Genomic DNA, 230,686 nt, shown 5'->3' with positions numbered 1-230,686 from the left:
CAGGCGCTGGGGTTGCCCCTCGAGTCGCCGGTTATCCGCATCGTTCGCTTGCGTTTGCTGGAGCTCAAGCCCGTTCTCGCCGAAGAAATCTGGTTGCCGCGCAGCCGTTTCCAAGCGCTGATGGACATTGACCTGAGCCGCAAAGGGCCGCTGCTTTATCCCATCTACGAAGAAATCTGCGGTCAGGTCGTGGCCAACGCCGAAGAGACACTCACCGCTGAATCGGTGAATGACGTGCATGCTCGATTGCTGCAGGTACCGGTCAACAGTCCGGTGGTTGTGATCGAACGATTGGCTCGCGATTACGCGGGCACACCACTGGAGTGGCGTCGTTCTCGTGGGCATGCGGAGCACTTCCGCTACAGCGTGGATATTCGCTGACGCATGCCTGTGTAACCAATCGTTGAGCGGCGAGCCGATCGCCGCTGGTTTCCTGTTTATTTGCCAAAACTGGCCCTGTAGCGGTGCGGTTCGCTCTCGGCTGCCTTACGTTCCACTTATAAGGATAAAAAATCATGTTCAGTTGGTATCGCCAAGTCACTCCTCGGGAGCGCAAAACGTTCTGGGCCTGCTTCGGCGGATGGTCGCTCGATGCGCTGGAAGTACAAATGTTCGGCCTGGCGATTCCGGCGTTGATCGCCGCGTTCGCCCTGACCAAGGGCGATGCAGGGCTGATCAGCGGCGTGACGTTGGTCACTTCAGCCATCGGCGGTTGGGTAGGGGGGACATTGTCCGACCGCTACGGCCGGGTGCGCACACTGCAATGGATGATTTTGTGGTTCTCGTTCTTCACTTTCCTGTCCGCCTTCGTCACCGGTTTTCACCAGTTGTTGATCGTGAAAGCAATGCAAGGCTTCGGTATCGGGGGTGAATGGGCCGCGGGCGCGGTGCTGATGGCCGAGACGATCAACCCTAAGTTTCGTGGCAAGGTGATGGGCACCGTCCAAAGCGCCTGGGCCGTGGGCTGGGGACTGGCTGTTGGGGTGTTCACCCTGATTTATACGTTCGTGCCGCAGGACATGGCCTGGCGTGTGATGTTTATCGTCGGTCTGCTGCCATCGTTCCTGATCATCTGGGTACGCCGCAACGTCGAGGAGCCTGACAGCTTCCAGCGCCTGCAAAAAGAAAACGCCATCCCGCAAAGCTTCTTCAAGTCCCTGGCCGGCATCTTCCGACCTGAACTGATCCGCGTAACGCTGTTTGGTGGTCTGTTGGGCCTCGGCGCGCACGGTGGTTACCACGCGGTCATGACCTGGCTGCCGACGTTCCTCAAGACCGAGCGCAACCTTTCGGTGCTGAACTCTGGCGGTTACCTCGCCGTGATCATCTTCGCCTTCTGGTGTGGGTGTGTGGTCAGTGGATTGTTGATCGACCGCATAGGCCGTCGTAAAAACATCGTGTTGTTTGCGTTGTGCTGTGTCGTCACCGTGCAGTGCTATGTGTTCCTGCCACTGACCAATACCCAGATGCTGTTTCTGGGCTTTCCGCTCGGCTTCTTCGCCGCAGGTATTCCGGCCAGCCTCGGGGCGCTGTTCAACGAGCTGTACCCAGCGGACGTGCGCGGCGCCGGGGTCGGTTTCTGCTACAACTTTGGCCGAGTGCTTTCTGCGGTCTTCCCATTCCTGGTCGGTCACATGAGCGACTCCATGTCCCTGGGCTCTGCGATTGGTATCGACGCCGGTATTGCCTACGGCGTGGCCGTGATCGCGGCACTTTGCCTGCCGGAAACCCGTGGCCGTGCCCTGGAAGCCTCGAACATTTCGGCGCAAGCGGCAGTCGACGGCAGTGAAAGCGCGCGAGCCTGATGACTCTTACCTTCAAATGATGAAAGCCATGCCTGATACCTGTTCAACGCCGATCACCGGCATCGATTCCCATGCTCACGTGTTCAGCCGCGAACTGAACCTGACCGCCGCTCGACGTTATACCCCTGGCTACGACGCCACGCTCGGGGAGTATCTGGAGCAACTGCAAACCCATGGCCTGAGTCATGGCGTGCTGGTGCAGCCCAGTTTTCTCGGCACCGACAACAGCTACCTGTTGGCGGCGTTACGCCAGGCGCCGGAACGGTTGCGCGGGGTCGTGGTGCTGGTGCGCAGCGTCAGTCGCGAGACGCTCAACGATATGGCTCGGCTCGGTGTGGTCGGCGTTCGCCTGAACCTGATGGGCAAAGCCTTGCCGGACTTTCGTGACTCGGCGTGGCAAGACTTCTTCGGCCACATCGCCGAGTTGGACTGGCATGTCGAATTGCACCGCCAGGTGGAAGATTTGCCGGGACTGCTTCGTCAACTCATGCCATTGGGCATCAAACTGGTGATCGATCACTTCGGCCGTCCGGATGCACGCCTGGGTGTTGATCAGCCAGGTTTTCGCGAGATGCTGGAACTGGGCTCGCGCGGGCAGGTGTGGATGAAGGTTTCCGGGATCTATCGATTGGCTGGGACGGATCCCCAGAACCGAAAGTTCGCCCGAAACGCGTTGTCATTGCTGCAGCAGAGTTTCGGGTCCAGTCGTTTGGTGTGGGGCAGCGACTGGCCGCACACTCAACATGAAGACAGTGTTGGTTTTGGGGCGGTTGTGGAACAGCTTCAAGCGTTGGAGTGTTCGCCTGAGTTGATGCGGTCGCTGCTGGTGGAGGCGCCTGGGGAGTTGTTTGGATTTTAATCTTGCTCCTGTCGCGAATGACCGGAGTGTGACCCAAGGGTTAAAAGTGGATTTCAGCGGTCTTGAGGCCCAAGTCTCGTAGCTCGGCGATCAAGTCATCCAAATGCCCGAAAGACTCGACCTCCTCGTTGTCGTCCACCAGGAAATAACTTCTTCCAGCGTCCTTCTTGAAAAACACAATCCACTCCTTGGGGTTGGTTGGATTTGCGATCAAATGGGTGTCGAAGGTCACGCCTTCGGCATGTTTGGTTTTCACAGCTTGACGATTCATGTCTGTCACCACGCTACGCGCGTTATCAAAATTTCTCTATTGGCAGCACGCCCGCCCAGCTCCCTCTGAGCTTCCAGCATGGACATCTCCAGCCGCACAAGGCATTGGAATCAGGAGATTTCAATTATCACTGCATGTTAATATTATGCACATGGACGCACTGAGGAGCTAGCCATGATTGCGATAGGTGAGGCATGGAAGGCGGGGTTGTTGGGACGAGGACACTGGCTTCGCAACGTGGTGTCTGGCGTGATCGTCGGAGTCGTGGCACTCCCGCTGGCCATGGCGTTTGCCATTGCGTCTGGCGTCAAACCTGAGCAAGGCATCTACACCGCCATCATCGGTGGTCTGCTGGTTTCAGTCTTTGGCGGAAGCCGCTTGCAGATCGCCGGGCCGACAGGTGCGTTCATCGTGATTCTGGCGGACGTCACAGCCAAGCATGGCGTTGACGGCCTGCAAATCGCCACGATGATGGCAGGGGCCATGTTGTTACTGCTGGGGATGGCCCGGCTCGGTGCAATCATCAAGTTTATCCCTGACCCGGTGATCGTCGGATTCACTGCGGGCATCGGGGTGATCATCTGGGTCGGGCAGTGGAAAGACTTTTTCGGATTACCGACGGTCGGGGGAGAGCGCTTCCATGAAAAGCTCTGGCATCTCGTCCAGACCCTGCCGGATCTTCATATGGCCACGACGCTGCTGGCGACACTCAGCCTTTTCCTGGTCATCACCGCGCCCAGAATTCCCGGTCTCAAACGAGTGCCTGGCCCATTGATCGCCATGGCGGTCGCGACAGCGATACAGTCCACCTTTCATTTCGAGGGGGTCGCAACGATTGGCAGTGCATTTGGTGGCATACCTCAAGGTTTCCAAGGGGGGAGCCTGCCTGAAATCACGCTGTCGCGTGTCATCGATTTGATTGGTCCGGCGTTCACGATCGCCATGCTTGGGGCAATCGAATCGCTGTTGTCCGCGATGGTGGCCGATGGCATGGCAGGTACCAAGCACGACTCCAATCAGGAGTTGATCGGTCAGGGGGTGGCCAACTTGGTCACGCCATTGTTCGGCGGCTTCGCCGCTACCGGGGCCATTGCGCGCACGGCCACCAATATCCGTAACGGCGGCACAAGCCCGCTGGCCGGCATTACGCACGCCGTCACCCTGGTACTTATCATTCTGTTTCTGGCGCCTTTGGCCTCAAACATCCCGCTGTGTGCATTGGCCGCGATACTTTTTGTGGTCGCGTACAACATGAGCGAGTTAAAGCACTTCAAGCGAATGGTCAGGAGAGCTCCGCGGACAGACGTATCGATCCTGCTAATCACCTTCGGTCTCACCGTATTCAGTGATTTGGTGATCGCGGTGAATATCGGCGTCATTCTGGCGATGCTGCACTTTATGCGTCGCATGGCCTCATCGGTGGAGGTGCGGCAGGTCGTCGAGCACGAGTTGGAAGTAGAGCTCAGGGCCAACGGGAATGCTCGCCTGCCGCCCGGGATATTGATTTATACGATTGAAGGGCCGTTGTTCTTTGGCGCAGCCGAGACCTTCGAGCGTGTCCTGGCTCAGACCCATACCGATCCACGCCTGCTGATTATCCGTTTGAAACGCGTACCGTTCATGGATATCACGGGCTTACAGGTGTTGGAGGAGGTCATTCAGCAACTGCACAAACGACATGTCATTGTGAAACTCTGCGAGGCGAATGCGAAGGTGCTTAACAAGCTGAATAAGGTGGGCATCTTGCAAGAAATCGGCGCGGAGCATTACCACACCGACTTCAACAACGCGCTGGCCAAAGCTGTCAGTCTCGCAGAGGACAACTAGAGCCTAAAACTGCCCGTGTTCGGTTATGACTTGGCGCTGGTGGCGTGCTTGCTTCTCGTTGAATAGCTGGCACCGTGGGTGTCCAGGTAATCACGAATAAGCTGACGTACCACCTGAGAAGACGTCAAATCCTGTGCTGCACAGAGCTCCTCGAACGCTTTTTTCTTGATGGGATCAATGAGCACAGTGAGGCGCGCAGTCTTGCTTTCCATGGGGTATTCAATCACTCAATCGCTGGATGTTAATCAAATTGTAATTGCCTTGTCCGGTGCTGTCACTGCTACGACGTGGGTCGTTCGGCAGGTTAATTGTGATCAGTAATGTGCGACCGGAAACGACTTCAGAGCTATCCTGACTCTATAACTTGAGCACAGTGGTGAACTTGTGTGCAGGACAGGCAGAGCAGCGTTGTTTGACATCAACATCCCGTACTGGATGTTGCGCTCACCCTCTGGTGAAGAGGGCTCTTTTGGTGCTCCACAAGGCCTTTAGGGAAAAAGCCCGGTGGCATATGGAAAGTAGCAGCAATGAATGCAAAAGTCGGATTGACGAGTGATGCAGAGGCGGAAGACTTTTTCATACAAACACTGGAGCAGGCGATCGATGCTGTTGTGATCATTGATGATCACAACAGGGTGGCGTTTTTCAATGCCGCTGCCGAGGCCTTTTGGGGTTGCTCCAGGCATGAGGTGCTCGGTCGAAATGTCCATGCTTTGGTGCCAAACATCCTGCGCGCCCATCATGATGGCTATATCCAAGCTAACCGCGAGACCGGGATCAATAAAATTGTGGGCGTCTGCCGGGATGTCCGAATTGTGCGTGATGATGGGCAGGAGCGCTGGGGCTCGATGTCGATCTCGAAAATTACCCTTCATGATCGAATCCTCTACGCGGCCTTTCTCAAGGATATAACGCAATTACGCTTGAACGACATCGAACGCCGGTTGTTATCGATGTCGGTGAATGTCACCAGTTCGGCCACCTGCATCGTCGACGCGCACTCATGCCTTATCTATGTCAACGATGGGCTGATTCGACTGCTGGGCTATTCCCGCGAGGAGATGATCGGGCAGTCACCGCTTATGTTCTTTGTTTCAGTCGCTCCTGCGCAAACGCCGGCGGAGCCGGGGCTGGAACCCATTCTCTGTGGTCAACCTCATGATGTCAGTGCCTTGATCAGCAAGCGCAACGGCCAACGACTTTGGGTGCACGTCTCATCAACGCCCGTGTTCGACGCGCAAGGGTTGCTCGAAAATGTCGTGATCGTGCTCACCGACATTACCCAGTCAAAACTGCATGAAGTCCTACAGGAAAGGGTCATTGGGGCACTGCTGAAAGAGGAGCCTCTAGAGAGCGTGCTAACCATGATGTGCCACGAGATTGAGCGCATCGTCCCGGAAGTCATTGTCTCGATCCTGAGCGTGGACGAGGAGGGGAGCTTGCACCCTCTGGCCAGTCCAAGCTTGCCCACCGATTACTCCAGGGCCATTGAGGGATTATCCATCGGTCCGGTGGCAGGTTCCTGCGGTACGGCCGCCTATCGGGGCGAACCGGTTCTGGTAACGGATATCAATAATGACCCGTTGTGGGCTGAGTACAAATGGCTGGCGAAACAGTCAGGCTTACGGGCTTGTTGGTCTATTCCTGTACGCAACGGCTCAGGACGAGTTGCGGCGACCTTTGCGCTCTACTTTAGGGAAAACCGCGGCCCCGACCCCTTGCACGCTCACTTGGTGACGGCGGGAACGCACTTGTGCATGTTGGCACTCGAACGAGAGGAGGCACGTCAATCCATTCGAAGAATGGCCTTCTATGATGCGTTAACCGGCTTGCCCAATCGCAACTTCCTACTTTCCCAGGCACAGCAGTGCATACTCGAAGTGACTCGAGAGGCTGCAGAGCTTGCCGTCCTGTTTGTCGACCTGGACCGATTCAAGCAAGTCAACGACGCCTTGGGGCATGCGTCGGGAGACGAGTTGCTGCGAGTCATGGCGCAACGGCTACGCAGCGTGCTTCGAGAGTGTGATTTCGTTGGGCGTTTATCCGGTGATGAGTTCGTGTTGGTACTGGCGCGGATGAATGCGACGCAGGTCACGATCTTTCTTGAACGACTGATGATGGTCCTGAGGGCTCCGACGACGATTGCAGGCACTTCCATCGTTGTTTCCGCCAGCATCGGCATCAGTCTGTTTCCAGGAGATGGTCAAGACATGGAAAGTCTATTGCATTGCGCTGACATTGCCATGTACCAAGCCAAACGGGCGGAGCGGGGTACCTTCAGGTTCTTTCTTGAAGAGATGAACACACTCGCTCAAGGGCGATTGATGCTGGAAACGGAACTGCGCAAAGCGCTCACTGACAGCGGTCTGCAACTGCATTATCAACCACAAATCGACCTGAACAGCGGACGCCTGGTCGGTGTTGAGGCATTAGCGCGTTGGGCACACCCAACGCTCGGAGCTATCTCGCCCATGCAATTCATTCCTCTTGCCGAGGAATGCGGGTTGATCAACGACCTGAGTCAATGGGTATTGCGGGAGGCCTGTCAGCAGCTAGCCGAATGGCAGCGGCATGGCTTACAGGTTCCATCCATGTCGATCAACCTCTCACCCATCAATTTTCACAACCAGAACCTTGCGAGGCTGATTGCTCAACAACTGCAACGCCACGGCTTGCAACCCGCCAACCTGTGCGTGGAAGTCACCGAGGGTGTATTGCTTAGCGAAAGCCCCGGGGCCGAGCAAGCCATCCGGGATTTGCACGCACTAGGAGTGCGACTGGCCATTGATGATTTTGGCACAGGCTATTCCAGCCTCGGGTATTTACGGCGCCTACCCATCAGCGAGCTGAAACTGGATAAGAGTTTTGTCGACGATCTGGAGCACGATACGTCCTGCCGCGCTTTAAGCGAATCCGTCATAGCGATAGGCAGAGGGCTTTCCTTGCACGTAGTGGCTGAGGGTATAGAGCACGCAACTCAGTGTGAGATTCTTAAAGCCCAAGGCTACAAAGTGGGGCAAGGTCACTATTTTTCAGCACCGATGTCTTGCCGGGATTTTGAACAATGGTTCACGGCCTACAAATTTGTTTGAGGGGGGCTGGCAAGGGCACGTAATATGTCGTTTAACATAATATACATTACACGCAATACGATATTGCGAAATCCCCCCGGTTACCCACGCCTTTTCACACCTGCAATGAGATGGGCTGTGGGGATTCACGATTCACCGGACGTTAATTCACGATTCTACGGAATCTTATAAAAATCATGATGTTGCGCGGCAATCCTCAGCCTTTGTCTAGAAATTGCAAATGACCCCCTACGCATAAAATATGGGCTGGCTCATCGATGGCTCGTGGCTAGGAATGGCGTCCTAGAGCGGTCTAGATAAGCGTCTTCGTGGAAAAATTCACGATTCACCGGAAAAAACGCAAAATCGCTTGTGATTTTCCGGTGAATCGTGAATTTTCATGAAAAAATCCATGAATATCAGATATTTACTTTTTTCCGGCGAATCGTGAATTCCCACATGGGCATGGCGCACCACCCAATCCACCTTGCGATGGCGCGCGCCCACTTCTTCAGCTGGCTTTCAATTCAGCAATGCGCTCGACCACATACTCGGCGTCACGTGCGACCCCCGAGAAACGCCCGGAACCCCACGTGTAGAGCCAGGGTAATCCGAGAAAATACAGACCTGACTGCGCCGTGACCCCGCGTTGGTGCCCAGGATGGCCACGCCCGTTGAATACTGGAGCCTCCACCCAGCTAAAATCGGGACTAAAGCCTATGCACCATATGATGCAAGAGATGGCTTCGGCTTCAAGGTCCAGCTCACTTCGCTCTTGTTCAGGTGCCCACTTTGGAACGTAACGCTCGCCAGGGGGAGCATCGATCTCGTTCTGCTCAATGTAGTTGTCGATCGAAGTATTTATACGGTTGTACACCGCGTCAGCACTGTCCAGGCTTTCGCCCAAGTTATGGGAAAATTGCAAGCGAGTGCCCTGTAATCCTTCGAGTCGCCCGAATAGCTCCATGCCCTCGCTAGCAAAGCTACGCAGGTCAATATCGCGCCCGCCATCGCGCCCCGTGACGTAGTGGTTGGTGTTATCACGCACACCCTCACGCAAGGGATGAGTGTCGACGCCAATGTCGTAGTAACCCATTTCCGCCAGCCAGTCGACCACGTCTTTGCCGCGGTAAAAGCGCGCACAACGTGGGGCATCACCTACTGCCAGGTAGACCTTACGTCCCGCCAGATGCAGGTCCTCCGCGATTTGGGCTCCCGACTGCCCTGAACCAACCACCAACACATTGCCTGCGGGAAGTGACTGCGGGTTGCGGTACTGTTCAGAATGGAGTTGATGAACACTCGCGGGCAGACGCTCGGCCAATCGCGGAATAATCGGCGTGTGGTAACCGCCTGAGGCCACGACTACCTGATCCGCTGTGAACTCACCTTGCGAGCTATGGATCTCGAATCCACCCGACGCTTTTGGAACTACACGCTGCACAGTAGTGCTCTCGCGCACGGGCGCATTTACTGACTTAACAAAACCGGCGAGGTACTCGTTGATTTCGTCCTTTCTCATGAAGCCATGTGGATCCGCGCCGTTGAAGTCATCGAGGTATGTATAGCCCGGTAAGGCGCATTGCCAGTTGGGTGTAACCAGACTGAAGGCATCCCAGCGCTGGTTACGCCACGTGTGAGTCACACTGTGTTTTTCAAGCACCAGATGGTCAATATCCTGTTGTTGCAGGTAATAGCTTGCAGACAACCCAGCCTGCCCGCCGCCGACGACGATGACGCTGTAGTGTGGAGGTTTGATGGTGGTGAGGTGGCTGGTCATGGGCACTCCGTAACTCGGTGAATATAAGATTAAAGAAACAAACGATGAATCAGAACGAGCCCCAGCCTTCGCGAACAACTCGGCCAGCGCCCTCGGTGCACATACTGAGAATGTCGACCTGCGCAGCTGACGAATCCGTCTGCTCGAGATAGCTGGCCTGCCCCTTGAGCGAACTCAAAGTGTCCATCGCTGAACTGCAATAGAATCCCTTGACCTGTTTGACGCGCTCCGAGGCATTGTTCAGTGCAATTTCGATGCGTTGGAGGAACTCTGGCAGCGGGTAACTTGCGCCCTCCTCCAGGTATTGATAGATCACAGTCGACGGCGAATAGCCGGTCGCTTCCTTACCATTTGGCCAGCGGATCTTGAAATTGACGGCAGGCATGTCAGTGCTCCTGTTGCATGCGGTTTAAGGGGGATAGATCGAGATGGGGGTAGCTGAACCCGGTGAAGGCTTGCTCACGCAGGTCCCAAAACTCATCGCACTGCTCACCGAACTGGACGCTTAACGCTCCAGTGGCGTTAACCTCACCGATGCGCTCACAACACACTCCTTCGAAGGCAAATGCAGTCTGCACCTGCGCCCAATTGCGCTCGTCCAACGTCATCAAAAAGCCGTAACTGGGAAAGACCTGGAGCCAACGAGCCAAATCGGCATCCACCGGAGATGGGAGCGCCGACAGGTCGATAGTCGCGCCGCAACCGGTGGTTTCCAGAAGCATCAGCAGGCTACCCAGGACCCCAGCGTTACTGATGTCCTTGGCCGCGTGCAGCAACTGCGCATCGGCCAGGCGTGGAAGTACATCGAGCTTGCTGCGAAGGCGTTCGGCGGGTACTCCTTCGAATGCTTTCCAGTAAGCACTGTCGGCATGCCAGTGTCCTTCAAGGTCCACTGCCATGGCGATGACCTGACCCGGTGCCACGTGCAGGGTCGACAGCAAGGTTTGCGCAGTTCCCGTAATCGCCACCGCGAGCGCCGTTGGATTGCCCGTAACGAGGCTGGTATGTCCACCTGCTAGCAGCAAGCCGTAGGCCTCGCATGCCGCACGGATACCCGACAGGATCTGCTGCGCAGCAGCGTTGTCATGATGCCAGTAGGCATTGACCACTGCTGTCGCGCGCCCACCCATGGCGGTAATATCGCTGACATTGGCCATGACCGCGGACCAGCCGGCAAACCAGGGGGCTGCTTCAACAAAGGCCGGTAACATTCCTTCGATGGCGAGCAATTGGAAGTCAGTGCCACAGGCAATAGCCGCAGTGTCGTCCCCGGGCAATGCGTACAGCTGTTCGCGGGTCAAAGCCCGTTCCTTGTGACCAATCGCCGCTGCGGGTTGTTGGATGGTCTGTTTTGAGAGCATCGCCGGAGTGTTGCGCAAGGCGCGCAATAACGCCGTCAGATCGGAAGCCTCAGTCATGGCGAATGACCTTCTGCGCACGCAATGACACTTGGCGTGGCATCAGGGGGTAGCTGGATAGCTGCGCTTGCATCAAACAATGCGGTTGGCCGAGCAGCTCGAGCGTGTCGAGGGTCTGCCAGTGCAGACTGTGAAAGTAGGCTTCGTTTTGCGCCTGCACCGTGGCCCGGAATACTTCGCAGCCCAGTTCTTTAGCCCGGGACACCGCTTCGTTCACCAGCGCTTTACCGACCATGCTGTGCCGGCGATAGGCCGACGCAACGCACAGGCGCCCGCCAAACCACAACCCAGGTTCAGACTGATAGATTCGCACCGCCCCCACCACTTGATCAGCCATGCCGCAGTTGCCCGCCAAGGCGACGATGGCGATGGCCTGGAAGTCGTGACTGTCCTTGTCCTGTGCCAGCAGTTGTTGTTCGTCCGAAAAAACAGCGCGGCGCAAGGCGAAGTAAGCCTGTTTTTCCCAGTTTTCGCCGGCGGGTTTGACCAGCAGTTCACCGGCACGAAAAGGCTCGAAAGTACTGTCGACTAATGCAAATGCAAGGTTGGCCATGTCGCTTCCTCCTATTCGTGACTCTTCAGGGCTGAACACGCACCGCATTTGGCGCAGCCAGCCTTGATCTGTTCGGAATGCAAACCATGGCGACGCAAGCTGGCGCCAATCTGCGGGTAGAGTCGAGCCATCATCGCGCTGTCGGGTTTCGGGTGATGGGCAAGCGGCGTCCCGTCGATGGGTACAAACGGCACTACGAATGGGTACACACCAATCGATGCCAAACGCTCGCTCATTTGGCTGATGGCCGACTCGCTGTCACCTAGGCCCGCGAGAATGTAGGTACTGACCTGCCCCCGGCCAAACACGTCGACCGCTGCGCGGAAGGCCTCGAAATAACGGCTCAGCGGCACTTCGGCCTTGCCTGGCATAATCCGCTGACGAACTTCGTCGGTGACCGCTTCCAAGTGCATGCCAAGGGACACCACACCGCTGTCGGCGAGGCGCTGGAACCAGCGATCATCATCGGGCGGTTCGCACTGTGCCTGGATCGGCAAGTTCACCGCTGCGGTCACGGCCGCCGCCGACTCGCAAAGAATTGCCGCGCCACGGTCCGGGGTTTGGGGGGTGCCCGTGGTCATCACCATGTGCTTGACGCCGTCAAGCTCCACCGCGGCTTTGGCCACTTCCGCCAGTTGCTGCGGACGTTTTCGGGCAATGGTCTTACCTGCCGCTAAAGACTGGCCGATCGCGCAGAACTGGCAAGAAGTGGCCCTATCATTAAAGCGGATGCAATGCTGCAACACCGTTGTCGCCAGTACGTCGCGGCTATGCAGCGTGGCGATCTTCCAATACGGAGTACCGTCAGCGGTGGTCAATCCGTAAAAATTCGGCACGCCAGGCATCTGCACCTGACCGACCTGAATACCTTCGCGAAAGATAAGCGCCTGGCTGCCGTCACTGCTTGGCTGGGCCTGGTACGGTGAACTTTGCGAAGCTTGATTGAGGATTGGCACCATCAGGGTGCGACTACCGAGGCTCAGCGCCTTGTGATCCGAAGGGCCTGCGCCCCCTTGGCGCGACAAGCCATTCTGCGCGGCCGGCCAACGCAGGCCTTGAATTTGCAGATCAGCGAGCAATTCATTGGTCTGCATGGACGACCTCCTGCATACCGACACTGCTCGGAACGAAACCGGCGCGCTCATGAACATGCGCAGTTGGCGATCGATCGATTAAGAGGCTGAGCAATTCGGGCCGACTGTAATGCCCAACTGAGTCCATCATGCGTTTACGTTTATCGATCAATGCCAGATCGAGATCAGCAATCACTACACCTTCGCCTGAGCGCAGCGGCTCGCCGAGTAATTTCCCCTCCGGCGAGACGATAGCGGTGAAGCAACCGCCGGAGATCGGACCTGGGCCGCAACCGGTGTCCTGCATAATCTGGCCTTGCTGATCAGCATCCAGCCAAGCAGTGGCATTGACCACAAAGCAGCCGGATTCCAGCGCGTGATGGCGGATGGTGACTTCGATCTGCTCGGCGAAAATGTCCCCCACCAAGGAGCCGGGGAACATCGCTGCGTGGATCTGCTCGCGGTCAGCCATCAAGGCATAACGGGCCAGCGGATTGTAGTGCTCCCAACAGGCCAGCGAGCCGATGCGTCCGACGGCGCTATCAACAGCGCGCAGGCCGGAACCGTCGCCCTGCCCCCAGACCATGCGCTCATGGTAGGTCGGGGTGATTTTGCGGCGATGTTGAATCAGCATGCCATCCGCGTCGAACAGCAATTGGGCATTGTAGATTGTGCCGCCATCGCGCTCATTGACTCCGATGGAGACGACCATTCCTGCTTGCTTGCACGCTTCGCCAATCGCCAGGGTCGCGGCCGATGGCACGGTTACAGATTGATCGAGTAATTTGAGGTGTTGCGCACCCATGGCAAACGCCGGCTGCACGAACGAAAAATAGGGGTAGTACGGCACCACCGTCTCCGGGAACACTGCGAACTGAACGCCTTGCTTGCCGAGGGCAATGATCTCCCGGCAGACCTTTTCCACGGTGCCTTCGCGGCTGTAAAGCACCGGGCTGATCTGTACGGCTGCTGCGCGAATGATGGCCATGATGGGTCCTGGTGTTGAGATGATGTTGTACGATCGTTTCGCGGGCTGGCCCTGCTCCTACAAGATGCGGGTGCAGTACTCACATCCTGCAGGAGCAGTAAAGTCAGGCAGTCCAGGTGTCGATGATCATCGCGCCCTCACGGCGCATCAGCAGACGGAGGTCCATCACATCCAGGGGATTGATCGGACGAATGCCTTCGATCAAGGCTTTCTCGGTCTGACCATAGAGGGCTTGCAGGGCAAAACGGCAGGCGTACACCTCACCGCCCTCCTCCATGAATTGCATCAATTGCTTGTTCACTGCCAGATGGCCCGGGAACGCCTCGGCGCCCAGGGTTGGGAAACCGCGTTGCACGCCCAGTTGCACCCCCGGTCCGTACAACAGAACTTTGGTTTCAAAGCCTTTGCGCAACAGACGCTTGGCCTGAAGCATATTGACCAAGCCGATGGAGCCCTCGAAGGCGATGGTGTGGAAGGTGATCAGAACTTTTTCGCCGGGCTCGGCTTTGACGTCCTCGAAGACTTTCTCTTCGTAATTGACCAGGAAGTCGCCGTCTTTGTAATGGGGGATGTCCACGGTTGGCATAGTGTCGCTCTCCAGTTTCTTCTTGCTTGAACGTCAGCCATGTCGGCTGCCGGGGTTACAGGAGATAGAGCGAACGCCGTGCCAAAAAATAAAATGATTTTTAGTAGCCTCCTAGGCTATTGATTTATATGGAAATACGAATCTGATCCGCCTTTTAAATACGTATCTGATGCTATCGGATGATCACGGATTCCCGTAGAAATACGAATATTCGTAGGGTTAAAGTACGAGAATTCGTAGTCATGACCGAAACTGACTCTCTTAACGGCTGGGCTGATCTGGCGTATTCAGCACGAAATATGGTGTTCGAGCATTGCGCCGAAGCCATTGCGCTGCTCAATCCCTTTTCCGACCGGTTGGGCGATCTCAACATCGCTGCTTGCAAGCTGCTTGGCTATCCGCGTCAGGAGTTGTTGGAGCTGCCGGTAAGCAAACTGTTCGGTCATCAACTGGCGGACTTGATCGTATTCACTCAAGCGGTGATGGACAAAGGCCGTGGCTGGACCGAGGAGCTGAGCTGCAACTGCAAAAGTGGCGAGCGCATTGAACTGGAGATTTCCGCAACAACCCTGCAGATCAAAGGTGAGCAGCACCTGATTCTTGTGCTCCGCGAAATGAGTCATGAGAAATATCAACGTGATCAGGCTCATACCGAACGTACGATGCGTGGCGGCCTGATTGAGTGGCGCAATATCCTTAACCTGTTCCAGGAATCCGAACGCGACAACCAACTTTTGCTCAGCTCAGTGGGTGATGGCATCTACAGCATCAACAGCGAAGGACTGGCCACTTTCGTCAACCCGGCCGGCGCGCGAATGCTGGGCTGGGAGCCGCAGGACATGATCGGCAAAAACATACACCGCATCCACCATCACACACATGCAGACGGTAGTCATTATCCGGTCGAAGAGTGTCCGATCTACAAAGCCGTGCGCGACGGGGTGGTCCACGAGGGGCGCCAAGAAGTCTTCTGGCGTCGAGACGGTAGTTCTCTTCCAGTTGAATTCACCAGCACCCCGGTGATATCCGACGGCCGAATCGTAGGTGCCGTTGTAGTGTTCCGCGACATCACCGAGCGCCGCAGCACTGAAACCCAACTGCAAAGCGCCCTGGAAGAACTCAAGGTGCTCAAGGTTCGCCTCGAAGAGCAAAACGCCTACTTGCAGGAAGAGATTCACATCGAGCATAACTTTCGCGAAATCGTCGGCCAGAGTGAACCGATCAAGAAGATCATTCGCCAGATCGACGTAGTCGCTCCGACCGATGCCAGCGTTTTGATCAATGGTGAATCGGGGACGGGTAAAGAGCTGATCGCCCGTGCCATTCACCAGGCGAGTCGCCGTAACGGGCACCCACTGATTCGGGTCAACTGTGCGGCGATTCCCGCGGAGCTGTTCGAGAGTGAATTCTTCGGCCACATTCGCGGCGCCTTTACCGGTGCTGTACGTGACCGGGTAGGACGCTTCGAGCTGGCGGATGGCGGGACCCTGTTTCTCGATGAAATCGGCGAAATCCCCTTGGAACTGCAAAGCAAACTGTTGCGGGTCTTGCAGGAAGGTCAGTTCGAGCGCGTCGGTGAAGAACGGACACGTAAAGTTGATGTGCGGATCATCGCAGCGACCAACCGCGACTTGCGCCAAGAAGTCGCGGCCAAACACTTTCGCGAAGACCTCTATTTTCGTCTCAACGTTTTCCCGATCCAGTCGCCGGCGCTACGTGACCGTCCCTTGGATATTGCTCCCCTGGCTGCGCACTTTCTCAAACAAACCAGCAAGCGCTTGAACATGCCTGGACGACGCCTCCGTCATTCCGATATCGAGGTACTGCAACGCTACTCTTGGCCGGGCAACATACGTGAATTGCAGAACGTCATTGAGCGAGCCTTGATAACCTCCAATGGTCCAGACCTGAACCTGGATTTTCCAGATGAAATGAAAGCGCCTGCCCAAAGCACTCAGCCTCCATCAGCGTCAAATGCGATTTTGACCGACGCTCAAATGAGGGAATTGGAGCGCAATAATGTTCAGTCGGCCCTCAAGGCCACAGCCGGGAAACTGTTCGGGAAAGGTGGTGCAGCGGAGCTATTAGGGCTCAAACCTACGACATTGGCATCGAGGCTGAAGCGTCTGGACATTAAGCTCGATGGATGAGCCCAAAGCGATATGCGGTGGGAACAGGGTGCGGCGCCAAGGCTGACCGCCATCATTCAATTTAACCCGCACGCCCAGTTTGAAGTTGGCAACGCTGCAAGCCGTCTATGCTCCTTTGAACTCAATCCACTGGCGTACACGCATGCATCTGACGCAACTGGGCCGATTGCTTTTGCTGGGTGTGCTGGGCCTGACCGGCTGCGTGCGCCTGGGGCCGGATTTTCAGTCGCCGAAACAACCGTGGATTGAACACTGGAACACTCCTGCCCTTGATCAATCCAGTGAGCACGGCCTTCATCCGGATTTGCAGCGCTGGTGGCAGGTGTTCGGTGACCCGGTGCTGGATCGTTTGATTGCCGACGCCGACGCCAACAATTCCGACCTCAGGATAGCCGGCCTGCGGGTGATGGAAGCCCGGGCGCAGTTGGGTATTGCGCTGAGTGGACGCTATCCACAAGTGCAGCAAGCCAGCGCAGACAGTCTTTACGTCAATCGTCGACAATTCGGGGGCGATAATCCGCAGGACAACCATTTCTGGCAATACAGTGCCGGTTTCGATGTGGGCTGGGAACTGGATTTCTGGGGGAGGTTCAGTCGGGCCATTGAGTCGGCCGACGCCAGTTACTTCGCCGCACAGGCCAACTATGACGACGTGCTGGTGCTGCTGCGGGCTCAGGTGGCGGACACCTATTTCTCCCTGCGAACCACTGAGGCGCGTTTGCGCGTCGCGCAGGCCAACGCCAAGCAACAAAAGCGCAATTTCGAGATCACCGAAAAACTGTTCAACAGTGGTCAGCAAGCCGAGCTCGATCTGCAGCAAGCCAGGACTCAGTACCTGGGCACCTTGAGCACCATCCCGAGCTTCGAGGATCAGGTGCTGCGCCTGCGCAACGCCCTGGCCGCGTTGATCGGTCAGCCACCGGGGGCGTTGCCGCAGTTGCTTGAAAATCAGGGGCTGATTCCTTTGGTGGATCGCGCCGTGTTGCAGGATGTGCCGGCCAACCTGCTGCTTCGCCGTCCTGATGTGCGCGCCGCCGAGTTGAATGTGGCGGCGCAGTCGGCCTTGATCGGTGTGGCCGAAACCGACTTTTACCCATCGCTGACGTTGCTGGGCAGCATCGTCTGGTCCGCCGATACGCTGAATGGCACGTCGAGGAACCTGGATTTTATCGGCGGGCCAAGCCTGCGCTGGAATCTGTTCGACCATGGCCAGATCAGCAACAACGTGCGAGTCCAGGACGCGCGCTTGCAACAGCTTATCGAGGCCTATCGCGACAAAGTGCGCCAGGCCGCCCGCGAAGCCGATGATGCAGCCAGCGGTTTGATCAAATCCCTGGAACGCGAACGCATCCTGCGCGAAGCCGAAGTGGCCGCCAAACGCTCGCTGGTGTTGGCGGACGCGCAATACCTGGAAGGCTACTCGGATTTTCAGCGGGTGCTGGATGCCCAGCGCGCATTGCTCGAGCAACAGGACAATTATCTGGTCAGCCGCAGCAATGCCGTGAGCAACGTGATTGCCCTGTACAAGGCCCTGGGCGGTGGCTGGTACAGCCCGCAGCCGAAACTCGATGCGGCGACCCGCCAGCAAATGGAGCAACGCACGGACTGGGGGGATTTGCTGGAAGACCCCAGGCCTGCCCAAGTGAAAAAGGTAGAGTCCCATGAGTGAAGCGCCCCCCTCCTCCAAACCTGCCAAGGCACCGGCCGACCCTGCGAAAAAAGGTATCCGCTGGGTGTTGCTGCTGATCCTGCTGAGCCTGGCGTGGTACCTGGCGGCGGACCGCGTTACGCCTTACACGCAGCAGGCGCGGGTCGGTGCCTTTGTGATTCCGGTGGCGGCTGAAGTCGCTGGCCGGGTGGTGCGCGTCAACGTCCGCAACAACCAGGACGTCAAGGCCGGCGACCTGCTGTTCGAAGTGGACCCGCAGCCCTACCAGATTGCCGTCGACCGTGCCCGCGCCGACCTGGAGTCGACGCGACGGCAGATCGGCGCCAGCACGGCCGGCATCGCTTCAGCGCAAGCCAACTTGCGCGCGGCCCAGGCCAATGAGCTCAAGGCGCGCCAGGACAACCAGCGCCTGGAAGCCCTGCATCGAGACGACCCCGGAACCATTTCCGTACGCCTGCTGGAGGTGTCCCGCGCCAACCGCGAACAGGCGGTCAGCCAGGTGGCCGCTGCCCGCGCCGAAGTGCAACGTGCCCAGGAGCAGGAAGGTGGCAGTGCCGAGGACAACGCACTATTGCGCAGTGCCGCCACAGCACTGTCGAAAGCCGAACTGGACCTGGCCAACACACAGATCCGTGCGCGCTCGGCAGGATTGATCACTGACCTGCGCACCGACGCCGGGCAATTCGCGGCGGTGGGCAGCCCCGTCATGACGCTGATCGCCATCCATGACATGTGGATCAGCGCCGACATGACCGAGAACAACCTGGGGAGGGTCAAACTCGATACGCCGGTATCGATCGTACTCGATGCGTTGCCCGGTGAAGTGTTCGACGGGCGCGTGCGCAGCATCGGCTACGGCGTCAGCGTGGGCCAACCGACCCAGCCTGGTAGCTTGCCCACGGTGCAGAACAGCCGCGACTGGCTGCGCCCGGCCCAACGTTTTCCGGTGATCATCGAGTTCTCGGAGGACGCGGAGGCGCGTTTGCGTGACAGTCGGGCGATCCGTGCGGGCGGCCAGGCGGAAGTCATGGCGTTTCCGTCCGAAGGCCATCTGTTGAACCCGTTGGGTCGCCTGTTCTTCCGCCTGATGAGCTGGCTGTCGTATGCCTACTGAACGATCGCCTCGGGCCCAGCGCGCACTGCGCCTGGCCACCGGCACGGCGTTGTGCCTGGTGGCGAGCTTTGGCCTGGCGTTGCCGATTCCGTTTCTGGCGCCGGTGCTGGCGTTGGTGCTGCTGGCCAGCGTCAATCGCCCCTTGCCGCTCAAGGCCGGCCTGGCTTTGACGCTCGCCGCGCTGTTGACCACCGGTGTTGGCCTGCTGTTGATCCCAGTCCTGCGTTATTACCCGGTCAGCGGCGTATTGCTGGTGGGCGTCAGTCTGTTCCTGGTGTTTCGTTATGGTTTGCGTGGCGGCAACAACCTGATCGTGACGTTCCTGGTGATCGGCCTGACCATGATACCTGCTGCGGGGGTCGCCGATTTCGACCTGGCGGCAACGGTCATCGGCGCACTGGTCAAGGGCTTGCTATTGGTAGTGCTGATCGTCGCCGTGAGCCACTGGCTGTTTCCCGACCCGACCAATGCCCCCTCCCCACCCGCTGCCCCGTCGCTGCCGGCCGACGAAACTGACCGGGTGGCGCTGCGTGCGACGTTGATCGTGATGCCGACCTTTTTGCTGGTCCTGGTGGATCCGGCGAGCTATCTGCCAATCATCCTCAAGGCCGTGAGCCTGGGACAGCAAAGCTCCACCACCGCCCGCAATGCTGGGCGTGAGCTCGTCGCATCGACGTTATTGGGTGGTTTGCTCGCGGTGTTGTTCTGGTGTGCGCTCAGCGTGTTCGTGCATCTCTGGATGTTTTTTCTGTGGATGTTGCTGTTCGGCCTGATCCTGGCGCGCAAGTTGTACGGCTTAAGCCCGGGCCGATTCAGTCCGGGCTTCTGGCTCAATACCTTCATCACCCTGATCATCCTGCTCGGCCAATCGGTTCAGGACAGCGCGGCAGGCAAGGACGTCTATACCGCGTTCGCGATCCGCATGGGGTTGTTCTTGCTGGTGACATTGTATGCGTGCCTGATGGTTCGCCTGTTGGACCGGCGAGCCACACGACACGCTCACGGATTGACCTGATAGCCCTTGCCTTGCAGACAACTGCTGTAGGCCGTCGCGTTGGCGGTCTCATTGCTGTTGCGCTGAGCTCGCCGGTCCTGGCGCTGGCGCGAACCACCGACCACCATGCCCGCCGCAGCCGTTTGTTTGGCGCGGTCCTGGCGATAGTCCTGCTTGCGGTCGTCATCGACACGATCATAAACCTCATCGTGCTGGTTGCCGCGTATCTGCGCCGCCGTCGCCCCGGCGGCAGCACCGGCCGCAGCGCCCTTGATCCGGCCGCCAGAGGGCGTCGATGAAGGGGTTTGGCCGGCCGCGATGTTCTGGCATTCAGCCATGTCGGTCTGGGTCTGTTGCGAGCTCTGGCCTTTCATGGGGACGACCGACTGGGCAAGTGCCTGGCTGACACCGAGCGAGAGCGCGGCACAAAGGCCTAGGGAAGACAACCTGTTCATGATGACCTCCGGGCAATGGGGAGTCATCAAGAGTCTAGATCAGCGTGACGAAGCACTCCGGGCAGGCGACTGACGGCCGCATGTACGCTTCAGAGTTTCACTCGGAAGCTCCCGAAACAACGCGTGATAACTGCTGGAAAACCGCCCCAGATGCCAGAACGACCACTGCATCGCCACCTCGGCCACCGTGGTTTCCAGCGGTGAGCTGCTGAGCAGTTGGCGACGGGCGCTGTTGAGGCGGCGCAGCCGTAGCCAGTGGGTGGGTGTCATGCCGGTGTAGGCCTTGAATGCATGTTGCAACTGACGCAGTGAAACACCGGCAATCTGCGACAGCTCCAGCAGGTTGAGCGTTTCCTCAGGGGAATCGGCTGCCCATTCGCCGATGCGTTTTATCACTGAGCGCTCTTCAGTGCGACGCTGCAAGCCGCCACGATCCAGGCAGATACAGGCGTTATCGAGGATGTAGAGGCAGTCTTCGAGCAACTGCTGCGTCAGCGCGTCCCTGCTCGGCGGATCAATGATTTGCGCCAGACGGGTCAGGGTTGCGCTGAGCCAGCGACTGAACAGCGCGTTCTGTCCCGAGTTCAGCGGCGCCATGAACAAGCCTTCCAGCCGGGACACATTCAGGCCGTGGCGCTGGACAAATTCCGGGCCGAAGACCACGGCGATTTCCTGGTAGTTCTCCGGGGTGATCCAGATGTTGCGGCTCTCTTCATTGAGCACGTACAGCGCGTTGTCGCTGCGATCGAAACAGAACGCCAGGGCCCCTTCGGGAGCGCCGAAATTCTGCTCGACCCGGGTGTTCATGTGTTCTTCGTAGATTTCCACACCCTGCAGGTCGAGATAACGCACCCGACCAGCAAAATGCCCTGGCGACATCTGCTGGTAATGCTGCACCCAGCCCGGTGTGGCGCGGATTTGCTCAGCTACGTCGGTGGTATCGAACGCCTGGACCTGTAACGAATTGCACGCTGTCATGGGTGACCTTTCGCACTCTTTTGGTGCGTCTCGGTGCTGCTGAAAGTGGATAGATGGAACCTCGTGGCTCGCCCAAGATAGTCGTCAACGCGTCTCAGGGGAAGTGTGCGGCGGATGAAACCGGCCTCCTCGGCGTTAATAAAACCAATAACGAGGTCTTTATGAATGTCCCTTTCGATCAGTTGCTGACGTGGCTGAAAGATCACAAGATTACCGAAGTCGAGTGCGTGGTCAGCGACCTGACCGGCATTGCACGCGGCAAGATTGCACCGACCAACAAGTTCCTGCATGAGCGAGGCATGCGCCTGCCGGAAAGTGTGCTTTTGCAAACGGTAACCGGGGACTTCGTCGACGACGACATCTACTACGACCTGCTCGACCCGGCGGACATCGACATGGTCTGCAAGCCGGTGTCCGACGCCGTGTACGTGATTCCATGGGCGATCGAACCGACGGCCATCGTGATCCACGACACCTTCGACAAGTTTGGCAACCCCATCGAGCTGTCGCCACGCAACGTGCTGAAGAAAGTCTTGCAGCTCTACACCGACAAGGGCTGGAAGCCGATTGTCGCCCCGGAAATGGAGTTCTACCTCACCCAGCGCTGCGAAGACCCGGACTTGCCGCTCAAGGCGCCGCTGGGCCGTTCCGGTCGCGCGGAGAGTGGTCGGCAGTCGTTTTCCATCGACGCCGCCAACGAGTTCGACCCGTTGTTCGAAGACGTCTACGACTGGTGTGAACTGCAAGGCCTGGACCTCGACACACTGATCCACGAAGACGGCCCGGCGCAGATGGAGATCAACTTCCGCCACGGCGACGCCCTGGACCTGGCCGACCAGATCACCGTGTTCAAGCGAACGATGCGCGAGGCAGCGCTCAAGCACAACGTGGCGGCAACCTTCATGGCCAAGCCTATTGGCGACGAGCCTGGCAGCGCCATGCACATTCACCAGAGCGTGGTGGACATCATCAGCGGCAAGCCGATCTTCGCCACTGAGGATGGGCAGATGAGCGAGCTGTTCCTGCACTACATCGGCGGTTTGCAGAAATACATCCCCAAAGTGCTGCCGATGTTCGCGCCCAACGTCAATTCGTTCCGCCGCTTCCTGCCGGACACCTCGGCGCCGGTGAACGTCGAATGGGGGGAAGAAAACCGCACTGTCGGCCTGCGCGTGCCGACCTCCAGCCCTGAAGCGATGCGCGTGGAAAACCGCCTGCCGGGCGCCGACGCCAACCCTTATCTGGCGATTGCCGCCAGCCTGCTGTGCGGCTACATCGGCATGGTCGAGAGCATCGCGCCGAGCGCCGCCGTAGAGGGCCGGGCCTACGAACGCCGCAACCTGCGGTTGCCGATCACCATCGAGGAAGCGTTGACCCAGATGGAGGAATGCACGGCCATCGAGCGCTATCTGGGCAGCAAGTTCATTCGTGGTTATGTCGCCGTCAAGCGCGCCGAACACGAGAACTTCAAGCGGGTGATCAGCTCGTGGGAGCGGGAGTTTTTACTGCTTAGTGTCTGACACACCGCCCCTTCTTCAGTGGGAGCGAGCAAGTCGGATCGCCGCACCGCCGCTCCCACAAGGGGCAAGCGAACACCAAACAATCTCAACAACTCCAACAAGAGGTGTCGAAATGCGTCTACTCAAATCCTTCCTCCCCACCGCCCTGGTGGTAGCGTTCAGTACCCTGGCCCACGCCGAGCCCACCGTCAGCGTCTACAACTGGACCGATTACATTGGCGAAACCACCCTCACCGACTTCCAGGCGAAAACCGGGATCAAGGTGATCTATGACGTTTTCGATTCCAACGAAACCCTGGAAGGCAAGCTGCTCGCCGGCCGCACCGGCTATGACGTAGTCGTGCCGTCCAACCACTTTCTCGGTCGCCAGGTGAAGGCCGGCGCGTTCCTAAAACTGGATCGTGAACAACTGCCGAACTTCAAGAATCTCGACCCGAAACTGTTGAAGTTGCTGGAGCAGAACGATCCGGGCAACCAGCACTCCGTTCCGTATCTGTGGGGCACCAACGGTATCGGCTACAACGTGGACAAGGTCAAACAGGTGCTGGGCATCGACCACATCGACTCCTGGGCCGTGCTGTTCGAGCCGGAAAACATCAAGAAGCTCAGCCAGTGCGGCGTATCGATGATGGACTCGCCGGATGAAGTGTTCCCGGCCGTCCTCAATTACATGGGCATGGACCCACGCAGTGAAAAGGCCGACGACTATAAAAAGGCCGAAGCCAAGCTGCTGAGCATTCGTCCTTATGTCACCTACTTCCACTCCTCCAAATACGTGTCCGACCTGGCAAACGGTGATATCTGCGTGGCCTTCGGTTATTCCGGCGATGTATTCCAGGCCGCGAACCGCGCCAAGGAAGCCGGTAATGGTGTGAACATCGCCTACGCCATTCCCAAGGAAGGCAGTAACCTGTGGTTCGACCTGCTGGCGATTCCCGCCGATGCCAGTAACCCCAAAGAAGCACACGCCTTCATCAATTACCTGCTAGACCCGCAAGTAATCGCCAAGGTCAGTGCCTCGGTCGGCTACGCCAACCCGAACCCGGCGGCCAAGCAGTACATGGACGCCGAGCTTGTGAACAACCCCGAGGTTTACCCGCCTCAGGACGTTCTCGACAAGCTGTACATCTCCACCACCCCGCCCCAGTCGATCATGCGATTGATGACCCGTTCCTGGAGCAAAGTGAAGTCGAACAAATGAATCAGTACACCCAAGAACATGCCCGCTCCTACTATGCCGCCTCGGCCAACGGACTGGCACCCTTCCCTGCCCTGTCTGGCGACCTGACGGCGGACGTCTGTGTGATTGGCGGCGGGTTTACCGGGGTCAACACCGCCATCGAACTGGCGCAGCGCGGGCTCTCGGTGATCCTGCTGGAAGCCCGGCGCATTGGTTGGGGCGCCAGCGGGCGTAATGGAGGGCAGTTGATTCGCGGCATTGGTCATGATGTCAGTGGCTTTGCCAAACATGTCGGCGTTGAAGGCGTGCGTTACATGGAGCGCGCCGGGGTCGAATCGGTGCAGTTGGTGGGTCAACGCATCCGCGAGCACGACATCGAATGCGACCTGCGCTGGGGTTTCTGCGAACTGGCCAACACCCCGGCCCAGTTCGCTGCGTTTAAGACCGAGCAGCAACACCTGATCGAAAGCGGTTACGCCCCTGAAACTCGACTGGTCGGCCCCGAGCAGATCCGCGAACAAGTGGTCAACTCCGGGGTGTACGCAGGAGGCCTGGTTGACATGGGCTCCGGGCATTTGCACCCCTTGAACCTGGTGCTCGGCGAAGCGCGCGTGGCGCAAAACCTCGGGGTGAAGATTTTCGAGCAGAGCCCGGTGCTGGAACTGATCCATGGCAGCACCGTGCAGATACGCTGCGCCTCCGGCACCGTACGCGCCGGTAGCCTCGTACTGGCATGCAACGCACATCTGGACGAACTGGAGCCCAAACTCAGCGGCAAAGTATTGCCCGCCGGCAGCTACATTATCGCCACAGAGCCCCTGGCGCCGAACGTCGCGGCCAATCTGATCCCGCAGAACCTGGCGTTGTGCGACCAGAAAGTCGGCCTGGATTATTACCGGCTCTCGTCCGACCGGCGTTTACTGTTCGGCGGCGCCTGCCATTATTCCAGGCGCGATCCGGCGGACATCGCCGCCTACATGCGTCCGCAGATGCTCAAGGTGTTCCCGCAACTGGCCGACGTGCGTATCGACTATCAATGGGGCGGCAAGATCGGCATCACCGCTAATCGCTTCCCGCAGGTGGGTCGCTTGCGCCAGCATCCGAACGTGTTCTACGCCCAGGGTTACTCGGGTCATGGCCTGAACGTCACGCACTGGTGCGCGAAGCTGCTGGGTGAAGTGATCCATACAGGTCACAGCCAGGGGTTCGACGTCTTCAGCGCCGTGCCGCACATGACCTTCCCCGGCGGCCCGATGCTGCGCTCCCCCCTGCTGGCCCTCGGCATGCTCTGGTACCGCCTGCGCGAAGTCCTGGGCTGACCCACCCCTGTAGGAGCGAGCTTGTCGAGGCGTCGAACCGTCGCGATGGTGGCCCAGACACCGCGGGCACCCAGGCAACCCACTGCGCGGGATGTCAGATTTAACGCGGGATCGGGCACAGCACCAGGAATCGTCCGACATCTTTTTAAGGTTGCCGGTCAGAAACCCGAAGTTTAGCGTGGTGACCTCCTTCAGCGACGGCATCTCATCATGAACGACCTGTGTGAAATACCCACCCGACAGTCAGTGCAACCACGACAAAAAACTCCATCGCGAATAGACTGGCCGGCATCCGATATGGAGGTCTCCATGTGCCCCGAACGACCTACGTTTGATCCTTCGCTCGATAACGAGGAACAGGTGGCCGGCCATGACCGCTGGTTTCGTGCAAAAGTGCAGTCTTCGATAGACGATCCGCGTCCCAATACTCCGCACGATCAGGTAATGGCCGAAGTCCAAGCATTGATTGAGTCCAAGCGTAACAGGAGCGATGCGGATTGAATGGCGGCCCGGAGCTCGGGCTGAATTATTGGAAATACTCGACTACATCAGCGATCACGATATTCAAGCAGCCAACGAGCTGAGCAGAGCCATCGACGCTGCTGTCGCAGCACTTTCGCGACCCCCCTTCCTGTATCGAACCGGCCGCGTTTCCGGTACTCGGGAAATCGTGGTACATCCCAATTTTGTCGTGGTCTACCGCGTAACGGACCAGATAGAAGTCCTGAGCATCCTGCACGCAAGACAGGAATACCCCTGAGTCGGCACCTCGCATTGCGCCTTTCGATTTGCTCAATCGCAAGGCACTTCTATATTGAGGTGGTGCTCTGACTTTCCTGTCTCCCGGCGAGAGCGGCCTATGGCTTCGACCGATCAACTGATCATCTGCGAGCACTGCGACTGCGTGTACCAGAAAGTCACGCTCGCCAAACATCAGAAAACCCTCTGCGTGCGCTGCGGTGGCGTGCTTCAGCGTTATAACGGGCTGACGGTGCAGCAGCGCCTGGCGCTGACCCTCACCGCACTGATGCTGTGGATCTTCGCCAATTTCTACCCGGTCATGAGCATCAGCCTGCAAGGCCTGAAGAACAGTGCGACGCTGTGGGATTCGGTGCTGGCCCTGAGCCTGGGGCCGATCACCTTCATTGCCCTGGTGGCGGCGATCTCCATGATCATCGCGCCGATATTCCAGTTGGTCCTGCTGATCTGGGTGCTGAGCCATGCCCTGGCGGGCCATCGTTCGCCGGGGTTCAAGTTCTGCATGCGATGGCTGGAAACGTTGCGGCCCTGGAGCATGCTGGAAGTCTGTCTGCTGGGGGCCATGGTGGCCGTGATCAAACTGGCCGGGTTTCTCGACGTGCTGCCCGGTATCGGCCTGATCGCCCTGGCCATTCTGAGCCTGATGATGATCCGCATCGCCGGGCGCGATGTGCGCGATCTGTGGGAGCTGCCATGAGCACACCACCCACCGCCGACGAATTCAACCTGTGCCTGTGCCACACCTGCGGCCTGGCCTGTGACATGACCCATGAGCCCCACGAATGCGAGCGCTGCGGCGCGCCGTTGCATCGGCGAAAGACCCATGCGCTGACGCGGACCTGGGCCTATCTGATCACCTCCCTGGTGTTCTACGTCCCGGCCAATCTGCTGCCGGTGATGAACACCAAGATGGTCGGCAACGGTGCCGACAGCACCATCATGAGTGGTGTCATCGACTTTTGGTCGCACGGTGCCTGGGACATCGCCCTGATAATTTTCATTGCCAGCATTGCGGTGCCAGGCATCAAGTTCATTGCCCTGGGCATGCTGTTGATTACCGTGCAGCGCAACAGTAACTGGGCGCGCAAGGAGCGCTCGCAGTTGTACCGCTTCGTCGAGGTCATCGGCTATTGGTCGATGCTCGATGTGATCGTGGTCGCGCTGGTTGCCTCACTGGTGAAATTCCAGGCCCTGGCCGACATCGAGCCACGCACCGGCATTCTGTTTTTCGGCCTCGTGGTGGTGTTCACCATGCTGGCGGCGATGAGTTTCGACCCCAGGATGATCTGGGACAGTCCAACCAACGAGGAGGTCATGGATGAAGTCGCAAGCCACTGACGGGCCGCAGGCCCCGGGACCGGCGCCTGTCAAGACCAGGCGTTTCAGCGTTTCGCTGGTGTGGATCGTGCCCATCGTTGCCGTCCTGGTGGGCATTTCCCTGGTGGTGCACAGCATCATGCAGGAAGGCCCCACCATTACCGTGACCTTCAAGACCGGCAGTGGTCTGGTCGCCAACAAGACCGAGGTGAAATACCGCAACGTGGTCATCGGCCATGTATCCGACGTCGAGCTGAGTGACGACCAGAAAAGCGTTAACGCCACCATCCAGTTGGCCAAGCAGGCCGAAAGCTTCACTCGCAAGGATTCGCAATTCTGGGTGGTGCGCCCGCGCATCGGTGCCGGCGGCGTATCCGGCATCGACACGCTGCTTTCCGGTGATTACATCGGCGCCGATATCGGCCAGGACAATGCACGAGCCAAACGCTTCATCGGCCTGGAAAACCCGCCGCCCATCACCTATGGCGAACCGGGGAAACGCTTCACATTGCACACCGACGACCTGGGTTCATTGGATATCGGCTCGCCGGTCTACTACCGCAAGATCCCGGTCGGCCAGGTGGTTGCCTACGCGCTGGATACCGACGGCAAGGGCGTTAACATCGAGGTGTTCATTCATTCACCCAATGACGCCTACGTCACTGAAAACACCCGCTTCTGGAATGCCAGCGGCATTGACGTCAATGTTGGCGCCAACGGTTTTGCGGTGAAAACCGAATCCCTTTCTTCGCTGCTGGTCGGTGGCATCGCCTTCCGTGCCCCCGAGTACAGCCCCAATGACGTGGCGGCAGCCGAGGAAAAGTCCTTCGAACTGTTCGAAGACCAGCAGACCGCCCTTGCCCCACCCGCCGGCAAGGCGCAATACCTGGTGCTGCGCTTCGAACAGGCACTGCGCGGACTCAAAGTCGGTGCGCCGGTGGAGTTCCTGGGTGTCGAGTTCGGTCGCGTGGTATCGGTCAATCTGGATTTCGATGCCGAAAAACGCAGCTTCCCGGTCAATGTCGGCATCCTCATCTACCCGCAGCGGCTCGGTCAGGCCCATGTAAAAATGCTCAAGGTGTTGAATCACAACCCTGAGGACGAAGCCGCCGGCATCCGCCTGATCGGCACTTTCATCGACAATGGCCTGCGCGCCCAGGCTCGCAGCGGTAATCTGCTGACCGGGCAGCTGTATATCGCGCTCGACTTCTACCCCAAGGCCGAGAAAGTCGTGTTCGATCCGACCGCCCGCCCCCCTTCCATTCCAACCATCCCCGGCAGCCTCGAGCAGTTGCAGGAAAAACTCGAAGGCATGGTCAACAAGATCAATCAGCTGCCAATCGAGCGGATCGCCGGCAACCTCGACAGCAACCTCGTGGAACTGCGCAAGAGCCTGGTGCAGTTCAATGCCAAGACGCTGCCTGGCGTGTCGACTACTCTGGCCGATGTCAGCAAGACCTTGCAATCGGCAACGTCGACCCTGGCCGAGGACTCGCCGCAACGCGAGCAGTTGGGCCAGACCCTCAACGAACTCGAACGCATGTCGCGCTCGCTGCGAGAGCTATCGGACTACCTGGGCCGACATCCGGAATCGCTGATTCGCGGCCGTCCCGACAACGCCGCGCCATTGGACCTCAAGGCGCCACCGCGCAACTGACCACAGGAGCAACAATCATGGCGTGTTCGCTAAAGGTTACGTTGGTCACTGCGTGTGTGCTGCTGGCGGCTTGCCGCAGCGATCCCATTCAATTCCACACGCTCACGCCTGCACCGCTGGGCGCCACGGCTCGGGGCAATGGCAGCGAAATTCAGATTGAAAGCCTCAACGTGCCGCCACAGGTGGATCGCCCGCAGATTGTCATCCGCCAGGGCAACAGCGGGCTGGCGATCCTCGAAACTGACTGGTGGGCGGCAACCCTGGTGGATGAGTTGCGCAGCGCACTGATCGATCAACTGGCCAACAGCGCTCCCCAACGCAAAGTGTCGGTGCGGCTGGAGGTCCAGCGCTTCGATTCGATTCCCGGCCAATATGCGTTGATGGACGTTCGTTGGCGCCTGCGCAGCCCTGGCGACGGTGAGCGCGCGACGCTCAACTGCCGCAGCACCTTGCAGACGCCTTCCGGGCCTTCGATCGACGATCTGGTGCTGGCCCAGCAACAAAACGTCAAGCGCCTTGCGGAAGCGATCAGCAAGGCAACTGGCGGTACAAACCTTACCTGCCCTGCTTCCTGAACACGGTCTGCATGGCGGTGACGACTGGAGCCGCTGTGCAGACATGTGTCTAATCCGCGCCGGGTAATACACGTCAAAGACAAACATTATCAGTCGCTCAATAACGCACTCCCACCGACTTGCGCTGCGCTTTTTTCACATTGGTTTCACCGCTCGACTACCGCGCTGAACTTAGTTTTCCCTAACCACGTTCAGATCGTAGATCTTCATGAAATCCCGACTCCAAACGATACTGTCTTACAGCGCAGCGCTTTGCGTCGCTGTTGCGGTCACTGGTTTTGTCTGGTGGCCGCGCTCCCCCGCCGATCTCGGGCAGGCAGGCTCCAGGAACGCTGGCGAACTGATTCGGCGCTGGCAGGCCGGCGATATTGTCGCGTTGGTTCGTCACACTGAGCGTTGCGACCGTTCAAGCAATCCCTGTTCCGGCCCGGCAGATGGCATAACTGACCTTGGTACCCAAGCGGCAAAGGCGCTGGGGCAAGACTTTGAACAACTTGGCATGGCCCAGGTGGATGTCCTCACCAGCCCGATCACCCGCACCGCGCAAACTTCACATTTCATGTTTGGCAAAGAGGCCATCACCCAGGACTGGCTCGCCTCCTGCGGCAAGGCCTTGCCCAACGAAGTCGTCGCGCACAAACGTACCCACCACAACCTGTTGCTCGTCACCCATAGCGGTTGCATCAGTGACTTCGAAGCACAGACCGGTTTCCCGCATGCGAAAACCAGTGAATACGGCAGTGTGTTATTCGTGCGAGTCGACAGCAACGGGCAACTTCAAGTGCTGGGTCTCGTCAATACCGACGGTTGGCCGGTCGTTTTGAAGAAAACACACGCCTTCAAATAACCCCGCAAAACCAATCTTCAGCGGTGGCGACCTTTCAAGCTGCCAATCCATAGCTACGCTAACCCTCGATATCTGGATCGACGCCGCTGACGGTGCTCGATCCTGATCGCGCGAGCATTTGTTTCTCGTGCTGCTAATCTGAATGGAAATCACATTTGTTAACGGTTTTTTTAACGTATTTTTCTCATTGTGCTCACTACATTCCCTGCGACTTAAATATGCAAATCGTTCGCATTAAAGTTTTTTGCGAAAGGCCTTGCATCACTGGAAAAATAGATCAGGAGTTGCCCGCCCAATGAATTGCAAAGTTCCGTCTTTCCTGAAAAAAGCCCTGCTGGCCACCGCCTTGCTCGGCGCCGGCCATGTCTATGCTGCCGACGCTGATGGCATTGTGGTTTACAACGCCCAGCATGAAAGCCTCACCAAGGCCTGGATCGAGGGTTTTACCAAGGAGACCGGGATCAAGGTCACGGTGCGCAATGGCGATGACACCGAGATGGGCAACCAGATCGTCCAGGAAGGTGCAGCTTCGCCGGCGGATGTGTTCCTCACCGAAAACTCGCCGGCGATGGTGCTGGTCGATAATGCCGGGCTGTTCGCACCGGTGGCGCCGGCCACCCTCGAACAGGTGGATGCCGCCTACCGCCCGGCTCACGGCAAGTGGGTGGGCATCGCCGCGCGCTCCACAGTGTTTGTCTATAACCCGAGCAAATTCACCGAAGCCGACCTGCCGAAATCGCTGATGGACCTGGCCGATCCGAAATGGAAAGGTCGTTGGGCGGCCTCGCCCGCCGGTGCGGACTTCCAGGCCATTGTCGCGGCGGTGCTGGAACTCAAGGGCGAAGCGGCCACGCTGGAATGGCTCAAGGGCATGAAAGCCAACTTTACCGCGTATCGGGGTAACAGTTCGGTGCTCAAGGCAGTGAATGCAGGGCAGATCGACAGCGGCGTGATCTACCACTACTACCGTTTTGGCGATCAGGCCAAGACGGGCGAAAACAGCAAGAATACCGCCCTGCACTACTTCAAGCACAAGGATCCGGGCGCGTTCGTGAGTGTCTCCGGTGGCGGCGTCCTGGCGTCGAGTCAACACAAGGAACAGGCTCAGGCGTTCCTCAAGTGGGTGACCGGCAAGGACGGCCAGGCGATCCTCAAGACCGGGAATTCGTACGAATACGCTGTTGGCAAGAACGCTGAATCCAACCCAAAACTGGTGCCTTTGCAACAGCTCGACGCGCCGAAGGTCGACGCGTCCAGGCTCGACAGTAAAAAAGCCGTGGAGCTGATGACTCAGGCCGGACTGCTCTGAATTGATGCCTGAAACCCTACCGGCGAGGGTCGCTACACCGATCCCCGCCCCCATGCGCCGCCATTCCCGGGGTTTGTTTGCCGGCCGTGGCGGTGCGTGGGTGATCGGCTTGTCCGTGTTGGTGTCCTTGCTGTCTCTGCTGCCCATTGCGTTTGTGCTGGGTGTTTCCTGGCAGACCGGATGGGTCAGACTGGTGGAATTGGTATTTCGCCCCCGGGTGGGCGAACTGCTGATCAATACCGTATTGCTGGTGGCGATCACCATTCCTCTGTGCGTCGCGCTGGGCGTTACGTTGGCGTGGTTGACCGAGCGCAGCAATTTGTCCGGGCGTCGGGTCTGGTCGTTGCTGGCCATTGCGCCGCTCGCCGTACCGGCGTTCGTGCACAGCTACGCGTGGGTCAGCCTGGTACCGCCGATCCATGGGCTGTTTGCCGGCGTGCTGGTGTCGGTTATCGCCTACTTCCCCTTTCTTTACTTGCCGGTGGCCGCAACCCTGCGCCGTCTCGACCCGGCTATCGAGGACGTCGCGCAATCGATGGGGCTCAAGCCCTGGACGGTGTTTTTCCGAGTGGTGGTGCCACAGCTGCGGCTGGCCATCTGCGGTGGCTCGCTGCTGGTAGGCCTGCATCTGCTGGCCGAATACGGCCTGTACGCGATGATCCGCTTCGACACCTTCACCACGGCGATTTTCGACCAGTTCAAATCGACCTTCAACGGTCCTGCCGCCAACATGCTCGCCGGCGTGCTGGCCCTGTGTTGTCTGGCGATGTTGACGGTCGAGTCGGCGGCTCGTGGACATGCACGTTATGCGCGGGTCGGCTCGGGCAGTGCCCGCGAACAGCGACTGGTCCGGCTCAAGCCTGGCCAAACGGTGATGGCCCTGACGCTGTGGGTGCTGACCTGCGCCCTCACGCTCGGCGTCCCGCTGGTGACCTTGGGCAAGTGGCTGCTCGCGGGCGGTGTGCAGGTCTGGCAGATGGCCGAGTTGTTGCCGGCGTTGCAGCAGACACTATTGTTGGGAGCAGCAGGCGCCGCGCTCACGACCCTGGCGGCGATTCCGATCGCCTGGCTTTCGATCCGCTCACCCGGGCGTTTACAGAGGATGCTTGAAAGCTGCAATTACATCACCAGTTCCCTGCCGGGCATTGTCGTTGCGCTGGCACTGGTGACGGTGACGGTGCATTTCGCCCGGCCGATCTACCAGACGACCCTGACCGTGCTGCTGGCCTACCTGTTGATGTTTCTGCCCCGGGCATTGGTCAGCCTGCGTGCCGGTATCGCACAGGCCCCCATAGAGCTTGAAAACATGGCTCGCAGCCTGGGACGTTCGCCCGCCCGGGCGCTGTGGCTGATCACTTTGCGCCTGGCTGCCCCCGGCGCTGCGGCAGGTGCTGCACTGGTGTTCCTGGCGATCACCAACGAACTGACCGCCACCTTGCTGTTGGCACCCAATGGCGCCCGCACGCTGGCCACCGGTTTCTGGGCCCTGACCAGCGAAATCGACTATGCGGCAGCCGCGCCCTACGCGCTGCTGATGATCGTATTGTCATTGCCGTTGACCGGCCTCCTCTACCACCAATCCAAACGCACGGCGGGCCGATGAACGCGCTTGAACTGCATTCGCTCAGTAAATCCTATGGCTCACAGCGCGCCCTGGACGGCGTCAGCCTCTCGGTGCCAACCGGGAGCCGCACTGTTATCGTCGGGCCTTCGGGGTCAGGCAAAACGACGCTGCTGCGCATGATCGCCGGCTTCGAGTTCCCCGATACCGGGCGCCTGCTCCTTAACGGCCAGACGCTGGTGGACGCCACCCACGAAGTCCCGGCTCACCAACGCCAGATCGGTTACGTTCCGCAGGACGGTGCGCTGTTTCCGCACCTGAGCGTGGGCGCGAACATCGGGTTTGGCCTGGCGACCAAAGGCGAGGAAAAACGCAAGCGTATCGCGCAGTTGCTCGACAGCGTGGCGCTGCCCCAGAGCATGGCGGAGCGTTGGCCCCATGAACTGTCCGGCGGACAGCAGCAACGGGTCGCGTTGGCCCGGGCCCTGGCGCAACAACCCCGGCTGATGTTACTGGATGAGCCTTTCTCCGCGCTTGACACCGGCTTGCGCGCGGCCATGCGCAAAATGGTCGCGCGCTTGCTCGACGATGCGGGCGTAACCACCATTCTGGTCACCCATGACCAGAGCGAAGCCTTGTCGTTTGCCGATCAACTGGCCGTCATGCGCGATGGCCGGCTGGTGCAGTCGGGTCATCCGCTGGACCTGTATCGCTACCCCGACGATGAACAGACCGCGCATTTTCTGGGGGATGCGGTGGTCATGCCCGCCCGGATCGAAGCCGGCTGGGCCCATTGCGACCTGGGGCGGATCCCGGTCAACAACCATCGTAACAACCACAGTGCCCAGATCATGCTGCGCCCTGAGCAATTGCAAGTGATTGGCGTGGTCTCGAACAACCTGGATGTCGCCGGTTGCCCCGCCGTGGTCACTGATCGCGACTTCAGCGGCAACACCTGCACCCTGACCGTCGAACTCGCCCCCCAGCCCGGCCGGTCACTGATGGTGCGCAGCTCCGGGCTGTACGCCCCGCCGACCGGCACCGCGGTACACCTCACCACCATTGGTCATGCGCATGTGTTGAGCGGGGCGAGTCCTCCGTGACTCCATTCCTGTAGGAGCGGGCTTGTCCGCGATGAGCCGGAGAGCGCCGCGGAGTGTCAGGTGCCCCGCGTTATCGTTGACCTCCATCGTGAGCATGCTCACTCCTACAGATGACCACATCCCCCGTGGGAGCGGGCTTGCCCGCGATGAGCCGGAGAGCGCCGCGGAGTGTCAGGTGCCCCGCGTTATCGTTGACCTCCATCGCGAGCGTGCTCGCTCCTACAGATGACCACATCCCCTGTAGGAGCGGGCTTGCCCGCGATGAGCCGGAGAGCGCCGCGGAGTGTCAGATGCCCCGCGTTATCGTTGACCTCCATCGCGAGCAAGCTCGCTCCTACAGATGACCACATCCCCTGTAGGAGCGGGCTTGCCCGCGATGAACCGGAGAGCGCCGCGGAGTGCCAGGTGCCCCCGCGTCATCGTTGACCTCCATCGCGAGCGTGCTCGCTCCTACAGTCGAGGTCGGCGCAGGTCATCAATCCAACCGAACTCACCGTTAAAGAGCCGGGTCCACCCTATGACTCTTCAACCTTGATAACGGAGATTTTCCGATGACCGACTATCCAAAACCACCCTTCAAGAAACAGGCCCAACCCGTCCCCGGCTCGCAGAAACAGATGGATCCGTACCCCGATTGCGGCGAGCAGAGCTACAAAGGCTCCGGCCGACTGGAGGGCAAGATCGCCCTGATCACCGGCGCCGACAGCGGCATCGGCCGAGCGGTCGCCATTGCTTTCGCCCGTGAAGGCGCGGACGTTGCGATTGCCTACCTTAATGAGCACGAAGATGCGCAGGAAACCGCGCGTTGGGTCGAACAGGCCGGACGACAGAGCCTGCTGCTGCCGGGCGATATCGCGCAAAAAGCCCAGTGCCAGGCGCTGGTGGACAAGACCGTCGAACGGTTCGGCCGCATCGACATCCTGGTTAACAACGCCGCGTTCCAAATGACCCATGAGCGCTTCGAAGACATACCCGACGAGGAATGGGTGATGACCTTCGATGTCAACATCACGGCCATTTTCCGCATTTGCCAAGCCGCGCTGAAACATATGCAGCCGGGCAGTTCGATCATCAACACCAGCTCGGTCAACTCGGACATGCCCAAACCGACGCTGCTGCCTTACGCCACCACCAAGGGCGCAATTGCCAACTTCACCGCCGGGCTGGCGCAGATGCTCGGCGAGAAAAACATCCGGGTCAATTGCGTGGCGCCGGGCCCGATCTGGACGCCTTTGATCGTCTCGACCATGCCGGATGAGGAAGTCGAGAACTTCGGCGGGCAAACCCCACTGGGACGACCGGGCCAACCCGTGGAAGTGGCGCCGATCTATGTGCTGCTGGCGTCGGATGAAGCCAGCTACATCACCGGTCAGCGCTACGGCATTACGGGCGGCAAGCCGATGCTCTAGGTCCGCTGATCCCCTGCAGGAGCGAGCGTGCTCGCGATAAGCGCTTTCAACAGGCTTGCTCCCGCAGGGGCCATCGGTTCACGAGAAAAACGGAACTCCTGCCAAACCCCGCCCCTCAACTGCTTGAGAGCCCATTTGCCGGGCCGTCCGCGCTCAGGAGGTCGTCATGTCCGCACCCCTCGTCAAACTGTTTACCCAGCCAAACTACGCCTGGACCGAAATCCGCCAGGAAGAGGAAGCTCATCCGCGTCATTATCTGGCGCATTTGTTACTGCTCGCCCTGATCCCCGCGGTGTGCCTGTTCATCGGCACCACCTACGTCGGGTGGAGCCTGGCGGAGAATGAAACGGTCAGGCTCAGTAGCAGTAGTGCCCTGCAATTGTGTGCGTTGCTTTACGTCACCATCGTTGCCGGTGTGGCCCTGATGGGCGCGTTTATTCGCTGGATGTCGCGCGCATTCGAGGCGCGCCCGACGTTGAACCAGTGCATTGGATTCGCTGCGTACACCGTGACGCCGTTCTTTATCGCGGGCATCGCCGGTTTGTACCCGAGCCGTTGGCTGGCGATCATCGTGCTCGGCGCCGCGTCGGTGTACTCGACGTTCCTGTTGTTCGTCGGCATGCCCACCTTCATGCATGAACGCAAGGAACAAGGACTGCTCAATGCCGCCTGCGTATGGGGTGTCGGCCTGCTGGTCCTGGTCACCATCCTGGTGGAAATGATCCTGGTATGGTTCAACGTCCTGCAACCGGAGTATCTACGCGCGACGGTGGGTTGATCGTTGAGCCCGGTAGCATGAACTTCATTTCATGGGTGGCGGTGCTCGGTGCGGTGCTGCTGACATTGGCGCTGACGTCCTCGTATTTGCGCTGGATGCCGGTGACCACCTCGGCAGTGTGCCTGGTACTGGGCATCGCCATCGGTCCGTCCGCTCTGGGCCTGTTGCAGTTGGACATGAACGACGCCGCCACCTGGATGGAGCATCTGACAGAAGTCGCAGTGCTGTTTTCGTTGTTTGTCTGCGGCCTCAAACTGCGCAAGCCGTTCAGCCACATAAACTGGCGCGTTGCCGTCGGCCTCGCTGGCCCCGTGATGGTATTGACGATCGCTTGCGCGTGCCTGGCGCTGCACTATGCGTTGCAACTGCCATGGGGTGTTTCGGTGTTGATCAGCTCGATCCTGGCGCCGACAGATCCGGTGCTCGCTGCGCTGGTACAGGTCAACGATGCACGAGATGACGACAGCGTTCGTTTCGGCCTGTCCGGAGAGGCCGGCCTCAACGATGGCATCGCCTTCCCCTTCGTGATTCTCGGTCTGTTGTTGGTGCGCAATGACGCCGCGCCCGGCTTTTTCGGTGACTGGGTTCTGGGGAGCGTGGTGTGGGCGGTTCCCGCCGGTTTGCTGATCGGTTACGCGATGGGGCGCGGCATTGGTCGTGTGACGCTGAGCTTGCGCATCAAAAACGACGACAGCACCCTTTCACCCAATGACTATCTGGCCCTGGCCCTGATTGCCCTCGCCTACGTGGCGGCCGAGGCAATCCATGGCTATGGCTTTTTGTCGGTGTTCGCTGCCGGCCTGGGCTTGCGCCATGTGGAGGTCAACTCCGCGGGCAACGATGATCTCCCGGCCGAGCATTTGGTCCAGCCAGTGGTCGGCCATCAGAACGTGGAGCCGCAACAGGCGGTGCATGGTGATACCCAGCGCCTGGAGGACGCCCAGGTCGCCGCTGGCATCATGATGGGCGACATGCTCGCGTTCGGCAGTCTGGTAGAGCGCGCCATGGAAGTGTTCCTGGTGACCCTGCTGGGTGTGGTGCTGATCGCACATTGGGACTGGCGCGCTTTGCTGATCGGCGCGGCGCTGTTTTGCCTGATTCGGCCATTGAGTGTCGTCGCCCTGCCCTGGCGCGGTTCGCTCAACGGACATCAACGCCTGTTGATCGGATGGTTTGGCATTCGGGGCATCGGTAGCCTGTATTACCTGTTCTATGCGTTGAACCACGGGCTCGACCCGTCGGTAGCCAAGGTATGCACTGACCTCACCTTGTCGGTTGTTGCCTTGAGCATCCTCATCCATGGTTTCAGTACCCAGCCGGTATTGACCTGGTATGAACGGCGCAAGGACCGGGTTGGTTGATTTGATTTCTGCCCATTTCCGTAGGGACTCATCAAGTTTTCAGATTCATAAACTTGCAATCCTTTTTGTCCGTGCCTGGTCAAAACCTTATATCCCCCTTAAAGCAAGGTGCCGGTCATGATCCAGTATTCAACCCGCGATGATTCAACCCGCGATGAAATCAAGGCTTGCCGGGCGTTTGCCCTGGAACGTAATCAACAGATGTTCGAAGAGGCGCAGGCGTTGAGTCGCGAAGCCTTTGCAATGTTGGAGGGAAGCGATCTGGATGGCGAACTGTTTGACCAATACCTGACACTTCGCAGGAAAGCCGACCTCAAGTTCGCCGAAGCCATCGAACACCTGCGGGTACTGAATGAAAACTTCCCGCCGATTCCAGCAACCCGAAAACGCGAGGTCATCCATCAGCCAGTGACTGCCTGATCATTGGCGCCCCTGGCGACCCCGCACGCTGATGTCGGATAGCGTCGAGGCGATGATTTCCACCAGATTGAGCTGCGTGAACGGCTTGGCGAGCCGCGGCAGCTCCACCGCAGCCCCTTCCAACCGTTCGGCGTAACCGGTGGCGAGGATGACCGGTACATCAGGTCGTATTGACCGAATCGACTGCGCCAACTGCGCACCATTCATCTGCGGCATGGCCATGTCTGTGATCACCAGATCAATCGCTGTTTCGCTTCCGAATACTTTTAACGCCTGCGCCCCGGATGCCGCGCTGATCACCCGATGCCCCAAGTCCTCGAGCAGCAGGCAGGTGCTGGTCAACACCAGGCTGTCATCGTCCACCACCAGCACGCACAACCGGGAGACGTCCGGTGTCGCTTGATCCTGAATGGCCTTGGCCACTGCCCCCCCAGCGGCCACCGGGATCCACAGCTCAGCCGTAGTGCCCTTGTCCTTGCGGCTTTTGAGAATAAAGCGGCCACCCAATTGTTCGATGTAACCGTGCACCATCGACAATCCCAGGCCTGTGCCTTTACCGACACCCTTGGTGGTGAAAAACGGGTCCATCGCCAACGCCAGGGTCGCGTCATCCATGCCCTCCCCGGTATCACTGATGCTCAGGCAGACAAACTCACCCGAAAGAGGGGCAAGCCCCGGATGGTCCGCTGCATTGGCCGAAGCCATGCTGATCACGATCTTTCCGCCATGGGGCATGGCGTCACGGGCATTGGTCACCAGGTTGAGGATGGCCAGCTCAAGTTGGTTGACGTCGGCCACGACCGGCTCGGCGTGCGCCGCAAAGCGAGTTTCAAGCAACACTGAAGGGCCGAGGGAACTGCGCAGCAGGCTGGTGATGCCCTCCACCAGCGCGGGGATCTCCACTGATTCGGTCTTGAGTTCCTGACGTCTGGCGAACGCCAGCATGCGTTGGGTCAACGACACGCCGCGCATGGTCCCCTGGGTGGCGTTATCCAGCAAACGCGTGAGCTTGGAGTCACCGTCGACGCGCTTGCGTACGATCTCCAGGTTGCCAAGGATCACGGTCAACAGGTTGTTGAAGTCATGGGCGATACCGCCGCTGAGTTGTCCGATGGCCTGCATCTTCTGCGCCTGGAAAAGCGCTTCCCGAGTTTGTTCGAGCGTTTGCTGGGCGAGTGTTGCTTCGGTGATGTCCCGGGTGATCTTGGCAAAACCGAGCAATGTGCCGGTGTCGCCCCAGATCGGGTCGACCACCACGTGTGCCATGAACCGCGTGCCGTCCTTGCGCACCCGCCACCCCTTGTTCTCGAACCGTCCTGCGTTGACGGCCATGCTCAGGGTGTTTTGCGGCTCGCCTGCATCGCGATCTTCCGGTGTGTAGAACAGCGAGAAGTGTTCGCCGATCACTTCCTGGGGTAAATACCCCTTGATGCGCTGGGCACCCGCGTTCCAGTTGGTCACACGGCCCTGGGGATCGAGCATGTAGATGGCATAGTCGGTGACACTTTGAACCAGCAACCGGAACTGTTGCTCGCTTTGCTTGAGAATTTCTTCGGCCAGCTTGCGCTCGGTCAGGTCGCGGGTGATCTTGGCGAACCCCAGAAGCCGGCCGGAGGGGTCATGGATCGGGTCAATCACTACGTGACACCAGAAACGCGAGCCATCCTTGCGCACCCGCCAGCCCTCACCTTCGAAGCGCCCTTCATGGGTCGCCGTGTCCAGCGCCCGTTGCGGCAACCCCTTCAAACGGTCTTCTTCGGTGTAAAAACGCGAGAAGTGCTCCCCAAGTATCTCGGGCTCGTCATAGCCTTTGAAGCGCCGGGCACCGGCGTTCCAACTGGTGATGATGCCGTCGGGATCAAGCATGTAGATCGCATAGTCGATTACCGCATCGATCAACAGGCGAAAACGCCCGTCCTCAATGACGCTGGCCTTGGATCTATCTTCGTTCATCAAACGCTCACGACAGAATGGTTTGGTTGAAGTATGGAATAAACAGAAAAATTGAAAAGCAGGAAAACGTGTGCTTGAACAGGCAGTGGCAGAGTCAACCCTGTACCACCTTCCCGGAGTCAGCACCCACTGCCCACCAGCGCGGCAGCAACTGTTTGACCTTGCTCTCGCCAAAACGGTCATCGATCAACATCACTACCCCCTGATCTTGTTGAGTACGGATCACCCGCCCCGCCGCCTGAACCACTTTTTGCACACCGGGAAACAGGTAGGTGTAATCGTAGCCGGCACCAAAAATAGCCGCCATACGGTGCTTGAGCTGTTCGTTGACCGGGTTGAGCTGGGCCAGCCCGAGAGTGGCGATAAAAGCACCGATCAATCGCGCGCCGGGCAAATCGATGCCCTCGCCAAATGCTCCGCCCAGCACCGCGAAACCGACGCCCTGACTGTCAGCGGTAAACTGATCGAGGAAGGCTTGGCGCTGCCCTTCGTCCATGCCTCGCGATTGCGACCATACCTTGATGTGGGGATGCGTTTCGGTTAGCAGCTGGGCCACCTGTTGTTGGTAATCGAAGCTGCTGAAAAACGCCAGGTAGTTTCCTGGTCGTTCCACGAACTGCCGGGCGATCAAGTCCACGATCGGCGCCAGGGACGATTGTCGATGCACGTAGCGCGTGGAAATCTGGTTGACGATATGGACTTGCAGCTGGTCGGCATGAAATGGCGACTCGACGTCGATCCACACCGTATTGGCCGGCATGCCCAACAGATCCGCGTAGTAATGCCTGGGGCTCAAGGTCGCGGAAAACAACACGGTGCTGCGTGCCGCCGTCAGCCGTGGTCGGATGAAGCCGGCAGGCACCACGTTGCGCAGGCACAGTTGTGACAGCGGCCGTTTGCGGTCAAGGTCGCGCTTGCTGATGTCGAACAGGTACTGCTCGTCGAACAGCTCAGCCACGCGGCAGAACTGCAGCAGGTCGAAATAGAAGTTCTGCAAGGCGCTGTCCAGGCCCTGCGGGTGGTCATTGAGATAGTCGCCGATGCTCGCGCCGCAGGAAAACAAGGCCTGGAGCAGTTTTTCCGGTGGTTTATCGTAAGCCTGATACGCCGCCAGTTGAGGGCTATGCAGGGCGTTCCACTCACGATTGACCCGTTGCAGGGACTTCTTCAACGGTTCGGGTGCAGTCTTGCGCACGCCGTTGAGCGTCGACTGGTCAAGGCTGGCGCTGTACATCTGCCGCCCACGCTCCACCAGATTGTGCGCTTCGTCCACCAACGCGGCGACTCTCCACTGATTGGCCTGGGCCAGCCCGAACAGCAGCGCAGTGAAATCGAAGTAATAGTTGTAGTCGGCAATCACCACGTCGGCCCAGCGCGCCATTTCCTGGCTCAGGTAGTAAGGACAGACGTTGTGGTCCAACGCCACCTCGCGCAAGGCTCGCTGGTCCAGCAGGCGCAATTCGCTGGCCGCCTGGCGCGCGGCCGGCAAACGGTCGTAAAAGCCCTGCGCCAAGGGGCAGGATTCGCCGTGGCAAGCCTTGTCCGGGTGCTCGCAAGCCTTGTCTCGAGCGATCATCTCCAGAACACGCAGCGATGGCCGGGTGCAACCGTCCAGAATGACCTGCGCCGCATCGAGCGCCAGTTTGCGCCCCGGGGTTTTCGCCGTCAGGAAGAACACCTTGTCCAACTGCTGTGGCGCCAACGCCTTGAGCATGGGGAACAGGGTGCCGACGGTCTTGCCGATACCGGTCGGCGCCTGGGCCATCAGGCACTGGCCGGTGCTGACAGCCTTGAATACCGATTCCGCCAAATGCCGTTGCCCCGGACGAAACCCGGCGTGCGGAAATGCCATTTGCTGCGCGGCAGCATTGCGCGCCTGACGATGGGCCATTTCCTGCTCGGCCCAATGCAGGAATAAACGGCAGTGATGCTCGAAGAACTGCTTGAGCTCCTCGGCGCTGAATGCCTCGACCAGGCAGGTTTCCTTCTCGCTGACGATGTCGAAGTACACCAGCGCCACATTGATCTGCGCCAACGCCAGCTTCTGGCACATCAGCCAGCCGTACACCTTGGCCTGGGCCCAATGCAGTTGCCGATGGTTGGCGGGTTGCTTGCTCAGGTCGCCGCGATAGGTTTTGACTTCCTCCAGGCAGTGCTGCGCCGGGTCGTAACCGTCCGCCCTGCCCCTGACCTTCAACGTCTGGTACTGGCCTTCCAGTGCAACTTCGTTCTGGTACCCATCACTGCGCCGGGAGGCCACCGTACGATGGCCGATGATACCTTCCAGGGCGGTCGGCGAAGGCGTGAAACGCAGGTCGAGGTCACCGACCTTGGCGGTGAACTCACATAGCGCCCGCACGGCGATGCTGTAGCTCAAGCGCTCTGCTCCGCCCATTGCACATAGCAGACGGCAATGGGCATCTGGTGTTCATGGCAGAATTCCAGCCAGCGCAACTGGTTGTCCTGAAGGCGATCGCCGGGACCTTTGACTTCGATCATGCGGTAGGTCTTGTCCTGGGGCCAGAACTGGATCAGGTCCGGCATGCCGGCGCGGTTGGCCTTGATATCGACCAATAACCGGTTGAACCAGTGCCGCAGGTGCTCGGCCGGCAGGCATTCGAGCGCCTGATCGAGCAGGTCGTCGCTGAGCGCGCCCCAGAACACAAAGGGTGACTGCACGTTCCACTTGGTCGCGTAACGTTCGCGGATCGTCTGTCGATAGCGCCCGTCGTCAAGTTCAGCCAGGCAGGAATGGAACAGGTCCGCCCGCCGCGCATGGAAATCTTCATGGTGCAGATCCACGGGCCCACGCTGGAACGGATGGAAAAACGCCCCCGGCAGTGGCGCGAAAATCGCGGGCCAGCACAGTAAGCCGAACAGCGAGTTGATCAGGCTGTTTTCCACGTAGTGCACCGGCGCCGAATCCTGGGCCAGATGCGCCTGAACGTAAAACTCCACCGACAGCTCGGGATCGGTCCTGGGTAATTGCAGGTCCAGGCGCAGCATTTGCCTGGGTGACGGGCGTTTGTTCGGTGGCCCGCCCAGCTTGCGGCGCAACCTGGGCAAAACGCGCAGCAATTGCTGTTGTTCGGCGGCGCTTTGCGGAGACTGTTGGGCAAGCATCGCCAGGTCCATTGCCAACGCGTACTCGCCGCAACGCTCCAGCACCCGGATCATCCGCCCCCGCGCGCCGGGCCACGCACATTCGCGGTAGATGGCCAACGCGTTGGCGAAGTCCGCCATGCGCTCGCAATGCTGGGCAATCTGGAATAACAGCTTGGCGCGACGCTTGTCCAGCCAGGGGTTGTGCAAGACAAGGCCATTGATCTGCTCGACGACGGTCGTCACCGGCTCGCCGGCCTCGAAATCCTGCTGGCACTGGTGCAGGAACAGGCAGGCATCCACGTCTTCACGACTGCGCAGGCCACGGGATTCAGCGCAAAACTCGACCTTTTCATAGGTGAAGATGCCGAGGTCGGCCAACACGAATTCGGACCAATCCTGATAAAGATTGCCGAAAAACATCAGGCGCAGTCGGTCGCACAGGTCCATGATGGTCAGGCTGAACAAACGGTCATTCAATGGCGCACACCACTGGTCGAACGCCAGGGGTTCAGGAAACTGTTCGCTCAAGATCGCCAACCAATCGCTCTTCCTGCCTTTGGGCGGTTCGAGGGCATTGGCGAAACACTGGACGATTTCCGCCTTCAGCAACACATCGAACAGGGTGGCGAGCGTCACCGGTGCTCGACCGTCGATCCAGCCCAGGGCCAGCAATGGCTCGGCAGCGGCGGCAATGTCGCCAATCTCGAGGTAATGCAGTTTGCTTTCCCGGAAATGTGCCCCCTTGCGCATCACCATCCGTACCAGCAACGCCTGGGAAAGCCGGGGCAGTCGGTTGAAATCACCAATGAACGCCCGCTCCTCGACACTCAGCACGTCGGCATAACGCTGATCAAGCCAATCAAGCACTTGCAGGAAGTTGTTCAGGTAATAGAACGGGTCATCGAGGGGGTGGGTGGTCACGGGAAAACAGGGCCATGGCTGCAAGTACTGGTTATGCGTACAGATACCAGCAACCGCGTGCTCGTTGCAATTGGAAAAGGATCAATGGCGCAGGCTTTATGGATTTTTTAGTGATTTGGCGAACTTTCCGGCTCTGTGCAGTACCAACCGCGATAGAGGTGCAAGTTGCCGTCATTTATTGAAGAGGTGGTTATGAACATCAAGAGTCTGGGTTTGCCCCTGGCGGTCGCAACGTTCCTGGCATTGGCCGGTTGCTCGACGCCGACGGTGGTGACGCTGCAAAACGGTACTCAGTATCTGACGGAGGACATGCCCGACACCGACACCGCGGACGGTTTCTACGAGTTCGAAGACATTTCAGGAACCAAAGTGCGCGTCAGGGCCGATGAGGTAGCGACCGTTCGTAAAGAGGACTGAGCCCGCCCGACAACGTTCAATAGGAGCACGCCATGCGCCTTGAAGGTTCCTGCCACTGCGGCGCGGTTTCATTCAGCCTGAGCTGCGTCCATCCCTATCCGTATCAGCGCTGCTATTGCTCGATCTGTCGCAAGACCCAGGGTGGTGGCGGCTATGCGATCAACCTGGGAGGCGACGCCACCAGCCTCAAAGTGCGCGGGCGCAAGCATATTGCGATCTACCATGCCCGGCTCAAGGATGAGGGCGCCCAGCGCGCCCATAGCAGTTCGGCCGAGCGGCACTTCTGCAGCGTGTGCGGCAGTGGCCTATGGCTGTTCAGCCCCGAATGGCCGGAGCTGATTCACCCCTTCGCCTCGGCCATCGACACGGCGCTGCCTGTTCCGCCAGAACACACGCACTTGATGCTCGGCTCGAAAGCATCCTGGGTCGAAGTCGAGGTTAAACCCAAGGACCAACAATTCGAGGCCTACCCGCAAGAATCCATAGCCCAGTGGCATGAACGCCTGAATTTGAGCCGTTGAAAGGATGGCTCATGCCCCATCGCGAACAGGATGCTCGCAATGGGGCTCGACAACTACAACCGTATAATTGCAATAACACCCCCGCAAAACATTGACACCATTCCCCCTTATATAAACTTGCAACGAACAACTGAGCTCATTATTGTCCGCACTGCAATGGCATTTAGTTGTGAAACTTAATAACTTACAAGCACCAAGGAATGGTCATGAAAAAAGAATACTTATTTATACTCTTCGCCATATTGGTACTGGCAACGCCCCTTCACGCCAAAGACCTCGGCGAAGGCTTGGCCAATGAGTCGGGCGCCGTACTGCTGAAGAACAACGATAACCGCTACACACACTGGAACGGCGTGGGCAAAGTGTTCCTGAATGAAGCGCCCGCCTGCACCGCGAGCTTGCTGGACACCCGTGACGAAGCCAACCTCGCGACGGGACCGGCGTACTTGCTGACCGCTGCGCATTGCATACCGGGCGTCAGTGGCCCGCCACCTTCAGGTAACTATAAAGAGTCGGTAAAATTCAACTACTTCAACGACACTTACAACACCTCTGAAAGTTACGCGATCAAGGCTGCCGTATGGCAGGACTATGGCAATAGCGATATCGCTCTTTATGAACTTGAAGTTCCACTGTCTACTCTGATTGCCGACGGAATAACCCCATTACGCCTTGCTTCACAATGGTCTCGAGCGTCCACGGATGTACTGATCGTGAACGCACCGGAACACCTGCCCGATTCAGGACTGCGTCTGGCGGCCTGCGCCCAGCAGTACACGTCGGCGGACTTGGTGGAAGGCTACCGTGCCTATGTCGGCGCATTGAAAAACCGCTGCAAACAGGTGCTGCCGGGGTCGTCCGGAAGCCCCATCTTCGACCGCCAAAGTGGCCAGATACTTGCCGTCGTATCGACGAGTACCGGTGGCGCGCCCATTGAGAATCAATGCGCCAGTGATGCTCCGTGTGAGGCTCGCGATGGCAAAATCGAGTGGTTCGCCGATACCCACTACGGCCACCCGGCCGAGTATCTGGCCGGCTGCTTCAAAAAGGGTGTGTTCACCGACGTCGACAACGCCTGTACCGCTGCCCCAAGGTTCCCGATGGCGAACCTTGAGTATCTCCCCACCCGACACATCACACTGCCCCGGCGGGCCAACAGTCCCGCCCCGGTGATCAACACGGAGTTCTCAGTGAGCACGCCGTACTATCGCTACAAGACCACCCGAAATGCGGCAGACTGCCGATCGCCTCGCCGTTACAGCGACGTGATCAGTGCAGACAACGTGGTCCTCGACGCACCTATCACGAGGGAACCGGGCATGCACTACTTGTGCGTGATCGGTGTGGAGTCTGCCGATCAACAACCGGATGGCAATTTGATGAAAAGTGTCTGGATCAGCCCGACGCAAGCGTTGGAAAGAAAACCCACCGCAAAGCCCTGACCTGGCCCGGTTTCGTGCCGGTCAGTTAATGGCCGGCACACCGCTGTGGAAACGGAATTCCACATCCGGTGACTCGATGAGCGCCTGTTCGGCAGCCCGCACACGCTCGATCACCTGAGCAATGTCCTTCGCGTCCCCGTATTGGTAGGCCAGTTTCAGGTAACCCTGGAAATGCCGGGCTTCACTTTTCAGCAGGCCAAAGTAGAACTTGCCCAGTTCTTCGTCCAGATGCGGCACCAGCGCCTCGAAACGCTCGCAACTGCGGGCCTCGATGAACGCCCCCACCACCAGGGTATCCACCAGTTTGACCGGCTCATGGCTGCGCACCACTTTGCGCAGCCCGGAGGCGTAACGCCCCGCAGATAGCTGGCGCAATCCGATTTTGCGCTTTTTCATCAGGCGCATGACCTGTTCGTGGTGCACCAACTCTTCCCTGGCCAGCCGCGACATCATGTTGATAAGGTCAACGTGGGAATGGTACTTGGCGATCAGGCTCAATGCCGTGCTGGCAGCCTTGAATTCGCAGTTCTTGTGGTCAATCAGCAGCGTTTCCTGATCGGCCAGCGCGGCCTGGACCCAGCCATCGGGGGTGCGGCAGCCTAGGAACTCGTGAATTTCGGGAAGGATCATGGGGCTCACGGACATAAAGGGTTCAATCGAAGGGCGCCGATTATACCGGCCCATCGCCAGACCACCAGCCGCGACCGTTGATATGCATCAAGTCCCCGATGCGCGACCAACAACTATAGTTGTGCAACGTTGTGCTTTTTACTTTCTGGAGAGGCCGATCATGCAAGCCATTCGCAGCATTCTGGTGATCATCGAACCCGAACACGCGGAAAGCCTGGCGCTTAAACGCGCCAAGTTGATTGCCGGCGTGACCCAGGCTCACCTGCACTTGCTGGTCTGCGACCGCAAGCACGATCATAGCGCCATGCTGAGTGTGCTCAAGACCGCGTTGCTGGCGGACGGCTACAGCGTCACCACCGAACAGGCGTGGAACGAAAGCTTGCAGGACACCATTATTGATGTGCAGCAAGCCGAAGGCTGTGGGCTGGTGATCAAGCAACACTTCCCCGACAGCCCGTTGAAAAAGGCACTGCTGACCCCTGCAGACTGGAAATTGCTGCGCGCTTGCCCGACCCCGGTGCTGTTGGTGAAAACCTCGAAACCCTGGACCGGCGGTGTCATCCTGGCAGCGATCGACGTGGGCAATCTCGATGGTGAGCACCGCACGCTGCACGCCACTATCGTCGATCACGGTTTTGACATCGCCAGCCTCGCCAAGGCCCACCTGCATGTCATCAGCGCCCACCCCTCGCCCATGCTGTCGGCCGCAGACCCGTCGATGCAGCTCAGCCAGACTATTGAGGCGCGCTATCGCGAACAGTGCAAGGCATTCCAGGCCGAGTTCGATATCGATGATGAACATCTGCACATCGAGGAAGGTCCGGCGGATGTGCTGATTCCGTTCATGGCACACAAACTTCAGGCATCGGTAACAGTGATAGGCACGGTGGCGAGGTCGGGGTTATCCGGTGCACTGATCGGCAACACCGCTGAAGTAGTGCTCGATGCGGTGGAAAGTGATGTGCTGGTGCTCAAGCCGGATACGGTGATGGACCATCTGGAGGAAATGGTCGCGCAGCATTGAAATCATACATGTCGCCCTGCCCCTGTAGGAGCGAGCTTGTCGAGGCGTCGAACCGTCGCGATGGCGCCGTGTCAGCCAGCTGAGATGCCAACTGTGCCGGCCTCATCGCGAGCAAGCTCGCTCCTACAGGGATGTGACCTCCATTGTGGGAGCGAGCTTTTCAGCCGCCAAACGCATCCTTCAAGAACCCGGGCGCAATGTAACGCTGGTAATGCGCCTCGGAGAGCAGGAAAAACTCCCGATCAATGGCATCACGCAACTCCGGCAGATTCCAGTCGCGGAATTCCGGCAGCAGCACCATCCCGTAGGCCTCAAGGTTGGTGATCACCCGCGCGCCACGTGCAATCAATTGGTACGCCCAGCAATATTCCGACTGATGTGGCACGAAGCGAATCTTTCGTTGTTCCAGCTGCTGGCGCAGGCGTTCCTTGTCAAAAACCTCGAGCTTGGCGGCCATCACCAGGGACAGCAGTTGCTCCAGTCGTAACCAGACCGCACGTTTTTCCTCCTCGTTGTAACCATTCCAATTGATCACTTCGTGGTGGAAGCGCTTGCAGCCACGGCACACCAGATCTCCGTAAACAGTGGAGCAAAGGCCGACGCAGGGGGTCTTGATGGTTTGATTGGGCATAGGTCAACAAGCATGGGGCAGCAGGACAGGCGGGCATGTTAGCCCTTTGTCTAACATTCATCACCCCTCAAAGTTCAGGGTCGAACTTACCTTTAATTTTTTTTTGCCGTAGAATCAGCCTGCCTTTTTAGGCGCCAATGTCCGTAAGAAGCTGTTTTCAAAGCGTCACGAGCACAGTCGTTCCTTCAGAGCGGTGTTGGCGAAGGGTTTTTCCAGCGGGGAAAAGCCCAACGCCAACCCTCATCAGCTCCCGTTCTGCAGGCGTAAAACTTTGAAAGCAGCTTCTGTAAGGAATTGCCGGTAATTCTGGCCAAGTGGCTCACAACGCCATGCAGCGCATGAGTACGGCAATTTCGGGATGAGCGTCCCGGACACCCATTTGGGACCACTGATGAGGGTAATAACTGTGCTTGAAGCCTACCGCAAACATATCGAAGAGCGTGCAGCACTGGGTATCGTTCCCCAGCCGCTTAACGCCGAACAAACTGCAGGCCTGGTCGAGCTGCTGAAAAATCCCCCGGCTGGCGAAGAAGCTTTCCTCGTTGACCTGATCACCAATCGCGTTCCGCCAGGAGTGGACGAAGCAGCCTATGTAAAGGCCGGCTTCCTGTCTGCCGTTGCCAAGGGCGAAGCGAAATCCCCTCTGATCGACAAAAAGCGCGCTGTTGAACTGCTCGGCACCATGCAAGGCGGCTACAACATCGTGACCCTCGTCGCCCTGCTGGACGACGCTGAGCTGGCACCCGTGGCCGCCCAGGAACTCAAGCACACCCTGCTGATGTTCGATGCCTTCCACGACGTGGCTGAAAAAGCCAAGAACGGCAACGTTCACGCCAAGGCCGTACTGCAATCCTGGGCTGATGGCGAGTGGTTCATCAAGCGCCCGACCCTGGCCGACAAGATCAGCCTGCGTGTGTTCAAGGTTACCGGCGAGACCAACACCGACGACCTGTCCCCTGCTCCTGATGCCTGGTCCCGCCCGGACATCCCGCTGCACGCCCTGGCGATGCTGAAAATGGCTCGCGACGGTATCGTGCCTGACGTCCAGGGCGTCACCGGCCCGATGAAGCAGATCGAAGAAATGCGCAACGGTGAATTCCCTGTTGCCTATGTAGGTGACGTGGTCGGTACCGGTTCCTCGCGTAAATCGGCGACCAACTCGGTCCTGTGGTTCTTCGGCGACGACATCCCGTACGTACCGAACAAGCGTGGCGGCGGTTTCTGCTTCGGCAGCAAGATCGCTCCGATCTTCTACAACACCATGGAAGATGCCGGCGCCCTGCCTATTGAATTCGACGTTTCCAACATGAACATGGGCGACGTGATCGACCTGTATCCGCATGCTGGCAAAGTCTGCAAACACGGCACCGACGAAGTCCTGGCCACCTTCGAAATGAAGACCCCGGTCCTGCTGGACGAAGTTCGTGCTGGCGGTCGTATTCCTCTGATCATCGGCCGCGGCCTGACCGAGAAGGCACGTGCCGAACTGGGTCTGCCACCGTTCGATCTGTTCAAGAAGCCTGAAGCACCCGCTGAAAGCACCAAGGGTTTCACCCTGGCGCAGAAAATGGTCGGCAAGGCTTGCGGCGTAGCCGGTGTGCGTCCTGGCACCTACTGCGAACCGAAGATGACCACCGTGGGCTCCCAGGACACCACCGGTCCAATGACCCGTGATGAACTGAAAGACCTGGCGTGCCTGGGCTTCTCCGCTGACCTGGTGATGCAGTCCTTCTGCCACACCGCGGCTTATCCAAAGCCGATCGACGTGACCACCCACCACACCCTGCCTGACTTCATCATGACCCGCGGCGGCGTTTCCCTGCGTCCGGGCGACGGCATCATCCACTCGTGGTTGAACCGCATGCTGCTGCCAGACACTGTTGGTACCGGTGGCGACTCGCACACCCGTTTCCCAATGGGCATCTCGTTCCCGGCCGGTTCCGGTCTGGTCGCGTTCGCCGCAGCCACTGGCGTCATGCCGCTGGACATGCCGGAATCGATCCTGGTGCGTTTCAAAGGCAAGATGCAACCGGGCGTCACCCTGCGCGACCTCGTGCACGCCATTCCTTACTTCGCCATCCAGTCGGGCCTCCTGACCGTTGAGAAGAAAGGCAAGAAGAACGCCTTCTCCGGCCGCATCCTGGAAATCGAAGGCCTGGACAACCTGAGCATCGAGCAAGCTTTCGAGCTGTCCGACGCCTCGGCCGAACGTTCGGCTGCCGGTTGCACCATCAAGCTGTCCAAAGAGTCGATCACCGAGTACCTGCAATCGAACATCACCCTGCTGCGCTGGATGATCGGCGAAGGCTACGGTGACGTGCGCACCCTGGAACGTCGCGCTCAAGCGATGGAAGCCTGGATTGCCAACCCTGAGTTGATGGTTGCCGATGCTGACGCCGAATACGCCGAAGTCATCGAAATCGACCTGGCCGACATCAAGGAGCCTGTGCTCTGCGCGCCGAACGACCCGGACGACGCTCGTCTGCTCTCCAGCGTTGCTGGCGAGAAGATCGACGAAGTGTTCATCGGTTCGTGCATGACCAACATTGGTCACTTCCGCGCTGCCGGTAAACTGCTGGATCAGGTCAAGGGTCAGCTGCCAACCCGTCTGTGGCTGTCGCCGCCGACCAAGATGGACGCTCACCAACTGACCGAAGAAGGCTACTACGGCATCTACGGCAAGGCTGGCGCGCGCATGGAAATGCCGGGCTGCTCGCTGTGCATGGGTAACCAGGCACGTGTCGAGCCGAACTCGACCGTTGTGTCGACTTCGACCCGTAACTTCCCGAACCGTCTGGGTGACGGCGCGAACGTCTACCTGGCTTCGGCTGAACTGGCGTCCGTGGCTTCCATCCTGGGTCGCCTGCCGACCGTCGAGGAGTACATGGAATACGCTGGCAAGATCGACAGCATGGCGGCCGATGTCTACCGCTACCTGTCCTTCGACCAGATTGCCGAGTTCCGTGAAGCTGCTGCGAACGCCAACATCCCGGTCGTTCAAGCCTAACGCTGCAACGCAATGAAAAGCGCCGCCCATCGTGAGATGAGCGGCGTTTTTTTATGCCTTGCGAAACATCAATGCATGAAACCTTCCATGAAACCGGCGACGCTACTGGCGAGCCTGCGCCGCCAGGGCGCGGTAGCCGGATTGGCGAGGACCTGGTCTTCGTGGACAAAGCTGCGGATGATTGCGTTGTAACCGAGCCAGCGGCAGGGTTCCGGCTCCCAGGCTTTGAGAGACCCCAGCCCGCCTTGAGGGATGACCCAGGGCTGGTGCACCAGCTCGCTGTCGCGCTGCAGGATCAGATCGGCCAGGGTGCGCCCGCCCAGGTTGCTGGCCCCCACACCTTCACCGCCGTAACCACCCGACAAGGCAATGCCGCTGGCGTGATCACACAACATGTGCGGCTGGAATCGCCGGGACATGCCCAGGTTGCCGCCCCAGCCGTGGGTGATGCGCACGTTTTTGAGTTGCGGGAACAACTCGCCGAACAGGTAGCGACGCAGCTCGACTTCATGACGGGTCAAATCGAAGTTCTCCCGCAGCCTGCCGGCAAACTGATAGCCGCCGCGCGCACCGAACACCAGGCGGTTGTCCGCCGTGCGCTGGCCGTAAGTGACCTGACGACTGCTTTCGCCGAACGCCTGTCCGCGGCTCAGACCTATTTCGTCCCACGTCGCGGCAGGCAAGGGTTCGGTGGCGACGATCAGGCTCTGCACCGGCAACTGATAACGCCCCAGGCCCGGCAAGGTCGCGGCATACCCCTCCACTGCCGGCACGACCCACCGAGTACGCACAGAGGATTTCGCCGTGCGCAGGCTGCCCGATTGCCAATGGGTGACCGGGCTGTTCTCGTAAATCCTGACGCCCATCCGCTCAACGGTACGCGCCAGGCCACGCACCAGTTTCGCCGGGTGAATGGTGGCGACGTGCGGTGCAAAGATGCCGCCATAGGGCTTGGCGATCCGGATCTGTTGTGTAAGTTGCTCTGGGGTAAGCCAGCGATACTCACGTTCGCTCAAGCCTTGCAGGTAAAGCTTGTCCAGATAATCGCGCAGGCTGGCTTCCTGTTCGGGATAGCGTGCGGCGCAGTACAGCGCCCCGCCCTTGCGGTAATCACAGTCAATGCGTTCACGTTCGAGCACGATTTCCACTTCATCGGCGATGCCGTGCAGCAACTCGTAGGAAGCACGGCGCTGCTCCGCAGGCAGATTGGCCAGCAAGCGGTCCTCACCAAGAATATTGCCCATCAGCCAGCCGCCGTTGCGCCCGGACGCGCCAAAACCGGCGGTCTGCGCTTCGACAATGGCGATATTCAGGCCCGGCGCCTGCCGCTTGAGGTAATAGGCCGTCCACAGGCCGGTGTAGCCAGCACCAATGATGGCAACGTCGACATCCAGGTCTCGTTCCAGTGCCGGGCGCGCCAGCAGCGGCTCGTCGAGCTGATCCATCCACAAACTGATAGTGCGCCACGCCGGCATGCCAACCTCACCACTCGAACGTTAGATGGCGTTGATCCTAGTGCGTAGGCTCAGGGACTGTCTTGCGCGCGTGCACGCAAGGAAATTTGTTTGACGTACGCCTTGGGCGACAGGCCGGTGTGCTGGCGAAAACAACTGTAGAACGCCGATAACGAGTTGAATCCGGCGGCGAACGCAAGATCGTCGATGCGTAGCGGTGGCGTGGCGATGTCCAGTGCAGCCAGCAGATGGTGCAGGCGTGCCTGATTGACGTATCGGTAGAAGCTCAGGCCCAGCACCTGGTTCATCAGATAGGAGATCTGATTGCGGCTGTACCCACACTCCTTCGCCACCCGTTGCAGATCGAGTTCAGGGTCGAGATAGGGTTGCTGGCGCTCGAAATAGTGTTGCAGGTCTTCGGCCATGAAGCTCAACTGGCGCGCCGACAAACCCAGTCGACTGGCAGCCGGTCTTGGTGTGGCGTTCGATTGCCCGCAAGCTTGCTCGCGAACCAGCGACGCGTACTCGTTGACCCGCCAGATGAGCCCGTCGCGCACGGTAATTGCCTCGCTGGCCCGAAATGACACCAGCCCATCGCCGCCACGCAGGGTAATTCGATACTGGATAAACGCCGTGTCGCCGTCCAGACGGATCCGGTCCGTATGCTCCAGCGCCTCGTCCGGGTCGCGCGGCATGCTGCTGCGAACGTATTCGCGCAACTCATCAAGACCCATCACGCGGTTCTGGAAGAAGTCGTTGTAGAGCACATCCGGGTGATAAAGCGCCATGACCCCGTCCAGATCCCTGTGTTTCCAGCGCAGGTGATACCGCATGACCGTCTCGCTCGTGGCCTGGGTTTGCAGCGGACCATCATCTTCGGCGGGCATTGCGGGTCTCTACGGGAAAACAGCGAGCTTGCCGAAATTAGCCGGCGGCTTCAACGGGGATTCAGTAATGGCGTTTCGCCCAAGCACCCACACTGCTGTGACCTGGGTCAAAAAAAACTGAACCAATCGCCAAACGGCCTGAAAATTCCATATTCCTTTCACATCCAGATGCTACTTTTAACGAGTCACCGGTTGAGCCAATGAAGGCTCTTCCCTCCTGCACATGAGCTAAAGGAAGCGCTCGAACATGAAGGTGGGCAACATATGAATAAAGGGTTCAGCAAGGTCACTTTTCCAAACGCCTGCCAGTTGATGCGCTGGCATTTTCATCCCATGGGTTTCGAGGCGAGCATGGACGCCCCAGGCAGTATGGTCGCCCGTCTGTTTGACCGTGCCAGTGGCGAGACCATGATTGCCATCGCCGGTATTCCGTGCGCAACGGTCATGAATGCCGCAGATGTGGAACGAATAATCGAAGCGGTGGAGGATGAGCTTGAGTCGTTCATCCCACCGGTCGCGCTCAGGAGCTATGCCTGAGACTTCCTCTGTAGGAGCGAGCTCGTCGAGGCGTCGAACCGTCGCGATGGTAGTCCAGACAACGCTGTCATCCTGACGCCCCTCGTCATCGTGGACGCCCATCGCGACGGTTCGACGCCTCGACAAGCTCGCTCCTACAGGGGGGCTTCAACCGGCGCGGCCTTTGCGCTGGTCCGCAAAAAACGGCTTGCCCTTTCCGATCCGGTCCGAAGCCTTGGGCATATTCGCCACCTGTGCATCCTGCCCATCGACATACCAGTAGCAATGACTCACCGCCCGCGTGATTCCCACATATGCCAAACGCAGGATTTCGTCTTTCTGGGCGTTATCGTAGGCCTCATTGTCGTTTGGCTTGCCCAGACCGGCCATGCGGTAAACCTGATTTTTGTAAGGGGAGCTGGTCAGGTGCTGACAGTCACCCAACAGGAAAACAGCGTCAGCCTGCAGCCCTTTGGCACTGTGGTAGGTCAGTTGCTTCAACCTTCGAGATTCGTACGGCAAGCTAGAATCTGCATTAAGTACCGGTTGAATATACTGCTCTATCAATGACTTATCGCTGCTTTTTCGATAAAGCATCAAGATTGAATCGCCCTGTTTGTAATGCTCCATCAATCTCAAGGCCATGGCTTGGTCATCGCGATCCAACACATTGACGGGCCACAGGGATTTAGCTTCCCGGGCTGCCCTGGCCTTCTTGCCCGCGATAGCCGGTGCCGCGCGGACGATGTACTCGGCGGCGTCGATGATGTGTTGGTGGCTGCGGTAGTTGTCGCTGAGCATGACCCTGGTGGTGCTCGGCGACGCAAATTCCTTGTTGAACTCCATAAAGTAACTGGGTGAGCTGCCCCGCCACCCATAAATGGACTGCCAGTCATCGCCCACGCAGAGCAGCGAGGAGCGCTGGGCACCACGGCCCACGTGCATCGCCGGCCCACGGCTGCGGATTTCGGCAAGGCTGGCGCGAATCCAGGAAACGATCTGCGGCGACACGTCCTGGAACTCGTCGATCATCAGGTGCGACAACGGTCGCAGCAGCTCATCACTGAGCAGCTTCTGGTTTTCCGGAGAATGCTCGCTGAAGAGCGCAAACATGCGGTTATAGGTCATCACTGGCGGTTTCTGATCCAGCAGATGATCTTCCAGTGCCCGCCAGTACAGGCTCAGGGCCTCAAAGAAAAAACGGTCCGGATCATCCTTGGCGAAACTCATCTGGGCGACGGCACTCGGCACGTCCAGGCCCAGGTTTTCGATAAACCCGGCTGCGGTGACAAAACAGTCGAGCAGTGGTGCCGAACCCAGCTCGCCCTTGATCTTGTAATCGAACCCCGGCCCGGCGCTGGCATCGCCAGCCAGGGACGCCAAGACTCGCTTGGACGACTCATAACTATCCAGCCATATCAATGGCTTACGACAGAAAGCTTGAAATAGGGTGCGCTTCACTGCCCACTCTGCACGGACGCTGAGCTTGGCATTCGGGCGGCTGACCTGGGGGTTCTCCCGAGGGTCGAAGCCCAGCACCACCCAGGCATCCAGGCTGGGAATGTAGCCGTGACAGTGAAACGTTGAGCCATTGATATCGAATGTCTGCCGGTTAGGTTCGATGCCCTTGATGGGCCAGGCACCCGCGGCAAACCACAGGTCTTCGACAAAATCGCACAGCTCTTCATCACGCTTGGCCGCGAGTTCGGTCACCGCGACGCGCTTCTGCACGTCCGGGTGATCGCGCTCAAGCTCCTTGAGCTGCAGGGCGTGGCGGGACAACGGCTTGATCAGTTCGCGAAAGCGTTCGTCACGGCCATGCAACTGGTGATAACAGGCGTTGAGCAACTGGCGCTGGGCGTCGTTGATGCGCAGATCGAACGGATTGCTGTCGGCCTCCTCATCCCCACTGTGCGGGCGATGACTGATGTTTTCGAATGCTTGCAGGCGCTCGAAACCCGGCAGGCTACGCACCATTGGCAGAATCCGCGAGTGGAAGGTTCGCACCAGGTCCCGCGCCTCTTTCAGGCTCAGCCTCTGCCCCCAGAGGGCAAACAGCTCGATCAGTTTGTTGATGAAGTCCTTGCGGGACTCCCGGGTAAAGGTCACTACCGTCATCGAATCCAGCTCGAAGCCCAGATAGTGGGTCAGCAACACGATGCGCAGCGCCAGGGTCGTCGACTTGCCGGCGCCGGCACCGGCGATGACCGATGTAGAGGGCGTTTCGCTGAAGATCATCTTCCACTGCGCGGCGCTGGGTTGGGCATAAGCAGGCAGCAACCGCGCCACGTCGGCCTTCATGCGCTTTTTCAACTCGGCATTCAGAGGCAGGCGCCAATCGTCGAACAGGTTGTCATCGACGTTGGGGGCACGGTGTTCGGTCGAGCGAGAATCGCGAATCAGCAAGACCTGGCGACCTTCCTCCAGGCCTTCGAGCTTGCCTTCCTTAAAGCCGTAGTCGACACCCGCACTGTGCCCGCTGCGAAACCCGTCGGCCTGGCCATGCAACCAGGAGGCCCGGTGCTGCGCACGCAAGCGCGTCAGGCCATGCCCAAAGAAACGGGCGGCCAATCGCTTGAGCAAAGGCATTTCAGCAAGGGGGCGAAGTTCAGGCGGAAGATCGGAGGTGTGTTGCGGCACGCGCTGGCTCCAGAGTGTAAGGCTGTTGAGGTCTATGGTGTCTGCATTTGCCTTTCAGTTCTAGTGAAATGCTTACAGGTCATTGGCTTATGCGATGAACTGAAGGTTGGATGAGAATGTTTCGAGGTCCAATCGCATCAGTCGATTCGATGGTAATGCTGCACTTTTTACGCTTTTTCTCGATGAGTGCGTGTTGGATGATGCTCGCCATCAATATCCAATTCAGGAGACGATCATGCTCGAACTCAGACCCTTCAAGTCCCTGGGCGGCGCCCACCACGGCTGGTTGGACGCGCACCACCACTTTTCGTTCGCCGAGTACTATGACCCCAATCGCATGAACTGGGGCAACCTGCGCGTCTGGAATGATGACGTGATTGCGGCCGGTACCGGGTTCCCGACCCATCCGCACCGGGACATGGAAATCATCACGTATGTTCGTGAAGGCGCGATTTCCCACCAGGACAACCTGGGCAACAAGGGCCGCACTGAAGCAGGTGACGTTCAGGTCATGAGCGCCGGGACCGGGATCGCCCACAGCGAGTACAACCTGGAAAGCACCGACACCAAGATCTTCCAGATCTGGATCATTCCCAATGAATCGGGACTGGCACCTTCATGGGGCGCGAAACCCTTCCCCAAAGGAGACCGCGAAGGCTTCGTCACCCTGGCCAGCGGCAAATCCGGCGATGACCAGAGCTTGCGGATTCGTGCAGATGCGCGGTTGGTGGCGGCAAACCTGAAGGCCGGTGAGTCTGCCGAATACCAATTGGACAGCGGCCGACGTGCTTACCTGGTTCCTGCCACAGGTGTCATTGAAGTCAACGGCTTACGCGCTGAAGCTCGAGACGGCGTCGCAGTGGCCGATGAGCAGGTGTTGCGGGTGACGGCGATCGAAGACAGTGAGATCGTGTTGGTTGATTTGGCCTGAACCTGCGGTTGCTACGGAGACTGTAGGAGCGAGCATGCTCGCGATGGTCGTTAACGGTAACGCTGGGTGTCTGAATGCCCGCGGTGCCTGGGCTACCATCGCGAGCGTGCTCGCTCCTACAGGTATGTGGGGATTGGGTTATTTCGTGGAAATCGCCCCATCCACCAGCGTCTGCGCTTCAGCCACCAACTGCTTGAGGTGCTCGTCGCTGACAAAGCTCTCGGCATAGATCTTGTAGATGTCCTCAGTGCCCGACGGACGCGCCGCAAACCAGCCGTTCTCGGTCATCACCTTCAGGCCGCCAATGGCTTGGTCGTTGCCCGGGGCATGGCTGAGGATACTCTGGATCGGTTCGCCCGCCAGTTCGGTCGAGGTGACCTGCTCCGGCGACAGTTTGCTCAACAGCGCTTTCTGCTGCGGGTTGGCCTTGGCATCGACGCGCACGGAGAACGGCTCACCCAGCTCGTCGGTCAATGCACGATAGGCCTGGCTCGGGTCGCGACCGGTACGAGCAGTCATTTCCGCCGCCAACAATGCCGGAATCAGACCGTCCTTGTCGGTACTCCACACGCCGCCGTCCTTGCGCAGGAACGAGGCCCCGGCGCTTTCCTCACCGCCAAAGCCCAGCGAGCCGTCAAACAGCCCGTCGGCAAACCACTTGAAGCCCACCGGCACTTCATACAGGCGACGACCGAGGCGCTTGGCCACCCGATCGATCAAACCGCTGCTGACCACTGTCTTGCCCACGGCTGCATCGGCGCGCCATTGCGGGCGATTCTGGAACAGATAGTCGATGGACACAGCCAGGTAGTTGTTTGGTGCAAGCAGACCGCCTGAGGGCGTCACGATGCCATGGCGGTCGTGGTCCGGATCACAGGCGAACGCCACGTCGAAGCGCTCCTTGAGACCGATCAGGCCCTGCATGGCGTGGCTGGACGAGGGGTCCATGCGGATCTGGCCGTCCCAATCCACGGTCATGAAGCGGAAGGTCGAATCGACTTCCTTGTTCACCACTTCAAGGTCCAGCTTGTAGTGCTCGGCAATCGCCGACCAGTAGCGAACCCCTGCTCCGCCCAGCGGATCGACGCCCAGACGCAGCTTCGCATCGCGAATGGCATCGAAGTCGATCACGTTGATCAAGTCGGCGACGTAGGTATTGAGGTAATCGTGACGATGGGTGGTGCTGGCCTTCAGCGCCTGCTCGTAGCTGATCCGCTTGACGCCGGCGAGCTTGTTTCCCAGCAGTTCGTTGGCCTTGGCTTCGATCCACTTGGTGACATGGGTATCGGCCGGACCACCATTGGTTGGGTTGTATTTGTAGCCACCGCTTTGCGGCGGGTTGTGCGACGGCGTGATGACGATGCCATCCGCCAGCCCTGAAGTGCGGCCACGGTTGTAGCAAAGAATCGCGTGGGACACCGCCGGGGTCGGGGTGTATTCGTCACCCTCGGCGATCATCACCGTGACGCCGTTGGCGGCCAGCACCTCAAGCGCCGTGGCGCCGGCAGGCGTCGACAGCGCATGGGTATCGATACCGACGAACAGCGGACCATCGATGCCCTGGGCTTCGCGATACAGGCAGATCGCCTGGCTGATCGCCAGAACGTGCCATTCGTTGAAACTCAGATCGAACGAGCTGCCCCGGTGTCCGGACGTGCCAAACGCCACGCGCTGGGTCGAGATGCTGGCATCGGGCTGGCCGGTGTAATAGGCCGTGACCAGTCGCGGGATGTCGACCAACAGTTGCGCCGGTGCCGGTTTGCCCGCAAAAGGACTGAGTGTCATGCAAAACCTCTGGAATAGAGTGGTTCAGGGATGGATCGCAGTTTACTGGCAGTTTGACCGCAACGCGATGGGATCGATCCACGGGCCCGCAACGATGTTTTGCATCCTGCTCAGTCGACGGACTCCAGCCGCAGTGCATCCCCCAACAAACTCAGCGCGGCCACCACATCGTGATCACCGTCGTAGGCATGGCTCAGGCGCAAATGCTGCGAATGCAGGCCCTGGAGGCTGAACAACTCTCCGGGCGCAATCACCACGTGATGCTTGAGCAGGCGCTGGAATACCCCGCGCATATCGACCTGGCGCAGGGAACGCGCCCAGATGGTCGCCCCGCCCTGAGGCTCGACCACCTGCAGGGCGTCGCCCAGACGCTCCTGCAACAGCTGCGTCATTTGCACTTTTCGCTCCCTGAGCAACCTTCGCAGCACCTGAAGGTGCTGGTCGATCCGGCCATTGCCGTACAAGCGGGCTATCGCCTTCTGCCGGATCGGCGACAAACGAAAAGCGCGCAACAGGAAATGCCGCTGTAATTGCTCACTCAGGTGCCGCGACAATAGATAACCGTAAGGGGCCTCGGGGCCGATGATTTTTTCGAACGTGGAGAACACGATCAGCCGTTCAGGGTCGAGCAGATCGCGAAACCGGGTGCTGCCCGGCTCGAATTCGAGCTCGCCGCAACAGTCGTTCTCCAAGACCCAGCAACTCTTTTGCGCCAGCAAATGCGCGACAGCCTGTCGGTTATCGTCAGGCGCCAGGCTGCCGCGTGGCACGTTCAAACCTGAGGACAGCATCACCAGTTGCACTCGACGGGTTTCCAGCAACCCTTCGAGCTGCGCCGTATCCAGATTGCCGTTGGCCTGGACCGGCCACTCGATCACCTGGACACCCGCTTCCTGCAGCAGGCGAAGAATGGTCCAGTCGCAGGGCGCTTCAACCACCACGGCGGCATCCTTGAGGTTCAGTACCGCAATCAGGATTTCCAGGACACCGCGCAGGTCCGCGCCGATGTACACGTCATCGGCATGCCAGCAGCGCACGGGCGATGTGGTGTAGCGCGCAGCCAGCGCGGTACGCAGTTCAAGTTCACCGCAAGGCTGCGCCGGTGGTTGCGGCAGGCGCGGGTACTGGCGGAGCAACTCGCGCTCAAGCAACAACAATGGGCTGTCGAGCGGTTGCAGCAGCGCCGGCTCATCGGCGCTGAAGACCATCATGCCCGGACGTCGGGCGCTGACGTACACGGTTTCGAGCAGATCGCCGTCGGCACCCGGCATACTCAGCGATGACACCGGCATCGCGTAATACCCCGACTTGGCCACCGAATAGACCCGCCCTTCCTTCTCCAGCAGCGAATACGCGTACTGGATGGTGGAGATCGAGACACTCAAACGATTGGCCAGTTGGCGCAACGAAGGTAAACGCACGTTGGTATCGTTGCCCGGATCGTTGATCAGGTGGGTCAGGTATCGGTACACCGCCTGATAGGCAAAATCGGTCTCGCGGGGTCCTTTCAACGTCCCGCTGACCATTCACCCGCCACCGCTGCCTCATGATGGGCGGCAAATCCGTCGAAGTCATCGAAAATGCTGTCTCTGAGCCCGCTCTCGACAGCAGGCACCGGCCCCATGCGATACAGCCTGCTGATCAGGTTGACCGGTAGACCGCTGACATCGACCATCCATTGCGCGATCTGCTCCGATACGGGACTGCCCTGCATCGCCCGGTGCAAGTCAGGCATGGCCACCAGCATGCCCGGGTGGCACTGGCGCAGGAACCGCTCAAGCCCGGCGCCGCTGTCGACGAAAGGAGCGAAGAGCAGGCACACCAACTGCGCCTCGCTCAACCCGAGACTCTTCTGCGCCTCCTCGCCAGCCAGGGCGCGCTGATCCGACACCCTCGCGGGATTGCCGAACACTTCAACCGCCTGCTCGCACAGGCGTTCAGGCAGACGCTTGCGGCGCATCATCACCAAGGCGCGCTGCAGGTAACCGGCGACACCCGACTCGTAACTGCCGCCATGCACGAAAGAGGCTTGCAGCCCGCGAATATGGGCGGAAATCATCGGACTGACGTAATCGTTCTCGCGCAGCTGCGCCGTGAGTTCGTCAGGCTGGAATCCGAGGAATTCAGTGAGCAGCGGCCAACGCTCCTCTCGATTGCTGACCAGCATGTCGTGAATATCGATAAAGGTGGAGCGACGACAGGCTTCGAACTGTTCAGCCGGACGCCATGGTGCCTGGTCCTGTGCGCCATGCAGCGCCCGGTAGAGATCGCTACCCAGCTCATCGAGAACCGTATAAAGCTCCTCGAACCCCGTCCCCGCAAGACGCGGCGCTTTGAGCCCGGCCTTGCCCGCCGCTCGCTTCAGACCGTCGAGGAACCGTTTCTGCTGGCGCGGCGTCTCGCTGCAAACGAACGCATCAACCCCCCGATTCCAACGCGCCACCTGCCCATAGAACTCGCCCGTGGCCAGGTAGCCGTCATCCCAGAGGTCCAGCGGACCTCCCAGGGTCCGGCGATGGCCGACCATCAGCAGATTAAGACGATTGGCTTCACGGCCGGCGTCAGAAACGGGAGCCGGCTGGGTAAAGGGCAAGATCTGGCGGTGGTCGGCCGTCACCACCTCCACCCGCGGGTCATCGTAGAAAAACAAGGCGCTATTGCACCGGTGGAGGTTGTCCTGCGCCAACGCACTCACGCCGCTCCTGCGCAATGAAGCCACGCGCAACTGGAATGTCGCGGGAGCCCGGCCGGCAATGCTCAACTGCGCTGCCCGCAGCAATGCCAAGGTGTAGCAACTGTCCCGGGACCCGGACTGAACGGCCAGCACCTTGTAATCACCAATGTGTTCCATGCCACCGGCGGTGACGACCAAACGCTGGATCAACAGCTGCAGTGCCGTGCGTTCCGCTCGGGAAAAGAAACTCAGCAAACGTTGCAGCATTTGCTGATAGACATAGTTCATTGCCTGATCATGAATAAGGGTCATCTTTATTTACCTGATGCTCGTAAGTTCAGTAATGCACAAACAACGAAAAGCAGTGCGCAAACAGATTGTCTGCCACCGATGAAGTGCTGGATGTCACTCAAATGCTAACACCTTAGCCCTGAGTCATTATTTTGAGGAACGGGACCGAACCCCATTGTCGGCAACGTCTGACAGACCGCAAACGCTTGTGATAGAGCGGTCATCAGAATACTTGAAAGATCCTAGGAAATGTCTTACAGCGACCCACAGACATTTAGCACAGGAAATAAAGAAAGAAGTCGCACTTGCTGATTTGGCAGTTGCGCAATGTTCGACGTTTTGTCGGAAATGTATTAACGAAGTGCGATGAAAAGTATCAACCCGATACCCAGACATGACTCTTTCCTTGAGATGAAAGTAATCATTCAATTATCGGGGCTTAAAAGACGATTAGAAGATACAGATCAAGGGCAAAAACCAGTTCAGTTGCTGAGCCGGCCGTACCTGCAAATGGCAAGAGGTCAGGTGCAGGCAAAAAAAATCCCGTGCGAGCACGGGATTTTTCAGGGTGGTCAGGCCGTTTCGACCTGAAGGGCGACCCGTTCGCGACATGGGCATTCGTCCATGTAGCGGTGCGCCTCGACAAACTCGGTAAACGGGAAGACCCGGGTCTTGAGCGGCAGCAGCACACGATCGGCAGTCAGTTGGTTGATATCGCGCAACGCCCGTTGCAGAGCGGCCTGGTCCTGGACGATGCCCAGTTCCGGCTTGCCGGTGAAGTTGCCGATGCAGTGCACGAAAAACTGAATGTTCTTCTGGAACGCTGCACATGCCGGAAACGGTGTCTGATTACCGCCCTGCAAACCATACAAAACCAGGCTGCCACGCGGTGCCAGCACATCGCCGAGCATCGACATCTGCGGACCACCAAGACCATCGAAAACCACGTCCACGCCGCGATTATCGGTAATCTTGTTGATCTGCATCAGCAGGTCCTGTTCTTCGGTGACGATGACTTTCTCGGCACCCAGGGACAGCAGGTATTCACGCTCTTGCGCCTGTTTGGTGGCTGCAATCACCCGTATGCCGAGCGCCTTGCCCAGTTGTACGAATGACGGACCTGCGCAGTGACTGGCATCTGTCACCAGAGCGAACTGCCCGGGCTTGACCCGTGCCAGGTCGCTATACGCAAAGTAGGCGACCAGCAACGGCGTGTAATGCACCGCCGCCTCGATCGGGCTGAGCACGTCCGGATAACGGGTCAGTGCGGTGCGCGGCAGCACAATCTGCTCGCCATACACGGGGTAGTCGTTAGGGCTTTCGGCCGGGAAGCTGGCGACCTTGTCACCCACCGCCAGGTCATCGACACCCTCGCCGACTGCCGTCACGACACCCGACATTTCGTGGCCGAGGCCCGAAGGCAGACGTGCATGGGAGGACGCCAGGTTCTGACGCCAGAGTATGTCGTACCAGCTGATGCCGATCGCTTCGACGCGCACCTGCACTTCGCCCGGCGCAGGGAGAGCCGCCGCATGCTCTTCGCATTTGAGCACCTCGGCTGGACCAAACTTGTGAAAACGGATCGTGCGGGACATCGCAAACCTCGCCAAATGAACCTCTAATGCCATGAACTCTATCCGGGCTTTGGCCCCAAGACCATCAGTGGCTATTAATAGTCGACATGCCTGTCATTAATTCCGCAACGGCGGCGACTTCGTCAATTGTCGTAAGAAATGGACACGTTATTCGCAGGAAAACTCAATTACTCGGTGCAGAGTAGCAGCCTTTCCCCTTAATATTCATGCCGGCCATTGTTCTCATATGGCTGCTCTCGTCAAGCTTGATGACTCTGCCAGGACTCCAGATGAATCGTAATGACCTGCGTCGTGTCGACCTGAACCTGTTAATCGTATTCGAAACACTGATGCACGAACGCAGCGTGACCCGCGCTGCTGAGAAGCTGTTTTTGGGCCAACCAGCCATCAGTGCGGCACTTTCCCGCCTGCGCGGACTGTTCGATGACCCGCTGTTCGTGCGCACCGGCCGTAGCATGGAGCCGTCGGCCCGGGCGGTGGAAATCTTCGCCCTGCTCTCCCCAGCCTTGGACTCGATTTCCACGGCAGTCAGCCGGGCGTCGGAGTTCGACCCGGCCACCAGCACCACGGTGTTCCGTATCGGCCTGTCGGACGATGTCGAATTCGCCTTGCTGCCGATGCTGCTCAAACGTCTGCGCGCCGAATCCCCTGGCATCGTGCTGGTGATTCGCCGTGTGAACTACATTCTGATGCCAAGCCTGCTCGCCTCCGGTGAAATCTCCATCGGCGTCAGCTACACCACCGACCTGCCGGCCAACGCCAAGCGCAAAGTGCTGCGGCGCAGCATGCCCAAACTGCTGCGCGCCGACAGCGTGCCGGGCCCCTTGAGCCTCGACGACTTCTGCGCCCGCCCCCACGCACTGGTGTCGTTCGCCGGGGACCTCAGCGGCTTCATCGATGAAGAACTGGAAAAACTCGATCGCAAACGCCATGTGGTGCTGGCCGTGCCGCAGTTCAACGGATTGGGAACGTTGCTCACCGGCACGGACATCGTCGCGACAGTCCCCGACTACACGGCAGAAGCGTTGACCGCCGCCGGCGGATTGCGGGCTGAAGACCCGCCGCTGCCAACCCGCAGCTTTGAGCTGCACATGGCGTGGCGCGGTTCGCAGGATAATGATCCGGGGGAGAGATGGTTGCGGTCGCGGATTCAGATGTTCTTCGGGGATCCGGATAGTCTCTAAGAGGCGTCGAGCAGGCTATTCATTTGATCCTTTTGGCCTTTCCACAAACAAAAAGCGCGCGCATGAAGTTCGGGCTAGTTGGCAGCTCGGCGAAGAACGGCTCCGTAGGACACAGTTCGTCAGATTCAAATCCCAAGCCATGTGCTCGTAGGCGAAATGGCATAATATGCGCAACGGTATCAAGCGCTGATCCTCGCTGCACTGCAAGCGAGCAGCCATCAGGTCGCCCGCATTTTTTGAACTCCCTCGCCGCTGCAAGGCTCGTTAGAAAGTAAACCCGTCAGCAAACCGGACCGGCCATGACGACCCAAGCCTTGCACGAGCCCGCCAGCGCGTCGGCACAGAGCCGGCTCTACAGCACCGACATCCCCGCCCGCCTCGATCGCCTGCCATGGACGCGTTTTCACACCTTGCTGGTCTTCGCGCTCGGCATCACCTGGCTGCTCGATGGTCTGGAAGTGACCCTGGCGGGTTCGGTGTCCGGAGCGCTCAAGGCCAGCCCGGCGTTGGCCATGAGCAATACCGACATTGGCCTGGCAGGCGCCACGTACATTGCGGGCGCGGTGTTCGGCGCCCTGTTCTTCGGCTGGCTGACCGACCGACTGGGTCGGCGCAAGCTGTTCTTTATCACGCTGTTCCTGTACATCGGCGCAACGGCGGCCACGGCGTTTTCCTGGAGCTTCGCCAGTTTCCTGCTGTTTCGCTTCCTCACCGGCGCCGGCGTCGGTGGTGAATACACGGCGATCAACTCGACGATCCAGGAATTCACCCCGGCGCGTTATCGTGGCTGGGTCGACCTGACGATCAATGGTACGTTCTGGCTCGGAGCGGCGCTGGGCGCGATGGGTGCGGTGGTCCTGCTCGACCCGCAGGTCGCAGGGGGCGAACTGGGCTGGCGCCTGTGCTTTGGCATTGGCGCGGTGCTCGGCCTGGTCATCCTGCTGATGCGGTGGTGGATACCGGAAAGCCCGCGCTGGCTGATGATCCACAATCGGCCGGACGAAGCCGAGCGCATCGTAGCCGACATAGAACGCCACTATCACCAGCGCGGCATTGAAATACCGCCCTCGCAAACCCCGCCCCTGCGCTTGCGGGCGCGCAATCACACGCCGCTGCGAGAGGTATTTCACAGCCTGTTCGCGGAGCACCGGCAGCGCGCGCTGGTGGGGCTGACGTTGTTGACTGCCCAGGCGTTCTTCTACAACGCGATCTTCTTTACGTACGCGCTGGTACTGACTGATTTTTACGGTGTGCCCTCAGCCACCGTCGGCTGGTACGTACTGCCGTTTGCCCTTGGCAACTTCTGCGGGCCGCTGTTGTTGGGTCGACTGTTCGACATCGTCGGGCGGCGCATCATGATCAGCTCGACGTACTTGATTTCCGGGGTGTTGCTAAGCATCAGCGGTTATCTGTTCCAACAAGAGCTGATCGATGTCACCCAGCAGACGATCGCATGGATGGCCATTTTCTTCTTTGCGTCGGCGGCGGCCAGCTCGGCCTATCTGACCGTCGCCGAAACATTTCCACTGGAAATCCGCGCCTTGGCCATTGCTGTGTTTTACGCGTTCGGCACAGGGCTTGGCGGCTTGATCGGTCCCACATTATTTGGCGTGCTGATCGAAACCGGCGAACGGCTCAATGTGTTTTATGGGTATTTGCTGGGAGCGTTGTTGATGGTGATTGCCGGGGTGGTCCAGGCCATTTGGGGCGTGGCCGCGGAACGGCAGCCGCTCGAGCAGGTGGCCCGGCCGTTGTCACAGGTAGAGGATCAACCCTCGAACCTGTAGGAGCGAGCTTGCTCGCGATAGGTTCAAGACCATCGCGAGTCAACTCGCTCCTACAGTAGCTGTTCAACCGCCAGCCGTGCCAGCTCGGCATCCTGCTCGGCCTTCACGCCCGACACGCCAACCGCACCGATACAATGACCGTCGTGCCAGATCGCAATCCCGCCCTCCAGCATGCCCTGCAGATTCGGTGCACTGAGGAACGCCGCACGTCCGCCATCGATCATGTCTTCATAGACCTTGCTGTCGCGCCGACCCAGCGCGGCGGTGCGGGCCTTTTCGGTGGCGATGTAGCCGGAGATGGGGGCGGCGCCGTCCAGGCGTAGCAGGCCCAGCGGATGTCCGCCATCGTCGACGACGGCAATCGCCACCGCCCAGTTGCGCTCGCTGGCCAGCTGCTTTGCGGTGGTCAACAGGAGTGAAATCTCTGATTCACTGAGTATGGCCTTGGTTTGCATATTGCCTCCTCCTTAATTAAAAACGACACGACTGAGCAATCAGGCGTGTCGCTGGAACTATGGGGTTATTCGCCGTAGATGTCGAAATCGAAGTACTTCTGACGAATCCTGTCGTAGGTGCCATCGGCACGAATTGCCGCCAGGGCCTGGTTGAAGCGACCCGCCAGCGGATCGTTCTTGCGCACGGCAATGCCAATGCCGGTGCCGAAGAACTGCTCATCAGTGTAGTTCGGGCCGACGAACTCAAAGTCCTGCCCTTCCGGGCGTTTCAGCAGACTTTCATCGATCACCACCGAGCTCGCCATGGTTGCGTCGAGTCGACCGCCCAGCAGGTCGAGGAAGATTTCGTTCTGTGAACCGTAACGCACCACTTCGGCACCGGCCGGGGCGAATTTTTCAGTCACGTACCGATCGAAGTTGGTCGCACGTTGAACGCCAATGCGTTTGCCTTTGAGTTGGGCCGGGATGTCGGTGATGCCGCTGCCTTTCTTGAACACCAAGCGCGCCGGGATGCGGTAGTAACGATTGCTGAAATCCACCGATTTCAGGCGCTCCGGGGTCATGGACATCGACGAAATCACCGCGTCGACCTTTTTCACCTTGAGCGCGGGGATCAGGCCGTCGAACTCCTGCTCCTTCCATTCGCACTGGACTTTCATTTCAGCGCACAAGGCCTGGCCGATGTCATAGTCGAAACCGATGATCTGGTTATCCGGGGTCTTCGAGGCAAACGGCGGATAGGCCGCCTCGATGCCCAGGCGCAGCGGTTGCTCCGCCGCGTGCAGGTTGGCGCTCAAGGCCAGCAAAGAGATCAGGCCAGCCTTCAATACAGCGTTTTTTACGTTCATACATGGCTCCAGATGCGATGTTGTTTCTGTCGGGCGCTCCGCATGGGAAGGCGTCCGTTATGGCAGCGGCAATGTGAACAGGCAGAGATGGTGGCTCTATCGGCCACCTGCTCTCGCGTTGTGCCAGGGTCACCGGCACAACGGCAACACTCAAACAGCGGCGGTAACGATCAACTCCAACAGGATCTGCGGGTCATCGAACGACACCTGCGCAGTGGCCCGGGCCGGCGTTTGCGCGGCGTCGACCCAGGCGCTCCAGGTTTCATTCATGCCGGCGAAGTCGGCGGTCATGTCTTTCATCCAGATCTGCACGCTAAGCAGGCGGCTCTTGTCGCTGCCGGACAGTTCCAGCAATTCGTCGACCCGTTGCAGCACCTGACGGGTCTGGCCACGGATGTCCTGGCTGCAATCGGCGGCGACAATGCCGCTCAACCAGGCCACGCCGTTGTGCACGACACTGCGGCTCAGGCGTGGGTTGCTTTCGATGCGTCGGATAAGGCTCATACAGGCTCCTGGGTCAAAGGTTCTTCGTTGGCGAGTTGGGAAAGGGTGATGGGTTTGAGGGGTGATCTAATGCGGTAGTAGCCGACTTCTGCTGCGGGCACCCGGCGTTGTTCGGCAATGATTTGCGTCACGCTCAAGCCACACTGGCGACCCTGGCAAGGTCCCATGCCACAGCGGCCGAACGCCTTGGTCTGATTCGGTCCCAGGCATCCAAGCTCGACAAACTGACGAATCGAACCGGCGGTGACTTCCTCGCACCGACAGACGATGACCTCATCGGCGGGCACACGGTTTTGCAGCAACGGGCGGTACAAGGCTTCGATCAGTGGCCTTGCCGCACGCTGGCGAGCCAGGGCCTTGCGGTACGGCGCGGCGAGGTCTCGTGCCTGATGCGCGTTGATTGCTCCCACACGGGCGGCCACCGCCAGCGCGGTGAGGCGGCCTTCGAGTCGTGCCACTTGAGCGCCGCCAATCGCCCCACCGTCGCCGGCAATGAAGACCCCCGCCAGGCTGGTTTCACCCTCCTTGTCGCGACGGGCGATCCAGCACAGTTGCTGCTCGCTCCAATCGTGCTCCAGGCGCAGCGACCAACTGATCTGGGTGTTGGGGACCACCCCCTGGTGCAGCAAAACCAAGGACGCCGGCAGGGTCCAACTGCGACTACCACATTCAAAGCTCAATGCCTGGGCGTGTTCCTGGCCCTCGACGCGCAAATTCCGTGCATTGCGAAAATGCCTGACACCGGCACGCTTTAATGTGGCGAGCAGTTGCAGCCCCTTCAGCAAATCCCGCCAGCCAGGCAAGGCTGAGGGAACCTCGCGCCAGACGCGTACCAGGTCGCCGGTGCCGCTGGTGTCGACCAGCGCCTCAATCGCCACGCCGGCACGCAGGTATTGCACCGCCAGCAGGTACAACAACGGTCCGCAACCGGCCAGCACCACAGGGCCTTGGGGCACCAGCGCGGCATTTTTCAGCAGGATCTGCCCGGCGCCGGCGGTCATCACCCCGGGCAAAGTCCAACCGGGAATCGGCATCGGACGCTCGAATGCACCGGTCGCGATCAGCACGTGCCGCCCCTGAAGGATTTGCGCACGGCCTTCGATCAGGAAATGCACCTGCCGCTCGGGGGTCACTTGCCAGATTGCGGCGCCGCTCAGGAAGCGCGCACCGCATTGCAGAAACTCTGCAACCAGTTGCGCACCCGCCTCATAGTCGCTACCCAGCACTCGACGCTGGTGAGCATCCGCCTGCTGGACATTGCGATAGATCTGCCCGCCCGCACTGCCCTGCTCGTCCAGCACCACCACCGAAAGCCCACGCACCGTGGCTTCAACAGCCGCGCTCATGCCTGCCGGGCCGGCGCCGATCACGATGAGGTCAACCGTTTGCTCATTCATCCGCCATCTCCTGGTCACCCGCCAGCAAGTCACGAGCTCCGCGCTGACGGTGCACACGCATACCGGCGCGCACCGGCAGCAGACACGCCTGGCAATTGGCCTGCCCGTCAACCTCGACCAGGCACTCGAAACACACGCCCATCATGCAAAACGGCGCACCGGAGCGGCCATTGACCGCGCTTTCACGGGTACGAGTCACGCCGCTGGCGAGCAACGCCGCGGCGAGGGACACGCCGGCAGGCACCGCCAATGACGCACCTTCAAACTCGATTCGTACGGTGTTTTCCGCGGGGCTTAACGCGCGGAACAAAGGTTCAACCGGCATGGCGCACCTCGGGACTGAAACGCTCAAGGCTGAAAGCCGAAACCGCCGGATCGTCCCGTTCACCGTCAATCCACGGTGCCAGCCGCAAGGCATGCATTGCCGCCAGGGTCACACCGCTGTGGCAACTGACAACGACCGCCCCCGGGCACGTCCGGGAGGCTTCATAAATGGGATAACCGTCCTGGCTCATCACTCGCAGCGCGCCCCAGGCCCGCACCAATCGCACTTGCCCCAATCGGGGGAAGCAGCGCACCGCGCGCGCGGCGATGGTCGCCATCACCTGGCTGCCCGTGCCGTCATCCAGACCGGCCGACTCATGGGAGTCACCCAACTGCACGGTACCTTCGTCGGTCTGGCGCACATAGGTGGTGGGGTAATGCAGGAAGGGTTTAAGGCGTTCGGTGACCAGGATTTGCCCGCGATTGGGACTCACCGGAATGTCCATGCCCAGTTGCGCGCCAAGTTCACGATTGCCAAGGCCCGCAGCCAGCACCACGCGCCCGGCGTACCAACGCTGCCCGGCGGCCGCCAGTTCAAAACCGCCAGCACACTGGGCGATGCCGCTGACCCGATGGCCATTGATGATGTTCACCCCGCGCACCCGGCAGGCGGTATACAGCGACCGCAGCAGCTTCAACGGATTGATGTGGCCGTCCATGGGCGAATAACACGCACCGACCACGGTCGGCCCTACGCCCGGTAAACGGACGCGCAGTTGCTCGGCGTCCAACAGCTCAAACGGATAATCGCCGTGCATGGCGTCGCGCAACCACAGTAGACGACGGCTCTCCTCGGCCATTTCTTCATCACTCAGGCACAACTGAAAGCCGCCTGGCTGGCGCAGATGAAGGTCGATGCCCGTGTCGGCCTGCAACGCCGTGGCGAAGCGCGGCCACAGCGCCACCGCTTCACGCGTCCACTGCGCATAGGCGCTCATTCCGTAGCCTTTGCCCTGAACCCACAGCAAGCCGAAGTTGCCACGGGCGGCACGCAGGGCGTCGTCGCCTTCGTCGAGGACGCTGACCTGGCGGCCGAGCAAGGCCATTCCATACGCAATGGACAGTCCCACCAAACCACCGCCAACGATCATGACATCAGTTTTTTGCATGAGCTCCACTGCCGCCCTTTCAACGCCAAAAACTCAGTTCAGGCGCAGGCATTACGCCTGAATGATCTTGATAGGTACGATGCTAAAGAGCTGACGAAAGCTTGAAAAATGCTTTATTTTGGCAAGTCCATGTCTTTTTGTTATGGATTTCATTGAAGGATACACAGCATGAACCTTCGTCAACTGGAGGCCTTTCGCGCGGTCATCCTCGGCCAAACCGTCACCCGCGCCGCCGAGATGCTGCACATTTCGCAACCGGCGGCGACACGCCTGATTGCCAGCCTTGAAGAGGACATCGGCTTCGACCTGTTCATTCGGGTCAAGGGCCGGCTGCAACCTACTGCCGAAGCCATGACGCTGTATCAGGAAGTACAGCGCTCACTGCTGGGTGTCGAACGCATTGCAAGAACAGCCCAGGATATTCGCAGCCTCAAGCGCGGCTCATTGCAGATCGCGTGCGCGCCAGCCATGGGCCTGTCGTTCCTGCCCAGGGCCATTGCGGCGTTCGTGGCTGAACACGATCAGGTGCAGATTTCGCTGATGGTGTTGTCATCCCGCGAAGTGGTCGACCTGGTGGTAGGCCAGCGCTGTGACCTGGGCATCATCGTCCTGCCCAACACCTACCCCAGCCCCCGCGCAGAGAAACTGCTGGCCACGCGCATGCTGTGCGCCCTGCCCGCCAGCCATCGCCTGCGGGACAAAGCCACTATCCAACCGGAAGACCTCAAGGGCGAAGCCTTCATTTCCTACCCGCAATCGATCGGCTCGCGCCAGCTCATCGACTCGATTTTTGCCGCCTACGGGGTCGAGCGAGAGCTGCGCCTGGAAGCCCAGCTCTCGCTGCCGATGTGCGCCTTTGTCGAACAAGGCCTGGGGGTGGCACTGGTGGATGCCATCAGCGCGGTCGAGTACCGCGGCAATGGCGTGGTGTTCAGGGCTTTCGAACCAGCGATTGAAATGGATTTCAGCATGCTCTTGCCAGTCCACGGGCCGGCGTCGAAGTTGCAGGTGGCCTTTTTGGAGCATATGCAGGACTTTATTGGCCGCGAGGTGCCGTCGGAGTATCGGTTCCAGACATGAGTTTCACGTGAGCGCCCGCGCGAGGTGGTGTCTACAAGCCTTTCGCCGAGTGATCTAGACTGAGTTGCATGCAGATCAGTCCCAAGGATATTCATCGATGCTCGGACGCGGTAAACCAGGGCCCAACGCGGCTACTGCCACCGCCCGCACGCGTGGCAAGCGGATGAGGCCCGGGGCCACTTTCCGCCTGATCGTGAGTTTCATGCTGGCGGTCATCCTCGCGTTCCTGACTGTTGAGGGCTGGCGGACGTGGCGTGACTATCGTGCGGCCTTTGCCTCCGCTCGCGACTCGGTGACCAACCTCGCCCGTGCCACCGCGCAGCACGCAGAGGACGCGATTCGCCAAGTGGATGTGCTGACCGCCGCGCTGGCTGAACGAGTCGAGGGCGATGGCTTGCAGGGCATCGACGTGTCGCGCATCCACAATCTGCTGGTTCAACAGGCGCGTATCATGCCGCAGCTGCATGGCCTGTTTATCTATGGGCCGGATGGCCAGTGGATCGTGACCGATAAAGAGGTCACGCCGGAAATGGCGAACAACGCCGACCGCGATTACTTCAGGTTTCACCGCACCCACGAAGATCGCGACGTGCGTATTGGCGATGTGGTGCGAAGTCGTTCCACCAACGATCTGATCATCCCGATTTCGCGGCGATTGAATAACCCTGACGGGTCCTTCGCCGGTGTCCTGCTGGGGACCATCAAGGTCAGCTATTTCGTCGATTACTACGGTGACTTCAAGATCGATGACAAAGGTGCGCTGGTGCTGGCGACGCGCAGCGGAACCATCCTGGTCCGCCGCCCCTTCATTGAATCCGTCGTGGGCAAAAGCCTGGCGAACAGCGAGATCTACAAAACCTACCTGCCCAAATCCAATCAAGGCATCGCACAGGTCAGGGCGATCGTCGACGACACCGAACGGCTGTATGGTTACCGGGCCTTGTCTACGTATCCGCTAGTGGTGGAAGCCGGGCTGTCACGCGAGTCCATCATCGGACCGTGGCGCCGCGACCTCATCAAGACCAGCCTGGTGCTGTTCTGCCTGTTGGCCGTGTTTACCGCGTTTGGCTTGATCGTCTTGAGTCAGCTGCGTCAGAAGATGGTGATCTCCAGGGAACTGCGCCGCGCCCATCAGGCCATGGAGGAAATGGCGCTGACCGACAGTCTCACCGGGCTGGGTAATCGCCGACGCCTGGACAAGGCACTGCAAGACGAGATTCGCCTGGCCCAGCGCCAGGGCTCTTTGGTGTCACTGATCATGATCGATGTCGATTACTTCAAGCGCTACAACGATCGCTACGGGCATGCCGGCGGCGATGACTGCCTGAGCGCGGTCGGCGCGGCCATCCTGCACGCCATCAAACGACCGGGTGACCTGGCGGTGCGCTACGGCGGCGAAGAATTTACCGTGCTGCTGCCCAACACGGACAGCGCTGGTGCTGCCCAGGTCGCCGAGGACATTTTGCGGGGGATCCGCGCCCTGGACATCGAGCATGCCGATCACCCGCTGGGCAAGGTCACTGCAAGCGCTGGCATTGCGACCCGCCAGCCGGGCATCGAGGATGTGACGCCGGCCAGCCTGCTCAAATCGGCCGACGCCTGCTTGTACTCCGCCAAACAGAGTGGGCGAAATCGATGGTATGCCGTTGATGGCTCGCACTTCTCCCCCTAGAGATACCTCACGCAAGTTAGGCCTGGCTGCACTTCTATTTCAACTTCCGCCCCCATGATCAGCGGATAGTGATCGGGAATATGCCCGGCAGGAAATGCAAATATCTGCGGAATTCTATATTTTGATAAAACTTTACTGATCACCCGATAAGCCGTTTCATCAAAGTTCGATTTCACGCCGCCGATATCTCGCATGGAGCCGATGATGACGCCTTTTATCCTGGCCAACGCTCCGGCCGTCTCCAGTGTTTGCATCTGGCGGTCGATTCGGTAATAAGCGTTCTCCCCGATATCTTCCAGAAACAATATTGCCCCTTCGTAATTCAAATCATAACGGGTGCCGGAAACAGCACCGACAATGGTTTGATTACCGCCGACCAGTCGACCTTTTGCTTTACCCGTTTTGTTCAGCGCATGGGGTGTGAGCGAATACGACGGCGCCCGGCCTTGCAGAATATCGAACACCTTGCTGTAGCTGGAGGCCGGCGGTTCAACCCCCATGCTCAGGGTCCTTACCACGTTGGGCCCGTGGATCGTCGCAATGTCGTATCGATTGAAGAAGCTGTGCAGGTACGTGATGTCGGAATAGCCGATCAGCCATTTGGGCCTTGCACAAATAGCACTCATATTGAGTCCGCTCAATAACTGGACACTTCCATATCCACCACGTGTCACCCATATCGCCTCTATCTGCGGGTCATCGCACGCCCACTGCAGATCTTCCAGGCGTTGTTGGGGCGTGCCGGCATAGGCGTAGTTGTTGTCATATTTTTCAAAACAGTTTTTCGACAATACCGGTTCATACCCCTGCTTTTTGATCATTGGCGTGACGTGATCCAGAAATGCAGGATTAGTCAAATGACCCGCTGGCGATACGATTGCAATTTTACTTCCGCTTTTTAGTGGCTCCGGCAATTTAAAACACGTCATGTCTTACTTCCCTGACTGGCTGAAAACCAACCATACCAGAGACATTCAACATGACACTCTTGCATTGTTGACAGATCATTACCGCCAACTTTCAGAGTTGCCCGGTCAATATTGTCCCACCACGCGGGCGACTGCCCCACCACGCCCTCTGGCGCTCATCATTGCAGACGCCGCAACAGACAATTGCTGCGAACCGGGTTGAATTCATCCTGGCGCAAGGCGCAGGCTAGAGAGCTGCCTGGGTTCTTATATCATTCCGAATGATAGTTACCTTCGCTTCGTTCGATTCGTGCGACAGCACTGCCGCCAAGCATCATCCGCCCATTCTCAATACATTGGCGGATGCTTCCATGGAACAATCACTCAAACATTTGCGCTTCCCCCTGGCCGTGTTGGCCGTTGTGGTGATGAGCGCCTGCGGCAAGGCGCCTCAGACAGCGGCGACCATGCCGGCCGCTTCGGTTAGTGTCGCCAAGGTGCTGGAACAACCGGTCAACGAGTGGGACGAGTTTACCGGGCGCCTCGAAGCGCCGGAGACCGTAGAAATCCGCCCTCGCGTCTCAGGCCAGATCGATGAAGTGGCCTTCACCGAAGGCGCGCTGGTCAAGAAAGGCGACCTGTTGTTCCAGATCGACCCGCGTCCGTTCCAGGCGGAGGTCCGCCGCCTCGAAGCGCTGGTTGCCCAGGCCCGTGCCAACGCCACCCGCAGCGAAAACGAAGCCCAGCGCGGCGAACGCCTGCGCACCAGCAACGCGATTTCCGCCGAACTGGCTGACTCGCGCACCAGCGCCGCTCAGGAAGCCCGCGCCGCCGTCGGCGCCCTTCAGGCGCAACTGGACTTGGCCAAGCTGAACCTGAGCTTCACCCGCGTGACCGCACCGATCAGCGGTCGCGTCAGCCGTGCGGAAATCACCGCCGGTAACCTGGTCACTGCCGATACCACCGCACTGACCAGCGTCGTGTCCACCGACAAGGTCTACGCCTACTTCGACGCGGACGAACGTGTCTTCCTCAAGTACACCCAGCTCGCTCGCCAGGGTAAACGTGGCGCCACCACCCCGGTGTACCTCGGCCTGTCCAACGAAGACGGCAACCCGCACTTGGGCCAGATGAACTTCGTCGACAACCAGGTCAACCCGAAAACCGGCACCATCCGTGGTCGCGCGGTGTTCGACAACACCGATGGCAACTACACCCCAGGCCTCTATGCACGTCTGAAACTGGTGGGCAGCGGCACCTATAACGCCATGCTGATCAACGACGAAGCCGTCGGCACAGACCTGGGCAAGAAATTCGTACTGGTGATGGACGGCGAGAACAAGACCGCCTACCGCGCCGTTGAACTGGGTCCGAAAATCGAAGGCTTGCGCATCGTGCGCAGCGGCCTGAACAAGGACGACACCATCATCGTCAAGGGCTTGCAACGCGTACGTCCTGGCTCGCCGGTCACCCCTGAAGTGGTGCCGATGGCCAGCGAACAGACCCTGGCGGCCCTCGCCCAACAACGACAAGCGCTGGAAGCCAGCAACCTGCCCCGAGTCGCGCCTGCCAAGGGCGCGCCGGGTGCGGCTGTGAAGCTGGCTGCTACGTCCCCACGCGGTTAAGGGATAACGACTCCGATGAATTTTTCCAAGTTCTTCATTACCCGGCCGATCTTCGCAGCGGTGCTGTCGCTGCTGATCCTGATCGCCGGTGCCATCTCGCTGTTCCAGTTGCCGATCAGCGAATACCCGGAAGTGGTGCCACCCACCGTGGTGGTGCGTGCCAACTTCCCGGGCGCCAACCCGAAAGTCATCGGTGAAACCGTGGCCGCTCCTCTGGAGCAGGCCATCACCGGCGTCGAGAACATGCTGTACATGTCCTCGCAGTCGACCGCCGACGGCAAGATCACCCTGACCATCACCTTCGCCCTGGGCACTGACCTGGACAACGCGCAGGTGCAGGTGCAGAACCGCGTGACCCGGACCGAGCCCAAGCTGCCTGAAGAAGTGACGCGCATCGGTATCACCGTGGACAAGGCTTCGCCCGACCTGACCATGGTCGTGCACTTGACCTCGCCGGACAAACGCTACGACATGCTCTACCTGTCCAACTACGCCATCCTCAACATCAAGGATGAGCTGGCGCGCCTGGGCGGTGTCGGTGACGTGCAACTGTTCGGCATGGGTGACTACTCGCTGCGGGTGTGGCTCGATCCGAACAAGACCGCGTCGCGCAACCTGACCGCTACCGATGTGGTCACCGCCATCCGCGAGCAGAACCGCCAGGTGGCCGCCGGCCAACTGGGTGCACCGCCTTCGCCGAGCGCCCAGAGCTTCCAGTTGTCGATCAACACCCAGGGCCGTCTGGTGTCCGAGGAAGAGTTCGAGAACATCATCATCCGCGCTGGCGACAACGGCGAGATCACTCGCCTCAAAGACATCGCTCGCGTCGAACTCGGCTCCAGCCAATACGCCCTGCGCTCGTTGCTCAACAACCAGCCGGCCGTGGCCATCCCGATCTTCCAGCGTCCTGGTTCCAACGCCATCGAAATCTCCAACGAGGTTCGGGCGAAGATGGAGGAGTTGAAGAAAGGCTTCCCGCAAGGCATGGACTACAGCATTGTCTATGACCCTACGATCTTCGTGCGCGGCTCCATCGAAGCGGTGGTTCACACCCTGTTCGAAGCACTGATCCTGGTCGTGCTGGTGGTGATCCTGTTCCTGCAAACCTGGCGCGCCTCGATCATCCCGTTGGTGGCGGTGCCGGTATCGTTGATCGGTACGTTTGCGGTGATGCACCTGTTTGGCTTCTCGCTCAACGCCCTGTCGCTGTTCGGCCTGGTGCTGGCCATTGGTATCGTGGTGGACGACGCCATCGTGGTGGTGGAGAACGTCGAACGTAACATCGAGTTGGGGCTCGAACCGTTCGAAGCAACCAAAAAGGCCATGAGCGAAGTGACCGGCCCGATCATTGCCACGGCGTTGGTGCTGTGTGCGGTGTTCATCCCTGCAGCGTTCATTTCTGGCCTGACCGGTCAGTTCTATAAGCAGTTCGCCCTGACCATCGCGATTTCCACGGTGATCTCGGCCTTCAACTCGCTGACCCTGTCGCCGGCACTGGCTGCCGTGTTGCTCAAGGGCCACGACGCGCCGAAAGACCGCTTCTCGAAAATCCTCGACAAGATCTTCGGTGGCTGGCTGTTCCGTCCGTTCAACCGCTTCTTTGAAAAAGCCAGCCATGGTTATGTCGGCACCGTACGCCGGGTCATCCGCAGCAGCGGTATCGCCCTGCTGTTGTACGCAGGCCTGATGGTGTTGACCTTCTTCGGTTTCTCCAGCACGCCAACCGGTTTCGTGCCTGGCCAGGACAAGCAATACCTGGTGGCCTTCGCGCAACTGCCGGACGCCGCGAGCCTGGACCGTACCGAAGACGTGATCAAGCGCATGTCTGACCTGGCGCTGAAACAGCCTGGCGTAGAAAGCGCGGTTGCCTTCCCGGGCCTGTCGATCAACGGGTTCACCAACAGCCCGAACGCTGGCATCGTGTTCGTCACCTTGAAGCCGTTCGACGAGCGTAAAGACCCGAGCATGTCTGCGGGCGCCATCGCCGGTGCCTTGAACGGTCAGTTTGCCGGGATCCAGGAAGCCTACATGGCGATCTTCCCACCGCCGCCGGTACAAGGCCTGGGCACCATTGGCGGTTTCCGCCTGCAGATCGAAGATCGGGGCAACCTGGGTTACGAAGAGCTGTACAAACAGACCATGAACGTCATCGCCAAGAGCCATAACGTTCCGGAACTGGCTGGGCTGTTCACCAGCTATACCGTCAACGTTCCGCAGGTCGATGCCGCCATCGACCGGGAAAAAGCCAAGACCCACGGCGTGGCCGTCAGTGACATCTTCGACACCCTGCAGATTTACCTGGGTTCGCTGTATGCCAACGACTTCAACCGCTTCGGTCGCACCTATCAGGTCAACGTTCAGGCCGAGCAACAGTTCCGCCTCGAATCCGACCAGATCGGCCAGCTCAAGGTCCGCAACAACCGTGGCGAGATGATCCCGCTGGCGACCTTCATCAAGGTCAGCGACACCTCGGGTCCGGACCGCGTGATGCACTACAACGGCTTCATCACGGCTGAAATCAACGGCGCGGCAGCCCCTGGCTACAGCTCCGGCCAAGCCGAAGCGGCCATCGAGAAGCTGCTCAAGGAAGAACTGCCCAACGGCATGACCTACGAGTGGACCGACCTGACCTACCAGCAGATCCTGTCCGGCAACACCGCGCTGTTCGTGTTCCCGCTCTGCGTATTGCTGGCGTTCCTGGTGCTTGCCGCCCAATACGAAAGCTGGAGCCTGCCACTGGCGGTGATCCTGATCGTACCGATGACCCTGCTGTCGGCCATCACCGGTGTCATTGCTTCGGGTGGCGACAACAACATCTTCACCCAGATCGGCTTGATCGTACTGGTGGGGCTTGCCTGTAAGAACGCGATTCTGATCGTCGAGTTTGCCAAGGACAAACAAATGGAAGGCCTCAACCCGCTCGCTGCGGTACTGGAAGCTTGCCGCCTGCGTCTGCGTCCGATCCTGATGACCTCCTTCGCGTTCATCATGGGTGTGGTGCCACTGGTGTTCTCCAGCGGAGCGGGTGCTGAAATGCGTCACGCCATGGGTGTGGCGGTGTTCTCCGGGATGCTCGGGGTAACCTTCTTCGGCCTGCTGCTGACGCCGGTGTTCTACGTGTTGATCCGTAATTTCGTGGAGCGCGGCGAAGCCCGCAAAGCGGCCAAGGCGCCAAAACTGAACAACCTGGAGGCGCACTAATGAGCCTGAAAGTCTTCCTGCCAAGCCTGCTGGTACTGGCCCTGAGTGCCTGTGCCGTAGGCCCGGACTATCAGACCCCGGCGACCGAACACGCCAACATCACCACCGCCACCGACGGCGCTGCCGGCCAGAAGAACTTCGACCGTTCGCGTTTCGAAGGCATCTGGTGGCAGCAGTTCGACGACCCGACCCTCAACCAGTTGGTGACCCAATCACTGCAAGGCAACCGTGACCTGCGCGTCGCCTTCGCCCGCTGGAAAGCGGCCCGGGCTATTCGCGATGACGTCAGCAATGACGCCATGCCGACCATCACCAGCCGTGCCAGCAGCGACCTGGGCAAAGGTCAGATCCCTGGCGAGACCACCAACCGGGTCAACAGCGAACGTTATGACCTGGGGCTGGACATGGCCTGGGAACTGGACCTGTTCGGACGCATCCAGCGCAACCTGGAATCCAGCGAAGCCGAGCAACAAGCGGCCGAAGCGGATCTGTACCAACTGCAAGTCACCATGATTGCCGAACTGGTGGACGCCTACGGTCAACTGCGCGGCGCGCAACTGCGCGAGAAGATCGCCCTGGCCAACCTGAACAACCAGCAGGAGTCACGCAAGATCACCATCGCTCTGCGTGACGCCGGTGTAGGTGATCAGCTTGATGTCGAACGCGCCGATGCGCGCCTGGCTTCGGTCGAAGCCAGCGTGCCGCAATTGCAGGCGGAACAGGTGCGGCAGAAAAACCGTATCGCCACCCTGCTCGGCCAACGTCCGGACAAACTGACCGTCGACCTGAGCCCCAAGGACCTGCCGGCGATTGCCAAGGCCTTGCCAATCGGGGATCCGGGTGAACTGCTGCAACGTCGCCCTGACATTCTCAGCGCCGAACGCAAACTGGCTTCGGCCACAGCGCGCATCGGCGTGGCCAAGGCCGACCTGTTCCCTCGGGTGAGCCTCAGCGGTTTCCTCGGCTGGACCGCCGGGCGCGGTTCGCAGATCGGATCCTCGGCGGCCAACGCCTGGGCACTGGGCCCGAGCATCACCTGGGCGGCATTCGACCTGGGCAGTGTGCGCGCCCGTTTGCGCGGCGCCGATGCCGACGCCGAAGGCGCCCTGGCGACCTACGAGCAGCAAGTGCTGCTGGCACTGGAAGAATCGGAAAACGCCTTCAGCGACTACGGCAAACGCCAGCAACGCCTGATATCGCTGATTCGTCAGAGCGAATCCAGCCGCGCAGCCGCCGACCTGGCGCAGATTCGCTACCGCGAAGGCACGGCCGACTTCCTCGTCCTGCTCGATGCACAGCGCGAGCGCCTGGCGGCAGAAGACAGCCAGGCCCAGGCGGAAATCGATCTGTATCGCGGCATCGTCGCGATCTACAAAGCCCTGGGCGGCGGCTGGCAACCGGAGACGGTCGCGAGCAAGTAACCCTTCAACGAGCTCTTTTGGTTGGCAACACCAACCAAATTTTTTGCCCCGCGCCTCATTCGGTCGCGGGGCTTTTTTTTGCCTGATACGCCACCACTCCCACGCTCGACTCGATATCAATATGCCACTAACCCCTGCTAAAATCCGCCCCGCTCGCCAATGGATGCCGAGCGTTCGATGGAGTTGTTGCGCGTGAAGTCATTTCCCCGTTTGGCAGGTTTTTTATGTGTGGTGACCCTGGCGGGCTGCGCCGGTTCTGGTGGCCTGAGCAACAGTTATCGAGACGGCATCGTCGCCCGCCTCAAGGCCGAACGCAGTGCCATGGCGACGCGAGTCCTGGCCCAGCCGTTGCCTTTGAACACGGTGATTAAAACGGGCCCACACGGCGCCATGGCCCAGTTTGACGTGCCCGCCCAGGGCGCCGAACCTGCTACCCAGGCGCGGCTTTTCGCCCGCTGCGACACGCAGGCCTTGAGCATGGATTATCGCGACGCCCGGGCCTGGACCATTGTCTCTGCCCTGCCCGAGCAGACGCCCGCCACTCGTAGCGTCACCGCGCAACTGTGCCAGGCTGCCAAGGGTGGCGAATGGCGAGCGCTCGCGGCAAACGAAGCTGACTGGCTGCTGCTGGACCCGCAGAGCCAGGCGGTCATCGACGGTCAGTTGTGGGTGTGGACCGGCGTCGACTACGAGCGTGCGCGCCAGAGCGAAGACGACACCTATACCTATGATCGCCAGTACGAACGCGTCGAGATCGATTGCGCAGCGCGGCAGGTCAACAGCCGACTGTCCATGCGATCGGTCGCCGCGACGCTGCTGACACCGCCGACCCAGCCGATTGCCAGCAGCCTGAGTGCCAATCAACGCAGCCAACTGGTGGGCGCACTGTGCCCGGTAACGGCTGACCTGGCGAACCTGCCGGCGGCCATCATGCGCAAGAAGCTGCCGCCAAACCTGGCGACACCGCAAGTACCGGAAACCCTGCTGTCCCAAACCCGCGCATTGCCACGTGGTGAAGCGGCCAGCAGCCTCAGTCACCTGCAAATGGTCTACAGCGCCAGTTCGCCACTGATCCCCGGCGCACAAATCAACGAAAACCCGCTGGACCTGTACCTGCACACCGGCCCGGCACCGGGCCTGTGGCGCGTGCAATCAGTCGGCGCCCTGTCCAGCGAAGGCGTGAGCATCCGCTGGCGCGGCCTGATCGACCTCGCCACCATCAACCGAATCGGCAACAGCGGCAAGATGGAGCAACGCCCAAGCCCCGAGAGCATTCACTTGGCGGGTGATTGGAAGAACGTGCCAGCCGGTGCCACCCTCAGCTACAGCAAGGTGAGTAAAAGCAGCGAGGGCAAGGCCTTCACGCAAAATGTCGAGTGCCAGGTCGGTCCCTCGTTCCCGGCTTCCCAGCAAGTGGCCTCCCTCAAGGGTGAAGCGCGCCTGGTCACCTGCGCCCAGCTCGAAGGCCTGAAATCGAAGAGCACCCATGTGTACCTCAAGGACTACGACCTGTTCGTGCAGACCCTCGACAGCTCGATGCTGATCGTGCAGAACAATACGTTGAAGGCGGCGGAGTAACGCCCCTCGCCTGTCCTGTAGGAGCGAGCATGCTCGCGATGATCGTCAACGATAACGCTGGCTGTCTGATTGCCCACGTTGTCTGGTCTACCATCGCGAGCATGCTCGCTCCTACAGGTCTGCGCTACACCCTGACTCCAAGAACACCCCTGGCCCCTGTGGGAGCGGCGGTGCGACGATTCGACTTGCCCGCGATGAGGTCATCACATCCAACATCTTTGGTGCCTGACACACCGCCATCGCGAACATGGCGAATCGTCGCACCGTCGCTCCTACAGTGGGATCAGCGCCTTTGCTTGACCGTCACCGTCGCCGTGGTGCCCGCCCGCAGCTGGCCCTTGCCGGCGTAATCGGCGTCGATACCGATTCGCACCGGGACCCGCTGGGCAAGCTTGACCCAGGTGTAGCTGGGGTTGATGTTGGCCAGCAGGCGCCCACCGGGCAGGTTTTCACGGTCGGCGATGGCGAAGGCAATGCTTTGCACGGTGCCGCCAAAACGCTCGCCGCTCATCAATTCGATCTCTACCCGGTCACCCTCGGCGATTCGCGGCAGCTTGGTTTCCTCGAAATAACCGCTGATGTAGAAGCTGTCGCTGTCCACCAACGCCACCAACGGCCCGCCGGCCGTGGCGTAGTCGCCCTGGCGGGTCAGCAGGTTGGTGACGTAACCGCTGACCGGCGACTCGACCCGGGTGCGTTCCAGATCATGTTCAGCCTCGGCCAGCGCGGCGATGGCCAGTTGCACATTGGCCTGGGCGAAACTCAGGTTGGCCTGGTTGCGCAGCAGATCAGCCTGGGCCACCGACACATCAGTGCTGGACTTTTCCCACTCTTCGCCGGAAATGGCCGCGCGTTCTTTGAGTGTCCTTCTTCGGCGCTCTTCGCTCTGGCGCTGCCTGAGCAACGCCTGGCTCGCCACGATGGTCGCTTCGGACTGGCCCAGCGACGCCTTCGCCACTTCCACCGAACGTTTGGCATGCTCCACCGCCAACGCGTAGCGCGAGGGATCGATTTCCAGCAGCAACTGCCCTTTCTGCACATGCTGGTTGTCCTGTACCGCGAGGTTGACGATGCGTCCCGCGACATCGGCGGACAAGGTCACCACATCGGCGCGTACCCGTGCGTCGCGGGTCCAGGGCGCCCGGGTGTAGTGCTCCCAGGCGAACCAGCCGAGCACAAAAGCCAGCACCACTATTGCCACTGTCGTGAGTCGGGCAAGGATCTTGTTCAACGCATCACGCTCCCATCAGCAGAATCAGAGTGGCACACACGCAGGCGTACAAGGCACCTTCAAACAAGGCTTCATGCCAGACGAACTGCAATACCCCAAGGCGGCGCAGAACCCAGTCCAGAAGCAGGAAAATCGCAAGCCCGAGCAGCAACGCCTGGGCGATCGGCGGCAGATAGACGCCGCCTATCTCAAGATCAATGGGCAAGTGCGGGTACTCCTTGTGGCATTGGCGCCTCGAAATGGGCCCGGTGACGTTGCAGGAACGACACCACGATCAGCAGCGCCACGCGCATGCGGAACACCGACCACAGTTGTTCATGCACGTTGCAATGCAGGGCATCCAGTTCGTCCCCCAGGGTTTGCAGGCTGTCGAGCACCGTGTCCAGTACAACGTCAGGACGACCGGCGATCAGCCGCCCTGTTTCGCGCACCGTGGCGAACAAGCGGCCCTGTATCTCCAGACTGAGCAAGGCATTGTGCTGCCCTTGCTGGCGAAGCTGGGTCAACGCGATGCCTACAGCCATGCAACCGAGGCTGACGTCGAACAGGGCGCGCGCCGACGTGTCCTGGATCGCCGGCAGCAGTCCGAGCATGGCAGTCAATCGGTCGACCATGCGGCTCTCGAAGGCGAACTGGTTTTCATCCGTGGCGGGTATCGTCATCAGGGCCTGTACCTGCTCGCGATTCTCCTTGTGCAAGCGGCGTATGCGCAGCGCCGGTCGGAAGGGAAAGATCAGGGCATAGACGCTTAACGCCAATGCGGTGGCGCATACGTACGCGCCAGCAAACTCGAACCACTGGATTGCGCTGTTTTGTCCAAGGCCGGTGTTCTGAGGTCCCAACATCAGCAGTGTGATCAGTCCGAGGGCGATCCCGGTGCCGGTCGTTGGCGGGCTCGACAACCCCACGGCGACTGCATACAGCACCGGCGCCAACAGGAGCGCCAGCATTTCGAAATTGCTAACCATCGGCACGAGGGCAAACTGCAAAATCGCCGACACCACCAGCGCCAACCCCAGCCCCCGGGCGAAACCTTGCGCCGCCAGCAAAGGCCTTGGGAACGTCGCCATCAGCGAACAGAGAATCCCGGTGACGATCATACCGCCGCGGGCACCGTCCCAACCGGTCTCGATCCAGATCAACCCCGCCACCATCAGCGCGCAAAAGGCACGGATCGCGTTCATCGCCGCCAAGGTGTAGTCCATGTGCAGCGTGTTTTTCTGTCCGCGATAGAGGCTGCTGGCACCGCGTCCACTCTGGATCGCGTCGCTTAATTCGAGGACCGTTTCGAATTGCTGGACCAGCCGCGCCTGCTCCCAACGCAGCGACCACGACAACGAGCGCAGGGTGGCCGGCAATGGTTCGACCAGTTGTTCGGAGCGATAGGCCAGGTCATCGAAACGCTTTTGCAGCGCCGCAAATTGACGCCGTTGCTCATGTGGCATCGTACGCCCCAGCCGGGCCAGCTCATCGAGGAGCGCGACTTCTTCGTCAAGCAGGCCCTGGATTTCAACCGGCAACTCGCCTTCCCAACGCTCAAGCAGCAGTTGCCGTTGGTGACGCAATGCCGTGAGCCGAGCCGTCAGCAGCATCAGCTGATTGCCGAGCAATTGCACGAGGTCGTCAGCGCTGCGCAGGCGCGGCGCGTCGTAATACAAATGTCGACGAACGCCCTCCAGCGCCCCGATCTGCCCGAGCAATTGCATCTGCCGTTGCTGAAATTGCGCCTCGCTCTCGTGCGTGCGAATCACCGCGATGGCGTGGGTGGCCAGCAACCGGGTGATTTGGTCGATCCTGTTGAAATAATCCCGGGCAACGTTCTCCGGGCGCGCCGTCAACAGGCTCACCACACACACGCAGGCCACCGCCAGCAAGGTTTCGGTAACACGGGTCACCGCGAGCAAAAAAGTACCGTCCTGATCCGGCACCGCAAGCAAGCCGACCACGACGGCCGTGTAGCCGCTGAGCACAAACGCTCCGGAACTGGTGTAACGCAGCAAGGTGCCGCCGGCCGTGCAGACGGCCAGCCACAGGGCCAAGGTGACGAGGAATGGCAGCGGCGCCTGGGGAAACAGCGCCATGAACGCCACGGCCACAGTGGCACCAACGGTGGTGCCGATGACCTGGCCAAAACTGCGCGCCAGGGTCATGCCGGCCGAGGGTTGACTGACAATGACCACGGCCATGATCGACCACTTGGGCTGATCAAGGTCGAACAAGAACGCCAGGTACAGGGTCAGCAACCCGGCGGCGATGGTGCGCAGGCCGAACAGCAGCACGCCGGGGCCGGGATGCAGGATTGCCTTGAAGTACTCCAGCAGCGCTTGCATGGAAACGGCTCGTAGGGTTCGATCAAGCAAGCGTAGTCAGTGTTGTCGGGTGGCACATTCAAAGATGATGTCGGGGCGACTGGCCCCATCGCGAGCAAGCCCGCTCCCGCAAGTCACCACCGTACCTGTGGGAGCGGGCTTGCCCGCGATGAGGCCCGCACAGACAACCACTGCTTTGCTGTTATTCCACCAATCCCCAATCCCCCGAAGTACTCCCCGCCCCCGGATTCGACTCGGCATGCAACTTGAACCGCAACCGCAAATTATTCACCGAATCGGCATACTTCAGCGCCTCTTCTTCACTGATCGCGCCCTCCACCACCAGATTGAACAGCGCGCCGTCGTAGGTCTGCATGCCCGCTTCCGCCGATTTTTCCATGATGCCCTTGAGCTCACCCACTTCATTGCGCCGGATCAGGTCGCCGATGGTCGGCGTGCCGATCATCACTTCCACTGCCGCCCTTCGCTCGCCGTCACGGGTGCGCACCAGTCGTTGGGAAACGCATGCCTTGAGGTTGTTACCCAGGTCATGCAGCAGTTGTGTGCGCCGCTCTTCGGGAAAGAAGTTGACGATTCGATCCAACGCCTGATGGGCATTGTGGGCGTGCAACGTCGAGATCACCAGGTGCCCGGTGTCGGCGAAGGCCAGTGCGTGTTCCATGGTTTCGCGGTCGCGGATCTCGCCGATCAGCACCACGTCCGGCGCCTGGCGCAGAGTGTTTTTCAGCGCTGCATGGAAACTGCGGGTATCGACGCCGACTTCACGTTGATTGATGATCGATTTTCGGTGTCGATGGATGAACTCCACCGGATCTTCAATGGTAATGATGTGGCCACTGCTGTGACGGTTTCGGTAATCGATCAGCGCGGCGAGTGAGGTAGACTTGCCTGAGCCCGTGGCTCCGACGACCAGTATCAGCCCCTGCTTGAGCATGATCATGTCCAGCAAAACCGGGGGCAGCTTGAGGTCTTCGAACTGCGGGATGTCGAGTTTGATGTTGCGCGCGACGATCGACACGTCGTTGCGTTGCTTGAAAATATTGACCCGGAAGCGGCCGACACCCGCCAACGAAATTGCCAGGTTCATCTCCAGATCCCGATCGAACTCAAGCCGTTGCTCGGCGTCCATGATGGACAGGGCAAGCGTTGCGATTTCCCCCGGTTTGAATGGCTGATGGGTCAAGGGCTTGAGCACGCCATCGAACCGTGCGCACGGCGGCGCGCCAGTGGAGAGGTACAGATCGGATCCATCCTGACTGGCCAGGATTTTCAACAGTGCATCGATTTCCATGGCAAAAACACCCGCGAAGCCCTTCAATGAACGACCCTGAAGCGGGTCATCCGGCGTGTACCGCTCTAGGATAGTAGACCGCGACACTTGGCAGACGTGCAGGACACTTTGATGAATCCAACTTCCATCGGTAGCGATGCCCAGACCCTGATTGCCAGGCTGGACTGGACGAACACCCCACTGGGCGCCGCCAGTACCTGGCCGCAGAGCCTGCGTACCGCGGTGGACATCGTCATTCACTCGCCCATGCCGATGTTGTTGCTGTGGGGACCTCAACTCACGCAAATCTACAACGATGGCTTCGCCCTGTTTGCCGGCAACCAGCATCCCAAGGCTTTCGGACAACCGACGCACCAAATGTGGCCGGAACTTCGGGACTTTACCGGCCCGATTTACAGCGCAGTCCTACAGGGCCAAGTGCGGACTTATAGTGAGCAACGCTTCACCCTGCACCGCGACGGCAAGGATACCGACGTTTGGCTGGACTTGACCTACAGCCCCATCCGCGATGAAAGCGCCGAGGTGGCTGGGATCCTGGTCACCGCCATCGAAACCAACGAACGCCGACGCATCGCCCTCGAACTGGAGCAACGCTCAGTCGCCAGCCTGAAGGCCCAGCGCGAGACCGAGGAGCGCCTGCAACTGGCGCTCGCCGCTACCGACGCGCTCGGCACCTGGGACTGGGACATTAACGAAGACCGATTCATCGTCGACAGTCACTTCGCCCAGTTGCACGGCGTGGACCCGCAGCGCGCCAGCCAATTGCCAATCACAGCCTACCTGGAAGGCGTGCACCCCGAAGACCGGGCGATGATCACCCGAAGCATCAAGCACTGCATTACCCACGGCAGCGAATACGCCGTGGAATACCGCCTGTTGCAAGCCAACGGCCAGTTGCGCTGGGTGTTTGCCCGCGGACGTTGCTACAAGGATCACCATGGCCGGCCAATCCGTTTCCTCGGCGCAGCCCTCGACCTGACCGATCGAAAGCAGACCGAGCAAGCGTTGCGTCAGAGCCAGACCGAGTTGCAACTGATCATCAACGCCATGCCGGTCCTGATCAGTTATGTCGACAGCGAGGAACGGTTTCGCCTGAACAATTCCGCGTACCTGAACTGGTACGGCCTGACGCCGCAGGAGCTTTACGGCCGGACCATTCTTGAAGTGCTGGGCGAAGACGCCTATGCCTTGCGCGCCCCCTATATCGCCGAAGCGCTGTCGGGAAAACCCTGCTGCTTCAGTATCAGTACACCCCACGGCGACGGCAGCACCCGCCAGGCCTTGATGAACTACCTGCCCCGCCACGGTTCGGATGGCGCGGTCAACGGTTTCTACATTTTCGTGATCGACGAAACCGAGCGCAAACAGACTGAAGAAGCCTTGCGCAACCTCAATGAAACCCTGGAAGAGCGTGTGGCCTCGCGCACCCGGCAACTGGCCGAAGCCAACGAACGTCTGCAAAACGAGATGTTCGAGCGCGAACGCGCTGAAGACGCCTTGCGCCACGCACAAAAAATGGAAGCGGTCGGCCAGCTCACTGGCGGCATTGCCCATGACTTCAACAACATGCTCACCGGCATCATCGGCAGTCTCGACCTGATGCAGCGCTACATTGCCGAAGGACGCACTGACGAAATCGCTCGTTTCACCGAGGCGGCGGTGTCCTCGGCCAACCGCGCGGCCTCCCTCACCCATCGCCTGCTGGCGTTCTCCCGCCGCCAATCGCTGGATCGCAAACCGCTGATCGCCAACAACCTGATTCATTCACTGGAGGACCTGTTCAGCCGTACCAAAGGTGACCACATCGAGCTGAAACTCGACCTGGCCGACGACATCTGGTCGGTCAGCACCGATGTCAGCCAGCTCGAAAACGCGCTGCTCAATCTGGTGATCAACGCCCGCGACGCCATGCCCGAAGGCGGCCAATTGCTGATCCAGACCGCCAACGTGCACTTGGACAGCCACGATATCGTGCCCCTGGAGTCGGTCGCTGCCGGCGATTACGTGATGATTGCCGTCAGCGACAACGGCTCCGGCATGACCCCGTCGGTGCGGGCCAAGGCATTTGATCCGTTTTTCACCACCAAACCCATCGGCCAGGGCACGGGCCTGGGGCTGTCGATGATTTACGGTTTCGCCCAGCAATCGGGCGGCCACGTCAGCCTCGACAGCCTGCCGGGCCAGGGCACTTGCGTGCGCCTGTATCTGCCGCGACTGCTTGACCCGGAGCCGGAAAAAACCCTGCTGCCGTTCAGCGGTGCGGCGCCGGCCGCGATTGCCGGCGAAACCGTGGTACTGGTGGAGGACGATCCCGCGGTGCGCATGCTGGTGCTCGATCTGTTGAAGGAATTGGGTTATCAAGCCCACGAAGCCGAAGATGCCAGCACGGCCCTGCCGTTGCTGGAATCGGATGGGCGCATTGACCTGTTGGTGACCGATGTCGGGCTGCCGGGCATGAACGGTCGGCAACTGGCGGAAATCGCCCGCCAGCACCGTCCGGACTTGAAGGTGCTGTTCATGACCGGCTACGCGCAGAACGCCGCAGAACGCCAGGTTTTCCTCGAAGAAGGCATGGACATGGTGTCCAAGCCGTTTTCCATTGACCTGTTGGCCAACAAGATTCGCCAGATGATCGGCCAACCCGAGTGAGTTCAGGCATAATCGCGCGCCGCGCCGTCACGTCACGCTACAAGGTAACTGCCCCATGAAAGCTCAAGCCCGCCACATCCTGGTGAAAACCTCGGAAGAAGCCGAGCAGCTCAAGCAACGCATCGCCAAGGGCGAAGCGTTCGATGTGCTGGCCAAGAAGTATTCCACCTGCCCCTCCGGCAAACGCGGCGGTGACCTGGGCGAAGTGCGCCCGGGGCAGATGGTCGGGGCGATCGATGCGGTGATTTTCAAGAAACCGCTGCGGGTGGTGCATGGGCCGATCAAGAGCAAATTCGGGTATCACCTGGTGCAGGTGTTTTTCAGGGATTGAAGCCCTCATCGCGAGCAAGCTCGCTCCTACAGATGATCACATCCCCTGTGGGAGCGGGCTTGCTCGCGATCCGATGGCGCAGCCAGCGGCCATTCACCTCGGAATCAACGCCCCGCGCACCTGAATCACCTGCGCCGCCAAACCATGCCCCGCCTCCGCCGCCTCAACCGGGCTGCCTCCCATCAGCCGCCTGGCCAGATACGCCGCGCTGAATGAGTCCCCTGCCGCCGTCGTATCCACCACCTTCTCGACCTTCCGCGCCGGCACCTCCAATGACTCGCCATTGCAGCGAATCAAGCACGCCTCGGCACCGCGCCTGAGCACCACCTCCGGCGTGCCGATCTGCTCGTAGGCGGCGAACACCGCCTCGCAGTCGGCAAAATGAAACAGCGCCTGTTCGTCATCGACGGTGAGCAAAGCGAGGTCGATGTACGGCAGCACGCTGCGATACGCCGCGCGCGCTTCCTCGACGGATGCCCACAGGCGTGGCCGGTAGTTGTTGTCGAAGACGACCTTGGCATCGCGCAAACGGGCATCGATCAAGGCTTCGACCAGCTTGGCCCGGCCCTGCGCACCGAGCACCGCCAGGGTAATGCCGCTGAAGTACAGCACGTCGTAATCCGGCAGGGCCTTGAGAATCGGCGTGGCGGCCGGGGTGGTGAAGCACTCGCGGACCGCCGCCTCGTTGCGCCAGTACAGAAAGCGTCGCTCACCATTGGCATCGGTCTGGATGCAATACAAACCAGGCAAGCGACCCGGCAAACGCTGCACCATGCCCAGGCCGATGTTCTCCTCGGCCCAACTGCGGCACATGGCATCGCTGAAACTGTCGTCGCCCAGGGCGGTGACATAGTCGACTTTGCCACGCAAGCCCAGCTCGCGAGCCAGGTAGACGGCTGTGTTGAGCGTATCGCCGCCAAAGCTCTGTTGCAGACTGCCGTCGGCGTGGTGTTGCAGTTCGATCATGCATTCGCCGATGAGGGCGATGCGGGGGGTGTTGAGGGTGTTCATGGGGGTTGGGTCCCTGGTTTTTGTGTTGTCTTGTAGGGCCTCATCGCGGGCAAGCCCGCTCCTACAGGTGCGGTGATTCCCTGTAGGAGCGGGCTTGCCCGCGATGGCCGCAACTCGGTCTAAAGCCTTAGAAACAAGTCTCCACGGTCTCGACCACCGCCAACTGCTCATCCACCAAAAGCCCAACCCGCCACTTGTCGAATGTCAGGCACGGGTGCGAAGTGCCGAAGGAAATGATATCCCCCACCCGCAACTCAACCCCCGGCGCCACGGTCATGAATGCATGCTGGTCCATCACCGCCGTCACCTTGCAGGCGCCGACATCGTCACCCACCGCAGGCACCACGCCGGCCTGGTAGCGCAGCAACGGCACGGGCAGCCCGGCGTCGTACGCCACGTCGCGCTTGCCCAGGGCAATCACCGCAAAACCCGGTTCCGGCAACGATTGCACGTGTGCCCAGACCTCCAGTGCCGGGCGCAGACCTTCATGCAGGTCGCTGCGACGGTCGAGCACGCAGCATTGCGCCTCCTTGTAGATGCCGTGATCGTGTGCCACGTAACTGCCGGGACGCAGCACGCTGAGGAAGCGGCCGCCGGCGTTCTGTGCCTCGAAAGACTCGGCGATCAGGTCATACCAGGCCGAGCCCGACGCGGTGATGATCGGCTTGGCAATGTCGAAGGCGCTGCTGTCCTGCAGTTGCACCGCCAGGCGCACCAGCGAATCAGCGAACTGACGAATGCCGGCGATGGCATGGTCGCCATGGATGACCCCTTCGTAACCTTCGATACCGGTGAGCGCCAGGGCCGGTTGCGCGTCGATGGCCTTGGCCAGGTCGAGCACTTCCTGCTCGCTGCGACAACCGCAACGGCCACCGACCACGCCGTACTCGATCATGACGTTCAGGCGTACTCCGCGCGAGGCGAAATAGGCGCCCAGGTCCGCGACGTTGTCCGGGTGATCGACCATGCAGTAAAAATCGAACGTCGGGTCGGCCAGCAGGTCGGCAATCAGCGCCATGTTCGGCGTACCGACCAATTGGTTGGCCATCAACACCCGCCGCACGCCATGGGCATAGGCTGCGCGGGTTTGCGTGGCGCTGGCCAGGGTGATGCCCCAGGCGCCGGCGTCCAGTTGGCGGCGGAACAGCGCCGGGGTCATGCTGGTCTTGCCGTGGGGCGCCAACTCGGCGCCGCTGTCGCTGACGAACGCCTGCATCCAGCGAATGTTGTGTTCCAGCGCCTGGCGGTGCAGCACCAGCGCCGGCAGGCTGACGTCGCGCACCAGATGGGCGCCAATGCTGGCATCGCCTTTGGCCACGGCGTCGGTATTTTGGGCAGTAGACATGGTCGAACTCCTCACAGTCGCGGCCGCAGGCAGCCGCAGTTATTCGTTGATTCGCCGGGCAAGGCTGTTGGCGCTGTCGATCAGCACCCGGCGGTAGTCGTTATAGTTTTTCTTGGCGTCGGCCCGTGGCGCGACGATGCACAGGGTCGCAATGGCAACACCGTGGTTGTCCTTGACCGGAGCCGCAAAGCAGTGGGTGAAGGTGTCCGCGACGCTGTCGAACGAGAAAAAGCCGTCGATGGCGGCCTGACGGATTTCACCGAGAAATTGCTCCAGTGACAGACGTTCACCGTCCGGCAGGATGAAATCGTCCGGGTCAATCAGGTCAACGATCGCCTGGTCGCTCAGGTGGGCCAACAACAGGCGACCCGAGGCCGTCCATGGAATCGGGGCGTTTTCGCCGATGTCCGAGGAAATACGGAAATGTCGTTCGCCCTCCTTCATCAGCGCCACCGTGTATTTGCGCCCGTTGAGCAAGCACATCTGTGCAGTCTCGCGGGTCTGGCTGACGATTTCCTGCAAGGCATGGTCGGCCTCGCGGGTCAGGTCGAAATGGCGCAGGTGCGCCTGGCCAAGGAAATACAGCTGACGGCCCAGGTAGACGTGACCTTCCTTGCCCACCGGTTCGAGGATGCGTCGTTCCAGCAGCGAAGCCACCAGTTCATAGACCGTGGACTTGGGACTGCCGATGCCACTGGCGATGTCATTGGGACGCAGGGGCTGGCCGATCTCCTTGAGGAAATCGAGAATATCGAACGCCCGGTCCAGGCCACGCGCCCGGCGTTTGATGGTGTCTTCGGTCATGTCTGTGATTCCCCTTGATAATGCCGGGAGTTTACCTAGAGTGCGGCGGTGATCGTAAGGCCGCCATCCTCAGCCCTTCTTCTTGTAGGCAATACAGTCGATCTCAACCTTGCAATCGACCATCATGCTTGCCTGCACACAGGCCCGCGCTGGGGCGTGTTCGGGTTTGAAGTACTCGGAGAAGACCTTGTTGAAACTGGAGAAATCCCGCGGGTCGTCCAGCCACACGCCCGCGCGCACCACGTCTTCGAGGCCATAACCGGCCTCTTCGAGAATGGCGATCAGGTTTTTCATGGTCTGGTGCGTCTGTTCAACGATGCCGCCATTGATGATTTCGCCATCCAGCGCCGGCACCTGCCCGGAAACATGCAGCCAGCCATCGGCTTCAACGGCGCGGGCAAAAGGGCGAGGCGTGCCGCCGGCAGCGCTGCTGCCGGTGCCGTAACGCGTAATGCTCATGAGTGCTTCTCCTGCTTGGAAATAAAAGGGATCAAAACCGCGTGTTCTTGAGAAACTCAGCCAGACGCGGCGATTGTGGGCGTTCGAACAGCTCCTTGGGTGGCCCCTGCTCTTCGATGCGCCCTTGGTTCATGAATACGATCTTGTCCGAGACCTCGAAGGCGAAACGCATTTCGTGGGTCACCAGCAGCATGGTCATGCCTTCGTCCGCCAGGCCCTTGATCACGTTCAACACCTCGCCAACCAGCTCCGGATCGAGGGCCGAGGTGACTTCGTCGAACAGCATCAGGCTGGGGTTCATGGCGATGGCGCGGGCAATCGCCACGCGCTGTTGCTGACCACCGGACAACTGGCCGGGAAAGTGATTGCGTCGCTCCAGAAGGCCGACCCGATCCAGCCACTTCTCCGCCAGCGCCACGGCCTCATCCTTGTGCAGCTTCTTGACCTTGAGCAACCCCAAGGTCACGTTCTGCAACGCGGTGAGGTGCGGAAACAGGTTGAACTGCTGGAACGCCATGCCGGTCATGGCACGATGCCGGGCGATGACTTTTTCCGCGTGGCGCACGCGCTTGCCATCGACTTCGTCATAGCCGATGGACTCGCCGTCCAGCATGATCTGCCCACCCTGGAATTCTTCGAGCATGTTCACGCAGCGCAGCAAGGTGGTCTTGCCCGAACCGCTGGAGCCGATCAGCGTGACGACGTTGCCGCGTTGCATGGTCAGGTCGACGCCCTTGAGCACTTCAAGCTTGCCGTACTGTTTGTGCAAGCCGCGAATGTCGAGCAGCGGTTGGCCGTTTTGTGCATTGGTTTGAGTCTGAATCATGGCAAGGCCACCCGCTTTTCAATGTGCCGGCCGAGTAATTCGATGGCGTAGTTGATGACGAAAAACAGAAATCCGGCAAACAGGTAAAATTCCAGGGTCATGAAGGTCCGGGCGATGATCTGCTGGGTACTGAGCAGCAACTCGGCTACACCGATGACCGACAACAGCGTCGAGGCCTTGACGATTTCGGTCGAGGAGTTGACCCAGGTCGGCAGGATCTGCCGCAACGCCTGGGGCAACAACACGTAGCCCAAGGCCTGGTAGAACGTCAGACCGATGGCCTTGCTCGCTTCCATCTGCCCACTGGGCAAGGCTTGCAACGCACCGCGCACAATCTCGGCGACGTGGGAGCCGCAGAACAGCGTCAGCCCCAGGGCGCCCGCCTGGAACGCACTGATCTTCCAGCCCAAAGCCGGCGCCATGTAGAAGCAGGCCAGCACCAGCACGAACACCGGTGTACCGCGAATCAGGTCGACGTAGAAACGAAACGGCGCACGCATCCAGAACTTGCCGTAGGTCAGCACCAGGCCGGCGACGATGCCGACCATCGTGCCCAAAAGGATCGCCAGCGCCGACACCTGCACACTGGTGAGAAAACCCCGCCACAGCACCTCGCGGGCAACCCACAACTCATGCAACCAACTGGGTGATTCGTACATGGGGCCTCCTATCGGCGGATCGCCAGACGCTGCTCGAGGTAACGCAGCAGCATGGCAATGAGGTAACAGGCCGCAACATAGAGCGCTGTGGTCACCAGCCAGGTTTCGATCACCCGGTAGCTCTCGACATTGATCTTGCGCGCGTAATAGGTCAGCTCCGGCACGGCAATCGCCGCCGCCAGCGAGGTGTCCTTGAACAGCGAAATGAAGTTGTTCGACAGCGCAGGCAGCACGTTGCGCAGCATCACCGGCACGGTGACGTAAGCCTTGACCTGCCACTCACCCAGGCCGATGGCCAGGCCGGCTTCGCGCTGCCCTTTGGGGATGCTCAGCAAACCGCCTCGGAACACCTCGGTCAGGTAGGCCCCGGCATACAACGACAGGGTGATGATGAACGAGGGAATCTTGTCCAGGCGGATGCCCAGGCTCGGCAAGGCGAAGTAGATCAACAGGATCAGCACCAGGATGGGCGTGTTACGCACCACCGTCACATACACCGACGCCAGTACCCGCAACGCCCGGTGTTTGGACAGCAACGCAAACGCCATCATCAGGCCGATCACGCAGCCGATGGCGATCGACACCAGCGCCAATTGCAGGCCCAGGCCGAGCCCCGCCAGCAAGGTGTCGAAATCGCGCCACACGGCGGCAAAGTTCAACTGATAGTTCATGGTCAGCAATACCTTGAGCGGGGCGATTGTCCGCCCCGCTCCCACGGGGTCATTTGTATTCGACGGGGAAACCGATGGCTGGGGTTGGCAGGTCTACACCGAACCATTTTTTGAACGACTCGGCGTACATCGGAAACTCAACGCCCGTCATGGCCTCATGCAGGGCGGTGTTGACGAAGTTCAGCCAGTCCTGGTCGCCGCGCTTCACCGCGCAGGCATAGGTTTGCGGGCTCCAGGCGTAGGCCGGGCTGCGGTAGCGACCCGCGTTCTGCACCATCAGGTATTTGACCGAGGACTGATCGGTGGCTGCCGCGTCGGCGCGTCCGGAGTTCACGGCCTGATACATCAGGTCAACGCTGTCGTATTGATCGACCTTGGCCTTGGGCAGTGCCTGGTGCACCAGTTCCTCGGCATAGACGTTTTGCAGCACGGCCACGGTGACACTGTCGCCGGCGGCTTTCAGGTCTTCGATTTCCTTGTACTTGCTGTTGGCCGGCAGCAGCAGGCCGACGCCCTCGCGGTAGTACGGCAAAGTGAACGCCACCTGCTGGGCTCGGCTGGCGGTGACGGTGATGAACTGGCAACTGATGTCGACTTTGTCGGTCAGCAGGTTTGGAATCCTGGCATCGGAAGACTGCACCACGTACTCGACCTTGTCCGGATCGTTGAACAAGCCCTTGGCGATGATGTGTCCGATGTCGATATCAAAACCCTGCAACTTGCCATCCGCTCCCTGGAAGTGCCAAGGCGCATTGGTGCTGCCAGTGCCCACGATCAATTTGCCACGGGCCAGCACGCTATCGAGCTTGCTGTCCGCCGCCTGGGCCACGCCCATGGCAGCAGCCGAAGCTGCAAAAAGAAAAACACACGCTTTGAACAAGGAAGGTCGGCGATGCATGGCAAGCACTCCTGGATGTTAGTTATTCCGCTATACCGGAACGTGGTATGCAACAGCGGAATAGACAGCAGAAAGTGTGCCACAGGTTGTAACGAGGTGGGAGCGAGATTTGAAAAGTGTTTTGAATCAGGGGGATGGGTTGTTCTAAGAAATTGCTGTTACCCGAGGAAGCAATGGCGCAGCGCTACCGTTAGCTACAGCGGGCGGGTATTTGCACCACATTGGACCGGCAAGCCCGCTTCCACAGAGGATCTGTGTCGTTCACAAATCCCCTGTAGGAGCGAGCATGCTCGCGATGGTCGTCAACGATAACGCTGGAGGCCTGACACCCCGCGGTGCCTGGTCCTCCATCGCGAGCGTGCTCGCTCCTACAGTGGGTCAGGCGTCCATACGTGCCAGGAACACCCGCGTCACCCGTCGTTCTTCCACCGACACCACGGTCATCCGCCAACCTTTCCAATCATGGCTGTCGCCAATCATCGGCAAGCGGTCCAGCAGGCTGACCACCAGCCCGGCGAGGGTCTGGTAGTCGTCGGTCGGTTCGGCGGCAAAGCCGGTGCGTTGGCGCACCCGCGCCAGGTTCAGCGCGCCGCTGACCACAAAACCGCCCTTCTCCTCGACCACGTCCGGGCCTTCGATCTCGCTGGCGTCCGGCAACTCGCCGGCAATGGACTCGAGGATATCGGTCATGGTCAGCACGCCGACGAAGTCACCGAACTCATTGACCACGAAGGCAATGTGGGTCGAAGCCTTTCGCATCTGCTCCAGGGCGTTGAGGATCGAATAGCTGTCCAGCAGGTTGATGGCCTGGCGCGCCAGGTGTGCCAGATCGGGCTCGTTGCCACTCAGGTACTCCTTGAGCAGCTCCTTCTTGTGCACGAAGCCCAGCGGTTCATCCACCGCACCGTCACGGATCAGCGGCAAGCGCGAATAGGACGAGTGCATCAAGCGTGTGCGAATGGTCTCGGTGTCATCGGCCAGGTCGATGTAGTCGACATCGGCGCGCACGGTCATCAGCGTGCGGATCGGTCGTTCGGCCAGTTGCAGCACACCGCTGATCATCACCCGTTCACGACGGTCGAACAGCTCTTCAGTCGGGGTCTCGCCGTTGTCCAGCATGTCGGCAATTTCTTCACCCACCTCTTCCGCCGCCAGTTTACGACCACCCAGCAAGCGCATCACCGCATGCGCAGTGCGTTCACGCATCGGCCGCAAGCCCTGCATCGAGCGTTTGCGTTTGGCCCGGGCGATCTGGTTGAACACCTCGATCAGGATCGAGAAACCGATGGCGGCATACAGGTAGCCTTTCGGGATGTGGAAGCCCAGGCCTTCGGCGGTCAGCGCAAAGCCGATCATCATCAAAAAGCCCAGGCACAGCATGATCACTGTCGGGTGGGCGTTGACGAAGCGGGTCAGCGGCTTGCTGGCGACGATCATCAGGCCGATGGAAATGATCACGGCGATCATCATCACCGCCAATTCATCCACCATGCCCACGGCGGTGATCACCGCGTCCAGCGAGAACACTGCGTCGAGCACGACGATCTGCGCAACGATGGGCCAGAACATCGCGTAAGCGGTGTTGGCCGTGCGCTCGCCAACATGGCCTTCGAGGCGTTCGTGCAGCTCCATGGTGGCCTTGAACAACAGGAACACACCGCCGAACAGCATGATCAGGTCTCGTCCGGAAAAGCTCTTGTCGAACACCTCGAACAGTGGCTGGGTCAAGGTCACCAACCAGGAAATACTCGCGAGCAGGCCCAGGCGCATGATCAAGGCCAGGGACAAGCCGATGAGGCGTGCACGGTCGCGCTGCTCGGGAGGCAACTTGTCGGCGAGGATGGCGATAAACACCAGGTTGTCGATGCCGAGCACCAGCTCCAGCACGATCAATGTCAACAGGCCCAGCCAGGCGGTGGGGTCAGCTAACCATTCCATATAAAAGTCTCGATCTCTTCGTTAATTCAGAATGCCGGGCACGGCAAAGCGCGGCGCATAGGCCGTGGGGTTGCAATGACAAAGGAATTCAGGCGCCGAAAGACCGGGTGTTTTACGTACGAGCAACGCGCGCGATGGCGCGAGGAGGAAGGGTAACTGGGAGGTTCCGAGAGGGTGTTCATGCAAATCCTGAAAGACAAATGGCCTTGGAGCGTACAGCGGGAAGCGATATTTCCCACAGTGGGAAATCATTACAAAATCTGTAGGAGCGAGCTTGCTCGCGATGACGGCGGCACATCCAACATCTTCGGCACAGACACGTCGCCATCGCGAGCAATCGAGCGTCGACCGGCTGCTCCTACAGGGGGATTCAACCAATTCGAACCCGCTCGATATACCGCATCACCGCCGCCGACTTCTCGAACCGCCGATGAATCAACGACAGCCACGAATTCGCCTCGTTGCCCTTGATCGACCGATACACCACACCGGGCAATCCCACATGCCCGACCACCGACTCGGGCACCACCGCCACGCCCTGCCCTAATGACACCAGCGCCAGCACCGCCACCAGCCCGCCCGGCTGCGCGCCCAGCTTCGGCGCAAACCCGCCTTGGGCGGCGACTTGCAGGGTGCCGCTGATCTGTTCCGGCAGGATGAACGTCTCGCCTTGCAGATGCTCAGGGCCAATCTCGCCCAAACGGCACAACCAGGACTCGCCGGGCAGCGCCAGCACAAAGCCCTCGGCATCCAGGCGAATCGCTTCCAGCCCCTCGGGCAAGGTCATGGGCGATCGAACATAGCCAATATCGAATCGCCCCTCCAAAACCATTGCCGGCAAGGACGCCATCGGATACTCGCGCACGTTGAGGCTCACATCCTGGCACTCGCGACTGAACGCCTGCACCTGCTTCTGCAACAGGCCGGAATACACGGCCGAGGCCACATAGCCCAATTCAATATGACCAATCTCCCCACGCCCCGCGCGCTGGGCATTTTGCTGGGCGTATTCGAACTGACGCACGGTCGCTTCGGCTTCGATCATCAGGGCGGCGCCGGCTTCGGTGAGGCTGACTTCGCGGGTCTGGCGTACGAACAGGCGGGTCCCGAGTTCGTTCTCCATGTCCTGGATCTGCCGGGTCAGGGTCGGTGGTGCAATCCCGAGCTGTTCAGCGGCGCGGGTGAAGTTGCCCTGCCGTGCAACGGCCAGGAAGTAACGGAAATGGCGGATGTCCATGGGGCATTAGCTCAAAGGTAATGAAATGCCGATCGCAGGCTAACAAAGCCACTGGCTCGTCGCGATAAGCTCATCTGGCAATTACAGTAGAGAGCCCTTGCCATGCGCGTCAAACACCAAAACCTCCGCCATGCCAGCGACCTTGCTCAAAAGGCAATCACAGCATGAGCCCGGTCAATCCACGCCTCACGCTGTTGACGGCTTCCGGCGTCTGCTCGCTCATCGTCCTGGACACCAACATCGTAGCCGTCACCTTGCCGACGATCGCCCGCGACCTGGGGGCCAACTTCGCCGACATCGAATGGGTAGTCAGCGCCTACATGCTGGCGTTTGCCGCCCTGCTGTTACCCGCCGGCAGCATCGCCGACCGATTTGGCCGGCAGAAAACCCTGCTCTGCGGCCTGGGCCTGTTCATCCTGGCGTCCATCGGCTGCGGCGCGGCGCCCAATGCTTTGTTTCTCGACATCGCCCGGGCCATCAAGGGCGTCGGCGCGGCGTTGCTGCTGACCTCGGCCCTGGCGTCGATTGGCCACACCTTTCACGATGAAGTGGAACGCGCCAAGGCCTGGGCATTCTGGGGAGCGTGCATGGGCGTGGCGATGACGGCCGCACCAACCATCGGCGGGCTGATCACCGAGTACATCGGCTGGCGCTGGATTTTCTACCTAAACCTGCCGGTGGGCCTGTTGCTGATGGTCATGGTCTGGCGCGCCGTGCCGGAATCCCGCGATCCCCAATCCGCTCGACTTGATCCGTGGGGCAGCCTGGCGTTCAGCGGCAGTCTGTTGTGCCTGATCTGGGGCTTGATCGAGGCCAACCGGATCGGCTGGAGCAACCCGACCACCTACGCCCGCCTGCTCGGCGGTGCTTTGTTGCTAGGCCTCTTCGTGGTGATTGAAAAACTGCAACGGCGGCCGATGATCGACCTGCAACTGTTCAGGCACCCTCGTTTCATTGGTGCATTGCTGGGCATGTTCGCCTATGCCGGTTGCGCCCAGGTGATGATGACCCTGCTGCCGTTCTACCTGCAAAACGGCCTGGGTTTTTCGGCCATCGCTTCGGGCCTGGGCATGCTGCCCTTTGCCCTGACGATGCTGATCTGCCCGCGCATTGGCGTGCGCCTGTCCACTCGGTTCGCCCCGGCGACGATGATGGCCAGCGGATTGACGCTGGTCGGCTGCGGCAATCTGTTGAGCGCCTGGGCCGTCAGCAGCGGTGGTTACCTGCCCTTCGCCCTGGCGATTGCCGTCACCGGCGCCGGCGCGGGATTGCTCAATGGCGACACCCAGAAAAACATCATGGCCTGCGTGCCCCGCGAGCGCACCGGCATGGCATCGGGCATGAGCACCACCATGCGTTTCAGCGCCATTGTGCTGGCCATCGGCGTGTACGGTGCTTTGTTGTCCAGCCAAACCGGGCAATTACTGCACGCCAGCCTATCGGCACAGGGCGCGCAATGGCTGGGCCAGACCCAGGGCATCGCGTCACGGGTGGTGGCTGGCGACATGGCAGCGGCGATGAGCCTGCTGCCCGATACCGCCCACGCATTGATCGAGCCCCTGGCGCGCCAGGCCTTCGTCGGTGGCTTCAGCATGCTTTTGTGGGTCGCCGGGCTACTGGCTTTGCTCGGTGCGCTGGTGGTGGGCACCTTGATGCGCAATCCGATACCCGCTCAGCCCGCGTCACAAGCCCTGGTGCTTGAGTGACGCCAGCACCCGCTCGGCATTGGCTTCACAGCCCATGCCTTCGGGGCGAGTATCGGAGTGCGATGGGTGGGGTGACAGCGAGTCCGCGTCAGCGTTGACACCCCCCCCTGTAGGAGCGAGCTTGCTCGCGATGCAAGCCCAGACACCGCTGGGTGTCAGGCAGCCCGCGTCATCGTTGACGACCCCTGTAGGAGCGAGCTTGCTCGCGATGGTGGCACAGACACCGCCGGGTGCCAGACGACCCGCGTCGGTGTTCACAGGGGCTCGTCGATGTGCCGGTACTCAGCCTGCAACTGCTGCGACAATACCTTGCTGCGGCCCAGACGGATCGGGCCGCGCTCGATGTCGATCAGCAAGGCCGGGCAGTCCAGCGGCGCCAGGGTCGGGCAGTCCTTCAAACGTCCATCGGTGACCACCAGCACGCGCTGTTGCTCTGCCGGGAAGCGTTTTTTGCGGGCGCTCATCCAACGCTCGGCTTCTTGCAACGCTGCCAGCAAGGGCGTCCCGCCGCCGGCGCCCAGGCCATCGAGCCAGTGACGCAAGCCGTTGGAAGCTTTCAAGCCCTGCACCTGCCATTTCGGCGCGGCACCGCTGGCCGTTAACAACGCCAGGCGTGCGCGTTGGCGGTAAGCGTCGTCGAACAGTTGCGCCAGCAAGCCCTTGGCATCGCTCAGGGCCTGATGGCGTCGAGTCGAAGCCGAGGCATCGACGATCACCAGCCACAACTCATGGGGTGAGCGGGTGCGCCATTGGAACAGCAACTGTGAACGCTGGCGCGGCCGGCCATTGAGCAAGGTGCCCGGCCAGTTCACCGAGCCGTCGCGCGCAGCACGCCGCTTGCCCTGATTGCCATGCTCCAGGCGTCCGGCGCGGGGTCTGGCATTCGCCCCCGCTTGCGATCGAGGGCGAATGCCTAGGGCTTTTTTGGCCAGCTCGGCACTTCGCGACGGTCGCCGACCGGCAGGGCCTGGGCCGGCATTTCACCCCATTGCCCCTGGCCGGTGCCGGGGTGACCGTCTTGTTTAGAAGGTGCCTGCGCGGGTTGTTGCGGTGCCGGCGGCGAGGGTTCGCGTCGACGATGGCGCAAGGCGAAATCGGCCACCGCGTCGATATCTTCCCTGCCAATCGCGCTCGCCCCCCGCCACGCCGCATGGGCACGGGCAGCGCGCAGCCAGACCAGATCGGCACGCAGACCATCGACGCCCGCTGCAAAACAGCGTTCGGTAATCTGCGCCAGGGCTTCGTCATCCAGCGGGATGTTGGCCAGATGGCGACGTGCCTGCTCGCAGCGCTCGCGCAGCGCCTGTTGCTGCGCTTCCCAGTGCGCACAAAAACCCTGCGGGTCGCTGTCGAAATCCAGGCGCCGACGGATGATCTGGCCACGCGCCTGTGGGGCGATGTGACCGCCCAGGGCGACGTTCAAACCAAAGCGGTCGAGCAGCTGCGGACGCAACTCGCCCTCTTCCGGGTTCATCGTGCCAATCAGAACAAACCGGGCCGAGTGTCGGTGGGAAATGCCATCGCGCTCGATCAGGTTGGTGCCACTGGCGGCGACGTCGAGCAGCAGGTCGACCAGATGGTCCGGCAACAGGTTGACCTCATCCACGTACAGCACACCGCCGTCGGCCTTGGCCAATACGCCCGGGGAAAACTGCGCACGCCCTTCGCTCAGGGCTGCGTCGAGGTCGAGGGTGCCGACCAGTCGCTCCTCCGTGGCGCCCAGCGGCAGGGTCACGAACTGGCCGCTGGCCAACAAGTCCGCCAGGCCCCGGGCCAGGGTCGACTTGGCCATGCCTCGAGGCCCCTCGATCAGCACACCCCCAATTTTCGGGTCGATGGCAGTCAGGTACAGCGCGAGTTTCAAGTCGTCGGCGCCGACCACGGCGGAAAGCGGGAAATGTGGGGTTTGGGTCATTAAGTCTGTCTCGATCGTGGTCGTCGTTTTATCAGCAACATATTTCCCCTGTGGGAGCGGGCTTGCCCGGGATAGTGGTGCGTCAGTAGATACATGAATCGCTGACCCAACGCTATCGCGGGCAAGCCCGCTCCCACAGGAGGCACAGCGTGTGTGGGGGGAAGCTAGCCATCTTCTTCTATATCCAGCAACAGGTTTTCCAGTGCCTCACGGTACTCGCCCGGCTCCTTCCACAGGCCACGCTGCTGAGCTTCGAGCATGCGCTCGGTCATATCACGCAAGGCATGCGGGTTGTGTTCGCGCACAAAATCCCGGGTCCCTGGGTCCAGCAGATAGGCATCGGCCAGCAACGCGTACTGGTGATCGTCGATCAACTGCGTCGTCGCGTCGAACGCGAACAGGTTGTCCACCGTCGCCGCCATCTCGAACGCACCTTTATAGCCGTGACGCTTGACGCCCTCCAGCCACTTCGGGTTGGCGGCTCGCGAGCGAATGACCCGGTTCAGTTCTTCCTTCAACGTGCGGATCTTTGGCAGATCCGGTTGGCTGTGGTCGCCGTGGTAACTGGCCGCCGCAGCGCCACTGAGGCTTTCCACGGCGGCGAGCATGCCGCCCTGGAACTGGTAATAGTCGTTGGAATCGAGCAAGTCGTGCTCGCGGTTGTCCTGGTTTTGCAACACCGCCTGGACCTGGCTCAAGCGCCGGGCGAACTGCTCGCGCGCAGCGGTGCCTTCGTCGGACCCGCCGTAGGCATAGCCGCCCCAATTCAGGTACACCTCGGCCAGGTCCTCGCGGCTTTGCCACAGGCGACCGTCGATGGCGCCCTGCACACCGGCACCGTAGGCCCCTGGCTTGGCGCCGAAAATGCGCCAACCGGCCTGGCGTCGCGCCGCGTCTTCATCGAACCCGGCCTGCAGAAGGTTCTCACGCTCGGCCCGCACTTTGGCGGCCAACGGATTCAGATCATCCGGTTCGTCGAGCGAAGCGACGGCTTGCACCGCGGCGTCGAACAGACGAATCAGGTTGGCGAACGCATCGCGGAAGAACCCGGAAACGCGCAAGGTCACGTCCACCCGCGGGCGGTCGAGCAGGCTCAACGGCAGGATCTCGAAATCGTCGACACGCTGACTGCCCGTGGCCCAGACCGGTCGCACGCCCATCAACGCCATGGCCTGCGCGATGTCGTCGCCACCGGTGCGCATGGTCGCGGTGCCCCACACCGACAAACCAAGCTGGCGTAGATGATCGCCATGGTCTTGCAGATGTCGTTCAAGAATCAGGTTGGCGGACTGGAAGCCGATGCGCCACGCGGTGGTGGTGGGCAGGTTGCGCACGTCCACCGAATAGAAGTTGCGCCCGGTGGGCAGCACGTCCAGGCGACCGCGACTCGGCGCACCGCTGGGACCGGCGGGGACGAAGCGACCACTGAGGGCGTCGAGCAGGCCGTGCATTTCTGCAGGGCCGCAGGCGTCGAGGCGTGGGGCGACGGTGTTGTTCAGATGGTCAAGGATCGTGTTCACTTCAGACCAGTCACCTCCATCCTGTAGGAGCGAGCTTGCTCGCGATGGTGTGTCAGTCACCACCAAAGTGTCTGATACTCCATCGCGAGCAAGCCCGCCCCCACAGGGTGCGGTATTCAGTGTCTGGACGATCAGGTCTGCGGCAAACAACTCCAGCCGCTCACGGGTATCCCCCGCCGTGCGCCACAGTTCATCACTGACGGCCAGCAACGCCTCCGGTCTCGGCCCGTCCCACGGATCGGCCAGCGCGCAATCGAGCGGATCAAACCCTAATCCGAATGCCTTGGCCAACGCCCGCATCAGGCTCGACTGCGCCCCGCGCCCATCACCACGTGGGATGCGCAGCAATGCCAGCAGCGTATCGATGCGCAAACGTCCGGTCGGAGATTCGCCGAAAATGTGCAGGCCATCGCGGATTTGCGATTCCTTCAAGTCGCACAAATACGTATCCAGGCGCGGCAACCAGATCGCCGCGTCGGCGTCACTGTCCAGGCTTTCGTCCAGCTGCAACTCGCGGTCGATGTGGGTCTCGCGCACCAGTTGCAGGATGTCACGCTGCAACTCCCGCGCCCGCCGTGGGTCGAGCAGTTGCGCTTCGTAATACTCGTCGGCCAACAATTCCAGGTTGCGCAGCGGCCCGTAGGTTTCTGCGCGGGTGAGCGGTGGCATCAGGTGATCGATGATCACCGCTTGCGTGCGCCGTTTGGCCTGTGCGCCCTCGCCCGGATCGTTGACGATGAACGGGTAGATATTCGGTAGCGGCCCGAGCAACGCGTCCGGCCAGCAGTTTTCCGACAGGCCAACGCCCTTGCCCGGCAACCATTCGAGGTTGCCGTGCTTGCCCACGTGAATCACACCGTGCGCACCGTAGGCGTGGCGCAACCAGAAGTAGAACGCCAGGTAGCCATGCGGCGGCACCAGGTCCGGGTCGTGATAGACCGCGCTCGGGTCCACCTGATAGCCACGGGCCGGCTGGATGCCGACAAACGTCAGGCCCAAGCGCAGCCCGGCGATCATCATTCGCCCGCCCCGGCACATCGGGTCTTGCTCCGGCTCGCCCCAGCGGTCCAGCACCGCCCGCCGATTGGCTTCGGGCAAGGCATCGAACAGACGCGTGTAGTCATCCAGCGCGAGGCTCTGATGGCACGGACGCTGGTCGAGATTGTCGAGGTCATTGCTCACGCCACCGAGCAATTGCTGGATCAACGCGGTGCCGCTGTCCGGCAATTCGGCCGGCAGCGGGTAACCTTGCACGTGCAACGCCCGAAGGATGTTCAAGGCGGCGGCCGGCGTATCGAGGCCGACGCCGTTGCCAATGCGCCCATCCCGGGTCGGATAATTGGCGAGGATCAAGGCAATGCGTTTCTCACCATTGGGCACCCGCGCAAGTTCCACCCAGCGCCACGCCAGCTCAGCGACAAAATCCATGCGCTCGGGCGATGCCCGGTAGCACACCACATCGGACTGGCTGCGTTCGCTGCGCCAGGCCAGGTCCTTGAAACTGATCGGGCGGCTGATGATGCGTCCATCCAGCTCCGGCAGCGCAATGTGCATCGCCAGGTCACGCGGGCCCAGCCCTTGCTCGCTGTCACGCCAGCCGGGCTCGTTGTCCTGGGCACAGATGGCCTGGATCACCGGGATATTGCGACGAAACGGACGCAGGTGGGGCGCTTCCGGGCTGGATTGAGCAAAGCCGGTGGTGTTGAGGATCACCGCCGCGTCAACCTGGTCCAGCCAGTCCTCGACCACCGTCAGGCAACCGGGCTCTTTCAGGCTGGCCACCGCAACCGGCAAGGGATTGAGCCCCGCCGCTTGCAAGCGCTGGCAGAACACATCGATGAAGCCCGTGTTCGCCGCCTGCAAGTGCGAGCGGTAAAACAGCACTGCCGCCACTGGCTTCCCGGCCTCCCAGTCGGCTTGCCAGTCGCTGAGCACAGCCGGGCTTTTGCTCGGGTGATAGATCGCGGTGCGCGGCAGGGCTTGGGGTTCACTCCAGGTGTAATCGCGACCGAGCCAGCGACTCGCCAAACAGCGGAACAGGTCCAGGGCGTTGGCCATGCCGCCCTGGCGCAGGTAGTGCCAGAGCCGGTCACGCTCTTCGACCGCTACCGTGCTCAGGTCGCTGAGTTCGGGGTCCGGGCGGTCGTCGCCGGGCACCAGAATCAATTGCACGCCGCGCCGGGACAGCTCGATCAGTTGCTCGACGCCATAGCGCCAATAGGCGATGCCGCCGTGCAGTGAAATCAGGATCACCTTGGCATGGCGCAACACTTCATCGACGTACAAATCCACCGAGGCGTGATTCTGCACCTGCATCGGATTGGCCAGGCGCACGCTCGGGTAATCGTCGGGTAACTGTTGCGCAGCCTCGGCGAGCAAGGCGAGGCTGGAGTCGCCACTGCACAGGATCACCAGCTCGGCGGGGGTTTGTCCAAGGTCGGCAATGTTGTCATCCGACACGAAACCGCCGGGCTGGGTCCTGAGCAGGTGCATGGGTTACACGCTGAGCGCGGCGCGCAGTTGCGCTTCGAGTTGCACGGCGTCCAGCGCCTGGCCGATCAGCACCAGGCGTGTGGTGCGCGCTTCATCGGCGCCCCACTGGCGGTCGAAGTGCTTGTCGAAACGTGTGCCCACACCTTGGATCAGCAGGCGCATGGGCTTGTTGGGGATGGCCGCAAAGCCCTTGACGCGCAGGATGTCGTGCTTGATCACCAACTGGGTCAGCGCATCCAGCAACAGGCTCTCGTCGGCCTGGGGCAATTCGATGGAGATGGAGTCGAACGCGTCGTGATCGTGATCGTCCTCGCCTTCGTGGTGGTGATCGTGGTGACTGTGACGGCTGTCGATGTGTTCTTCGGAACCGGCACCCAGGCCGATCAGCACATCGAGCGGCAAGCGACCGCTGCTGGCTTCGATGATCTTGACCGCCGGCGGCAATTCTTCGGCGACTTCCAGGCGCACGCGGGCCAGGTCTTCAGGGTTGATCAGATCGGCCTTGTTGAGAATCACCAGGTCGGCGCTGGCCATTTGGTCGGCGAACAGCTCGTGCAGGGGCGACTCGTGGTCCAGGTTCGGGTCGAGTTTACGCTGGGCGTCGACCTGATCCGGGAACGCGGCGAAAGTGCCGGCAGCGACGGCCGGGCTGTCGACCACGGTGATCACCGCGTCGACTGTGCAGGCGCTGCGGATTTCCGGCCACTGAAAGGCTTGCACCAATGGCTTGGGCAGTGCCAGGCCAGAGGTTTCGATGAGGATGTGGTCGAGATCGCCCCGGCGCGCCACCAGTTCGCGCATCACCGGGAAGAACTCCTCCTGCACGGTGCAGCACAGGCAGCCGTTGGCCAGTTCGAAGACACGACCGACGGCTTCTTCCTCGGTGCAGCCGATGGAGCACTGCTTGAGGATTTCGCCATCGATGCCCAGCTCGCCGAACTCGTTGACGATTACGGCGATACGACGGCCCTGGGCGTTGTCGAGCATGTGGCGCAGCAAGGTGGTCTTGCCCGAGCCGAGAAAGCCGGTGACGATGGTGACGGGGAGTTTGGCCAGTGTTTTCATCGGATGCCCTTTGGCAAGGTGGCGGGCATACGGGACGACAAGCGCTGCAACAGCGGTGCGCGCAAGAGTTTCGCCACCGGATCACCCCGCCCGGTTGTAGTGAGAATCTGGATCGAGGCAGGTCTCCTGGCTGACAGTGTGCCGGGCGGTTGGCCCGGCATTCGCTGCGCCTTCCCGCGAACCCATTGTGCAGGGCTTGCAGTGGCGTGGCAGCGAACATCACCGTTCACAGTTGCGGGGGCAGCCGCGGCATTGACCGCGTTCCCTTCTTAGCTTCGACAATGGCGAAGAACCTCGAAGCGACAAGGCTACGCATGGTCTGTGGGCGGGTCAAATTCTTGTGGCGGCAATCGGGACGCCATCGCGGGCAAGCCCGCTCCCACAATGGGCCGGTGTCCGCAGTCCCCTGTGGGAGCGGGCTTGCTCGCGATGGGCGCGACCCGGTCTCGATTGACGGCAAAGCCGCCCCATGCTCTCCTACACGCCTTGTTACGGGTGCCCTTCACAGGGTGAAACGGGAAACCGGTGAATCATGTGCTTTACTCAAGCCCATGTCAGTCCGGTGCTGCCCCCGCAACGGTAAGCGAGCGAAGAATCAGATCCACTGTGCCGATCATCGGCATGGGAAGGCGATTCTTGCAGGTTTCGGCAGATGCCCAAGCCCCTCGCGAGCCCGGAGACCGGCCCGCAACACACAGTGACGATACGATCACGAAAACAACAAACCCGCGGTGGGCGGGCGCTGTTTGAACCTCTGCGTGCACGCTACGCAGGGTGTCTGCATGCGCTCTCGTCACCCTGACAGAACAGAGGGAAGCGCCATGTCGATCATCAGCAGCACCAGCCACGCACCGGCCAGCAGCCACACAACCACCCTGACCCAACGCCTGACCGTCGCCGTCTGCGCATCAATCCTGGGCGCGTGCCTGGTCTACGTCGCCGGTTTCTCGCACATCGAAGCGGTCCACAACGCCGCCCACGATACCCGCCACAGCGCCGCGTTCCCTTGCCATTGAGACCTGACGACATGATCAAGCGTATCGCGCAAACCGCAGGTTTTTCCGGACTGCTGGCCGCCCTTCTGCTCACGCTGCTGCAAAGTTTCTGGGTTTCGCCGCTGATTTTGCAGGCCGAAACCTACGAGAAATCCGAGCCTGCCGCCGTTGAAGTGCATGAACATGCTGCCGGCACGGCCGCGCACAGCCACGACACCGAAGCCTGGGAGCCGGAAGACGGCTGGCAGCGCGTGCTGTCGACCACCGGTGGCAACCTTGTCGTCGCCGTCGGTTTTGCACTGATGCTCGCCGGCCTCTACACCCTGCGCGCACCGACCAAAACTGCACAGGGCCTGCTCTGGGGCCTGGCGGGCTACGCCACTTTCGTGCTGGCGCCAACCCTCGGCCTGCCCCCTGAACTGCCGGGCACCGCCGCGGCGGATCTCGCGCAACGGCAAATGTGGTGGATCGGCACCGCCGCTTCGACCGCTGTCGGCATTGCCCTGATCGTGTTCAGCCACCATTGGCTGATGAAATTGCTGGGCGTGGCGATCATCGCCGTTCCGCATGTGATCGGCGCACCGCAGCCGGAGGTGCATTCGATGCTCGCGCCAGAAGCGTTGGAATCGCAATTCAAGATGGCTTCGCAACTGACTAACGTCGCGTTTTGGTTGGCCCTTGGCCTGCTCAGCGCCTGGCTGTTCCGTCGTCAGAACCACGCATGATCATTGAAAGCACAGCGCCGACCCTGGTGGTCGGCCTGGGCTGTCAGCGCGGCTGCCCGGTCGAAACGCTGCGCGCTTTGCTCGACCAGGTCCTCCAGGCTCATCAAATCGAACTGCGTCAAATACAGGCCCTGGCCAGCATCGACCTGAAACGTGACGAGCCCGGCCTGATCGAACTGGCTGCACAACTCAACCTGCCGCTGACGTATTTCAGCAGTGAACAACTGGCGCCCTACGAGCCGTGCTTAAGCCACCGTTCGCAGATCGCCTTCGAACGCACCGGCTGCTACGGCGTGGCCGAGAGCACCGCCCTCGCCCTCGCCGAACAACTCACTCAGGCACCGGCGACCTTGCTGATTTCACGACAAAAATACGCCCAGGCGACACTGGCATTGGCCGGCGCAGCGTAAAATCCCGATAATCCCCGCCCCTGAACATGAGCAATCTTCATCTGAAGCCTTGCCCAACCCTTTTTTGACAGGAAACGACGATGACCGTCTACTTCATTGGCGCAGGTCCTGGCGACCCGGAACTGATCACGGTCAAAGGCCAGCGCCTGATCCGCAGCTGTCCGGTGATCATCTATGCCGGCTCCCTTGTGCCAGCCGCCGTGCTGGATGGCCATAGCGCCGAACAGGTGGTCAACAGCGCCGAACTGCACCTGGAGCAGATCATCGAACTGATCAAGGCCGCCCATGCCAATGGCCAGGACGTGGCGCGGGTGCATTCCGGCGACCCGTCCCTGTATGGCGCGATTGGCGAGCAGATCCGCTATTTGCGCGAGCTGGGCATACCATTCGAGGTCGTCCCCGGCGTCACTGCGACGGCGGCCTGCGCCGCGTTGCTGGGCGCAGAACTGACCCTGCCGGACGTAGCACAGAGTGTGATCCTGACCCGTTACGCCGATAAGACCGCGATGCCGGTCGGTGAAGAGCTGGGCAGTCTGGCGCAGCACGGGGCGACCATGGCGATTCATCTGGGCGTCAACCATTTGCGCAAAATCCTGGCTGAATTGCTGCCGCATTACGGCGCCGATTGCCCGATTGCTGTGATACACCGGGCAACCTGGCCGGATCAGGACTGGGTAGTGGGGACGATCGACGATATTGCCGCAAAGGTTGAGGCCAAGGGGTTTCGGCGCACGGCGTTGATTCTGGTTGGGCGGGTGCTGGGCAGTGATCAGTTCAGTGAGTCGTCGTTGTATCGGGCTGGGCATGCGCATCTGTATCGCCCTTGAGGCCCTCGAATTTGACGCATAAAAAAACGGCGCTCACGGGGCGCCGTTTTTCATGTCGCAGCGAACACCTTAGTAGTAGGCGTTTTCTTTCTGCGTGTGGTCGGTCACGTCGCGAACGCCCTTGAGCTCGGGGATGCGCTCGAGCAAGGTCCGCTCGATGCCCTCCTTCAAGGTTACGTCGGCCTGGCCGCAGCCCTGGCAACCGCCGCCGAACTGCAGAACGGCGATGCCGTCCTCCACCACGTCGATCAGGCTGACCTGACCGCCGTGGCTGGCCAGCCCCGGATTGATCTCGGTTTGCAGGTAGTAATTGATACGCTCGTTGATCGGGCTGTCGGCGTTGACCATCGGTACTTTGGCGTTTGGCGCCTTGATGGTCAGTTGGCCACCCATACGGTCGGTGGCGTAGTCGACGACCGCGTCATCCAGGAAAGCTTCACTGAACGAGTCGATGTAGGCAGTGAAGCTTTTCAGCCCCAATGCGGTGTCTTCGGGTTTTTCCTCGCCCGGCTTGCAATAGGCAATGCAGGTTTCGGCGTATTGGGTGCCGGGCTGGGTGATGAAGACGCGGATGCCGATGCCTGGAGTGTTCTGCTTGGAGAGCAGATCGGCCAGGTAATCGTGGGCGGCGTCGGTGATAGTAATAGCAGTCATGGAAACTCCTCACAGGCTTGGGCGCAGTTTACGCCAATCATCGCGCCGCACAAAGTCCTAGTATTTTTGTCGGGAAATAACCGACTGACTTTGGCGGGCGGATTCACCGTCAATCCGCTGTTTTAGCCACCGATAGCTGCACTTTTCCACCCATTGATAACTTGCCCAAGCCCCTGCGCCGATGGCAACGACGCATACGATGAACATCAAGTACGGGTCTACCCCGTAGCGCTGCGCGATAAAGCCGCCTGCCGACAATACCAACACGTGCATCAAATACACCGAGTAGGAGCAATCCCCTAGCCATTTCAGCAGCCGGCGATTCTCGAAAAAGCGCTCCAACACCATGCAGGCCATCACCAGCACCGCACTGGGCAAGCCCCAGGCGAGAAAGCGTGGTTGCGGCGGCAGGTGGTAAATGATCAGCAGCGCACCACCGATCCCCATGAGGGGCAGATACAAGCCGGGCTTGATCCACCCACGGCGGTAGATCATGCCGATGGCGATGCCCAACAGGAACTCATACACGATGCTCGACCGGTAAAACTCGCTGATCCAGCCATAGCCGGTCCAGGCCTCACAAACCGCAAACAGCAGCGCCGCGACGATCAGCAGCCGCCATTGCAGGCGGAACAACAGCGCCCAGGCAAACAGCACGTAAAACAGCATTTCGTAATTGAGCGTCCAGCCGACATTGAGCGTCGGATAAATCCCATAGCCGCCGGGGTTTTGGGTGGGAATGAACAGCAACGACAAGAGGAAATGCGACCAGTCGACCGTCTGATCCGGCAATAAGGGCCGGGCGAACACAACGAGCAACGCCATCAGCACCGTGTACAGCCAATAGGCCGGCACGATTCGAAACAGCCTGTAGAGCAGAAAACGCCCGGGCGGCAGCGATTTGCCTTCGGTGGAAAGGAAAATCACCAGGCCACTGATGACGAAGAAGATATCGACCCCCACCGCGCCCTTGTCGATGAACAACTGTCCAATCGGCCCACGGGCCTGGAAGTCGAAGAAAATCTGCATGAAATGGTGACAGACCACGGTCCAGGCCGCGAGGGCGCGCAGTGCCTGTACGGAAATCAACATCGACGCTCTCCGGGAATTGTTTCCCCTGCTTGCATTGCCTCTGTGGGAGCGGGCTTGCTCGCGATGGCGCTGTGTCAGTCAATGTATGTGGCGACTGACACGCTGCCTTCGCGGGCAAGCCCGCTCCCACAGAAGAAGCATTGCATCAACAGGAATCGGCGGTGTGTATGGAATCCGACACCGCCACCCCGGCAAAGGTCGATCAAAGATTCTCGTAGCGATTCATGTCCAGCACGCCCTCTTCCACCGGATCGGTTTCGTGGATGTACTGGCTCAGGTCATGGAAATAGAACCAGAACTGCGGATGACTGCGGCGGATCCCCCAACGTTCGACGATTTTCTCGAAACGATTGGCGTCCTTGGCATTTTCCATGGCCTCTACGAACGCTGGCACCTGGGCCGCAGGAATGTTGAAGATGAAATTCGGGTAGCTGCTGAGCACGCCCGGGAAGATGGTCAGCGTATCCAGCCCCGGCTGGTAGCGCAGCGACTCGCCGAGCAGGAACGCCACGTTGCTGTGGGCGCGGTTGCGCAGAAGGCTGTAGACCTCGCGCTTGCCGCTGGACGTCTGGATACGCAGCATCGTCGCTTCCGGCAACTGGTCAATCACTTTCAATCCGGCGGCAGGACGCGAAGTCAGGCGGCTCAGGACCTGTTCGGCACTTTGCAATTCAGGGTCAATGTTGGGACGTGAGCAATACGCGCCGTCGCAACGGTTGATCGGGTCTGGTTTGGCGTTCAGCTCGCCATAGCGCACGAGCAATTGCTGGGCGAAATCGTACTTGGGGTCTTTGGGGTCGAGTTTCAGCGCGGTGGGCTTGTCGTCGTCGATATCTTCATAGTCCATCCACATCTTGATCTTGCCGCTGTTCTGGTACCAGTCATCGAGGTAACCCTCGCGAGAATTGGCCGGCATCAGACGCAGGAAGTTCTGTTCGGCGCCGTTGCGGATCAGGTCGAAATACAACCGCGTCTGCGCCTGATGGGACACGTTACCGAACACGTCGAAGTTCACCGCCAACTGGTAGTACGTGCGCTCCAGCAAGGGGTAGTCGAATAGCCACATCGTCTGCGGCACTTCGCCGATCAGGCCCTTGGTCACGGCGGCGCTGTCAAAATGACGGAAGATGCTCAGCAGCGCATTGTCGTTACCGGCCCAAAGGGTCGACCAACTTGGCGCCGGCAGGTCAGCGTAGCTGTCGCGCCGCAAGGCTTCGTACTCGTTGCGCTTGTTACGGTAGTCGTGCCACAGGCCGATGACGCTGCCAACGTCGTCGTTCTGTCCCGGCATCGCCAGCAACGGCGTAGCCTGTCCCCGGTAATTGGGGTCGGTGATGTAGAGGTCGTGCTCCGGCGCCTGGAACAACGCCCAGAAGTTGTCGCGAATCACATCCGTGGCGATCTGGCCCCTGCACACCGGCCCGCGAATGAAGGTGCGCACGAAGTATTCGGCGTTATCGAGCATGAACTGGTAGCGCGCCTGGGCCGGAATGGCCTCGAACGTCGAAAACGGGTTGGCTCGGCGCTCCGGCCCGTAGCCCGGCAATGCGTTGACCTGCCAGTTGCCGCTGTAGAACAAGCTTTTGACCCGCGCCATCTTTGCTGCGCTCAGCGGGTAGGTGATGTGGGTCTTGTGCACGATCACACCCTGCACCGGCCACAGGCGATAGTAGAACTCGGTTCCGGGATCGTCGTTCGGGCGGCGGGTGTTGATCACGTTGATCGGTTGACCCGTTGGCGTCCGCGAGCGCACCCACTGGAAAAAATGCCCCGGCTCGCCGTCCTTGAAATAGAGGTGCGCAAGGAACCAGTGCTCGTATAACCAGCGCCCTACCAGGCTTTGCCGGGCGCCCGGCGCATTGAGCAGGTTTTCCCATTGCATCACCTGCATCGCTTCGTTTGCGCTTGGCGCCAGGCCCTTCTCGTCAATCGGCGCCCCCGAAGCGAGCCAGCGCTGCAAAGTCTGATATTGCTGATCGGTCAGGCCGGTGACGGCCAGGGGCATGCCCTGTCCAGGATGGGTGCTGGTATAGGTATCGAACTCCGCCGGCATGGCGCAGGTGTTTTCGCGGTTCAGACCCAGGACGATGTCCTGCGGTAATTTGGCATTGGGCTGCAACGGCGTGTTGTGGCCGAACTCCAGCATCCGCGCCATCAGCGCGGCCTGGCTGCCCTGGGCGTCGAGTACCGAGTAGAAGCCTTTCTGTTGCCAGGCACGCTTGCCGGTCGCGTCATAAAACAACCGGGTTGGCGTCGCCGCCTGGGTACGCTCCCCGTCGTAGACAGGCGATTTGCTGGCGCCACGCGCCGCGCCTTCGCCACTGCCCAGGTTGAGCTGGCAGGCGGAGTCATAGCAGGCGTGGCAAGCCACGCACTTTTCGGTAAAGATCGGTTGGATATCGCGGGTGTAGGAAAGCCCCGGTGCAGCCGGCAGACCTTGCGCCACGGCGCCCCAACTTAAAAGCAGCAACACGCTGCCAATGACGACGCGATACGACATGGTCTGTTCCGATCCTTGAAAAACGCCGCGATTGTACAGACCCGGCCGCCCCACCAACATGAGTGATATTCATGCAAAATCTGCACATGCTCTAGAAGCCCGCAGGTTTGTTATGATTCCGCCCCTTCGTAATGGTCTTTCCGAGTAGTTCTAATGTCCGATCGCAGCCTTCGCCTTCAAGCACTCAAGCACGCCCTCAAAGAGCGCATTCTGATTCTCGATGGCGGCATGGGCACGATGATCCAGAGCTACAAGCTCGAAGAACAGGATTACCGTGGCAAGCGTTTCGCCGACTGGCCGAGCGACGTCAAGGGCAACAACGACCTGCTGGTGCTGACGCGCCCTGACGTGATCGGTGGCATCGAGAAAGCCTACCTGGATGCCGGCGCTGACATTCTTGAAACAAACACCTTCAACGCCACGCGGATTTCCATGGCCGATTACGGCATGGAAGGCTTGAGCTACGAGTTGAACGTAGAAGGCGCACGGCTGGCGCGCAAGATCGCCGACGCAAAAACCCTCGAAACGCCCGACAAACCACGCTTCGTCGCCGGCGTGCTGGGCCCGACCAGCCGCACCTGCTCGCTGTCCCCGGACGTGAATAACCCCGGCTACCGCAACGTCACCTTTGACGAACTGGTGGAGAACTACACCGAATCGACCAAAGGCCTGATCGAAGGCGGCGCTGACCTGATCCTGATCGAGACGATCTTTGACACCCTCAACGCCAAGGCGGCGATTTTCGCCGTTCAAGGCGTGTTCGAGGAATTGGGCATCGAGTTGCCGATCATGATCAGCGGCACCATCACCGATGCCTCCGGCCGCACCCTCTCCGGCCAGACTACCGAAGCGTTCTGGAACTCGGTGGCCCACGCCAAGCCGATCTCGGTCGGCCTGAACTGCGCCCTGGGCGCCAGTGAACTGCGTCCTTACCTGGAAGAGCTGTCGAACAAGGCCGGCACCCACGTTTCCGCGCACCCCAACGCCGGCCTGCCCAACGAATTCGGCGAGTACGACGAATTGCCGTCGCAAACCGCCAAGGTCATCGAAGAATTCGCCCAGAGCGGCTTCCTCAACATCGTCGGCGGCTGCTGTGGCACCACGCCAGGTCACATCGAAGCCATCGCCAAGGCCGTGGCCGGTTATGCGCCGCGCCAGATTCCGGACATCCCCAAAGCCTGCCGCCTGTCCGGCCTGGAACCGTTCACGATTGATCGCCAGTCGTTGTTCGTCAACGTCGGCGAGCGGACCAACATCACCGGTTCCGCCAAATTCGCCCGCCTGATCCGTGAAGACAATTACACCGAAGCCCTGGAAGTCGCCCTGCAACAGGTCGAAGCCGGCGCCCAGGTGATCGACATCAACATGGACGAAGGCATGCTCGATTCGAAGAAGGCCATGGTGACCTTCCTCAATCTGATCGCCGGTGAACCGGACATCTCCCGCGTGCCGATCATGATCGACTCCTCGAAATGGGACGTGATCGAAGCCGGCCTCAAGTGCATCCAGGGCAAGGGCATCGTCAACTCGATCAGCATGAAAGAAGGCGTCGAGCAGTTCATTCACCACGCCAAACTGTGCAAGCGCTACGGCGCGGCCGTGGTGGTGATGGCCTTTGACGAAGCCGGCCAGGCCGACACCGAAGCGCGCAAGAAAGAGATCTGCAAACGCTCCTACGACATTCTGGTCAACGAAGTGGGCTTCCCGCCGGAAGACATCATCTTCGACCCGAACATCTTCGCCGTGGCCACCGGCATCGAAGAACACAACAACTATGCCGTGGACTTCATCAACGCCTGTGCCTACATCCGTGACGAGCTGCCCTATGCGCTGACCTCCGGTGGCGTGTCCAACGTATCGTTCTCGTTCCGTGGCAACAACCCGGTGCGTGAGGCGATCCACTCGGTGTTCCTGCTGTACGCGATCCGCAACGGCCTGACCATGGGTATCGTCAACGCCGGCCAGTTGGAAATCTACGACCAGATCCCGACCGAACTGCGCGACGCCGTGGAAGACGTAATCCTCAACCGCACCCCGGAAGGCACCGACGCCCTCCTCGCCATCGCTGACAAATACAAGGGTGACGGCAGCGTCAAGGAAGCCGAGACCGAAGAGTGGCGCAACTGGGACGTCAACAAGCGTCTGGAGCATGCACTGGTCAAGGGCATCACCACCCATATCGTCGAAGACACCGAAGAGTCGCGCCAGTCGTTCGCCCGCCCCATCGAAGTGATCGAGGGCCCGCTGATGTCCGGCATGAACATCGTTGGCGACCTGTTCGGCGCCGGCAAGATGTTCCTGCCGCAGGTGGTGAAATCTGCCCGCGTGATGAAGCAGGCCGTGGCGCACCTGATCCCGTTCATCGAACTGGAAAAAGGTGACAAGCCGGAGGCCAAGGGCAAGATTCTCATGGCCACGGTCAAGGGCGACGTGCACGACATCGGCAAGAACATCGTCGGCGTGGTGCTGGGTTGCAACGGTTATGACATCGTCGACCTGGGCGTGATGGTGCCGGCGGAGAAGATCCTGCAGGTGGCCAAGGAACAAAAGTGCGACATCATCGGTTTGTCGGGCCTGATCACTCCATCGCTGGATGAAATGGTCCACGTGGCGCGCGAGATGCAGCGCCAGGACTTCCACTTGCCGCTGATGATCGGTGGCGCCACCACTTCCAAGGCGCACACCGCGGTGAAAATCGAGCCTAAATACAGCAATGATGCGGTGGTGTACGTCACCGACGCCTCCCGCGCCGTGGGTGTGGCGACGCAGTTGCTGTCCAAGGAGCTCAAGGCCGGTTTCGTCGAGACAACCCGCAGTGAATACATCGAGGTCCGCGAACGTACGGCCAACCGCAGTGCCCGCACCGAGCGCCTGAGTTACGCCGCCTCCATCGCCAAGAAACCGCAGTTCGACTGGGGTTCCTACCAGCCGGTCAAGCCGACCTTCACCGGCACCAAGGTGCTGGATAACATCGACTTGAAGGTGCTCGCCGAGTACATCGACTGGACACCGTTCTTTATTTCCTGGGACCTGGCGGGCAAGTTCCCTCGCATTCTGCAGGACGAAGTGGTGGGCGAAGCGGCCACCGCGCTGTATGCAGACGCCCAGGAAATGCTCGCCAAACTGATTGACGAGAAACTGATCAGCGCCCGTGCGGTGTTCGGTTTCTGGCCGGCCAATCAGGTGCATGACGACGACATCGAACTCTACGGCGATGACGGCAAACCATTGGCCAGGCTGCATCACCTGCGCCAGCAGATTATCAAGACCGACGGCAAGCCGAACTTCTCCCTGGCAGACTTCGTTGCGCCCAAGGACAGCGAACTGACCGACTACGTGGGCGGTTTCATCACCACCGCTGGCATCGGCGCCGAAGAAGTGGCGAAGGCTTATCAGGACGCCGGCGACGACTACAACTCGATCATGGTCAAGGCCCTCGCGGACCGTTTGGCCGAGGCCTGTGCCGAGTGGCTGCACCAGCAGGTCCGTAAGGACTACTGGGGTTACGCCACGGACGAGGCGCTGGACAACGAGGCATTGATCAAAGAGCAATACAGCGGCATCCGCCCGGCGCCAGGCTACCCGGCCTGCCCGGATCACACCGAGAAAGCCACGCTCTTCGCCCTGCTGGACCCCGAGGCCGCCGAAATGCGCGCCGGACGTAGCGGCGTGTTCCTCACCGAACACTACGCCATGTTCCCGGCGGCAGCCGTCAGCGGCTGGTACTTCGCGCACCCTCAGGCGCAGTACTTCGCCGTGGGCAAGGTCGACAAGGACCAGGTGCAGAGCTACACCTCGCGCAAGGGCCAGGAACTGAGCGTGACCGAACGCTGGCTGGCGCCGAACCTGGGTTATGACGATTGATGCCCCCCTGTAGGAGCGAGCATGCTCGCGATGGAAGGTCAGGCACCGCGGGGCATCAGGCCGCCCGTGTCATCGTTAACCACCATCGCTAGCAAGCTAGCTCCTACAGGGGATTTGCGAACACCATACGGTCGACGCTCGATTGCTCGCGATGGAAGATCAGGAAGATCAGGCACCGCGGGGCATCAGGCCGCTCGTGTCATCGTTAACCACCATCGCTAGCAAGCTTGGTTATCTGCGGCGTCTCCCGGACATTTCTTCGGCGCTGTCGGTGGAAGACGCGTCCATCGCCGCCCAATCGGGATTGGCGAGCCATCGTTCGATGTTATCCCGCGAGATGCCCAGCACCTTGTTCCCACCTACCCGGTCGAGGTGAGCCAGGAGCCGTTCGAGGGTGTCCGTCGTTAAATAGCGCAGGATGCCAAACAGGTGCGTGCCCCTCAGTAATCGATCATGGTTGCCATCGAACGCCTCTTGAGGGATATCCTGAATCGGGTTTCCCGCCAGGCTCAACTCTTCCAGGTTTGGCGCCTGCAAGACACCTTCAGGCCACTCCCGCAGGTCATTGCCATTGAGATGCAGGCTTTGCAGCGACTCGGGAATGGGGCCTACGAAACGGTTCATCTGGTTGTAGTTCATTTCCAGCTTGCGTAGCCCGCGCAACGCTTGCAAGCCTGCACCGTCGAAGGTCTTGATCCGGTTGTAGCTCAACCGCAACGATTCAAGCTGTGCCATCGCCCCCAGATCCTGCCCCAAGGCCAGCAGATCGCTGAGACGGTTGCTGGATAATCCCAATGTTTGCAGACGTGTCATGGCAGCGACCGCCGACGGCACACGCTCCAGGCTGTTAAGGCTCAGATCCAGCGAGCGCAACCCGCTGAACACCGGGAGAAAGCCATGGACGTCGGCTTCATTCAATCCCACGCCGCGCAGGTTCAACGATTGCACATGTCCGAAACCTGTCGGCATTTCAGGCAGCTCCCCCAGGCCAGCGATGCTCGACAGATCCAGCGTGGGCACGCGCTCCCGGGACATGGCGTTCAGACCTTCTTTCCAGCACGCCATGATCCGCCCTGCCGCTTTGCTGCGGCGCTCGGAAGCTGTCCAACGCCCACCGTACGCGGCGCTGCCTGTGCGCCGATGAAAAATCCAACCGTTCAATTGCCGGGTGATCGCTTCGAACCGGTGCCCCCACTCCTCGACATGCGCGTCGACCCAGGTATCGTCCGCGCCAACGCGCCAACCCTCGATGACTTCCAGGGCCTCGCCCTCGGTCAATGAAGGGTCAACCCTGCGCAAGCGACCGACAAATGACGGCACACTTTCGGCGGCAGGCAGCGCCGGTGGCAGTGGCAGCAATCGGCTGGCAAGTAGCGAGCCGTTTTCAAAAGGCTGTAAGGCGTGATCCGGGACAGGCTCCAGGGCGAACGTGTGCAACGCACCATCGGGCAGGCCTAAGGCTGATTCGCATCGACGCCTGGCCAATTGCAGTTGTTGCCGGGCGGAATTCGATAACGGCGCTCCTGTCAGGTTGGTGTTGATCAACAATTCATCCCGCGCCAACGCTTCGGGCGGCAGCTCGCGAATCAGCGTGCCACGCAGGTCGAGCCAGCTCAGGCGCGGCAACCTGTCTGCGCCCCGAGGCCATTGTTGCAGCGGCGTGCCCTCCATGATCAGCGTCTCCAGATCCGTCATGGCACTCACATCGAATTGATACAACGGGTTGTCCGAAAGATCGAGCTTGCGCAGCCGACCCGCGTTCTGCGGGGCAATCGGGTCGACTATCAGGCGGTTACCCCGCAGATCAAGGTATTGCAGGCCTGAAAAGTTATGGAGCAACTCGCGAATCTGCTGGTCGGTGGAATTGGGCACACGCAGGCGCAACGTCCACACGTGAGAAAAATTGGCTGTCAGCGCCGGCAGGGGTTCATCGCACACCAGGTCGAGTTGCCGGTAGGCCGCGTTTTCAGCGGCGAATGGCCTGCCCCGCCAGGTATTGCGCAAACTCAGGGCGACACCTGCCTTGTGTTCAAGGTCACCCCCGTGGGTCACCCAATCCTCCAGGGTTTGTTCAAGTGTCAGCCATTGCTCGCGCAGTCCTTCGAGCATCTGCAGGATCTGTACATCGTTTTGTCCGGCGCGCAGCAGCGCGAGCACCATTGCATTGGCTTCGGCCATTTCCAGGTCGGGATACAGATGCTGCAGGCGTAACACCAACCCTACATTTAACCCGGAAGAACCGACCAGCCCTTCGCCGCTTGCCGGGTAGCCCACCAGGTTCTGCCGGATCCGCTGTGGGGGCCGGAATGCACGGCCATGCCGACTCTGCGGCTCCAGGATCGCCGCACTGTGCTCGACATGCTCCGTCGCATATCGGCAGATGGCTCGCTGCAACGCGGGACTGTCGGTGACCAGAGGCATACCGAGTGCTTGCCGGCTTGGCGCGGGCAAGGCATGCAGGAGCGCGGCATGGAAATGGTCGATGGAAGCCGAGGGTTGGTTCAGCGCTTCGCCGTCGTCGTTGAACGCCTGGTAGAACGGGCCTTTCTTCACCACGTGGCAACGCTGCGCTGCCGTCCGGCGGCCAATGGCATCGAGCAGCCGCCCCGTAATGCTCCCTTCGCGGATCTCCAGGCGTACCTCATCGGACCAGCCCGGCAATCGCTCAAGCGTGTGTACAGCCAGGTGCCGTGCATCGGCTGACAGCATGTTGCGCATGTGCAGCTTTGCCAGCGCGCGGGTCAAGCGACCACGCCTGGCGTACCAGCGTGCCTCCCGGAGCATTGACCGTGGCACCTTGGTGGTGTTCCTCACAATGGCCATGTCCACGGCGCTGGCATGGGCCAGCACTTCGTTCGCCGCGGCATCACTGAGGCCGGGGTACACCCGTTGCAACGGGTCGGCCAGCGCAGTGGCCTGAGCATTGCGGCGATAAAAGCTTTCAAACAGTGATGACCGTCTGGTTCGGGCGTGAGCGGCGATCTGCTCCCTCAATGCCTGGGCGCGCCAGCCACGGTTTTGCGCGGCCTCTGCACCCAACAACGCGACGGTCTCGGCTTCGTTCAGGGCTTCCAGTACCCGCATCGGCAACTGCGCGGTGAGTACATCGTATCGACTCATGCGAATCGGCGGTTTCACCGGCGCACCAGCCTCCAGCGGGGCCTGGCCGTACTCGGCCCGAAGGCCAGACAGGCCTGGCTTTTCAAATACCTGCAGGATTCGCCCCGCCGGCCAACGCGGTAACTCCGTGATCATCGGCACTGCGTGCAAATAACGCTCGTCGATGAGCTCGCCGCTCACCACCTGTTCAATCACCTGTGTGACGTCGCGGTCGGCACCCCATAGCCGCAGCGCATCGGCAAGCTCCGGTGGTGGCAAGCGGTTGTCCATGTGCATCCGGCGCAACGCGTTATCACTGACCCCGGCGATGTCAGCGATCGTGAGCAGTTGTTCATCGCTGCACGCATCGGTGATATGGCCCATTCGCCGCAGCAGTCTCAAGCGGCTCCAGCTCAACGGGTTTTCCAGGACGTGGCGCCAGGCGCCGGCTGCATTGTGCGCCAGTACCGGTTGATAGGCCTGCGCATCGGTTGGATGCCTGATGCGCCAGCGTTTGAGATCACGGTCAAAAACCTGCTCGTAGACCTTGCCTTCGAGGCGGATAAACGACCTGTCGTCCAACGTGTAACGGCCCATGGCATCCGGCCCGGTATCGGGGTCGAAGGCGCCTGGCACTTCATAACCGGCCATGTCCGACCTGCACAGTCGTGCGCTGCCATCAGGCAAGGTGACCGGGTGCAGGTCCTCAATCACCGGCGTTGGCTCGACTGCCGACAACTTCGACAGCCCCTTGCCAGCACTCGCAGTGAGCCCCAACAACAGCAGGTTCTGCGCAACATCCAACAAATGTGCCTTGGCAGCCTGGCGATCGCCCTCGCTCCATTCGACCACGCCCTCGATCGACTCCGCCAGCAACTGGCACGCCATCAACGTCATCATGACTTCACCCAGAACCGGCACGAACATCGAGACCGAGCCCAGGATCAGCATGCCAATGTTCAGCAATTTATCGAACAGGGCGTCGCGTTCCCGAGCATCGACAGTTGCCGACGGCACGGCGTAACTGAGGGCATCGGCGATCTGCTGCTGGCGATGTCGCTCGAACAGCCAATCCCAGAGATCAATGTTGTGATCACCGTCCCTTTCGAGCAGGACGAACAACGGTGCGAGAAACGGCTCGGGGTTGGCCACCTGGCGAATGGCCGGCGCCGGGGCCAACTGTTCGACCTGGGTGCTGGGCAATCGACTGAGCCCATTGATCACGTCGCTGATCAGGGAATAGTGCGCCCGCAGCTCGCTGATGAACGGGGTGTCGGGAGCGTCCACGGTGAACTGGCTGAAGAAGTACGGTCGATCGGCATAAGCGACAAACCGGCTGAAAAATTGCTGGTAGGCGGTGGGACTGCCCGCGTCTGTGCCCCGGGCAGTAAAGTGCTGCTTGAGCGTCGCCTCCACTTGCCCAGGCTTATAGCGCTTCAAGGGATGATGCGGATCGTCGGGGATGAAAAGCAGCAGGTCTTCGGGCGTCTCGAGGGTTTTGCCAATCGCGAAGCCGATGCAGCCGGTCAACGGTCGATTCATCAGGGTCATTTCGCACAGCCCGATACGCTTTTCGCCCTGTCGGGGATTTCGTTCGCCCTGGATGATCGCCAGAATCGAGGTGTAATCCTCAGGTTCGATATCTTTTTGCAGCAAGGCCCGCTCAGCCGCCGTGCGCAGGGCGGTTTTCTGCACCGTATTGAACTGCTCGCGCATCGCGTGCTGCGTGGCCGATGCGTCGGGGTATACGAAGGCCTTGAGGTACTGCTGATACTGCCCGCCAATGTCCAGCACTCGGCAGGCATGGATGAACCGGCTCACCGTCATGGAGGTGCCGAGCGCCTCGAAACGCCCCGACTGCGCGGACTTGACGACAAACCCGGACGCCCGGTGATAGGCATCGAGCTCGCACTCGGCTTCTTCAAAGTTGTGCAGTGCCGCTTGCAACAATGTCCTTTGCGACACTTCGAAGGAGCCCACTTCGATGGAGATCACGCGGCCTACTTCAATGGGTTTCAGCAAATGTAAAAAGGTGTGGTTAACGTCGAGATCGACATCGAACTCGGCTTTCAGGTGTTCGCGCAGCAGCGGCTCGCCGAAAGCCTGAATGTCTTGCAAGCCCGTCATCGCCCTGGACCACTGGTTCTGCGCAATGAAGTGGGCGACCAGGCTTTCGTCGAACGCCTTGCGTTGTTGTCTTGAGCATTCTCGATACCAGGCCGGCAGTGGCGCATTGGCGCTTTTCAGCGCGTGCAGGTGCTGAGGCGTTGCCTGGTTCACCCAATATGGGATCGACTGCTCAAGCAATGGCGCGTGAATGCTGCGGGTGACGTGCGGGTGAGACATGCTTTTGCTCCTGAGAGTGGGAGCGTCCAGCACATCATGGGTGACCCCGTGGTGGGCGGTAGATAGTTCTTGACCCTGCTGGGTGCCGGATTTTGTCTATGCTCAACAGGCAGACTTCAAGACGAGGGGTTTATGGACGATCCAATCGACAACAAACCGCCGACCTTCTGGCAAATGCTGCACAGCGTCATGGCCGCAGCGTTCGGGGTTCAGAGCGGGAAGAACCGGGCCCGGGATTTTACCCATGGCAAACCCAGTCACTTCGTGATCCTGGGTGTGCTCTTTACGGCGGTATTCGCCCTGTCGCTGTACGGCATCGTGCAACTGGTCCTGTTGCTGGCCGGGGTCTAGCGCATCAGGGTTTGCAGGTTGAACGGATAGCGATACCCGCCAGGCCGCCCTTGGGCGGACATTTTGCGGAAGTCCACGTTGTAATCCGGCTCATCGCCCATGGCCAGCAATCGCTTGGCGGTAGCCGTGTCGATGAGTTGCAGCAGAGGGACCTGTCGATCCCGACCGCCGTATTGGCTGATGTCCACGCCACGGTCGATGTCATGTAACTGCACCAGTGCCCAGCCCCCGAGGGTAAAGTGCCCCCCTGTCAGCACGCTCAAGCGTCCCTCCACCTTTGCCAACAGCGCCTCCTTCGAGGTATTCACCGCACTGAACAGCACGTCCTTGCCGGGCACCTGGCCGGCCTCTGTGTAGGCCTGCATTGCGCCAAAGGCCATTTGATCATTGGCCGACCAGACCAGCGAAACATTCGGGTAGCGATGGCGCAGCAACCTCGCCTGCTCGTACGCCCGCTTATGCGTCCAGCCGCCATAGACCAGTTGCCGCAAACGTACTTCGGGGTGCTCGCCAAGGGCACGCATCATGCCTTTTTCGCGCAGTTGTGCAGATGGCGTGATCTTCAGGCCAGAAAACGCGAGCATTTCGATGGTCTGGCCGGGCGCCACGGGCCGATGCTGGCGAATCAGCTCCTTGGCCATCAGGTAACCACCCTCCTCGTCGTTGGGTACCAGGCTGCCCAGGCGATCCGGGCGCTCGCCCAACAGGCTCATCTGACTGGGCGTCAGCGATGCATTGACCATGTACAGCTTGACGCCGCTACCCTGCGCAAGACGCATGACTTGCGGGGCGATGTATTCCTCGTTGACGAACATCAGGTAGTCGGGACGATTGGGTCCGTGCAGCGCCTCGCGCGCCTGCGCCACCGTCAGTTCAGGCATGCGCCTGGAGTAGACGATACGCAGGTCAATGCCCAGATCGGTGGCGGCGGCCTGCATGAATTGCGAATAGCTGACCCAGAACGCCTCGTCGACCTCACCGGGATTGAGAAACAACACCGACTCGGCACGCGCGCCTTGGCCATAACCTGCGCCCAGCACCAGCAAGAAGGTGTAGAAAAACTTCAGCATTGATCGTCCGAGCCCCCGAATTCGCGGCGCATTATAGCCAGCGAATCGTTTTAAAAGGCGCTAATTACGCAGATTGTCCGACAATCTGCGCAACCGGGCCCGGACGGGTCATTTATTGATGGCTCACCCAGAACACCGCAGTGCCCACGACCAGGATGATCAGAAACAGAATGGCCCAAGCGTCGACCGTACTGTCAGGCTTTGAAGCTTTGGTAGGGTTGCTCATTGCATCGCCTCTTGTCGGTTTTGTCGGTGATTGCACGAAGACACGAGCAGAGTAAAGACGACGATTGCCCGTACGACAAATGCGGGTATAGCAATAACAATTCTCGTTAGTCGTTTTGGTTCTTTACATATACTCAAACATCACTTTTGCGCATAACTGCAAACTGGTATCTTGCCCCGGCTCCGTTGGGAGTGCGCGGCCGTGCGCGCAGAATTGCCGAGGCGGTTCGGAGACTTCAGTCAGCGACAAACGCCACTGGATCCGACCAGCCCAGCCTGAGAACAGGACTTATATGTACGTATACGACGAGTACGATCAGCGGATCATCGAGGACCGCGTCAAGCAGTTCCGAGATCAGACCCGACGCTATCTGGCAGGCGAGCTGAGCGAAGAAGAATTCCGCCCCCTGCGCTTGCAGAACGGGCTCTACATTCAGCGTTTCGCACCCATGTTGCGAGTGGCGGTGCCTTACGGCCAGTTGACCTCGCGTCAAGTGCGCATGATCGCCAAGATTGCCCGCGACTACGACAAGGGCTATGCCCACATCAGTACCCGGCAGAACATTCAGTTCAACTGGCCGGCGCTGGAAGACATCCCGGACATTCTCGCCGAACTGGCCACCGTGCAGATGCACGCCATCCAGACAAGCGGCAACTGCCTGCGCAACGTCACCACTGACCAGTTCGCCGGTGTCGCTGCCGACGAACTGATCGACCCGCGCCCATGGTGCGAGATCGTTCGTCAGTGGACCACGTTCCACCCTGAGTTCGCCTACCTGCCGCGCAAGTTCAAGATCGCCATCAATGGCTCGACCTCGGACCGCGCCGCCATCGAAGTCCACGACATTGGCCTGGAGCCAGTGCGTAACGCGGCTGGCGAAGTCGGCTTCCGCGTGCTGGTGGGCGGCGGCCTGGGCCGTACCCCGGTGGTCGGTGCGTTCATCAATGAATTCCTGCCGTGGCAAGACCTGTTGAGCTACCTCGACGCCATTCTGCGTGTGTACAACCGCTATGGCCGTCGCGACAACAAGTACAAGGCGCGGATCAAGATTCTGGTCAAGGCGCTCACGCCTGAAGTGTTCGCGCAGAAAGTCGAAGCGGAAATGGAACACCTGCGCGGTGGCCAGACCACGCTGACCGAAGCGGAACTGCATCGCGTCGCCAAGCATTTCGTCGACCCGGATTACAAGGCACTCGACAATATCGGCGCCGAACTGGCCGAGCTCGACCAGCAGCACCCGGGCTTCGCCCGCTGGCGCACCCGCAACACCCTGGCGCACAAGAAGCCGGGTTATGTGGCCGTTACCCTGTCACTGAAACCGACCGGCGTTGCGCCGGGCGACATCACCGACAAGCAGCTCGACGCCGTTGCCGACCTCGCCGAACGCTACAGCTTCGGCCAACTGCGCACGTCCCACGAGCAGAACATCATCCTGGCCGACGTCGAACAAAGCCAGTTGTTCACTCTTTGGGGTGAATTGCGCGAGCAAGGTTTTGCCACGCCGAACATCGGCCTGCTGACCGACATCATCTGCTGCCCTGGCGGTGATTTCTGCTCCCTGGCCAACGCCAAGTCGATCCCGATCGCGGAATCGATCCAGCGCCGTTTCGACGACCTGGATTACCTGTTCGACATCGGCGAGCTGGACCTGAACATCTCCGGTTGCATGAACGCCTGTGGTCACCACCACGTCGGCCACATCGGCATCCTCGGCGTGGACAAGAAAGGCGAAGAGTTCTATCAGGTGTCCCTGGGTGGCAGCGGCAGCCGCGATGCCAGCCTGGGCAAGATCCTCGGCCCGTCCTTTGCCCAGGACGACATGCCGGATGTGATCTCCAAACTGATCGACGTGTACGTCGAACAACGTACCGATGAAGAGCGTTTCATCGACACCTATCAGCGCATCGGTATCGACCTCTTCAAGGAGCGCGTCTATGCAGCGAATCATTAAGAACAACGAAGTCGTCGACGAAACCTGGCACCTGCTGCCCAAGGATTTCAACATCGACGAAATCAGCAACTGCGACGACTACATCGTGCCGCTGCAGTTGTGGCGTGAGCACGGCCGCATGCTCCTGGCCCGCGATGGCGGGCTGGGTGTGTGGTTGGACGCTGACGAAGAAGCCGAGGAAATCGGTGAAGACGCCAATAAGTTCCAGGTCATCGCCCTGAACTTCCCGGCCTTCACCGACGGTCGCAACTACTCCAACGCCCGACTGCTGCGTGACCGTTATGGTTTCAAGGGCGAGCTGCGGGCGATTGGCGATGTACTGCGCGATCAACTGTTCTACCTGCATCGTTGCGGGTTCGACGCCTTCGCCTTGCGCGCCGACAAAGACCCGTACGAAGCCCTTGAAAGCCTCAAGGACTTCTCGGTGACCTATCAGGCCGCCACTGACGAACCGCTGCCGCTGTTCCGTCGCCGCTAGCGAGCCTGCTCGCGATGGTGGTCAACGATGACGCGGGATGCCTGACACCCCGCGTTGCCCCGGCTTCCATCGCGAGCAAGCTCGCTCCTACAGTTGTTGCTGGGTCAGGGTTCGCCTGGTTCGACTGGGAACGGTCGTCCCAAAGCCACCCAATCGCGGTGCACCCGGGCTCGGTCTTCCAGTGCGGAAAACACGGAGTACGGATTGTCAAAGATCCCTGTCGGCACGGGTATCCCTTGCGTCAATCGCCGCCATAATTCCTGCGAAGCATCGGCTTCAGACAGCAGTTCCCAGACACGCGTCTGTATCTCCAGATAACTGATCTGGAAATCGGCCGTGAGGGTCAATGCGTTGATTGCCGCCAGAAATCGGTTGCCACGCGGCTTGAGCAGCAACCGTTGCCAGAGCTGCAACCTGGCCTCCCGCTGCCCGCGTTCGATCCCGTCCAACCAGCCTGCCGCCTCTCAGTAATGCAGCGAAGGTGAACTCAACCACAGGTTGAGTCCCGTTTGTCGGCGGTGCAAAACCAGCCGATGCAGCGTGTCTTGATCGGTGATGGGGTTGTTCCACAGCAGCACGCGGTCCCTGGCAATGGCCTGATTGAGAATCGCCTGTGGTACTCGACGGATCCGGTTATTGCGCAGATCCAGCAACGTCATGTGCGGCTGATCCCGAATGCCGATAGGACACCTGTCAATACCGGTATTGTTGAGTCTGAGCACTTGTAACTGGTCCATGCCGATGACCACCGGAGGCACCGCCAGCGGATTGTCACTCAGGTCCAGCGATTGTAGATTCACCAAGCTACTGAACAGCCCGGCATTGTCCTCGCTGAAGGTCAAGTGAGTCAGGCGCAGATTCAGTGAAGTCAGGTGCTGCAACTGAGCAATGGTTGACGGCACTGCCCCCCGAAACACTCCGGTAGCGTCAGCTATTCGCAGATCGGTCTTCTCCAGCGTCAAGGTACGCAGGTTTGGGAAGGCCTCGAGAAAGCCGTCCAGGCTCTCCCGGTCAATCATTTGCAGGTTTTGCATCTTCAACCCGATGACATCGTTGAAACGAATATTCAGCGACGGCAAACAGTGAAAATCCTCGTTGTTCATGTCCATCGTGAAACCGTCCGTGGCATTTCCCGAATAATGGCTGCCGGCTTCGGGCGCGCGCTTCTGCAGGATGGCAATCAACTCATCACCCAGTTCGCCCCGGCTGTCGCGCTCATAATCGATCGTGTCTTGCACCCGCTGGGCGTTCCATTGCGCGAGTTCTGCGTCGGTCATACCCGCCGTACCGGGATCGCCCATGTGCAAGAAGTGAACATCCATGTCGTCGATGTCCACGGCCACCCTCTCCAGCCAAACCTCCAGATCCTCATACAGTTGCAGGAACTGCTGCTTGGTCCTGTCGATGTAAGCCTGGGCTGTCCCGCCCAGTTGCAGCAGAAGCGCATCGATTTCCTCGCGGGTCATCGTCGGGTACAGGTCCTTGATCTGCGATTGCATCATGGCATGGGTCAAGGCCCTGCCCTGAGGCGTGTCGGGATAGCCGCCCCCGCGCAGTCCCTGTGCCTCAAAAGGCAAACCCGAGTCCATTCGACCCAGGCCCAGGGCCAGCGCCGGCCGGGGTAACGGCTGCCGACCGACCCTCAGGCGCAACTCGTTGCCAGCACCCTCGGGCGGCAGACTCAACACCGTTCGTTCTTCCGGGGACAGAACGCCTGCAACGGCGTCGTACAGGTTTGCAGCCCCTGCGCCCGAGGGTGACAGGCTGAAGGGTTGATAGCCCTGCGCGACCTTGATCAGTCGACGGCAATCGAGCGTATCGAGCGGGCCGATGCGATCCAATACCCGACCGGTGCTGAAACCGTCGTGAATTTCGATGCGCACGCCTTTGGGCCACCCGGGCAAACTTTCCAGCGAATGAAGCGCCAGGATGTCCGTCTCGGGGCACACGATCGAACGCAGATAAAGGCCTTCATAAACCCGATTGAGGCGCACATGTTGCTGGTACTGGCGAGCCTTGCCGTCCAGTTGCTTGAACAGGCGCTTGGCCTGCGCGCCGTCCACCGCAGCAGTGAAGTCAAAACCGCAACGGTCGAACATTTGCTCCACCACCGCGCTGGGCAGATCGGGATATTGCCGCTGAAACAGGCGCACCCCTTCATGTTCACTCGTTTGCATTGCCTGGTAGCGGCGATTGAACAACTGGCTACGCGCAGCGGCTGACTCGGTGAGCCCGGCGACTTCCTGATCGAGACGAAAACGCGCCAGGGTGTCTGCCAGCATCGGCGTTGGTGGGCGCCCGGCCTGGATCACTCGCAGCATGTCGTTGCCTACGTCACTCACCTTGGCGATCTGCGAAAGCACCTCCTCGCTGAAGGTCCCCAGCGGTGCGACGATACCGCTCAACAGATCGGTGCGCGTTTGCGCAGTGTTCAGGATCGGGTCAGATACCACCTCTGCGGTGCCTGGCTCACGGAGGCTCTCGCCCGCCGTTGTGCCCTCACGTCCCAGCGAAGCCACCTCCACCGCCAATGGCAGTGCATTGAGCAAACCGAACACCGTGCGAACCACGCCCTGGGAACGCTCGCTGGCGGTTTGACCTTCGAGCGCCTGGTCCAGGCCCACTCCTGCGTCGATCAGCCCCATGAGCGCCAGGACCCCCTCGCCCCCTGGAACAAACAACGCCAGCGGGCCGAACCGGTTGGCCCATTGCACGATCGGCTCGACTACGGCGCTCAGATTGTCGCGATTGACCTGGGCGTCACTGCGAATGGTTTTGACGCTGGCCTGGGCTGCCTGTTTCATGCTCAGCACCAGTTGCGCAAAGGGATCCGTGCCCTTGGGCGGCAACTCAAAACCAATGTAATCGGCCGGATCCCAGTAACCATCGTTGTTGAAGAAGCCGGCCTCCTTGCCCAATCGATGCTGCTGCGGATAAATCGCCAGCCCCTCGAGCGCGGTGACGACTCCGGCGTGAAAAGTGCCATCGCGGCGATCCTCCTCGGCGAAGTGCGCCGCCAGTGCCTGGCGGGCTGCGTCAGCCTTGCCCTGCACCACAATCCATCGACGCAGGTGCCTGGCATCGATGAACTCATGCAGCGGAGACGAGTTGCCCGGGATGTACATCAGCAGCCGGCCACTGCTGCGTTCGCAGTAGCACCAGATATCCGTGGCGATGTAGCGGTAGATCTTGAGTCGGCTGACCTGGATATCGGCGGTCAGGCGTGTCGACGCTTGCAATTGCGCCATGGTCAGTTGGCCCCAGGTTTGCCCCGGCGCCAGCCCTGCCGCACTCATTGCCAGTGCCATGCCCTTGTCGGACAGGCAGTGCTCACGATGCTGTAACCACGCACTCATGACAAAAGCTGCCTTGGTCGAGGTGCGCAGGTCATAGGCCGTGCTCCCCAGTATCGTCTCGTCCGAGGGCCAGGTTATGTCGACGTACGCTTGATACCGCTCATCGAAGAACAGCTGCCACACCCATTGCTTGAAATCGGCAGGCCTCAGGTCGAGCTGCGTTTGCGGTTCATAGACCTGGGGATCAGCACGCCGGTAGATGCCTTCATACGTGCGGTGGTCATCAGTCGACGGCGGTGCCTGCATCAGACGCATCACCGGCCCCACATCGGGCGGCGTATAAAACCCGAAAGCACTTTCGCCAAAACGACCGTCGCCTACGGTCTGGTAGTTGGACAACAGCACCTGCACCAGCGACTGGGATAGGGCGACGTGTCCCATATGACTGCCGCCCGGCTCGGCGCGTAGCCAGTAATCGTAATGCAGGGTGACCAGTTGCGCCGTTTGCGGATCGAGGGCGGCCCCCCACTTCTCCCGGATCAACTGTTCGGCAAGCTGGGCGGGATTTTTGGGTAACGCGCTGTCGATCAGCCTGCGCAATTCATCGCGCAGGCCAAGAGGCAGTTGGGTATTCGTGTTCACATCCATGTTGAACGACCTAGAAACTGATAAGAGCCCTCAGCTTAAGGTCGAATTTTTGATGGAAAAAGCGCAAATGGCCGATGGTTGAGCGCTAGAAAACAACAGGATTGAGAGACGTTAAAACAGATATGTACCGCACCGGGTCCTGTGCGGGCATGCGCCGACAGGACCTTCGTGACAGTTACCAGAAACGTTGCTGGGTCAGACGGCTCCACCAGCTCGACAGCACGCGATCGACCGAACCGCTGGCTGCCATGCCGATACGTTCCTGCAAGCTTTTGCGCTCGGCGAAATGCAGGTGGTATACCTCGGATTTCCTTGCACGCTCGGCCAAGTACTCGTCGCTGGTTTTCAGCTCATCGACCAGTTGTTTGTCCAATGCGGCCACACCCAGCCAGATTTCGCCGGTGGCGACTTCGTCGATGGCCAGTTGAGGGCGATAGCGCGCCACGAAGTTCTTGAACAATTGATGAGTGATGTCCAGGTCTTCCTGGAACTTTTCGCGGCCCTTCTCGGTGTTTTCGCCAAACACGGTGAGGGTGCGCTTGTACTCGCCGGCCGTCAGCACTTCAAAGTCGATGTCGTGCTTTTTCAACAGGCGGTTGACGTTGGGCAACTGCGCGACCACACCTATTGAACCCAGGATCGCGAACGGCGCGCTGATGATCTTCTCGCCGATGCACGCCATCATGTAGCCGCCGCTGGCCGCTACCTTGTCGATGCACACGGTCAGCGGCACACCGGCGTCGCGGATGCGCGCCAACTGCGAGGATGCCAGCCCGTAGCTGTGGACCATGCCGCCACCGCTTTCAAGGCGCAACACCACTTCATCCTTGGGCGTCGCCAGGGTCAGCAACGCGGTGATTTCGTGGCGAAGGCTTTCCGTCGCCGAAGCCTTGATGTCACCGTCGAAATCCAGGACGAACACCCGTGGCTTGCTTTCCGGTTTCTTCTTTTGCTTCTTGTCGGTCTTGGCCTCGGCCTTGCGCAGGGCCTTGAGCTGATCCTTGTCCAGCAAGGTTTGTTCCAGGCGCTCACGCAGCCCTTTGTAGAAATCGTTGAGCTTGCTCACTTGCAACTGGCCGGTCGATTTTCGTCGACCCTTGGTGCGCAATGCCGCAAAACTGGCCAGAACCACCAGGATGGCGATTACCAGTGTCACGGTCTTGGCCAGGAAAACCGCGTATTCGGTCAAAAACTCCACAGGGACTCCTTCAATACGATGCGCAGCACAACGCGCGCGGGATGGCACCAGCATACCCATGCGCCGGCCATGGGGCCAGCCGGGAAACCTTTGGCAACAGGCCTGTAACGAGCATTTCAAACAAGCGTATGTTTTTTCATTGACAGCTCACCCTCATCCTCATAACCTCGCCGAACCTTCAACGTACCGGGACGACGCGGACGTGGGCAGTATTTATCTGATTCGACATGGCCAGGCCTCCTTTGGTGCAGACGATTACGACGTCCTGTCGCCGACCGGTATCCGCCAGGCAGAAGTCCTCGGCCAACACCTGGCTGAACTGGGCCTGAGCCTTGATCGCTGCGTTTCGGGCGACCTGCGCCGCCAGCAACATACCGCCAGCAGCGCACTGGAACAGTTCGCCGCCGTGGGCCTGCCAGTGCCGATCGTCGAAACTGATGCGGCCTTCAATGAATTCGATGCCGACGCCGTTATCCGAGCCCTGCTGCCGGCCATGCTCGACGAAGAACCCCAAGCGCTGGACATCCTGCGTAACGCCGCCCAGAACCGTGCCGAATTCCAGCGCATTTTCGCCCTGATCATCGAGCGCTGGCTGGCCGGCACCTATGACACCCCGGGCCTGGAAAGCTGGCTGGGTTTTGTCGAACGGGTCCACGCCGGCCTGCACCGGATCCTGGACAACGCCGACAACACCCAGAAGATCGCTGTATTTACTTCCGGCGGCACCATCACCGCCCTGCTCCACCTGATTACCCAAATGCCTGCCCGCCAGGCATTTGAACTCAATTGGCAAATCGTCAACACCTCGCTCAACCATCTGAAGTTCCGTGGTCGCGAGGTGGCACTGGCTTCTTTCAACAGTCATGCGCACCTGCAACTGTTGAAAGCCCCGGAACTCATCACTTTCCGCTGAGTCCGGACTACTGTGACCCTGGCTGTAATCAACCCAAAAAGGATCGAACCATGACCTCCGTAGCTGATGCCGTACAAGCAATGAAAGCCAAGTTCAACCCAGCCGCTGCTGCCGGTCTGGACCTGGTCTTCGGTTTTCGCATCGACGAGACCAAGAACTTCTCGCTGATCGTCAAGGACAGCACCTGCGAACTGAAAGAAGGCGAGAACCCTGACGCCCAGGTGACCCTGGTGATGGACGGCGAAACTCTGGAAGGCATCGTCAGCGGCGAAACCGACGGCATGCAAGCCTTCATGGGCGGCAAGCTGCGCGCCGAAGGTGACATGATGCTGGCCATGAAACTGTCCGAGTTGTTCCCGGCGTAAGATTGCCGCGAAAGCCTACGAAACCCGCCCCTGTGGCGGGTTTCGTCGTTTTGCAGTGCCCCATGTCTCGCCATCGCGAGCAAGCTCGCTCCTACGGAGGGATGGTCTTACAATGCCAGCACTTTACCGACTGGCCGCCCCATGGATATCGATCTCGCTCGCACCTTTCTGGAAATCGTTCGTCACGGCAGCCTTGCTGCTGCTGCCGAAAAGCTCCACGTCACCCAGACCGCGATCACCGCGCGGGTTCAGAAGCTCGAAAGTCAACTGGGCAGCACCCTGTTCGTGCGCAATCGCGCCGGCGCCCGTCTTACGCCCAACGGCGAAGCCTTTGTGGTGTATGCCAACCAATTGGTAGAAACCTGGGAAGCGGCGCGGCGCGATTTGCCGCTGCCCGAGGGTTATCACGACGTGCTGCACATCGGTGGCGAGGTCAGCCTGTGCAACCCGTTGATGCTCAGTTGGGCCGGTGAACTGCGCGAAAAAATCCCCAGCCATGCCCTGCGCATGGAGATCCGCGACGGCGAAAACCTGCTGCGGCAACTGGAACTGGGCGTGCTGGACGCGGCATTGGTCTATCAGCCGGAGTATTGGCCGCGCCTGCAAGTGGAGCAGGTGCTGGAAGAAAAACTCATCCTGGTGCGCCAGCCCGGTCGCGAGTCGCCTTACGTCTACATCGACTGGGGCCAGGACTTCCGGCGTCAGCACGATGCTGCGCTGCCCGAGAAAGCCAAGGCAGCCCTGAGTTTCAACCTCGGCCCACTGGCCTTGCAGTACATTCTGGAGAACGGTGGCAGCGGCTACTTCCGGACCCGCGTGGTGCAGAGCTACCTGCAAAGTGGCGTCCTGGAACAGGTGCCCAAGTCTCCCGAATTCAGCTACCCGACTTACCTCGTCTATTCCCGCGACCGTGACTCGGTGACCCTGCAACGGGCGTTCGATCTGCTTCGTGAAGTGATCCGTTCCGACGATGACTGGTCGCAACGCTGGAATCCACTGACCTGATACACCGGAACATGGCGTTTGTGTCCCCACAAGTTCGGCCCTGCGAGTGCGCAGAGATCGGCTAATCTGCTGGGATAACAAAAAACGCAGGTGAATGCAGTGAGGCAGACCACCGAAGCATTTCGCAGCCGCTACCGGGCGGCCATCCATCCCCGTTACAACCCTTGGCTGCATGGCACCTTTGTGTTGCTGTTCGGGGTATCGGCCATCACTGCATTCTGGAGCAACGTGCATCAGGTGCAGGTTCTGCAATGGCTGGCGGTGCCCGCGACCTTGTTGCTGTTCAATCTGGGCGTCTACTGCGTACATCGTCACCTGGGGCATCACAAGAAAAGCTTCGCTCGCCTGTTCTATGCGCGCCATGCCGGTGACCACCATAGTTTTTTTGCCCCCGGCAGCATGGCGTACGACAGCGCCCGGGACTGGCGCGTGATCCTCTTTCCAGCCTGGCTGGTCGTGGTGCACACGCTGCTCATCAGCCTGCCGATCTGGTGGCTGCTGCAACTGTTCGATGCCAACGTCGCCGGTCTCGTCGCTGGCTTTCTGGTACTCGGTTACCTGGCCTATGAGGTGTTCCACGCCTGTGAACACCTGCCACACTCCAACCCGCTGACGCGCTGGCCCTGGATTCGCCAGATGCGCCGCCTGCATGAACTGCATCACCGTCGCGAACTGATGCAGGAGCGCAACTTCAACATCGTTTTCCCCCTGATGGACTATCTGTTCGGCACCCTCTACTGGGAGCCCGAACCCACCTGCCCGGACACGACGAGAATGCCCATGACCCGCATGCAGCATCACATCAGCATCGCCGGCAACCCGATTGCCGTACTCGCCTACGCCAGCACCGTGACCCTTTGGCCGCAGTGGCATCCCTCATCCCTGAAGATTGAAGGCCCCGACGGTGCCCTGCACGCCGGTGCCCGGTTCGAGGAAGACATACGCGCCGGCAGTCGCGATGGGCATCTGAGCTGGGTGGTCACCGAGTATCTGCCCGGCCGCCGTTGGTGTGCGCGTGCCCAGGGCGATAACGATTTGTCGCTGCTGCTGACTTACGAATGCGCGGCCGCAGGCGACGGCACGGAGTTTGTCCGCACCCTGGAGTATCAGTTCAGTGGCCTGGCGCTGCGGGTCGCCAATCATCTGCTGCTCAAAGGGCGCATCGATCGGGAGTCCGCTGCGTCTCTGATTGCCTTGCGCAACGCGGTCGAGAAACACCTGGACCCGGCAGGAGTCACCGCGTGAGGCGAACCATCAGGATTCATCATCTGGTGCTGTCGGTGTTCGTTGCCATTGTCGCGTTTTTGCTGCTGATGCCTACCAAGGTGCAACCGCTCGCCTGGGCGCCGGCTCCGGCGCCATCGCTCACCAGCGGCCCCTATGCCGACAACCAAAGGCTCAAGGGCCTTGAGCGCGTGGGTGCCGACGGTATCGACGGGCCGGAGGCACTGCTGCTGGAGAACGACGCGCTGATCACCGGCCTGCATGACGGCCGGCTGATCCGCACCACCCTAGACGGCAAGACCACCAAGCTGCTGGCCGACACGGGCGGTCGGCCCCTGGGTCTGGCACGTCACCCCAACGGCTTGCTGGTGATCGCCGACGCGGTCAAGGGCCTGCTGTCGTTGGACGCACAAGGAAGGCTGGTGGCCTTGACCACCACGGCCAATGGCGTGCCCTTCGGCTTTACCGACGATGTGGCTATCGACAAGCCTGGGCATTACGCCTATTTCAGCGACGCCTCCAGCCGCTTCGGTTACGGCCACGACGGTGAAGCCATCATCGAACACGGCGGCGACGGGCGCCTGCTGCGTTATGACTTCCAGACGGGCAAAACCGCAGTGCTGCTGGACAAGCTGGAATTCGCCAACGGCGTGACCCTGGGCCCGGACGATGCGTTTGTGCTGGTCAATGAAACCGGCGCCTACCGCATCACCCGCTACTGGCTAAGCGGGCCGAAGGCCGGTACTCACGACCTGTTCATCGACAATCTGCCGGGGTTGCCGGACAACCTGGCGTTCAATGGCCGAGACCGCTTCTGGGTAGCGCTGTATGCACCTCGCAACGCTCTGCTGGATGCCACGGCGCCGCATCCGTTCTTGCGCAAGGTGATCACGCGCGCGCTGCTGGTGCTGCCCAAGCCGGTGGAGAAACGCGGGTTTGCGCTGGGGCTGGATGTGGAAGGCAAGGTGATCGCCAACCTGCAGGACGGCAGCAGCGACAGTTACTCGCCGATTACCACTGTGCGTGAGTATGGGGAATGGTTGTATTTCGGTTCGTTGAAGGAGCAGCACATGGCACGGTTGCCGTTGAGCACAGCATTGAAGGATTAACGCAGATCCTATGGTGGGAGGGGGCTTGCCCGCGAAAGCGGTTTTCAGTCTCGACAGGTGCAAGCTGACACACCGCCTTCGCGGGCAAACCCGCTCCCACAGGGGGTTTAGCGGCGATCGCCGTGCCCATCACGATCAACATCAGTCCCGTCATCCTCCCTCAAGGGAATTGCCCCTTCATCGTTGGGCAACTCATCGATGCCCGGTTCGTCTTCGGGATGGGTCGTCGTGTGCGACGGGCTCAAAGGCTGGGGATCGGTGGGAATGGGGTCGTAGCCGCCCTGCTCTTCGCTGGGAAATTTAGGGTCGTTCATGGGGCACCTCGCATGGAGCCGAGAAATCGGACTCTGATCATTCGAGGTGCCGGAATTTACTGCCGTTCCAATTTTTCAGTCACCGCCTGTCGGTGGCTGAAGCCCTGCCTCAGGGTGTTTTCAGAAGCTGGTCGACAATCTTGTCTTTGACCAGCAGACGCTTTTCCTTGAGCTTTTTCAGTTCGTCATCACTGGGGGCATCCGACTTGGCGCTTTCAGCCTCTACCACTTCGGCGTCCGCCTGCGAATACTTGGTGAGCAGTGAATCCAGTAATGGATCCTGGGTGCGTCTTTGCTGGATATCTTCCTTGGTACGATTCAAGTCCGCATAAAGATTGTGTGGCACCGGCATGGAACACCTCCGTTTGTTGATCGAAAGCAAACGCGATCGATTGCGTTCGCCCAACCATCAGAATGGCCTTGGTCTACGGGTTCTGTCGACCTTCAATCAGACAAGCGGTGTCCGTTCGTCGCCGTTTGGCAAAACCGATCAAACCTTTGCCCGCTCGTCGGCCTCCACATTTTTACGATCAACAGATCGCCAAAAAACCAGTGTGGAGAATGACCAATGGACGGATTTACCCTGCGCAATATCGCTCTGGCAGTCGCCCTGAGCACCAGCATGGGCGCGGCGTTTGCTGCCACTTCCAATGACTTCGTCGACAACGCGGCTGCTGGCGGCATCGCGGAAATCGAAACCAGTCGTCTTGCTCTGGAGAAAAGCCAATCGGCGGACATCAAGGCGTTCGCCAACATGATGATCACCGACCATTCCAAGGCGAACGATGAACTGGCCGCCATCGCCAAGAAAAATGACATCGAGGTGCCAGACACCACGACGCTGGTGAAACAGGCCAAGGAAAAAATCCTCGACATGCGCGACGAATCGTTCGACGCCGCCTACGCCAACAATCAGGTGAAGGCCCACGAGGAAACCATCGAGCTGTTCAAGAAAGAAGCCAATACGGTGACCGACGACAAGGCCAAAGGCTCCGCGGAGCTCAAAGGCTTCGCGCAGAAGATGCTGCCAGGGCTGGAGAAGCATCTCGAGATGGCGAAAAAACTGCAGGCGGCTCACCCGAGCAAATAACCCGCCGCCCCTTCAGGGCTGTTCAAGGGCATTAACAAGGGGCCGTGTTCAAGATGAAGGCGGCCCCTTTTTTACATCCGCCACTATCCCCCATCCGTATCGATATCCGCATCGGTGTCTTCGCTGGGCGCAGGCCGATCGGGATCAGGCTTGAAGCCCGGACTGAATTCGTTGTCGTTATCGCTGTGATGTTGCTTCTGGTCTACCGAGTCATCGGCGCTTTCCGGCCCCGGGGTGTGTCCGTTGTCTTGGTCTTTCATATCTACCTCGTTCGTCACTGTCAGGCTACGGCAGCAATCGGCCCTGTAGGTTGGAAACCCCCGACGGGTCAGGGTTCCATCTGATGGCAGATTGAGGTCAAATGGGCGCAGTTTTGCGCGGTGCCCGCTACAGTACTTGTGCGTCGACGGAAATAATCCTGCCGGGACGAACAACTATTTCTACACGCAAATGTCATTGATCAGCGCCGGTCGTTTTTTGGGGAATCGGCGTACATATCCCAGGAGTCAACGCACATGGCAGCACTGCAGACCAGTACACTCGAAGCACTGAAAAAAGACCAGGCGCAATTACTTGCCAACTGGTACAGCAGTCTTGAAGCGAGTGGCGCCACGCGCAACCTCAAGGAACAAGAGGTCAAGCAGCAGACCTCTGATTTTTTGCAACTGATCATCGCCGGCCTCGACGCAGGTAATGGCAGCAACGTCGCCGCCTCCGGCTGGGACGAGATTCGCCAGTTCCTGGAAAAGCTCTCGCGCAGTCGCGCCCTGCTCGGACAAAACTCGCAGCAAACCGCCAACTTCATCTTCGCCTTCAAGGGCCCGCTCTTCGCCGCGTTGCAAAATCACTATCAGGACAATCCCAGCTTGTTGGCCGAACAACTGCTGGAACTGTCCGAGTTGCTCGACAGCCTCGGGATGCACACCATCCGCACCTTCCAGGAGTCGCGCGAGGCGGTGATCAAGCGCCAACAGGAAGAACTGCTGGAGTTGTCCACGCCCGTCGTCAAACTGTGGGACGGTGTATTGGCGTTGCCAATGATCGGCACCCTGGACTCGCAGCGCACCCAGGTGGTGATGGAATCGCTGTTGCAACGCATCGTCGACACGGGTTCGGAAATCGCCATCATCGACATCACCGGCGTGCCCACCGTGGACACCCTGGTCGCCCAACACCTGCTCAAGACCGTCACCGCCATTCGCCTGATGGGCGCTGACTGCATCATCAGCGGCGTGCGTCCGCAGATCGCCCAGACCATCGTGCACCTGGGCCTGGACCTGCAAGGCGTTGTGACGAAAGCCAACCTGGCGGATGCCTTGAAACTCGCCTTGTCGCGCCTGGGGCTGACCCTCACCAAGGCGGGCTGAAGCCATGGAACGCATTCCGATTTTGCAAATGGGCGACTTCCTGCTGGTGACCATTCAGGTCGACATGCATGACCAGTTGGCGTTGACTCTGCAAGAGGACCTTTCCGAGCGCATCAGCAGAACCTCTGCGCGCGGCGTGCTGATCGATATTTCAGCGCTGGACATGGTGGACTCGTTCATCGGCCGCATGATCGGCACCATCTCCGGATTGTCCCGGATCATGGATGCGCAGACGGTACTGGTGGGCATGCAACCGGCGGTCGCCATCACCCTGGTAGAACTGGGCATGACCCTGCCAGGGGTGAGCACCGCATTGAATGTCGAGCGTGGGATGAAGCTGCTTCAGGACTGGGTAAGCAACCAATGACCGTACGCAGCAGCGGCACCCATCCGATCCATATCGAACAAGATGTCGTTCTGGCGCGCCAACTGACACGCAAGTTGGCCACCGAATGCGGCATGCGCCTGATCGACCTGACCAAACTGGTCACGGCCGTCAGCGAGCTGGCCCGTAACACCATGGTGTACGGCGGCGGCGGTGACATGGATTGGCAAATCATCGAGGAAAATGCGCGCACCGGTGTGCGGCTGGTATTTCGCGATGAAGGACCTGGCATCCCGGACATCAAGCTCGCCATGACCGATGGCTGGACGTCGGGCAATGGTCTGGGCCTTGGCCTGACCGGTGCCAAACGATTGGTCGAAGAGTTCGAGCTCGACACCGCGCCCGGCCAAGGCACACGCATCACGATTACGCGATGGACATGAATATCTCCGGTTCCCTGACCCAGGTGCTGCTGATTGAAGACAGCAGCCAGATCGGTCACGCCCGACGCACTGCCCAGCAGTTGGCGGAGAAAAACGGCTTCGACGCGACCGATGCAGGGCGGGTGGCGCTGGTGGCCACCGAGCTTGCCAGCAATATTCTCAAACACGCGACCCATGGCGAGCTGCACCTTCGGGTGCTGCCCCGTGCGTCGGGCGCAGGGATCGAGATACTCGCCGTTGACCGTGCCGCCGGGTTTGACGTGGATGCCTGTCTGGCGGACGGGTTTTCCACCCGAGGGACCCAGGGCATCGGCCTGGGCGCCGTGTTCCGCCAGACCGAAGTGTTCGATGTGTACGCCGATTCACGCGGCACGGTACTGTTGACGCGCCTGTACCCACGCACCGACAACGCACCCGATCCACGGTTCGGTGTCAGCCACCACTCACTGCATGATGATCCCGCGTGCGGCGATACCTGGCATCTGACCTATGACGGCTCGAACATCAGCGCGCTGGTGATCGATGGCCTGGGCCATGGTGAAGAAGCCGAAGAAGCGGCGCGTGCCGGTGAGAAAGCATTCAACCACTTGCCATTCGCGTCCCCGACACTGCTCTTGCAAGACCTTCACGAAGCCATGACCGGCACGAGGGGCGGCGCGGTGGCCATCGCACAATTCGATGGCGACAGCCTGCGCTTCGTCGGTATCGGCAACATCGGCGCCACCCTGATCGGCCCGGAAAAATCCCGAGGCCTGGCCTCCCACCCCGGCATCGTCGGCGGGCAATACCGGAAAGCCCAACCCTTTGACTATGCTCAAGTGAATGGACACCTGTTGATCATGTACAGCGACGGCCTGCAATCGCGTTGGAACCTGCAAGATTACCCCGGCCTGGTGCACCGCCACCCTGCCGTGATCGCCGCCATCCTGCACCGCGATTTCTGCCGTGGACGTGATGACGTCACGGTGTTGGTCGTTGCTCTGGAGACAGCCCATGGCTGATACACACCTGAGTCAGATCGACGAACAGGCCGCCCAGGTGGCACGGCTGCAAAGTGAGTGCGACGCCCTGCGGGCTGAACTGGATGAAACCAACCAGGGCGTTTTGGCACTTTACGGCGAGCTGGACATGCAGGCCGAACAACTGCGCGAGGCGTCGGACCTCAAAAGCCGCTTCCTGTCTTATATGAGTCACGAATTTCGCACGCCACTGGGCTCGATCCTCAGCATCGCCAGTCTGTTGACCGACGAGCTCGACGGACCGCTAAGCCCGGAGCAACACAAGCAGGTGAACTTCGTCAGCAATGCCGCGCGGGAATTGAGCGACATGGTCGACGATCTGCTCGACCTGGCAAAGATCGAAGCCGGGCGTATTTCGATCTCGGCGGCCTGGTTCGATATGTTCGACCTGTTTGCCGCGCTGCGCGGCATGTTCCGGCCCATCGTCGATGCGAGCGCCGTTGACCTGATATTCGAGGAACCGGTGGGTCTCCCGAGGTTGTATACCGATGACAAGAAACTCGGGCAGATCCTGCGCAACTTCATTTCCAACTCGCTGAAATTCACCACCCGTGGCGAAGTCCGCGTCTCGGCGAGTCTGGAGTGCAGTGACCGGATCCGGTTCGCGGTGACCGACACCGGCATCGGTATCGCGCCCGAGCTGCATGGTGCATTGTTCGAGGATTTCTCCCAGGTCGACTCGCCCCTGCAGAAACGTCTGCGTGGCACAGGTCTGGGGCTGTCGCTGTGCAAACGCTTCGCCGAGCTGCTCGGCGGTGAGGTGGGGCTGGAGAGTACGCCAGGGGTCGGTTCGACCTTCTATGTGATCATACCGCTGGCCCTCGCCACGGAGTCCTCCGATGAAACGTGACATGCGTTTGCTGATAGTCGACGACAACGTTGCCACCCGCTACGCCTTGCGCAGGCGACTGGAGCGGCATGGTTACATCGTCCTCGAAGCCGGAACCGGCGGTGAAGGCCTGGCCCTGATCCACAGCGAAACCTTCGACGCGCTGATCCTCGACGTCAACCTGCCGGACATGAGCGGCTTCGACATCGTGCGCAAATTGCGCTCGGAACCTGCCACCGCCCTGCTCCCGGTCATCCACGTATCGGCGGCCTCGATTCAGTCCGGCGACATCATCACCGGCCTGGACGCCGGTGCCGATGCCTACCTGATTCATCCGGTCGACCCGGATGTGTTGCTGGCCACCCTGCGCACGCTGCTGCGCGTGCGCGACACCGAAAATGCGTTGCGCGAAAGCGAGGCGCGCTTTCGCGAGATCTTCACCAACATCTCCGCGCCGATTGCCGTGCTCGATGCGCAACTCGAGGTGCACGAGTGCAACCATGCGTTTGCCCGGCTGATCCAGGACAATCGCGACCCGGACGCCTTGCGCGAATGCTTCGCCGACCAGCAGGACGCCATTGTCGATGAGTTACGCCTGCGACTGAGCGTCGGTGAACGCTGGAAAGGCACGTTGAACATGCGGGTCGAGGGTGAGCTGCGCGAAACCGAGTGGCAGATTTCGCCCTACCGCACACCGGCATTGAGCCTGGTGTTTGTCGAGGACGTCACCGAGCATCGGCACCGCGAGCGCTCGCACCTGGCCAGGCTGGACGACGCCACCTCGCAACTCGAGACCGAAATCGCCTCGCGGGTCCGCACCGAAGCCCAACTGCTGCAAGTGCAGAAGATGGACGCGCTGGGCAAGTTGACCGGCGGCATTGCCCATGACTTCAATAACCTGCTGACCGGCATCATCACGAGCCTGGAGCTGATCCAGAAACGCATGGCCGATTCGCGTCCGGAAAAAGTCGAATTCTATGCCGGCGCAGCCCTTAGCTCGGCGCGCAGCGCTGCTTCCCTGACGCACCGACTGCTGGCCTTCGCCCGGCAGCAACCGCTCAACACCCGGCCGGTGGATATCAACGACCATATTCGCTCCCTCGAAGAGTTGTTGAGGCGCACCATCGGCGAGCACATCACGTTAAGGCTCGAACTGACCTCCAAGACGGCGATTGCCCTCGTGGACCCCATTCAGCTGGAAAGCGCGGTGTTGAACCTGGTCATCAACGCCCGCGATGCCTTGCCCCAGGGCGGCAATATCTGGGTCAGCACCTACGCAGCGTATTCCCACGGTGATCCGAAACTGACCGATGGCGCCTACGTGGCACTGGCCGTGCGTGATGACGGTACGGGTATCGAGCATCACGTGATCGACAAGGTGTTCGACCCGTTTTTCACCACCAAGCCGCTGGGCCAGGGCACCGGCCTGGGATTGTCGAGTATCTACGGCTTCGCCCGGCAATCGGGCGGCGACGCGCACATTCGCAGCGTGGCGCGACGCGGCACCGAAGTGACCATCATGCTGCCCGCCAGCAGCGACCCGACTACGGTGGAGGAAGAATCGCCAGTGGTTGAAGTGCCCGGTTGCGGCGAGCACATCCTGATTGTCGAGGACATGGCATCAGTGCGCATGTTCGTCGCCGAGGTGCTGGTGGACGCCGGTTACCGCTGCACGCAAGCCGGTGATGTCGAAAGCGCCCTGGAACGCTTGCAAAACGACCCGTCGATCGATCTGATGCTGAGCGACGTTGGGCTGCCACGCATGAACGGCCGCGAACTGGCCGATGTCGCCCGCGGCTGGCGCGAAGGCTTGCCGATCCTGTTCATGACCGGTTATGCCGAAAATGCCCTTAATCGCCAGGTGTTCCTGGGCGATGGCATGGACATGCTGGTCAAGCCGTTCCAGATCAGTGAGCTGCTGGACAAGGTTCGCCGCAGCATCGACGGGGCCTGACAGATCGAATCGCGGGCAAGCCCGCTCCCACAATGGTTGACGGGTGCCCTTGTGGGAGCGGGCTTGCTCGCGATGAGGCCGGCTGACCCACCGCCTATTTATGCCTTACCCAATACCCTGGCCAAAAACGGCGCCGTCCGGCTTTTCTTGTGGCCGGCCACCTTCTGCGGCGTGCCAGCAACGACGATCTTGCCGCCCTGATCCCCTGCCCCCGGCCCGATGTCGATGACCCAGTCACTTTGCGCCACCACGCGCATTTCATGCTCGACCACGATGACCGTGTGCCCCGCTGCCACCAGATTGTTCAACTGCTCCAGCAATCGGTCCACATCCCGTGGGTGCAATCCGGTGGTCGGCTCATCGAGCACATACAAGGTGGCGCCCCGTTGATTGCGCTGCAGCTCGGTCGCCAGTTTGATGCGCTGGGCTTCGCCGCCGGACAATTCGGTCGCCGGCTGACCCAGTCGCAGGTAGCCCAGGCCAATGTCGCGCAGCACCTCCAGTGAACGGTGAATCCCCGCCTGCTCGCGGAACACCTCGACCGCCTCATCCACCGTCAGTTGCAACACCTGGGCGATGTTCAGCCCCTGCCAGTTGACCGCCAACGTTTCCGGGTTATAACGGGCGCCATGGCACGTCGGACATGGCGCGTAGACACTGGGCATGAACAACAACTCGACGCTGACGAAGCCTTCGCCCTCGCAGGTTGCGCAACGGCCCTTGGCGACGTTGAAGGAGAATTGCCCGGCGTCGTAACCTGCGGCCTGCGCCTGCTCGGTCGCGGCAAAGAGTTTGCGCACGTTGTCGAACAGCCCGGTGTAGGTCGCCAGGTTCGAGCGTGGCGTACGACCGATGGGCTTCTGGTCCACCTGCACCAGGCGCTTGATCGACGCCAGCCCTGCGCTGACGTGACCACCACTGGTCTGCGGCGCGTCATCCTCCAGGCTTAGCTCGGCGGCATCCGGGTCACGCGCTGAGCGACCGAAATGCGCCCCGACCAATTCGAGCAGCGCCTGGCTGACCAGGCTGGATTTACCCGAACCCGAAACGCCGGTGACCGCCGTGAAGCAACCCAATGGAAATTCGGCGCTGAGATTGTTCAGGTTGTTGCGGGTGATGCCCTCCAGCTTCAACCAGTCCTTGGGTTTGCGTCGACCTGCAGCCGCACTGACCTCTTCGGCGAACAGATAGGCCCGCGTCTGCGATTGCTGCACGTCGGCCAGCCCCTGAGGCGGCCCGCTGTAGAGAATCTGTCCGCCATGCTCACCCGCCGCCGGGCCGACATCGATCAGCCAGTCAGCGCGGCGCATGGTCTCCAGGTCGTGCTCGACCACGAACAACGTATTGCCCGCCGCTTTCAGACCTTGCAGCGCCTCGAACAGCGCTTCGCCGTCTGCCGGGTGCAAGCCGGCCGAGGGTTCGTCCAGCACATAGATCACGCCAAAGAGTTGCGAGCCCAGTTGCGTGGCCAGGCGCAGGCGTTGCAATTCACCGGAAGACAGGGTTGGCGTGCTGCGCTCCAGTGCCAGGTAGCCGAGTCCAAGGTCGGTCAGGATGCTGACCCGCTCCAGCAAATCCTGGGCGATGCGTTGCGCGGCCAGGCGCTTTTCCACCGACAGGTTAGGCGTGTGGCGTACGTCAGGCGCATTGGCGTGGCCGCTGGCGCCGTGGGCCACCCGTTGTTCACGGGCGTGGCGGGTTTGCTCGTGGGTCAGCACTTCGCCCGCCTCATCGGCTGCATCCAGGTAGCTTTGCGCGGCCACCGGCCTCAGGACTTCGGCGACTTGCAGCAACGGCATTTGCGAGAGCTCGCCGATGTCATAGCCGGCGAAAGTTACCGACAAAGCCTCGCGCTTGAGCCGTTTGCCGGCACACAACGGGCACGGACTGCCGATCATGAATTGCGAGACGCGCTTCTTCATCAGCGCGCTTTGGGATTGGCTGAAGGTGTGCAGGATGTAGCGTCGGGCGCCGCTGAAGGTGCCCTGGTAACTCGGCTCCATCTTGCGCTTGAGCGCGACTCGGGTTTCCTCGGGGGTAAGCCCGGCATACACCGGAACGGTCGGGGTTTCCTCGGTGAAGAGAATCCAGTCACGCTGTTTTTTGGGCAGGTCGCGCCAGGGTTTGTCGACGTCAATGCCCATGGTCACCAGGATGTCGCGAAGGTTCTGGCCCTGCCATGCCAAGGGCCAGGATGCGACGGCGCGCTGGCGGATGGTCAGGCTCGGGTCCGGCACCATCAAGGCTTCAGTCACTTCATACACTCGGCCCAGGCCATGGCACTCAGGGCACGCGCCCTGGGGTGTGTTCGGCGAAAAGTCCTCGGCGTAGAGCATCGGCTGGTTCGCCGGGTAACTGCCCGCGCGCGAGTACAACATGCGGATCAGGCTGGACAAGGTGGTGACGCTACCCACCGAAGAGCGCGTGCTCGGCGTGCCACGCTGCTGCTGCAGGGCGACTGCCGGTGGCAGGCCTTCGATGGAATCAACGTCCGGCACCCCGACCTGATCGATCAGGCGCCGCGCATAAGGGGCCACGGACTCGAAATAGCGGCGCTGCGCTTCGGCATACAAGGTCGAAAACGCCAGGGACGACTTGCCCGAACCGGACACTCCGGTGAACACCACCAGGGCATCGCGGGGGATGTCGACGTCGACGTTCTTGAGGTTGTGCTCACGGGCCCCACGAACTCTGACCATGTTGGAGGGGGATTGGGTGGGGCGCTTGGCGGTCATGGGCGGCCTTATGATTGTGAGTGTTGCTACCTGTGGGAGCGAGCCTGCTCGCGATGGTGGCGTTACATCCAATGAAGGTGCTGAATGTTATAGGTCCCCCGCGAGCAGGCTCGCTCCCACAGTGAAGATTGCGCAACCCTCAGGGATGAGTTTCAGCCATTAAGCACCGTACGTACCATTCGTGTCAGCGCTTCAGGGCGATAAGGTTTGCTCAGCAAAAAGGTATCGGGGCTGAGCTGGTGGTTGCGCGAGATCATGTCACGGGTGTGGCCGGAGGTGAACAGCACCGCCACCGGCGGCAGCTGGACCTTGGCCCAGGCAGCCAGGTCCGTGCTTTTGATCAGGCCGGGCATGACCACATCGGTGAAAATCAATTGCACGGGCGCCCCTTCCAGCAACATCTGCATGGCGACATCGGCGTTGGGGGCAGTCAGGACCTGATAACCCTCCTCCCTGAGCAGCTCGACCGTCGAGGTCCGCACGGCCTCATTGTCCTCGACCACCAGGATTGTCTCGTCTCCACCGTACTGGTGCACTTCGTGGGCGCTCGGTTCACAGGGCAGTGCGCGTCGGCTGCGCGGGAAATACAACTGCACCCGCGTGCCTTCACCCTCCACGCTCGACATTTCGATATGGCCGCCGCTTTGCTTGACGAACCCGAACACCATGCTCAAGCCCAGCCCAGTGCCCTTGCCATCGGGCTTGGTCGTGAAGAACGGCTCGAACGCCTGGGCGAGCACCTGCTCGGGCATGCCCATACCGTTATCGCGGAGGGCGACGCGAACGTAGTCCCCTTCCGTAATGCCCTTGCCGGCGCAGAATTCACGGTCGAGCGAGACATTCTGCGCGGTCAGCTCTATCAACCCTTCGCCCTGCATGGCATCGCGGGCGTTGATCGCCAGGTTGAGGATGGCGTTTTCCAACTGGTTACGATCCACATGGATGTACCAGGCGTCTTCCGGCAAACAGATGTCGATCTGAATGGTCTCACCCATTGTCCGTTGCAGCAGCTCGCCCAGCCCTTCGAAAATCTGCAGCGGGTCGCACACTGCAGGTGACAAAGGCTGGCGGCGAGCAAAAGCGAGCAATTGAGTGGACAGTTTGGCGCCGCGCTCAACGGCGGCAATCGAGGCCGAAACCCGGCGCTGCACGTTGGCGTTATCCGGTTCGTGGCGCGCCAGCAAGTGCAGATTGCCAGCGATCACTTGCAGAAGGTTGTTGAAGTCATGGGCCACGCCGCCGGTGAGCCCACCAATGGCTTCAAGTTTCTGCGACTGGCGCAATTGCTCCTCTGCCGCCAGCCTCGCCTGCACTTCATCGCTGACGCGCTGTTCCAGATCGCGAGTGAATTTCAGTAGGGATTCTTCGGCGGTCTTGCGTTCGTGAATGTCGATCAGCACACCGGGAAACCGAAACGGTTTGCCCTGCTCGTCAAACTCACAGCAACCGCTGGCCTGTACCCACCTATAACTGCCGTCAGCACGCATCACCCGATATTCGGCGTTGTAGGGTTCGCCGTTGGCGACTGACTGGTCAACTCGTTCGCTGACCCATGCCCGATCATCGGGATGAATGCGGGTTTCGGCGAAATCGATGGGCAGATTGCCCAGGTCCTGTGTGGACGGATAGCAGAAGGTCCGGGCGAATCGTTCATCCGCCGAAAGACGGTTTGCCTTGAGGTCCCACACAAACGAGCCCAGCAAGGCGCCGGCGTTCAACGCCAGGCGCACCCGCTCATTGTCTGCACGGTAAGCCGCCTCCGCTTCCTGGCGGCGGCGCTCGGAAATCACGTGGTCGGTGGTCTCGACCACAATCGCCATGACCCCGGCGGGTTTGCCGTTGTCATCGGACACCGGGCTGTAATAGAGGTCCATCCAGACGTCTTCAGGCACGCCATCGCGCAGCAGCACAAGCTCTTTGCTGTGGTACGTCAAAGTGCCGCCGGCCAGGCAGGTATTGACCACGTGGCGGTTGAACTCGGCGACCTCCGGCCAGCCCAGCTCGACCGGAGCGCCCAACAGATAAGGATGACGCCCACCGGCAAAGTCCGAATAGGCGTCGTTGTAGATCATGTACCCCTGATAGCCCCACAGCATGACGATCGGTACAGGCGAGGCCAGCAACATCTGCACGGCGCTACACAGGCTGGCGGGCCAGGTATCAAGTGGTCCCAGTTCGGTGTGGCTCCAGTCGAACGTGCGAATCCGCCCGGCCATTTCCCCCCGCCAACCCTCGCACCCATGGCTATCGTCTAGAAATTGCATCGACTGATTCTGAGTCCCTGTGATTGACGCCCGTTTGTTTCGAGCATTGGGCGCGGGAATGGTTTCATAGAGATATCGCTGAATCTTTCGGACACTGCGCCCCCTGTAGGAGCGAGCATGTCGAGGCGTCGAACCGTCGCGATGGTCGTCAACGATAACGATGGGGTCAGGATACCAGCGTTGTCTGGTCTTCCATCGCGAGCATGCTCGCTCCTACAGGGGGGGATCGTGGTCAGTGAAAATCCCGACTCCGCACATCCATGCCATCGAGCAACTCACTCAAGTCACTCAGGCGTCCGGCGATCAGGTGGCGTACTTCGCCCTCTTTTTCCCAACGCCCATCGACCTTGAGTAATTGCGAGCCCACCAGCACCTTGCGCTGACGCTCGGCCAGGTCTCGCCAGACCACCACGTTGACGTTGCCGAACTCGTCTTCAAGGGTGACAAAGGTCACGCCACTGGCCGTGCCCGGCCGCTGACGCCCGGTCACCAGCCCGGCGATGCTGACCGGACGCCCATGCTCGACCTCCAGCAACTCCCTGGAACTGCGGCAACGCCGGGCTTTGAGTTCGCCCCGCAACAGTGCCAGCGGGTGCGGTCCGAGCGTGGTGCCAAGGCTGTTGTAATCCGCCAGCAGGTTTTCGCCCACCGTGGGTTTGGGCAGCGTCACGACGATTTCTTCCTGGCTCGGCAAACCGGCGAACAAGCCCAACTGCTTCTGCACACCCGCCACTTCCCAGCGGGCGCGATGACGGTCCCCTGCCAGCCCACGCAAGGCGCCGGCATCGGCCAGTTGTTCCTGCGCACGGCTATCAAGCTGCGCCCGCTCTCCCAGATCGGCAATGTCGATAAACGCGCCCATCGACCGCGCGACTTCGATACGCCGGGCATCGTCTTCGCGAAATCCCTTGATCATGCGCAGGCCCATGCGAATCGCCGGCTGCCCGCCGCTGACCGCTTCGAGGCTGCAATCCCAGTCACTGGCGCGCACATCCACCGGGCGAACCTGCAAATGATGCCGACGCGCATCCTGCAAAATCTGATCGGGGCTGTAGAAACCCATGGGCCAGCTGTTGATCAGCGCACAGGCGAAGGCTGCCGGTTCATGGCATTTCAACCAGCAACTGGCGTAGGTCAGCAAGGCAAAACTGGCGGCGTGGGACTCGGGGAAACCGTAGCTGCCAAAACCCTTGATCTGCTCGAAAATCTGGGTGGCAAATTCGGCGGTGTAACCGTTTTTCTTCATGCCAGCGGCCAGCCGCTCCTTGTGCGGTTCCAGCCCGCCATGACGTTTCCACGCGGCCATGGAGCGGCGTAATTGGTCGGCCTCGCCGGGGCTGTAGTCGGCAGCGACGATGGCGATCTGCATCACCTGTTCCTGGAACAGCGGCACACCAAGCGTACGTTTGAGCACCACTTCCAATTGAGGCGATGGATAAACTTCGGCTTCCTGTTTGTTTCGCCGTCGCAAATACGGGTGCACCATGCCGCCCTGAATCGGCCCCGGACGGACGATGGCCACCTGAATCACCAGGTCGTAGAAGGTGCGGGGCCTCAATCGCGGCAGCATCGACATCTGCGCCCGCGACTCGATCTGGAATACCCCGACGGTGTCGGCGCGGCTGATCATTTCGTAGGTGGCCGCATCTTCGGAGGGGATCGTGGCCAAGGTCAGATTCTGATTACGATGGCGCCGCAGCAGATCGAAACAACGGCGAATCGCGCTGAGCATGCCCAACGCGAGGATATCGACCTTGAGCAAGCCGACCGCGTCGAGGTCGTCCTTGTCCCATTGAATGATCGTGCGATCGGCCATGGCGGCGTTTTCCACCGGCACCAGGGTGTCCAGTGGCTGCTCGGAAATCACGAAACCGCCGGGGTGCTGTGACAGGTGCCGGGGGAAGCCGATCAGTTGATCGGTCAGGGTCAGCACCCGGCGCAGCACCGGACTTTGCGGGTCGAAACCGGCTTCGAGCAAGCGTTCTATCGGCGGTGTGTTATCGCTCCAATGGCCGCAGCAATCGGCCAGCGCATTGATCTGGTCCGGTGGCAGCCCCAAAGCCTTGGCCACATCGCGCACCGCCCCGGCGGCGTGATAGCTGCTGACCACTGCGGTCAGCGCGGCGCGGCCGCGACCATAACGGCGGAACACGTATTGCAGCACTTCCTCGCGGCGCTCGTGCTCGAAGTCCACATCGATGTCCGGGGGCTCGTTGCGCTCCTTCGACATGAAGCGCTCGAACAGCAACGTGGTGCGGTCCGGGTCGATCTCGGTGATGCCCAGGGCGTAGCAAACCGCCGAGTTGGCAGCCGAGCCTCGGCCCTGGCAGAGGATGTGCTGTTCGCGGGCGAAGCGCACCACGTCGTGCACGGTGAGGAAGTAACTTTCATAGCCGAGTTCGGCAATCAGCTTGAGCTCCTTGCTGATCTGGCGCAGCACCTTGGTCGGCGCACCTTTTCTCCAGCGCCAGGCGATACCCTCCTTGGTCAATTGCCGCAGCCAGCCGGTGGCGCAATACCCCTCGGGCACCAATTCCTTGGGGTATTGATAACGCAACTGGTCCAGATCGAAAGTGCAACGCCGGGCCAGGTCCACCGAGGCCTGCAACAACGCGGGCGGATACAGCTCGCGCAACAGTTCCAGGCTGCGCAGATGCCGTTCGCCATTGGGGTGCAGGCGCAACCCGGCGTCGGCCACCGGCAGATGATGGCGGATCGCGGTCATGGTGTCCTGCAAGGCGCGGCGACCACGGCAATGCATGTGCACATCGCCGCTGGCCACCGGCGGGATGTCCACTGCCCTCGCCAGCGCCAACAACTGGTTGAGCCGACGGTGATCGTCCTGACCGCGATGCAACTGCACCGCCAACCACAGGCGCTCGGCAAACACCTCTTTGAGCCAGCGGCCCGGCGCCGGGTCATCGAGCGCATCGGGCACCCACAGTGCCAGCAACCCCGGCAAAGGCGCGTCGAAGTCACTGCGCAAAACCTGGTACTGGCCCTTCTGCGTGCGTCGCCGCGCCTGGGTGATCAGCCGGCACAGGTGCTGATAGCCTTCGAGATTCTCCACCAGCAACACCAGTTTCGGGCCGTTTTCGATCCGTACTTCGCTGCCGATAATCAGCGGCAGCGCCACGGACTTGGCCGCTTGCCACGCACGAACGATGCCCGCCAACGTGCATTCGTCGGTGATCGCCAAGGCCTGGTAGCCGTGCTTTTTCGCGCGCTGGAACAACTCCAGGGCGCTGGAGGCGCCGCGCTGGAAACTGAAGCTGGACAGGCAATGCAGTTCGGCATAATCGGGGCTCATGCGAACCAGCCCTGCAACCACAACGGGCCGTCTTCACCGACCGCCCGGTAGGCCCAGCCTTGCTGGCCGGCGCGGGTTTCGATCAGGTAATAATCGCGGCGCACGTCGTCGCCGTCCCACCAGCCGGATTCGATGCGTTCGGGGCCCATGAGGATGCGTGTCGAGGCTTCGTGCACCGCTTGCGGTTCGGTCAGCAGCCAGCCCGGACGCTGCACACCGGGCAGCCCGGGGCAACGTTGAGGGTCGTTTCCGGCCTGCCACGTGCACTCGGGCCGGTGATCGGCCTGGAAGCGCAAGCCGTGCACCGCGTCATCGCCCAGCCGGGCGCGCAGACGCTCGCGCAGTTGCTCCCAGGGCAAGGATTGCTGTGGGCGTTCGTCGAACAGCTCCTGATACTGCGGCACGAAGGCCGGCAAATCTTCGGCGCGCAAACGAAAACCGCGCACCGGGGCCTCGACCTGCACCTGTTCCAGTCGCCCCCGGGCCAACTCGAAGAGCATCGCCGCATCACGCTCGGCACTGAGCAGGCCGACCTTGATCACTCTGTCCGGTAACCCGGCGTGCTCAAGGTGCAGGTCAAAACGCTGCACGCCACTGTCTCGTCCACAGAGAAATGCCGAGAGGTCGCCAGTCAAGCGACGCAACGGAAACAACAGCGCTTGATGGGATTGCACGTCGAAGTTCAGTTCGATGCGCACATCGAAGCGATCCGGCGGCAAGTAGAACGCCAGCGCCAACCGGCGCAGCCCCAGCAAGGCGTCCAGATGCTTGAGCACCTGCGCCTCGAAACGCCGGGCGAGGCTCTGTCGAGGTAAACCCAGCACCTGGTTCAAGGTGCGAAGCCCCATACGTGACAACGCAGTGGCGACATTCGCCTCAAGGCCGATGCGGTCGACGGGCAATGGCCCCAGGTGGCGCTGCAAGGCTTGATCGTCGGGCACCACCAGCCCGTCATAGGCATTGGCCAGGATTCGCGCCGCCACCGGGTTGGGGGCCGCAACGATGCGATGGCGAAAGCCCAACTCGTCGAGCTCGGCGCGCAAACGTGCTTCCAATTGCGCCCAGTCGCCGAACAACCCCAGGCTGGACTCGATTTCGAACACCACCGTGCGCGGGTAATGCACGCTGACCTGGGAACTGAAGCGATAGGCCCAGGCCGCCAGGAATTGTTGCCAATGCTCGATGTGTGCGGCGTCGTATTCAGCGGTGGCGAACCCTTTGCTCAGCGCCTGGGCGGCGGTCATCGACTGGCCGGGGCGCAGGCCCAAGGCGCGCGCTTGAGCGTTGACCGCCTGCAATACGCGGCGCTGTGCCGGGCCGGTCAGCAGTGCCAGCGGCTCATCGGGGTCGGTGCGCTGACGCAGTACCGCGTCCAACGCCAATTGCGGGAATAGAATGCATACCCAACGCATGGCAACCTCAATGCCCTACGGCAAAGGCGATCGGCGCCGAACGGGCCAGCCCGCCCCGGCACTTGAGTACGCGTAACTGCGCAGGCCGGGCATCGATGGCAATGCGCAGGGCCGCGGGTGACGGGTTGATCGCCTCCTGGATCGAGCGGTAGGCAAAGGCCAGGGTCGAGCCGGTTTCCGCCGCCACCTGCAAACGCCGCAACGCGCGGTCATCGGCCTTGTTCGGCCAGCACAGCACAGCGCCACAACTGCCCGAACGCAGGCATTGTTCCGTGGCCCACAAGGCATCACGCTCGCTGGCCTGAATGATCGATAACTGACGCAGATCGATCCCGGCATTTTCCCAGGCCTGGGGATACGGCACGAACGGCGGCGCCACCAGCACGATCCGCTCGCCCGCGTCCGCCAGCCGGGCCAACGTCGGCCACACCAGTTGCAACTCACCGATGCCCTGCCCGGCCAGAAGGATTTCGCTCAATGCCGCTTCCGGCCATCCGCCCGTGGGCAACGCCGCATCCAGCGCGGCGTGCCCGGTGGGTTGCGGGCTGACGGTGGGCGGCGCAGGCCGGCCCTTCCAGACCTGGCCGCCATTGAACAGCGTGTCCAGCGCGACGACGGCACCCATCAGCCTTGCCTCACCAAACCGCAGAACACCCCTTCGATGGCGAGGTCCTGGCCGGGCTCGACCACGATCGGCTGATAAGCCGGGTTGCGCGGCAACAGGCGCACCGTGTCACCCACGCGCTCGAAGCGCTTGATGGTCACTTCGCCTTCCAGGCGTGCGACCACGATCTGCCCGTTGATGGCCTCGGGGCTACGGTGCACGCCCACCAGGTCGCCATCGAGAATGCCGTCCTCGATCATCGAGTCGCCACTCACCCGCAGCATGTAGTCCGGGGTCCGGGAGAACATCGATGGATCGAGCAGCAGGTGGTTATGGATCTCGGCATCGGCGCCGATGGGCGCACCTGCGGCCACTCGGCCGAGCACCGGAATGTCCAGCAATTCGGGACGTGCAGGCAGGCCGAGCAATCGAATGCCCCGGGCCTGATTCGGGTTGACCTCGATAAAACCGGCCTCGGTCAGCGCCAGCACATGCTTGCGCGCCACGCTGCGCGAGGCAAAACCAAAGGCCTCGCTGATCTCGGCGAGGCTCGGTGACTGACCGTGCTCGGCGATTCGCTCGCGGATAAAGGTCAGGATGGCGGTACGGCGGGGAGTTAAAGTCGTCATGGAGTACATTTGTACTCTTTTGCGATTTTTCTTACAAGAATTTGTCGATGAGCTGTAGGAAGCTGTTTTTTTGGCGAGGCTGCTATCGTCATCGCGGCGGTGCGACGATTCGACAAGCCCGCTCCCACAGTGATCGGTGTGGGAGCGGGCTTGTCGAATCGTCGCACCGCCGCGATGAGGCCAGTTCATTCTTCACAGGCAGTGGATCAAGTCAGGTCAGCCAGGTACGCCCACGGATAAATCCCACGCTCATGCCCATCGCTGAAGACCAACTGCAGCCCATACCCCTGCGGATTCAACTCAACCACCCGCACACGCTCATCCACCATCGGCGGCGTGCCGCGCAACCGGAATGCCCGGCACTGTGAGCATGGGCACTGGCGACGCAGGTCGGCGTGCGCCAGCAGCTGTTCGCGTCCATCCGGCCAGCTCAGGCGCAACTGTTGGCGGCTTGTCGAATTGCCGATCGCCGAGGGGGTCATTGCAATTGACTCAGGGCAATGCGCACGGCCTTGCGCACTTCGGGGTCGCCATCGTCCTGGGCAGCCTGCAAGGCGGCGATGGCGCCTTTATCGTTAAGCTCACCGAGGGCCAGCGCGGCTTCCTTGCGCAGATTGCTGATGCGATGACCGAGGGTTTCGATCAACGCGTCCAGCGCCGCAGCGAATCGCAGACGGCCAAGGCTGCGGGTTGCGCGCAAGCGTACTTGCCAGTAATCGTCGGTCAGCGCCGCGATCAATGCCGGGCCGGCATCGCTGTGGCCGACCTTGCCCAGGGTGGTCGCGGCCTCTTCGCGCACTTGCCAGGCCTGATCCTGCAAGGCCTGGCGCAATGCGGGCAGCACCTGTGCATCAGACGCCAGCCCCAGCGCCCCGGTGGCGGCGCGGCGCACTTCGGTGTCCGGGTCAGCGCTGGCCAGTCGAGCCAGCGCCGGCACTGCATCGAGTTGCTTGAGCCAGCCCAGCACGCCAACCGCCTCGCGTCGGACGCTGGCATCCTCGTCGCTCAATGCCACCGCCGCCGCTGGCGCCGCCTCGGCGAAGCGCAATTCGCGCAGTGCACGGAACGCGGCGACGCGCACACTGACGTCGGCATGCCCGGTCCAGGGCAGAATCACCCGTCCTGCCGCCTCGCTCTTGAGCAGGCTCAAGCTCTGCGCGGCGGCAGCCTGCACCGCCGGCGCCGGATCGGTCAGGGCCTGGCACAACGCCTCGACCACCGGCTCATCCTCCCAGGCTTCGAGCAAGCGTGCGGCTTCGGCGCGGACTTCCTCGGTCGGGTCTTCGGCCAGTCGATTGACCAGCCACAGCAAACCGTCCGGCTCCTCAAGGTCGGCCAGTTCGATCAGGGCAATGCGGCGCACACCGGGGTCGGCATCGGTCAGGCGCGGTTGCAGGGCAAGAATGTCGTCGTTGTCGGTTACATCGAATAGAGAAGTCATAGGGCAAATCGCGGCAGTTTGTGTTCAAGGGGAAGGCCAAGCGGGTTCAGGCGTGGTAACTGCCGCCCCTCCTGGTGGTGCAGCAGTTCGAGGCAATGACGCTTGAGGCGCGAGAACTCGTGGCTGGTCACCAGTTCGGTGGTACGGGGCCTTTCAAAGTCCAGGCGCAAGTCTTCGATGATCCGCCCCGGACGCGAACTCATCACCAGCAGGCGGTCGGCAAGGAACAGCGCTTCGTCGATGTCATGGGTCACGAACACCACGGTGGTACGAATCTGTGTCCAAATCTTCAGCAGCAGTTGCTGCATGTTCAAACGGGTCAGTGCATCGAGCGCGCCAAACGGCTCATCCATCAGCAACAGGCGCGGACGGTTGACCAGCACCCGGGCAATCTCCACCCGTTGCTGCATGCCGCCGGAGAGCTGGTCCGGCCAGCGCTCGGCAAATCCTTCAAGGCCCACCAGGGCGAGGATGTCATCGGCCGCCCGGCGCCGTTCGGCCTTGCCGATGCCGCGCATTTTCAGGCCGAACGCCACGTTGTCGCGCACGGTGCGCCAAGGGAACAGCGTGTGCTGCTGGAACACCATGCCGCGCTGCGGTGAAGGGGTCGACACGTCGGCACCGTCGACCTTGAGGCTGCCGGCGCGTGGTTGCAGATGCCCGGCCAGTGCGCCGAGCAACGTGGACTTGCCACAACCGGACGGCCCGAGAATGCACACGAACTGCCCCGGTTCGATCTGGCAATCAAGGCCCTGCACCGCTTCGAACGCGGCACGGCCCTCACCGAGGCTGATCGACAAACCGCGAATGTCGATACGCCCTTCAGGTTGTTCAAATAGGCTCATCAGGCTTTTCCTCGTGGTCGATGCCAAGGCGTGAACATCCCGCCCACGCGTTTGATCAGCAGACTACTGCCCATCCCGAGTACGCCAATCAGCAACATGCCGACCACGATGTCGGGGTAGTTCTGGATGGTGTAGGACTCCCAGGTGTAATAACCGATGCCGAACTGGCCGGAGATCATTTCCGCAGTCACCAGGCAGAACCACGACGTGCCCATGCCAATGGCCAGGCCCGTGATGATGCTCGGCGCGGCACCCGGCAGGATCACTTCGCGCAACATCGCCCAGCGCCCTGCCCCCAGGCTTTTCGCCGAGGCGATCAGGCGCGGATCGACGCCTTCGACGCCATGCACGGTGTTGAGCAGGATCGGGAACAAGGCGCCGGTGAAGGTGATGAACACCATCGACAGTTCCGACGAGGGAAACATCAGGATCGCCAGCGGAATCCATGCCACGGCCGGGATCGGGCGCAGCACTTCCAAAGGTGGCAGCAACAGGTCTTCGGCCCACTTCGAGCGACCGATGGCCAGGCCCAGGCCGATGCCGATGACCAGCGCCGCGAGGTAACCGGCGAATACGCGGCTGAGGCTGCTGCCCAGATGCTGGGCGAGCTTGCCGGAGTCACCCAGGCCCAGCGCCGCTTCGACGACGGACCAGGGCGTGGGCACATTGGCGAAGGTGACCAGGCCAAGGTTCCAGTGATGGCTGGCGGCGAGCTGCCAGAACAGCAGGCAGAGCAGGAGTGAGATGGCCCTGGGGAGCCAGCGTTTGAGTGATCTGAACACGGCATGTCCTCTGAACACAGCCCCCTGTAGGAGCGAGCATGCTCGCGATGGACGTCAACGATAACGCTGGCTGCCTGGCGCCCAGCGGTGCCCTTGAGACCATCGCGAGCATGCTCGCTCCTACAGGGAAGGGTCGTTGGTTAACGGGTCGCCACGGCCTGCGTGGTCGCGTCGGTGAAGTCGAACACCTTGCCGCCCTGGGCCGTGGCGAATTGCTGGGCCTGGCCCTTGAGCAGGAACGCGCTCAGGCGGCCTTTGGCATCACTGGCAAACCACGCTTGATCGGCCAGTAGCTTGATCCCGCTGTCACTCGCCTGGGCATACACCGCGCGGATGTTCTTGCCTTCCTGCTTGAGGCTGGCCAACGCGGTGAACGCCGATTCCGCCGAAGCGTATTGACGAACTTTCGGTTCGCCGCGCACCCAGATCTCGGCCACATGCTTGAAGTCGGTGATGGGTTTGCCGCTGGCGGCATCCAGGGCCTTGAGCGGGGTCTGGGCGTAGTTGGCCAACTGCGCGCTGTAATCCAGGTTCGATGCCTTGAATGCGGCGCGGATGTATTGATCGTCGATAAAAGTGTTCAGGTCCAGGCCGCGATCAGCCTTCTTCAACAGCTTGAGGGTATCGATCGCGGTGCCGACGGCCTGACGGTATTCAGGCTTCCAGCTCAGGTCGCGGGTCTGCACACCAAGCGGGCCGTGGAACAGGTAGTTGACCTCGGCATCGACACCCGTGACCTTGGCAATCAGCTCGCTGTACTTCTCTGGCTCATCGGCCAGCAACTGGTTGGCTTCGATGCTGGCGCGCAGGTAGGCGACGACGATCTCCGGGTACTTTTTGGCGTAGGCCTGATCCACCAGCGCGCCATGGAAAGTTGGCGCGTTGGCCTGGGAGCCGTCGAAGATCTTGCGGGCAAAACCCCGGCTGGTGAACAGTTCGGCAAAGGGCACGAAGTCGGCATGAGCATCGATCTTGCCAGCCTGCAATGCGGAGCCCGCCACTTCCGGCGCCTGGGCGATAATGTTGACGTCTTTGAGTGGGTCCCATCCCTGATCCGCTACGGCCCGCAGCAACATGCCATGGGCCGTCGAGGCGAATGGCACGGAAAGGGTCTTGCCCTTCAACTCCGCCAGTGACTGCACGCTTGAGGCGCTGGGTACGACGATGCCATTGCCGCTGCCCTTGATGCTGCCCGACAGCACGTTGATGAACAGGCTGTGCTTGCCGGCGGTTTCGAAAGCCACGCCATTGAAGGAGCCGGGGAAATCGGCCATGGCGCCAAAGTCGAGTTTGCCGGCGACCATCTCATTGGTCAGTGGCGCGCCGCTGGTGAAGTTTTTCCAGACCACGTCGTACTTGGCGTCCTTGTACGGGCCGTCGTGGGGCAGGTATTTGTCCAGCAGGCCGAGTTCACGAATCAACAGGCCGCCGGCGGCGCAGTTGATGGTGGTGTCCTGGGTGCCGATGGCAATGCGGATAGTTTCGGCCGAAGCCGACAGGGTGAACGAAGCCAGTACCAGACCGGCGAATGCTGCGCGCAATAACATGGGTGTATCCCCTCGAATCATTTTAAGTGTTCGTCTCCGCCACGATCAGGGCGTGGTGGGAAACGAGGGGTGTTTTTCAAGCATGCGTCCCGGGGGTGGCCGGGTGGCGGTTTCTCGGGTGTCTGGGCGGGCCTCATCGCGGGCAAGCCCGCTCCCACAGTTGATCGCATGCCCCTGTGGGAGCGGGCTTGCCCGCGATGGCGCCCTGTCAATCACCGCAACAGGTAGGGGATATCCACTTTCACCGCCCCCGTCGGGCAGTCCTTCTCGCACGGCATGCAATACCAGCACTCATCGAACGCCATGTAGGCTTTCTGGGTGGCCGGGTTGATCGCCAGCAAGTCCATCGGGCAAACGTCGACGCACACGGTGCAGCCTTTGTGGGCGATGCACAGGTCTTCGTCGACCGTGACCGGTGCATTGGAGCGGAAGAAGATTTCCTGGGGTTGATAGGCCATTTCACGGTCTCTCTTTTTAGGGGCTCAGGCCGCAAAGGCGCCGACGCGAAGGCGGTCATAGGCCTGCATTTCCTCGGCATCCAGCGGGATGATGTAGGGCTCGACGGCTTTCTTGAAACTGCTCATCTGACCGTTTTCATCTTTTTTCAGATGGCAATGGCAGAACCAGTCGCCGTCGTTGCGTTGCGGATGATCGACCCGATAGTGGTAAAGGCCCCAGCGACTTTCCGCGCGAAACAACGAGGCACGGGCGGCCATTTCGGCGCAGTCGCGGATCATGCTGACTTCCATGGCGCGCATCAGTTCGTGGGCGTTGTGCGCCTTGATCTGGTCCAGATCACGCTGGATGTCACTGAAGCGTTGCAGGCCGATCTGCATCTTCTTGGTGACCTTCGGCGGTTGCAGGTAATCGTTCACGAAGCGGCGCAGCTTGTATTCGACCTGGGCCGGCGGCAGGCCATGCTCACGATCCAGCGGCGCATAGACCCTTTGTTTTTCCGCCTCAACCTGCGCGGCGTCGACCGCAGAAAACTCGCGACCGGCCACAAAGTCCGCCGCGTTGTGGCCGGCAAACCAGCCATAGGTGAACGCACCCAACATGTAATTGTGCGGCACCGCGGCCATGTCCCCGGCCGAGTACAACCCCTTGACCGACGTCTCTGCCTTCTCGTTGACCCACACCCCGGACGCCGAATGGCCGCTGCAAAAACCGATTTCGGAAATGTGCATCTCGACCATCTGCGTACGGTAGTCGGTGCCGCGATTGGCGTGGAACTGACCACGACTGGGTCGCTCATTACTGTGCAGGATCTCCTCGATGTTCTGGATGGTTTCCTCGGCCAGGTGATCGAGTTTGAGGAACACCGGGCCGTTGCCGCTTTCGAGTTCCTGGTGGAACTCCCACATCATCTGGCCGCTCCAGTAATCGCACTCGATGAAGCGCTCGCCCTTGTTGTTGGCGGTGTAGCCGCCCAGGGGACCGGTCACGTAGGCGCACGCCGGGCCGTTGTAATCCTTGATCAGCGGGTTGATCTGGAAGCATTCCAGGTTCGCCAGTTCTGCCCCGGCGTGATAGGCCATGGCGTATCCATCGCCGGCATTGGTCGGGTTTTCGTAGGTGCCCATCAGGTAACCCGAGGACGGCAGCCCCAGGCGCCCGGCTGCACCGCAGGCGAGGATCACGGCCTTGGCCTTGATCACATGGAAATCGGCAGTGCGGCAGTCGAAGCCCATCACGCCGTTGACCGCGCCCTCCTCGTCCTTGAGCAACCGGGTGCACACCAGGCGATTGGTGATGCTGACCCGCGCCCGCTTCAACTGGCGGTACAGGACTTTCTTGATGTCGTGACCTTCGGGCATCGGCAGCACATAGGCGCCCATGTGGTGGACTTTCTTGACCGCATAGTCGCCGGTCTCGTCCTTCTCGAACTTCACGCCCCAGCGATCCAATTGCTCGATGGTTTCGAAGCTGTGCGTGGCGTAGGCATACACCGCCGCCTGGTTGACGATGCCGTCGTTGGCGATGGTGATTTCCTTGGTGTACTGCTCAGGCGTGGAATGACCGGGAATGATGGCGTTGTTCAGGCCGTCCATGCCCATGCTGATCGCGCCGCTGCGCTTGACGTTGGCCTTGTCGATCAGCAAAACACGCAGGTCGCGGTTGCGTTCCTTGGCCTTGATCGCCGCCATGGGCCCAGCCGTGCCGCCGCCGATCACGACGATGTCGTATTCCTGTTCCAGGGTCGCTCTTGTCACGGAATGGGTCATGCCTGCTCCCCTTTTTGCCGGTCGATACGCAGACGGTACTGGAAGGCATCGCCGCGATAGTAAAGGTGCTCGAAGTCCACGGGCTGGCCGCTGGCGTCATGGGTCAGGCGTTCGATGCGCATGATCGGCGAGCCCGCTTCAACGCCCAGCGCCTGGGTCAGGTCGCTGTCGGCGAGCACGGCGTCGATTGCCAGGTCAGCGTGACCGAGCGCCAGACCGCAGTCGTTCTCCAGGATCAGGAAGATGTCGCGGGTGACCAGATCGGCCTTCTCCAGTCGCTCGCCAATGGCCTTGGGCAAGTAGGTGATTTCCAGCGAGATCGGCTCGCGGTTGATCAGGCGCACTCGCTTGACCTGCGCCACGATCTCGCCCTCGGCCACCCGTAAACGCTCGGCCACCAACTTGTCGGCGGCGATGAATTTGAAACTGCGCAGGCGGTTGATGACTTCGTAGCCCCGACCGGTCATGGATTCGGCAAGGCCTTGCAAGGTGCTGACGTTCTGAAAGGTTTTCGGCTTGGCGACGAAGGTGCCCTTGCCGTGGATCTTGAATATCAACCCTTCCTTCTGCAGATCACCCAGCGCCTGGCGCACGGTGATGCGGCTGACCTTGAACAAGGCACCCAACTCACTTTCAGAAGGCATCTGGCTGTCCTGCGGGTACTCGCCGTCGAGAATGCGAGCACGCAGCACGTCCCGTAGTTGGGTGTGCAGCGGAACACTGCTGAGGGATAGAACGTTATCGGTCATGGGCTGATCACTTGTTATAACGAGTTATGACGTGATCTTATGGTTCTAATGACCGTGGTGAGAAATACCGTTTGAGAATAAGGTTAGAGCAGTGTTCTTCGACCTGTAGGAGCGAGCTTGCTCGCGATGGCGGCCCCGGCACCGCGGGGTGTCAGGTTGCCAGCGTCATCATTGACGACCATCGCGAGCATGCTCGCTCCTACAGGGGATATGAGTGTCAGTGAAGGTTTAATGCACTCAGGTTCAGGCGCCCATCCTTGAGCGGCGGACACCAGTAGTACCCGCCCGTGATCGGGCGGCTGATGCGATACAGGCCGTCGGTGATGCCATCTTCCAGACCGCTCATGCGCCGCAGTTGCGCTTCGAACGCATCCAGGGAGAAGCCGAACGCCAGGAACATCAGGCCCGCACGATCGCCTTCGATCCATGGCATCGAGCGGCGCACCACGAACGCTTCGGGGGCGAAGCTTTCCTGGGCGGTGCGTTTGACGTGAGCGGAGACCGGTGCGTCGTCGATCTCTTCGTTGTCGGCCAGGCGACGACCCATGATGTTGTCTTTCTCATCCGATGGCAGTGCATGGAAACCTTTCAGATCATGCTGCCACTGCTGAATCGCCGCGAAGCTGCCGCCCACCAGGCCTTCACCGCCCACGCTCGCCAGTCCGGCAGCCACCGCCGCTTCGTCGTGAGGGTTTTCGGTGCCATCTTCGTAGCCCGTCAGGTCGTGGCCGGTAAGGTGGCGAAACGTCTCGTTCATTTGCACCAGGCGCAGCGCCGGTGCCAGCGCCGCTTCGATGGCGGTGCTGCGATTGAGCAACTCGCCGCGGTCGACGCCATGCAACCAGCACCACAGCGCGTGTTGGGTCGAAGGGTTGTCGACCCCCACACCGGTCAACGCCGGGAATGGCCGCAGACCTTCGATCTGACCGTGCAACGCTTTGACCAGGGATTCACCGAAACCGACCACCGCCGACTTGCCGTCCACCAGTTGCATCAATTTGTCGAGCGCAGCCGGCACTGCATCGACCGATTCCAACGCGAAGAACATATGACGGGCCTGAGGTGGAACGGGGGTGGCGAGAATGCCCGGCTGGTAGTAACTCATATGAACTCCTTAAGAATGAACGGCAAGTTTACTCGCAGCACCCGTGGTTGTGGGCGATCGCGGCAATAGATCGCGGCAACATGACATCCAGGCTTAAAAAGTCTGACCAATAAGGCGTATAACCTCTGAAGTGAAATTGAACGGCCTCACATGGAGTAAAAACATGACCACAGAACATATCCTTGGCAACCTGTTTCCCGACTCCAGCGACATTCCGGAAAAGTACCGTCTCAGCGGCCCGACCGAGCAGCGCGAATACCTGGTCGATGGCCAGCTCAAGACCTGGTCGGGCGCCCTCGCCCAGGTGCGCAGTCCGGTGTACCTCACCGGCGAGAACGGCGATGAACAAGTGATTCTGGGCAGTACCCCGCTGCTGGATGCCGACACCGCACTGACCGCCCTCGACGCCGCCGTGCGCGCCTATGACCGTGGCCAGGGCCTATGGCCAACCATGCGTGTGGCCGAGCGCATCCAGCATGTCGAAACCTTCCTCGCCCGCATGCGCGAACAGCGCGACGCCGTGGTCAAGTTGCTGATGTGGGAAATCGGCAAGAACCTCAAGGACTCGGAAAAGGAATTCGACCGCACCTGCGACTACATCGTCGACACCATCAACGCGTTGAAAGAACTCGACCGCCGCTCCAGCCGCTTCGAACTGGAACAGGACACCCTCGGCCAGATCCGCCGCGTGCCGCTGGGCGTGGCCCTGTGCATGGGCCCTTACAACTACCCGCTGAACGAAACCTTCACCACGCTGATTCCAGCATTGATCATGGGCAACACCGTGGTCTTCAAACCGGCCAAGCTCGGCGTGCTGCTCATTCGGCCGCTGCTGGAAGCCTTCCGCGACAGCTTCCCGGCCGGGGTGATCAACGTGATCTACGGCAGCGGTCGCGAAACCGTCAGCGCCCTGATGGCCAGCGGCAAGATCGACATCTTCGCGTTCATCGGCACCAACAAGGCCGCCAGCGACCTGAAAAAACTGCACCCCAAACCGCACCGCCTGCGCGCCGCCCTGGGACTGGATGCGAAGAACCCCGGCATCGTGCTGCCGGAGGTGGACCTGGACAACGCCGTGAGCGAGGCCGTCACCGGTTCGTTGTCGTTCAATGGCCAGCGTTGCACCGCGCTGAAAATCCTATTCGTCCATGAAGACGTGGTCGAGTCATTCATCGAAAAATTCAACGCCAAACTCGCCACCCTCAAACCCGGCATGCCTTGGGAAAGCGGTGTGGCCTTGACGCCGTTGCCGGAGGCAAGCAAGGTCGATTACCTGCACGGGCTGGTGGCCGATGCCATCGACAAGGGCGCCCGCGTAGTCAATCCAAACGGTGGCGAGTCGCGCGCGTCATTTTTCTACCCGGCGGTGCTGTACCCGGTGACGCCGCAGATGCGTGTGTACCAGGAAGAACAGTTTGGCCCGGTGGTGCCGATCGTGCCGTACAGGCATCTGGACACGGTGATCGACTACGTCCTGGAGTCGGACTTCGGCCAGCAATTGAGTATCTTCGGCACCAACCCGGTGGCGGTCGGCCGGCTGGTGGACACCTTCGCCAACCAGGTCGGACGGATCAACCTCAACGCTCAGTGCCAGCGCGGTCCGGACACCTACCCCTTCAACGGGCGCAAGAACTCGGCCGAAGGCACATTGTCGGTACATGATGCGTTGCGCGTGTTCTCTATCCGTACGCTGGTGGCGACCAAGTTCCAGGAGAACAACAAGGAACTGATCAGCGACATCATCAGCGGGCGCAACTCCAGCTTCCTGACCACCGATTATATTTTCTGAGGAGCACAACCTGAGTACGTCCATAACCCAACGACTGCCACCCTTGGTGCGCCGGGTATTGCGTCCGCTGCTGGACCCGTACCGGCGCTACCGCCATGCCAAATTCATCCACGCGGTGCGCGTGTCGCTGGGGTTGTTGGCAACGATCCTGCTGACCACCGGCATCAACCTTCCCCACGGCGAGTGGGCGTCGGTGACCATGCTGGTGGTGATTGGCGGCTTGCAACACCACGGCAACATCGGCAAGAAAGCCGCCGAACGCGCGATCGGCACCCTGCTCGGCGCGTCTATCGGCCTGCTGCTGGTGGTGCAACAGGCCTGGCTCGGCCTGCCGTGGCTGACCTATTTCGCCATGGCGGTGATTTGCGGTTTTTTCTCCTACCACGCCATCGGCAAGGGCGGATACACGGCGCTGTTGGCGGCAATCACCGTGTTCATCGTCGCCGGGCATGGCGACAATCCGGTCTCCGATGGCTTGTGGCGCGGGGTGGACATCTTGATCGGGATAGGCCTGGCCCTGGCGTTTTCCTTCGCCCTGCCCCTGTATGCGGTTTATTCCTGGCGCTACAACCTGGCCGATGCCCTGCGCGATTGCGCGACGATTTATGGGCGCATCATCAATGGCCAACCTGTCACTGATGACGAGCACGTGAGGCTGATGAATCGCTTGAACGTGGTGATGGTGCAATTGCGTTCGCTGATGCCCTCGGTGTCCAAGGAAGTGAAGATTTCCATGAATGAGCTCGACGCCATCCAGCGTCACTTGCGCCTGTGTGTCAGCACCCTGGAGATCCTCGCCAACACCCGACCCGACGCCAACGACCCAAACGCCATGGCTCATCTGCAATCGGCGCTGAAAGCGGAGCATCGACTGATCCGCGTGCAACTGGTCGGCATGGCCCGGGCGCTGAAATCCGGGGCCTTCCAGCGATTGTCTCGCCCGATTGAACCGCCGGCGGACGCGAGCCTGGATACGCAGGTCGATCATCCGCTGGACGGCTACCGTTTGCTGAGCCGTCAGATGGCCAACAATATCGGCGAAATGCGCCAACGCTTGGCCAAGACTGCGCCGCGCTGGAGCATCTGATGTCATGGGGTGACGGCGCGGCGAAACTTCAGGCTCCAACCTTGCTGCATACCGGCAGCGGCCAGCAGAATTGCCGCCACCCCGATCCATTGCAGCATTTGCAGTTGATGACCGAAGGCAAACCAGTCGACGAAAATCGCCGCAATCGGGTAGATGAACGACAACGCGCCGGTCAGTGCAGTCGGCAGCTTCTGGATCGCGCCGTATAGCAGCACATACATCACGCCGGTGTGCACGATGCCGAGGGTTACCAGACTGGCCCATGCGCTCGGTGCTTGCGGCAACGCGGAGAAATGCGCAAACGGCGCCAGCAGCAACACGCCAGTGCTGACCTGGACCAAGGCAATCAAGTGCGGTGGCGTGCCGGTCAGGCGCTTGATGATCAAGGCGGCAATCGCATAAAGGAACGCCGCGCCCAGCGCCAGGGCAATACCCAGCAAGTAATCATTGCCCGCCTCACCCTGTTCGCCATGAGCGCTGACGATCGCCAGCATCCCCAGAAATGAAACGCCCAGCCAGATCAGCTTCTGGAGGGTGATCTTTTCGTTGAGAAAGAGCGCAGCCAACCCCACCAGCATGAACGGCTGGACGTTGTATACCGCCGTGCCGATGGCAATCGAGGCGCGTGAGTAGGAAGCGAACAACAGCACCCAGTTACCCACAATCGCCACCCCGCTGAGCACCGCCAACAGGAACGTGGTGCGGGTCAGAATGCCCGGGCGCAGGAAGCCAAATGCCGCGCAGATGAGCAACAAGGTGCCGGCGCCGAACAGGCAACGCCAGAACACCACATCCAGCACCGGCTGGCCGGATACCAGTACAAACCAGCCAATAGTCCCGGAGATCAGCATGGCGGCGGTCATTTCGAATGATCCGCGACGTAGGTTGTTGTCCATCATCAGGCTCCTGTGTGTGAGCCCAAAGTATGCCGATTGGGCGCAGGGCTTCTCCAGAGCAAAAAGAAGGCTAAAATCTGGCTCTGCCTTTCTTATGAAGGCTATTTCGATTAATTGCCTTACAGGAATTGAGACATGACCGACGACATCGACCAAGTGCTGATTGCGGCCCTCATGGAAGACTCACGGCGCTCGCTCAAGGCCTTGGCAAGCATCAGCGGTCTATCTTCGCCCAGCGTTGCCGAGCGTTTACGACGCCTTGAAGAACGTGGCGTGCTCAAGGGTTATACGGTGGAGATCGACCCTAAATGCTTCGGCTATCAACTCCAGGCCATCGTGCGCATCCGCCCCCTGCCTGGACAGTTGCACGAAGTGGAGCGGCAGATTCAGGCCATCCCCGAGTTCACCGAGTGCGACAAGGTCACCGGCGACGACTGCTTCATCGCTCGCCTGCACGTGCGCTCTATGGAACAACTGGACACCCTGCTCGACCGCCTCAACAGCCACGCCGAAACCAATACCGCCATCGTCAAGAAAACACCGGTCAAACGGCGCTTGCCACCGATGGCGTGAGTTCCGGTGTGAATCGCAGACAAGAAAAAACCCGCTGCGAAGCGGGTTTTTTCATTCATGGACGATGATCAATCGTCGCGGCTCATGATGCCGAAGATCTGCAACAGGCTGATGAACAGGTTGTAGATCGATACATACAGGCTGATGGTCGCCATGATGTAGTTACGCTCGCCGCCGTGAATGATGGCGCTGGTCTGGAACAGAATGCAGACCGACGAGAACAGCACGAAACCTGCGCTGATCGCCAGTTGCAGGCCGCTGATCTGGAAGAAGAAGCTCGCGACCACAGCGCCCAGCAACACGAAGAAACCAGCAGTGATGAAACCACTGAGGAAGCTCATGTCCTTGCGGGAAATCAGCACGTAGGCGGACAGACCGCCAAATACCAGTGCCGTCATCGCAAATGCCGAGCTGACCACTTCCGCGCCGCCCTGCATGCCCAGGTAACGGTTGAGGATCGGGCCGAGCAGGAAACCCATGAAACCGGTCAGGGCAAACGCCGACACCAGGCCCCACGCGGAATCACGGAGTTTGTTGGTGAGGAAGAAAAGGCCGTAGAAACCGATCAGCACCACGAAAATGTTCGGGTAGCCAACACGCATCTGCTGTGCGACATACGCCATCACACCGCTGAAAGCGAGGGTCAGGGCCAGCAAGCCGTAAGTGTTGCGCAGGACGCGGCTAACCTCTAGCTGCTCAGCCTGCACGCTGTTATTAACTGCGTAATCCTGTTCGCGCATGGCGACACTCCTGTTGGTTTGAAACGTTCAGTCGCAAAGATCATAACAGACGCTCTGTAACAAGCTATGGAGAGAGTTTGACAGTGTGTTTCATTCAGGTATTATGGCGCCCGCAACAGATCTGGAGGTGTGGCCGAGTGGTTTAAGGCAACGGTCTTGAAAACCGTCGACTGTAACAGGTCCATGAGTTCGAATCCCATCGCCTCCGCCATATTTGCACTGAAAGGCCCCATTTTATGGGGCCTTTTTGCTTTCTGGGCTTTCTGTTCCCCCATCTGTTCCCCCACTTTGAATTTCTGCCGCAATGATCGGTTGTGGACCCTGAAAAGGTGGACTGCCGCCTCCTAATAGCACAGGGTTTGAAAATCATAATCCGGCCCTCACTTAGCAGAACAGCTGAAATCTGTTTCCAAAGCGTCTTCAGCACTCCCCCATTCGCGACTTTTTGACTACCCGAACGCTCATTAAGGTCAGCTCACAACCAACCTCAGCCTATTGAGACCGGTACTACAGGGCGATTTTTCGATTGCCGAGAATGTCAGATCCTGGCTGAAATCCGCCTGTCGCGAAGGGGCCGCTCTAAGCCAAAAACGCGCAAAATATTCTGATTCAAAGTCCCACGTGTAGTGGTCAACTAATCACGGACACGACGTTAAGTTTTTTCTCGGCCTGAGCTGGGGCCAGTCCGTTGTTGAATTGGTGCGGTCTAATCCAGTTGTACCGATGCATCAGGTAATGACTGATGTCGCGGTGCGCTTCTTGAGCTGTCATGTAGCCCACGGTCGGTATCCATTCAGTTTTCAAGCTGCGAAACACACGCTCCTTCGGCGCATTATCCCAACAGTTTCCGCGACGGCTCATGCTTTGGCGCATGCGGTAACGCCAGAGCCGTTGGCGAAACTGGCGAAACTGGCGAAACTGGCGACTGCCATATTGGGCGCCCTGATCCGAGTGAAACAGCAGCCCTTGAGGCCTGCCGCGCTGTTCGTAAGCCATGTCCAACGCCTTGATGACCAGATCCGCATCCGGCTTGTTTGACAGCGCCCAACCCACAATTCGGCATGCGTAGAGATCCAGAACGACAGCCAGGTAATGCCATTTCCATTGAACCCAGATGTAAGTGATGCCGCCACACCAGACTTGATTCGGCGCCGGCACATCAAACTCTCGATTCAAGATGTTCGGAATGTCAGGCCGCTCAACCGTCGCCTGTTTGTAGGCATGTGATCCAGGTTGTTTGCTAACCAACTCCAGCTCCCGCATCAGGCCACGCAGCTTGAACCGCCCGATTTGCTCACCGTCTTCCTGCATCATCGACACGATGCTGCGGCTACCGGCAGCGCTTCGCCTTTGCGTAAACAGTTCGTTGACCCGACTGCGCAACCGAAGCCGCTCAACGTCCGGAGTTCGGCGCCTGAGGCGGTGGGAGTAGTAACACGAGCGAGTAATGTCAAAGACTGTGCAAAGCCAATCGACCGGCTCTTGGGCGCTCAGTTGATCAATCAGCGCGTGCGCTCGTGCTGTTCTGACATCAAGAGCGCGGTAGCCTTTTTTAAAATGGATTTCTCCCGTTCAAGGCGAGCGATTCGAGCTTCCAATTCCTAGATTTTCTGCTGCTCAGGCGTCAGCGCCTTACTCTGCGGAGTAACGCCGTTGCGCTCCTGCTGGAGTTGATTAACCCAGCGACGCAACGCGGACTCGACCACCCCAAGCGAGCGGCTGGCTTCGATATGGCTATAGCCTTGATCGAGCACGAGGCCTGCGGCCTCGCGTTTGAATTCAGCGGAAAAGGAACGACGTTGCTTGGTCATCAGACACCTCTATCTGGCGAGCATTCTCGCCTAAATGGGTGTCCGGTTTCATTAGACCACTACAGGCAGGCTACAAGACGGTTGGAGATGGGGTCGTCGCCTTGGCACCTGCTCAACACAACCGCCCTACCTCAACGCCCACCCAAATCTCGACAGTCAGCGCAGGTTCAATCGTTGGCAACCGTAACAGCCATGTTTATCACCTGGCTGAAGGCTGCCCGGGTTATTCGCAGGTGGCGCTGAAAAATCAAATTGCATTCGGTTCCGAGTCCGAAGCGCAAGCAGCGGGATATCGCAAAGCGGGTAACTGCAGATAGAAAGGTGAGGACGACCTCGACTAGGTAGACAGCCATGATCGGCGTTTTACCAAAGAGCGAAATCAATGAGCTGTTGGCGATGGCGCAAGCAGACGGTCTGACGCTGACCGACCTTGCCCGCATTTGCCAAGCGTTCAACATTGCACCCAAACAAGTCCTGAACGAGCTATCTGTTGCGGTTGCAGGAGGCTATTTAGATGGCTCGCTAGCCTACGAATTCTGTGACGATGTCATGAACGGGATCATCAATGCCGTAGTTGAAGTGAGCATGACTGAGGACATCCCTCAGCCCGCCTTTTTGCTTTATCAAGCTTTCGATCAAGGTGAATGGCTGCGCAGTGACGACCCACTTGGTACTGACACCGGTGAGAATTACACGAAGCCCTTGGTCGTGAAAATCATGCAAACCCTCAAAGGCTAGCTCACAGATCGACTGATCACTTTATCCCGTTTGGGCGTCTGCAATTGGCCGAAAGGCGCTGTTCCATGCAAACACTTCAGAGCCGATCCGGTAAGACTTCAAGGCTCACATGGGACGCCACGCGGGGCAGCGGCGGACATCACAAAAAAGCAGATCTACGTCAGATTTGTTGAGCCAAAACGCGAGGATCATCCGGTTTCCAGAGCGAGCATTACGATCGTCTACCATTCGAAAACGTCGTGGCGGTGTCTCTCGTTGACTGGCAAAGCTATCACTATGAAAACGCGCCAGGCGCTTGCGAACTGCTAGAGAGCGACCCCTTCTCTACTGAGACTATCAGCCTCAGCGGCGCAACCGATATCGACGCTCTGGGGCCAGCGACTCTGATTGCTCAGCCTCAGGCTCAGAGATACCCTTTCTTCTGCTTACAGATAGGCGCGGCCAACAAATCATGTCTAATTTCTATTCCATTCAAATCACGCCAGAAAGACCATTACCGGCCTTCTATTGCATTGCTGAACATCTATGGGGAACCGGATGTGATGTAGACTCTGACGGTGACTGCGCAGGTTCAGATGATCGCAAATGGACGGAACTGACATTGTCGCTTCGAGGCACATCAGGAGAACGTATCGACATTGACCCGCTCTCGCTCATGCCTCTTACCCTCATAATCCGTTCATCGCACGTCATCCTCTGCCAAAGAGCGGCCGACTACATCGTATCTGTTTCCGGCGGCACTATCGGCGCAGCTGTTAACGTCAAGAAGGTATGAGTGCGGGGAAACGAGGCTTAAAGATTTCCGGCAGGTGAAGAACCTATAAGTGAGCCCCCTTAGTGTTTTTACACACTCTGGGCCAGAAGCAGTCGTTCACAGAAGGCAGCTTTCGGCTCAGCGCTGCCGGTTGCCACTGACAGGCAATGGCCGACAGCTAGCGGTCATGGACGGTAGGAACCGCCCCTTTGCAACCGCCGGGCAAAGAGCAAGCATTTCCAAATAGTTGCCCTATTGTCTCAAGGGCAACTCACGCGGATATACGCCCCGCTACCAGTCGGTCAGAAATAAAACCTGTCGTCGGCTGGTTCCTGATGGCGATATGGGACATTTCTCTGTAAATTCCACGCGCAGGCAGGTGTCAATTTGCCATCGTCGAAAAAATAGACCGGCAAGGAGCCGTCATGCAGAAAACGTTTCGCCTAACCGCACTCAGCTGCGCATTCCTTACGGTAGCCGGATGCAGCGGTCAGCAAGTGCAGGGTTTTAAAGACTCCGTAAATACCATTGGCAAAGACTACGGCATGCCTGTGCTCTGCGGAGTTGGGATTATTGCTGGCGGCGCAGCCGGATACGCTCTGAAAGGTAAGGATGGGGCACTTGTTGGCGCTGCAGCTGGCGGCGCAATTGGCTGCGCCTTGGGCTATGTCTGGCAGTCCCGTCTTCAAGAGCTGGACCGCATCGCTAAAGAAGAAAACCTTAAAATCACTACCGAGCAGCTGACTGTCGCTTCCAGCGCTGTAGTTACCGCCGTGCCGAAAGAGGCTGGCCTAGTCACCCAGATCGAAGACAGCGGCATGTTTGCCACAGACTCTGACCAGCTCACCGAAAACGGCAAGCGTGCAGTCAGCAAGCTGGCGCAGATGTACTCCAGGCCCAGCACTACCGACCAGAAAGCCGCCGCCAAACAGCTTCAAGAGCGTCGCCTGCTCGTGGTTGGCCACAGCGATGCTACCGGTAACGCTGAGCACAACCAAAAGCTGTCCGAGCGTCGTGCTAGAACTGTGGGCAATGTGCTGATGCAAGCCGGCATCCCCGCCACCGTGATCTACTACCAGGGTGCTGGATCCTCTCGCCCAATCGCCGACAACAGCGATCCGTTTGTGCGTGGCCAGAACCGCCGCGTAGAAATCGTCGAACTGGCCAACGAGCAAGCGCTGGTCATGCGTGCCCAGGCTGAGGCCGGCAACACCAAGTACCTGCAATACGGCACATCCCCGACCGTCAAGCCAAGTACAGCCGTCACCCAGACCGTTAAGTCTTCTGGCTCCGCAAACGCTCCGGTGGCCACTCAGAAGCCTGCATCTGGGACTGCAGTCGCTAGCACCAGCAATGCCCAGAAGCTGGTTACCAAGGCTAAGCCTGCTGTCGATTTCGCCGGCAAGCCGGCGGATGCATATAACTGGTCCATGGCCCATAACATCGAGCCCAAGAGAAGTGGCTTTGCGCTGATCAGCTCCGCACACGCCAAAGAAATGCCAATCGCAAGCTGCGAAGCTGACATGCCTCGTAATGCCGGTGATGTCCTGAGCATGGCTGATGACAAGCCTCTGCAGCGTCATGCGACGAAGGACTACCTCCCGGGGTACAACAACCGCGTGTGGGCCAACACTGTAAACGGTCATCTGGTCACGGTGTCGCCTGTTTCGATCCTGCGCGAAAACGCGCAAGTTGATCGCCAGCCGATTTTGCAGGTCGTCAAAGACTACGACCAAAACAGCAAGAACAAAGCGCAAACGATCAAGGCCGTGGCCAACACCTACGAAGGCGAGAGCCAAGTGCTGTACCGCGTATTCGCCAACGATGCCAAGGCATCGGTTTCCTGCATGGATCTCGTGTTCAGCAAGGGTAACGCCAAGGTTACCGAGGGCGCCCTGTTCTATGCCGCCGGTTCAGATGCCTACGTGGCGCCGTACCTGCCAATTCCTGCCACCAAATAAAGCAAGTCACGGAAGGCCTAAATGGAAGACTTATCTCTAGCTGCACTCAAATCACTGATCCTTGCCAACCAATTGCTGACCACCGGCATCATCTCGCTGCTCGTGAGTGCCGTGGTCATCTGGAAGTACTGGGAACAGGTTTCCTACTTCCTGATCCGCGTATGGCATAGCTTCCCCCTGATCGGTACTGTCGCTCGCCTGTCGCGCAAGCCGTCCTCGGTCGATAGCGATGGCTGGATCAACCACGAAGTTACTCTGGCTGGCGTGTACTACCGCGAGCACAAAAAGTACATGAAGGGCCCGGAGGCCTACAACGCCTCCCTCGACTACCTCGCCAAGGCCGGTGAAGCCGGCCGCTCTCCCCGCCCGGCATGGGTTCTGTTCCTGGTAGTTGGGCTGGTCCTGATCGAGGCGATGGGTTTTGCCTACGTGCTCGCAGGATGGATGAACATGGATGCCTCTACCAATGACCGTCACCTGCTGACAGCTGGTACCGCAATCCTGCTGGCAGTGGCATCGGCGATTTTTGCTGAGGCCGCCGGCCATACCGTGCATCACAACACCTTGATTGCCCGTGCACGCCACTGGTGGCAGGGCGAAGAGCCGAGCAAGCGCTCCCGCTCCCTGAAGGCCAACAAGGCAATCAACCTGGAAGATTCGTTCTCCGATAGCAACAGCCCTGACTATGAGCAACTGCTGGCTCGCGTGAAGGACGTTAACTCCAACGTGTCCCGCAAGTTCCTTTGGCTGATCATCTGCGGTGTCTTCGTCGCCTGCATGGCCATTGGAGCCTTCGTAGTTCGCTCCGCCACTCTGGATAGCATCGAGACCGAGATGGTCAACAGCATGCGTACGGAGGCCTCCGCTCAGAGCGGCAGCAACGTTGGCTCGCCGTTTGACCTGCCGGCAGAGTCCCAGGCCATCAACGATGAAACTCAGGACGCCACTATCGATGACAAGATGACGGCCATCCGCCAGGCCAGCCTGACCACTTACGTCATGCTGTCCCTAATCTACATCGCCATCCAAGGCATCAGTATCTGGCTGGCCAGCAAGTACCACTTCGCCGGTACCCATTCCCACACCGCATGGCGCCTGACTCATGAGTACGCCACTGCCGAGGAAATGATGGACGCCATGGATCAGCATCGTACTGCCATCGCCAGCCATGCAGACGATAAGCTGCGCCGACTCCAGACGGCACTATCCAGTCGCGACCATACTAACTCTGGCGTGCTCGGTGCCCTGGAAGGCGAGAATTCGGCCCACCGAAATTTCTTGGCCTACGTTGAGTACAAGGCTGGCAAGGTATCCCAGAAAGCTGCTGCACAGCCTGCACCTGTAACTCCGGTGGCTCAGGTAGCTCAGGTTGAAGCCACGGCCTCTTCGGCTGTAGCAGCTACCGCCCCAGCACCTACTGCTGAGCCGGGCACCGCTATCAAGGCCTCTGACTTCCATGATGTCACCGGCCTACCCGAGGAAAGCCTTGCTGCTGCCAGCCGTGCTCTGAATGTCAACGAAGCTCAGCTACGTGATATTCGAGAGCAGCAGCAGGCTCTGAAGGCCCTGGGTCTGTTCCCGGCCAACAAAGAGGTAACACTGTCGTGAGAGCTGCCAAGGCTTTGATCCTGGCGCTGGCGCTGCCTTGTGCAGCGTTGGCAGCCGAACGGAATGACCTGCAGAGCTGCTACGACCGGAACGGCCTCACCGAGATCAAGCCGGCTGGTACCGGGCGCGAGCTGGTGGTCATTATCGACCAGACCATCCCTATGCCCGAGGATTTGCAGCGCAGCAGTTGGGGACAGGTTGACCGGTTCGTTCAGGCTGGTGACCGCGTGAAGCTATACACCTTTTCGGCATTCTTGCCAGGCGAGTATCTGCGCCTGACTTATTCCGCTGAGTTGGACATGCCGCTCGAAGGCGAAATCCGTGACGACGTGAACATGCGCAAGCTGCGTGGCCTGGATCAGTGCATGACAACACAGAAGAAGGCGTTCCAAGCTGGCTTCGGCAAGCAGTTCGTCAACGGCCTGCGTCAAGCACGGGAGGATATCCCGAAGAGCGAAATCATGAATTCCCTGCGTAAAGTGGGCGAGGACATGCAGCGCGAACAGGATGTAAATGATCGCGTGGTTTACCTGATCTCGGACATGCTTGAGCACTCAGACTACACAAGCTTCTACGCCTCCAACCAGATCAAGCAGCTCAACGTGAGCAACGAGCTCAAGCTCGCGCAAAGCAAAGGGCTTTTCGCTGATCTGCAGGGCGCTCGTGTCTACGTTTCGGGTGCCGGCCTTGTCACCGATTCGGTGAAGCACGCCTACCGCTCGGGCAAGACCATGGACGCGCTCAATCAATTCTGGTCTCAGTACCTGAGTGCCTCGAACGCGACTCTGGCTGGATTCGGGACACCGAGTTTAAGCACTGATCTTCGCTGAGATTGATGGCTGAAAATGTGCTTTTACCAGCATTTCAATACTGCTAAAAGCGCAAATTCGACAAGAAGTGCAACACAACTGAAAAGGATAACTTATGGGCGTCTGTGACAGGCAAGTCCTGGTCGAAAGACGTCAACGCAAATAACAGTGACGGCTAAACTGATCAACTCGGATTCACTCAATCAGCTTGGAAGCATGACGATCAAATGGATTTCATTCTGGACATACTAGCGCACCGCATCGGTGTTTATGTGCTGAGCTTGTTAAGCGGAGGTCGCTTCAAGGGCGTAAGCGGTTTTGCTTGGGGCTGCGCAGTGGCAGTAGGCGGATTGATTATGTTGGGGTCAATCGCCGCTCTGATCACCGCACTCATTTATAGCAACCAGCATGTTACGGGGGCCTCGTAGAGGACTAGAGATAAGGCCATGACCTTGAGTTGAAAAGTCAGCCTCGTTGTAGGCTTGACCGGACGCAACCAATCGCATCGAGAAAATCCGCTGCTCGAAAAAACGGCCTACCCGACTCCTCGTGTGTGTGCTGCGCACGACGTTCAAAGCTATCCATAGCGTGAACTTCATCGACTGGGTACCTTCCAGCCTTTACGATACTTCGCCAAGAGCCGAGCCAATGCCTCGGTCTCCCCTGGCGCTTGTTTGAAGAAATCTCTGATACGACAAGCATGCCCGTCATTGATCGAGCCTAAATGGCGTCGACCATAAGCGCAAAAAGGACTGAGCGTGAACACCACCAACGACTGGCTGAACAAACTGAAGCACAAATTAGCGCCCTCTTCCTCGTGGGCGGATCAACGACGCTACGAGGCGCTGCAGTTGCTGGCGAACATTGAAGGTGACTGCAATTGGGCAGCAATGACTGCCCACCAAAATGGCTTCATTCGGGAAGTCGCTGTCAGGGAACTGTGCAGCCACCCCTCCCCTGAAGCATTGGTCGCTTTGATTGAAAGGCTTAATGACTGGGTGCCACAGATTCGCGATCTCGCGGGGGCGGGGTTGAAACAGTACCTTTCTGCGACGCATGCTCAGGCATTACTGTCAGCGCTGGTGCCCTTGATGGCGCTGGCCTCACGCAGCAGGGCTGACCACGGCCCAACACTGCTGGCTGTGCGAGCAGTACTGCAATCGCCCGGCATCCGCCAGGCTGTCCATGAAGACTTCCTCACACGTCAAGGCAAAGCCGCCCGCTACCTGTTTGCACTGTTGCTCCAGGGCAACACCGACCCTCAACTGCTAGTACGCAGCGCCCTTGCCCATAGAGAGTTGACCGTAAGACTGTTAGCCGTGTCCGCCTGCAAGGAACTGCCGGCTGAGCAAGCTCGCACGTTGCTCCATGAAGCCTTACCCCGACCAGGGGCCAAAGTCCGAGTGTGCATACTGCGGGCGCTGCTGCCATTACTCGATGACCCCAAGCCCGTATTGCGCGAGTCATTGATCGACATCTCTGCCTCGATACGTGCGTTCGCGCGCTGGGCGGCCCCCAAGAACGGACTCGATGCACATGATGTTCTCGCTGCGCAATTGAACCAGGCGCTGCCCACAGCGAAGCGGGGCTGGCTGGGCACTCTTGGCTTGACTGCGGAGCTGAATGCTGTCCTCCCAAGTTCGTGGCATAAGGCTGCTCTGCGCTCTGTTTACCCCACCGTGCGACTGGCTGCCGTGCACCTTCTTCGGGAAGACCAACTGCGGGAGATGTTCAACGCACTTGATGATCCGTGCGACCAAGTGTTTTTTGCCGCGATCGCTCGATTGAACGAACAGCCTTGCAACTCGATAAAGTCAGAACTGAATACCCAATTGAGTCGTGACTGGCCCAGCCTGCCAGTGGCACGTGGACAAGCGGTCCTGCGGCTGCTCCCGGGATGGCAGCAACTGGCATACCTGCTCAATCGCTTGGACACAGAACAAACATTGCAGGCTTTCTGGCGCCGCCAAGTGAACATGTGGCGTGACCGGCAGTATCTGATGATCGACCCCGTTACGCCAAAAGCCGAACGTGAAGCCTTGGCGAAGAGGCTCCAGAAGCTGGAGCCGCTACTTGGTCAGTGGTCTATGTGAATGAAGCTCGGGACCGACCGCGGTTCCTTTCTTCAATAACCCGACATCGCAGTGCTCTACGCAATCGCGCTGAAGTCTGATGTGATCAATCCTGATCAACTGATTACTTGTCTCGGCCCGCTCCAAAGAATCGAAACCAGCTGCGCGATTGCTTGGCCGGTGCATGTGTACGGTGCGTGGTGGGCCCCTCAGGACGCAATAGATCACCTGGATAATGTGGATGCCCCAAACACTGACTGTCATCCAATGAAAAAGCCTGAACGACGGCCACAGCTTCAATGCACCAACGCCCAAAATAGCTGCCCGCCTCCAGCGGGTGCTTTTCAGGATCACCGTAGTGATACCACCACGGTTGTTGCTTGCCCCGGCGGTTAAGCTCCGGGTACCAAGCGTCGACGAACATCTGCAGCTTGCCACCCGCAAGGTCTTTCGGCGCATCAATAGCTTCGAGCAGCCGGGCGTATGGTTTTGGATGCAATAGAGCACTCCCTATGACACGGGTGGGCTCACGGCTGGCAATAACCCTGTCCAGCAATACGTCGGCACCCTCTTCACCAATCAGGGCCACCAGTCGACGCCATTGCTCGTCAGGAACACGCAAGACCAGCGCCAGTCCCACCAACCAGAAACACCAGATGTAGTGATCGAGATCGGCAAGATCGAACGTCCAGTCGCGGCAGGTTTTCAGATTGCTTTCAGCGCACACGCTTTCCGCCAAACGATTAGATAGCTCCCAGGTATCCACCAACTGCGCAAATGATTGGCCTAGCTCAGCAACCGGATCGCCCTGGGAGTAGCGGCGCAAGGTCAAACGTAAAATGTCTTTTGATAGATCAAAAGAAAATTGCGGGTCATAGACCGGATTCTTTGAGGGCTCAGACAAGAGCCTCTGCGCTTTCTCTATCCAGCTTAGATCTTTCGCGACCCGCTCGCGCCAGTAGACAGGCCCTGCCACTGAGTCTCGAGTCATAGTTGTGCTCCTGCAGATAATGAAGCCTGTGCATTTAGGTCCCCCTTACAATTTGGAGCTTCATTCAAGTAATCAGGAGGCAAATCACGAGGCCTAGTATTGTGCACCCAGGTCATGCACTCGCATACATAGAATGTGTGGCCCACATTGACAGTCAGGTTGTAGGTCACCAGTACCCACTGGGTATCGTATGAACCTTATTCGTCCCAGGTAACGACCCCATATCCCGCTCATAGAGTGGCCCTGTGGCCACATACACCGCATCAACACCCTCAACCTTACTCAGACTCCGCTCCTGATCCTCCAACCGCGCCCAGGCGCCTTCACATTGTTGATATGGCGACTTCAAACTTGAATCAGGCAAAGAGCACTGATCATTCACGCGTACACGCAGGTGTTGGAAAACATTGCCTATCGTACCGAAAATGCTTGCGCCACGGCGTGCACTGGCAGACGTTTCCTAGCTGCTGGTCGTACCGTTGCTCGATGGTTGCACTCTAATGGATGTACTTGGTCGGCGGCTGCGGGGTGAATGAACCAGGCGACCTTTGGGGCACCCGTTTTATGGCGTGAGCAATAGATAAATCCCTTTTACACCGCAGGGACACTCGTCACGAGGCTGATAGTTTTTACATCTCCGACGTCAAAAATGTGACAGACTTATTCTGTCGCCAACTCTCACGCAAAATGACCTACCCACCTACAGCCTAATCTTCAAACTCCACCCACTCATACCGATCACCGTCTTTTATTTCTTCGCTAGCTCCAGGCACGTATTGACCATACTCAATGACAGAAGCGCTAGAGAGGCTTGGCTCGCCTCGTACACGGTTAATAAACCGAAAATACATTTCTCGAATTCCTTCGGGAAGTTCCGGCTCCAGACCACCCATCATAAGCCATACATTGTATGGTTCATCCATGCAGGGGAAGTCCAAAATTTCAACCAACATATTATTAATAAACGGCATTAGTTTTTTTGATACGAGTATCGAATCTCCTCCGCAGGGTCTGCAACCATAATATAATTCATCAATGCTTCACCTTCCCTCCGAAGCGCCTTGCGATCAATTTCAGTCAACCGCCCATCCTTATTTCTTCTAACCAGCTTTCTCACATCACCCTCCTTTTAATAAACACTAATCTCCCAACAAATTCAGCCGATGTAAACAGTGATCGATTTGGAACGATTACTTCCAACACAGCTCCACTGCGTCACGCCTTTTACAGAGTTTTTTCGTAACCGCAATTGTACTTTGAAAACCGTAGCTGTATCCCTCAGTGTGATTTGATAAATATCAAACGAACTGGCACTCACTGTACTAGGAGGCAATCCGAATAGCGCACCCAATTGAGAGGAGTTTTTCATTTAGGCATTTAGGGCTGATACGGTTGTCCAATAACGAGTCGTCGCGGACTGAGATGTTCCGATTGGTACAATTTTAACTAGCTTATCACTCGATATTGATTGTTTGCGCTGGTGGAACGTTAGCCCCTGACTCTAGAAATCCATTGGCGTACCGTTGCGCCTGTTCAAGAGGCATAGCGCTGGCTTGCAATCCTGCCCAGCCGGACACCCAACTGCACAGTGATCAATCACTACAGGCGCCGCTACCAGGGAATCAGGTTGATCTACCGGAATGTCGAACAACTCTTCGACTCGATCAATCATGGTTTTGGTGCTCTCGACCTCGGCCGTTCGATGAGCCGGTGTGGGTTCTACATCCATGATCACGCCATGCTCGACATCAATCAGGTAGTTCGTGGAATAGGCGAAAAACGCTGAGCCACCCGGGGCGGCCGTCCAACGGGCTAAAGGATCAGTCAGCGATAAGCGCTTGGGAAGAGCTTCAGCGAGCGCCTCCTCATCGAGTGCTTCGAGGTATTCACGGACAGCACGAGTGCTCAGAGACGGGTCGCGCAGTTGATCTCTTCATCGTTAGACGCTCCACGTTGCCAACTCGCGTCCGCCTTGATGATGCTGGCGTCCACGGCAAAGCCTTCGCCCTTGACCAGACCCGCGTCCATGCAGCGATGCAGCGATGCAGCGATGCAGCACTTCATCAAAAAACCAGCGAAACAGATCGCTGTCCCGGAAACGGCCGTGTCGATTCTTGGAAAACGTAGAGTGATTAGGCACTTCATCCTCAAGGCTCAACCGGCAGAACCAGCGATACGCCAAGTTCAAATGAGCCTCTTCACACAAGCGCCGTTCGGAGCGAATGCCATAGCAACAGCCCACGACTAGCATGCGGATCATCAGTTCAAGATCAATCGAAGGACGCCCAATAGGGCTATAGAAATCGGCGAGGTAGTGGCGCAGGTCGCTCAGATCGAGGCACCGATCAATGCTGCGCAGAAGATGGTTTTTTGGGATGTGGTCTTCAAGGTTGAACGAGTAAAACAGCTGATCCTGCCCACTCGATAACTGCCCCATCATGCTGCGTACTCTCCCGCTGGCCGATGGAGTGATTTTGCCGCAGATCAGTCCATGGAGCTACTCAGGGAATCAGTTAACCTTGGGAGCGGTTCCCCGCGCAATCAGCAGCGAGCGCTCAATCATTTCAACGGTGATGTATGGGACGAACCCCAGCCTTTCGCCCTTTTTAAAGCTTTTTTTGTAATCCTCTAACTGATCGACATCTTGCGCAATTGCTAGTGCAGCTAGATGCCTGAGTGGCATTGCTCCTTTGGCGTCTGTAGGTAAAGACCTGTAGAGCGCCAGACTCGCATCTATATCTTGATTCTGAGCCCAAGATAGCGCCCTGTCAGATAGCTCGACTACATCGTCAGCGCCAATGGTCTCTAACTTCTGGGGCGTTTCGTTGCTTACGATGACAGGTGAAAAATATTTTCCCTCCCCAATGATGAACGCGACAGCATCCGAAAACGCTGTCGAGGAGATGGAGGGCGTGAACGAAACTCTAAAATGATCCGAGCGCTTCCCTATAGTCGGTCGGATGATACTGGTTTCTTAGGCTCTCAAGCGGGCGCTTTCTAGCCAACCTGCTTTAGCTGGTCGCGCGCTATAGATCTGCAGGAGACCTACTTTTTCAACAGAATCGGCCAAAAGCAGCCATCTGGGTTAAACGCTATCCGGAATACACTTAGGCTTCGACGTTAAACCTGCTCAAAAACGCGGCACCATCCGTGACACCAAGAATCTGATCGATCGCAGCGATTTTCATGATTGTGTGACCAAGATGGAAATCAGCGTTGCTGTACGCAGCCTCAGCCTCATTGTGGAGTGCATACGCCATGTGAGCCGCGATACGGACGCTCATTGGGGCATCTACTTCGCTGCCCAGGTAATCAGCAAGCAATGTCTTGATCTCAAGTAGCCCAAGCGCGAGTAGCCTAGTCTGGTCAGACTGCATAAACGAGCTCTCAGTATCAAAGCGAGTGTGCAAGGGGCTCGCGGGGTTAAATAAACTGATGCCGGATCTGTTCAGTTGAGGGACATGTTGCGCTGGCTGGCATCATCGACATTGATATGGCTCAAGCGGCCCTGGTGGTCGAACAGCAACCAATCGGCGCCCAGGCAACGCGCTTGCACATCTTGCAGCGGCCATTGCAGTGCAGCGCAGAGGCGGTCACTACTGCGGTGGATGAAATGCCAGCGTGTGTCCTGGTCGGAGACGATATAGCCGATCAACAGCCAGCGTTCGTAGAGAAACAGACGTACGGGATCCTCATAGGCAAACCCTTCAACGCAGCCGGGCAAACGGTAGCCCTTGCGACTGCCGCGCTGCTCCAGCACAAGGATTGGATCGTCCTCTCTCTCGGATTTAATCCGGAATTCAGTGACTTCGCTGGATGCACTGAACAGCTGGTAGCCGTCCTCATGAATCCTGGCGGGCATCGGCTCACGGCTGACCAGCCGACGTTCAGGCAGACGGTAGTGCCAAAGCTGGCTGCCCTCCTGAGGAGAGAATAACCACAGGCATTCGCTCTGCGCATCGTCCTTCAAGCTCACGATCCGGCCAGGCAAATCACTGACATGCCACAGGGTTTCAAACCCGCGGTCAACATCCACCACCCGCAACTGATGCCCGCGGCCGATGGTCCACGCCGTACCATCGAATGACTTGGCGAAAATGTCCAGCATCAGCACGCCCAGATCCGTCGCGGTGCGGTTGACCAGGTCCAGTTTGCTGATTCGCCACACGTCATCGCGTCGGGCCAGAACCAGCGCCATCTGCCGACTATTGGCCAGGACGATCGCCTCAGCAGGTATCGGGAAATGGAAGAGCGGCTTGCCGGCTGCGTCGATCACCACCGCCCCGACCTCACCCAGGGCCACTAAGTAACGTGTATCTTCCAGCGGCACCGCATCGAAAATGGCCCGACTTCCCATCTCCGGCGCCGTCCATTCAAGGGTCGAGTCGACACTCTGCAGCGACAGGCCAGCGGGACGCGGCAGCGCCTGGCCCGGCAGGTCGGCTTGCAGCAGTTTGTCCTTGCTCATTTTGACCAGCGCTTGCAGCTGATTCTGGGTCAACCGCCCGTGGCCGCAGGCCTGATCGGCGACAATAGCGTGTACCGTGGCGCCGGTGAGCCAGGCCAATGCGCCCGCCTGATTCTTGTGCAGCAACAACGTTTCGGCCAGGGCGGCACGCTCGGCGAAGCGCTGGGGATCATCCCGTAGCTGCTCGACCCAAGCCCCGTAGGCCGCCAGGGTATTGGGCAGTAAAATCGCCCGTTTGACCAGCGCTCCGATGGCCAGCCGTCCTCCGGCGACTTCGGCATTGAGCAACCATTGCGCGGCCCGCTCGCGCTCGGCAGGCAGACTCCAGATCACGTCCACGGCTTGCAGCCAGAGGCCCTTGCCGGTCAAGGCTTCGGCCCATTCCAGGCGCAGACGGTCGGCACTCTCGGGCCACCTTTCCTGAAGCATCACCACCGCGTCACCAAAGGCATCGTCACGACGGGCTACCAGCAACGCACGCTGCCAGTTGTCGGCCAGGCACAGCAGACGCACGATCATCGCTGACGGCATATCCCATGCGAGGGCAAGATCGGCCGCTTGCTGGTGACGGCCGTGTTTTTCCAGGTAATCGAGGGATTCCTGGCGCACCTTGAGCAGTTCGGCGAGGACAAACACCGCCTCTTCGACCCGGCCTTCGCGGTCCAGACGTTCAAACGTCTGCCGGTAGATTTGCCGTAGGTGGGACTCCAGATCTTCCTCGAACATCATCGAGCGACTGGGCCCACGGTGCTGATTGATCGCCAGTTCCTGACGCCGCTGTGGAGTACCAAACTCCTGCTCACCGCTGCTTTGCCCATTGCCCAGAGGAATGGCGTGGCGCAGGGCTTCTTCCAGATCGCCGTTTTCGAACATCTCCAGCATGCGCCGCATATAAGCGGCCTGACGCTTTCCATACAACCCGGACAGGCGCGAATGGAGGGTCAGGCGGGTCAACCAGCGACGCCAGGTGGCGGGCTTGTGTTGAACGCGCGTGGCACGCGGTGCAAGCGGCGGCTGCGCCGGTTTCCGTGGCGCCCCCCCTTGCACAGGCGCTGCACGACGCAGAAGTTTGCGCGCGCCCATCAACAACAGCGTGAACAACACCGAACCGATCACCGTCCCCACCAGCACACCGCTGAATTCAAACGATACGGGCGCCACTGGACTCGCCGGCAATTTGGGTAAGCCATTATTTTTGCCCTGGGACCCCATCCAAAACAAGGCCACCAGCAACAGCAAGGTCACGCCGAGTTTCAGCCAAGGCATTGATGGGTCTTCGGTATTCTTCCAGGCATTGTTCTTTGGCGTGCTGACTTGAGGAGGGGGCAGGTTATTTTGCGCATGGCGCTGGCGTTCCAGCAGCGCTTGCATCACTCCTTCCCGCTCAGGGCTGACCGGCCCCAGCGCACCACCAAGGATTTCCCGCACATCGGTTGGCACCGCCAGAGGTTCAAGCACCGGTTCCGGCAGCGTGCTGCGACAGTCATAAGTGTCCAGCATGGTGTAACCGCTGACGTCGATCCACTGACCTGGCGCAAGCGGCGCAGCATCGCGCAGTTGCAACGCGCTGACGTGACTACCGCGTACCAGCCAGACATCGGCGGCGGGCAAGCTGCGCATCTCTTGCGGGGCCAGCAGGGCAGAACACAAGGCACGGCCCTGACGGATCAGAGGCCACCCGATCAGCGCTTCGCACTGAACCGATACTGACTGGCGAAAACGCAGCAAGTCGCCGTCGGCGAAGCGATAGACGCTGGCGCCGGTTTGCCACTGATCGAGGATCAAGTGCGCACGCTCGCACTCGTCAAAGCGCTCGAGGGAAAACCACACCCCTTCAATCTGTTGATGACCGGTAAGCACCGGGCGGCGAATTAATGCTGCGTCGTGCTCAAGCATCGGCGCCTTCCTTGTGTTTTTCCGGTATCTGGTTACAGAACACTTGCAGGCGCATGGTGCGCATGGGAACCGAGTACACCAGCAACTCTCGGGCGCTGGTCAAGGCTGCGACCAGGCCGCTCATGGGGCAGAAACTGACCCTGGAAATGGCATGGGAGGTCGTGAACAATACACGCTGCTGCCCTTCGCAATACAGGGCGATAATTTGCTGATTGGGGCTGAGCAATACCAGGGAATAGTGGTCATCACCCTCTTGCAGCAGCAAACCCAAACCCTTCCAGCGGCTGGCCAGATCGATCCGTTCCATCTGCACCGGGCGACCAGTGGCCGAGATCACCCGCCAGCTCTCGCTGCCATTGTCGACAGAGAGCAACGCACAGCCACCGAAAGACCGGCGCCACAGTGGACTGGCGGCAAACAGAACCTGGCTCACACCTTCGGCGACGCCGAGCACGTGGGCGCGTGATCCGATCCCGTCGGCGCCGACCGAATGGGCATACAAACGACCGCCGTCATTCTGCACATAGGCCACCACGTCCTTATCGACCTTGGCCAGACCCAGGACCCTATCCGCCAAACGGTGGGTTTTCCCGGTCGCTGGCAGGGTGGGAGATTTTCCGGTTTCCACCACCCAAAAGGCCAGATGACCCTGGGTATCCAGCAGAAACAGGCGGCCGACCGAGCCGCCGCGCAACCAGGCTGCGGGTAACAGTGTCGCGGTGCCGGGCGGTAGTTGCAGCTCTTCGCGGCTGGGCTTATGGATTGGTGTCAGACCGGGCATATTCCAGAACGACAGCTGCTGCTCGTAGCTCAACACCGCGCCGAGGGTGCGGCTTAAAAAGGTTACGGTCAGTGGCACCCGCCCGGCACTCCAAAGACTGCGGCGGATTTCCAAGGGTTTTTTCTGGTTTTCAGCCGGCAGTTTGATCACCACCATGCCAGCCTCGTCGAGTATTCTCAGCGCGATATGGGTACCCGCACTGGAGATGACCGGCGGCAAGGTCAAGGAGACGCGCGGCACACTGCCTTTAAGCGATGGCGCTACCACCACCTCACCGTCAAACTGACCTTTAAGCAACTGCAAGGCCAAACGCTCGTCGGGGATCGGCAGCGACACAAGCCGGGTGGTCGCTGCCTGCAATTCAAAGGACAGTTTCTGCCCGTCAAGGCTACGATGTACCTGAACCCGGTGGGTGCACGACTGGCTGTCGGTCTTGGGTAAACGCTGACCAACGATCCAGCATTCCCCGGCATTGTGTTGCTGTTCGGCCAGCCAGGCGCGCCAGGCATGCCAGTGTTCATCGCCCACCAACTGATAGGTGCGGGCATTGAGCAGGCGCTTGAGTTGCGACGAGGTGTCGAGTTCATGGAGCCGAGGCGCGTTTTGCAGAATGCCCCACCGCAACTCGGCACCGGCCTCCTGAGCGCGCCGCGCGAGCAACATCAGCAAAGCGAGGTGAACCAGACGCGCTGCGCCCAATTGCAAGGGGCCGGCATCAAACAAGACGACGATCATGCGGTTGGCCTGGCGTCCGCGGTACTGCGGCACGATGAACATATGCTCACCCACCACCGCCCGGCGCAGGAATTCTTCGGGCACCTCATCGGCTAGCAGCCATTCGCTGGATAACAGCCGTTCATAGGGACCACGGCGTCGCAGGTCGCCCAGGCCATCGGGCTCGGGCACGCCACCTTGTTGCAGACCGCGCAATGGACCCAGCATCGGGTTGAGACGGCCCAGCAGGTCGGCGAACAGCGGCCATTGCTCGGGGGCAAACCATTCCAGCCATTGGCGCCAGGGGTGCAAGGATTCAGGTAACTGCATCAGCGTCCCGCCCAATACGCATCGATTCGCTGCAAATGCTGCAGGGTTACCGGAAGTTGTCGATCGAGGGGAACCACCACCGGCGGGTCGCGCCACAGCAACAGCGGTGAACGTAAAAATCCCGTCGACAACGCCTGGCACACCAGATCGGTCGGCACCTCGGGCTCCCAACTGGTGGGCAACCACAGCCCCGGCGCACGTTCATCCGCCGAGGCGTATTCGACACCGTCGACCCAGGGCAGATCGCTGGCAACACCCGACACCACCAGCACGTCGCGATTGGCCGTGGCTTGCAGACGTGCTACCTGCTCTAAGGGCATCAGTAACAACCGTGCATGCAGGCGCCGCGCGGCATCGCCCCAGGCCACGGCGGCCTGCGGTTCGGCAGGCACCTGCCGGGGCCGCCAGGCCCAGCCCATTGCTGAGACACTCATGCAGCGGACGTCAACAGGCGGGTCATTAGCCCACGCACTTCCTGCAACCGCGCCGGCATGGTCTGGCTATTGAAGTTGGCATCGATCTCCCGCAGCAGGCCTTCCAGTAAGGGGCTTGCCGGCGGCTCGGTGCGTGCCAGGTATTCCTCGGCTGTTTCCAGCAGGCGATTGAGTCGCGACATCGGCTGCAAGGTCGCCTCCTCCACGGCACTGAACAAATGGCTGTTGGTGGACTGCGCGAAGATCTCACGCAGAACCTCGCGGCCATGCTGCTGGGTTTCTTTGGTCGGCAACACATACAACAGCGGCCACAGGTCCGCTTCGCTGGCCTCAATACGCCCACCGAGCAAAGCTGCAGCAGCGATCAGCCGTTGGGATTTGACAATGCGTCGGTCCGACAACTGGATACCGGCCTCACGCAAACGGCGGATCGCTTGGGCCAATGAGGGGCGAACCAGAGTGAGATCGACATTTTTCAGGGCCTGACCGAGGGTGTCCAGCTGACTCAAGCCAAGCAACTGCTGAACCGGCCGTTGCTCGGACTGCCAACCACCCGCCAGCATTGCTTCCAGCTGACTATCTGGCACCGATTCGACAAACAGGTGCAGTAGGAATCGGTCGCCAAATGCCGCCAAGGCTTCGTCGTCCGGTAGGCCATTGGCCGCCCCGACACAGACCCGCAGCGGGCATTGGATCTGAGTATGGCCTCGACGAAAGCGTCGCTCGTTGAGCACTCCCAGTAGCGTATTGAGGATCGCCGTAGAACCGAGGAAGACTTCGTCGAGAAACACAATATCGGCTTCTGGAAGCATGCCGCTGACATCAGTTTCCACCGTACCTTCGCGCAGTTTTTTCAGGTCCACCGCGCCAAACAGCTCCGAAGGCTCGGTAAAACGGCCCAGCAGGTATTCGAAATAGCGCCCCCCCATGGATTGCGCAACCCGCCGCACCACTGCGCTTTTGGCTGTGCCCGGCGGGCCGATCACCAGGATGTGCTCCTGGGCAACGGCGGCCAGAACAATCAGCTCGGCCAACTGTTCGCGCCCCACCAAGCCTTCGGTGGCTACACGAACGGCCTGGCGAATTTGCGCAGCAGCGCTCTGCAATGAAGCAATCATGGGCATCTTCCCTGAAACTGGAGCCGTGAATCTTGCCTGACTGAATGGCTCTGTCACAAGTCAACTAGAGACATAAGTGGCTATTTGTCATCATTTTCCATGTGGGAGTCCTTTGTTTGCGTAACCAACGCTGCGATGTCCCGCTGTGAGCGTCGGCTTGGGTCGATTGCGACTCTTGGTGACCGGCAGAAATCGGCCAGAAGCGGACTGTGCACGGGTAGATGCTGGCATCCCAACGCTGGCATTCTAGTAACCACACAACGCAAACAAGGAACATCCATGTTGGTCATTGAAATTGATCGGGATAGCGTGCTGCAGGGGATGATTTGGAAAGTCACAGGACATCAATCAGGCTTGATCCAGCAGTAACAATGGGTGCTTTGTTCGAAGCGATCCAAGCTATGGGTTACCTGCCTGGCCTCAGTGGAGGCAAGGCGACGTGGATTATTTGTTCGTCTGGCAAACATATAGGTGTTATCGCTCAGCAATGGCCAGAAACTAAATTGCTAATCCCCGCCGAGAGCATCCTGAGTCAGTATTTTCGGGATACCGAACCTATGCTTCTGTTCAGATATTGGTGCCAGACAGATCCAGACCATGTCTTTTCAAAGATCAAAGCTGGAAACGAACCGCCGTCTCGATTGTAGGACTGGCGGGGGCCGCCTATTGACCAAGAAGCTGAAATGTCTGCTTTCGATTGTGGTGGCCCGATGTGGTGGAGAACACTAGGCTATTTGCGGCCTGTTGCGGAGGTGGGCTACCGATCTACAGCTGCATCCTTTCGTTATCAGATCAGGTCGAAGGCTCACACCTGTAAGCTAAAGTTTTTCGTACACTACCTCGAATTCTTCACCCAATTCTTGTTGAATGGATTTCAGTAATTTAGCGGCGGCCACGTCAAATCTTGCGTAATCGTCTGCACCCCAAGGGCCGGGGTCAGGTGGAGAGTCCCAGTTCAGCGAGGTGTCATGCCACTGTGAAAGCTCGTTAAGCATTGCCTGGACTTCGTTACTGAGTGGTAGCCTCTCTTCAATAGGCCCTGCAGAAAATTTCTCCCGGGTATTATTGTTTCCACACCAAAGGCAACCGCCGCCCCATTCGAACATTAAGCGAACTCGATAGCGTTTTGCCCTCATCATTGGACCCCATTTTTTGTGGTACATGGTGAGCACAATAGGCTGGCAAACATCTCCACGCTAGACCAGCAACTGTTGCGACTGGCAGCAAATGGGTCGTTTTGAGCCGGTCACGACAGGCAGAAAACGACCCCAAATGGTTTTAATGCAGCGTCCAAATCAGGGTTTGAATGGATCGATCCAGCCAGGCCTAAGTCCTGCCTCGAATTCTTTGCGTACGTAGGTGAGCGACTCTGCGCATCCCATTTCCGCCTCGATGGCGCCTATGCATCCCCAGCAATCTCCGCCGCAATTACCTGATAGCGGATCTGCCGGGTTGTCGAGTAAGCATCTGCAGATTGTGCAGTATTCCGGCTCGTTGCTGTTTGTCATGATCCCGCTCTCCAAACGTCCGGCCTTGGCCGGTTTCTGCCTCTCGTCACAGCAAGAGATCGGCCAGCAGCGGACATTTATTGAAATCCGGCATCAAACGTCCGGTCAACCACATCAGTTCGACGTTGCGTTGGGCTTCTCGCTCCAGGCGTCGGCTCGACTGGATGCGGTTGAGATAGCCGTAAATGTAGATTTTCAGCAGGATCGCGAGGTGGTAAGCAGGCCGGCCAGTGTCGGCTGGAATGGCACCTTCAAAACCCAGATTGACCAGGTCGAGTTCGTCGACAAAGACGTCGACTACGCGCACCGGATTGGTATCGCTGACGTAGTCGTCGAGGCTCTCGGGAAGTAAGGTGCCTTGGCCTCGATGTTCACCTTGGATAAAGCGCTTGATGGGCGATCCCTTCGATGAAATTCTCAGAAATCATCGCAGGGCTAACGGTTGCGTTATGTTCAGACATTAATGCCTTTTTCGACCGACTGTAGTTGCCTTACCGGGTCCCAACCACTCGGTGACGCTTGAGCTTTGCTCCACCAAAGCATTCCATTAGAGATCCATAATCTCCGCAGATCAGCATGAGCAGATGTCGCGTCATCGTAGCCAAACTGTGTACCGCAGGACGGGCAGATGTCAAACGAAGAGCAACCAACGCCGTCGTATGGAGGATCTTCAAGCCCGGCGTATCCACAAACCGGACAAAGATATGAAACGTTGCCTGCAATCATCCAACCCCCAGATTTCTAGCCTCTAGCCCACGCTGTCGGCGTGCCTTCTGATCGTCGAAATTTTATACTGAATCTGAGCAACTGATGTCTGACTAGGGCTGAGTAGAGCGAAACACTCCGGGTGAACGTGGCTAACAAGGGTTTTGACACACTCTGGGCTGTGGATTCAACCGGTCGATGCAACACAACTAAATTCTGTATAAGCAGAAGGAGTGTTGCAGATGAAGCAGAGACCGCGGATCTATTACACCGAAAGCCAGAAAAAGCTGATGTGGGATCACTGGCAGAAAGGCGACTCTCTCCAGCACATAGCCCAACTATTTGATCGAAACCATTCATCGATACAGCGCGTCTTGGCGGAAACAGGCGGTATCAGACCCGCTGTGAATCGCCCCGGATCCTCTAGACACCTTGCAAGCTCATTGCGTAACGCTTTTCAAACTCTACCAGCGACAGCCGATTGTTGAAACCATGGTGACGCGTTGATCGCCGTGAGACCTACCGATTCCTCGCTCTTTAATTTCAGCATTCAGAATCCGCAAGACGCTGTTGCATAAGCGGTTATCCAGGCACGCTCGGCACATCAAGCCCGACTTTCACACGGTCAAGCGCCACGATTGTCTTGAACCAGGTGACGTTGGAATTTTCGGCAAACAATCGCCGCGCCAAAGCCTGGTATTCCTTCATGCTGGCAACGGTTAACACCAGGACGAAATCCACTTCGCCGGTGACGTAGTAGCACTGCTGAACTTCGGGCACCGCGAAGTGTGCCTTCATCGCCTCCAGCGCCTCGATACTGGTGCGCTCTGCCATCACTTCCACAATGATCGTGATCGGCCGTCCTACAGCGGTCGGATCCACGACGGCGACGTTGCCTGTGATGACTCCCCCCTCTTCCATTCGCTTGATGCGGCGCTGAACGGCGGCCGTGGAAAGATTGACCTGCTCGGCCACAAGGCGCAGCGGCATCGTGTTGTCGCGCTGGATGAGATCGAGGATGGCCCGGTCGAAATTGTCCAGCAATTCAGGTGCAGCGTTGTTCTTTGCCATAGTCGACCCGCGAGAAATTTTCTCGAAAACTACCAGAAAACTGCGGCCCTTTATCGAGTCAGGAGAAATATTATCTCGCCAGCAGTCTGCATTCGCAGCCTTGATCGGAAACACACACAGGATTTACTGGCATGCTCGCACTGTTCCATCTTTCCCCCGTCCTGTTGGTGACAGCCATGCTCGTCGTGCTGCGTCGGCCCCCCGTCCACGCCGCCATTGCGGGCACTCTATCGGTCATGGTGCTCTGGCTCGCCGGCGCTGCCGACGCGTGGCGCCCAGGCAGTATGTTGGCCGCGGCTCAGGATACGGCCGTGCTGTTTGCAAGTACGGCGTTCGTGATCGTTCCCGGCCTGGTCTTCGTGATTTTTATTGAGCGCATGGGCGTCAACCAGGCGCTTAGCCAATGGGTGCGGTCGCTGGGGCTTGGACGCGGCGATCAAGTGTTGTTTATCGTCCTTGGACTGGCACCGTTGCTCGAAGCGATGACCGGCTTCGGCGTGTCGTTGATCGCTACGGTGCCCCTGCTGCTCAGTCTGTTCGAACGTCGGGTCGCGCTACGAATAGCATTGACCGGCATGGCAATCATGCCTTGGGGAACGTTGGGCTTGGCATCTGTCATCGGCGCTTCACTGGTTCACCTGGATGCACCCGCGCTGGCATCGACCTCGGCACTGACCAGCGCACCGGTTTTTTTGGCCCTCAGTGCAATCGCGCTTTATCTAGCCAGCGTTCGCGACTCGCGGGAATGGAGGGCGTTGGGCGTTTTCTGGCTGCTGTTTGTGGGCGTGCTTTACAGTGCCAGTCGGTGGCTGGGGCCGGAAGTGGCCGGGGTTGCCGCGGGCCTGGTGACGGCAGCAGCGGTACTCTCCACCGGGCTGTGGCGCCTGCGCCGCAACGATAGCGAGCACGGTGCGGTGCAATGGCCGCGTCAGGCATGGCCTTACCTGGTGCTGATCTTCTGCATTGTCGCGTTGAAGATGGTGTGGACGATCACCTCCTGGCAGGATCACTGGGTTGTACAGGGCGCCCAGGTCACCTGGAAGCCCCTCGCCTCACCCGGCCTGGCGTTGGTTCTGGTGCTGATCGGGCTAGGGTTTCACGCGCGCAACGCACAACGCCAGACAGCACTCGACATCAACATGCCTGCTGCGCTGGTGGCGCGGGCGAAGCGGCCCTTGTTGACCATTTTCTTCTTTCTCGCGATGTCGCAGATGATGGTGAAGGCCGGCTTCCTCACGGGTTTGATGCAACTGCTGGCGGGCCTGTCGTCCACCGCCGCGACGTCGCTGGTTGCCATGTTTGGCGCGCTGTCAGGCTACATGACCGGGTCTAATGTTGGCGGCAACGCGATCTTCATGCCGGCCATCGCGATGTTGCCCGAATCCTCTCGCCTATTGTTGGCGGCAGTCCAGAACAGCTCGGCAGGGCATGCAGCACTGGGCTCGCTGTCGGTCGTCATGCTGATCCTGGGACTTGCTAAAACCCAGGCCAAGGAGGAAGGCGAACTGGTCAGGTTTGGCTTCATGCTGGTCTGTCTCAATACCGCATTGGTCGCGTCGGGTGCAGCGTTGCTGAGTGGATGGTTTGGATAGCAGGTGATTGGCAGGCAGATGGCCCCAATGGTCCCAGCGCCCATGCTCGCTGGTTAACTGAATAAGCATTACTTATGCACCATGACGTTAAATCATTAGATCTAATGGTCCTGAAGGGTTAAAAATCGACGCCGTAATCACCCTTACTGCGGAGGTAGTTAGCCTTGGAGGCCAGCATGTCGTTTGTCGCTCCGGTTCTTGATCCCCAAATAGCTGAAATTGCACCCGGTTTCCGAGCGCTGAGTATCTGCGTCGACGCTTCGCCGATCGAGCACCCTCAGGTTGCAGCAATCGCACTTGAAAAGGTGTGCGAGTCGCTGGTCGCTGGCACCCCGGCTTGGGCCGAGCGTCATTTGGCGGCGTGGGCCGATACATTCAGGCAATTCGGCGCCAAACCACAGCGTACTCCGTGCTCCGGCGAGGCGTTGCGTAAGCGCGTATTGCGAGATGGCAGCCTTCCCAGCATCGATCCCATCGTCGACTTGTACAACGCCATCAGCATCAAGTACGCCCTACCCGTTGGCGGAGAAAATTTTGATGCGTACATCGGTGCTCCCCGTTTGACCATTGCCGATGGCACTGAGCTGTTTGACACAACCAAAGATGGCCGTGCAGCCAACGAGTCTCCAGAAAAGGGCGAAGTCATTTGGCGAGATGACCACGGCGTGACTTGCCGACGCTGGAACTGGCGTCAGGGCACCCGGACGCGGCTGGACTCAAACGCCAAGCGGATGTGGTTCATTCTGGAGAGTCTTCCTGAAATGCCCCTGGAGGCCCTGAGAGCTGCTGGAAATGAGCTGAGCAACGGACTTCAGCAGATGATGCCAGGGGCCAAAATTGAGTCGCAGCTGATTGAGTTCTACTGATCGCAACAACAATGTCTGGAGGTCTAGGCGCTTTTACACTTAGCCTCGTTACTGACGACTGATGCCTCGACGCGTAATGTGCTTGATCTTGTGCGGCGATTTGAAGTCGAATCAGGTCAACGAACATTGACCTGATCACATGTGAGAAACCTCAAGAATGCCGTTCGACTTCAACCATCTGCTGATTGTGCTGACCGTCTACGTCATCGGTGCGGCCAGCCCGGGGCCCAGCAACATGCGAATCATGGGGGTGGCAATGCATCAGGGGCGGCGCCCTGCCCTGATGCTTGCATTCGGTGTCATCAGCGGCTCGTTCTTTTGGGGAGGAATGGCGGCAACAGGTATCTCGGCCATCTTGACGACCTATGCCCAGGCCATCATCGCGCTCAAGATTCTAGGCGGGGCTTACCTTCTTTTTCTCGCCATCAAGGCCGCTCGTTCCGCAATGGTTACGAACGAGCACTCGAGCAAAACGTCAGCGGCTGCGCCCAAGGTTTCGGGATTCAAGCTGTACAAACAGGGATTGATGATGCACTTGACCAATCCCAAGGCTTTGCTCGGTTGGGTCGCCACAATGACGTTAGGGTTGGGACCGCAAGCATCGACAACGACTGTTGCCATCACCCTGGCTTCTTGTGGTGTATTAAGCGTCACCATTTTTTGTGGATACGCCTTGCTTTTCTCAACGGCACCGATGGTCAAGGCATATCGACTTGCACGCCGAGGCATCGAGGGAACGCTGGCATTGGTATTCGGCGTCGCAGGCATAAAGCTGCTGCTTAGCCGTTCATGAGCGTGATGGGTGCAGGCAGGTCCTGGCAAGTAATGTCAGGCGTTAACATCAATCAATTCGCGCCCAAGTCGCTAAAGCTTCCCAATGTTCAAGAGGCGTAGCTGATGTATCTACCATCGCACTTCAGCGTGTCGGCACCGGAACAGCTGCATCAGCTAATGGTGCAATATCCGTTTGCCACGATCATCACCCAGGGCAGCGTAGGGCTGGATGCTAACCACCTCCCCTTCGACCTAGACACTAGCGCAGGAAAGCTTGGAACACTACGAGCCCATGTCGCGCGTGACAATCCCCTTTGGCGAGAGGTACAGCCTGATCAAGAGGTGCTGGTCATCTTCCGGGCGGGTGACGCCTATATTTCGCCTCAGTGGTATCCGAGTAAGCACGAGCACCAGAAGCAGGTTCCGACCTGGAATTACCGAGTGGTCCATGCACACGGAAAAATTCGAGTGCTCGACGATACGAGGGCTGTTCGCGGCATCGTAGCCAAGCTGACGCGAACACATGAACAGCTTCAGGAAAAGCCGTGGAAGATCACTGACAGCCCACAAGACTACATGGAGGACATGCTCAGAAGAATCGTCGGGATCGAGGTTGAAATAACTCGGCTGATCGGCAAATTGAAACTCAGCCAGGATGATGAGCGCCGGGACGCTCTGAATGCCGGTCAAATCCTGATTGAGCGAGGCGAACAGGAAATCGGGTCCGCGATGGTCGCCGTGACTCATGGAGATCAACCTTCTTGATTTCAAGGCTGAATGGGATGACTGATGGCCTTGAGTTTGAGCACTTGAGTACCACCCGGTTGCGCACTTGCAAATTGCGAATCGCGTAGCCCCCCGTCAGGTTGCCGTGCATACGGTAGAAAGTCGCAGGCTCCGGCGCTCTGAGGTAAGCGCCACAATCGTCGATCTGGTCGTAACGTAACGCGGTGATGCGGCCACCCTCGATCGCGTCTTTGGCCAGATAGCGGCTGTCAGCGATCACCACCGCCACCGGCTCACCCACGTAGCGCACCTTGTCGACGGCGACGCACCAGTGCTCCATCGGTTGCCGTACACCCACGGGAAACGGCAGCGCCCAGCGTTTGACGTCTTCGCCAACCAGCACGCCGTGCACACCTTTCATTAGCAGCGCGTTGGAAAAGTCCACCGAGGTGATGCGAGCATGAGCGTGGGGTGAACGGATGATTGCTGCATGCAGCGTGCCTGGAGGGATCGCAGCGTCATCAGCGTAGCACCCTTGGCCACGCAACAATGCGGCGTCCTCGACGCGGGTCTGACGGGCGCCGATAGGGCCGGTCCGGCTTTCGGTAGCAGTTTGGAAACTAGTCATTTTTCGCGGCTCTTGTTGTTTTGCAGCGCGATTGCGTTAGAGCCGAGTGTGTGAGAAAGGCGCGGGAAGCGCCTTGCCCGAGGAGATGGAGTTCTGCGCCAGGGTCTGAAAATTAGCCTTAGCGTCTGATTTTCAAAATTGGGACCGCACAGCAGCGCCTCAGTGACCGACCACTACTGCGCCCGAGCGCCGGTCACCGGCGGGAAACCCATGCGCTCGTGCCTGAAGCGCGATGGTCAGACTGCCCAGCAGCAACGCCGCCAATACCCACGGAAACACCGCCACTCCCCAATGCCCAAGCAGCACGCCACCGAGCAGCCCACCTCCTGCTATCGCGCTGTTCCAGACCACGACATTCATGGACAGGGCGACATCTGCACCCTCGCCTGCTGAATCAGCCAAAGCGGTTTGTAGCAGCGTGGCGGCGCCGCCAAAGGTCAGCCCCCAGATGAATGTGCCGATGTAAATGGCCGTGGCCGAAGGCGAGAGAACGCCGAACAGCACCGAAACCACGGCAAACGTCGCGAGGCTGGCCAGTACCGTATTGCGAAGATGGCGGTCCACCAACCGTCCGGTTATCCAGATGCCCATCAGCGCGGCGACGCCAAACACCAGCAGCACCACATCCACATTGCCGGTCAGCCCGGCTTGGGACACGAAGGGCGCGATGTAGGTGTAGAGAATGTTGTGCGCCAGCATCCACGTGACCACGACTCCCAGTACGGAGCGCACGCCGGGTGTCACCAGCACGCGCCGCAGCGGCAGACGCTGCTCTGAGGTTTGCCCCGGATAGTCGGGCACCTGGATCAGCACCCAGGCGATCAATACCAACGTCAACGCCGACATAAGCCCGAATGCCATGCGCCAGCCAATCAACCCGCCCAGCCAGGTACCCATCGGCACGCCCAGCGACAAGGCGATTGGCGTACCCACCATGGCCACCGCCAGCGCACGGCCCTGGGACTCGGGCGCCACCATGCGTCGTGCATATCCGGCAATGAGGCTCCAGGCGAGCCCTGCCGACACGCCGGCGAAAAAACGCGCCACAAGGATGAGCCAATAGTTTGAAGACAGCGCAGTGACCGAGTTGAAAACCAGAAACCCGACGATGGTGACCAGCAGCACCGTGCGCCGCCGCCAGCCCTGGGTCGCGATGGTCAGTGGGATTGCCGCGATCAACGAACCCAGCGCATAGACCGTGACCATTTGCCCCGCCATGGCGGGCGAGATAGCCAGCCCGCTCACGATCTGAGGCAGCAGGCCCGCGGGCAATGTTTCAGTCAGGATGCAGATAAATCCAGTCATCGCCAGCGCAAGCAACGCCCCGTAAGGCAATGCCTTTGAGTGCGGTTCATTTCTATTCATTGGTTATCGCCCTACTTATGTATTGAGTGATACAAATATAGGGATCGAGCAAACGATGGTCAACGACTTATGTATCGAGTAGTATTTAACTCATTCGGAGGGTTCGTCTATGGCACAAATGGGACGGCCGCGCACGTTTGATCGTGACGTGGCAATCACTCAAGCACTGCATTTGTTCTGGGAGAATGGCTACGACGCCACCTCGCTCAGCCAACTCAAGGCAGCGATCGGCGGCGGTATTACCGCGCCGAGTTTTTACGCCGCCTTTGGCTCCAAGGAGCAGTTGTTCAACGAGGTCATGGACCTTTACTTGAACAGCTACGGCAAGGTCACCGACAGCCTGTTCGACACCACCCTGGCGCCCCGAGACGCCATCGAACGGACGCTACGCCGCTCCGCTCGGATGCAATGCGAGCCTGGCCATCCCAAAGGCTGCCTGGTGGCATTGGGCGCGATGAGCGCTTGCTCGCAGGAGAGTAAAATCATCTCCGCGCCACTGGTACAGGCCCGAGCGAAAAATCGTGAGGCGTTGCTGGCATGCGTGGAACGCGGCATCGCTTTGGCTCAACTTCCGGCAGAGATTGATGCAGTCGCTCTCGCCACGGCGTTCGATAGTTTTTTATTGGGATTGTCGACGCTGGCGCTAGATGGGGTGTCGGCGGATTCGTTGGACGCTGCGGTGACGCGCGTCATGATGTTGTGGGATGCGGCAGGGGCTGCAGGAAGGCGGCAATAAAAATAGAGCGAACGCTGTCGTCCAACTCTTGATCGACGAACCGGTCTATTAGTGTGCTGCCACTGCTCATAACCGTTCCTATCCAGTACGGGAAGGCAGTCTGAATCACACCATCCCGAACATTTACTTTTATTTGTGCCATCTACCGCAGCACTTATTCCTTTTGCACCGGCAACCAAGCCTCCTCCAACCAGCGCTTCTCCTGCAACCCCTCTTCAAAAACAGAGCCCAAGAACTTACCAATCCACCCCAAAGGCACAGGCACGAGCGGCCCGACTATCAGGGTATCTTTTCACGCACCTCATAACTCACATTCGGTGTTTTGCTCCAATCGTAATCATCTACTCCGTAATATGACGTTAGAATCTTTTCCAGTCGCAGGTTATCCGCCTGTCTGTACATTGGCCCCAGGCCGCCACCAACTCCTTTTGCACCTATTTATTTTTATGGACTAATGAAAACGTGGTCTGTTCACTATTTTTACCGAAGGGACCAGTCATGCATTGATATAAACTTGATAATTTGTTCTGGTGCATCTTCCAAGGAAGCTCTGTAGTCTGTAACAAAACTAACCCCCGTCAATATATTTCCACTTCTTCTTAGAAGGAAGTCATCGTCCGCATCATTAAACAAAACATCAAACTCCCTTTCTAAGCTCCGGAGATTATCCCCAACGCTTACACCACTGAACTGTCCACGATACCCTTCACCTACGGCAATGCGATAAAGCCTTCCGCTATTTTCGAAGTACAGGGAGACCGCCTCATTCATAAATCGATATGAAATCAAAAGCTCATTGCCGAAACCGATCTTTCTCTTAATTCCGACCCAAGAGTTATTTTGAAGGAGAATATCACGAACAGGTACTTCCGGCCCGTACCACTCAACCACCCCAACCTTTTCGCTAACATTGGGAAACGACTCACCTAAAGAGAATCCCGCTGCTGACATACCTGGCACAAGGTCAGAGTACAAATCAGGGAATAAATTTCTCATAGATCACTTCCACCTCTTCCACTCACCGCCCTCATACTTCAGGCGATTTCCTTGAGTATCGTAGTATTGTTGATAACGCGTGATAGTGCCCGGACTAAAATCAGGCGACGGATCAATTACCCGAATTTCTATATTTTTATTGCCCACCTTCTCCGCACTAACAAGCTTATAGTACGGACTATCACCGTGGGTTCCACCGCCCGGATGGAACTCTATCTCTTTTATTGTCGGGTGTCCTTCAACCTTAAAGGCCTGTGCTTTACCTGAAGTGCCAGCCAATGGCGCTTTCGGCGTAACGCTCGCACCATCAAGCGCTAGCGACTGCTTGATATCATCAATCGATCTACCCCACATGCTCGACGGCGATTCAGCAATATTTCGAGGAATCCCTGCTTGGGCGGCCAGATCGTCTCTCCACCCAATACGCGTAATTGCAGAAGTAGCCGGCACTTCAGCTGCACCAGTTACTTTTGTACCAACTTATTCGTGAGAAGCCAAATTCTTAGTCGCCTGATGCAAAGCAGTCATAAGGTCCTCAAATTTGAGATTCCATTTGCCCCCCTCAACAGGGGGATAAATTTCTATTTCAATTGGTCTTCCTGGCTCATGTGATACCTCAGCCAACTGATTCGCGCCCGCCCAAATCTCGAATACACAATTCTCTCGATCTGGGGGGCTTGTTATCACAGTAGATAAAAGACTCATGGCTTCGGCGGCTCCAATAAACCAATAAATTTTCCATTCGAATCGTAGCGAAGCCCACGCCCATCGGGGGCAACCACATCCATGACCTTCCCAAATCTACCGGTGTCCTTATAGGTTACGGTGGTCGCCGGATTGCTCAAGATCTCGTCAGCTATTTTTTGACCTTGGGCGTTGATTTCAGAAGGGCTTCCTTTAACGCTAGGAAACGCACTGCCTTCACGACTGCCGTGTTTTTGGAGTGCTCGACCAGCTAACGAAAGTTGTCCTGATTTATCGGCAGGATCAAGCAGTTTTCCTGCATTCGACAAATCATCAATGTTTTTCCCAGCGAACGTACTACCTTTTACACCGACACCCAAGCTTCCCCCAACCAGCGCCTCCCCTGCAACCCCTCTTCCAAAAACAGAGCCCAAAGCCTTACCAATCCACCCCAAAGGCACAGGCACGAGCGAGCCGACTGCCAGGGCATCTTTTGCTCGCTTCGCGTTGTCGGCACTGATCCAGCGCTGCGTTTCAGGATCTTTCAAGTCCAGGTTGGCGCCATTTGCAATACACGTAGCGTCACCACACGGCATGAAACGTGGGGTGAATGCCTCTCCATCTACAACGACAGGAGTGCGGAAACCACCTTGAGCATCCAGCACACGCCCTGAGAGACGATCACGCACCTCATCACTCACACTCGGTGTTTTGCTCCAATCGTAATCAGGTGCAACGGGGAACGCCGCCCATGCGTAGTTACTGTTCGATGACAGGATATAAGCTACAAGCTCAAGGTCGATTTTTGCCAATTGCTGGACGTACTGGCCATTACCCAAATCCAGCCATTTTCCCGAGGTGTCGTAGATCCCATCCTTGGTAGCGACCATTTGACCCGCATGAATGTCTGTTCCCTTCACTGCAGAGAGACGGAGCTGTTCCTCGATTTGCTCAGCGGTGTACTTCCCACCACTGCGCGCAGCCAGCTGTGCGGCTACTTCCTTGTCTTCTTTATGCAACTGCCTGTTGTACTGCGAAGCATTTTTTGCAACCCAGGCAGCCTTGTCTAGTTGGCTTGCATCGACATCTTTTTGCGCCGTAGCGGCCAACACGCCAACAATCTGGGAACTCATGGTCAAAAGGTTTTCATCGCCTTTTACCAGATTGTCCAGATGCCCAATTAGCGCTTCATTCGCTCCTGCCGCCATGGCGCCTGTCTTGAAGTCTCCGCCAGTCACCTGTGCCAGCAAGCCGCCCACCATTGCGTGAATAGCGGTCTTTTGCACAGAACCGTCGTCGAATACGCCTTTTGTGTGTTGGCCTACTGCATTGAAACTGGCCGCAGCCAAAGTATTGAACAAGGCCGTCTTCAGGGCGTCACTTGCACTTGCGCCTTGTCCGAGAGCTTTTCCCAATAATGCAGACGTTTGGCCCTGCAATATTTGATTAGCCGCAAACCGCCCAATCCCTTCTGGATTGCTCAGGTCGGCGATGACTTTTCCTGTAGAAGTCGTCGTTGTTTTTACAAGGCCATCGAAAACACCCGCCGTTAAACCAGCTGTCGCCCCCGAGATCACATAACCCTTGATCGCATTCGAGGACGTCACGTCTTTGAATACCGCCCCGAGGTTGCCTCCATTGTTGATAAAGCTGGTTGTCGCATTCGTCGCAGCACCCGTAGCTACAGCGGCAAGTCCTGCGGCCCCGATTGTGCCCATACTGGCGGTCATGGCACTCAATGCCGCAGGCCCGACAACAGCCGCCATGACAATCGCGATGATCAACTGCGAAGCCGGCCCTAATCCCGAGTTGCTGTACTTGAACGACTCATGGATTTCCTTGACCTGCCTCCAGTCCACATCCCCCCTTGCCTCGGCCTGCTTGAGCCAAGCCAATTGCGGATCCGCCTTGACCATCGCATCGATGGATTGGCTAACCGTTTCCTGAGTGACCTGCTTGATATCAATCTTCAGGCCTTCAACCGCCTTGATGGTGATATTGCCAGCAGCGACCATCTGAGTCTGGCGAAACGTCTCGTCGGTATTGCCTTTGTCTTTGGATGAGGTCCAGAAAGCGTCGTCATCACTCTTTGTATGGCTTTCATCATGAAGGTCTTTCACCCCCTCAAAAAGAATCGAGCCACCACTATCGATAACGATGTCCTTGCCGCTGTCGAGCTTGGCCACCTGATAGTGCTGATCGCCGCCACTGGCTAAAGTCAGGTTGCCACCAGTCGTGATTTCACTACCGATATAGATGTTTTTCGTCACTTCATCGTGTTGGGTTTCCTTCGCCCCAAAACCGCCCTTCTTCTTTTTATCGAGCAGCGAGTAGTCCGTGTCCTGTGCGGCGAGGATGTCGAGCCGGTCACCTGCTACCAGATAAGCTTCATCGCCAGCATTAATCCGACTGGAGATCACGGCCATGTTCTGGCCGGCACTCAGCTTCACATCCCCCCCGCCGTGACGCTGCTCATCACCTGGCTGACGTGATCTTCCTGAATCTTCAATTCTTTGCTTTTGAACAGTGAGTGTTGCTCGTCTGCAGCGGAGCTGATGGTGAGGTTTTCGTCGGCGTCGAGGCTCAGATCGCGCTTCGCATCGACATCACTGGCGATGACCGCTATGTCCCGCCCCGCTTCGGCCGTCAGATCACGCCCGGCGCCCAGACTTGAGCCGAGCTGCGTGGTGTCATTGCTGGTGTAGTTGCCACCCTGCGCGACGCTGTTGCTGACCTGAACGGAGGAAAGATTGATATCTCGCTCCGCGCTCAAGCTCATGTCCTGACCGCTTTGCAGCGCACCACCAATGATGTTGATGTCCTGCCCCGCCTTCACGCTCAGGTCATTACCCGCCTCGATCCGCGCGGCGCTGTCCGCAAAGTCCCGGCGCTCCTGCCGGGTATATCCACCGCCGCTACTCTGATGGGTCGTCACGGTCCGTTCGTTGATCACGTCTCCAGTGATCGCGGTAAGACCGACATCACGCCCGGCAATGATGCCCCCAGCACGGTTCACCAGATTGTTGCCCGCCAACAGATCCAGTCGCTTGTCCGCCTCCACCAGGCCGCTGTTGACGATGTCCTCCCCTGCCACCGCCGACAGATTGTTGCTAGCCCGCAAGGTGCCGACGTTGTTCAGGGTTTTCCCGGCGATCAGGCTGACGTCGTTGCCTGCAATCAGGGCCCCGGTCGGGGCCAGACGATTGTCGGTATGAGCCAGGTACAGCACCGGCACCAACACCTCTTCGCCGTTTACTTCATGGCTTTCCAGCCAGACGATGTCGTGGGTCAACGCGGCGACCTGTTCCGCCGTCAGGCTCACGCCCACCGAGAGATTGAGTTGTTGCTTGCTCTGGACGGCGTTATCCATGAGGTACTTGAACAGTTTCTCGTCGCTGTCCTGTCCGTCGATGAAGCGTTGTCCCGTGCGGGCAGTGACCGCCTGCTGGATCATCCGCTGCTCATAGAACCCGTCACCCAGGCGCTTGGCGCTGGTGTCAGGGTCATAGCCGAGATTGCTCAGCAGGTAATCCGAACTCATGAACTGCTTGAGGTCGGTCAGCGCGGGGTTGGTTTCGATCAGGTATTTGTGCGGTTTGGATTGCGCCGATTTGTCAGGCAGCCCCGCAATCGCCAGAGGGCTGGGTGCGGTGGTCGCACTGGAGCCCTGGCTGCTCAAACGGAACAATCCGTTCTGATGGGTGGGCAAGGTGAAGCCCGGCAGGGCCACCGGGTTGACCTGCTGTTGAGCCACTTCCGGTGGAAGCTGGGCGTTGATGAAGACAGGTGTCGAGTAACCGTTGCCGGCGCTGGTGTCGGCCTGGGTTTGGCCCGCCCCAACGTAGGCATAAAACGATCGCACCACACCGTTGTCGAGCGTCTGACCGGCATTGAGAGTGGCGTTGCCACCCGCCTGAATGACCGCGGCGAAGGACTGATCGCCATTGGTGACGGTGCTGTTTTGCGCAAGCAGCACGCCCATCCATCCCAGGAAGGCGCTCAGGTCAGACGCAAACGAGGCCGATGGGTTGGGGTTGTTTCGAGCGTTGAAAACATCCGCCAGGGCGGCGGCATTGCCAGTCTCGTTGACGAAGCTCCAGTACCGGCGAACGGTGTGGATTTGCTGGTTTTGCAGTCCCTGGTTCTTTATGGTGCCGGCATTGATCTGAAGGTTACCGGCGGACGCCACGGTGCTGCTGGTGTTGGTCAATGTCTGGGTGTTGATCAACAGGTCCGCGCCGCTGCTCAGGCTGGACGAAGCACTGCTTTTAGTGACCTTCAGGCGATCGGTTTCATAGATTTCCCAGAGGCCATTGATACGACCACCGCTGCGAGCATCGCAGCCAGCGCCTGGAATCTGCTCACACGGTAGACGGATGATACGGGTCGCCGTTTTTTCATTCGGGGTGTATTCCAGCACGTCCATCACGTTGTTGACGGTGCTGGCTGCAATCGTCATTGGCCCCAGGCTTTCGATACCTCCCGAGCGGTTATCCAACAGATCGGCCTGGACCTGGGCCGCGTCCTTGGCAATCAGCATCGAGCCCAGGCTGTACACCTGGGCATAGCGGTTGGTGAAACGTGTGGCCAGCAGCTGCGCGTTACCACCGCTGGAGATAAGCCCGTGGTCGTTAAGCAGTGTTGTGGTGTTGACGAGCAGGTCTTTACCGCTGCCCAAGGTACCGCTGTTATTGATGTCGCCAGCCTTCAGGGTCAGGTTGTTACTGGAGGTGATTCGCCCAGCATTGGCCAGCAAATCATCGACATCGATTATGGTTTCGCTACCACCTGCGATGCTGCCAGTGGCCTGCAAATCCATACTGCTGGCATGCAAGTCCAGGTTGCCGAGACTGCTAAGTCGCCCCTTTCCTGCATAGTTTCCCGTCAGGACAAGATTGAGCGTCCCGTCACTGCCGATCAGCCCATCATTGCGCCAATCGGTGCCTGCACCTTCAAGGTGAGTGGCAGCCAGCAACTGTCCCGTGCTGGTCTGGGTCAAGTGCTTGACGTTGACGGTCAGGCGCTCGGCCTGGATCGAGGTGCTGTTGGTCCACGTGTCGGTGTCCAGGGTCAGATCGCCCTGCGTCACCAGGCGACCGCCAACATCATTGAGGTTGGCCATGGAAAGACCAAACACCCCGCTCCCTGCATGCAACAAGCTACCGCCTTGGTTCTTGAAGCCTGTGGCCTCGATACTCAGGTCGGTGTTGGCGGTTTCCAGGCGACCGGCGCTGTTGTCGAACGTGCCACCGATACTGAAACGGGTTTTGTCGGTAACGCCCATCGCGCGCAACTGGCCGTTCTGGTTATCGAGGCTGGCGGCGGTGGTCGCCAGAGTGCTCAGGCTTTCGATCAGGCCATTGCGATTGTTCAAGGCGCCTTGCAGGTTCAAGCCAATCTGGCTGGCGCTGATCTGGCCGTCACTGTTGTCCAGATCCCCGGCGTCAACCTCAAGCAGGGTTTTCGCATACGCCGAGCCATTTCGGTTGTCGAACGTGCCGTTGACGGCGGTCTCGACACGAACCCCATCGTTCAACGCGGCGACGCGGCCACGCTGGTTATCAAGGTTGGCGGCCTTGACGGATAGCTTGCCTTCCTTGGCCACGATCTGGCCGTCCTGGTTGCCGACGTCTGCCGCAACCTCCACGTGCAGCGCTTGCTTGGCTTGCACCTGCCCCTTGGCATTGGCGAGGCTGCCGGCACCCAACTCCAGTTCGCCATTACGGCTGGCGATGAGCCCTGCGTTTGTATTGTCGACGTGACCGCTGGCGGTGATCAGCAGCTTGTCGCTGGCCGCCAACGTACCCTTGGCGCTGTTATCCAGCTCGCCAGTGAACAGGCTAAGCCAGCGCTGACTGGACAGCTCACCCCCCTGATTATCAACCCGTTTGCTTCGCTCGATCAGCAGAGGGCCAGCACTGGACAGTCGTCCCTGGGTGTTGATGAGAGCGCCCAAAAGGTCGAGGGTGATCGCCTGCTGGCCGGTGAACGTACCTTGGCTGTTGTTGAGTTCGGTGCCATTGAACGCCAGGTCGCCGGACGCGTTGACCGTGCCGTCGACGTTGTTCAACGCCATGGTATTCAAGGTCATGGCCGCACCGCTGCTCAGCAACCCTTCCGCCGAGTTGTCGAACAGACCACTGACGGTGATGGTCTGGTCAGTGGTGCTGGAAATGTTGCCCTTGGCGCTGTTGTCGACACTGCTCGCGGTGATGGTCAGGGCTTTCTGACTGACCACGGCACCTGCGGCTTTGTTGACCAGCGCGTCGCTCAGTTGGATACCAACATCACCACTTCGGCTGGACAGCGTACCGCCGTTGCTGTTGTCCAGATACGTGCCTGTGATGGTCAGCTCTTGCCAGCCGGAAACGAGCCCGCCCTGGTTGTTAATCGCGGCGCTCGCGCTGAGGTCGAGCCCCATTTGCGCCATCAGTGTGCCGCTGCTGTTGTCCAGAGAGCCCAGGATCAACGTGGCGTTACCCTGGCTGGACACTTCGCCTGCGGTGTTGCTCAGGTGCCCCAGTGTGGCTTCGACCTGGCCCTGTCCTTTGATCAGGCCCCCTTGATTGTTGAGGACCTTATCTGCGGTAAGACTGAGGCGGTCTGCGCTCAGTACCCGCCCCCGATTCTGGTTGTCCAGAGTGGCGGCATTGACGGTGACCTGGCGCTGCCCGCTTAACGTGCCGCCCTGGTTGCTCAGCGCCTGCTGGGCAGTGACTGTGAGGTCGCGACTGGCGACCACACTTTTACCGGTGTTGTTAATCGACTGCGCAGTGAGGCTGACATCCCCCTTGGCATTACGGCTGTTGTCAGCATTGACCCCGGCTTCGATGACACCGTTGTTGGTTAACGTTCTACCGGCATTCAGGGTCACGCTGTCCCGTGCAGCAATGGAATGAGCGATGTTGAGGTCAGTCTCGGTTTGCATGTCGACACGGGTGCCGGCATACACCGCACTCTGCGCGTCAAGGCTCACGGCCTTGACGTTGACTGCACCCGCTGCCGACGTCTGCGCCAGGCTCAGATGGCCGTTGGCATCGATCTGGATATCACCGCCACTGGCAGCCAGGCTGCCAGCGACTTTCACCCCAACCCCGGCCTCGGTGCCCACCAGCCTGATCGCCCCGGCGTACATGCCGCCCAACGCGGACGAGTCGATGGCCAGTTGTGGTTTGAGGCTGCCATCGTCGGCACGGGCAGTGGCGTTCAGGGTCTGGGCGTTGACGTCGTTACGGCCGGCGACGATGGTCAGGTTGTTGGCTTGAATCTCGGCATTGATCTTCGCGCTACGGGTGATGATTTCGAAGTGATCGACGTTGGTTGCGTTGAGCCCGGCGCCTTCGATCGCAACGCTGCCCTGATCAACTTGAAAACGCTCCAGGCGACCGCTGCCATCGAGTACCGGTTTACCCGTGGTCAGCGTCGCACGTGGCGTGTTGATGAAGCCGCAACCGTTGCAGGTAATGCCGTAAGGGTTGGCGACGATAACCCGCGCCGACTGACCCGCCACCTCGGTGTAGCCGCGCAACTGACTCGGGCTGCCACCGACCACTTCGTTGAGGATGGTCTGCGCCGAACCGCTGTTTTTCAGGTGCGGGTTGCCGATGATGATGCCGCCCAGTTGTGTGGCTGAGGTCTGGGTGGAACCGTTGTTGAGGATCACGCCTTGGGCGCCGACGTTGTAGTCGACAAATTGGTTGTGCGACAGGCCGCTGCCATTGGGCGTGGCAATGTTGACGATCGGCACGCCATTGCCAGCATGGTCCAGCGTAGTGCCCGGCGTGGCAACCACAATGCCCTCGGCCTGCGCCCACATCGGTTGCCAGAACATGACGTTGGCCAACAGGAACGCCAAGCCACGCTTGGGCATACCCCAGAAACGTTCGCGGCTATTCACCTGCGAGGAAGGTTGACAAGCGAGGAAGGTAAACGGGCGAACGTCCATGTTGGTAATCTCGTGCAGCAATAGTTAGAGGAGGAAATCCACGCGAAAATAGATCGGCGCTTCACGCTCGGTCAGGACGGCCGGGCGCTCCAGGGAATGGGCGAAGGTGACACTGGCGGCCAGATGCTCACCACGGGCAAACACTTCCAGCGAATTGCTCGACATGCGTCCGTGCTGGTCGGCGTTGTAGCGATCGCCACGGATCACGCCATGGTCGTAACCCAGGCTGGTGCCGTATTCGGTGAAGACCGGACGCAACCAGGAAAGCGTCACCGGGCGACTCCAGCGAAGGTCGTTGCGCCAGTAGCCGCCGCTGTCGCCGGACAAGGTTTGGTCCTTGTAACCACGAATGGACGATTGGCCGCCCAGGCTTGTGCGTTGCGGGCTGAACAGCACGTCTTCGCTGCGTTGACCGGTCATCAGGCTGGTGAAACTGAACGACTCGCCCCACAGCTCGAAGGGCTGCAAATAACTCGCAGTGGCGGTGTACTTGCGGTAACGGGCGTCCGGTGCACCCGGGAAGGACTCCCCTTTTCCCTGCGCATCAAAGGCGCCGATGCCTTGTTGCATGCCAAGATCAAGGTTGACGAATGCGCCGCCAATACGCCGTCCGTGGTTGATACCGAACTGGGCTTCGCTGATGCGGTTGCTGCTGAGTTTGAGTTTGCTGTCTTCGATGAAGTTGTTGCTGCGCAGGTAGGAAAGCCCGGTATTGAGCGAAGTCTTGCGCATGGCATCGCGATGAATGACCCGCTCGATACGCAACTGATGGTTTTCACTGTCGCCGGTCTGCTTGAAGTTAAAACCGTTGGCGGCGATCTGCGAGCGGTACTCGCTCTGGCTGTAGGCGTAACTGAAATTCCACCAGCCCCACGGCAAGTTGTAATAGAGCATCGCGTTGTTGGACGTGTGCTGGTGATCGGTCATCGCATCGTGACCACCGCGCAGCAATAACTGATCCGCCAGGCCCAGCGGGCTGTCCCAATCCAGGGTGGTGTTCCACTGCTGCTCGCCAGTGCTGCGCTGCCCGCCGTTGTTGCGTGACAGGCTGACACGCCAAGGTTTCTGCGGGTTGTTCTTGACCAGTATCTCGCTACCGCCCACGTTCTGGCCGGGGGCCAGTTCCATCTGTGCCTGATTGGAGGGCAAGCGGTTGAGCTGATCGACCATCTGCTCGATTTCACGCAGGTTGACCAGCGCTCCCGACCTGCCAGGGAAAGCCATGGCCAGCTCACGGTCGGACAACTGGCTGCCGTCCGCCCCTTTCAGCCCCTCGAGTTTGCCCTCGACCACCAGCACCAGCAGATGCCCGCCCGACATATCCTGCTGCGGCAAATAGGCGCGGCTGGTAACCAGGCCTTTTTCGATGTAGTGGTCAGTGATGACCTTGAGCAATTCATTGAGCTGGCTGACGCCCAGGCATCGGCCGATGTAGGGCTCAAGCAGACGGTTTTTTTCGCGCAGGGAAAGACTGTCAGCGCCCTTGAGCTCAATGTTCTTGATGGGGAAACAACGCGTGTCACTTGGCGTCGTCGGGCCGTCGGGTTTGACGGATTTGCCCGGTAACTCCTTAAGTTCTTCAAGGCGTCGACGTTGTTCTTCAAGCAGCCGATCCTGGCGTTCGCGTATTAGATCGGTGTCACCGGGCGTGGGAGCGGCATTGACTTGAAGTAGGGGAAAACAGAGCACAGTCAGGCACACCCCCACCGTAAGGACGGGTGATTGCATAATCGATCCCTCGAAAACTCAAACTGATAGCAAAATAGTGGCGCGATGTTAATGAGCCATCATTTTGGCGTCAACGTACCCTCGCGCTTGCGGTGAGCGCTCACGGTGGGGAGCTGGCAGGGTCGAGCGCCGTCAGGAGGGACTGATCTGCAGAACGCAGAAAATAAGGTGAATCACAGGCCCCGATCAGAGGCGTGAACAGACATGTAGCGAGCTTGACGCTTGGCAATCCTTGCATGGGCTGAGCTCCAAAAAATGAACTCGCAGCTTAGAGATGAAACCTCGCGCGGACCAGAACGCGTCAGCCTCAAAATGTGACGAGTACGCCCTGACCAGAGCGGATCACTCTGGACCACAAGCGTCACTTTGATGAGGCGATCCGCCCCTTAAAAAACTGACCACCCTATACGAGCACTCAGCAATTCCAGTGCCGCCATCCCGGCCAACGAGTTACCTGCTGCATTCAACTCAGGCGACCACACGCATACGGTGAATTGACCCGGGACGATCGCCACAATCCCTCCGCCCACTCCACTTTTGCCTGGCAACCCAACGCGGTAGGCGAAATTTCCTGCCTCGTCATACAGCCCACTTGTCGCCATGATCGAATTGACTTGCTGGGTCTGGCGCCGGGTCAGTATCTGCTCGCCACTGTGGATGCAGAATCCATCGTTGGCCAGAAAGCAAAATGCTCGCGCCAGATCGAGGCAGTTCATCTGTAACGCGCAGTAATTGAAATAACTGCGCAGCACCATCTCGACCTCGTTATGAAAGTTGCCAAATGACTTCATGAGATAAGCCATGGCGGCATTGCGTGAGCGGTGCTGATACTCCGAGTCGGCCACGCGGGCATCGATCAATACCTGAGGATTGCCCGATAGCCTTCGTACGAAATCGCGCATCGACAAGGTGGGTGCTGCGAACCGCGACTGGTTGATATCACAGATCACCAACGCCCCCGCATTGATGAATGGATTGCGTGGCCGTCCGCGCTCGAACTCCAGCTGAACCAGCGAGTTGAACGGCTGGCCTGAGGGTTCATGACCCAGGCGTTCCCAAATGGCTTCGCCGGAGTGACCAATCGCCTGAACCAGGCTGAAGACCTTGGAGATGCTTTGCACCGAAAATGGCACCAGCGCATCGCCAGCGCAGTGATAGCTGCCGTCGTTGCCATAGACAGCGATGCCCAGTTGCTGCGGCGGAACGTCGGCCAGTGCAGGAATGTAGTCCGCCACTTTGCCCCTGCCGATCAAGGGGCGCACTTCGTCAAGAATCTCGTCCAACAGCGTTTGCATGAAAGGCCCTGTCATGAGTCCCCCGTCCACACTGCGGGGGTAGCATCCTTGACGAAGGATTGGTAGGAAGGATCACACATGGCGTCAGCAAACGGCTGCCATTGACCACTGGCATCATTGATGGCTTTGAGGTGGATCCCTGCGACTCATTTACCGCCCGTTACATCCAGGAATGTGCCGGTGACGAAGGATGCCTCCGCACTCGCCAACCATAGAATCGCGCGAGCCACTTCCTCAGGCTGTCCGCCCCTCCCCATGGGGATTGAGTCCTTGACGCGATCGACCCGTCCCGGCTCACCGCCACTGGCATGCATTTCGGTATAGATATGTCCGGGGCGAATACAGTTAACGCGTATGCCCTCCCGTGCGACCTCCTTGGCAAAGCCAATGGTGAACGTCTCCAGGGCTCCCTTGGACGCCGCATAGTCGACGTACTCATTGGGACTTCCCAGGCGCGCGGACGCCGATGAAACATTGATCACCACGCCGCCCGGGCCATTGTGACGGTGAGACATGCGCTTTACCGCCTGTTGAGCACAGAGTATTGGCCCAATGGAATTGACCGCAAAGACGCGCTGCATCCGCTCGAATCCGAGGTCTTCCAGACGTGACTGAAGCGCCAGTACCCCGGCGTTATTGACCAGGACGTCGATGCGTCCGAACGTGCGATCGATGGCCGCGAACAACTCGGCCACCTGCTGGGGGTCCGCGCTGTCGGCCCGCACGGCCAACGCCTTGCGCCCAAAGGCCTCGACATCCGCGACCACGGCCAGCGCTGCGGGTTCGTTGGTAACGTAGCTGATAGCAACGTCATAACCCCTTTCGGCAGCCAGTCGGGCAGTTGCAGCCCCTACTCCCCGACTTCCACCCGTGATGAGAATCAGCGGTGCCTGCGAGACATTGACCATTAAACATTGCTCCTGAGCCGTTGGTTGTATCAGCCGATGATGAGAGTGCCGCTGGCGATCACGACGCACGCCAATATCCGTCCTGGAGTGAGCTTTTCACCGAGGAACACATAACCGATCAACGCCGCAAACAGCACGCTGGTTTCGCGCAATGCGGACACCGCCCCCAAGGGCGCTTCGTTCATGGCGTAGATGACCATTGCATAAGCAAGCAGGGAGACCAGCCCACCGACCACAGCGGTCACTGTTCCGGGCCGGGCGGAGAATAAGCTGCGGGCGTCACGCAGACCGATGTAGACCACGGGCATCAACACGCCCCACAGGGCGCACATCCACGCGGTGTAGGCAAGCGGCGCACCGGAGAGTCTGGCGCCGATGCCGTCGACCACGCTGTAGGCCGCGATAAAGCCGCCCGTTCCCAATGCATAGGGCAGGCTGGGAACCGAGAGAGTGCGGCCTCTGAACGCCAACGAAATAATCCCGCCTGACACCAGCGCAATGCCCAGCAACTGGCCAGGCGTGATGATTTCTCCGGCAAAAACGGCTGCACCCAAGGTGATCAGCACCGGCGACGAACCCCGTGCAATCGGGTAGATCTGCCCCAGGTCACCGACTCGGTAACTGCGCACCAGAAACAGGTTGTAGCCCACATGCAACAACCCGGAAAGCACTGCGTAACCCCAGCTTTCAATCGCGGGGGCCACCATGAACGCCGCGGCGACGACACTGGTGATGGCGATGGCAAGGCACATCACCGTCATGGACCAAAGCCGATCCGCGCCGCTGCGCAGCAGTGCGTTCCAGCTGGCGTGCAGGAGCGCGGCGAAAAGGACGAGGACGATGAGATGAATAGGCATACGCCACTCTAGGCAATTCGGCGCGGGGGCTAAAGCGAAGTCTCCTCATCGCAGCATGAACGGATACTCATGGCTCACTGTTCGACTCGTTGGACTTTCAACGCCTCATTGACCAGCCATTGGCGAAAGCTGACGATGTGCGGCTGCGATTCAATGCCCTTGGGGCACACGAAGTAGTAAGCAAGCGGTGAAGGAAGCAGCACATCAAACAGCCGAACCAGACGGCCATCGCTGATTTCCTTCTCGACATGGCCGCTGCGCACCAATGCAACCCCTTGGCCGAGCAACGCCGCCTCGACCGTCATGTTGGTATCGCCAAATCTGACGCCTTCCTGGAGCGGCAAATAGGCCAGCCCGACCGCTTGAAACCACTCCTCCCACTTGGGCACCAACTCGGCACCGTCCCGAGTCAGCAGCGGAAAGTGCAACAATTGCGCGGGGCTCTGCGGTGTCCCAACACGCCGCAGCAGTTCGGGACTGGCCACAGGAAATACCTGCTCGCCAAAAAGGAACTCCGAGTGCAGGCCCGGGTAATTGCCCTTGCCGAGTCTGATCGCGACATCAGCCTGCCCCTGAGCGAAGTGGATGATTTTGTCGGTGGTGTCCAGCGAGACCAGCAGCTCGGGATGCTGACGAGAAAGACCGGGCAAGCGTGGCAGCAACCATTTGAGCGCGAACGAATAGGTGGTGCTGACGCTGAGTCGGACCCTGCCTTTTTGCTCGCGCAAATCGCCGAGCGTCGCCTCAAGGCTGATGAAAAACTCCCGCACGATGGGCGCCAGCGTAGCCCCCGCTGCCGTGAGGCGTAACGCCTTGCCACGCTCGAACAACTGCACGCCCCAAAGCGCCTCGAGATGCTTGAGCTGGTGACTGACGGCGCTTTGAGTAACATGCAACTCCTGTGCGGCCGCAGTAAATGTCGGGTGGCGGGTCGCAACTTCAAAAGCGCGCAGGGTCGCGGTGGGCGGCAAGTCTCTCATGGGGGGCGTTGTCCGGCGAGTGATCGGAAAAAGAGCGTGCATGAACGTTAGCTCATGCAGCAACCAAACTCACTGTAAACATCGCATCCCTGATGGGGGCTTGCCACCGGTGCGAGATGCCGCACGATTCAGTACGCCCTCTCGCACCAGTACACTTACAGCGGTGCCATGAGTCGCCAACCGTACCTTCAGAAATCAGTGATGACTGTCCCGGCGATACTCTCGGCAAATGCACTACCCAATACCGTGGCAGGGGTTGTAAAACCTGACTGACGCTCGCCATTCAAAACCCGCTGCGCAGCTTCCACTGCCGCCAGCGGTGTGTAGGAATAGCCGTTTACGGTTTCTATCACTGACCGTGCGGTGACACCATCCGCCCCGGTGACTTCGACCACGGCACGTGCTCGATGAGCACTCCTTTCTTCTGCTGAAGGGCCATCAGGTAGTTGTGACAAGTCACCCTCTGGAAACGCGGCATCTGAGATATGCACGAACATCGCAATATTCGGAATGCCGACTGAGTGCCAAGCGGTCACCAGGTCACCGAATGAAAGCGGTGCGCAAAGGACTGAACCCTGACCAAAATCAAAATGACGGGGTGTGGCATCAGGTGTCGCGACGATCTCGCCATCGACCCTGGCGAGCACACCTGCACCGATGATTTCGCTGACACTCATGGCTGAGCCCCTGGACATCGATCCTGGCACCTGGATCGCGATGTTTAACGCTAACGGCTGCTTGACACGCTTGGCAACACGCACCGCGAGTGCATCGGTGGGAACAACGTCCCAGCCGACACCCGGCAACAACATGACCTGATTGGCAGCGGCGGAAGCACCAAGTGTCTCGGCTAACCGGTACACATTGATCTCGGCAGTGATGTCCAGGTAGTCGACACGAGCCTGGATACAGGCGTGCATCAAGTCCTCAGCCGTGTGCGCAAAAGGGCCCGCAAAGTTGAGCAGCAACGAGATGCCAGACAATGAATCCGCAATAATCGCGCGGGTGTCGAACACACGAAACGGGACGCCCAGTTCTGCGGCGAGCGCCGCCACCCGGGAATGGTTTCGCCCGGCGACTTCAAACGTCAGGCCCAGGGCTTTTGCGTGCTCTACGGCCATACGACCGGTATAGCCCGTGGCACCATAGATCATTAGTGTGTTCATTGGATGTGCTGCCATTTTTTGTAGACGAACTCGAGACTGTAGCCATCCGGGTCCAATACATTGGCTGCGTAGTAGTCGGGGTCATAGTGCAGGCGTGCTCCAGGCGCACCATTGTCGACCGCGCCTTGAGCGATGGCCGCCGCGTATGCAGCGTCCACTTCGGCCCGGCCATCGGCGACAAAACCGACATGAACCGCTCGCCCTTCAACCACTCCTGCGCGCAACCAGAAAAACATCCGGCCGTTGGCACCAAAGCCCTTGAGGTCGGGATGACCCGGCGGGCCGTCCTTGCCGTCGTAGTCCCAACGCGCGGTGATTCCAAGCGGCGCCAGGCAGGCTTCGTAGAAGCGAATAGAGCGCTCAATATTGTTAACCGACAGGAAAATGTGATCCAGCATTGCAAACCTCCGCGTCTTCAAATGTTGTAACCGCCCGCCACTTCAATGGTTTGGGCATTGATCCACGCGCCTTCCTCAGACAGCAGTAGCGCAATGACCCGCGCAACATCTTGCGGCTCCCCGACTCGACCCAAGGCGGTCTGCGCCGCCAACAGTGCCTCGAACTCGTCATTGAGGCCTCCACCCAACTCAGTGCGGATGGCACCCGGTGAAACAGCATTGGCTCGTATACGCCGCTCTCCAAACTCCTTGGCCATATAGCGCGTGAGGACGTCGAGCCCGCCTTTAAATGCCGCGTAGGGCGCGACTCCAGCCGTGGCTACGCGGGTGGTGGCACTGGTCACGTTGACGATGCTCGCATCGTCCGCCAGCAACGGCAGCAAGGCCTGAGTGAGGAAGAACGGCCCTTTGAGGTGCACATTGAACAGGCCGTCGAACTGCGCCTCGCTGACGGTTGCCAACGGATTGAACAGGCCGTAGCCCGCATTATTCACCAGGCCACCCAGAGTGGTTGAATTCCAGGTCTCCTGTAAGACGTGTACCACCGACGCGCGAAACGCATCGAAGGTGCCCACGTCCCCCACGTCGAGTTTGAGGGCAACAGCCTTTCCCCCAGCGTGCTCGATACGACTCACGACGCTGGTGGCAGCTTGCAGGTCCGAGTTGTAGGTGAGGATGACGCCTATGCCGCGTTGAGCGACCAGTTCGGCGGCACTGGCACCGATTCCACGACTCCCTCCGGTGATTACGATGACGCCCATGTCCTATTCCTCTGTGGTTAAAAATCTGTCTCCACAGTACTTATCGGCATGACTGACGTCGTACCCATTCCTACTCAAAACCTGCCTGTTTCTGCTTTTCACTTGCGTGATGCCACGCAGTGCCCTCAGCATTGGGACCATGGACAATCAACTGAAAGAACTTCGCATGCTCGCGGGCAAGGCTGAAAACCGCCGAACGGAAACGGGCATCCCCCGCGTGGCCATGGTGCAGGGAAAAATTCCCGAGCACATGTTGGCGGCGATATACGACCCGATGATCAACTTGATTCTGCAAGGCAGTAAGACCATGACTGTCGGGAGTCAGACGTTTCGTTATGACCCGGCAACCTATTTCGTCATGTCCATCGATTTGCCAGCGGTAGGGTCTGTACACCCGAGTACTTCCGGCGAGCCCTACCTGGCGGTCAGTCTGACACTTGACCCCGCCGTCCTATCTACACTCTTTGCCGACCTGCCCAAACCTGTCAGCCGCACGGACAACGGACTTGGGTTTTCAGTCGCGTCGGTTACACCCGAGCTGATGGATGCATGGGTTCGAATGCTGCGATTGATGGGCGACCCGGCCGCCATCGCTGCCTTGGCTCCGGTTTATGAGCGAGAAATAATTTTCCGTGTACTTCAAGGACCGCATGGCTGGATGTTGCGGGAAATCGCAGCGCCGGATACTGCGATGGCGCGCGTCAACCTGGCTATCCAATGGATTCGCCAAGACTTCGCTGAGCCCATCGGGGTGGAGCGGCTGGCAGAGCGGGCCTCAATGAGCGTCTCGGCGTTTCATCGCCACTTCAAGGCAGTGACCAACCTTAGCCCCTTGCAGTACCAGAAACGGGTACGCCTGCTCCAGGCCAGAACCCTGATGGTGGCCGATGCTAAAAGTGTAATGGCGGCTGCCTTCGAGGTCGGCTATGAAAGTGCAACGCAATTCAGCCGTGATTACGTCCGGGTGTTTGGACTCCCCCCTTCCCAGGATGCCAACAGGATTCTCGGTAATACGAAAGCAACCAGCAAGTAGGTGAATACTGGTGGCTCGCTGTATGGGGCGACAGGTAATCAACGATTGGGATCAAGCACAATGACACCTTGCACTTCCCTGCGCGCCAGTAATGCGTGCGCCTCAGAGGCCTCGCTCAACGGCAGTGTTGCGCCGATGACAGGTCGGATTGAGCCACTTGAAACGCCATGGGCGAGGAACTCCAAAGCTTGGCGGATCAGTGCTGGGCGTTGGAAGAATGTCGGCAGGTAAACGCCGGCCAAGGTTTGAGCCTTGGCCATCAACTGCCGGGGTGCCAATGGCTGGCCGGGACCACGTGTGGATCCTGCCACTACACAACGCCCCAACATGGCGAGGCACTCAAAGTTCTGGTCGAACACCTCTGCGCCAATTGTCTCGAGGATCACATCCACCCCCCGTCCCCCCGTCAGGTCCAAAACACTTTGGGGCCACTGGGGCGTGTCGTAAGAAATTGCATAATCTGCTCCAAGGCTGCGCACGAATGCACGCCGCCCCTCAGTGCTGGCCGTACCAAAAACCGACCGCGCTCCCAAGGCTTTGGCGATCCGGACAGCCAGGCTTCCGACACCGCCGGCGGCTCCATGGATCAATACGTCTTCGCCAACTTGCAGATGGAAAATTCACTCCGATGGCGGATATGTCTATCAGTACCTCTAAGGGCCCCGGCACGGGTGTTGGCAGATCGACGTACTCGAGCACTTCGGGCCCCCCGAAGCTACGGAACTGAATCGCTTTCATATCTGTGATCCTGATGTTTAGTCGCCAGACCTGGAGACAGGCTGATCTGGCGAGCAATGGAGGGTGAGCGATGCGCTGACGAGCACGTCGCCAGCGCAGTTCGATTCACTTCACCCCATTGAGAAACAACGTGGCGTGTTTCAAAAAAAGGTCGGGATATTGATAGATCGCGCCATGGTTCGAATCCGGGTAAATCACCAACTGAGAATCGGGTAGCGCTTGCTGCAAGGTGACGTTATTGACTGTGTAGAACACGATGTCATGACTGCCAGCGACCACCAGCGTGGGTTGCTTGATGCCTTTGAGGTAATCGGTCGAGTTGTCCGTCGGCGCTCCCCAACCTGCGATAGCCGCCGCCTGCGCAGGTGCGGTCTTGCTATCGACCTCCCGATCACGATTGATCTTGCGTGCACGCAGACGGGTAAGAAACTCGCGCCCAGCAGCCTGGCTCTCAGCGGTCTGGGTAAAAAACACATCCAACAGCAGTTCATCTGGTACATCGCGTTTTTTCGCCAGATAGCCTTGGAATTCGGGCGTTAGCGAAGCCATACCCACACCACCACGGGGTGATGAGCCCACCAGAATCAGGCGACGTACCAGCTCTGGATGATCAAGCGTCACCTGCTGTGCAATGAGGCTACCCATGGAAAAAACCAGCAGATCAGCCTTCGCTACGCCCAGCCGGTGGAGTAATCCAGCGGCATATTTGGCCATACCTTCAATGGTTTCAGGGACCTCACCGCTTGAGCTGGCGACACCGGCGTTGTCAAACAGGATGACTTCACGATCACGGGCAAAACCGTCGATGACTTTCGGGTCCCAACTGTCGAGGTTGCCAACAAAATGCTGGAGAAATACCAGCGGTACTCCACCGGCCTTGCCGAAGCGACGGTACGCCAGGCGGGCGCCGTCCACTTCGACAAATAGAGTGGGCGCGGTTTGGTGCGTATAGCCTGAAGCCACTTTGGGCTCTGAGGAGCTGGTGCTTGCTTGAACCGATGTGATCGAGCAGACAATCGCCAGTACGATGAGGCTAAAAGTCGGGCGCAACGACCACCGGGTGTTGAAAACAGTCATAGGGATGTACCTGATAAACGGGAAAGAGGGGCCCGCCCCAAAGCGATCGTCGATGGGGCGAAGCTGGATCAAGCGGGATTCTGTACGCTGGGACGTTGCTGAATTTGGGTCCGCCAAGCACAGAGCGCGGTGCACTCATCGGGAATGGCGATGGACGCGAAACCGGCAAACAGGAGCCCCGCAAAAACGGTGATATCGGCCATGGAAAACGCGTCCCCGGCGATATACGGCTGGTTGCGCAGGACCTGATCGAAATATTTCATGCCGTCGATTGCCTTCTCGCGTTGACGATTACCCCAATCGACACGCCCTTCCCAGTCGGGGCTTTTGTATGGCTGCAGTGCCGCGCCCAATCCTGGCGTAGCGTGGTGGAAGTAGATTCCAACCGGATCTGCCAGCTCGGATTCGGCGCGTTTCTGCATCATGTGGATGACGGCCTTTTCCTTTGGCGTTGAACCCGTGAGAATTGGATTGCCGTCCAGATTATCCAGATACTCGGTGATGGCCGTGCACTCGGAAATATTGGTGCCGTCCTCCAACTGAAGAACGGGAACGGTACCCAGCGGATTGAGCATGAGGAACGCAGGCTGTTTATGTTCTGCTGCCGGCAAGTCCACCTTGATGAACTCCACTTGAGCGCTCATCCGCTTTTCAGCCAGGGCAATTCGCACACGCAGAGGGTTAGGAAAACCAGGGATGTCAAAAATCTTCATGTCTCTCGCTGCCTATCTATCTACCTATCGATAGGTATAAACTACGCCGAGGCGATTTTGACTGTCAACGTCTATCTATCGATAGGGAGGTAAATTTGTGACTACGGATACTCGGGAAACGATCATGCAGGTCGCCCGCACGATGGTTCAGACCCGCGGCTATAACGGTTTGAGCTTTCGCGAACTGGCGAAAGAGGTAGGCATCAAGAGTGCGAGCATTCACTACCATTTCCCAACCAAAGGCGACTTGGGTGCCGCGCTTGCCAAGCGTTACACAGAGGACGGTTTGGCTTATCTGGAGGGCCTGCGCGCGGGTTCCGATGACCTTCGTATGTGGATGCAGGGGTATACCGACATCTTTCGCCAGGCGCTGGTGAACGACAACCGCATGTGCCTGTGCGGAATCATGTCTGCTGAATTTGATGATTTGCCACCGGAGGTCAGAACAGAAGTCGAAGCCTTTAATGCCCTCAACATCCGGTGGTTAACGCAGGTACTAACCGTCTGCCGTCCGCAATTGAGCGATGAGGAACGGCAACAGCAGGCACTGGCGATTTATGCCGCTGTAGAAGGTGCTCAGTTGATCGCACGTGGCCGTGACGATATTCAGGTATTCGATCAAACGATCCAGACCTATCGCTCAGTCGGCCTGTTGCCATAGCTGCAAGCTCACACACGTCGGCTGACAATTTTCGTCAAATCCAGAGCCTCAGCGAGTGATTGATCCTATCGGTCAGGTCCAGCCGTACCAGCCAGGAATGTATCGAGCACGTTTTTAGTGATCGCTACGGTGTAGTGATCCTCGAGCATCAATCCGTGTACCCATTCGCAGGTGGCAGCGGTAAACACCTCGCCGCGGCCTCTGCGGAAGTGCACCACCATGCCCGCCCCACGGCAATGTTGATCAATGGCCGCGTCGCCAAGATCGGGCGCCAGGATGGAGGCTCTGTACCGTGCGTCGCCATCACCGAGCATGAACGAATAGGCATCCTCGGCCCTGCCCTGCTCGGCATTGGTCGCCCAGCCCATCGCCAGAATTTCCAATCCTGGTGGTGCTCCGTCTGTGCCGAGAGGTTCAGGAAGGCCATCGACGAAGGTGTAGTCGAGCCCGTCGACCTCATAGCCAAAGATGCTTGCCTCGTCGCCGAACATATCGGCGTAGCCGAGCCCCGTGCCCTCGAATGCCCAATGTTGCGCACGGAAAACCGTATACCCGCGCGGGCTACGGGGTGCCATGGCGCCGAAACTCCCGTAGATGCCTCGCAATGCATTGACTCCGAAGGTACTCGCCCCAGGATGATTCACTTGAGGATCCTCCCAGGCGCTGGTCAGCGTCCTGTCGCAGTGAGCTGCCACCGGGTCATGGGAGGCGGCATCGTATTTATAGGCGACTTGCCGCTGATCACCGTCCTCCAGACGAATCTGCCACATGAAATTGCCGGCAAAGCGAGCGACCTTACCGCCCTCCTCGACAAAGGCATCGACGTGGTCACGCATCTCACGCGTCCAATATTCATCGTGCCCGACGAAGACCGCGCAAGCGTAACCTCGGAGGGCATCCGGGTCGCGATGCAAATCATCCTGGGTGAGAATGTCGATGACATAATTTTGTTGTTCCGCCCAAACCACAAACGGTCGTTCATAGGAGGCCCATCCCGCCAGCGCATAGTATTTGCTGAAACCGTGGAGAGCGGCCCACTCAATGAATTCGTAGCGCGCCGGACCTGGCCTGCCAGGCCGTTTCGCGTTGACTGATCGCGGCGCGCCCTCAGGTAGCCAGACTTGTCCTCGCGCCCAAGGTCGTTGTGCCGACAACAACGGCGAGCGGCCGCGTGGCGTCTGCGGATGGACACCGAAATAGTGGTTGGCCCCGCCCCAGTCGTTGTAGGCGGCCCACGTCGATGTTGCCGCGACCAGCGCCAAGGCATGAGCGCGCTTACGTGCGGCCTTCACGATGAACAGATGATGCCCGATCACGCGCTCGCCACCATCCAGTATCTCCACCCCATATGCCCCAGGGTCGACATCCTCCGGAATCTGCCACTCCAGGAAGACTGGCCATTGGCAGCCGTGCTCGTAGGAACGTTCGGGCAACGGATGGAAGCAAGCCTCCAGATAGCCCGTTTCATGCACGGTGCGGGCGAGTGCTCCATCACGAAAGATCCTGAGCCTCACTCGCGGACTGTTGGACGAGAGGTGCAGTCTCACAGGTGCACCGGGGCTGTAGGAGCGACGATCCGAATAACACCACGCTGCCGCCGGACCCGTTTCTGACGGGACTTCGACCCAGATCTCTCGGGCCGCCTGGCGGGGCCCCGACGTCTGGCTGACGATCACGCCAGCCCCAGGGCGCTCACCCCGTGCTACACCTTTTTTCGGTTCGATTGAGCTCATCAATGTGCCCTCCTCTTGTTTCGGTGATCGGTGCGAATCGAGACGTCAGGGATGGATTTGCGAGACGCCTTCGAGGGGTGTGGAACGACACCTTCTCGAACGTCAGAGGCACCGATATGCGCAAGATCGACACCCGCCGTTTCCGCGATGAGGAAGCCCGCTATCACGGTCACCAGACCCAGGCCCATCACGTAGCAGATGTACAGGTAATCAAGGTCGGCACCGGTGAGATAACTATGCAAATAAGGCGCAGTGCCACCGAAGATCGCCACCGAGACCGACGAGACAAACCCGACGCCCTGTGCCCTCGCCCGGGTGGGCACTTGCTCCGATAAAATGGCGGGGAAGATCGCCGCGATCAACGACCAAGCGCCCAGCCCCATGACCTGGGCCAGGAACAACGTATAGGGTTCGGTCGTGACCATGACCGAGATGGGATAGGTCAGCACCACCACGCCCACACCCCAGGCGATGACCATCGGCTTACGCCCCAGCCGGTCGGACAACATTCCGCAAACCGGCAACCAGCATACGCAAAGGATCTGCGCGAACAGACTGGCGACATAAGCCCCGGTAGCGTCCATCCCCTGGGCGATCGCCGTCGCAGCGCCGAACGTGACCCAGGCGTAGTAAGTGACATTAGCGGCCGCAGCGAGCATGACGATGTTGCGCGTGATGCGCAGCACCTCGCCCCTGGACAACTTGGGCGCAAGCCGGGTCATCTGCTGTTGCTCTACGAAGACGTGGGACTCCTCAGCTCCGCGTCGCAGGAACAGCGCATAGATGCCCAGTACCCCACCGATCGCGAAGCCTATCCGCCAGCCATAATCGCTCATGGCCTGGGACCCGAGGAACCAGGTCAGCGCCGCGGCGACGGCCGTTGCCGCCATGACCCCCAGCGTCACGCCGATGTAGACTGAACTGGACCACAATCCTCGGTGCTTGCTCGGTGCGATCTCGGCGACATAGGTGTAGGAAACCCCCGTTTCGCCGCCGTGAGCGAGGCCCTGGGTGAGACGAAAAAACAGCAGTGCCGCCGAGGCGTACACGCCAATGGTTTGATAGGCGGGGATAAACGCAATGCCCAGGCTGCTGACTGCCAGCAGCATCATGGTGATGATCAAGATGGTTCGGCGCCCCAAGCGATCGCTTAGACGGCCGAACAGCAATCCACCAACGGGCCGGGCGACGAACCCGACCGCGAATACGCCGAGCGTGGCGAGCATCGCCGACCTGGCATCCGTCTTGTCGAACAGATTACTCGCCAGGTACACCGAGAACGTTGCGTAAAGCGTCCAGTCGAACCATTCCAGCGCATTGCCTATAGCGACCGCGCGCAAGGATTTAAGGCGTCCTTGAGGGAACGTCGAATTATTCATGAACCATCTCCAGATCACGGATGTTGTCAGAACGGCCAGAAAGGCAATTCAAAGGTGCAGCGAAGGTCTTGATTCGCCGCGCTGACGGGGCGCCTCCACTCGAACACGAAGCGCAATCAGCAACGCAGCGACCAGCATCAGCCCTCCCGCCGCGAGAAATACACCCGCGATGCCACTGAAGCTGAACATCGCCCCGCCCGCGGCGGCCCCTATCGCGATCGCCGATTGCACCGACGCCACGACCATCCCTCCGGCACTCTCCGCCTGATCCGGTACAGCACTGGCAACCCAGTTCGACCACGCCACCGGCACGCCGCCAAATGCCAGGCCCCAGATCGCCAGCAGTGCCGCTTGCCCCGTCACTGTAGCGGGCACCAGTACCAGCGTCAGAGCAACCAGCCCCACCAGCACCGGCATCAAAACGAGGGTGGCCCGCGGGCTGTGCTCGAGCAGCCGCCCAGCCAGCAACGTGCCGACGAAGTTCGCCAGACCAAAGCCCAGCAGCATCAACGCCAGCCCCTGCGGGCCAATCCCGGAGGTGCTTTCAAGGAATGGTCGGACATAGGTAAACAACGCGAAGTGGCCACTGTGAACCAGTACACAACCCAACATGCCCATCGCAATGCCCGGACGGCGCAGCACGTCGAATATGGTCCGCAGCCGTGCCGGTCGACGCGGCGCCAACGGTGGCAAGGTGAACGACTGGAATGCCATCGTCAGCACCCCCACCGCCGCCGCAGCGAGGAACGCGCTACGCCAGCCAAATAGCTCACCCAGGTAGCTTCCCAGCGGAACCGCGACCACCGTACCCACAGCAATGCCGCTGAAAATGATCGAGAGCGCGCGGGGCAACAGAGCCACCGGCACCAGACGCATCGCGACAGCCGCCGCCATGCTCCAGAAACCGCCCAGGGCGATCCCCAGAAGGATGCGCATCACCAACAGCACCGTCAGGCTGGAGGAAACGGCTACCAACAGGTTGGACGCGATCATCAGCGCGGAAAAGCCCAGTAGCACCAGGCGTCGGTCGATGCTTCGGGTTAGCCCCGGCACCAGCAGGCCAGCAAACAGTGCCACGACTGCCGTCACTGTCACCGCCTGGCCGGCCAACGCCTCGGACACGCCCAGGTCAACCGCCATCGGTGTCAGCAGGCTGGCTGGAAGATACTCTGCGGTCAGCAATCCAAACACGCCCATTGCCAGCGAGAACACAGCCGTCCAGGCGGGAGTGGTGGGTTCTTCCTGAGTGTTTCCACCACAGTGGCGGTCGGGTACGGCGTCACAAACACAATCAGTCATTGCACGGATCTCCAGATTTTCATCGCGACCCGAAGTCTAGGCAGGTGAAATTGGATGATCTATGATTAGGAATCTTGATTTTTTGATCAAAGCTCCGGAGCAACGATGTCAACCGACCCGCTCGCCCTCTCCTCGGGCTTCATCAACGAGCTGTTGCGCGGTATGCGCCTGAGCGGAGTTGAATACCGCCGGATCCAGACAGGTCCGAGCTTCGGCCTGGGATTCAAGGCAAGGTCCGGGCATGCCTGGTTCCACTTCCTGGCGGTCGGCAACGCGGTGCTACGGATGGAAGACGGGACCACCTATGACCTGTCTGCGGGAAACGCCGTGTTCATTTCCCACGGTGCAGCCCACCAACTGCTCTCAGAGACGGAGCATTGCGTCGACGACATCGACAGCTTCGACGTTTCCTCGCTCGGTGATACCGTCAGCGCGATCGAAGCGGGAACCGACTCCACTCGCCTGCCGACCACGATCATTTTCAGTGGTTGTATGGAGTTCGAGCTGGGCAGCATCCACGGCCTCGGCAAACTGATGCCCGGCCTGATGTTGATCGATGCCGGGGGTCAACGTTACCCGGGGCTGGTTCCCATACTGGCAACCATGGAGCGCGAAGTCAGTGCCGCCCGGGTTGGCTTCGCAGGTATTCTTGCGCGTTTGGCCGACGTGGTGGCCGCGATGGTCGTTCGCGGCTGGGTGGAATGCGCCTGTGGTAATGCCTCTGGCCTGGTGGCGGCATTGCGCGACCCGCGCTTGGGTCGTGCGTTGCTTGCTCTTCATCAACATCCGGGACGCGACTGGACCGTCGCGCAGCTCGCGCAGCAATGCAATACCTCGCGCTCGGTGTTCGCTGACCG

188 protein-coding genes, 1 tRNA gene, 7 pseudogenes and 2 riboswitches (2 of these 198 only partly in view) are annotated in these 230,686 nt (G+C 59.7%); of the genes and pseudogenes, 85 read left to right on the top strand and 111 right to left on the bottom strand.

The features are described from left to right. The 3 genes from AB4O36_RS11250 to AB4O36_RS11240 all read left to right on the top strand — a co-directional run. A protein-coding gene (locus AB4O36_RS11250) for a GntR family transcriptional regulator (RefSeq protein WP_460141758.1) crosses the window boundary here: on the top strand, positions 1-381 show its 3' portion. The gene continues 351 nt to the left of window position 1, outside the view; the window shows 381 of its 732 coding nt (coding positions 352-732); its start codon lies beyond the left edge, outside the window; the stop codon is at positions 379-381. Between the two features lie 134 nt (positions 382-515). Next, the gene (locus AB4O36_RS11245; RefSeq protein ID WP_460141757.1) at positions 516-1,805 is read left to right on the top strand and encodes an MFS transporter; all 1,290 of its coding nucleotides are present in this window, start codon (positions 516-518) and stop codon (positions 1,803-1,805) included. Positions 1,806-1,833: 28 nt separating this feature from the next. Then, positions 1,834-2,664, top strand: coding sequence for an amidohydrolase family protein (locus AB4O36_RS11240; protein WP_460141756.1), 831 nt, complete (start codon positions 1,834-1,836; stop codon positions 2,662-2,664). 40 nt (positions 2,665-2,704) lie between these two features. On the opposite strand, the gene AB4O36_RS11235 is transcribed toward AB4O36_RS11240, so the two are convergent. Further along, the gene (locus AB4O36_RS11235) at positions 2,705-2,935 is read right to left on the bottom strand and encodes a hypothetical protein (RefSeq protein ID WP_460125009.1); all 231 of its coding nucleotides are present in this window, start codon (positions 2,933-2,935) and stop codon (positions 2,705-2,707) included. Between the two features lie 174 nt (positions 2,936-3,109). Between AB4O36_RS11235 and AB4O36_RS11230 the strand changes: the two genes are divergently transcribed. Beyond that, entirely contained in the window at positions 3,110-4,762 is a 1,653-nt protein-coding gene (locus AB4O36_RS11230; protein ID WP_460141755.1) for a SulP family inorganic anion transporter, read from the top strand. A gap of 23 nt (positions 4,763-4,785) precedes the next feature. Here the strand turns inward: AB4O36_RS11230 and AB4O36_RS11225 are convergent, their stop codons facing one another. After that, entirely contained in the window at positions 4,786-4,974 is a 189-nt protein-coding gene (locus tag AB4O36_RS11225; protein WP_460125003.1) for a ribbon-helix-helix protein, CopG family, read from the bottom strand. A gap of 315 nt (positions 4,975-5,289) precedes the next feature. Here AB4O36_RS11225 and AB4O36_RS11220 point away from each other — a divergent pair, with 315 nt between their 5' ends. Further along, positions 5,290-7,854 carry an EAL domain-containing protein gene (locus AB4O36_RS11220; RefSeq protein ID WP_460141754.1) on the top strand — a complete coding sequence of 855 codons (2,565 nt, stop codon included), beginning with the start codon at positions 5,290-5,292 and terminating at the stop codon, positions 7,852-7,854. A gap of 490 nt (positions 7,855-8,344) precedes the next feature. Here AB4O36_RS11220 and AB4O36_RS11215 read toward each other — a convergent pair whose 3' ends face one another. The 7 genes from AB4O36_RS11215 to AB4O36_RS11185 form a co-directional block, all read right to left on the bottom strand. Next, positions 8,345-9,613 (bottom strand): MSMEG_0569 family flavin-dependent oxidoreductase, encoded by a 1,269-nt coding sequence (locus AB4O36_RS11215; RefSeq protein ID WP_460141753.1) that lies wholly within the window; start codon positions 9,611-9,613, stop codon positions 8,345-8,347. Between the two features lie 49 nt (positions 9,614-9,662). After that, positions 9,663-9,998, bottom strand: coding sequence for an MSMEG_0570 family nitrogen starvation response protein (locus AB4O36_RS11210; protein WP_460124995.1), 336 nt, complete (start codon positions 9,996-9,998; stop codon positions 9,663-9,665). A gap of 1 nt (position 9,999) precedes the next feature. Continuing rightward, complete coding sequence (locus AB4O36_RS11205; RefSeq protein ID WP_460124992.1) at positions 10,000-11,031, bottom strand: sll0787 family AIR synthase-like protein; 1,032 nt, start codon at positions 11,029-11,031, stop codon at positions 10,000-10,002. Further along, the gene (locus AB4O36_RS11200; protein WP_460141752.1) at positions 11,024-11,584 is read right to left on the bottom strand and encodes an MSMEG_0567/Sll0786 family nitrogen starvation N-acetyltransferase; all 561 of its coding nucleotides are present in this window, start codon (positions 11,582-11,584) and stop codon (positions 11,024-11,026) included. Before AB4O36_RS11200 ends, AB4O36_RS11205 begins: the two co-directional genes overlap by 8 nt. Before the next feature lie 11 nt (positions 11,585-11,595). Beyond that, positions 11,596-12,678 carry an MSMEG_0568 family radical SAM protein gene (locus tag AB4O36_RS11195; protein WP_460141751.1) on the bottom strand — a complete coding sequence of 361 codons (1,083 nt, stop codon included), beginning with the start codon at positions 12,676-12,678 and terminating at the stop codon, positions 11,596-11,598. After that, positions 12,665-13,645: a Nit6803 family nitrilase gene (locus AB4O36_RS11190; RefSeq protein ID WP_460141750.1), complete on the bottom strand. Its 981-nt coding sequence runs from the start codon at positions 13,643-13,645 to the stop codon at positions 12,665-12,667. The genes AB4O36_RS11195 and AB4O36_RS11190 overlap by 14 nt, the downstream gene beginning before the upstream one ends. A gap of 103 nt (positions 13,646-13,748) precedes the next feature. Next, the gene (locus AB4O36_RS11185) at positions 13,749-14,231 is read right to left on the bottom strand and encodes an MSMEG_0572/Sll0783 family nitrogen starvation response protein (protein WP_460124982.1); all 483 of its coding nucleotides are present in this window, start codon (positions 14,229-14,231) and stop codon (positions 13,749-13,751) included. A gap of 242 nt (positions 14,232-14,473) precedes the next feature. Here AB4O36_RS11185 and AB4O36_RS11180 point away from each other — a divergent pair, with 242 nt between their 5' ends. The 4 genes from AB4O36_RS11180 to AB4O36_RS11165 all read left to right on the top strand — a co-directional run bounded on the left by AB4O36_RS11180 (position 14,474) and on the right by AB4O36_RS11165 (position 20,179). After that, positions 14,474-16,381 carry a sigma 54-interacting transcriptional regulator gene (locus AB4O36_RS11180; RefSeq protein ID WP_460141749.1) on the top strand — a complete coding sequence of 636 codons (1,908 nt, stop codon included), beginning with the start codon at positions 14,474-14,476 and terminating at the stop codon, positions 16,379-16,381. Between the two features lie 142 nt (positions 16,382-16,523). Beyond that, complete coding sequence (locus AB4O36_RS11175; RefSeq protein WP_460141748.1) at positions 16,524-18,050, top strand: efflux transporter outer membrane subunit; 1,527 nt, start codon at positions 16,524-16,526, stop codon at positions 18,048-18,050. Then, entirely contained in the window at positions 18,043-19,164 is a 1,122-nt protein-coding gene (locus AB4O36_RS11170; RefSeq protein WP_460124974.1) for an HlyD family secretion protein, read from the top strand. Before AB4O36_RS11175 ends, AB4O36_RS11170 begins: the two co-directional genes overlap by 8 nt. Next, complete coding sequence (locus tag AB4O36_RS11165; RefSeq protein ID WP_460141747.1) at positions 19,154-20,179, top strand: DUF2955 domain-containing protein; 1,026 nt, start codon at positions 19,154-19,156, stop codon at positions 20,177-20,179. The genes AB4O36_RS11170 and AB4O36_RS11165 overlap by 11 nt, the downstream gene beginning before the upstream one ends. On the opposite strand, the gene AB4O36_RS11160 is transcribed toward AB4O36_RS11165, so the two are convergent. Further along, positions 20,164-20,613: a hypothetical protein gene (locus AB4O36_RS11160; RefSeq protein ID WP_460124968.1), complete on the bottom strand. Its 450-nt coding sequence runs from the start codon at positions 20,611-20,613 to the stop codon at positions 20,164-20,166. The two genes, AB4O36_RS11165 and AB4O36_RS11160, sit on opposite strands and share 16 nt — an antisense overlap. A gap of 39 nt (positions 20,614-20,652) precedes the next feature. Next, positions 20,653-21,591 (bottom strand): helix-turn-helix domain-containing protein, encoded by a 939-nt coding sequence (locus AB4O36_RS11155; protein ID WP_460124965.1) that lies wholly within the window; start codon positions 21,589-21,591, stop codon positions 20,653-20,655. Between the two features lie 161 nt (positions 21,592-21,752). On the opposite strand from AB4O36_RS11155, the gene AB4O36_RS11150 reads away from it, so the two are divergent. The 17 genes from AB4O36_RS11150 (at position 21,753) to AB4O36_RS11070 (ending at position 38,706) form a co-directional block, all read left to right on the top strand. Then, the gene (locus tag AB4O36_RS11150) at positions 21,753-23,111 is read left to right on the top strand and encodes a glutamine synthetase family protein (protein ID WP_460141746.1); all 1,359 of its coding nucleotides are present in this window, start codon (positions 21,753-21,755) and stop codon (positions 23,109-23,111) included. A 112-nt stretch (positions 23,112-23,223) separates the two neighbouring features. Continuing rightward, a complete protein-coding gene (locus AB4O36_RS11145) occupies positions 23,224-24,312 on the top strand; it encodes a polyamine ABC transporter substrate-binding protein (protein ID WP_460124960.1) in 1,089 nt (362 codons plus the stop codon). After that, positions 24,309-25,610: an NAD(P)/FAD-dependent oxidoreductase gene (locus tag AB4O36_RS11140; protein ID WP_460141745.1), complete on the top strand. Its 1,302-nt coding sequence runs from the start codon at positions 24,309-24,311 to the stop codon at positions 25,608-25,610. Before AB4O36_RS11145 ends, AB4O36_RS11140 begins: the two co-directional genes overlap by 4 nt. 309 nt (positions 25,611-25,919) lie before the next feature. Further along, positions 25,920-26,111: a type II toxin-antitoxin system RelB family antitoxin gene (gene relB / locus AB4O36_RS11135; RefSeq protein ID WP_460141744.1), complete on the top strand. Its 192-nt coding sequence runs from the start codon at positions 25,920-25,922 to the stop codon at positions 26,109-26,111. Next, positions 26,101-26,370: a type II toxin-antitoxin system RelE/ParE family toxin gene (locus AB4O36_RS11130; RefSeq protein WP_460141743.1), complete on the top strand. Its 270-nt coding sequence runs from the start codon at positions 26,101-26,103 to the stop codon at positions 26,368-26,370. The genes relB and AB4O36_RS11130 overlap by 11 nt, the downstream gene beginning before the upstream one ends. A 99-nt stretch (positions 26,371-26,469) precedes the next feature. Beyond that, on the top strand, positions 26,470-27,066 hold the full coding sequence (locus AB4O36_RS11125) for a paraquat-inducible protein A (protein ID WP_460141742.1): 597 nt from the start codon (positions 26,470-26,472) through the stop codon (positions 27,064-27,066). Beyond that, complete coding sequence (locus AB4O36_RS11120; protein ID WP_460141741.1) at positions 27,063-27,707, top strand: paraquat-inducible protein A; 645 nt, start codon at positions 27,063-27,065, stop codon at positions 27,705-27,707. The genes AB4O36_RS11125 and AB4O36_RS11120 overlap by 4 nt, the downstream gene beginning before the upstream one ends. After that, the gene (locus AB4O36_RS11115; RefSeq protein ID WP_460141740.1) at positions 27,688-29,343 is read left to right on the top strand and encodes a PqiB family protein; all 1,656 of its coding nucleotides are present in this window, start codon (positions 27,688-27,690) and stop codon (positions 29,341-29,343) included. Before AB4O36_RS11120 ends, AB4O36_RS11115 begins: the two co-directional genes overlap by 20 nt. 17 nt (positions 29,344-29,360) lie before the next feature. After that, on the top strand, positions 29,361-29,918 hold the full coding sequence (locus tag AB4O36_RS11110; RefSeq protein WP_460141739.1) for a PqiC family protein: 558 nt from the start codon (positions 29,361-29,363) through the stop codon (positions 29,916-29,918). A gap of 208 nt (positions 29,919-30,126) precedes the next feature. After that, positions 30,127-30,765 (top strand): lipopolysaccharide core heptose(II)-phosphate phosphatase PmrG, encoded by a 639-nt coding sequence (gene pmrG / locus AB4O36_RS11105; protein ID WP_460141738.1) that lies wholly within the window; start codon positions 30,127-30,129, stop codon positions 30,763-30,765. A 295-nt stretch (positions 30,766-31,060) separates the two neighbouring features. Next, a complete protein-coding gene (locus AB4O36_RS11100) occupies positions 31,061-32,074 on the top strand; it encodes an iron ABC transporter substrate-binding protein (RefSeq protein ID WP_460141737.1) in 1,014 nt (337 codons plus the stop codon). 4 nt (positions 32,075-32,078) lie between these two features. After that, positions 32,079-33,677 carry an ABC transporter permease gene (locus tag AB4O36_RS11095; protein ID WP_460141736.1) on the top strand — a complete coding sequence of 533 codons (1,599 nt, stop codon included), beginning with the start codon at positions 32,079-32,081 and terminating at the stop codon, positions 33,675-33,677. Continuing rightward, positions 33,674-34,738: an ABC transporter ATP-binding protein gene (locus AB4O36_RS11090; RefSeq protein WP_460141735.1), complete on the top strand. Its 1,065-nt coding sequence runs from the start codon at positions 33,674-33,676 to the stop codon at positions 34,736-34,738. Before AB4O36_RS11095 ends, AB4O36_RS11090 begins: the two co-directional genes overlap by 4 nt. A 551-nt stretch (positions 34,739-35,289) precedes the next feature. Then, positions 35,290-36,147: an SDR family oxidoreductase gene (locus AB4O36_RS11085; RefSeq protein ID WP_460141734.1), complete on the top strand. Its 858-nt coding sequence runs from the start codon at positions 35,290-35,292 to the stop codon at positions 36,145-36,147. 166 nt (positions 36,148-36,313) lie between these two features. After that, positions 36,314-36,925 (top strand): Yip1 family protein, encoded by a 612-nt coding sequence (locus tag AB4O36_RS11080; RefSeq protein WP_460124923.1) that lies wholly within the window; start codon positions 36,314-36,316, stop codon positions 36,923-36,925. Positions 36,926-36,942: 17 nt separating this feature from the next. Beyond that, entirely contained in the window at positions 36,943-38,286 is a 1,344-nt protein-coding gene (locus AB4O36_RS11075) for a cation:proton antiporter (protein WP_460141733.1), read from the top strand. Positions 38,287-38,403: 117 nt separating this feature from the next. Then, complete coding sequence (locus AB4O36_RS11070; protein WP_460124917.1) at positions 38,404-38,706, top strand: hypothetical protein; 303 nt, start codon at positions 38,404-38,406, stop codon at positions 38,704-38,706. Here AB4O36_RS11070 and AB4O36_RS11065 read toward each other — a convergent pair whose 3' ends face one another. The 3 genes from AB4O36_RS11065 to AB4O36_RS11055 form a co-directional block, all read right to left on the bottom strand. Next, positions 38,707-40,659, bottom strand: a complete 1,953-nt coding sequence (locus tag AB4O36_RS11065; RefSeq protein WP_460141732.1) for a hybrid sensor histidine kinase/response regulator — start codon at positions 40,657-40,659, stop codon at positions 38,707-38,709. 94 nt (positions 40,660-40,753) lie between these two features. After that, the gene (locus AB4O36_RS11060; protein ID WP_460141731.1) at positions 40,754-43,036 is read right to left on the bottom strand and encodes an ATP-dependent DNA helicase; all 2,283 of its coding nucleotides are present in this window, start codon (positions 43,034-43,036) and stop codon (positions 40,754-40,756) included. Then, a complete protein-coding gene (locus tag AB4O36_RS11055) occupies positions 43,033-44,685 on the bottom strand; it encodes a VRR-NUC domain-containing protein (protein WP_460124908.1) in 1,653 nt (550 codons plus the stop codon). The genes AB4O36_RS11060 and AB4O36_RS11055 overlap by 4 nt, the downstream gene beginning before the upstream one ends. Before the next feature lie 192 nt (positions 44,686-44,877). On the opposite strand from AB4O36_RS11055, the gene AB4O36_RS11050 reads away from it, so the two are divergent. The 3 genes from AB4O36_RS11050 to AB4O36_RS11040 all read left to right on the top strand — a co-directional run bounded on the left by AB4O36_RS11050 (position 44,878) and on the right by AB4O36_RS11040 (position 47,065). After that, positions 44,878-45,102, top strand: a complete 225-nt coding sequence (locus AB4O36_RS11050; RefSeq protein WP_460124905.1) for a YgdI/YgdR family lipoprotein — start codon at positions 44,878-44,880, stop codon at positions 45,100-45,102. A gap of 32 nt (positions 45,103-45,134) precedes the next feature. Beyond that, the gene (locus AB4O36_RS11045) at positions 45,135-45,623 is read left to right on the top strand and encodes a GFA family protein (protein WP_460124902.1); all 489 of its coding nucleotides are present in this window, start codon (positions 45,135-45,137) and stop codon (positions 45,621-45,623) included. A 206-nt stretch (positions 45,624-45,829) separates the two neighbouring features. Next, entirely contained in the window at positions 45,830-47,065 is a 1,236-nt protein-coding gene (locus AB4O36_RS11040) for a trypsin-like serine peptidase (RefSeq protein ID WP_460141730.1), read from the top strand. A gap of 21 nt (positions 47,066-47,086) precedes the next feature. On the opposite strand, the gene AB4O36_RS11035 is transcribed toward AB4O36_RS11040, so the two are convergent. Beyond that, positions 47,087-47,695 (bottom strand): MiaE family protein, encoded by a 609-nt coding sequence (locus AB4O36_RS11035; RefSeq protein ID WP_460124897.1) that lies wholly within the window; start codon positions 47,693-47,695, stop codon positions 47,087-47,089. 160 nt (positions 47,696-47,855) lie between these two features. Between AB4O36_RS11035 and AB4O36_RS11030 the strand changes: the two genes are divergently transcribed. Continuing rightward, positions 47,856-48,719 (top strand): universal stress protein, encoded by an 864-nt coding sequence (locus tag AB4O36_RS11030; RefSeq protein WP_460124894.1) that lies wholly within the window; start codon positions 47,856-47,858, stop codon positions 48,717-48,719. A gap of 160 nt (positions 48,720-48,879) precedes the next feature. Here the strand turns inward: AB4O36_RS11030 and AB4O36_RS11025 are convergent, their stop codons facing one another. Then, the gene (locus AB4O36_RS11025; protein WP_460124891.1) at positions 48,880-49,350 is read right to left on the bottom strand and encodes a DUF1289 domain-containing protein; all 471 of its coding nucleotides are present in this window, start codon (positions 49,348-49,350) and stop codon (positions 48,880-48,882) included. Between the two features lie 406 nt (positions 49,351-49,756). On the opposite strand from AB4O36_RS11025, the gene acnB reads away from it, so the two are divergent. Next, a complete protein-coding gene (gene acnB, locus AB4O36_RS11020; protein ID WP_460126695.1) occupies positions 49,757-52,357 on the top strand; it encodes a bifunctional aconitate hydratase 2/2-methylisocitrate dehydratase in 2,601 nt (866 codons plus the stop codon). A gap of 68 nt (positions 52,358-52,425) precedes the next feature. On the opposite strand, the gene AB4O36_RS11015 is transcribed toward acnB, so the two are convergent. Next, positions 52,426-53,832, bottom strand: a complete 1,407-nt coding sequence (locus AB4O36_RS11015; protein ID WP_460141729.1) for an NAD(P)/FAD-dependent oxidoreductase — start codon at positions 53,830-53,832, stop codon at positions 52,426-52,428. Positions 53,833-53,882: 50 nt separating this feature from the next. Further along, positions 53,883-54,698, bottom strand: a complete 816-nt coding sequence (locus AB4O36_RS11010; protein WP_460124885.1) for a helix-turn-helix transcriptional regulator — start codon at positions 54,696-54,698, stop codon at positions 53,883-53,885. Positions 54,699-54,962: 264 nt separating this feature from the next. On the opposite strand from AB4O36_RS11010, the gene AB4O36_RS11005 reads away from it, so the two are divergent. Continuing rightward, the gene (locus tag AB4O36_RS11005; RefSeq protein ID WP_460141728.1) at positions 54,963-55,235 is read left to right on the top strand and encodes a DUF1652 domain-containing protein; all 273 of its coding nucleotides are present in this window, start codon (positions 54,963-54,965) and stop codon (positions 55,233-55,235) included. 147 nt (positions 55,236-55,382) lie between these two features. Here the strand turns inward: AB4O36_RS11005 and AB4O36_RS11000 are convergent, their stop codons facing one another. After that, positions 55,383-57,854 carry a UvrD-helicase domain-containing protein gene (locus tag AB4O36_RS11000; RefSeq protein WP_460141727.1) on the bottom strand — a complete coding sequence of 824 codons (2,472 nt, stop codon included), beginning with the start codon at positions 57,852-57,854 and terminating at the stop codon, positions 55,383-55,385. A 235-nt stretch (positions 57,855-58,089) separates the two neighbouring features. Between AB4O36_RS11000 and AB4O36_RS10995 the strand changes: the two genes are divergently transcribed. After that, positions 58,090-58,785, top strand: a complete 696-nt coding sequence (locus AB4O36_RS10995; protein WP_460124876.1) for a pirin family protein — start codon at positions 58,090-58,092, stop codon at positions 58,783-58,785. A 138-nt stretch (positions 58,786-58,923) separates the two neighbouring features. Here the strand turns inward: AB4O36_RS10995 and pgm are convergent, their stop codons facing one another. The 3 genes from pgm to AB4O36_RS10980 form a co-directional block, all read right to left on the bottom strand. Further along, on the bottom strand, positions 58,924-60,570 hold the full coding sequence (gene pgm, locus AB4O36_RS10990) for a phosphoglucomutase (alpha-D-glucose-1,6-bisphosphate-dependent) (RefSeq protein ID WP_460141726.1): 1,647 nt from the start codon (positions 60,568-60,570) through the stop codon (positions 58,924-58,926). A 110-nt stretch (positions 60,571-60,680) separates the two neighbouring features. Next, on the bottom strand, positions 60,681-62,081 hold the full coding sequence (locus AB4O36_RS10985; protein WP_460124870.1) for an aminotransferase-like domain-containing protein: 1,401 nt from the start codon (positions 62,079-62,081) through the stop codon (positions 60,681-60,683). Then, positions 62,078-63,556, bottom strand: a complete 1,479-nt coding sequence (locus AB4O36_RS10980) for a hypothetical protein (RefSeq protein WP_460141725.1) — start codon at positions 63,554-63,556, stop codon at positions 62,078-62,080. The genes AB4O36_RS10985 and AB4O36_RS10980 overlap by 4 nt, the downstream gene beginning before the upstream one ends. A gap of 345 nt (positions 63,557-63,901) precedes the next feature. Here AB4O36_RS10980 and AB4O36_RS10975 point away from each other — a divergent pair, with 345 nt between their 5' ends. Then, on the top strand, positions 63,902-64,126 hold the full coding sequence (locus AB4O36_RS10975) for a hypothetical protein (protein WP_460141724.1): 225 nt from the start codon (positions 63,902-63,904) through the stop codon (positions 64,124-64,126). Here the strand turns inward: AB4O36_RS10975 and AB4O36_RS10970 are convergent. Further along, positions 64,108-65,130, bottom strand: coding sequence for a zinc-dependent alcohol dehydrogenase family protein (locus AB4O36_RS10970; RefSeq protein WP_460124861.1), 1,023 nt, complete (start codon positions 65,128-65,130; stop codon positions 64,108-64,110). The genes AB4O36_RS10975 and AB4O36_RS10970 overlap by 19 nt on opposite strands. A 269-nt stretch (positions 65,131-65,399) precedes the next feature. Here AB4O36_RS10970 and AB4O36_RS10965 point away from each other — a divergent pair, with 269 nt between their 5' ends. Continuing rightward, on the top strand, positions 65,400-66,314 hold the full coding sequence (locus AB4O36_RS10965; RefSeq protein ID WP_460124858.1) for a LysR family transcriptional regulator: 915 nt from the start codon (positions 65,400-65,402) through the stop codon (positions 66,312-66,314). Positions 66,315-66,613: 299 nt separating this feature from the next. Beyond that, positions 66,614-68,101 (top strand): MFS transporter, encoded by a 1,488-nt coding sequence (locus tag AB4O36_RS10960; RefSeq protein ID WP_460141723.1) that lies wholly within the window; start codon positions 66,614-66,616, stop codon positions 68,099-68,101. 50 nt (positions 68,102-68,151) lie between these two features. Here the strand turns inward: AB4O36_RS10960 and AB4O36_RS10955 are convergent, their stop codons facing one another. From AB4O36_RS10955 to AB4O36_RS10930, 6 genes are all read right to left on the bottom strand, one after another. Continuing rightward, positions 68,152-68,556, bottom strand: coding sequence for a heme-binding protein (locus tag AB4O36_RS10955; protein WP_460141722.1), 405 nt, complete (start codon positions 68,554-68,556; stop codon positions 68,152-68,154). Between the two features lie 65 nt (positions 68,557-68,621). After that, positions 68,622-69,404, bottom strand: coding sequence for an ABC transporter substrate-binding protein (locus AB4O36_RS10950; protein WP_460141721.1), 783 nt, complete (start codon positions 69,402-69,404; stop codon positions 68,622-68,624). A 150-nt stretch (positions 69,405-69,554) separates the two neighbouring features. Continuing rightward, positions 69,555-69,908, bottom strand: a complete 354-nt coding sequence (locus tag AB4O36_RS10945) for a RidA family protein (RefSeq protein WP_460124846.1) — start codon at positions 69,906-69,908, stop codon at positions 69,555-69,557. After that, positions 69,905-71,305, bottom strand: coding sequence for an FAD-dependent oxidoreductase (locus AB4O36_RS10940; protein ID WP_460141720.1), 1,401 nt, complete (start codon positions 71,303-71,305; stop codon positions 69,905-69,907). The genes AB4O36_RS10945 and AB4O36_RS10940 overlap by 4 nt, the downstream gene beginning before the upstream one ends. Next, on the bottom strand, positions 71,298-71,630 hold the full coding sequence (locus AB4O36_RS10935; RefSeq protein ID WP_460141719.1) for a (2Fe-2S)-binding protein: 333 nt from the start codon (positions 71,628-71,630) through the stop codon (positions 71,298-71,300). The genes AB4O36_RS10940 and AB4O36_RS10935 overlap by 8 nt, the downstream gene beginning before the upstream one ends. Next, a complete protein-coding gene (locus tag AB4O36_RS10930) occupies positions 71,620-72,738 on the bottom strand; it encodes an NAD(P)/FAD-dependent oxidoreductase (RefSeq protein ID WP_460141718.1) in 1,119 nt (372 codons plus the stop codon). The genes AB4O36_RS10935 and AB4O36_RS10930 overlap by 11 nt, the downstream gene beginning before the upstream one ends. A gap of 168 nt (positions 72,739-72,906) precedes the next feature. Between AB4O36_RS10930 and AB4O36_RS10925 the strand changes: the two genes are divergently transcribed. Both AB4O36_RS10925 and AB4O36_RS10920 read left to right on the top strand, forming a co-directional pair. Beyond that, positions 72,907-73,818 (top strand): LysR substrate-binding domain-containing protein, encoded by a 912-nt coding sequence (locus tag AB4O36_RS10925; protein WP_460141717.1) that lies wholly within the window; start codon positions 72,907-72,909, stop codon positions 73,816-73,818. Between the two features lie 97 nt (positions 73,819-73,915). Further along, on the top strand, positions 73,916-75,490 hold the full coding sequence (locus AB4O36_RS10920; RefSeq protein WP_460124832.1) for a sensor domain-containing diguanylate cyclase: 1,575 nt from the start codon (positions 73,916-73,918) through the stop codon (positions 75,488-75,490). On the opposite strand, the gene AB4O36_RS10915 is transcribed toward AB4O36_RS10920, so the two are convergent. Further along, a complete protein-coding gene (locus AB4O36_RS10915) occupies positions 75,487-76,419 on the bottom strand; it encodes a S66 peptidase family protein (RefSeq protein WP_460141716.1) in 933 nt (310 codons plus the stop codon). The two genes, AB4O36_RS10920 and AB4O36_RS10915, sit on opposite strands and share 4 nt — an antisense overlap. 350 nt (positions 76,420-76,769) lie before the next feature. Between AB4O36_RS10915 and mexE the strand changes: the two genes are divergently transcribed. From mexE to AB4O36_RS10895, 4 genes are all read left to right on the top strand, one after another. Beyond that, entirely contained in the window at positions 76,770-78,023 is a 1,254-nt protein-coding gene (gene mexE, locus AB4O36_RS10910; protein ID WP_460124827.1) for a multidrug efflux RND transporter periplasmic adaptor subunit MexE, read from the top strand. A 15-nt stretch (positions 78,024-78,038) separates the two neighbouring features. Beyond that, on the top strand, positions 78,039-81,224 hold the full coding sequence (locus AB4O36_RS10905; RefSeq protein ID WP_460124824.1) for an efflux RND transporter permease subunit: 3,186 nt from the start codon (positions 78,039-78,041) through the stop codon (positions 81,222-81,224). After that, the gene (locus AB4O36_RS10900; RefSeq protein ID WP_460141715.1) at positions 81,224-82,645 is read left to right on the top strand and encodes an efflux transporter outer membrane subunit; all 1,422 of its coding nucleotides are present in this window, start codon (positions 81,224-81,226) and stop codon (positions 82,643-82,645) included. Before AB4O36_RS10905 ends, AB4O36_RS10900 begins: the two co-directional genes overlap by 1 nt. Positions 82,646-82,837: 192 nt before the next feature. After that, positions 82,838-84,223, top strand: coding sequence for a hypothetical protein (locus tag AB4O36_RS10895; RefSeq protein ID WP_460141714.1), 1,386 nt, complete (start codon positions 82,838-82,840; stop codon positions 84,221-84,223). Between the two features lie 283 nt (positions 84,224-84,506). Here AB4O36_RS10895 and AB4O36_RS10890 read toward each other — a convergent pair whose 3' ends face one another. The 4 genes from AB4O36_RS10890 to AB4O36_RS10875 form a co-directional block, all read right to left on the bottom strand. After that, the gene (locus AB4O36_RS10890) at positions 84,507-85,454 is read right to left on the bottom strand and encodes a biotin/lipoyl-binding protein (protein WP_460124816.1); all 948 of its coding nucleotides are present in this window, start codon (positions 85,452-85,454) and stop codon (positions 84,507-84,509) included. 4 nt (positions 85,455-85,458) lie between these two features. After that, complete coding sequence (locus AB4O36_RS10885; protein WP_460124813.1) at positions 85,459-85,659, bottom strand: DUF1656 domain-containing protein; 201 nt, start codon at positions 85,657-85,659, stop codon at positions 85,459-85,461. Continuing rightward, a complete protein-coding gene (locus AB4O36_RS10880) occupies positions 85,649-87,784 on the bottom strand; it encodes an FUSC family protein (protein ID WP_460124810.1) in 2,136 nt (711 codons plus the stop codon). Before AB4O36_RS10880 ends, AB4O36_RS10885 begins: the two co-directional genes overlap by 11 nt. 181 nt (positions 87,785-87,965) lie before the next feature. After that, complete coding sequence (locus AB4O36_RS10875) at positions 87,966-89,075, bottom strand: PilT/PilU family type 4a pilus ATPase (protein ID WP_460124807.1); 1,110 nt, start codon at positions 89,073-89,075, stop codon at positions 87,966-87,968. 111 nt (positions 89,076-89,186) lie between these two features. Here AB4O36_RS10875 and AB4O36_RS10870 point away from each other — a divergent pair, with 111 nt between their 5' ends. Both AB4O36_RS10870 and AB4O36_RS10865 read left to right on the top strand, forming a co-directional pair. Continuing rightward, positions 89,187-91,724 (top strand): PAS domain-containing hybrid sensor histidine kinase/response regulator, encoded by a 2,538-nt coding sequence (locus AB4O36_RS10870; RefSeq protein ID WP_460141713.1) that lies wholly within the window; start codon positions 89,187-89,189, stop codon positions 91,722-91,724. A gap of 55 nt (positions 91,725-91,779) precedes the next feature. Beyond that, the gene (locus tag AB4O36_RS10865) at positions 91,780-92,055 is read left to right on the top strand and encodes a peptidylprolyl isomerase (RefSeq protein WP_368558263.1); all 276 of its coding nucleotides are present in this window, start codon (positions 91,780-91,782) and stop codon (positions 92,053-92,055) included. 93 nt (positions 92,056-92,148) lie between these two features. On the opposite strand, the gene AB4O36_RS10860 is transcribed toward AB4O36_RS10865, so the two are convergent. The 10 genes from AB4O36_RS10860 to AB4O36_RS10815 form a co-directional block, all read right to left on the bottom strand. Beyond that, positions 92,149-93,066, bottom strand: a complete 918-nt coding sequence (locus tag AB4O36_RS10860) for a sugar kinase (RefSeq protein WP_460141712.1) — start codon at positions 93,064-93,066, stop codon at positions 92,149-92,151. A gap of 127 nt (positions 93,067-93,193) precedes the next feature. Then, the gene (locus tag AB4O36_RS10855; RefSeq protein WP_460141711.1) at positions 93,194-94,411 is read right to left on the bottom strand and encodes an amino acid deaminase; all 1,218 of its coding nucleotides are present in this window, start codon (positions 94,409-94,411) and stop codon (positions 93,194-93,196) included. A gap of 39 nt (positions 94,412-94,450) precedes the next feature. Then, positions 94,451-95,215, bottom strand: a complete 765-nt coding sequence (locus tag AB4O36_RS10850) for an IclR family transcriptional regulator (protein WP_460124794.1) — start codon at positions 95,213-95,215, stop codon at positions 94,451-94,453. 69 nt (positions 95,216-95,284) lie between these two features. Then, complete coding sequence (locus AB4O36_RS10845; RefSeq protein WP_460141710.1) at positions 95,285-95,674, bottom strand: RidA family protein; 390 nt, start codon at positions 95,672-95,674, stop codon at positions 95,285-95,287. A gap of 31 nt (positions 95,675-95,705) precedes the next feature. Continuing rightward, entirely contained in the window at positions 95,706-96,500 is a 795-nt protein-coding gene (locus tag AB4O36_RS10840; RefSeq protein ID WP_460141709.1) for an amino acid ABC transporter ATP-binding protein, read from the bottom strand. After that, positions 96,497-97,159, bottom strand: a complete 663-nt coding sequence (locus AB4O36_RS10835; RefSeq protein ID WP_460141708.1) for an amino acid ABC transporter permease — start codon at positions 97,157-97,159, stop codon at positions 96,497-96,499. The genes AB4O36_RS10840 and AB4O36_RS10835 overlap by 4 nt, the downstream gene beginning before the upstream one ends. Positions 97,160-97,167: 8 nt before the next feature. Next, positions 97,168-97,830: an amino acid ABC transporter permease gene (locus AB4O36_RS10830; protein ID WP_460141707.1), complete on the bottom strand. Its 663-nt coding sequence runs from the start codon at positions 97,828-97,830 to the stop codon at positions 97,168-97,170. Between the two features lie 49 nt (positions 97,831-97,879). Next, positions 97,880-98,728 (bottom strand): transporter substrate-binding domain-containing protein, encoded by an 849-nt coding sequence (locus AB4O36_RS10825; RefSeq protein WP_460141706.1) that lies wholly within the window; start codon positions 98,726-98,728, stop codon positions 97,880-97,882. A 378-nt stretch (positions 98,729-99,106) separates the two neighbouring features. Then, the gene (locus tag AB4O36_RS10820) at positions 99,107-100,666 is read right to left on the bottom strand and encodes a TerC family protein (RefSeq protein WP_460141705.1); all 1,560 of its coding nucleotides are present in this window, start codon (positions 100,664-100,666) and stop codon (positions 99,107-99,109) included. A 370-nt stretch (positions 100,667-101,036) separates the two neighbouring features. Then, positions 101,037-101,903: a LysR family transcriptional regulator gene (locus AB4O36_RS10815; protein ID WP_460141704.1), complete on the bottom strand. Its 867-nt coding sequence runs from the start codon at positions 101,901-101,903 to the stop codon at positions 101,037-101,039. Positions 101,904-102,067: 164 nt separating this feature from the next. Between AB4O36_RS10815 and AB4O36_RS10810 the strand changes: the two genes are divergently transcribed. Then, positions 102,068-103,609: an MFS transporter gene (locus AB4O36_RS10810; RefSeq protein ID WP_460141703.1), complete on the top strand. Its 1,542-nt coding sequence runs from the start codon at positions 102,068-102,070 to the stop codon at positions 103,607-103,609. Here the strand turns inward: AB4O36_RS10810 and AB4O36_RS10805 are convergent. The 5 genes from AB4O36_RS10805 to cobW all read right to left on the bottom strand — a co-directional run bounded on the left by AB4O36_RS10805 (position 103,586) and on the right by cobW (position 110,602). Beyond that, positions 103,586-103,867: a hypothetical protein gene (locus AB4O36_RS10805; RefSeq protein WP_460141702.1), complete on the bottom strand. Its 282-nt coding sequence runs from the start codon at positions 103,865-103,867 to the stop codon at positions 103,586-103,588. The genes AB4O36_RS10810 and AB4O36_RS10805 overlap by 24 nt on opposite strands. Further along, a complete protein-coding gene (locus tag AB4O36_RS10800; protein ID WP_460142132.1) occupies positions 103,864-104,469 on the bottom strand; it encodes a vWA domain-containing protein in 606 nt (201 codons plus the stop codon). The genes AB4O36_RS10805 and AB4O36_RS10800 overlap by 4 nt, the downstream gene beginning before the upstream one ends. A gap of 53 nt (positions 104,470-104,522) precedes the next feature. Further along, on the bottom strand, positions 104,523-105,524 hold the full coding sequence (locus tag AB4O36_RS10795) for an ATP-binding protein (RefSeq protein WP_460141701.1): 1,002 nt from the start codon (positions 105,522-105,524) through the stop codon (positions 104,523-104,525). A gap of 164 nt (positions 105,525-105,688) precedes the next feature. Continuing rightward, entirely contained in the window at positions 105,689-109,537 is a 3,849-nt protein-coding gene (cobN, locus tag AB4O36_RS10790; protein WP_460141700.1) for a cobaltochelatase subunit CobN, read from the bottom strand. A 3-nt stretch (positions 109,538-109,540) separates the two neighbouring features. Next, positions 109,541-110,602 carry a cobalamin biosynthesis protein CobW gene (cobW, locus tag AB4O36_RS10785; protein WP_460141699.1) on the bottom strand — a complete coding sequence of 354 codons (1,062 nt, stop codon included), beginning with the start codon at positions 110,600-110,602 and terminating at the stop codon, positions 109,541-109,543. A 99-nt stretch (positions 110,603-110,701) separates the two neighbouring features. Continuing rightward, positions 110,702-110,914, bottom strand: a riboswitch (cobalamin riboswitch). A gap of 164 nt (positions 110,915-111,078) precedes the next feature. Next, positions 111,079-111,305, top strand: a riboswitch (cobalamin riboswitch). Positions 111,306-111,423: 118 nt separating this feature from the next. Here cobW and AB4O36_RS10780 point away from each other — a divergent pair. The 4 genes from AB4O36_RS10780 to cobM all read left to right on the top strand — a co-directional run bounded on the left by AB4O36_RS10780 (position 111,424) and on the right by cobM (position 113,559). Beyond that, complete coding sequence (locus AB4O36_RS10780; RefSeq protein ID WP_460141698.1) at positions 111,424-111,618, top strand: CbtB domain-containing protein; 195 nt, start codon at positions 111,424-111,426, stop codon at positions 111,616-111,618. Between the two features lie 11 nt (positions 111,619-111,629). Beyond that, positions 111,630-112,322: a CbtA family protein gene (locus tag AB4O36_RS10775; protein WP_460141697.1), complete on the top strand. Its 693-nt coding sequence runs from the start codon at positions 111,630-111,632 to the stop codon at positions 112,320-112,322. After that, positions 112,319-112,732: a cobalamin biosynthesis protein gene (locus AB4O36_RS10770; protein ID WP_460141696.1), complete on the top strand. Its 414-nt coding sequence runs from the start codon at positions 112,319-112,321 to the stop codon at positions 112,730-112,732. Before AB4O36_RS10775 ends, AB4O36_RS10770 begins: the two co-directional genes overlap by 4 nt. Positions 112,733-112,812: 80 nt before the next feature. Beyond that, on the top strand, positions 112,813-113,559 hold the full coding sequence (gene cobM, locus AB4O36_RS10765) for a precorrin-4 C(11)-methyltransferase (RefSeq protein ID WP_460141695.1): 747 nt from the start codon (positions 112,813-112,815) through the stop codon (positions 113,557-113,559). 69 nt (positions 113,560-113,628) lie between these two features. Here cobM and nfuA read toward each other — a convergent pair whose 3' ends face one another. The 3 genes from nfuA to AB4O36_RS10750 all read right to left on the bottom strand — a co-directional run bounded on the left by nfuA (position 113,629) and on the right by AB4O36_RS10750 (position 117,805). Continuing rightward, a complete protein-coding gene (gene nfuA / locus AB4O36_RS10760; protein WP_007959519.1) occupies positions 113,629-114,213 on the bottom strand; it encodes a Fe-S biogenesis protein NfuA in 585 nt (194 codons plus the stop codon). Positions 114,214-114,270: 57 nt separating this feature from the next. Beyond that, on the bottom strand, positions 114,271-115,305 hold the full coding sequence (locus AB4O36_RS10755) for an acyltransferase family protein (protein WP_460141694.1): 1,035 nt from the start codon (positions 115,303-115,305) through the stop codon (positions 114,271-114,273). 202 nt (positions 115,306-115,507) lie between these two features. Then, complete coding sequence (locus AB4O36_RS10750; protein ID WP_460141693.1) at positions 115,508-117,805, bottom strand: fatty acid cis/trans isomerase; 2,298 nt, start codon at positions 117,803-117,805, stop codon at positions 115,508-115,510. 153 nt (positions 117,806-117,958) lie between these two features. On the opposite strand from AB4O36_RS10750, the gene metH reads away from it, so the two are divergent. Then, on the top strand, positions 117,959-121,669 hold the full coding sequence (gene metH / locus AB4O36_RS10745) for a methionine synthase (RefSeq protein ID WP_460141692.1): 3,711 nt from the start codon (positions 117,959-117,961) through the stop codon (positions 121,667-121,669). A 231-nt stretch (positions 121,670-121,900) separates the two neighbouring features. On the opposite strand, the gene AB4O36_RS10740 is transcribed toward metH, so the two are convergent. Then, positions 121,901-127,114 carry a dermonecrotic toxin domain-containing protein gene (locus tag AB4O36_RS10740; RefSeq protein WP_460141691.1) on the bottom strand — a complete coding sequence of 1,738 codons (5,214 nt, stop codon included), beginning with the start codon at positions 127,112-127,114 and terminating at the stop codon, positions 121,901-121,903. 132 nt (positions 127,115-127,246) lie between these two features. Between AB4O36_RS10740 and AB4O36_RS10735 the strand changes: the two genes are divergently transcribed. Next, entirely contained in the window at positions 127,247-127,465 is a 219-nt protein-coding gene (locus tag AB4O36_RS10735) for a DUF2970 domain-containing protein (RefSeq protein ID WP_460124743.1), read from the top strand. Here the strand turns inward: AB4O36_RS10735 and AB4O36_RS10730 are convergent. Further along, positions 127,462-128,535 carry an ABC transporter substrate-binding protein gene (locus AB4O36_RS10730; RefSeq protein ID WP_460141690.1) on the bottom strand — a complete coding sequence of 358 codons (1,074 nt, stop codon included), beginning with the start codon at positions 128,533-128,535 and terminating at the stop codon, positions 127,462-127,464. The genes AB4O36_RS10735 and AB4O36_RS10730 overlap by 4 nt on opposite strands. A gap of 518 nt (positions 128,536-129,053) precedes the next feature. Here AB4O36_RS10730 and AB4O36_RS10725 point away from each other — a divergent pair. Together AB4O36_RS10725 and AB4O36_RS10720 are read left to right on the top strand one after the other, a co-directional pair. Then, positions 129,054-130,712 (top strand): nitrite/sulfite reductase, encoded by a 1,659-nt coding sequence (locus AB4O36_RS10725; RefSeq protein ID WP_460141689.1) that lies wholly within the window; start codon positions 129,054-129,056, stop codon positions 130,710-130,712. Further along, a complete protein-coding gene (locus AB4O36_RS10720) occupies positions 130,696-131,190 on the top strand; it encodes a DUF934 domain-containing protein (RefSeq protein ID WP_460124735.1) in 495 nt (164 codons plus the stop codon). Before AB4O36_RS10725 ends, AB4O36_RS10720 begins: the two co-directional genes overlap by 17 nt. A gap of 104 nt (positions 131,191-131,294) precedes the next feature. Here AB4O36_RS10720 and AB4O36_RS10715 read toward each other — a convergent pair whose 3' ends face one another. The 3 genes from AB4O36_RS10715 to sohB form a co-directional block, all read right to left on the bottom strand. After that, positions 131,295-131,603, bottom strand: a complete 309-nt coding sequence (locus AB4O36_RS10715; protein WP_460141688.1) for an NEL-type E3 ubiquitin ligase domain-containing protein — start codon at positions 131,601-131,603, stop codon at positions 131,295-131,297. Between the two features lie 51 nt (positions 131,604-131,654). Next, complete coding sequence (locus tag AB4O36_RS10710) at positions 131,655-135,134, bottom strand: leucine-rich repeat domain-containing protein (protein WP_460141687.1); 3,480 nt, start codon at positions 135,132-135,134, stop codon at positions 131,655-131,657. Between the two features lie 175 nt (positions 135,135-135,309). After that, the gene (gene sohB / locus AB4O36_RS10705) at positions 135,310-136,332 is read right to left on the bottom strand and encodes a protease SohB (RefSeq protein ID WP_460141686.1); all 1,023 of its coding nucleotides are present in this window, start codon (positions 136,330-136,332) and stop codon (positions 135,310-135,312) included. Between the two features lie 202 nt (positions 136,333-136,534). On the opposite strand from sohB, the gene AB4O36_RS10700 reads away from it, so the two are divergent. The 5 genes from AB4O36_RS10700 (at position 136,535) to AB4O36_RS10680 (ending at position 140,948) form a co-directional block, all read left to right on the top strand. Continuing rightward, a complete protein-coding gene (locus AB4O36_RS10700; protein ID WP_460141685.1) occupies positions 136,535-137,245 on the top strand; it encodes a histidine phosphatase family protein in 711 nt (236 codons plus the stop codon). Positions 137,246-137,295: 50 nt separating this feature from the next. Then, entirely contained in the window at positions 137,296-137,610 is a 315-nt protein-coding gene (locus tag AB4O36_RS10695) for an SCP2 sterol-binding domain-containing protein (protein WP_460124723.1), read from the top strand. Positions 137,611-137,751: 141 nt separating this feature from the next. Further along, on the top strand, positions 137,752-138,615 hold the full coding sequence (locus AB4O36_RS10690; RefSeq protein ID WP_460124720.1) for a LysR family transcriptional regulator: 864 nt from the start codon (positions 137,752-137,754) through the stop codon (positions 138,613-138,615). Positions 138,616-138,714: 99 nt separating this feature from the next. Next, positions 138,715-139,860, top strand: coding sequence for a sterol desaturase/SRPBCC family protein (locus tag AB4O36_RS10685; RefSeq protein ID WP_460141684.1), 1,146 nt, complete (start codon positions 138,715-138,717; stop codon positions 139,858-139,860). Continuing rightward, a complete protein-coding gene (locus AB4O36_RS10680; RefSeq protein ID WP_460141683.1) occupies positions 139,857-140,948 on the top strand; it encodes an SMP-30/gluconolactonase/LRE family protein in 1,092 nt (363 codons plus the stop codon). The genes AB4O36_RS10685 and AB4O36_RS10680 overlap by 4 nt, the downstream gene beginning before the upstream one ends. Positions 140,949-141,055: 107 nt before the next feature. Here the strand turns inward: AB4O36_RS10680 and AB4O36_RS10675 are convergent, their stop codons facing one another. Next, positions 141,056-141,262: a hypothetical protein gene (locus tag AB4O36_RS10675; RefSeq protein WP_460141682.1), complete on the bottom strand. Its 207-nt coding sequence runs from the start codon at positions 141,260-141,262 to the stop codon at positions 141,056-141,058. A gap of 109 nt (positions 141,263-141,371) precedes the next feature. Beyond that, positions 141,372-141,614, bottom strand: coding sequence for a DUF465 domain-containing protein (locus tag AB4O36_RS10670; protein WP_460141681.1), 243 nt, complete (start codon positions 141,612-141,614; stop codon positions 141,372-141,374). A 216-nt stretch (positions 141,615-141,830) separates the two neighbouring features. Between AB4O36_RS10670 and AB4O36_RS10665 the strand changes: the two genes are divergently transcribed. After that, positions 141,831-142,352: a DUF4142 domain-containing protein gene (locus AB4O36_RS10665; protein ID WP_460141680.1), complete on the top strand. Its 522-nt coding sequence runs from the start codon at positions 141,831-141,833 to the stop codon at positions 142,350-142,352. Between the two features lie 83 nt (positions 142,353-142,435). Here the strand turns inward: AB4O36_RS10665 and AB4O36_RS10660 are convergent, their stop codons facing one another. Next, positions 142,436-142,612 (bottom strand): hypothetical protein, encoded by a 177-nt coding sequence (locus tag AB4O36_RS10660; RefSeq protein WP_460142185.1) that lies wholly within the window; start codon positions 142,610-142,612, stop codon positions 142,436-142,438. A gap of 255 nt (positions 142,613-142,867) precedes the next feature. On the opposite strand from AB4O36_RS10660, the gene AB4O36_RS10655 reads away from it, so the two are divergent. Genes AB4O36_RS10655 through AB4O36_RS10630 form a run of 6 tightly spaced genes read left to right on the top strand, consistent with a single transcriptional unit; the run spans position 142,868 to position 148,289 of the window. Beyond that, positions 142,868-143,719, top strand: a complete 852-nt coding sequence (locus tag AB4O36_RS10655) for an STAS domain-containing protein (protein ID WP_460124703.1) — start codon at positions 142,868-142,870, stop codon at positions 143,717-143,719. A gap of 4 nt (positions 143,720-143,723) precedes the next feature. After that, positions 143,724-144,086 (top strand): STAS domain-containing protein, encoded by a 363-nt coding sequence (locus AB4O36_RS10650; RefSeq protein ID WP_460124700.1) that lies wholly within the window; start codon positions 143,724-143,726, stop codon positions 144,084-144,086. Then, entirely contained in the window at positions 144,083-144,487 is a 405-nt protein-coding gene (locus tag AB4O36_RS10645) for an anti-sigma regulatory factor (protein ID WP_460124697.1), read from the top strand. The genes AB4O36_RS10650 and AB4O36_RS10645 overlap by 4 nt, the downstream gene beginning before the upstream one ends. Continuing rightward, entirely contained in the window at positions 144,484-145,488 is a 1,005-nt protein-coding gene (locus AB4O36_RS10640; protein ID WP_460126691.1) for an ATP-binding protein, read from the top strand. Before AB4O36_RS10645 ends, AB4O36_RS10640 begins: the two co-directional genes overlap by 4 nt. After that, positions 145,481-146,356 carry a sensor histidine kinase gene (locus AB4O36_RS10635; RefSeq protein ID WP_460141679.1) on the top strand — a complete coding sequence of 292 codons (876 nt, stop codon included), beginning with the start codon at positions 145,481-145,483 and terminating at the stop codon, positions 146,354-146,356. Before AB4O36_RS10640 ends, AB4O36_RS10635 begins: the two co-directional genes overlap by 8 nt. Next, positions 146,346-148,289 carry a response regulator gene (locus AB4O36_RS10630; RefSeq protein WP_460141678.1) on the top strand — a complete coding sequence of 648 codons (1,944 nt, stop codon included), beginning with the start codon at positions 146,346-146,348 and terminating at the stop codon, positions 148,287-148,289. Before AB4O36_RS10635 ends, AB4O36_RS10630 begins: the two co-directional genes overlap by 11 nt. 98 nt (positions 148,290-148,387) lie before the next feature. Here AB4O36_RS10630 and AB4O36_RS10625 read toward each other — a convergent pair whose 3' ends face one another. The 15 genes from AB4O36_RS10625 to AB4O36_RS10555 all read right to left on the bottom strand — a co-directional run bounded on the left by AB4O36_RS10625 (position 148,388) and on the right by AB4O36_RS10555 (position 167,937). Further along, positions 148,388-151,024 (bottom strand): excinuclease ABC subunit UvrA, encoded by a 2,637-nt coding sequence (locus tag AB4O36_RS10625; RefSeq protein WP_460124688.1) that lies wholly within the window; start codon positions 151,022-151,024, stop codon positions 148,388-148,390. 152 nt (positions 151,025-151,176) lie between these two features. Continuing rightward, positions 151,177-153,288, bottom strand: a complete 2,112-nt coding sequence (locus AB4O36_RS10620; protein WP_460141677.1) for a hybrid sensor histidine kinase/response regulator — start codon at positions 153,286-153,288, stop codon at positions 151,177-151,179. A 232-nt stretch (positions 153,289-153,520) separates the two neighbouring features. Next, the gene (locus AB4O36_RS10615; RefSeq protein WP_460141676.1) at positions 153,521-156,619 is read right to left on the bottom strand and encodes an error-prone DNA polymerase; all 3,099 of its coding nucleotides are present in this window, start codon (positions 156,617-156,619) and stop codon (positions 153,521-153,523) included. Further along, positions 156,595-158,010 carry a Y-family DNA polymerase gene (locus AB4O36_RS10610; protein WP_460141675.1) on the bottom strand — a complete coding sequence of 472 codons (1,416 nt, stop codon included), beginning with the start codon at positions 158,008-158,010 and terminating at the stop codon, positions 156,595-156,597. Before AB4O36_RS10610 ends, AB4O36_RS10615 begins: the two co-directional genes overlap by 25 nt. A gap of 7 nt (positions 158,011-158,017) precedes the next feature. Next, positions 158,018-158,635: a translesion DNA synthesis-associated protein ImuA gene (gene imuA, locus AB4O36_RS10605; RefSeq protein ID WP_460124674.1), complete on the bottom strand. Its 618-nt coding sequence runs from the start codon at positions 158,633-158,635 to the stop codon at positions 158,018-158,020. Further along, a complete protein-coding gene (gene lexA / locus AB4O36_RS10600; protein WP_460124672.1) occupies positions 158,635-159,252 on the bottom strand; it encodes a transcriptional repressor LexA in 618 nt (205 codons plus the stop codon). Before lexA ends, imuA begins: the two co-directional genes overlap by 1 nt. A 197-nt stretch (positions 159,253-159,449) precedes the next feature. Continuing rightward, positions 159,450-159,725: a DUF971 domain-containing protein gene (locus tag AB4O36_RS10595; protein WP_460124670.1), complete on the bottom strand. Its 276-nt coding sequence runs from the start codon at positions 159,723-159,725 to the stop codon at positions 159,450-159,452. Next, positions 159,722-160,684, bottom strand: coding sequence for a HEAT repeat domain-containing protein (locus tag AB4O36_RS10590; protein WP_460124668.1), 963 nt, complete (start codon positions 160,682-160,684; stop codon positions 159,722-159,724). The genes AB4O36_RS10595 and AB4O36_RS10590 overlap by 4 nt, the downstream gene beginning before the upstream one ends. Further along, positions 160,681-161,529, bottom strand: a complete 849-nt coding sequence (locus AB4O36_RS10585; protein WP_460141674.1) for an ABC transporter ATP-binding protein — start codon at positions 161,527-161,529, stop codon at positions 160,681-160,683. The genes AB4O36_RS10590 and AB4O36_RS10585 overlap by 4 nt, the downstream gene beginning before the upstream one ends. After that, on the bottom strand, positions 161,529-162,311 hold the full coding sequence (locus AB4O36_RS10580; RefSeq protein ID WP_460141673.1) for an ABC transporter permease: 783 nt from the start codon (positions 162,309-162,311) through the stop codon (positions 161,529-161,531). Before AB4O36_RS10580 ends, AB4O36_RS10585 begins: the two co-directional genes overlap by 1 nt. Positions 162,312-162,451: 140 nt before the next feature. Beyond that, positions 162,452-163,858 carry an ABC transporter substrate-binding protein gene (locus AB4O36_RS10575; protein WP_460141672.1) on the bottom strand — a complete coding sequence of 469 codons (1,407 nt, stop codon included), beginning with the start codon at positions 163,856-163,858 and terminating at the stop codon, positions 162,452-162,454. Positions 163,859-164,070: 212 nt separating this feature from the next. After that, positions 164,071-164,316, bottom strand: coding sequence for a 4Fe-4S dicluster domain-containing protein (locus AB4O36_RS10570; protein WP_008060065.1), 246 nt, complete (start codon positions 164,314-164,316; stop codon positions 164,071-164,073). A 24-nt stretch (positions 164,317-164,340) separates the two neighbouring features. Further along, on the bottom strand, positions 164,341-166,083 hold the full coding sequence (locus AB4O36_RS10565) for a fumarate reductase/succinate dehydrogenase flavoprotein subunit (RefSeq protein WP_460141671.1): 1,743 nt from the start codon (positions 166,081-166,083) through the stop codon (positions 164,341-164,343). Continuing rightward, the gene (locus tag AB4O36_RS10560) at positions 166,080-166,832 is read right to left on the bottom strand and encodes a GntR family transcriptional regulator (protein ID WP_460124657.1); all 753 of its coding nucleotides are present in this window, start codon (positions 166,830-166,832) and stop codon (positions 166,080-166,082) included. The genes AB4O36_RS10565 and AB4O36_RS10560 overlap by 4 nt, the downstream gene beginning before the upstream one ends. A gap of 217 nt (positions 166,833-167,049) precedes the next feature. Next, a complete protein-coding gene (locus AB4O36_RS10555; protein ID WP_460141670.1) occupies positions 167,050-167,937 on the bottom strand; it encodes a Dyp-type peroxidase in 888 nt (295 codons plus the stop codon). A 163-nt stretch (positions 167,938-168,100) separates the two neighbouring features. Here AB4O36_RS10555 and AB4O36_RS10550 point away from each other — a divergent pair, with 163 nt between their 5' ends. Both AB4O36_RS10550 and AB4O36_RS10545 read left to right on the top strand, forming a co-directional pair. Next, positions 168,101-169,726 carry an NADP-dependent glyceraldehyde-3-phosphate dehydrogenase gene (locus tag AB4O36_RS10550; protein ID WP_460141669.1) on the top strand — a complete coding sequence of 542 codons (1,626 nt, stop codon included), beginning with the start codon at positions 168,101-168,103 and terminating at the stop codon, positions 169,724-169,726. A gap of 67 nt (positions 169,727-169,793) precedes the next feature. After that, a complete protein-coding gene (locus tag AB4O36_RS10545) occupies positions 169,794-170,813 on the top strand; it encodes an FUSC family protein (RefSeq protein ID WP_460142131.1) in 1,020 nt (339 codons plus the stop codon). A 2-nt stretch (positions 170,814-170,815) separates the two neighbouring features. Here the strand turns inward: AB4O36_RS10545 and AB4O36_RS10540 are convergent, their stop codons facing one another. Beyond that, positions 170,816-171,709, bottom strand: coding sequence for a DMT family transporter (locus AB4O36_RS10540; protein ID WP_460141668.1), 894 nt, complete (start codon positions 171,707-171,709; stop codon positions 170,816-170,818). A 135-nt stretch (positions 171,710-171,844) separates the two neighbouring features. On the opposite strand from AB4O36_RS10540, the gene AB4O36_RS10535 reads away from it, so the two are divergent. Next, positions 171,845-172,282, top strand: a complete 438-nt coding sequence (locus AB4O36_RS10535) for an Lrp/AsnC family transcriptional regulator (RefSeq protein WP_460124645.1) — start codon at positions 171,845-171,847, stop codon at positions 172,280-172,282. Between the two features lie 68 nt (positions 172,283-172,350). On the opposite strand, the gene AB4O36_RS10530 is transcribed toward AB4O36_RS10535, so the two are convergent. Then, complete coding sequence (locus tag AB4O36_RS10530) at positions 172,351-173,022, bottom strand: Bax inhibitor-1/YccA family protein (RefSeq protein ID WP_064677351.1); 672 nt, start codon at positions 173,020-173,022, stop codon at positions 172,351-172,353. A 123-nt stretch (positions 173,023-173,145) separates the two neighbouring features. Between AB4O36_RS10530 and AB4O36_RS10525 the strand changes: the two genes are divergently transcribed. Next, positions 173,146-173,233: transfer RNA gene (locus tag AB4O36_RS10525), tRNA-Ser, on the top strand. Positions 173,234-173,652: 419 nt separating this feature from the next. Here the strand turns inward: AB4O36_RS10525 and AB4O36_RS10520 are convergent. Further along, positions 173,653-174,833 (bottom strand): annotated as a pseudogene (locus AB4O36_RS10520) (IS3 family transposase). Between the two features lie 53 nt (positions 174,834-174,886). Between AB4O36_RS10520 and AB4O36_RS10515 the strand changes: the two are divergent. The 7 genes and pseudogenes from AB4O36_RS10515 to AB4O36_RS10485 all read left to right on the top strand — a co-directional run. Next, positions 174,887-175,150 (top strand): annotated as a pseudogene (locus tag AB4O36_RS10515) (sunset domain-containing protein); the annotation flags it as partial. A 34-nt stretch (positions 175,151-175,184) separates the two neighbouring features. Further along, positions 175,185-175,571, top strand: a complete 387-nt coding sequence (locus tag AB4O36_RS10510) for a hypothetical protein (protein ID WP_460124639.1) — start codon at positions 175,185-175,187, stop codon at positions 175,569-175,571. Positions 175,572-176,022: 451 nt separating this feature from the next. Next, positions 176,023-176,346: a hypothetical protein gene (locus AB4O36_RS10505; RefSeq protein ID WP_460124636.1), complete on the top strand. Its 324-nt coding sequence runs from the start codon at positions 176,023-176,025 to the stop codon at positions 176,344-176,346. Between the two features lie 404 nt (positions 176,347-176,750). Next, positions 176,751-178,286, top strand: a complete 1,536-nt coding sequence (locus tag AB4O36_RS10500; RefSeq protein ID WP_460124633.1) for an OmpA family protein — start codon at positions 176,751-176,753, stop codon at positions 178,284-178,286. Between the two features lie 21 nt (positions 178,287-178,307). Beyond that, positions 178,308-179,894: a hypothetical protein gene (locus AB4O36_RS10495; protein WP_460141667.1), complete on the top strand. Its 1,587-nt coding sequence runs from the start codon at positions 178,308-178,310 to the stop codon at positions 179,892-179,894. Then, positions 179,891-180,724, top strand: coding sequence for a hypothetical protein (locus tag AB4O36_RS10490; RefSeq protein ID WP_460124629.1), 834 nt, complete (start codon positions 179,891-179,893; stop codon positions 180,722-180,724). The genes AB4O36_RS10495 and AB4O36_RS10490 overlap by 4 nt, the downstream gene beginning before the upstream one ends. A gap of 737 nt (positions 180,725-181,461) precedes the next feature. Continuing rightward, positions 181,462-182,796: a PBS lyase gene (locus AB4O36_RS10485; RefSeq protein WP_460124626.1), complete on the top strand. Its 1,335-nt coding sequence runs from the start codon at positions 181,462-181,464 to the stop codon at positions 182,794-182,796. 103 nt (positions 182,797-182,899) lie between these two features. Here the strand turns inward: AB4O36_RS10485 and AB4O36_RS10480 are convergent, their stop codons facing one another. The 12 genes and pseudogenes from AB4O36_RS10480 to AB4O36_RS10425 all read right to left on the bottom strand — a co-directional run. After that, positions 182,900-183,766, bottom strand: a complete 867-nt coding sequence (locus tag AB4O36_RS10480; protein WP_460124623.1) for a PoNe immunity protein domain-containing protein — start codon at positions 183,764-183,766, stop codon at positions 182,900-182,902. A 169-nt stretch (positions 183,767-183,935) separates the two neighbouring features. Continuing rightward, a pseudogene (locus tag AB4O36_RS10475) lies at positions 183,936-184,091 on the bottom strand (DNA/RNA non-specific endonuclease); the annotation flags it as partial. Between the two features lie 382 nt (positions 184,092-184,473). Next, a complete protein-coding gene (locus AB4O36_RS10470; protein WP_460141666.1) occupies positions 184,474-184,737 on the bottom strand; it encodes a hypothetical protein in 264 nt (87 codons plus the stop codon). Between the two features lie 668 nt (positions 184,738-185,405). Beyond that, positions 185,406-186,206, bottom strand: a pseudogene (locus tag AB4O36_RS10465) (transposase); the annotation flags it as partial. Between the two features lie 69 nt (positions 186,207-186,275). Further along, positions 186,276-186,716 carry a DUF6990 domain-containing protein gene (locus AB4O36_RS10460; protein ID WP_460126688.1) on the bottom strand — a complete coding sequence of 147 codons (441 nt, stop codon included), beginning with the start codon at positions 186,714-186,716 and terminating at the stop codon, positions 186,276-186,278. A 157-nt stretch (positions 186,717-186,873) separates the two neighbouring features. After that, positions 186,874-187,143 carry a hypothetical protein gene (locus AB4O36_RS10455; protein WP_460124617.1) on the bottom strand — a complete coding sequence of 90 codons (270 nt, stop codon included), beginning with the start codon at positions 187,141-187,143 and terminating at the stop codon, positions 186,874-186,876. 71 nt (positions 187,144-187,214) lie between these two features. After that, positions 187,215-190,130, bottom strand: a complete 2,916-nt coding sequence (locus AB4O36_RS10450) for a bpX6 domain-containing protein (protein ID WP_460141665.1) — start codon at positions 190,128-190,130, stop codon at positions 187,215-187,217. Then, a complete protein-coding gene (locus tag AB4O36_RS10445; RefSeq protein ID WP_460124609.1) occupies positions 190,123-191,955 on the bottom strand; it encodes a hypothetical protein in 1,833 nt (610 codons plus the stop codon). The genes AB4O36_RS10450 and AB4O36_RS10445 overlap by 8 nt, the downstream gene beginning before the upstream one ends. Then, positions 191,955-192,389 carry a bpX5 domain-containing protein gene (locus tag AB4O36_RS10440; RefSeq protein WP_460124606.1) on the bottom strand — a complete coding sequence of 145 codons (435 nt, stop codon included), beginning with the start codon at positions 192,387-192,389 and terminating at the stop codon, positions 191,955-191,957. Before AB4O36_RS10440 ends, AB4O36_RS10445 begins: the two co-directional genes overlap by 1 nt. Continuing rightward, positions 192,386-193,507 carry an AAA family ATPase gene (locus AB4O36_RS10435; RefSeq protein ID WP_460124604.1) on the bottom strand — a complete coding sequence of 374 codons (1,122 nt, stop codon included), beginning with the start codon at positions 193,505-193,507 and terminating at the stop codon, positions 192,386-192,388. The genes AB4O36_RS10440 and AB4O36_RS10435 overlap by 4 nt, the downstream gene beginning before the upstream one ends. Before the next feature lie 818 nt (positions 193,508-194,325). Then, positions 194,326-194,670 carry a hypothetical protein gene (locus tag AB4O36_RS10430; protein WP_460124601.1) on the bottom strand — a complete coding sequence of 115 codons (345 nt, stop codon included), beginning with the start codon at positions 194,668-194,670 and terminating at the stop codon, positions 194,326-194,328. A gap of 427 nt (positions 194,671-195,097) precedes the next feature. Beyond that, a pseudogene (locus AB4O36_RS10425) lies at positions 195,098-195,409 on the bottom strand (transposase); the annotation flags it as partial. 553 nt (positions 195,410-195,962) lie between these two features. Between AB4O36_RS10425 and AB4O36_RS10420 the strand changes: the two are divergent. Beyond that, a pseudogene (locus AB4O36_RS10420) lies at positions 195,963-196,121 on the top strand (IS30 family transposase); the annotation flags it as partial. 181 nt (positions 196,122-196,302) lie between these two features. On the opposite strand, the gene AB4O36_RS10415 reads toward AB4O36_RS10420, so the two are convergent. Next, complete coding sequence (locus AB4O36_RS10415; RefSeq protein ID WP_460141664.1) at positions 196,303-196,791, bottom strand: Lrp/AsnC family transcriptional regulator; 489 nt, start codon at positions 196,789-196,791, stop codon at positions 196,303-196,305. A gap of 131 nt (positions 196,792-196,922) precedes the next feature. On the opposite strand from AB4O36_RS10415, the gene AB4O36_RS10410 reads away from it, so the two are divergent. The 4 genes from AB4O36_RS10410 to AB4O36_RS10395 all read left to right on the top strand — a co-directional run bounded on the left by AB4O36_RS10410 (position 196,923) and on the right by AB4O36_RS10395 (position 200,788). Beyond that, positions 196,923-198,383: an L-lactate permease gene (locus tag AB4O36_RS10410; RefSeq protein ID WP_460141663.1), complete on the top strand. Its 1,461-nt coding sequence runs from the start codon at positions 196,923-196,925 to the stop codon at positions 198,381-198,383. A 176-nt stretch (positions 198,384-198,559) separates the two neighbouring features. Further along, positions 198,560-199,249 carry a B3/B4 domain-containing protein gene (locus AB4O36_RS10405; protein WP_460141662.1) on the top strand — a complete coding sequence of 230 codons (690 nt, stop codon included), beginning with the start codon at positions 198,560-198,562 and terminating at the stop codon, positions 199,247-199,249. 157 nt (positions 199,250-199,406) lie between these two features. Next, positions 199,407-200,042, top strand: coding sequence for a LysE family translocator (locus AB4O36_RS10400; RefSeq protein WP_460141661.1), 636 nt, complete (start codon positions 199,407-199,409; stop codon positions 200,040-200,042). A gap of 104 nt (positions 200,043-200,146) precedes the next feature. After that, a complete protein-coding gene (locus AB4O36_RS10395) occupies positions 200,147-200,788 on the top strand; it encodes an FMN-binding negative transcriptional regulator (RefSeq protein WP_460141660.1) in 642 nt (213 codons plus the stop codon). A gap of 22 nt (positions 200,789-200,810) precedes the next feature. Here AB4O36_RS10395 and AB4O36_RS10390 read toward each other — a convergent pair. After that, positions 200,811-201,377: pseudogene (locus AB4O36_RS10390) on the bottom strand (molybdopterin cofactor-binding domain-containing protein); the annotation flags it as partial. 159 nt (positions 201,378-201,536) lie between these two features. Next, positions 201,537-202,742 carry an MFS transporter gene (locus AB4O36_RS10385; RefSeq protein WP_460141659.1) on the bottom strand — a complete coding sequence of 402 codons (1,206 nt, stop codon included), beginning with the start codon at positions 202,740-202,742 and terminating at the stop codon, positions 201,537-201,539. A 109-nt stretch (positions 202,743-202,851) separates the two neighbouring features. Here AB4O36_RS10385 and AB4O36_RS10380 point away from each other — a divergent pair, with 109 nt between their 5' ends. Next, positions 202,852-203,478 carry a TetR/AcrR family transcriptional regulator gene (locus AB4O36_RS10380; protein WP_460141658.1) on the top strand — a complete coding sequence of 209 codons (627 nt, stop codon included), beginning with the start codon at positions 202,852-202,854 and terminating at the stop codon, positions 203,476-203,478. A gap of 480 nt (positions 203,479-203,958) precedes the next feature. On the opposite strand, the gene AB4O36_RS10375 is transcribed toward AB4O36_RS10380, so the two are convergent. The 12 genes from AB4O36_RS10375 to AB4O36_RS10320 all read right to left on the bottom strand — a co-directional run bounded on the left by AB4O36_RS10375 (position 203,959) and on the right by AB4O36_RS10320 (position 221,196). Next, complete coding sequence (locus AB4O36_RS10375; protein ID WP_460141657.1) at positions 203,959-204,474, bottom strand: hypothetical protein; 516 nt, start codon at positions 204,472-204,474, stop codon at positions 203,959-203,961. 3 nt (positions 204,475-204,477) lie between these two features. Beyond that, the gene (locus tag AB4O36_RS10370; RefSeq protein ID WP_460141656.1) at positions 204,478-204,924 is read right to left on the bottom strand and encodes a hypothetical protein; all 447 of its coding nucleotides are present in this window, start codon (positions 204,922-204,924) and stop codon (positions 204,478-204,480) included. A 251-nt stretch (positions 204,925-205,175) separates the two neighbouring features. After that, complete coding sequence (locus AB4O36_RS10365) at positions 205,176-207,608, bottom strand: DUF637 domain-containing protein (protein ID WP_460141655.1); 2,433 nt, start codon at positions 207,606-207,608, stop codon at positions 205,176-205,178. Then, a complete protein-coding gene (locus tag AB4O36_RS10360) occupies positions 207,605-213,103 on the bottom strand; it encodes a two-partner secretion domain-containing protein (protein WP_460141654.1) in 5,499 nt (1,832 codons plus the stop codon). The genes AB4O36_RS10365 and AB4O36_RS10360 overlap by 4 nt, the downstream gene beginning before the upstream one ends. Positions 213,104-213,127: 24 nt before the next feature. Continuing rightward, on the bottom strand, positions 213,128-214,831 hold the full coding sequence (locus AB4O36_RS10355; protein ID WP_460124545.1) for a ShlB/FhaC/HecB family hemolysin secretion/activation protein: 1,704 nt from the start codon (positions 214,829-214,831) through the stop codon (positions 213,128-213,130). Positions 214,832-215,217: 386 nt separating this feature from the next. Beyond that, positions 215,218-216,126: a glutaminase B gene (gene glsB, locus AB4O36_RS10350; RefSeq protein ID WP_460124542.1), complete on the bottom strand. Its 909-nt coding sequence runs from the start codon at positions 216,124-216,126 to the stop codon at positions 215,218-215,220. A 146-nt stretch (positions 216,127-216,272) separates the two neighbouring features. Next, on the bottom strand, positions 216,273-217,034 hold the full coding sequence (locus tag AB4O36_RS10345) for an SDR family oxidoreductase (protein WP_460124539.1): 762 nt from the start codon (positions 217,032-217,034) through the stop codon (positions 216,273-216,275). A gap of 29 nt (positions 217,035-217,063) precedes the next feature. After that, positions 217,064-217,891, bottom strand: a complete 828-nt coding sequence (locus tag AB4O36_RS10340; protein ID WP_460124536.1) for an EamA family transporter — start codon at positions 217,889-217,891, stop codon at positions 217,064-217,066. Positions 217,892-217,965: 74 nt separating this feature from the next. Continuing rightward, the gene (gene gcvA / locus AB4O36_RS10335) at positions 217,966-218,871 is read right to left on the bottom strand and encodes a transcriptional regulator GcvA (protein WP_460141653.1); all 906 of its coding nucleotides are present in this window, start codon (positions 218,869-218,871) and stop codon (positions 217,966-217,968) included. 188 nt (positions 218,872-219,059) lie between these two features. Further along, positions 219,060-220,037, bottom strand: coding sequence for a saccharopine dehydrogenase family protein (locus AB4O36_RS10330; protein WP_460124533.1), 978 nt, complete (start codon positions 220,035-220,037; stop codon positions 219,060-219,062). After that, a complete protein-coding gene (locus AB4O36_RS10325) occupies positions 220,034-220,435 on the bottom strand; it encodes a VOC family protein (RefSeq protein WP_460124530.1) in 402 nt (133 codons plus the stop codon). The genes AB4O36_RS10330 and AB4O36_RS10325 overlap by 4 nt, the downstream gene beginning before the upstream one ends. A gap of 17 nt (positions 220,436-220,452) precedes the next feature. Beyond that, on the bottom strand, positions 220,453-221,196 hold the full coding sequence (locus AB4O36_RS10320) for an SDR family NAD(P)-dependent oxidoreductase (protein WP_460124527.1): 744 nt from the start codon (positions 221,194-221,196) through the stop codon (positions 220,453-220,455). A 139-nt stretch (positions 221,197-221,335) separates the two neighbouring features. Here AB4O36_RS10320 and AB4O36_RS10315 point away from each other — a divergent pair, with 139 nt between their 5' ends. After that, positions 221,336-222,229: an AraC family transcriptional regulator gene (locus tag AB4O36_RS10315; RefSeq protein WP_460124525.1), complete on the top strand. Its 894-nt coding sequence runs from the start codon at positions 221,336-221,338 to the stop codon at positions 222,227-222,229. Positions 222,230-222,267: 38 nt separating this feature from the next. On the opposite strand, the gene AB4O36_RS10310 is transcribed toward AB4O36_RS10315, so the two are convergent. The 3 genes from AB4O36_RS10310 to AB4O36_RS10300 all read right to left on the bottom strand — a co-directional run bounded on the left by AB4O36_RS10310 (position 222,268) and on the right by AB4O36_RS10300 (position 224,757). Beyond that, positions 222,268-222,762, bottom strand: coding sequence for a quinone oxidoreductase family protein (locus AB4O36_RS10310; protein ID WP_460142130.1), 495 nt, complete (start codon positions 222,760-222,762; stop codon positions 222,268-222,270). Positions 222,763-223,072: 310 nt separating this feature from the next. After that, positions 223,073-224,044, bottom strand: coding sequence for an alpha/beta fold hydrolase (locus AB4O36_RS10305; protein WP_460141652.1), 972 nt, complete (start codon positions 224,042-224,044; stop codon positions 223,073-223,075). Between the two features lie 68 nt (positions 224,045-224,112). Next, positions 224,113-224,757, bottom strand: a complete 645-nt coding sequence (locus AB4O36_RS10300; RefSeq protein WP_460124519.1) for a glutathione S-transferase — start codon at positions 224,755-224,757, stop codon at positions 224,113-224,115. 124 nt (positions 224,758-224,881) lie between these two features. Between AB4O36_RS10300 and AB4O36_RS10295 the strand changes: the two genes are divergently transcribed. Beyond that, positions 224,882-225,418 carry a TetR/AcrR family transcriptional regulator gene (locus AB4O36_RS10295; protein WP_460141651.1) on the top strand — a complete coding sequence of 179 codons (537 nt, stop codon included), beginning with the start codon at positions 224,882-224,884 and terminating at the stop codon, positions 225,416-225,418. 65 nt (positions 225,419-225,483) lie between these two features. Here AB4O36_RS10295 and AB4O36_RS10290 read toward each other — a convergent pair whose 3' ends face one another. The 3 genes from AB4O36_RS10290 to AB4O36_RS10280 are packed head-to-tail and all read right to left on the bottom strand — an operon-like array spanning position 225,484 to position 229,829. Then, on the bottom strand, positions 225,484-227,151 hold the full coding sequence (locus tag AB4O36_RS10290) for a N,N-dimethylformamidase beta subunit family domain-containing protein (RefSeq protein ID WP_460124514.1): 1,668 nt from the start codon (positions 227,149-227,151) through the stop codon (positions 225,484-225,486). Then, positions 227,151-228,530 (bottom strand): MFS transporter, encoded by a 1,380-nt coding sequence (locus tag AB4O36_RS10285; RefSeq protein WP_460141650.1) that lies wholly within the window; start codon positions 228,528-228,530, stop codon positions 227,151-227,153. Before AB4O36_RS10285 ends, AB4O36_RS10290 begins: the two co-directional genes overlap by 1 nt. A gap of 48 nt (positions 228,531-228,578) precedes the next feature. Next, a complete protein-coding gene (locus AB4O36_RS10280; protein ID WP_460124508.1) occupies positions 228,579-229,829 on the bottom strand; it encodes an MFS transporter in 1,251 nt (416 codons plus the stop codon). Between the two features lie 105 nt (positions 229,830-229,934). On the opposite strand from AB4O36_RS10280, the gene AB4O36_RS10275 reads away from it, so the two are divergent. Further along, positions 229,935-230,686, top strand: the 5' portion of a protein-coding gene (locus AB4O36_RS10275) for a cupin domain-containing protein (RefSeq protein ID WP_460124505.1). 217 nt of this gene lie beyond the right edge of the window; 752 of the gene's 969 nt are visible here — the first part of the coding sequence; it begins with the start codon at positions 229,935-229,937; its stop codon lies off the right edge, out of view.

This window comes from Pseudomonas sp. S2_E01, assembly GCF_054668365.1.
The sequence above is the reverse complement of the archived record's forward strand: the minus strand, read 5'-3'. Positions and strand labels throughout refer to the sequence as shown.

What these genes read in the sequence shown, in the direction of transcription:
- imuA (WP_460124674.1), bottom strand. Translation starts at nt 158,635, where the DNA reads ATGGGTGCCGTCGTCGCGCTGGACACGCTGTTCAATGGCGGCCAGGTC.
- AB4O36_RS10940 (WP_460141720.1), bottom strand. Translation starts at nt 71,305, where the DNA reads ATGAATGAGCAAACGGTTGACCTCATCGTGATCGGCGCCGGCCCGGCA.
- AB4O36_RS10750 (WP_460141693.1), bottom strand. Translation starts at nt 117,805, where the DNA reads ATGTCGTATCGCGTCGTCATTGGCAGCGTGTTGCTGCTTTTAAGTTGG.
- AB4O36_RS10550 (WP_460141669.1), top strand. Translation starts at nt 168,101, where the DNA reads ATGACCACAGAACATATCCTTGGCAACCTGTTTCCCGACTCCAGCGAC.
- AB4O36_RS11010 (WP_460124885.1), bottom strand. Translation starts at nt 54,698, where the DNA reads ATGCCCGCCGAAGATGATGGTCCGCTGCAAACCCAGGCCACGAGCGAG.
- AB4O36_RS10880 (WP_460124810.1), bottom strand. Translation starts at nt 87,784, where the DNA reads ATGCAAGCGCTGCTGGAGTACTTCAAGGCAATCCTGCATCCCGGCCCC.
- AB4O36_RS11015 (WP_460141729.1), bottom strand. Translation starts at nt 53,832, where the DNA reads ATGCCGGCGTGGCGCACTATCAGTTTGTGGATGGATCAGCTCGACGAG.
- AB4O36_RS10845 (WP_460141710.1), bottom strand. Translation starts at nt 95,674, where the DNA reads ATGAGCATTACGCGTTACGGCACCGGCAGCAGCGCTGCCGGCGGCACG.
- AB4O36_RS11220 (WP_460141754.1), top strand. Translation starts at nt 5,290, where the DNA reads ATGAATGCAAAAGTCGGATTGACGAGTGATGCAGAGGCGGAAGACTTT.
- AB4O36_RS11130 (WP_460141743.1), top strand. Translation starts at nt 26,101, where the DNA reads ATGCGGATTGAATGGCGGCCCGGAGCTCGGGCTGAATTATTGGAAATA.
- AB4O36_RS10435 (WP_460124604.1), bottom strand. Translation starts at nt 193,507, where the DNA reads ATGATTGCTTCATTGCAGAGCGCTGCTGCGCAAATTCGCCAGGCCGTT.
- AB4O36_RS10565 (WP_460141671.1), bottom strand. Translation starts at nt 166,083, where the DNA reads ATGACCCATTCCGTGACAAGAGCGACCCTGGAACAGGAATACGACATC.
- AB4O36_RS10655 (WP_460124703.1), top strand. Translation starts at nt 142,868, where the DNA reads ATGGCAGCACTGCAGACCAGTACACTCGAAGCACTGAAAAAAGACCAG.
- AB4O36_RS10330 (WP_460124533.1), bottom strand. Translation starts at nt 220,037, where the DNA reads ATGAACACACTAATGATCTATGGTGCCACGGGCTATACCGGTCGTATG.
- AB4O36_RS10305 (WP_460141652.1), bottom strand. Translation starts at nt 224,044, where the DNA reads ATGACTGTTTTCAACACCCGGTGGTCGTTGCGCCCGACTTTTAGCCTC.
- AB4O36_RS10735 (WP_460124743.1), top strand. Translation starts at nt 127,247, where the DNA reads ATGGACGATCCAATCGACAACAAACCGCCGACCTTCTGGCAAATGCTG.
- AB4O36_RS10645 (WP_460124697.1), top strand. Translation starts at nt 144,083, where the DNA reads ATGACCGTACGCAGCAGCGGCACCCATCCGATCCATATCGAACAAGAT.
- AB4O36_RS11035 (WP_460124897.1), bottom strand. Translation starts at nt 47,695, where the DNA reads ATGATCCTTCCCGAAATTCACGAGTTCCTAGGCTGCCGCACCCCCGAT.
- AB4O36_RS10620 (WP_460141677.1), bottom strand. Translation starts at nt 153,288, where the DNA reads ATGCAATTTCTAGACGATAGCCATGGGTGCGAGGGTTGGCGGGGGGAA.
- AB4O36_RS10915 (WP_460141716.1), bottom strand. Translation starts at nt 76,419, where the DNA reads ATGACGTGTTTTAAATTGCCGGAGCCACTAAAAAGCGGAAGTAAAATT.
- AB4O36_RS10780 (WP_460141698.1), top strand. Translation starts at nt 111,424, where the DNA reads ATGTCGATCATCAGCAGCACCAGCCACGCACCGGCCAGCAGCCACACA.
- AB4O36_RS10875 (WP_460124807.1), bottom strand. Translation starts at nt 89,075, where the DNA reads ATGGAAATCGATGCACTGTTGAAAATCCTGGCCAGTCAGGATGGATCC.
- AB4O36_RS10440 (WP_460124606.1), bottom strand. Translation starts at nt 192,389, where the DNA reads ATGAGTGTCTCAGCAATGGGCTGGGCCTGGCGGCCCCGGCAGGTGCCT.
- AB4O36_RS11155 (WP_460124965.1), bottom strand. Translation starts at nt 21,591, where the DNA reads ATGACAGCGTGCAATTCGTTACAGGTCCAGGCGTTCGATACCACCGAC.
- AB4O36_RS10360 (WP_460141654.1), bottom strand. Translation starts at nt 213,103, where the DNA reads ATGGACGTTCGCCCGTTTACCTTCCTCGCTTGTCAACCTTCCTCGCAG.
- AB4O36_RS11040 (WP_460141730.1), top strand. Translation starts at nt 45,830, where the DNA reads ATGAAAAAAGAATACTTATTTATACTCTTCGCCATATTGGTACTGGCA.
- AB4O36_RS11120 (WP_460141741.1), top strand. Translation starts at nt 27,063, where the DNA reads ATGAGCACACCACCCACCGCCGACGAATTCAACCTGTGCCTGTGCCAC.
- AB4O36_RS10430 (WP_460124601.1), bottom strand. Translation starts at nt 194,670, where the DNA reads ATGTACCACAAAAAATGGGGTCCAATGATGAGGGCAAAACGCTATCGA.
- AB4O36_RS10945 (WP_460124846.1), bottom strand. Translation starts at nt 69,908, where the DNA reads ATGAGCCTTATCCGACGCATCGAAAGCAACCCACGCCTGAGCCGCAGT.
- AB4O36_RS11170 (WP_460124974.1), top strand. Translation starts at nt 18,043, where the DNA reads ATGAGTGAAGCGCCCCCCTCCTCCAAACCTGCCAAGGCACCGGCCGAC.
- AB4O36_RS11115 (WP_460141740.1), top strand. Translation starts at nt 27,688, where the DNA reads ATGAAGTCGCAAGCCACTGACGGGCCGCAGGCCCCGGGACCGGCGCCT.
- AB4O36_RS10810 (WP_460141703.1), top strand. Translation starts at nt 102,068, where the DNA reads ATGAGCCCGGTCAATCCACGCCTCACGCTGTTGACGGCTTCCGGCGTC.
- AB4O36_RS10930 (WP_460141718.1), bottom strand. Translation starts at nt 72,738, where the DNA reads ATGCAAAAAACTGATGTCATGATCGTTGGCGGTGGTTTGGTGGGACTG.
- pmrG (WP_460141738.1), top strand. Translation starts at nt 30,127, where the DNA reads ATGAAATCCCGACTCCAAACGATACTGTCTTACAGCGCAGCGCTTTGC.
- AB4O36_RS11185 (WP_460124982.1), bottom strand. Translation starts at nt 14,231, where the DNA reads ATGCCAACCGTGGACATCCCCCATTACAAAGACGGCGACTTCCTGGTC.
- AB4O36_RS10285 (WP_460141650.1), bottom strand. Translation starts at nt 228,530, where the DNA reads ATGAATAATTCGACGTTCCCTCAAGGACGCCTTAAATCCTTGCGCGCG.
- AB4O36_RS10665 (WP_460141680.1), top strand. Translation starts at nt 141,831, where the DNA reads ATGGACGGATTTACCCTGCGCAATATCGCTCTGGCAGTCGCCCTGAGC.
- AB4O36_RS11240 (WP_460141756.1), top strand. Translation starts at nt 1,834, where the DNA reads ATGCCTGATACCTGTTCAACGCCGATCACCGGCATCGATTCCCATGCT.
- AB4O36_RS10345 (WP_460124539.1), bottom strand. Translation starts at nt 217,034, where the DNA reads ATGGTCAATGTCTCGCAGGCACCGCTGATTCTCATCACGGGTGGAAGT.
- AB4O36_RS10300 (WP_460124519.1), bottom strand. Translation starts at nt 224,757, where the DNA reads ATGAAGATTTTTGACATCCCTGGTTTTCCTAACCCTCTGCGTGTGCGA.
- AB4O36_RS10865 (WP_368558263.1), top strand. Translation starts at nt 91,780, where the DNA reads ATGAAAGCTCAAGCCCGCCACATCCTGGTGAAAACCTCGGAAGAAGCC.
- AB4O36_RS11025 (WP_460124891.1), bottom strand. Translation starts at nt 49,350, where the DNA reads ATGCCCAATCAAACCATCAAGACCCCCTGCGTCGGCCTTTGCTCCACT.
- AB4O36_RS10925 (WP_460141717.1), top strand. Translation starts at nt 72,907, where the DNA reads ATGAACCTTCGTCAACTGGAGGCCTTTCGCGCGGTCATCCTCGGCCAA.
- AB4O36_RS10320 (WP_460124527.1), bottom strand. Translation starts at nt 221,196, where the DNA reads ATGGGCGTCATCGTAATCACCGGAGGGAGTCGTGGAATCGGTGCCAGT.
- AB4O36_RS10585 (WP_460141674.1), bottom strand. Translation starts at nt 161,529, where the DNA reads ATGAGCCTATTTGAACAACCTGAAGGGCGTATCGACATTCGCGGTTTG.
- AB4O36_RS11110 (WP_460141739.1), top strand. Translation starts at nt 29,361, where the DNA reads ATGGCGTGTTCGCTAAAGGTTACGTTGGTCACTGCGTGTGTGCTGCTG.
- AB4O36_RS10375 (WP_460141657.1), bottom strand. Translation starts at nt 204,474, where the DNA reads ATGAGAAATTTATTCCCTGATTTGTACTCTGACCTTGTGCCAGGTATG.
- AB4O36_RS11080 (WP_460124923.1), top strand. Translation starts at nt 36,314, where the DNA reads ATGTCCGCACCCCTCGTCAAACTGTTTACCCAGCCAAACTACGCCTGG.
- AB4O36_RS10775 (WP_460141697.1), top strand. Translation starts at nt 111,630, where the DNA reads ATGATCAAGCGTATCGCGCAAACCGCAGGTTTTTCCGGACTGCTGGCC.
- AB4O36_RS11050 (WP_460124905.1), top strand. Translation starts at nt 44,878, where the DNA reads ATGAACATCAAGAGTCTGGGTTTGCCCCTGGCGGTCGCAACGTTCCTG.
- AB4O36_RS10470 (WP_460141666.1), bottom strand. Translation starts at nt 184,737, where the DNA reads ATGCCGTTTATTAATAATATGTTGGTTGAAATTTTGGACTTCCCCTGC.
- AB4O36_RS10710 (WP_460141687.1), bottom strand. Translation starts at nt 135,134, where the DNA reads ATGGATGTGAACACGAATACCCAACTGCCTCTTGGCCTGCGCGATGAA.
- AB4O36_RS10830 (WP_460141707.1), bottom strand. Translation starts at nt 97,830, where the DNA reads ATGAACTATCAGTTGAACTTTGCCGCCGTGTGGCGCGATTTCGACACC.
- AB4O36_RS10325 (WP_460124530.1), bottom strand. Translation starts at nt 220,435, where the DNA reads ATGCTGGATCACATTTTCCTGTCGGTTAACAATATTGAGCGCTCTATT.
- AB4O36_RS10505 (WP_460124636.1), top strand. Translation starts at nt 176,023, where the DNA reads ATGTCTAATTTCTATTCCATTCAAATCACGCCAGAAAGACCATTACCG.
- AB4O36_RS10290 (WP_460124514.1), bottom strand. Translation starts at nt 227,151, where the DNA reads ATGAGCTCAATCGAACCGAAAAAAGGTGTAGCACGGGGTGAGCGCCCT.
- AB4O36_RS10660 (WP_460142185.1), bottom strand. Translation starts at nt 142,612, where the DNA reads ATGAAAGACCAAGACAACGGACACACCCCGGGGCCGGAAAGCGCCGAT.
- AB4O36_RS10455 (WP_460124617.1), bottom strand. Translation starts at nt 187,143, where the DNA reads ATGCAGTCTGACCAGACTAGGCTACTCGCGCTTGGGCTACTTGAGATC.
- AB4O36_RS10385 (WP_460141659.1), bottom strand. Translation starts at nt 202,742, where the DNA reads ATGAATAGAAATGAACCGCACTCAAAGGCATTGCCTTACGGGGCGTTG.
- AB4O36_RS11200 (WP_460141752.1), bottom strand. Translation starts at nt 11,584, where the DNA reads ATGGCCAACCTTGCATTTGCATTAGTCGACAGTACTTTCGAGCCTTTT.
- AB4O36_RS10675 (WP_460141682.1), bottom strand. Translation starts at nt 141,262, where the DNA reads ATGAACGACCCTAAATTTCCCAGCGAAGAGCAGGGCGGCTACGACCCC.
- AB4O36_RS10530 (WP_064677351.1), bottom strand. Translation starts at nt 173,022, where the DNA reads ATGCGCGAACAGGATTACGCAGTTAATAACAGCGTGCAGGCTGAGCAG.
- AB4O36_RS10905 (WP_460124824.1), top strand. Translation starts at nt 78,039, where the DNA reads ATGAATTTTTCCAAGTTCTTCATTACCCGGCCGATCTTCGCAGCGGTG.
- AB4O36_RS10495 (WP_460141667.1), top strand. Translation starts at nt 178,308, where the DNA reads ATGGAAGACTTATCTCTAGCTGCACTCAAATCACTGATCCTTGCCAAC.
- AB4O36_RS10560 (WP_460124657.1), bottom strand. Translation starts at nt 166,832, where the DNA reads ATGACCGATAACGTTCTATCCCTCAGCAGTGTTCCGCTGCACACCCAA.
- gcvA (WP_460141653.1), bottom strand. Translation starts at nt 218,871, where the DNA reads ATGAGAGACTTGCCGCCCACCGCGACCCTGCGCGCTTTTGAAGTTGCG.
- AB4O36_RS10850 (WP_460124794.1), bottom strand. Translation starts at nt 95,215, where the DNA reads ATGACCGAAGACACCATCAAACGCCGGGCGCGTGGCCTGGACCGGGCG.
- relB (WP_460141744.1), top strand. Translation starts at nt 25,920, where the DNA reads ATGTGCCCCGAACGACCTACGTTTGATCCTTCGCTCGATAACGAGGAA.
- AB4O36_RS10825 (WP_460141706.1), bottom strand. Translation starts at nt 98,728, where the DNA reads ATGCATCGCCGACCTTCCTTGTTCAAAGCGTGTGTTTTTCTTTTTGCA.
- AB4O36_RS10395 (WP_460141660.1), top strand. Translation starts at nt 200,147, where the DNA reads ATGTATCTACCATCGCACTTCAGCGTGTCGGCACCGGAACAGCTGCAT.
- AB4O36_RS10815 (WP_460141704.1), bottom strand. Translation starts at nt 101,903, where the DNA reads ATGGACATCCGCCATTTCCGTTACTTCCTGGCCGTTGCACGGCAGGGC.
- AB4O36_RS10860 (WP_460141712.1), bottom strand. Translation starts at nt 93,066, where the DNA reads ATGAACACCCTCAACACCCCCCGCATCGCCCTCATCGGCGAATGCATG.
- AB4O36_RS10965 (WP_460124858.1), top strand. Translation starts at nt 65,400, where the DNA reads ATGAATCGTAATGACCTGCGTCGTGTCGACCTGAACCTGTTAATCGTA.
- AB4O36_RS11140 (WP_460141745.1), top strand. Translation starts at nt 24,309, where the DNA reads ATGAATCAGTACACCCAAGAACATGCCCGCTCCTACTATGCCGCCTCG.
- AB4O36_RS11090 (WP_460141735.1), top strand. Translation starts at nt 33,674, where the DNA reads ATGAACGCGCTTGAACTGCATTCGCTCAGTAAATCCTATGGCTCACAG.
- AB4O36_RS10380 (WP_460141658.1), top strand. Translation starts at nt 202,852, where the DNA reads ATGGCACAAATGGGACGGCCGCGCACGTTTGATCGTGACGTGGCAATC.
- AB4O36_RS10625 (WP_460124688.1), bottom strand. Translation starts at nt 151,024, where the DNA reads ATGACCGCCAAGCGCCCCACCCAATCCCCCTCCAACATGGTCAGAGTT.
- AB4O36_RS10975 (WP_460141724.1), top strand. Translation starts at nt 63,902, where the DNA reads ATGAAAAGTATCAACCCGATACCCAGACATGACTCTTTCCTTGAGATG.
- AB4O36_RS11215 (WP_460141753.1), bottom strand. Translation starts at nt 9,613, where the DNA reads ATGACCAGCCACCTCACCACCATCAAACCTCCACACTACAGCGTCATC.
- AB4O36_RS10955 (WP_460141722.1), bottom strand. Translation starts at nt 68,556, where the DNA reads ATGCAAACCAAGGCCATACTCAGTGAATCAGAGATTTCACTCCTGTTG.
- AB4O36_RS11095 (WP_460141736.1), top strand. Translation starts at nt 32,079, where the DNA reads ATGCCTGAAACCCTACCGGCGAGGGTCGCTACACCGATCCCCGCCCCC.
- AB4O36_RS10355 (WP_460124545.1), bottom strand. Translation starts at nt 214,831, where the DNA reads ATGCAATCACCCGTCCTTACGGTGGGGGTGTGCCTGACTGTGCTCTGT.
- AB4O36_RS10725 (WP_460141689.1), top strand. Translation starts at nt 129,054, where the DNA reads ATGTACGTATACGACGAGTACGATCAGCGGATCATCGAGGACCGCGTC.
- AB4O36_RS11225 (WP_460125003.1), bottom strand. Translation starts at nt 4,974, where the DNA reads ATGGAAAGCAAGACTGCGCGCCTCACTGTGCTCATTGATCCCATCAAG.
- AB4O36_RS11195 (WP_460141751.1), bottom strand. Translation starts at nt 12,678, where the DNA reads ATGCAGACCAATGAATTGCTCGCTGATCTGCAAATTCAAGGCCTGCGT.
- cobM (WP_460141695.1), top strand. Translation starts at nt 112,813, where the DNA reads ATGACCGTCTACTTCATTGGCGCAGGTCCTGGCGACCCGGAACTGATC.
- AB4O36_RS11245 (WP_460141757.1), top strand. Translation starts at nt 516, where the DNA reads ATGTTCAGTTGGTATCGCCAAGTCACTCCTCGGGAGCGCAAAACGTTC.
- AB4O36_RS10575 (WP_460141672.1), bottom strand. Translation starts at nt 163,858, where the DNA reads ATGTTATTGCGCGCAGCATTCGCCGGTCTGGTACTGGCTTCGTTCACC.
- AB4O36_RS11150 (WP_460141746.1), top strand. Translation starts at nt 21,753, where the DNA reads ATGAATGTCCCTTTCGATCAGTTGCTGACGTGGCTGAAAGATCACAAG.
- AB4O36_RS10280 (WP_460124508.1), bottom strand. Translation starts at nt 229,829, where the DNA reads ATGACTGATTGTGTTTGTGACGCCGTACCCGACCGCCACTGTGGTGGA.
- AB4O36_RS10730 (WP_460141690.1), bottom strand. Translation starts at nt 128,535, where the DNA reads ATGCTGAAGTTTTTCTACACCTTCTTGCTGGTGCTGGGCGCAGGTTAT.
- AB4O36_RS11210 (WP_460124995.1), bottom strand. Translation starts at nt 9,998, where the DNA reads ATGCCTGCCGTCAATTTCAAGATCCGCTGGCCAAATGGTAAGGAAGCG.
- nfuA (WP_007959519.1), bottom strand. Translation starts at nt 114,213, where the DNA reads ATGACTGCTATTACTATCACCGACGCCGCCCACGATTACCTGGCCGAT.
- AB4O36_RS10835 (WP_460141708.1), bottom strand. Translation starts at nt 97,159, where the DNA reads ATGTACGAATCACCCAGTTGGTTGCATGAGTTGTGGGTTGCCCGCGAG.
- AB4O36_RS10995 (WP_460124876.1), top strand. Translation starts at nt 58,090, where the DNA reads ATGCTCGAACTCAGACCCTTCAAGTCCCTGGGCGGCGCCCACCACGGC.
- AB4O36_RS10340 (WP_460124536.1), bottom strand. Translation starts at nt 217,891, where the DNA reads ATGCCTATTCATCTCATCGTCCTCGTCCTTTTCGCCGCGCTCCTGCAC.
- AB4O36_RS10415 (WP_460141664.1), bottom strand. Translation starts at nt 196,791, where the DNA reads ATGGCAAAGAACAACGCTGCACCTGAATTGCTGGACAATTTCGACCGG.
- AB4O36_RS10870 (WP_460141713.1), top strand. Translation starts at nt 89,187, where the DNA reads ATGAATCCAACTTCCATCGGTAGCGATGCCCAGACCCTGATTGCCAGG.
- AB4O36_RS11005 (WP_460141728.1), top strand. Translation starts at nt 54,963, where the DNA reads ATGAATAAAGGGTTCAGCAAGGTCACTTTTCCAAACGCCTGCCAGTTG.
- AB4O36_RS11100 (WP_460141737.1), top strand. Translation starts at nt 31,061, where the DNA reads ATGAATTGCAAAGTTCCGTCTTTCCTGAAAAAAGCCCTGCTGGCCACC.
- glsB (WP_460124542.1), bottom strand. Translation starts at nt 216,126, where the DNA reads ATGCAAACGCTGTTGGACGAGATTCTTGACGAAGTGCGCCCCTTGATC.
- AB4O36_RS11235 (WP_460125009.1), bottom strand. Translation starts at nt 2,935, where the DNA reads ATGAATCGTCAAGCTGTGAAAACCAAACATGCCGAAGGCGTGACCTTC.
- AB4O36_RS11190 (WP_460141750.1), bottom strand. Translation starts at nt 13,645, where the DNA reads ATGGCCATCATTCGCGCAGCAGCCGTACAGATCAGCCCGGTGCTTTAC.
- AB4O36_RS11085 (WP_460141734.1), top strand. Translation starts at nt 35,290, where the DNA reads ATGACCGACTATCCAAAACCACCCTTCAAGAAACAGGCCCAACCCGTC.
- AB4O36_RS11065 (WP_460141732.1), bottom strand. Translation starts at nt 40,659, where the DNA reads ATGAACGAAGATAGATCCAAGGCCAGCGTCATTGAGGACGGGCGTTTT.
- pgm (WP_460141726.1), bottom strand. Translation starts at nt 60,570, where the DNA reads ATGACACTCAGTCCTTTTGCGGGCAAACCGGCACCGGCGCAACTGTTG.
- AB4O36_RS10900 (WP_460141715.1), top strand. Translation starts at nt 81,224, where the DNA reads ATGAGCCTGAAAGTCTTCCTGCCAAGCCTGCTGGTACTGGCCCTGAGT.
- AB4O36_RS10820 (WP_460141705.1), bottom strand. Translation starts at nt 100,666, where the DNA reads ATGGAATGGTTAGCTGACCCCACCGCCTGGCTGGGCCTGTTGACATTG.
- AB4O36_RS11160 (WP_460124968.1), bottom strand. Translation starts at nt 20,613, where the DNA reads ATGAACAGGTTGTCTTCCCTAGGCCTTTGTGCCGCGCTCTCGCTCGGT.
- AB4O36_RS11175 (WP_460141748.1), top strand. Translation starts at nt 16,524, where the DNA reads ATGCATCTGACGCAACTGGGCCGATTGCTTTTGCTGGGTGTGCTGGGC.
- AB4O36_RS10970 (WP_460124861.1), bottom strand. Translation starts at nt 65,130, where the DNA reads ATGTCCCGCACGATCCGTTTTCACAAGTTTGGTCCAGCCGAGGTGCTC.
- AB4O36_RS10480 (WP_460124623.1), bottom strand. Translation starts at nt 183,766, where the DNA reads ATGACTCGAGACTCAGTGGCAGGGCCTGTCTACTGGCGCGAGCGGGTC.
- AB4O36_RS10670 (WP_460141681.1), bottom strand. Translation starts at nt 141,614, where the DNA reads ATGCCGGTGCCACACAATCTTTATGCGGACTTGAATCGTACCAAGGAA.
- AB4O36_RS10935 (WP_460141719.1), bottom strand. Translation starts at nt 71,630, where the DNA reads ATGCCGGTTGAACCTTTGTTCCGCGCGTTAAGCCCCGCGGAAAACACC.
- AB4O36_RS11030 (WP_460124894.1), top strand. Translation starts at nt 47,856, where the DNA reads ATGCAAGCCATTCGCAGCATTCTGGTGATCATCGAACCCGAACACGCG.
- AB4O36_RS10595 (WP_460124670.1), bottom strand. Translation starts at nt 159,725, where the DNA reads ATGACCCCCTCGGCGATCGGCAATTCGACAAGCCGCCAACAGTTGCGC.
- AB4O36_RS10555 (WP_460141670.1), bottom strand. Translation starts at nt 167,937, where the DNA reads ATGAGTTACTACCAGCCGGGCATTCTCGCCACCCCCGTTCCACCTCAG.
- AB4O36_RS10295 (WP_460141651.1), top strand. Translation starts at nt 224,882, where the DNA reads ATGCAGGTCGCCCGCACGATGGTTCAGACCCGCGGCTATAACGGTTTG.
- AB4O36_RS10630 (WP_460141678.1), top strand. Translation starts at nt 146,346, where the DNA reads ATGAAACGTGACATGCGTTTGCTGATAGTCGACGACAACGTTGCCACC.
- AB4O36_RS10740 (WP_460141691.1), bottom strand. Translation starts at nt 127,114, where the DNA reads ATGTCTCACCCGCACGTCACCCGCAGCATTCACGCGCCATTGCTTGAG.
- AB4O36_RS10400 (WP_460141661.1), top strand. Translation starts at nt 199,407, where the DNA reads ATGCCGTTCGACTTCAACCATCTGCTGATTGTGCTGACCGTCTACGTC.
- AB4O36_RS11045 (WP_460124902.1), top strand. Translation starts at nt 45,135, where the DNA reads ATGCGCCTTGAAGGTTCCTGCCACTGCGGCGCGGTTTCATTCAGCCTG.
- AB4O36_RS10980 (WP_460141725.1), bottom strand. Translation starts at nt 63,556, where the DNA reads ATGACCCTTATTCATGATCAGGCAATGAACTATGTCTATCAGCAAATG.
- AB4O36_RS10795 (WP_460141701.1), bottom strand. Translation starts at nt 105,524, where the DNA reads ATGACCCAAACCCCACATTTCCCGCTTTCCGCCGTGGTCGGCGCCGAC.
- AB4O36_RS10695 (WP_460124723.1), top strand. Translation starts at nt 137,296, where the DNA reads ATGACCTCCGTAGCTGATGCCGTACAAGCAATGAAAGCCAAGTTCAAC.
- AB4O36_RS10450 (WP_460141665.1), bottom strand. Translation starts at nt 190,130, where the DNA reads ATGCTTGAGCACGACGCAGCATTAATTCGCCGCCCGGTGCTTACCGGT.
- AB4O36_RS10610 (WP_460141675.1), bottom strand. Translation starts at nt 158,010, where the DNA reads ATGCGTTGGGTATGCATTCTATTCCCGCAATTGGCGTTGGACGCGGTA.
- AB4O36_RS10570 (WP_008060065.1), bottom strand. Translation starts at nt 164,316, where the DNA reads ATGGCCTATCAACCCCAGGAAATCTTCTTCCGCTCCAATGCACCGGTC.
- AB4O36_RS11070 (WP_460124917.1), top strand. Translation starts at nt 38,404, where the DNA reads ATGATCCAGTATTCAACCCGCGATGATTCAACCCGCGATGAAATCAAG.
- AB4O36_RS10755 (WP_460141694.1), bottom strand. Translation starts at nt 115,305, where the DNA reads ATGTTGATTTCCGTACAGGCACTGCGCGCCCTCGCGGCCTGGACCGTG.
- AB4O36_RS10510 (WP_460124639.1), top strand. Translation starts at nt 175,185, where the DNA reads ATGATCGGCGTTTTACCAAAGAGCGAAATCAATGAGCTGTTGGCGATG.
- AB4O36_RS10500 (WP_460124633.1), top strand. Translation starts at nt 176,751, where the DNA reads ATGCAGAAAACGTTTCGCCTAACCGCACTCAGCTGCGCATTCCTTACG.
- AB4O36_RS10315 (WP_460124525.1), top strand. Translation starts at nt 221,336, where the DNA reads ATGGACAATCAACTGAAAGAACTTCGCATGCTCGCGGGCAAGGCTGAA.
- AB4O36_RS10770 (WP_460141696.1), top strand. Translation starts at nt 112,319, where the DNA reads ATGATCATTGAAAGCACAGCGCCGACCCTGGTGGTCGGCCTGGGCTGT.
- AB4O36_RS10650 (WP_460124700.1), top strand. Translation starts at nt 143,724, where the DNA reads ATGGAACGCATTCCGATTTTGCAAATGGGCGACTTCCTGCTGGTGACC.
- AB4O36_RS11180 (WP_460141749.1), top strand. Translation starts at nt 14,474, where the DNA reads ATGACCGAAACTGACTCTCTTAACGGCTGGGCTGATCTGGCGTATTCA.
- metH (WP_460141692.1), top strand. Translation starts at nt 117,959, where the DNA reads ATGTCCGATCGCAGCCTTCGCCTTCAAGCACTCAAGCACGCCCTCAAA.
- AB4O36_RS10840 (WP_460141709.1), bottom strand. Translation starts at nt 96,500, where the DNA reads ATGATTCAGACTCAAACCAATGCACAAAACGGCCAACCGCTGCTCGAC.
- AB4O36_RS10855 (WP_460141711.1), bottom strand. Translation starts at nt 94,411, where the DNA reads ATGTCTACTGCCCAAAATACCGACGCCGTGGCCAAAGGCGATGCCAGC.
- AB4O36_RS10540 (WP_460141668.1), bottom strand. Translation starts at nt 171,709, where the DNA reads ATGGACAACAACCTACGTCGCGGATCATTCGAAATGACCGCCGCCATG.
- AB4O36_RS10640 (WP_460126691.1), top strand. Translation starts at nt 144,484, where the DNA reads ATGAATATCTCCGGTTCCCTGACCCAGGTGCTGCTGATTGAAGACAGC.
- AB4O36_RS10960 (WP_460141723.1), top strand. Translation starts at nt 66,614, where the DNA reads ATGACGACCCAAGCCTTGCACGAGCCCGCCAGCGCGTCGGCACAGAGC.
- AB4O36_RS11125 (WP_460141742.1), top strand. Translation starts at nt 26,470, where the DNA reads ATGGCTTCGACCGATCAACTGATCATCTGCGAGCACTGCGACTGCGTG.
- AB4O36_RS10920 (WP_460124832.1), top strand. Translation starts at nt 73,916, where the DNA reads ATGCTCGGACGCGGTAAACCAGGGCCCAACGCGGCTACTGCCACCGCC.
- AB4O36_RS10535 (WP_460124645.1), top strand. Translation starts at nt 171,845, where the DNA reads ATGACCGACGACATCGACCAAGTGCTGATTGCGGCCCTCATGGAAGAC.
- AB4O36_RS11165 (WP_460141747.1), top strand. Translation starts at nt 19,154, where the DNA reads ATGCCTACTGAACGATCGCCTCGGGCCCAGCGCGCACTGCGCCTGGCC.
- AB4O36_RS11145 (WP_460124960.1), top strand. Translation starts at nt 23,224, where the DNA reads ATGCGTCTACTCAAATCCTTCCTCCCCACCGCCCTGGTGGTAGCGTTC.
- cobW (WP_460141699.1), bottom strand. Translation starts at nt 110,602, where the DNA reads ATGAAAACACTGGCCAAACTCCCCGTCACCATCGTCACCGGCTTTCTC.
- AB4O36_RS11075 (WP_460141733.1), top strand. Translation starts at nt 36,943, where the DNA reads ATGAACTTCATTTCATGGGTGGCGGTGCTCGGTGCGGTGCTGCTGACA.
- AB4O36_RS10445 (WP_460124609.1), bottom strand. Translation starts at nt 191,955, where the DNA reads ATGCAGTTACCTGAATCCTTGCACCCCTGGCGCCAATGGCTGGAATGG.
- lexA (WP_460124672.1), bottom strand. Translation starts at nt 159,252, where the DNA reads ATGTACTCCATGACGACTTTAACTCCCCGCCGTACCGCCATCCTGACC.
- AB4O36_RS10635 (WP_460141679.1), top strand. Translation starts at nt 145,481, where the DNA reads ATGGCTGATACACACCTGAGTCAGATCGACGAACAGGCCGCCCAGGTG.
- AB4O36_RS10720 (WP_460124735.1), top strand. Translation starts at nt 130,696, where the DNA reads ATGCAGCGAATCATTAAGAACAACGAAGTCGTCGACGAAACCTGGCAC.
- AB4O36_RS10950 (WP_460141721.1), bottom strand. Translation starts at nt 69,404, where the DNA reads ATGAACGTAAAAAACGCTGTATTGAAGGCTGGCCTGATCTCTTTGCTG.
- AB4O36_RS11205 (WP_460124992.1), bottom strand. Translation starts at nt 11,031, where the DNA reads ATGACTGAGGCTTCCGATCTGACGGCGTTATTGCGCGCCTTGCGCAAC.
- mexE (WP_460124827.1), top strand. Translation starts at nt 76,770, where the DNA reads ATGGAACAATCACTCAAACATTTGCGCTTCCCCCTGGCCGTGTTGGCC.
- AB4O36_RS10590 (WP_460124668.1), bottom strand. Translation starts at nt 160,684, where the DNA reads ATGACTTCTCTATTCGATGTAACCGACAACGACGACATTCTTGCCCTG.
- AB4O36_RS10690 (WP_460124720.1), top strand. Translation starts at nt 137,752, where the DNA reads ATGGATATCGATCTCGCTCGCACCTTTCTGGAAATCGTTCGTCACGGC.
- AB4O36_RS11230 (WP_460141755.1), top strand. Translation starts at nt 3,110, where the DNA reads ATGATTGCGATAGGTGAGGCATGGAAGGCGGGGTTGTTGGGACGAGGA.
- cobN (WP_460141700.1), bottom strand. Translation starts at nt 109,537, where the DNA reads ATGCACCTGCTCAGGACCCAGCCCGGCGGTTTCGTGTCGGATGACAAC.
- AB4O36_RS10405 (WP_460141662.1), top strand. Translation starts at nt 198,560, where the DNA reads ATGTCGTTTGTCGCTCCGGTTCTTGATCCCCAAATAGCTGAAATTGCA.
- AB4O36_RS10410 (WP_460141663.1), top strand. Translation starts at nt 196,923, where the DNA reads ATGCTCGCACTGTTCCATCTTTCCCCCGTCCTGTTGGTGACAGCCATG.